Raw genomic sequence first — 194,273 nt, 5'->3', positions numbered from 1 at the left:
GTTTTGCTGACGGGATCAATGTCCCACGAGCGCTTCGTTCTACTCCGACTACCGCTATAATAAAACTAAATAAAAAAAGTTCAACCAGTAAAACCTGGTTAAACTTATATTACGATCGAGCGCGATTGTTCAACAGAGGCAGTCCCTATTGTGCTAACGTAAGCGAGTAATGAAATAAAAAGAGATAAAGAGATAAAAAATTATCAAATGACAAATGTATAAAAATAAAGACCTCCGATATAGAGGTCTTTCCAAAAGGCATTTTGGCTTATATTGAATAGTTCATCCAACTTCCAAGAGAACCACCCATCTTTTCATAAAATCTTTGGGCACGGTAATTATCAGTTGCAGTTACCCACCCCATATGTGCATACTCATTTTCTTTTGTATATTTTTCGCATTATTTAAACAGTTCTTGGGCTACCCCTGTCCCTCTTGCGATCTCAACTACAAATAGATCATTCATTACAGTTATTTTATCAGCTTTCGTTGTACTAAAACTAAAATATAATGTTGCAAAGCCGAGAAGTTTACCATCTAGTTCAGCTACGAATTGAATTCCTCTATTCTCTTCAAGTAACGTGTCAATTAAATTATGTATGTTTTTAATAGGTGGTTTAGGTCTTTTATAAAAATCAACGATATACTGATACATTAAATCGGTCAATTGGTTCATGTCATCTTCTTCTACACATCTGATTATTAAGGACATTATTAATTTCCTCTCCCTTTATTATTCAATAATACGATTAGTTTTAATTTTTAGTTACCGAACTAACAGGTGCGATGTTGCGGAAAGGCATCGGAGTATCCGTTTTAATTAAGGGGTGATAGATATGAATTTAGTCATATTGGAAACTTTATTCTCTGTTGTGAAATTACCATCAACAGAAGAGATACCATCTTGGGCAGGCAAAGGCGAATTCTTTTCAATTACACGTACAAACGAAGAACTCTCTATTGTATGTCCTACCTCTAATGTTCCTGGTAGTAATCTAAAGGACGTGGAACATGATTGGAAATGTATCAAAGTAGAGGGTGTATTAGATTTTAGTTTAACAGGAATATTATCTTCATTAGCTAATCCATTGGCGAAAAACAATATAAGCATTTTTGCTATTTCTACTTTTAATACAGATTACTTGTTGATTAAAGTGCATTCCGTAGAAAAAGCAAAACAGTATTAGAGAATGCTGGTCATACATTTATCTAGTATTAAAAAGATACTATACTCAACTAACGATGGCTCTAGTTCAATAATGATCTTCCGCAATAGAAGCGCCCTTCTTGAATAGGATGTGCGCCTATTTCTATTTTAACTGTTTAATAACTATATTGGAGGAACAATGATTGACTCATACTGGTATAAAAATTTTAGATTTTGATGAGCAATGGATAAAGGAGTTTAAATCCATAAAACAGGTAATTAGTAAGTCATTAGGCAATTTAATTATTGATATTGAACATGTTGGAAGTACTTCGATCAAAGGGTTAGGGGCAAAGCCAATCCTAGATATAGATATTGTGATTGAAATTTATGATGTCTTCACAAATGTAATTCGTGCACTTGAAAAGCTAGGGTATTTTCACCAAGAAGAATGGAGTTTTGAAGGCAGAGAAGCATTTGGTAGAAAAGATATATATTCTCCTTGGGATGAATACGGTACAAGATGGATGGAGCATCATCTTTATGTTTGTAACAAAGATAGTAAAGAACTTAAAAAGCATATAGCATTTAGAGATTACCTTCGTAATAACCACGAAGCAGTTACTGAGTATGAAAAGATTAAAAGGAATTTAGCAGAGACTGTGCAAGACCGAACTTCCTATACTTTAGGTAAGTCAGAATTTATAAATAACATATTAGATAAAGCTATGAATTAACAATCAAATATACGTTATTCAACAATCGAGCGCCATTCTTGAATAAGGATGCCGCTCTTTTTCATATAAGGGCCAGGTAGATTGATGAAGATCAATTAGAATGTAATTGAGATTGTGAAGAGTTACACTTAAACAAACGGAGCAGAAAAGTTAAATAAGGCGAACATTAAAACAGTTGCTCCTGATTTTAATAGTGGATTAGTAAAAAAATAAATATTTTAATTATCGTCTTGATACATAGTTAAAATTTCTTCCGCCTGTTTACGTATTCCAACGATTAATTCCTTTGGTTCCAAAATTCGTGCGTGACTTCCAAGTCTTAAAAATAGTGATGTTATAAAATTAAGTTCACCTCTATCTATGGTTGTATCTATATATCCAGTTCCATCTTCTTGCGTGACTACAAAACCCTCAAAATAAGGAACACTTTTACATTGACGAATACCTTCCATAGTTAAATGCACATGCAGTCGAATTGGGTTTTTTACTTCAATAAAGTTGAACCATTCTTTAAAATTCATGAATTCATCTTCGTTTTCTTCAGTTGATAGAATGGAAAGAATACGATCTACACGATACAGTAATATTTTTTTCTTATGATAATCGTAAGCAGGCAAATACCATAATCCATCATGGGCATATACACCGATAGGACGGATGTGTTTTTTCCTTATACCTGATTTAGATTCATATTGAATGTGTAAATTTCTATTCTCAATAGAATACTTTAAAACATCGTTTAAAAGGGGGGTATCAATCGTTCTTTTGGGGTTCCAAAAAGCAATATAAGACCGAATTTTATCTATTTTTATTTTAGCTTCACTCTGGAGTGAACTATATAATTTATGGTCGACCGAGGAGATTTCAGTATCAAATGGCAAGTTGCGATAGTAATTTAGAGATTGAAAAGCATAGAAAATAGAAACAGCTTCTTCTTCTGTAAATAAAATTGGAGGAAGAAATCTACTCGTTAATACTGTATATCCACCATTACGTCCTTGTTCTGAGTAAATTGGCAATCCCATATCAGATAAATCTAATATGTATCTGTGTACAGTACGAATGGATATATGAAATTCATCAGCTATTTCTTGTGCAGTAAACTTTTTCTTAGTCGTAACAAACATAAGAATATCTAACAGACACTTGGCTTTTGACATTTTTTTCACCTTTTTCATTTAATCATGTCATTACTTGTCATGTTTTTCGTATAGTATAGTTTATACCTTATGATTTTAGCAATTAGGGAAATTCTATAAGATAAAAGGAGATAAAAATATGATCATTAACGAGAGAGCAAGAAGAGTGATTTTAGATTTAGCAGTTACTTTAGATGGATTTATTGAAGGGCCGAATGGAGAAGTTGACTGGTGCATTATGGACCCTGATATGGATTTCAATAAATTTTTGAATCAAATTGATACTATACTATATGGTAGAAAAAGCTACGATATATGGGGGCAATATATTCCAAAAAATGAAGACTCGGATACCGATAAAGAAATGTGGAGATTGGTTCATAGCAAAGAGAAGTATGTGTTTTCCAGAACACAAAAGGAAACTGATAATCGAGCGATATTAATAAATGATAACATTGTTGAAGAAGTTAATAAATTAAAGAAAAAGCCCGGTAGGGACATCTGGCTATATGGTGGATCAAGCCTTATTACAACTTTTATCAATTTGGGACTTGTTGATGAATTTAGATTATCTGTTCATCCAATTATTTTGGGAGAAGGAAAACCTTTATTTATAGATATAAACAAGAGATTAAATCTACAAATAGTTGAAACCAAAAAGTTTTCTTCTGGCGTTGTTCAATTAATTTATAGATTGAATTAAACAAAGGGTACATTTCAATGAGTTTATTGTCACTTTGTTCTACTAAAGGGTTCTTTAGCACAATAATCAAAAGTCAATTTTGAAGTTCTTTTAAAGTTTTCAATCTTCAACAATCTAAGCGCTATTCTTGAACAAGGATAGTGCTTTTATCATTTAAAGGCAATATTCTAGAGAAAAAAAGGAATTTAGATAATTCATCTTGAATTTGTAAATTACGCAACTTAAAGGGTAGTTTAATGTCGTAAGAAGTGAAGGAAGAGAGACGATTTGGAGATAATATTTATTAGACACGGGGAAGGCGAACACACCTTAGATTTACCAGCAAGTGGAATGTCAACAGTAAATCGGACAAATATTTAAAAGTCTGTTAACTTGTATTCAGACGGTGTTAAATAACCTAATGATCCATGAATTCGAATGTTATTGTACCAATGTACGTAGTCAAAAAGTTCAAGGTCAAGTTCGTGTTGGCTAGAGAAAACCTTCCCATGAACGAATTCTGTTTTGATAGTCTTGAATGTCGCTTCAGCTACGGCATTGTCATAAGGTGTTCCTTTTTCACTCAATGATCGTTCAATATCAAAGGCTCCTAATGCTTGATCATTCAACTGATTCTTAAATTCACTACCTCTATCTGTGTGGAATAGTTCGAGTCTATTAAGATTGTATTTCACTGATGCAAAGGCACGCTGAACTAACTCAGCACTTTTATGAGGACCAGCGCTGTAGCCGATAATTTCACGATTATATAAATCTACTAAAACACAAATATAATGCCATTTCTGTTGAACTCGAACGTATGTTAAATCACTCACAATCACTTTGAGTTCCTGGTCTTGATCGAATTCTCGATTCAATGTATTCCCTACTTCCGATTCATTACAAGTCGTTTTAGAAGGCTTGAATTGAGCTACGGTGTATTTGGAAACTAGTCCTTGTTCTTTCATTATTCGTCCAATACGACGGCGTGAGACCCTCCAGCCTTTCTTTTTTAGTTCTATCTTTATTTTTCTTTGGCCATAGTTATCCCGGCTTTTCTTAAAAATATCAATGATCAGTTCGGTTAATTCTTCATCTTGGTTATCTCGAATTTTGGCTTCATAATAGTATGTGCTTCGGGAGATTTGTAGGACGTCGCACATTGCTGATACCGAGTATTTGTGACTGTTCTGACGGATCACATCTACTTTCGTCCCATATGATCAGCGCGGCTTGCTTTAAAGTATCATTCTCCATTGCCAGTCGTTGATTCTCTTTTCGTAAACGAATTAGCTCTTCTTGTTCTGGTGTACGGTTATCTTTCTCTTCAAAAGACCCACTATTCTGGTGCTGCCGAACCCACTTATCAAAGGCAGATGCAGTCAAGTCGTATTCTTTGATAATTTCAGCCCTAGCTTTCCCAGAGGCATGTAATTGAACAATTTGTTCCTTGAATTCTTTTGTGTAACTTCTTCTTTCTCTTTTGGCCATTTCTGATTTTCCTCAGTCTTTATTTGAACCAAGTGTATATGACCTTAACGAATCTGTCCAACTAAGTGTAACCTATGCAAAAGGGATGGCAGGAAGCGAAGTATGTTGCTCTCTATACAAAAAATGGTGTGACTTCTCAAAATGGAATCAGACTTGTTGGTAAAATCAAAGAAGTTACAGTAGATAGGGAAAATTCAAGTGATGAGGAACACATTCGCTTTGAAATTGAAGTCTGGGAATCACTTAAGCATATAGTAAAACCAGTTGGTTACGGGATTTCAGTATATACAATTACTACTTTAAATACCTTAAAGCAAGCAAAAGAACTGCCAGAAATATTTATGAAATCTAAAGAAGAAGTTACATTATGGAGAATGCTTAGACGTATTTCTGACAGGGCCAAATTTGAGCTAGATGAGAGGGAACTTGATAAAGCAACTAGAATTCAAAACTATCGAATCAAGGATCTATCTTTAGAGATGGATCCATTACAGAATACACTTTTGATTAACAATGGTTTAGAATCGAAAAGAATTGATTTAAGGAGCTTATTAAAAAAACCTTCATATGTTTTTAAGGAGATCATAAATCACTTTTAATCAAATACTTAACAATGTAGCTCAAGAGACGATAAAACTCTTGAGCTATTTATTTTTATTACAAAGTAAATAGATTAGTTTTTAGGTCGAGGAGATAATTATGAAACTTTTATCAAGCTTATTTAAAAAGAAGGAACAAGTAAAAGAACATAAATCACAAATAATGCCTATAGCTTTAAAGGAAAAACACAATGAAAAGGTTGCAACCAGGAAAGGAGAAATTGGAGAATACAAAATTGATCTCCAATTAGCTCAACTCCCTAAAGAGTATACCCACTTATCTGATATCATGCTTAAAAATGATAAAGCTAAATCAGGCTATTCACAAATTGACCATATTGTCATTACATCATATGGAATCTTTGTAATCGAAACAAAAAATTATCAAGGGACTATTTATGGTGGGAAAGATAGAAAAACATGGTCAGTAAATGGAAAGTTTAAGATGATGAATCCTTTTCTTCAAAATTATGGACATATTCATGCGATAAAAAATCATATTGAAGAGAAGTATCATCACTCATTTATTTCAATGGTGTCATTCACTAAACGATGCACATTTAAAATTGACGAGTTAGATTTTAGAAAAATGAGTTCTGATGAGTTGATTGTATATGATGTTGAATTGTCGGAGTATATACATAGGAAAGTATCAGTTAATAAGATACATAATAAAGAGCCAATTTTAAAAGAAGATGAGATAAAAAGAATCTATTCAATATTAGTTGAAGCTAACATAAAAGATCATTCTATTCGAGAGCAGCATGTTCAATCCCTAAAGATAGAGGGGGAGGTAAATAGCCAAAATCAACAAGCAAAGTGCTTTCTATGTAATAAGACTGTTTCAAAAAAGGTCAAGTCATTTTGTTTGTCCAGTAAGAAGTTTAAAGGGAAGATATATTGTTTTGAACATCAAAAGAGTTTAGAATAGTAGGTTACTTTTAGGTAATTAAAATCCTTTTTTGATAACCCCATCTAATGAAAATAGAAGGGGTTATCTTTTTTGCACTTAACAAAATAATTGTTTTTAGCATTTCGATGTTGATTTTTACCTATTTAATAGTAAAATGAACCTATAACTTATAGACTATTAGAAAACGGCAAACCTATCGAAAGGTAGGGACGCAAAACTACGGACCTAAAGCAAATGCTATGGTGGCCGAGTCGCCTAAAAGATGGACGTCAATACATAATGTTGATCCACCTATTTAGGTGGGTCTTTTTTTGTTAGTGAATATATAAAGAGGAGGAATAAATATGGGGTTTTTAAGAGATTTAGGGAAATTTGCTGGAAAAGCAACAGGAACAGTTATTGGTGGTGCGGTTAATGTTGTTGGAGATGTAACAGGCAGCAAATTTATTAAGGAAGTTGGAGATGGGGTTAAAAAGGCATCTGAATTTGCTGGGGATACAGTTGGTCAAATCGCAGATGGAGCTTGGAATACTGCATCAGGTATGATCCAGGACGATAAATCTAAAATTGATCAAGGATTAAATGATATGGGTGATTCAGTAGGTAGAACGGCAAAGGGTGTATATCATACTGCCAAAAATACTTATCATAGTGGTAAATCTACATATGAGGGATTTAGAGATGGTGATGATACAAAAATTAAACAAGGTTTACGAGATATTGGCAGAACAGTAGCAATAGGTACACTTGCTGTTGGAGTTATTGATTTAGTTGATGGAGTTGACGGTGGTGACCCAGTTACAAATAATCAGAATATGGCTGAAGGCGGAACAGAGGGAACATCCAATGTACATCAGGTTCAACCACATGTGGCAACTTCTGTTGATACGACAGAACAACCAGGAACACATCATGTAAAACCTCACTGGGTTGAAGGCCATTGGCGTGATGGTGTATGGATTGACGGCTATTGGAGAGATGGAGATGGAAATACTGCGGTCAACTTAACTGAAGCAGATGGTGGAGGTTATTTACGTTCTGATGCTGATGGAAATCCTAATAATAATTTAAAATCATAGTTTAATTGCGAGGCTAAATGTTAGTCTCGTATTTTTTTGTCTTATGTAGAGGTAAAGACTAATAAAATATGATGTTAAACATAGTACTATACTCTCTATATTTTCAAGTTTCGACCATGAAGTATTTCCTGTAGACAAAGGAGAAAGTGAGTATATAGTTTTGATTTCATTTACATTTATATGAAATGATCCACTAAAATGGATAAATATGTTATATGTAATAAGTGTGACATTTTGATCAAAGACGAATATAAAACGATACTAACTCACTAGCCATGATTATACATAAAAAACCAGGAAGTGAGGGATGATGGCGACTTGAAAGTATTAGAGACAAAGACATTAATAGAAACAATGGAAGACAGGGCGAAAGTGTACACTGATTTTCGCGATAAAATTGACACATTAAAAAAGGAATTTACAGATATCACTCAGTTAGATGACGCCTTGCAAGGTAAAGGGGCGGACGCCATAAAAGGGTTTTATCAGGCGCAAATAGATGTAGCAGATGGCCTGCTTCGTCTTGTTGACATGCAAATTGCTTTTCTAAATGGTGTGTCAGGAGCTATAGCGGATATTGATTTATCAGGTGACACAGTGGTAGACGTCAACTTTCTAGAAACTGATCTATCTATCCATGCTTCGAACCATATCGCAATGGTCGAGAGCCAACGGGAAGATCTACAGAAAATTATTGATGGTATTGACGATATTGTTAATCTCGAAGCATTTTCAGCTGATGATTTCAATACCGCAATGGATGATGCAAAGAAAAAGAGAGAAAACACCATCAAGGACGTTGATGCATTGGATCAGCAATTACTAGAGGAATATAAGGTATCAGAAAGTGCAGAATTCCATGTAGGTGCTCTTTTTCAACAACTGTTAGAAGCAACAGCACAAGGCAACACCATTTCTCCTATAAACTTTGATGCTCAAGCTTACAAAGCGAGTGAAGCCTATCAACTTTCAGATGAGGTTCAGCAATACGCAGACGACTACCTTTCATTTAAAGAAGATCAGGAAAAAATTAGAGAAGAGTTAAAAAAAGCCGAAGAACTAGAAAACCGTCCGATTTACGAAAAAGCATGGGATACTGTCAAAACGTTCACGGGAGAAGCAACAGGATATTATGATTTTCTCCGTGCAAAAGATGGTGTTGACCCCGTTACCGGAGAAGAACTAACAGATGGTCAACGAGTAGCCGCTGGTGCCATGGCCACCGCAGGATTCATCCCGGTTGTAGGCTGGGGAGGAAGACTCTTCAAAGGCGGAAGTGCAATCTACAAAACCGCCAAAGGAATGAACACCGCCGAACAAGCACTAACTGTTTACAAAACAACCAGTACGTTCTCAAATCTCCAAAAAGCAGAACTAGGAATCTACGGACTCGCTTCCGCAAATGGACTTAGTGAATATATCACAGGAAAAGATATGTTTGGGAATGAGCTAACGGATGTCCAAAGACAATCGAGTTTATTTAATAGTATCTTAGGAGCCTCTTTAGTCGCTTCACCATTCGTGCCAGCACTCGTAAAAAATGGTAAACTAGTAAAAGAGGAAACACTTAACAAGATGCATAGGCTAGCGACAAATACGAAAGCTAGTGCGCGGTATGTCTATGATGAAGTAAGAGGTGGCATGCAGGTTCTTTTTGGAAATCAGAATATGAATTTTGCATACGCGGGGGCAGATGGAGTAAAACCACTACTGTCCAATGTGATGAATTCAAAGGAAATTAAAAAGAGGATTGAAGAGGTTGCTTCGAGGTTTTCTTTTGGGAAAAATTTTGGTGGTAGTAAGGGTTCTGAAGGGGTTGTAACTAAAGTTACTGGTAATGTTAATTTAAAAAACATTGAAGAGTTCATTGATGGTACTAAATCTTTTGATGATGTTGTTGATGATTTTGCAAGACTATACAGTGAAAAAATTCAAACAAACAAAACTTGGTCATGGAATAAGTCATTTCATGGTGGAGAGTATTTAACTGCTCGCCAAAGAAAGTTAATAAAGGAAAAAGCAATTGAAGATGGTCTAATTCCTAAAGTTAATGTTAATAAAGCTGATGGAATGAGGTATGGTTTTGCTGATTTCAAGAGCGCTGGACTTGTGGTAGAAACTAAAGATTTACCAGAAAGACTCTGGTTGAAATCCGACGAGGAACAATTTGAATGGTTAGATGATGTAATTGGTGGAAGACCAGAAGGTATGACATGGCATCATACAGAAGTTCCAGGTAAAATGGAGTTAGTTCCTTTTGGAATACACAATATAACTATTCATAATGGTGGTAGATCTACTGGAATGTGGGCAGATGCTCCGAGATAGCTTATTGTATAGAAAGGGGAAGAACTATGAAAATTAAACATGAAACTATAGTAAAACCATTGCCTACGGAGGAATTAATAAAAAAACATGAAAAGTACTGGAGACTTACATTACCAGAGTCCTTTTTAAAATTTATAAAAGAAAATAATGGAGTAGAAGTTGAGGAAGCAACATTTGAGTATAACGACCGTGGATATGCCATAGAAAGATTTTTATGTATATTAGATGATATTGAGAATAACCCAAAGGGAATTTATGACATAGATGTTGTTTTTTCACAAATAGGGGAAAGGTTAACTGATAACGAAGACTTACTTGGAGCAGAGCTATTGCCAATAGCTAGTGTATTTGCAGGTGACTTTGTATGCTTAGATTTTAGGACAGATAAAAATAATCCTTCTGTTTGTATATGGTCTCATGAGGAATCCGGTGAATTTGACCCTATTACATATAATGTGGCAGATAATTTTAATGAATTTTTAAAGATACTTGAATAGAAACAAAGAAAGTACAGTTGAAAATATATGAAATTAAATTTGATATTAGTATTCAATACACTATAAAGCAAAGAAGAAAGCACCTGATTGCCTTTTAAGCAACAGGTGTTTTTATTAAGTTTGAATAATTATCAGCGAGATCAATTTGTTATTTTACTAAGGTACTAACTTCATAAGAATATAATGAAGCATTAATGAAGATTGATTTTGGTAAGTATCTTAGAAAATTAATTGGTGATCCACCTGCAGGAATGATCAACCCACATGCACATCATATTCTATTTAAAAAAGGTCTTGGTTAAGCCCAACAACAACTTGTCCAAGAGGGTCAAGAATTATTAAGAAGGTATGGTATAGACCAAATAATTGGTAAGGAAAAACTAGTTTGGGCACCAAATGCTGTAATAGGGCAACATAGTTTGGATACTTTGGAGAATGTGGTGAATCATTTAAAGACTGTTGAAGCTGGGGGTGGTGACTTTAAGAGATTGTTGAAGCCTTGGAAGAATTAGGTGTATTAGCTAGTAGAAGATAATAAAATTGTGGAGGGACTGTTTGGATAAAAAAAGTTTAAACAAAGCAATAAGGAATGCTATTAAATTGGGGGATATTAGAGAAGTCCAGCAATTAATAGGAAATGATAAAGAAATATTAAATACAATGACTGCATTCGGTACTTGGTTACACGTAGCTGCAAAGCAAGGACACGTTGAAATAGTTGAATTTCTAATCGATAAAGGTATAGATATTGATGCCAAAGGTGGTACTTTTGATGCTTCGGCATTAAATTTGGCAGCAGAAGCAGGACGATTAGAAATAGTAAAATATCTAATAGAGTCTGGCGCAGAATTAGATGAGAGTTTAGCTAAAAGAAATCCATTGTTTGGAGCAATTTATGGTGGGCATAAAGAAGTAGTTGAGTTATTAGTTGATTCTGGAATAGATATTTCAGTACGATATACTGGAGAAAGTATGAAGGATATGGATGCTTATGAATATGCTAGAGAATTTGGTCAAACTGAAATTGCTGAATATTTGAAGCAAAAGTTAGATGAGAGAAAATAAGAAATAGAACGACAACTAAACACTTATTATCTAGTAAAACAATTTTTAAAGTTCTCAGTAAAACACTTGATTGTCCGAAAAGACAACAAGTGCTTTTTGTATTAAATTTTATGCTTTAAACCAAAGGATTTTATCAAGCCCAAATTGATGTAGCTGAAGCCTTGCTACGATTAATTGACATGCAAATTGCTTTTCTAAATGGTGTGTCAGGAGCTATAGCGGATATTGATTTATCAGGTGACACAGTGGTAGACGTCAACTTTCTAGAAACTGATCTATCTATCCATGCTTCGAACCATATCGCAATGGTCGAGAGCCAACGGGAAGATCTACAGAAAATTATTGATGGTATTGACGATATTGTTAATCTCGAAGCATTTTCAGCTGATGATTTCAATACCGCAATGGATGATGCAAAGAAAAAGAGAGAAAACACCATCAAGGACGTTGATGCATTGGATCAGCAATTACTAGAGGAATATAAGGTATCAGAAAGTGCAGAATTCCATGTAGGTGCTCTTTTTCAACAACTGTTAGAAGCAACAGCACAAGGCAACACCATTTCTCCTATAAACTTTGATGCTCAAGCTTACAAAGCGAGTGAAGCCTATCAACTTTCAGATGAGGTTCAGCAATACGCAGACGACTACCTTTCATTTAAAGAAGATCAGGAAAAAATTAGAGAAGAGTTAAAAAAGGCAGAAGAACTAGAAAACCGTCCGATTTACGAAAAAGCATGGGATACTGTCAAAACGTTCACAGGAGAAGCAACAGGGTATTACGATTTTCTCCGTGCAAAAGATGGTGTTGATCCCGTAACAGGAGAAGAACTAACAGACGGCCAACGAGTAGCCGCTGGCGCCATGGGGGCCGCAGGATTCATCCCGGTTGTAGGCTGGGGAGGAAGACTCTTCAAAGGTGGAAGTGCAATCTACAAAACCGCCAAAGGAATGAACAGTGCCGAACAAGCACTAAGTGTATACAAAACAACCAGCACGTTCTCTAATCTCCAAAAAGCAGAACTAGGAATCTACGGACTCGCTTCAGCAAATGGACTTAGTGAGTACATAACTGGGAAAGACATGTTTGGGAACGAGCTAACAGATGTTCAAAGACAATCTAGTTTATATAATAGTATCTTAGGAGCTTCCTTAGTTGCTTCACCATTCGTGCCATCTTTAGTGAAAAATGGTAAACTAGTAAAAGAGGAAACACTTAACCAGTTACATAAACTAGCTACAAAGACGAAATCTGGTGCGCGGTATGTCTATGATGAAGTAAGAGGTGGCATGCAGGGTCTTTTAGGGAATCAGATTATGAATTTTGCGTATGCTGGGGCAGATGGGGTAAAGCCGATTCTATCCAACGTGATGAACTCAAAGGAAGTTAGTAAGAGGATTGAAGAAGTTACTTCGAAGTTTTCTTTTGGGAAGAATATGGGTGGTAGTAAGGGGACTGCGAAGAAATCTAGTTTAGTAGGAAGAGAAGTAGAACTTGAATGGCTAGGTGACAATTATAAAGCAATAGAGATTGAAGGAACGGTCAAAGTTGGCGGGAAAGAAATGGATATCTCAAGACGTGTATATCAGAAAATTGATATCGATTTTGATTATACTCCAAAAACCAAGGGTTTGTCAAATAGAGAGCTTGTTGCAAAAGGTCGACCGCCATATGTAATTGACAAGAATGGTGAAGAAGCACAAATTGAACTTCATCACATAATTAAAAAGGAATCAGGTAATATGGTTGAGATAATTGCAACAACTCATGATGATTATAAAAAAATATTACATGGTTTAATTAAAAATGGTGATAGTTTTAGAAATGATGAGGTCTTAGATAAACAATTTAACAATTTTAGAAAGAAGTACTGGAAATGGCGTTCAAATAACCTAGAATGAGGTGAAACTAAACATGAATAAAAAACTTGAAGAGATGATTAATGAATATATAGAAAAAGGGGACTTTATTGGAGAGGTTTCTGATGATCATATAAAAAAAGCAGAAAGAACCTTAGAGGTTAGTTTTCCAACAGAATATAAAGACTTCGTTAAAAAATATGGCTCTGGAGGAATTTGTGGGGTTGACATAAATGGAGTTGAGGGAGCAGATTACGCATCTGTTGTTGAAAGTACAGAACGGTATAGAAAATTAGGTTTACCAAATAAATATATTGTTTTAGAGAGTGTCGATGAATTTGTTTATTGCTTAAATACTTTAGAGAAATATAATGTTGTTCGATGGGATGATATAAGTAAACGAGAAGTAACTAGATACACAACTTTTATTGAATATTTACAAGATAACTTTCAAGAGGCAATTGATAACTGGGATTAATGATACCCTTATTATTGAAGTGTTACTATTTGTAGTCTAATACACTAAAATATTCAAAGCATAAAGCACTAAAATGCATTTTAAGCATTAGGTGCTTTTTGTATTTTTGTATAAATTAGACAGATTATATTCGTTATAATAATATTTAATGGAGTAGGAAGTGATTTTATTGGAAACAAAATTTGAATTTTCATTTGAACCAATTTTAGATAATGATATTGAGGCTTTCGAGAATGAATATAACGTAAATCTCTCGGAAGATTATAAGAAGTTTTTGCTACACAAAAATGGTGGTAAACCTGAGAAAAGAAGATTTAAAACTGCTGATGGAACTATTACATCCTCAGTAATGTTGTTTCTACCAATTTCAGAAGAAACCGATTCAAATTTAAAGAACTTTTATGAGAAGTATACTTTAAGCAAGATAGTTCCTCCTAATTTAATTCCAATTGGTTTAGATCCTGCTGATAGCTTGATTTGTTTGATAATTGGTGAGAAGGATCAAGTGTATTTTTGTGATATGGATTACTTTGAAGAAGATAATGAGTTAAAAGATGAGTACATTAATTTAATTTCAGAAAATTTCACATCTTTTCTCAATAACTTATATGAAGCATAAGCAAAAAATACTATTGTAAGTTAATGAATTTAGAGAAGATAAGTTATCTTTGTAATTCCAAAAAGAGTAAGCACTACAATTTAAATCAATTAATATAACCAAAAAACATATCTTTATGAGACAAATACCGGAATGGGAAGAGGAAATTGGTAAAACAAGAAGTAGAGACTTTATTTCAATATTGTAAGGAGATCATGTGTTTGAATTTGTTTTCACAGAAATGTTTGGAGGTTTTTTACCCATTTTTGTGACTGTGTATTAACAAAATAAGTCGTGGACTAATTGAAAAACTCGAATCCTATTAATTCTTGTTATAAAATGTAAATTGTTGCGGTTGCCTAGGAAATATTTTATATAAAAAATTATTGATAATGATGGCTAAAATAAGTTAATATAGGAAAAATATACATCTGTTTGTTTATAGTATTTATAAGCGAAAACAAATGTTTTGTTTTTGAGGAGGAGAATAATTGAGCGGAATCAGGTGGTTATATATTTCTATGTAGCTTTTGCTACTTTGAGTTCATCTTTACCATTATTGATTTCATCATTTAACTCTAAAATATGATCATTCATTACATGTACTGCACACTGTGAAGGACCGAAAGAACCACCAATTAACAATGCAATAACTGCAACTACAATATATCTCCAATGTCATTTGCTAAAACTAATTAACTTTTTCACTTAAATCTTCCTCTCAAATTATTAATTTTATTAACACTAAATTAATATCGTTATGACTCCATATAATTTTAAAATTTATATGTAAAAAAATTTATATGTAAATTAATGGAAATAAAAAACCATGCATCGTCTTACAGTTTGTATGGGTGTACTCATACGTGCATTTGACTGACAAATATGTTCTCTAAATGATTGTAGTATGTCTCCTATTTGATATTCCTCAGGTATTCTAGATATCGTGATTTAAAATCCATCTTATGTGAAAAGTTAGAGGCATTAATGGAGGTAAATATTCAAACAAAAGGAAAGATAAATAAATTAGAGAAAATATTTGTAGGATGGGAAGTATTAAGTGTTACTCAAAAACCGTTAGAATATAAAATTATTAGAAATGAGAGGTCAGTTTTAGATGTTATAAGAGACTTTTGTAATAGGACCCTTATATGCAATTAATATTGCTATCATTAGAGGTGCTTCAAGCGGTATTTGTGAAGCTCAACGCACCGTTTAACAAATGAAGGTGCAAAAAATTGTGACGAATTATCAAAAAAGAGGAAAATAATTCTAATTGATATTATTATTTTCTTCAATTTGTTATAATGAATTGTTTTTACATTATTAAGGGGGAACATAATATTTATGTCAATTGAAGTAGGCAGCAAGGTACAAGGTAAAGTAACAGGCATCACTAATTTTGGAGCTTTCGTAGAATTACCCGGAGGTTCAACAGGTCTTGTGCATATCAGTGAAGTAGCGGATAGCTATGTAAAAGATGTTAATGATCATCTAAAAGTAGGCGACCAAGTTGAAGTGAAAATAATTAGTGAGAAAGACGGAAAAACGGCCTTATCTATCAAAAAAGCTATTGATAAACCAGAAGGACAAACCTCTTCTTATTCCCAACGCCCACCACGTCAGGGAAGAACTGATAGCAAATCTAAAGACTTCCGTTCAAAAAGCAATTTCAAACCGAAGGAAAATTTTGAAGATAAAATGTCTCGTTTTTTAAAAAGTAGTGAAGAGAATTTATCCACTCTTAAACGTAGTACAGAATCAAAACGGGGCGGTAGAGGCGGAAGACGCGGATAACTGTTGCTCTTTTTGATACTTCATTATATAGATAAAAGAACTTTTTTTAAAAAAAATGCATGGTTAACCTTGCTTTGAACTTTATCCCGAATAATGGACACGTATAAAAAAGTCCATTATTCGGGATTTTTTTATTTTTTATCATAGAAAACTGATTATAATCAAATCAAATAGTGAAACGGGGAACTAGATATGAGTAAAGCACTGTATAAGAACCCCCTTGATAAACAGAGGGATAGTTCTCTTGTATCTAAAATGAAACATAAGAACCGTCCCTCTGTTTTTCGATTGAAGTTTCACTTTATGAGCTTTTTTGAACAAGTTTGTATAAGTGTTGATAGGATTTGGATTCTTCTAGCATACCGAGTTCACGATATACCTTTATTAACCACTTTATAGGTTTAGAGCTGGAGGGATTCATCTCGATGTCCCAGAGAAAGCATTCGACTGCTTGTGGCAGCTGGTCTAGCTGATAATATAATTGTCCCATATAGAACTGTTGGTCAGGCTCTTCTTGAATTTGATACATGATTTTAATGGTCTGAAAAGAGGCTAAAGGTAGATGGAGAAGAGGCTTTAGCCATTTATATACATAGGTAATATTATTTTTTTCAAAGAGTCTTGGAATAAGGATGAGCATCAGCTGTTCTAATTGTTCCTTGACTGCATGAACTAGATTACGTGTATTGATCAGTTCAAAAGGGATGGAATAAGATGGACCAAGATGATGGAGGGCTTTTAGGAATAAATCGATTTGAGCTTTTGATAACGGCTCTTGATGTTGTGCGAGTACTGTAAAAATTTCCTTGTACTGCTTTGATGTCCATAAGATGGAAAGGAATTGTATATGCACCATTGCTTTGTTTTCTGTTGAGGTGGTTTCCTTGTAAAGGCTCTGTAGGATCGAGAAGGATTCTTGTTCTGAATAAGTGGTAGATAATAATTCAAGAAATTCATGAAAAAGCTCACTGAAGTGGTGTGTTTCTTTCGTTAATCGATCGAAATATAAGGAGAGACATTCCTGTTCTCTTGATTCTGAACGTAATTTTTTCTGAAGTAGATGAAAGGATTGAGCACTTTCTTTGTTTGAATACAGCTGGTTTTCGGCATAAAGAGGGTCGTAGTTAAGAAGTGTTACAGGATTAGATTGATAATGGAGTGAGTATTTATGATAATCAAGATGACTAATTAAAGAGTGAGCCCATTCATTAGTAGGATATTTTTCTACTACTAGTCGGAGGATGCGATAGGCGTTAAGAAAATCTCCATCTCTACGGAATTGTAAACAAATATCCTTCACAATGGAAAGGAGTTTTTCTTTTTTTATATAGCAATCAAAAGCGGTTAAAATGTATGCTGCTTCAGCTTTAGGGTAGGTTTTATTTATTTTTTTCCAAGTTATGTTTAATGTTGGGAATTGTTGCAAGGGATGCTTGGATGTAAAGGAATCAAGCAGAGGGTGAGGAGAAGGAATGTATACACCTTGCGTTAAAATTTTAGCAAGTGTTGAGTTTCGTTTGATTTTTGTTGTCTTTTTTCCGGTAAGAAATTGATTTTTATAATAAAATGCATAATAACATTCTTCATTCTTGTAAGCCTCTATCACTTGAAATCCTTGGAAAAAGTAGAGACCATCAATGGTGAATGAGAAATTTGGGTTACTATCTTCAATAGATATAACACGTTCGTTTTTCATTTGCATCATCCCTTCACGATTCTTATTCTAATTGTACCACTAATTATATCGAATTAAAACGTAGCTTCTTCCACTGCATTATCATAAGGACATTCTTTCATACTTAAAGATCGAACGATATTAAATGTTGCTAATCTTAAACTGCTTGGTAAAAAACATTTAATTGATTCATCTACTATTACTCTTTTTTATTCAGATAGTTAGCAAAAAAATACACCTGAATAAAATTCTTAATATTGTGCAAATACTACTTAGTTTTGTGACTGTTGGTTTATTGTTTACTATTTTATACTTTAATGGAGATAAAAAGAGGAGGTAATAAGTAAAAATGGAAGCGAATACACCGTTATTATTAAATGATGAGCAAATGCGAAAGTTTATTACAGATGGTTTCTTAATTCTTACGACCGATTTTTCTGAGGACTTTCATCATACGCTAATGGAAAGCTTAAATCTTGTATATGAGGAAGAGGGAAATCCAGGTAACAATTTATTACCTCGTGTTCCAGAATTACAACGTGTATTTGAGCACCCTGTTATAACAGGTGCCTTAACAAGTGTACTTGGTCCGAATTATATGCTCCATGCCCACCGACACGGACATTTTAATGCGGTTTCAACTCCAGGCGGATGGCATAAGGACAGCTATTGGGGCTATGAAAGAATGAGGAACCATCATCCTTGGTGGGCGATGATTATGTATTTCCCTCAAGATACCCCAGTAGAATTGGGGCCGACTGGAATTATGCCCGGAACGCAAAATTATGAATCCCGCGTGTTTGATGCGGATGAAATGGAATCAGAAGCATTAGCAAGTGGAAATGCAGGAACATTTGCACTCATTCATTACGATATATGGCATCGCTCCACACCTAATTTGTTAGGACAGCCACGTTACATGCTAAAGTTTGAGTTTATGAGAACAATAGCACCTAAAGCACCGAGCTGGAATAATACTGAAGCTGCGTGGAGAAAACCACAAAAAGTGAATTCACCTTTTGCAGATCATGAAGTGATGTGGGAGGAAACTTGGAACTGGTTATCTGGAAAAACTGGCAGTATTACTGATATAAAATCAAACAACGAAGCAAGTATTAAAGAGTTAACGATGGAATTGCAGGATCACTTTGAACCAATTGCTCTGAATGCAGCGTATGAGCTAGCCAGAAGAGGGAAGCATGAGGAATTATTCGATGCCATTCAAAGTGAAGATGTGAAGGTATCTCGTCTTGCTGCATATGGCTTATCTGTTTCGAGTAAAGAAGTTATATCTAGATTAATGGAAAATTTAGAAAGCCGCCGAGTTGAGACAGTCATCCACACTATTTTTGCACTTGGAGAACAGCGCGAAAAGGCAAGGGAAGCTGTATCTGCTCTTACTAAATTGTTGAAAGATCCTTCTGAAAAGGTACGCCGTGCTGTTGTTGAAGCATTAGGGATGATTCAACAACCAACAGATGATGTAGTCGAGGGGCTTTGCCATTGCTTAAAGGATGAGGATGTCCAAGTTAGATTTATGGCAGGTCTATCCTTATCACGTCTTGGAACTTCGGCAGAAAAGGCCGTCCCTCAGCTGGAGATTGCATTGAATGATGAGAACCGTTATGTTCGTGCCCATGCAGCAGAAGCATTACGTTATATCAATACAGAACAAGCTAAAGATGTGCTAATTAAATTTTTATTTAATAGCCGTTGGTGCCCAACAACAACCAAGGTTAATACATTTTACCCTTAAGCCGAACAATGTTAGAAGACATTGGTCACCATTTCACGATAGGCAGTGGCGGTAAAACCGGTATGTTCTCGAAACAGCCTAGAAAAATAGGCAACCTCCATACCTAATGTGTCAGCAATGTTAGAAACGGTGGAATCAGTCGTTGTTAATAAATGCTTCGCCTTCTCCATTCGGCGACGATTGATATATTGGATGGGTGAATAGCTAGTAAACTCTTTAAATACTTTGATGAAATAGTTTGGGTGGAAATTTGCAATTTGAGCTAATTGTTCAATTGTGATATTTCCATCCAAATTCGTTTCAATATAATTTAGGACAATATTCATTTTTTTGAATGAAGGATTATCGTTAATTGGTAATCGATCTATTTCATAATGTTCTAGAATGTTGGCAATCAATTGTAATAGTAAAGCATGCACTCGAAATTCACTTGAAAGGGAATCCTGTCTTGAATGATAAATAAGCTGTTTAAAAATAGTTTGTAATTCTTGTTTGTTGGCAGATTTAATACATACAGGTGCCTTTAGAATATGAAATAGGTGCAAATCACCTAGCTTTGCAGTAAAGTGACACCAATATTTTAAAAAGGTGTTTTCATTTACTACACCATAGGATTGTTTCGTTTCAGCAGGCAGCAGATATAACTCTCCAGGCTGTGGAAGATACCTCTGGCCATTGATTTCTAAAAATCCCTCTCCATCCAATATAAAATAGATTTTATTAAAGTCCGGTTCGTAATTGATTTCATTCCATGTTAGAGGTACCTTTGTTTTGTCTGCAATCGATAATTCGAACTGTGCATTTGCTAAGTAATTCTTCCAAAAAGCCGTATTGTTCTGCATTATACTTCATTCCCACCCTTTCTCGTCCGCAGATGATACATTTCAAACACATGCTTTACATTTTGGACACTCAACCTGATCAACACCTTCGCTTTAATGCCTACTCCAGTTCGTTCCTGTTCTCTAGCGATTTGTACCATATCCATGTTTGTCCAATTTTGTACTCTAAAATATATTATAAATTCCCATAAAATCAAAGGGAAGACACTTAAATAAAAATAATGTTATAAAAATGATTCACTCCCTCACACCAATACGGACACAAATCCCAAACCAATTTTGTAATTGTGTATGCGTTTACACGTTGATAAGATAAGATCATAGCAAGGACGAAATGAGGTGAGAATTTCTTGAATGAACGTAAGTGGAAAATCATTGAAATTCTGAGAAAGGAGAGTCGATATGTAACAGCCTCTGAATTGGCTGCAGAGCTTTCTGTATCAGCTAAAACGATTTACCGGGATATGCAAGAGTTATTAGAATTGGCTTCTCCCCAGTATAAAATAAGAAAAAAAGAGAAGTCAGGATACTGCCTTGAAGAGGTTAAGGAAAGTAAGTGGAATGAAGAAGATCAAATTGAACATCCCGAGGAAAGACGTCTAAATTTATTACTATTTCTCCTTTCCATTACACCATGTAAAACATCCATCCAGAAAATATCAGAACGTTACTTTGTTAGTCAGAGCTCCATCATGAATGATTTTAAGCATATTGAAAACAAAATAAAGCCTTATGGTTTGCGTTTATCGAGAAAAAATGACGGAACATGTTTGAAAGGAAATCAACTTTCAACCTATCGGATTATGTCTGTTATTATAGAAAGTTATTTGAAACAATCGGGAGATCCGTTTAATCAATATGATATTCCTGATTCGATTCGAAATATAAAGGTTATAAACAAAAGCCTGAGAAAAATCAAAGAGCTTCTACACGAAATGCAATTGGATCATGACTTGGTATTAGATCAGCCATACTATTTAACTTTATTTTGTTCACTGCTTTCCATTATTGAAAAACATACGAATAATGTTCAACCTGTAATGAAAAAAGAGAAGATTTATGAAGAAATGGATCAACCATCATCTATCTATGAAATGACGATGAATTTGGTTGCAAAGCTTGAATCATCTTATTCCATTAAGTTAAGAAAATCCGAAATTTATCATCTTTACTATATTTTAAAAGCCTATAAACTTAATTCCCGTTTTTTATTAAATCATGACACTGAAAAGATCCTTAATAAAAATGTTGAGAGATTGGCACAGCAGTTAATTTTAAAAGTGAGTGAAAACAGTGGCTATCAGTTTATAGAGGATGACGATTTAATAGAGCGTTTGACCCTGCATCTTCACAGTATGGTATACCGTCTGGATCATCACATTTACATTATTAACCCAATCTTAAAGTCTATTAAAACGAATTTTTCAAATATATTCAACTTAGTCAAACACAGTACTGAAGAATTAACAAAAGATGAAATCTATGATAAAGAATTGACAGACGAAGAAATTGGCTATATCACACTTTATTTTCAAATTTCCTATGATGAACGATTTGCCAATAAGATCCCAATCCTTATAGAGTGTACAAGTGGTATTGGTACTTCACATTTGTTAAGCGGGAAAATCAAGAAAAGCTTTCCGAATATCCTTGTGAAAAAGATTATCGCTCAACAGCGGATTAAACAAAGTGATTATGACGATGTTGAACTCGTGATTTCCACAGTCAAAACTCATAGCATTATCGATAAACCAACGATTCTTGTCAGTCCTATATTAAATGATGAGGATAAGTACAAGATCGATGAATTTATAAAAAATTATTACAAGCAACAAGTGATTTTATCCCAAACCTAATCAGTAGAAAAGGAGGCTCTTAGATTGGAAATAAAGATGGAAGAATTAGATTTTAGTAGAGTTGTATCAGAAGATCTCATTCAATTAGATTTACAAGCAACATCGAAGATTGAAGTTATCGAGGAACTAACAAACCTCTTATTTGTAAACGGTTGCATTAATGATGAAGAAGGGTTTATTCAGGATGTGATGTATCGTGAAAATGAGGGAGTTACAGGTTTAGAAAAAGGAATCGCCATTCCTCATGGCAAATCAGATTATGTATTGAAGACCTCTATTGCCATTGGAAGAACAAAGGAGCCTGTGGAATGGGAGTCTATGGATGGGAATCCCATCAATATTATCATCTTATTCGCGGTGAAAAATGCTGATAAAACGACAACACATATTAAGCTGCTTCAGAAAGTGGCCGTCTTATTATCAGACGAAGAGACCATCGAACAGTTTCAAACATTAAAAACCAAAAAAGAGTTTTTACATCTATTATCTAAACATAATTAGGGGGAATTGTTATGAATATTGTTGGAATCTCTGCTTGTACATCTGGTATTGCTCATACGTATATCGCGAAAGAAAAACTAATTAAAGCAGGGCATGAATTCGGACATAAAGTTCGGATCGAAACACAGGGAACGATTGGCATCGAAGACGAGTTAACAAAAGAGGAAATTGCGGCAGCAGACTTGGTCATTATTGCTGCTGATATTAAAGTTAGCGGGAAGGAACGTTTTAAAGGAAAGAAAATTATTGAAATCTCAACAAATATTGCGATCAAGGCACCGAAGCAATTATACAAAAAGATTGAGGCTGAACTGAACACACAACAATAAGGGAGGTCTGTTATATGTTAAAAAAACTTCAAATTAAGAAGCATGCTTTAACCGCTATATCCTTTATGTTACCGCTTGTTGTTGCATCAGGACTATTAATTGCGATTGGAAATCTAACTGGTGGAACGGTTATTGAAAATTATCAGGAAGCTTATTCAATTCCATCAGCACTTGTCTCTTTAGGTGTACTTGGAATGGGACTGCTTGCTCCTGTTATTGCAGGTGCGATTGCCTACTCGATAGCTGATCGGCCGGGTATCGCTCCGGGGCTTTTAATGGGGCTTATTGCAAATGCAATTGGAGCCGGATTCTTAGGTGGTATGTTAGGTGGATTCATCGTAGGTTACTTCGTTTTATTCCTTAAGAATCATTTAAAGGTACCGAAATGGGCAGAGGGCTTAATGCCAATGATGATTATTCCGCTGATTTCCAGCGTCGTGATCGGATTACTGATGTTCTTTATCCTTGGAGTTCCAATTGTATGGGCAACAGATGGATTAACTTCTTTTTTAACAAGTATGCAAGGGTCGATGAGATTCGTTTTTGGAGCTATTTTAGGTGGAATGGCAGCATTTGATTTTGGTGGACCCGTCAATAAAGTGGCTTCATTGTTTGCAGATGGCCTTTTACTAGAGGGAATTTATGAACCTGAAGCAGTGAAAATACTGGCTTCTATGGTACCTCCGTTTGGTGTAGCAATTTCCTGGGTTTTATCAAAAGCTCTACGGAAAAAGCGTTACACCAAATCGGAAGAAGACAATATTAAAATCGCTTTTCCGATGGGAGTTTGTATGATTACAGAAGGTGTCATTCCTATTGCTGCTGTGGATATCGTAAGAGTTGTTGTTTCTTGTACTACTGGTGCTGCAATTGGTGGCGGATTCTCGATGATGTGGGGTGTGGGATCACCCGTTCCATCTGGTGGATTGTTTATTGTTCCGGCAATGACCCACCCATTCCTGTTCCTATTAGCATTACTGATTGGTTCAGTCATTACCGGTGTCATGCTGTTTCTATGGAAGAAAGAACCTGCAAATGAATTGGCTGAGGATACGACAGAGGAAGAAGAAATGGATCTTTCTGATATAAAAATAACAATTTAATAGATTGGAAGCGATATATATGTATGTATCAATGAAAGGCATGCTTGACCGTGCAAATACCGGTAAATATGCGGTTATGGCGATTAACTGTTTTAACTTAGATACGGCTAAAGCTGTGATCGATGCAGCTCAGGAATTAAGGGCACCGATTATCATTGATTTACTTCAAGATCATCTGATGGTCCACTTAGGCAGCAAACTTCTGACACAGCCAATCATTGAGATGGCAAATGCAGCAAGTGTGGAGGTAGCAATAAACTTAGATCACGGCCAGGATATTGGCTTTGTCAAAAGATGCTTAAAAGATGGATTTTCCAGTGTCATGATAGATGCTTCCAACTATCCTATTGAGAAAAACATTGACATTACCCGAAATATAGTCGAATTCGCCCAAACCTATGATGCCAGTGTAGAAGGGGAAGTAGGAAGCATTGGCTCTATATCCAGTGACCATATGACAGATGACGAGATGTATACCAATCCTGATACTGCAATTGAGTTTGCATTAAAAACTGGGGTAGATGCTTTAGCCATCTCTTTTGGCTCAAGTCATGGAAATTATCCTGACGGCTATGTACCTGAATTTCGATTTAATATTGTCGAAAAGATAAAAAAGGCAACAAATATTCCGCTCGTACTCCACGGAGGCTCAGGGTGTGGAGAAGAAAATATAAGAAAATCTATTGAGCTTGGGATCAATAAAATAAATGTTGGTTCAGACTTTATGAATGCTCAGATACAACAAATAATAAATGACTTAAGAGAGCAACCGGAACTGAGTTACTTTGATGTAATCCACCATACAGTTACTGCGGGAACAGAGTTAGTCAAATATTATATCCGATTATCCGGATCTGAAAACAAATCTATATAATAAAAGGAGAGAGAAGAAAATGTTAATAAATATGAAACAGTTACTAGAAGTGGCAAAGCAACATACATTTGCAGTAGGTGCTTTCAATGTAGCAGATAGTAATTTTCTAAGAGTTGTAGTAGAGGAGGCAGAGATAAATAATTCGCCAGCTATTATTGCTGTACATCCAACTGAATTAGAGTTTACAAAGGATGACTTCTTCAGTTATGTGTTAAACAGAATTAAAAACAGCCATGTACCATTTGTTCTTCACTTGGATCACGGAGGAAATGTAGCTGATATTATGAGGGCAATACGGGTCGGCTTCAGCTCAGTGATGATTGACGGCTCACTTTTACCATTAGAAGATAATATTAAACTAACAAAGGAAATCGTCGACATCAGCCATCCATTAGGTGTGTCAGTGGAAGGTGAGCTAGGAACAATTGGAAACACTGGAACATCAGTTGAAGGAGGCGTGTCAGAGGTTATCTACACAAGACCTGAAGATGCAAAGGAATTTGTAGAAAGCACAGGTGTCGACACATTGGCTGTTGCGATCGGCACATGTCATGGCATCTATCCAAAAGATATGGAACCAAAGCTCCGTATGGATATACTGCAGGCGATTAAACAGGAGGTAGATATTCCACTCGTCCTTCACGGAGGCTCAGCGAATCCGGATGAGGAAATTGCCGAAGCAGTCAGAATTGGAATTCAAAAGGTAAACATCTCATCAGACTATAAATACGCATTCTATAAAAAATGCCGTGAAATTTTAGCAGCAACCGAACTCTGGGATCCAAACGCGATTTATCCGGAATGTATCGATGCAGCGAAAGAAGTAGTGAAATACAAAATGAACTTGTTTAACTCTCAGGATAAAGCTGACCTATATCGTGAAGAGAAGGTTTTAGTTTGGAGGAATGAATTGTTGTAAGGGATTTAAAAATAATATTTAGTAGGAGTGCTTCTTGTGAAGGCTGTCACAAAGATTAAAAGGTATGGGGAATCTCATGCCTTTTTCATATTCATTTATATTTTTATGAAATTAGCCATGCATTGAAGTGGGTATGAGATTTCTAACGTAAATATGTAAAGGTGTTAGTATTGATTTCTTCACTTTTTGAAATATGATAAAATAAATAAAATGAATGCGTTTAGGAGATGGTTGGAATGAATTTGTACATAAATGAGTCAATGTCCATTGATGACTATTTTGAAATTCGAGAGAAGTCCGAACATCTTTTAGAGTATATTGACGGTTTCGTCTATATGTCTCCATCTCCTTCAACAAAACATCAAAGAATTTCTAGCAAACTCCATATTAAGCTTGGCAATTTTCTTGAAGGAAAGCATTGTGAAGTTTTTCATGCTCCGTTTGATATTGAATTAAAAAATGCAATCATAGAAGGAACGAAAATTGTCATACCAGATCTAAGCGTAATTTGTGAAAAAAGTGGTTTTACTGAATCACGGTATATTGGAGTTCCAAATCTTATTGTTGAAATCCTTAGCCCATCTAATCAATCGCACGATTTAATTACTAAATTAAATCTTTATATGAATTATGGCGTTAAAGAATACTGGATTGTCAATCCGATGCTACATTCAATCACTGTCTATGCTCTTAATGACGAAAGTATGTATGATCAACATGATATGAAAACAAAGAATGGGATCATTACTTCGAAGTTCCTAGTTGGATTCAAAATTGATTTAGAGGAAATATTTTAGTAGTATGGGAACGGTTTTGTTGTTCGTTTGGAGGTTAAATAAAATAAAAACATTCACTAGTGTTGTTAATCAACGTTTGTGAGTGTTTTTGTTATTATTTTACATATTTTCAATTCATGATGTTGTCTTAATTCTTCATGTTTTCTTTGGATTCCTTTTTATACCCAAATATTTCAGAAGAGAGAATCCCTATACCTTAAATACTCACACTAAAAAACTTCTTTCTTCAACCTCTTCCTAACTCAATTATATCACGTAAAAACATTCGGAAATAGACTTTTTATTCCCATCTACTACTGCTAAAATCAATTGAACATAATTCGTTAGGAGAGATGTGGAATGAGTTCTTTGGTACTCGATTTTCAAGAGGTCGAAAAATCGCAGCTTATGCTCGTAGGCGGTAAAGGGTTAAATTTAGGGGTATTATCAAAAATCCAAGGAATCCAAGTTCCCAAAGGATATTGTGTTACAACAGTAGGTTTTCAAAAAGCCATCAATGAAAACAAAAAGTACCATGCTCTATTGGATCAATTAGCAACGCTAAAAGTTGAAGATCGAGATCAAATTCGTGAAATTAGCAGTAAGATGCGACAACTCATAATGGAAGTAGAAATCCCTTCAGATGTTGTGAAAGAAGTTACTCATTATCTCTCCAAGTTCGGCGAGGAACACGCATATGCAGTGCGTTCTAGTGCGACTGCCGAAGATTTACCGCATGCCTCTTTTGCCGGCCAACAAGACACCTATTTAAATATCATTGGTAAAGACGCCATCTTGCAGCATATCAGCAAATGTTGGGCTTCCCTATTTACGGAGCGCGCGGTCATCTACCGGATGAAAAATAGATTCGACCATAGTAAAGTTTTATTATCAGTCATCATTCAAAAAATGGTCTTTCCACAGGCTTCAGGGATTTTATTTACCGCTGACCCGATTACTTCCAACCGAAAATTACTTTCTATTGATGCAAGTTTTGGATTGGGGGAAGCACTGGTCTCAGGCTTGGTATCTGCAGATTGTTATAAGGTACAGGAAGATCAAATCGTTGATAAAATGATAGCAACCAAGAAATTGGCGATGTATGGACGAAAAGAAGGCGGAACAGAGACACAACTAATCGCTCATAATCAGCAAAAAGCCCAAACACTTTCTGATCAACAAATTTTAGAACTAGCACACATCGGCAGGCAGATCGAAGCATATTTTGGTAGCCCTCAAGATATTGAATGGTGTTTGGTTGATGAAACGTTTTATATTGTCCAGAGCCGTCCGATCACAACTTTATACCCGATTCCCGAAGAGGAGACAAAAGAAAATCGCGTCTATGTATCTGTTGGTCACCAACAAATGATGACTGACCCAATGAAACCTTTAGGATTATCTTTTTACCTATTAACAACTCCTGCACCTATGCGTACAGCTGGTGGAAGGTTGTTCGTTGATGTGACAAATAATTTAGCTTCACCTGTCAGAGGAAAAATGGTGATAGAGGCTTTGGGAAAATCCGATCCTCTTATAAAAGATGCACTCATGACGGTCCTTGGGCGAGAAGATTTTATAAAAACGTCACCAGATCCAATAAATATACCAGGTCCTAGTGATACCAATAAAGCAGGTCCTCAATCACAAATCGAAAACGATCCAAAAATCGTTTCTGATTTAATAAAGAAAAATCAAACATCGATAGAAGAGTTAAAACATAACATCGAAACGAAATCAGGAACAGAATTATTTGATTTTATTTTGGAAGATATCCAGGAATTAAAGAAGATTTTATTTGATCCACAAAGCTCGGCTGTTATTATGGCTGCTATGAATGCTTCATCATGGATCAATGAAAAAATGCTGGAGTGGTTAGGTGAAAAGAATGTAGCAGATATACTTTCTCAATCTGTTCCAAATAATATTACTTCAGAAATGGGACTGGAACTATTAGACCTCGCAGATGTGATTCGTCCTTATCCAGACGTCATTGAGCATTTACAACATGTAAAAGATGATCACTTCCTGGAAAAATTAAGTGAATTAGAAGGTGGACAGGAAACCGAAGTTGCAATAAGAACGTATCTCAAGAAATACGGCATGAGGTGCGCCGGAGAAATCGATATAACGAAAACTCGTTGGATTGAAAAACCAATTACACTTGTGCCTATGATACTAAGTAATATCAAAAACTTTATTCCTCATGAAAGCAATCGGAGATTTGAGCGAGGACTGCGTGTTGCGTTGGATAAAGAAAAGGAATTAATAGATCTTTTAAAAAATTTACCGGATGGTGAACAAAAAGTCAAAGAAACAAAACAAAAGATCGACTTAATCCGTAATTTCAGCGGTTACAGAGAATACCCAAAATACGGCATGGTAAATCGCTACTTTGTATATAAGCAGGCTCTACTGAAGGAAGCAGAAAAGCTCCAACAAGAGGGAGTTTTACATGAAAAAGAAGATATCTATTATCTTACTTTTGAAGAGCTCGGCGAAGTCGTTCGCACAAAATATCTAGATTACGGAATCATCACCCAACGAAAAAGTGATTACAAGTTATATGAAAAACTAACACCTCCACGCGTTATCACGTCTGATGGTGAGATCATGACAGGTGAGTACAAACGAGAAAATATCCCAGCCGATGCGATTGTGGGTCTACCTGTTTCTTCCGGAGTTATAGAGGGACGTGCCCGTATCATCTTAACTATGGAAGATGCTTATCTAGAAGATGGAGATATCTTAGTCACAGCATTTACTGACCCAAGCTGGACACCATTGTTTGTTTCCATAAAAGCCCTTGTCACCGAAGTTGGTGGACTGATGACACATGGAGCCGTTATCGCACGTGAATATGGCTTACCGGCAGTTGTTGGAGTGGAAAACGCTACTAAGCTAATAAAAGATGGGCAACGAATTCGAGTGAATGGAACAGATGGGTATATCGAAATCGTGTAAGTGTTGAGTATCTACTTGAAAAAGGTATGAGGAATAATCTCGTACCTTTTTTGTCAAGGATTGAGCCCACGGATGTGCAATTAAAGGATAGTATACTAGGAGTTCTTTATTCTGTTCACCGTTTTTGTCAAAGAAATTATCCTCTAAGTAAATTTTGATGATGATGTCGAAGAGCCAGAAATGCATGACTAGCAATCTTGATAAACTACTTATTTATTTACTAGAGAGATCGCATGTAGGAATTGAATTATTTGGATTTAATGCTTTCTTCCACATTTATCACAACATTTCCTCGCTTATGTCCTTTCTCTACGTAACGATGAGCTTCAACGATCTCATCAAACACATAGTACCTATCGATGACCACTTTTAATTTCCCCATCTCAACAAGCTCTTTAAGGAAGTCCAGTGCTTCTGACGTTTCAGGTGCATTTCGACTAAATAAAAACTTTTTGCGGCTTTTCAATTTAGTCCAAAGCATGTTAACACTTGGCAGCGGTTCAGTGACATTAATATATATACCGTCTTTCTTTAACACCTTCATACAAGCTGAAAAAGAACTTTTGTTTACTGCTTCAAAGACCACATCATACGTCTCGTCTGACCCGGAAAATTCCTCTGCTGTATAATCAATGACCTTGTCGGCTCCTAGAGATTTTACCAATTCCAAGTTTGTCGTACTGCATACCCCTGTAACATTGGCACCGAAATACTTGGCAATCTGAACCGCATAACTTCCTACACTTCCTGACGCACCATACACTAGAACCTTTTGCCCGTTTTGAATATTGGCTTTTCTAAGAAAATACAAAGCAGTCCGTGCTCCAATTGGAATGGCAGCAGCTTCTGCATACGTTATATTGGACGGTTTTATAGACACAGGACCATCCTCCGGTAAACAAATATATTCGGCATAGGCACCAAACCCAGAGAGAGAGGCTGCAAAAACCTGGTTACCAGCCTTAAACTTTTTGACAGTTTTTCCAACAGACTCAATTTCACCAGCTAACTCCATCCCTAATATCTCTTTTTTTGGTCCTCTAAAACCAAGTGTTAATCGGGCAGGCAGCCAAAAAGCGGGTGGAACTGTAAAACTCCGTGCTCGAATATCTGCGACCGTTACAGTTGTTGCTTTCACTTTCACTAAAATTTCGTTTTCTTTAGGGATTGGTTTTTCTACGGCTGTCTGTTGAAGAACGTCAGGGGGACCGTAATTTGTATACACGATTGCTTTCATTATCCACCTCTAATCCGTATTTATTCATTACTATCATACGAATAGTACGAATAAATAGACCAAAGGTTTCGCTTTTTAATAAAAGAACGATGGGTAGTTAGATCTGTATGTACTCCCTAATAAAGTTGGGCAGTTCAGTTTCTACTAAGCGTACTCTAAATGAAAATCTTTACACATATGATATATCATGATATAACATTATGTATAGATCTATTTTTTTGAAAGTTGGTGTTTGCTTTGACAAAGCCGTTATATGAGGTTTTATATGAAAACATAAAAAAAGATATTATGTCAGGCGTGTATAAAGAGGGGGACCGCGTTCCTTCCGAAAAGGAATTGTCAGAACAATATGATGTCAGTAGAATTACAACAAAAAAAGCATTGGAAATGTTAGCTGGAGAAGGCTTGATCGTTAGGCAGCCGGGTAGAGGCTCATTTGTGAAGCAAAATTCTAACGACGAAGAGAAGGGACCTGAATTAGTCGAATCGCCTTCAAAAGAAGTAAAGCGTACACCACTAATGATTGGTCTAGTCATAACAGATTTTGATGATAGTTATGGGACAGCGCTTATTTCATCCATTGAAAAGTGTACAACCGAACATTCTTGCTTCCTCATACTGCGCCGCTCCTTTGGAATCTCGGATATTGAAGAAAAAGCGATTCGGGAATTGGTTGAGCTTGGTGTTGATGGGCTCATTGTCTTTCCTGCTCAAGCAGAATACTTTAGTGAGGAGATCTTAAAACTCGTTTTGAATAAATTTCCGTTAGTTCTCGTTGACCGACATTTAAAGGGAATTTCTACTGCATCGGTGAGCACGGATAACGTTGGCGCGGCCAGAAAAGGAACAGAATACCTGCTGGAGTTAGGTCACAGGTATATTGGCCTTCTGACGCCACCCCCGAATGATACAACTGCTTTAGAAGATCGTATTGAAGGATTTGTACAGGCTCATGCAGAACAGGGAGTCATCGTTGATCGTGATTTATGGATAAACAATATTACGTCAACACTTCCTAATTCTTTCAGACCGCCTAACATTAGACATGATATAGATAAAATAAAGAAACACCTAACAGACCACCCCACAATCACAGCTTTATTTGCAGCCGAATATTACATTGCTTTAATGGCGAATGAAGCGGTTAAAGAGCTGGGGATGCGTGTACCTGAAGATGTTTCGATCATGTGTTTTGACAGTCCGCCAACACATATAGGTGAATTTCAATTAACTTACCTGGCACAAGATCAAGAAAAAATGGGGCAAAAAGTATTTGAACTTCTTTTGAAACTACGAAATAAAGAGGATCAAGCCGTTGTACCAAAGCGGGTGTTGCTAGATGCTAATCTAGTAATTGGTAACTCGACCGCTCCAGTTACAATTAAAAAATAATAGCGGGAATGGTGTCTTCAGAAGATTGGGGGCACTTTTTTATTTGTTGAAAAACAAAGATCAATACCCAATATACCATTCGCTATTTTTTAAATAAATTTTTAAATGATATATTTAAATGTAATATTAAATTACTTATTGACATACTATTTATATAACAATTATACTAATTGTAAGCGCTTCACTAAAAGGAGGTGAAATACATAGATGGAAACAAATACATTATCTGCAACAATGATTAACATGATGGATGATATAACGTGCCGTCTGGCAGATCGTCCAAAGCTTGCGAAGATGTTTCAGAATTGCTTTAAAAATACGATTCAAACAACGGTTAAGCGCCTTGAAGATCAATCTACCTTTATTATTACAGGAGATATTCCAGCTATGTGGTTGCGAGATTCGGCTGCACAAGTAAAACCGTACCTTGCACTTGCTGACCGTGATGAAACAATCTCAACGATCATTGAAGGGGTGATAAAACGCCAAGTTGATTATGTCAATATTGATCCGTACGCAAATGCCTTCAATAAAGAGGCTAATGGTGCAGGGCATCAAAATGATCTAACTGATATGTCTGATTGGATTTGGGAAAGAAAATATGAAATTGATTCACTTTGTTATCCTATACAATTATCTTATTTATTCTGGAAGAGAACTGGAATTACTCGGCACTTTGACGCCGAATTTTTGAAGGCTGTGAAGAAGATTATTGGGGTCTGGAAAGTAGAACAGCACCATGAAGAACAATCACCATATCGATTTCAACGAAAAAATTGTCCGCCATCAGACACGCTCACTCGGGACGGTTTGGGAGAACCGGTCTGTTACACGGGTATGACGTGGTCAGGGTTTAGACCGAGTGATGATGCGTGTATGTATGGCTATTTAATTCCTTCCAACATGTTTGCAGTCGTTGTGCTAAATTACATGGAAGAAATTTTTACTAGTTTCTATAAAACTAGTGACCTTATTAGTAGTGTAACAGAGTTAAAGAATCAAATTCAATCTGGAATTAATGAATATGGCATTGTAAAGCATCCAAAGTATGGAAAAATGTATGCATACGAAACCGACGGATTTGGTCATTATAATTTAATGGATGATGCCAATGTTCCGAGTTTACTAGCTTTGCCATACCTGGGGTTTTGCAGTATTGAAGATGAAATCTATCAAAATACAAGAGCATTTATCTTAAGTGAAGATAATCCTTACTATTTTGAAGGTAAGGCGGCCAAGGGGATCGGTAGTCCACATACACCTGATCAATATGTGTGGCATATTGCACTAGCAATACAAGGACTTACGACAAATTCATCAGAAGAAATTGAGGAGTTACTAAGACTCTTTGAAACAACGGATGCTGATACTGGATATATGCACGAGGGTTTCCATGTTGACGATCCGACAAAATTCACTCGTAAATGGTTTTCATGGGCTAACGCAATGTTTTGTGAGTTTATCATGAGTGTAGTTGAAAGCGCTTCTAAAAAGTAAATAAATGATAAAGAGGTGGCTGGGATGAGAAAATTTCGATTTGGTTGGATGCTGTTGCTGGGAGTACTGCTAAGTTTGGCATTAGTAGGTTGCAGCAGTGAAGATTCTAGCAAAAGTGACAGTGGTTCAGATGAAAAAGTGAAGCTAACCTTCTGGGGTGACTGGACAGGTGATGGGGAAGATCAATTTAACCATATGGTTGAAAAGTTTAACAAATCTCAAGACCGTATTGAAGTCGAATACGTCATTCAAGAAGATTTGATAACGAAATTTATGACAGGTATTACATCTGGTCAAGTTCCTGACGTTTTGCTTTGGGATCGTTGGAGAACATCGCTTTATGCTCCAAAAGGGGTGCTGCATCCAATAAATGAATATATGGAAGCTGATGGTGTATCCGAGGGTGATTTCTACGAAGAAGCTTTAAAAGAATTAAGCTATGATGACAACTTATATGGTCTTCCGTTAACAGTCGATACACGTGCTTTATTCTATAATAAAGATCATTTTGAAGAAGCTGGCATTGAGCCTCCGACCACATGGGAAGAGCTTCGTGAAGCAGCGAAAAAGCTAACTGTTAAAAATGGAAAAGACTTTGAACGAGTTGGTTTTTCCTTAAATGATCTAGGATTATTCAATATGTGGCTTCAACAGGCTGGTGGCCAGATGTTGACAGAAGATTTAACTGCAACAGCCTACAATAGTGAAGCAGGCTTAAAAGTACTTGAATATTGGAATCAATTGCTTTTTGAAGATGAAGTGTATAAGACTGGATTTGACAAAGGACTTGAAGGTGCTCAGCATCCGTTTGTAACTGGAAAATCATCAATGCACTTTACTGGGCCATGGGATTTACGTACGTATGAACAATACAGTGATCAGTTAAATTACGGGGTTGTTCCACCTCCGGCAGGTCCAAATGGTGACAAAGGTGCGGTTATGGGTGGCTTTGGTTTAGCTGTTCCGGAAGCTTCTGAAAAGAAAGAAGCAGCATGGGAGTTCATTAAATGGTGGTTAGCAGAACCGGAAAATGCGCTTGAGTGGGGTAAAACAAGCTTGAACATTCCTGGTAACAAAGTCGCGCTTGAGGATCCGTTCTTCCAAGACGATCCATTCTGGAAGCCATTCATCGATTCATTAGAATTTGCTAAAATTCGTCCTCGTCACCCGGGTTATTCTGTTGCAGAGGTTGACGCATTAATTCCAAACCTGGAAAAATTCGTGTTGCAGGAGGAATCAGCAGAGGAGACATTAGAAAAAGCCCAAAAAGAGGGAGATAGGATGCTTAAGGAAAATGAAGCTGAATAAGATTAACAGAATTCAAGAGAGTGCACTCTCTCTTGATTCTGTTCCGAAAAAAAGTTCCTTTAACCGATATCAATCGCGGGCAGCGTATTTCTTGATTGCACCTACACTCATTCTGTTTATCATATTTATGGTGATTCCTATAGGGATGGCTATTTTCTTAAGTTTTACTAATTATGACATTATTAGCTCGATGGAATGGGTAGGCTTTGATAACTTTAAACGACTAATTGACGATGCCATTCTTTGGCAGACATTCCGAAATGTAGGAGTGTTAACACTGTTTTTTGTGCCGCTTATGATCATTATTTCATTACTTTTAGCCGTTTTGGTCACACAGCCATTTCGTGGTGTCACGTTTTTCCGACTCGCTTTTTACATGCCGACAGTTACATCTGCAGTAGCGGCATCGATCGTTTGGTTATGGATGTTGAACTCAGAATATGGATTAATCAATCAGATGCTTAGTTATGTCGGGATTGCTGGACCTGCTTGGCTATCTGAATCGGGACCGGCGATGGCTTCAGTTATTGCGGTTACGCTTTGGTTGGGAGTCGGTGGAAACATGATTATTTACATGGCCGGTATTAAAGGAATTCCGACACAGCTTTATGAAGCGGCAAAGATTGATGGTGCTTCAGCCTTTAAACAGCTCATTTATATTACATTTCCAATGCTTCGCCCAACAACATTGTTAGTAAGTACAATGACGATTATCGGTGCATTACAAATTTTTGATCAGGCGTACGTGTTAACACAAGGTGGACCTGCGAACTCAACGAAAACAATCGTATACCACATTTATACAACGGGGTTTGAACAGTTGCAAATGGGCTATGCATCAGCACAGGCGCTTGTTCTGACGATAACCATTTTAATTTTTACGGCAATTAACTTTAAGATTAATCAAAGTAAGGATCAATAGAAGGGAGGACCTGTGATGAAAAAAAGGGAAAATTTAAAAAAGCTGATCTTTTATATTGTAGGGTCGGCAATTGCTGTCATTATGGTGATGCCATTTATTTGGAGCTTATTGACATCCATAAAACCAGATACGGAGATATTTCGAATTCCTCTGCAGTGGCTTCCTTCGACGATCACCTTTGAGCAATATATCGAAGCATTTGAATCAGTACCGTTTGGACGTTACTTGTTTAACTCGCTTTATCTTGCTGTAATGGGAGTTTTTTTTAATCTTTTATTCGGTTCTATGAGTGGTTACGCCTTCGCGAAACTCAAATTTAAAGGAAGAAAAGTAATATTTGCAGTCTTATTGGCAGCGATGATGATTCCCGGTGTAGTTGTTATGATTCCACAATATATCGTCCTAAACAATATGCCTCTAATGGGTGGCAATGACATTTTAGGCCAAGGTGGGCACGGATTATTGAACAACTTTTGGGCGGTTATTCTTCCAGGTGCGGCCGGTTCGTTCGCAGTATTCTTTATGCGACAATTTTTCTTAACCTTACCGGATGAATACATGGAATCAGCTCGAATTGATGGTTGCAGTGAGTTTCGGATTTATTGGAATCTTTACTTGCCGCTTACAAAGCCGGCGTTAGCAACACTTGGAATTTTCACATTCCAAGCAGGCTGGAACAGTTTCCTATGGCCGTTAATCGTCTTAAATGACAGATCATTATACACTGTGCAAATAGGGCTTCAAGCATTTACTTTTGACAAACAAACGGCATACGGACCAATGATGGCAGCGACAATTATCATAATCTTACCGATCATTGCGATCTTCATGTACTTACAAAAATACTTTATTGACGGTGCAAACTTCTCTGGAATTAAAAGCTAATTAGGTAGAGGGTGAAAACGATGTATAAATGGATGGAATGGATCGCAAAGGCAGCTGGATTGAATTTTTTATGGATTTTGTTCACATTATGCGGATTTGGTTTCTTGGGCTTATTTCCAGCAACAGTTTCCTTGTTAATGGTGACTCGGGATGTAAAAACAGGAAATCATAAGGGAATAGGCGCTTCTTTCCTGAACTACTATGTGGAAAATTTTATCAAGGCTAATGCCTACGGCTATTTGATCATGATTGTAAATATAGCCTTGATTTCACTTGCGATCCAATCTGTACATTTCTCAGTACTACTTGCCATACCAATTTTTGTAGTGACAGTGTTGGTTTTCATGATATCCCTATATCTGCTACCTGTATTTACGTATTTTCATGCATCATTTTTGAATCATCTAAAACTATCAAGTGTCATTGCACTAGGACACCCAGTTGTATCATTTGTGTTGGTTTCTCTATTTGCACTCAATTTTGGAGTAATCTTTTATTCTCGCATTTTGATTGCATTTCCAATCTTGTTTTTGTTCTTTATGGTTAGTGTTTCTGCTTATTTTGTGATGGTCGTATTATTACCGGTGTTTAGGAAGTATGGCCGGCTTGAGTTAAAAAAAGCCGTTACTAGTAACCAGGTATCAGAAGTCTAATAGTTTCATATGCCCAACAAGTTGAAAGCGTTAATATTTTAATTATAAAAAGGAGTGACATTATGCTTACTAAATGGCGTGGAATGACCGTTTTGCCGGCAGTCCTATTGATGATTTTCTCATTACTCGTAACAACTCTTTTTAATTCAGAGCAGGTTGAAGCTGCAAGCTTATGGAGTGAGGAGTATGATGCAGCACAAGGAACGTTATATAACGTCGGAACAGAAAATTCGGAAGCAGGTTATTTCGGTGAAGGCTATGTTGCCGGCTGGAACAGAGATGGCCAAAAAGTCGATGTCGAAGTGAATGTACCTAGTGATGGCAGTTACACGCTGGTATTTAAATATGCTGGTGGTGCAGGCTCTGCTACCCGCTATCTTGAAGTAAATGGGGAAGAAATTGTTGATCAAGTACGTTTTTCTGGAACAGGAAGCTGGGGTAACTGGCAGACTGCGAATGTTAACGACATCAGCTTAACTGCTGGAAAAAATACGATAACTCTTGGCTTCGATTCTTCGAGAGGCAGTACGAACTGGCTTAACTATGACAGTCTGACTGTAAAAGAACCAAGTGAAACAGAGCTAGTGCCATGGGGATTAAAAAAAGAAGCTGAGCAGGCTCAATTATCGCTCACTGAAAACTTTTGGAACAATGATCGTAACATGTTCAATAATCAATATCCTGATAGCGAAACGAATGATCGCTTCCATTACTGGTGGCAGGCACATGGAATTGATACGCTAATTGACGGTTATGAACGATCAGGTGATAAAGCGTATCTCGACAAAGCTCAAGCTTTATATGAAGGTGTTAAAACACGAAACGGCGGTGAAATCCGTAACGATTTTTATGATGATATGTTGTGGATGGCACTTGCTCTTCAACGTTTGTACAGCTACACAGATAATCCGGAGCATGAACAAGCGGTGTTTACACTATGGGAAGACATTAAAACTGGCTGGAGTGAGGAATTTGGCGGCGGAATCGCGTGGAACAAATTCCAACTGGATTACAAAAATACACCATCAAACGCACCAGCAGTCATTCTTGCCGTACGCTTATTTGAGCAATATGGAAAAGAAGAAGATTTAGAATGGGCAAAGAAAATCTATAACTGGCACCAAAACACATTAGTGGATCCTGAAAACGGCTTAGTCTGGGATGGCATTAACCGGACAGGTGATGGAACTATCGATAAAGGCTGGGAATTCACGTATAACCAAGGTGTCTATATCGGGGCATCGGTTGAGCTTTTTAAGTTAACAGGTGAACAGCAGTACCTTGATGCTGCCGTTAAGACGGCTGAAACGACAAAAGAACGATTCTCCAATCACAACAGAATCATCTATGAAGGTGGCTCTGGTGACGGTGGATTATTTAAAGGAATTCTGGTCCGTTACGTAACAGAGCTAGTAAAAGCAGACGAATCTCAAGTCGATCTGGCTGAATGGATCATTAAAAATGCCAAAAGTGTTTGGAATCAAACAAAGGAAGAGCCGGTAATTTTGTTTGGATCATCATGGGAAGGTGCAATTAATACCCCTGTTGAGCTTAGTCAGCAATTAAGCGGCGTTATGCTGATGGAGCATGCAGCTGAACTCGAGCCAATTATGTTTGACAGTTTATGTGATGTGCTAGCAATTGAAGTTAATACTTTTGCAGCAGATGGTAAATTGGAGAAATCTGTTGTGAAAAAACTTAGCAATCGTATCAAACAAGTAGAACACCATCTAGGCAAAAGGAACTTTGAGCAGGCACTTAAACATCTTGAAGACTTTGAAAAGCATTTACAAAAAGGGCAGAAACAGGGTCATGTCAACGATGTTGCTTATGGAGAACTTCAACATCTAGTAGACAGAATATTAAAATAACAGAACGACAATTTGAAGAAATTAGTCAATTCATAAACTGGTATTGGAAATGGAGTGGGACGGTTGAAAACGATTCGAATTGGATTTATCGGGACAGGTGGCATGGCTCAAGTGCATGCAGAGCAGCTGCTGGAACTTGAAAATGTGGAAATTACAGCGATAACGGATGTGAGTCCTGACGCAAGGGCCAGATTTATTGAAAAAGCGGGAATAGAAAATGTCCAGCAATATACAGAATACCGCGACATGCTCGACCAAGCAGAATTGGATGGAGTTGTAATCTGTTCACCACATACTTTGCACTTTGAACAAGCAACAGCGGTTTTGGAGAAGGGCTTACACGTGTTGATCGAAAAACCGATGACTTGTTCATCACATGAGGCTGAGCAATTAATTGAAACGGCCAAGCGAACAGGAATGATCATGCAAGTGTCATACCAACGCCATTTTCAGCCGGAATTCATTTATATTCACGATACAATCGCTGCCGGAAAAATCGGAAAGGTTACATCTGTTACAGCCTCATTGTACCAGCAATGGTGGAACGGTTCGAACGACACGTATTCATGGCGCAAGGATCCAAAATTATCTGGAGGAGGATTTTTAATGGACTCCGGCAGCCATATAATCGATGTTTTGCTTTGGACGACAGGATTAACACCAGTTGAAGTAACGGCACAGCTTTCTAAGCAAGGGGCACCGGTAGAAATCGATACATTCACATCGATTCGATTTAAAGAAGGTGCGGTTGCCGGTTTAAACCTTGTCGGTTACTCACCGGCTTGGCATGAAACATACGTATTCTGCGGTGAAAAGGGAGCCATTTTTTATGACAACGATAAAATTACCCTTCATTTAACAGGAGAAGAACCAATCGTTCCGGAATTACCTAAGGCAACAACGAACCAAGACAAAAGCTTCATAGATGCGATCCGTGGAGATGGTGATATACAGGTGCCAGGAGAATTTGCTTTAAAGGTTGTTAAGTTTTCGGAAATGGTTTATGAATCAGTTGGCTACAAGCCTTACTAAAGGAGGAAGTTGATTACATGAATTTTAATATAGGGATGCGGATTCCACCAAAAATCGGAAGTGAAGGAATTGGAAAAGTTGCAAGCTGGGCAGCGGAAGTCGGATTGGACACACTTGATGTCTCCCGGCTTACACCGGAAGTAATAGCTGCCTGTGAGAAGGCAGGTGTTGGGATCGGAACTGTTGATGTTGCACAGGTTGGTCAGCTTTTCAGTTTAGATGAAAAGCGCCGTTCAGATGCAATTGACAGTGTGAAAAAACAGATGACAGACATCGCGGCATTAGGCGGCCGAGTACTGTTCATGTGTCTTGTTCCTGAGGATCACACACTGCCGCGAAAAGATTCTTTCGGGATTTGGAAAGAAACGTTTCCTGAAATTATTCAACATGCTGAACAAAATGGGTTATACATTGCCATTGAAGGCTGGCCAGGGCCGGCACCATATTATCCAACACTAGGCTGTACGCCGGAAACATTAAGGGCAATGTTCAATACGATCCCATCGAAGCACTTTGGAATGACGTATGATCCATCACATTTGGTCCGTTTAGGCATTGACTATATCCGCGTGTTATCTGAGTTCGGGGAACGAGTGAATCACTGCCACGGCAAGGACACTGAAATGTTAACAGATGATCTGTATGAATGTGGTGTGCTGCAGTCTACTTTCACTGAAAAATACTTATTCTCAGAAGGCTCTTGGCGATACACAATCCCAGGCCACGGGGAAGTTGACTGGGGAAAAGTTGCTATCCGTTTACAACAGTTGGGCTACAATGGATCGATCAGTATTGAATTAGAAGATCACCGCTATTGGGGTTCACTTGAAGCCGAGCAACAAGGGATCGTGAAAGCTGCGGAGCATTTGCGCAGATACGTTAAATAATAGATTCTAACTTTACAAGGGGTGAATCGATGGACGAAAAACTTCGAGTTGGCATAATCGGTTACGGATTTGCATCAAAGACGTTTCATGCACCGGTTATTACAAGCTTACCAAATTTACAATTAACAAAAATCGTTCAGCGCAGCAGCACGAGCGCAAACGAGCGTTATCCTGAGGTAGAGGTCGTCACTCATGTCGACGACCTCTATCAGGATGAAGCGATAGATTTGGTTGTCGTAGCAACGCCGAGCACTGATCATGTGAAATTTGTACGTGACGCATTGCTTGCAGGGAAACATGTTGTGGTGGAAAAACCGTTTACAACAACCTCGGCTGAAGCAGATGAGTTAACACAATTGGCAAAGAAGCAAGGAAAAGTTTTAAGCGTCTTCCACAACCGCCGTTGGGATGGAGATTTTATGACGTTGAGACGACTCTTAGATGGCGGAATGTTGGGCGATGTAAAAGAAGCCGTGTTTCGCTGGGACCGGTTTATCCCGGATGCAAATCCTAATAAATGGCGTGACAGCCATGCACTTGGCTCTGGGGTGCTCTATGATCTTGGAGTGCACTTTTTTGATCAAGTTCTCTGCCTATTTGGAAAACCGGACAAAATCCGTGCAGAAGTCCGGTCCTTGAGGGCAGATACAAAAGCAGATGATTACTTTGATGTAACACTAGGATATCGGCATGACTTGAGCGTTACCATAAAATCCACAGTTCTGGCCAGAGAGCCTAGTCCACGTTATGTCGTGCATGGCACAAAGGGTTCGTTTATGAAGTTCGGAAATGACCCCCAGGAACAAGCGTTAATAGCAGGACGCTCACCTGCTGAAAATGAGTGGGGCAAGGAATCACAAGAAATGTGGGGCACTTTGAACACAGTGATGAATAATCTTCATGTTGTAGGTACCGTTGAAACAGTTGCCGGTGCATACCAAGCGTACTATCAAAATATTTATGATACAATTACTGGCCGTGCCGAGCTGATCGTAAAACCTGAGGAGGCGAAGATGGCGATTAAGTTAATTGAACTGGCGCTTGTGAGTAGCCGTGAAGGTCGAACGGTTGATGTTGAGTAATAAATACAAACAACCCATTTCAAAAACCATAAGTTTCTACAAAAGGGTGAATTAAATGCGTGACGTTAAATTTTCTATAAATGCTTCAACTCTTTTTCCATTTGACCTAGATATAATCGACCAAATCAAGGTAGCAGCACATGCAGGATACGATGGCATTGAGTTATGGGTAAAGGATATCCAGGAGTATCTTGAGAAAGAAGGTTCAATAAAGGAGTTAATAAACTGCATTGAAGCGAGCGGCATTGAAGTGGTCAATGCGATTACTTTTTTCAAATGGTCGGATGCAGATGAAGGGACAAGACAGCAGGGACTCAAAGAAGCAGAGCGGGAAATGAAACTATTAAAAGAAATTGGATGTAAGGTTGTTGCTGCACCCCCAAGTGGAGACATGGCAGCCTTACCATTACAAAAGATCGCTCAGCATTTCAGTGAATTAACAGAGCTTGCAGACCGAATTGGAATTGACGTATACCTCGAATTCTGGGGTAAAGCTCCCAAATTAAGTACTCTAAGTGAGGCCATGTTTATCGCACTTGAAAGTGGTCTCCCGGACGTAAAGCTATTGCTCGATCCATTTCATATGTATACGGGCGGAAGCCATTTTAGTGGTCTTGCTTATCTTAAATCTGAACACATCGGAATTTTCCACGTGAACGATTATCCAGCACACCCGACGCGGAAATCAATTACCGACAAAGATCGTGTGTTCCCAGGTGATGGGATTGCACCGACTGCAGAGGTAGCGAATTACTTAGAGAAGATGAATTACAACGGTTATTTGTCATTGGAACTGTTTATCGAAAACTATCACAACCAATCTGCTTTGGAAGCCGCCCGGTATGGGTTGGAGAAAATGAAGCAGACGTACTTATGATGAATTGATGTGGTACCCGACATAAAATAGATCCTAGTAGAAGCATAGTCAAATATAGTCAAATTTGCAGGATATATAACCACCTTCTTATAGAATGGAGAGGTCACAATGAACACAGCCAATAAAACTACGAAATGGGTAACTCGAGCGCAGGAAGCGTTTAACAGCTTGCTCCAAAATTACTGGAATCATCATTTAAATATGTTTAACAATCATTTCCCTAATCCGGATAACCGATGTAATTTGACGTTTCATTATTGGTGGTATGCACATGCGATTGATAGTTTAATAGACGCATATAGTCGGACTAATGATGAGGAGCTTACAGCATATATTGAAAAAGAATATAACGGGCTTTTGTTCCGGAACGGTGGACAGCCGACAAATCTTTTATACGATGATATGGAATGGTTAGCACTTGCATTACTTCGAGCCTATCAAGTTACGAAAAACGATGCTTATATAAAAGATGTACAAATTCTATGGAATGATATTAAGACAGGCTGTAATAATCAAATGGGTGGCGGGATCGCCTGGCATAAAGAGCAGCTTGGTTATAAAAATACACCAGCCAATGGCCCTGCAATCATTTTGGCTGCTCGATTATATAAAGAGTTTGGAAATGAAGAAGATCTTGAATTCGCAAAAAAGATCTTTACTTGGCTGGATGATAATCTAATCGATAAAGAAACTGGCTTTGTCATGGACGGGATTAATCGTCTTGGTGATGGACAAATCGATACCGACTGGGAATTCACGTATTGCCAAGGAGTGTATGTAGGTGGAGCAGTTGAACTGTATCGGATTACAAATGACGACCAATACTTAGAAAAAGCGCTTAAGACAGCTCATTTTGCAATCGAAAAACTACACGACCAAACGAATAACGTGTTGAAAAGTGAAGGTAACGGTGACGGTGGATTGTTTAAAGGTATTATGGTTCGCTATTTTACTGAGTTAATGAAAGCAGCACCAGAAAAAACAGAAGCAATCCGCACTTATTTTGAGAGAAATGCGGAAACACTTTGGGAGAAAGGTACAAACTCAGATAAAACTATTTTCAATCATCTGTGGAGTGAACAGCCTGACTTAACTGAAGGCATTGATTTAAGCATCCAGTTAAGCGGTGTATTCCTATATGAATGCTTGGCAATACTTGAACGACAAGGCCTTATTAAAAGTTGAAAACAATCCAACAATTCATACACGTGCTCATTCAAGTCAGCTATTAAGAATACTGTGTAGAAAAAGGTAGTTCAGGATTTTCTTAATTAGAGAAAATTTTTGTGTACAAAAAATATAGTAACTTTATATATTCAATCCTTTACATTATGGCCTTGAAATAATAACAAGGTCATTTTTTGTTAAGGTGATAAAAAGTGTTGAATTGACTTGCTATTCCTGTCAACACATAGAAGTATGATAATGCCTTTTTTGAGAAAGTTCACAGTTTCACTATGAGCTCTTTCTCAAAAAGTGTAATTACTTTTAGAACAGGACTAATTACCCGGAATTTTTTCAACAATAACCACCGTAAATAATATTGTCAAGAATATGACTTGTTTTTACGAAAAGGACAATTTTTATTGAAATATTCCCTTTGCCTATAAATCTGAAGGACAAAAAGCACCTCTTAATTGGGATGGAAAGCGTATTTGTTACTAGTATTCAAATTTAGGAATGGGGAAAAAACATATACTTATTGTAGTTTCATTTTAATTGTGTTCGTTCTACTTTTATTGTCATAGGAATGAAACTAAAAGCGTTTATTGTAGAGAACCTTGAATGGCCAAAAACCTAGGATATTATCGTTCACTTGTTGATTCTCTTTTTTGTTGTATATTCCATATAACTATCAATCGCTTCTTTAAGTCTCCTGATGCCTTCTTCTATTTTTTCTATTGATAGACTTCCGTAACCGAGCACAATTTTATTGCTGTGAATCTTATTAACGAGTGAATATTGGTCTACAGAATATATTTTGACTCTATATTTTTGAATCCAATTCATTAATGACTGATGATAGTCGACTTGAGGTATTTCCACCACTAAATGCATTCCTGCTGCATGTCCTAAAATGACACAGTCAGGAAATTGGCTTTTTAAACTATTTACCAGGGCCTCGCGTCTTTGTTTATAAATTCGTTTCATCTTACGAATATGTCGATCAAAATGACCTTCACTCATAAATCTAGTAAGAATCAACTGCTCTAGGGAAGAGTGATGACGGTCGGTATACCATTTCATTTTTTTAAAAGGTTCAATGAGGTCTTGTGGTAAAACAACATATCCAATTCGTAAACCTGGTGAAAGTATTTTACTAAAGGTACCAACATAGATCACCTTCTCCGGATCAAGTCCCTGAACCGAATGAACAGGAGTACCTTCATAGGTAAATTCACTATCATAATCATCCTCCACAATATAGCAGTTATGCTGCCGTGCATAATGAATTAACTGAATACGTCTTTGAATGGTTAAGGTAACTCCCATTGGAAACTGGTGTGAGGGAAGGATAAAAATGAATGCCGGTGGATTTTCTTGAGATAAACCTTCTGGATTGATGCCTTTCTCATCTACAGGAATAGGGCAAAGACTGGCACCGGCGTATGAGAAAATTGTTCGCATTTCATCTGTCACGGGATCTTCCACCGCAACGAGTTTGTTATTTTGAATGAGCAGCTCAGTGAGTAAAAACAGGGCTTGCGTTGCTCCCGAGGTAATGATCACTTGATGAGGCTCACTGCGGACACCTCTCGTTCTAAAGATATAACGAGAAATCTCTTCTCGTAATGACAGTATGCCTTCAGCAGATTGATAACCGAAAATTGTTTCTGGTGAGCCTTCACATACATCCTTTGCAAGTCGTCCCCATATTTTACGAGGGAAATGATCCATCGCTGGAGTTGCTGCTTTGAAATCAATCATATCCTGTGGGGCCTCCGAAAACTGCTCCTTATTATTGATTTGTTGATTGACTTTATTTTTTTGAAAGAGTGAACCCGGAGCAACAAAGCTTCCCGATTTAGGACGTACGATTAAATAGCCTTCTGCAGCCAATTGGTCGTAAACATCTAAACAAATATTTCTGGATACTCCTAGTAAATTGGCTAGTTCTCTTGTAGATGGCAATTTCTCGTTCGTCTTTAAATCTCCATTTAAGATGTGTTGTCGCAGTTGTTCATACACCTGCTGTGTTAACGTTTTGCTAATAGTTCGATCCACTTGAAACCACATGACGATCCCTCCACTTTGTTTTCAATCTGGTACTATAAAGTTTTGTCGTTTTTGGCTCTTTTTAGTACCAGTATAACATGATAAGTTGATAGTATCTTACTAGGAGGCGAACGTTTTATGAAAACAATCGGATTAATCGGTGGCTTAAGTTGGGAGTCCACAAGTGTTTATTATGAATCTATTAATCGTTCTATTCAGCAGCAATTAGGTGGTATTCATTCAGCCAAATGCTTACTTTATTCCTTCGACTTCGAAGAAATTGCCAAACTGCAAAGAGAAGGGGAATGGGATATAGCTACGAAGAGGATGATAGAAGTAGCCAAGATTGTAGAAGATGGAGGGGCAGACCTGATTGCCATTTGTACCAATACAATGCACCTAATGGCAAACGAAGTACAGGAAGCAATCGAAGTGCCACTTATTCATATCGTTGATTGTGTGGTAGAGGAAATTAAAGCGAAAAAAATTTCAAAGGTAGGATTATTAGGGACACGGTTTACCATGGAACAATCGTTTTATAAAGAACGATTAATCACAAATGATATAGATGTCATCATTCCAGAAGAGGAGGACAGACAAACTGTTCATGATGTCATTTTTGGAGAGTTATGTAAAGGGATCATGAACGAAACTTCGAAAGAAGCTTATTTGACTATCATCAACAAACTAGTAGAATCTGGGGCAGAGGGTATCATCTTAGGATGTACGGAAATCCCTTTATTAATTCAGCAAAACGATACATGCATTCCTTTATTTGACACGACAGCCATTCACGCTAATAAAATGGTTCAAAAAGCACTAGCATAGAAACACAAGGAAATACGAGAAACACAGGGACGGTTCGATTATTGAAAATAGTTTTCAAAGGAAGCTGTAGATCCGTCCAAAAGTTTCCTCATAGAAGGACCCGCTCGTGAAAATAGATCTATCTAGCTTAATTTGAGTGAAAAGTGGTGAGAAGGATCAAGAATATTTTAGTGATATGGATTAATTTGAAGAAGATAATGAGAAAAAATGTAACCGAAAGTAACTGCTACATTTTTCAATAGTTTATGTGATTCATAGTTGTTTCATATTATGAAACAACCTCAAATTTCAAGGTGTTTCGCTTTACTATAATATATTCACCTGTTGTTTTATTCATTACTTGAGACACTTCCTTGGTATGTGTTATCTCAATCCAATCATTTTGAATATCCACCAATAATTTTATTTCTACTTCACTTTCTCCATATTTTAAACCACTATAAGATAATTTCGTCATCATCATCATTCCTATCTTAATGATTAGTTAGTGTAAAATTTTTCCGGTTTTCATTTATTTAACCTAATTTATTATACACTACTTTAGTGGAATTTATAAAAAAGCAACACAGTGAAAATATATGACTATTAAATTGGTCTAATCAAAGTTTTTTATGTAAGGTTCCTAAGGATCAAATAAACAGTCTGTAAATTATGATTTAATGATAAAAAGAAACTTTTTTGTTTTTATTTCCATAATCCTACTTATAATTCACCTGATGTAAAAGCCTATACTGATGTGGAGTTGTCCCGATCATCTTTTTAAATAACTGAATAAAGTAAGAAACACTCCCAATCCCTACGCTTTCACCAATTAACTCAACAGGTTTATTGGTCATCTGCAGTAATTGACATGCCTGCTTCATTCTCCTAATTGTAAGATATTCTGTTAAGCTGCTCCCGGTTTCACGTTTGAAAACTCTTGAGACATATGATTTTGATAAATGTAGATCATCTGATAATTGCCCCAAATCAAACGGCTCCATATAATGTTCTTCAATCCATTGCATGATTTTTTCTGAATAGTAAAGTGTACGGTAGTTACTATGTGAGGATGAATCTAGATCAATAGCGTGTATCTTTGAACGGATACATGACAGCAATTGCATGAGAAAAAGCTGACTATCTTCCTCCCAATTACTTGTTTGTAAAGATTTTTTAAATTTTTCACATGCTTCGTATATGTAATGATAGGAATCTTCCAAATCAAATGCTTGAAGTTCATTCACACCATTTTGTAGTTGGTTTAAAAGGGAATTAAGACCAGGGAATATTTGTGAAGTGTTCTTCCCGAGCGTAAGTGGATCAAAGTGTATGATACTTCGTTCATAGGGAGTTTGCGGGGAAACTTCAACAGCAAAGCGAGCTTGGTCAAGTAAAGAGTTTCCAATTGACAAATGCTTGTAAGGAACTTTAGGTTTACGATCATTTTTATACTGGAAAGGGGAAATAGAAGTGAAAACGATTAACGAAGGAATTAAACATGATAAATTTAAAGTGAAGAGTAACTTGGACAGTAACTGGCTAGATCAAGAACTTCAATTTGTATTAAAGAAAATTGATGAAAATTTAGAAACATTTAGAGAAAAAGTTCCGCCGGCTTCATCGAAAAATTTAATGTACATTCCAGAGGGAAACACAGATTGGACCGCCAGCTTTTGGATCGGAATGCTTTATCTGGCATACGAATATACAAAAGATGAAAAGTATCTTGATATCATAAACATTCAGCTTGAAAGCTTTAAACATCGATTAAAAGAGAATATAAAATTAGAAACTCATGATATTGGATTTTTATACTCGTTATCTTGTGTGGCAGGATACCAAGTATTGGGTGATGAATCAGCAAGAGAAACAGCGATTAAAGCGGCGGATAAATTAATCACTCGCTATCATGAATAAGCGAAAATTCTTCAGGCATGGGGCGATTTATCTGACCCGGAACAACGCGGAAGAATGATTATTGATTGCAATATGAATCTGCCGTTATTGTATTTTGCATCAAAAGAAACGGGAGATCCTAAGTATTATCATATTGCTATTAATCATGCCGAACAAGCGGCGAACTATATTGTCAGAGAGGATTCTTCAACATTCCATACGTTTTATATGGATACAGCAACAGGTGAGCCGTTATATGGAAAAACTGCCCAAGGCTACTCAGATCAATCATGCTGGTCTCGAGGCCAGGCATGGGGTGTATATGGTTTTGCCTTAAGCTATGTACATACCGGAGATAAGAAATTCCTTGATGTCGCTGAAAAACTAGCAAACTATTTCTTAAATCGTCTACCTGAAGATGTTATCAGTTATTGGGATTTGGATTTTACAGATGGAGATGAAGAACGCGACAGCTCAGCAGCCTCCATCATGGCTTGTGGATTACTGGAACTAAGCAAGCATCTGCCAGTTTCAAATGAATATAGAGAAATTTATGAAAATGCAGCAGTCAAAATGATTAAGTCACTCGCAGAGAACTATACAACGAAAAATGTAGATTCCAACGGTATTCTAATGCATGCTGTCTACTCGAAGCCGAGTGGTAATGGGGTAGATGAATGCTGTATCTGGGGAGATTATTATTATTTTGAAGCTTTAATTCGAACAGCAATGAGCTGGAGAATGTAATGGTAAAACAAACAGAGAATTAAAAGGGAAACGCTTTATCAACATCAGGCCTATCTATTGTAGATAGGCCTTTTAGGTTTGTCCTGCACATTGCTATAACGGATTGAAATATCTACTGACTGGTCTAAAAATGGAAATTTTAAAGTCATAACTTATTTGTAAATATATTAATCATCCAAGTTTATCACTAACTTTCTTCTTTACCGGCATCCAAATTTCACTATATACATTTTCCGATGTACCATTATACTTTGTAAATGAAATTCCAGGTAAATCAGCTACTTCATATTCTGAAGAAGGTAACCATTCAGAATAAATTTTTGCAGTCGTTTCTTGAAGTGTAGCAGGAAATGGTCCTTGATTAGGGAAGATGGCCCATAAACTTTCCTCAATAGAAATTTGTTCTAAATCATCGAATGGATTTTCTTTTGTCGTAGCTAACCCAATCATATGAGTTAATGATCCTTTTTCTTCCAAGTAACCATCGTCAAAATCATACGATACATTCAAGACTTGATGTGGATATAAGTCAGCTAATTGATGCATTTCATTTCTTTGTTGTTCGGTAATAGACTGGGCTAGTTCTATAATCGCTTGGTTCTCACCTTCGAATTGAATCGGCACTCGTTTTGAAACACCTACAATCGAAAACTTCTCTTTTTTTTCTAGTTTGAATTCCATAGATATTCCTCCTTTAATATCAATAAAAAATGTGAATTTGGGAAATGATTTTTGGATTTTGTTTTTGCTTACTTCAGAAGGTAAAAATCCACTCCACTCACGAAAGGCTCTTGAAAATCCTTCAATTGACTGATAGCCATATTTATAGGCAATATCTGTCACTTTTTCTCCATTTATTAATTCAACATTCGCAACTGATAATCTCCGGTTCTTGATATACTCATTCAGTGACATTCCGGCCATATACGAAAACATTCTTTTAAAATGATAATCAGACATCCCCACTATTTTTGAAATATCTTTTCCGGAAATTTCTTCTGTTAAATGTGATTCAATATAATCCATTAATTGATTGAATTCTTGTAACATTCATTTCCCTCCTTTACATACTCATCATATCGCAGCCATTTTTTATTCACTTGATATTTTTTGTACGGAATATATCGGAAGTTGTTTTGTTGTCACTTATTAATTATTTACAACAAGTATTTACTAGTTATAAATGAAGTTACATACCCATAATACTGTTGCAAATAATGGAGCATTTTAACTATTTTTGAATTGGATAAGAAATAAACACGTAAACAAATGTTTAAAAATATTTAACGTTGATGTTATTCTTATTTTATAAAATAAATGTGGTATTTGTAATAGTAGTGAGCTAGATTTTAATGATAGAAAAAAGAAGAACCTATACAAAAAGAATTAGGAGGGCAAAGCTTGAGCAAAACGAAAAATAAAGCAGACGCTTGGAAAGAAGCGAAAAAACGATGTCGGTTAAACGAGGCTGATATTCAAATGGCAAAGGAATTGGGAATGACACCTATGAGTCTAATTAAAAATATACCTGCCAAAGATCAGCAATGGAAAGCTCCTGTAAAAGTGTGGGTACGTGATCTATATGAAGAAAAGTTTGGAAAAGTACTAACCGAAAAGACTTCTAACAATCAGAAAAAACCTGATAAGAAGGAGATAAACTCTATAGAATGGGATGATTTACCGTTTTGATGAATGAGAATATGAATCGATTAATTGTTGAAGAAATAAAAGCAATATTAAGAGGTGCGGATCCAATTATTATGGAAGGTGGAAGAACACTTCTAGCCAAAATACTAAAAGGGTCACAAGAGAAGAAAGTATTACAATTGGAGTTGAATACGTGTCCCGTGTACGGTTATTTTAACACATACAAACTAAATGATATTTTGGAAAAAATTGATTGGATAATCGATTATGATTTCCTGGATATTCAATATAGAGGAAAGTTGCCCATGATCGAGCTATTCGAAGAACAACGAATACAGGAAAGAAATGAATCTATCAATGAGGCTTAAAGGGTTCGGCACCACAGGACCTACTTCTAAAATGTTGGGACTGTGGCAACCGATTTACGTTTACTATTAGTGAACAACAGTTCTTTAAACAAAAAGGATTTCAATTACCCAAAACGTGTAAGAAATGTAGAAACAAAAGAAGAGAATTATATTATATGTAGTATTTTTCCTTTAAAAGTTCTACTATAGGTTATATAACTAGAATGTATTTATTTACTCAATCAACAGCATACCAAAGCAAAAGTTGTACTTAGTAATTTTAAAATAAAAAAGGGGTACTCCACAATGTCCAATAGTAAATTAAATCCCAAAGTTGATGATTTTTTAAGCGAAGAAAAGAATTGGAAGGAAGAATTTGTGAAGCTTAGAGAGATCGTTCTTGGCTGTGAACTGACTGAAGACTTCAAATGGATGCATCCTTGTTATACGTTGAATGGGAAAAACATTGTTTTAATACATGGATTTAAAGATTACTGTGCACTTCTGTTCCATAAAGGTGCCTTGTTAAAGGATTCAGAAAAAATTCTCATTCAACAAACGGAAAATGTACAATCTGCCCGTCAGATTCGGTTTACAACTCTTCAAGAAATCGTTGAAATGGAGTCAACTATAAAAGCTTATATTCAGGAAGCTATTGAAGTTGAAAAAGCCGGTTTGGAAGTAAAAGTTGAAAAAAAAGAGATCATTATTCCTGAAGAACTACAAACCAAATTTGATGAACTTCCAGCCTTGAAAACAGCTTTTGAAGCATTAACACCAGGACGGCAAAGGGCATACATTCTTCATTTTACTCAACCCAAACAAGCTAAGACCCGTGAATCAAGGATTATGAAATCTATAGAGCGAATTCTTATTGGGAAGGGATTAAATGATTGCATTTGTGGGTTATCGAAAAGAATGCCAAATTGTGATGGCTCACACAAGAATATACAGTAAGTTTTATAAAGAAGAGAAAGTAGGTTTCCTGCTTTCTTTAAACACATAGTTTACATAATGTTATTATGGTTTCGTCAGCGGTATAAGATTGTGGAATTGTTCTCATGGTAAACATTTGCTATGGTATAGAAATACAGAATATAAGAAATAACATTGATAGGAGTGGCCGAATGGGCTATTATGACCTTTCTAAAGCTGAACGAGTTCAATTTTACAACACAATGGAAGAACATATCTTACTAGACATTACAGAGGAAAAGTTAGATCATATTCTTTTGTATGCAGCGGATCGTGATACTTACATTCGGAAAAATACATATCTTATATTGGGACGCTTATATGATGCCAATCCTTCTTTTCAAAGTAGAATCATTCAAACTCTTGGTCAACTACTGAAAAATGAAAATGAGAAAATTAGACAAACTATGGTGAATTGTCTTGGTGAAATTGGTAAAAAAGAGGCAGAAAAAGTGCTGAAATTGTTTGAGATAGCTTTATTTGATAAACATCATTCTGTTCGAAATGCAGTTATCGGTTCTCTGAAAAAGATGGGCGAAGTCAACCCTATACCAATTTTGAACTTTGCAAAAAAGTATCTCCATCATCCCGAAGCAGATATTCGAAGAGAAGTCATTCATGGAATCGAGTTAAGAGGGAGAACACATCCTGAGGAAGTATTACCACTATTAAAAGAAGTACAGTTTGAAAAAGTAAAACGTGTAAGAAATATGGTCATTCATGTCCTAGGTCAAATCAGTTATAAAAAGGACTGTTTAGAAAAGGTTATTCAGGCCCTTCATGAATGGGAAAACACAGAACTAGTTAAAGAGGCACTAGTGGAAATATTGGACGTACATATTCGTTATAAGGATTTTTGTGTGAAAACATATGCCGATGCAAAGGAATATATAGAAAATCAATTTAACAGATCGTAATTTATTTCAATTCAGATTACTTTGTTATTTTTCTTGTAATCGATTTGTAGTATAATAACGTTAATTTTGCAAAGAAGGGTGTAATTATAATAATGTGGAATGAATTTAAGAAATTTGCACTAAAAGGTAATGTTATTGACTTGGCTGTCGGTGTTGTTATCGGAGCAGCCTTTGGAAAAATTGTATCCTCACTTGTGGATGACATCATTATTCCGCTTGTTGGGCTTCTAATGGGTGGAATCAACTTTACAAATTTGATTGTCAAAGTAGGAGGAGCAGAAGTTAAATACGGTCTATTCATCCAAAATGTCGTTGACTTCCTGATTGTAGCTTTTTCAATCTTTATCGTTGTAAGAATGATTAATAAGTATTTCAAAAAGAAAGAAAAAGAAACACAGCCAGCACCTGTAGTGGATAAAAATGTTGAGCTGTTAACAGAGATTCGTGACTTATTAAAACATAATCAATCGTAAAAGAGACATATTAGTTGATATTATTCGGTGAAGAGTAAACTATAAGTTTCAACAATTTTTAAAGTCCTGCCTACAAAAATGGGTGGGACTTTTACAATTTCATACAATAAACTCCTAAATTCCTTTTGTACCTCCTACTATTTCTATGCCATAATTAACCAAGAACCAAGGAGTGATAAGTATGCAAAAAATAATGATCGTTGAAGATGATCCGAAAATATCAGATCATCTAAAAAAACATATTGAAAAATACGGCTATAATGTTTCTGCTGTGACTGATTTTGATCAAGTTATGGATGAATTCTATCACATTAAACCACAGCTTGTTCTTTTAGATATAAATCTTCCAAGTTTTGACGGATTTTACTGGTGCAGACAAATTCGCAAGGAATCAGTATGCCCCGTAATTTTCATTTCTGCCCGAATTGGTGAAATGGATCAGGTGATGGCGCTGGAAAATGGCGGTGATGATTATATCACAAAGCCATTTAGTGCTGAAATTGTGATGGCCAAAATTCGCAGTCAGCTTCGCCGTGCCTATGGAGAATATGCGTCAAAGGTAGAAGAGCGGGTATTGGAAAACAATGGACTAAAACTTTTTCCCGAAAGATCGGAATTAACATTTGAGACAAAAACCGTTTCCTTATCCAAAAAGGAATCAGATATTATAGAGAGCTTGATGGAGCGGTACCCACGTGTTGCAGGACGGGAAGATTTATTGGAGAAACTGTGGGATGATCAAACCTATATTGATGAAAACACACTAAACGTGAATATAACAAGAGTACGGAAAAAATTACAGGAAATTGGTCTGGAAGGTGTTGTAGAAACGGTTCGAGGTGCGGGCTATCGCTTACAGATATCGTGGAAGGAGAATGAGGAATGAGGTTATTTTATAAACAGCATTCCTTATTACTTGTCGTACAAACATTTCAATTGGCCGTCATCCTTTTGATCTTTTGGCTTGACGGGTTTCGTGATCTGAGACTGTTCTTTTATTCTGCCTTTCTCAGCTTTTTCATCCTGGCTATTTATCTGGTCTATCATTATATGAGTCACCGCAAGCTTTACGATCGACTAAAAACACCCCTTACAAGACTGGATGACACCTTTCAGTTAACAGATAGAGCACCTTTGTCTGTTGCGTTTGACAAGGTGTTACGTGAACAATATGTTCTTTATCAGAGCCAGATGGAGTTCATTGAAAAGCAGCAGGAGGAGCACCGAAAGTTTATGGATCAATGGGTTCACCAGATGAAAACACCATTATCAGTCATTGAGTTAACAGCTCAAAATTTAGATGAACCTGAATCATCAAGTATTCGGGAAGAAACAGACCGCATGAAAACAGGATTGAATACCGTTCTTTATATGGCACGTTTTAAAACAATTGAACAAGATTTTCATATTAAACATGTTGAATTATCAAAAATTGTACAAGAGGTAAACGGAGAAAATAAGCGATTTTATATTCGAAATCAAGTTTACCCAAAGCAAGTCATTGAAAGAGAAGGGATAACAGTTGAAACAGATGAAAAGTGGCTGTTTTTTATTCTTTCACAACTCTTTAATAATGCCGTTAAATATTCTGCTGGAAAAAGTAATTCAATCGTGATTTCCATTTATGAAAAAGAAAAGGAAGCTGTTCTTGAAGTGAAAGACTTTGGGATTGGGATCCCTGATACTGATAAGCGCCGAATCTATCAACCGTTTTTCACCGGAGAAAATGGTCGGAAATATCGTGAATCAACAGGAATGGGTTTATATTTAGTTAAAGAAACACTGAATCATCTTGGTCATCGATTGGAAATGGAATCAGAAGTAGGAATTGGAACAACTTTTCGAATTATCTTTTCAGAAACACAAAACCTTACAACACTGTAAGGAAAGTGAAAGAATAATCGATAGTTTAAGTAAATATGTGCGCGTTATACTAATCACAGATCAGATAACGTGAAAGGAGATCTTGTGATGCTGGAAGTTAAAAACGCAAGTAAAATTTATGAAGGAAAAATTGCCTACAAGGCATTAAGCGATATTCAATTATCGATTGGATCAGGTGAATTCGTTGGAATAATGGGTCCGTCAGGAAGTGGAAAAACAACTCTGCTAAATATGATCGCAACAATTGATGAACCAACAACAGGTGAAATATTAATAAACGGGCAAAATCCTCATCTACTGAAAAAGGAGGATCTAGCGAAATTTCGCAGACGTGAATTAGGCTTTGTCTTTCAGGATTTTAATTTACTTCATACATTAACTGTAGAAGAAAATATTGTCCTTCCATTAACCCTTGATGGCAAAAAGGTCAAAGAGATGAAAGAAAAAGCGAATGCAATCGCTGAAAAATTAGGGATATCACAAATTATGAAAAAACGTACTTATGAAATCTCAGGTGGTCAAGCGCAAAGGGCAGCTGTTGCAAGAGCAATGATTCATGTTCCGAAGTTGCTGCTTGCAGATGAACCAACAGGTAATCTGGATTCAAAATCATCTAAAGATGTTATGCAAATGTTAGAGTCCATTAACCGGACAGAGCGCACAACAATGTTACTCGTAACACATGATCCGCAAGCTGCTAGCTATTGCAACCGTGTCATTTTTATTCGTGACGGACATTTTTATTCAGAGATTCATCGTGGAAATAATCGACAAGCCTTTTTCCAAAAAATAATAGATACACTTTCGTTACTGGGAGGGGATGGAAATGACCTTTCGCAGATTCGCGTTTAATAACGTTTTCCGTAATAAACGGTTATATGCCGCCTACTTCCTAAGTAGTATGTTTACGGTAATGGTCTTTTTTACATTTGCCATTTTTGCTTTCCACCCAACGTTAAGCGGAAATGAAATGAATACGTATGTAAAAACTGGAATGTACATTGCTGCGGGGATCATCTATGTTTTTTCCTTTTTCTTTATCTTGTATTCAATGAGTTCATTTTTAAATACCCGGAAAAAAGAGTTTGGTTTATTAATGATGCAAGGTATGTCAGTAAGACAAATACGTCTTATGGTGTTCCTCGAGAACATGGTTATTGGCTTTTTTGCCACGATAAGCGGAATACTCTTTGGATTAGTTTTTGCAAAAGTAATCCTGTTAATTGCTGAAAATGTACTTGTTATTGAAGAAGGCCTTAACTTTTATTTTCCAATGATGGCCATTCTTGCAACATTTGTATCGTTTATCATCCTATTCTTCTTTATTTCTTTATTCGTCTCATATATTCTACGCAGTAGAAAATTGATTGACTTAATTAAAGGAAATAAGAAGTCAAAGGGTGAACCGAAAGCGAATATATTCCTAACAATTATTGCATGTGTTTTGATTGGAATTGGATATGTTGTTGCATTAATGGTGGAGGGAATGCAAGTAGTAGCCGCTCTGTTACCAGTTGTTATCGTGGTTATTTTAGGAACTTATTTACTATTTACCCAATTAAGTGTTTATATTATCCGTACATTTAAAAACAAAAATAATGTCTTTTGGCATAAAACGAATATGATTTTATTATCCGACCTTTCGTTTCGTATGAAAGACAATGCCAGAACCTTTTTCTTGGTCGCGATCGTTTCAACGGTTGCCTTTAGTGCGATCGGCTCACTTTATGGCTTCCAAAGCATTCTAACGTCTACGTTCAAAAATACCAATCCTACGACATTTTCGTATCGGGTAATAGAAGATAATGAAGAACGAGATGTGTCGTTGATTAACAAAACGATTAGTCAAGGAAATATGGAAGCGAATCATGAAGAAATAATGCTTCGCTATTATGAAGTAGGGGAAGATATTCATCTTATTGCAAGTGAATCTGAGTTTAATCGTTTTGCGACCTTGATCGGAGAAGAAACGATTGAGATCGAAAAAGATCAGGTGAAGGTTGTGGAATTTACAGATTCCACATACGGACAGAAAGAAGAGTTATTAAAGCAATCCATCAAACTAAAATCAGGTGAAACCTTAAAACCTAAGGAAGTGATTTATTCACGAGCACTCCCTGATACTGACTCCTACTATGTTATGGCAGATGAAAACTATGAAGAATTACAAGCTACTCTTTCTTGGGAAGAGAAGTATCATGCCTGGCAGGTAACAAAAGGTGAAGAAAACATATTAGAAGCTTCTACAACATTAGCAGAAACACTGCAACCATATGAATTCACTGCTGGCGAGTACGAAGTCTATCAAATGAATAAAGCTTTTGGACTTGTAATGTTTGTCGGACTGTTTATTGGAATTGTCTTTTTCGTCTCTGCGGGCAGCTTCCTGTATTTCCGTCTTTATGCTGACTTAGATGAAGACAAACAAAAGTTCAAAGCCATTTCAAAAATAGGCTTAACTGAAAAAGAATTAAAGAATGTGCTGACTAGGCAAACGGCGATCCTTTTCTTCGCACCAATAGTTGTCGCACTCATTCATGGAGCGGTAGCACTTACCGCATTGTCTAACATGTTTTATTTTAATCTTGTGAAACAGTCTGTAACGGTATTAGGTGTATTCTTAGCGATACAAATTGTATACTTTTTCATTGTTCGATTTTTTTATACAAAGCAGGTTAAAAGCGTGCTTTGACCATACTTTTTTGAAACTTCTCGGATTAAAGAGGAGTTTCATTTTTTATCTTCAAAATAATTTCCATTTTTTGTTGAAATGAATGAGAATTTCCATTATGATGATATTAGCTACTTTGCAATGCAAAATAGCTAAGTTTTTAGTTTGGTATCTTGTAAAACAAGATAGTGAGGTGAAGTGATGTCCATACGAAGTCAATTATTAAAAGGAGTTCTGGATGCATGTGTGATGGCTATAGTAAAAAATCAAGCTGTATATGGGTATGAGCTATCACAAAAATTACAACATGCGGGATTGCCTGATATTAGTGAAGGGACAATTTATCCGGTGTTACTTCGGCTTCAAAAAAACGGATGCATACGAAGTGAAATGAAAAAATCTCCGTCAGGGCCTAATCGGAAATATTATTTTTTAACCGAAGAAGGAGAAGAGGAATTGGAACGGATTTCAAATGAATGGTCACTTATAACCAATTCAGTTAACCATTTATTAAATAGAGGTGAAAAAGAATGAGAAGTGCAAAACAGTTAATTCATGAAAATAATGAAAAACGTGAGTTATTGACCGATGAGAATAAACAACTTTATGAAGATTTTTTGATCTATATGCGAACAGAATTACGAATAGCCGAATATGAAAGTGAGGAACTCCTAATGGATATTTTAGATCATCTATTAGAAGCTCAGGAAAATGGAAAAGATGCAACAACCTTGTTCGGCTCAAACCCAAAAGAGTATGCGGAAGAACTAATAGCTTCACTACCTGAAGAAAAGAAACGCTATGTTTTTCCTTTCGTCATCTCACAAGTTTTCAATTTGCTCGGATTATTCGGCTTCATATACGGGCTCGGACAACTAATTTTGCCCTATTTTATACAAATCCCCCAAAGTATATCGCTTGGAAATAGTGTGGGGCTTATCGTGATCATTTTGGCCATGACGTATTTTGGCATCATTGTATTTTTTAAACTAATTCGCTCAACACTTTTCACACAAAATAAAAAGCAAACCCGGCATACAATGTGGAAAGCAGGCTTATTAGGTGGTGGATCATTTGCAATCATCATGCTTTTCACCTGGATTCTTCCGGACTTTGGCCCTGAGGTTCAGGTAGAGTGGTGGGTGTATTTCATCACTGGATTCATTTTGATCGTGTTAAGTAAATTGATTGGTCGAGTGAATTCATAAACTCGTTTTGTTCATTGAAAAAAAAGTGTCTGATACCTAGTAATAAAGCATCAGACACTTTTTTTAGTCAACGTTTAACCTGACTAAACATCCAATCGATCATTTCTTTGTTGTCATAAGCAGGGACCCATGATCCATGATTATAGCCTAGTTCCGTTGGATATTCTGTGTAAATAGGATTTCCACCAGCTTCATTGATCGCTTCAATCGCATTTCTCGTGTAGGAAACTGGGATTACAGCATCATCTTCAGCATGAAACGCCCATAGTGGTTTGTCCTTTAATACATGGACTTCTTCCGGATTCCCACCACCGGCAATTGGTACCATGGCCGCGAAAAGGTCCGGATATGCTACATTTAAATTAAAAGTTCCGTAACCACCCTGTGAAAGTCCTGTAGAATACAGTCGATTAGGATCAATATTGTATTCTTGTATGACTTTTTGAAGGATGTTATAAGCTGTTCCTAAATCCTTAGAGAATTCAAATACTCTAGCTAAATCGATAACATTATCTGAATTTCGTGTGATGCCGAAGCCTCCATCATGTTGATTTCTAGCCTGAGGTGCCAGTACAAAGGCAGGATGTTTTGCTTGATTTTCTGGTGCTGCCCATATCACCGCACCATCATTTGCCAGCAATTGCTTTTCATTGTCATCACCACGTTCTCCACCTCCGTGAAGAAATAAAACGAGTGGATAAGATACATTTGGCTCATAATTTTCCGGGACATATAAACGATATGGCATGTTTTGATATTCAAGTGTCAAAAACTGATCGGCTATTTCTTGTCTATTAACAAAGTCATAAGTCAATGTTACCACCTCACTGCTAATTTTTCCGTAACTTTTGGTAAGGGCATGTTCGTTCACATTTCCGCGCACAGCAAAAGCTTTAATCGTTACATCTTCATTGACAGTAAAAGGAGCTGTATACAATTTGCTTTTTATCGTAGGTGTACTACCATCTACTGTATAGTAAATTTTAGTGCCGGGAGTGTTGCTTTTTAATGTGATCTGCTGTTCCTTGTAATACTGGCCTGGTTCATGAGATGAAGTAGGTGGTTGGACTTTTCCGTTATTGTTGCCATCACTAGCAAATGCAGGTAAGGTGAATAGAAAGATCAAAGAAAGTGTGAGAAGCAAACTACGTATGAATACCTTTACTTTGTTATTTAACACATAAATTCCCTCCAAGCTCAGTTTAATAAAACAGAAAGTGTGAAAGCAGGTCTAGAAAATTTCAGGAACAATTTTGTTAACGCTTACATAATATTACGAAAAAAATTAAGCTGTCAATATCAATCTTTTACACATTCAAATGAAAAAAGTAGATTTTTCCTGTTAAAATAAGGGTCAATTATATAAAAAAATATTTTTGTTTCTATGAAAATTTAAATTCAAGTTTAGGAGGAGGTTGGGCATTGTCTTACGAAAACTTTAAAGGGCTTTCGATAGAAGATCAATTAGAGTGGTATAAAGCTGCGATTTATTCGATTCATGATGGAGTACTTGTCATAGATTCAAAAGAAATTGTTCGATTAATTAATCCGGAATATACACGAATTACAGGAGTAAAGCCAAAAGACATCATTGGAAAACCACTTCGAGTTGTCCGCCCAAAGGCTCAACTTGCTGAAACCCTTAAAGACGGTAAAGAACGAATCGGTGTTTATCGAAAAGAGGGAAATGTAGAATATGTAGTTGATATGGCACCAATTCTATTACACGATGAAATGATTGGAGCTGTTTCGATTTGTAAAGGATTAACGGAGGTACATACACTTTCAAAGGAACTGGAGAAAAATAAGCAAAAACTATCACAATTGAAAGAGAGGATGGGGACTTTATATCAAGCGAAATACACATTTGAACAGATTATCGGTACTGATGGTGGCCTAAAAGATGCTGCTTACTTAGGAAAAAAAGCGGCGAGCTCAAACTTACCGGTTTTAATTGTTGGCGAGAGTGGAACAGGAAAAGAACTCTTTGCTCAAGCTATACATAATGCCAGTCCGCGTGCTGATCGCCCGTTTATTCCAGTGAACTGTGCCTCGATTCCTGCTTCACTAATTGAAAGTGAGTTATTTGGATATGCGGAAGGTACCTTTACAAGTGCGAAAAAAGGTGGCAAGCTGGGAATTTTTGAAATCGCTAACTCCGGAACAATCTTTTTAGATGAAATAGGAGAATTATCATACGATTTACAGGCAAAGCTTCTTCGCGTTTTACAGGAAAATACGCTTCGGCGTGTAGGGGAAGCGGGTGAAAGGCAAATTGATGTCCGCATAATTGCTGCGACCAATCGTGATCTTCACCAACTGATCGAGAAAAAACGTTTTCGTGAAGACTTGTATTATCGGCTAAATGTCTTACACCTCGAGATCCTCCCGCTTCGAAAGAGAAAACAAGATATTCCCGATATTGTGGAGTTTATTTTGAATAAACATGCCATCCATTCTGAAAAAGAACAATCTTATGAGTTACATGAGTCAACTCTTGCTATTTTTCAAGCATATGATTGGGTAGGAAACGTTCGCGAATTAAAAAATACGATTGATTTTGCTGTTTGTATGACAGATACAAACGTAATTTTACCAGAGCATTTACCAAGTAATTTCCATAGTGGTACGATATATAAATCAAATAAGGAGACAAGTTATTTGTTAAAACAGGCTGTTGAAGAGACTGAACGAAACGTAATCATAGAGGTGTTGAAAAAACATGGATCAGAACTCGACGATAAGAAAAAAGCTGCCAAAGTATTAGGAGTGTCTTTAGCTACTCTTTATAACAAAATGAAAAAATATCATATAGGTGATTTCTAAAAAATTAGAATTGTGGATACTGTATTCTAAAATTTTAGAATACAAGGAACAGTCTATGCTAAATTAACAAAAAAGAAGTTTTACATTTGTTATGATTTCTAAAAAATTAGAAATCTTTTCATAAAACGCTTACAATTAAGCGTTTTTTATTTTGGCATAAAAATTGCATTACGTATTATGAAGAAGGGAAGATTGTTCCAACATATATTAAGGAGAGTAGGAAGTGGTGCGGTAACAAATACCATTTAGTCATATGAGAGGTGAGAGATGTGTTAAAAATAGGTAGTGGAGCTGGATTTTCAGGTGACAGGCTGGAACCTGCGGTTGAACTAGCTAAAAAAGTAGACTTAGATTATTTAGTTTTAGAGTGTTTAGCAGAAAGAACGATTGCTATTGCTCAAATGGAAAAGAAAAAAGATAAAAACAAGGGGTATGATCCGCTGCTTGTTGATCGGCTACAAGCATTATTAACAGTTTTGAATGAGAAGCGGTTTCGAATTGTTACCAATATGGGCGCGGCCAACCCAATTGCAGGTGCAAAAAAAATACTTGAGATTTCAAGGGAAAAGGACATTGCCTGTAAGGTTGCTGTCGTAACAGGTGATGATGTAATCCTAGAGCTTGATAGTGAAAACGATATTCTTGAAAACAATCATAAACTAAAAGATTACAAAGTGATCTCTGCCAATGCATATCTTGGGGCAGAGGCACTTCTCCCGGCATTGAAAACAGATGCAGATATTATTATAACAGGTCGGGTGGCTGATCCATCTTTATTCCTTGCACCAATGGTTCACCACTACAACTGGTCCCTTGAGGACTATGAACGATTAGGTCAAGGGACTGTCATTGGGCATTTGCTTGAATGTGCAGGCCAAATTACAGGGGGGTATTTCGCTGATATAGGAGAAAAGGAAGTTGATGGATTAGCTGAATTGGGATTCCCTTATGCCAGCATTGATCGAGATGGCACAGGCATTATTATGAAAACCCCACATTCAGGTGGAATTGTGAATGTAAGAACAGTTAAGGAACAATTACTCTATGAGGTTCATAATCCAAGTCAATACCTGACACCTGATGTAACTGCAGACTTTTCCAATGTAACGCTAACTCAACTTGAAAAAAACAAAGTAATGGTCACAGGAGGTAGTGGGAGAAAAAAACCTGATTCTTATAAAGTTTCAATTGGTTATCATGCAGGATATATAGGAGAAGGAGAAATTTCCTATGCAGGCACGACATCTGTTGAAAGAGGTAGGATGGCTGAAGAAATTTTAAGAAAAAGACTTTCTAACTCAATTCAGGATTTAAGGGTTGACCTAATCGGACTTTCCTCTGTTCATAGAACAAATTTCGGGAATGAACATCCTTATGAAGTGAGGGTTCGAGCAATAGCACTTTGCCCCACAAGAACGGATGCCATTTCTATAGGAAATGAAGTGGAAGCACTCTATACAAACGGGCCATATGGAGGTGGAGGTGCTAGAAAAAGAGTTTCAGAGTGTGTTGGTGTCGTGTCTACCTTACTTGAAAGGGAACGAGTCGATAAAAAAGTGAAAACGGAGGTTTTACAAAATGGATGGGAAATCAATCAAACTCTATAAAGTAGCACATAGCAGAGCTGGTGATAAGGGAAATACATCCAACTTATCGTTGATTCCTTACAATGAAAGTGACTATGAATGGATCGGTCAAGAGATAACAGCAAAAAGAGTAAAAGAACATTTACAGGATATTTTCGATGGTAATGTGATCCGATATGATTTACCTTCCATTAAATCCTATAATTTTGTTTGCAAAAATAGTTTACTAGGCGGTGTCACAACGTCACTTGCATTAGATACCCATGGTAAAAGTTTAAGCAGTGCTTTATTAGAGATGGAGATTTCTCTTCCCAGTTAGGGGGGAGTCTTCAATGTGATGTAATCGCTTAAATACAGGAGGGAAAATATGGTTGCGACATTGGGTTTTTTAACAATTATGGTGTTTTTGCTTTTGATTTTAACGAAAAAGGTCTCCGTTATTGTCGCGTTAATTATTGTTCCACTAGTATTTGCTTTGATAGGAGGATTTGGTTCTGAGTTAGGGACACTTATGCTAGATGGTATTCTAAGTGTAGCTCCCACAGGAATTATGTTAGGGTTTGCCATTTTATTTTTCGGTGTTATGAACAATGCCGGGTTATTTGACCCTATCATTTCAAGAGTATTAAAAATGGTGAAGGGAGATCCTTTAAAAATTGCAGTTGGAACAGCTGTTATAGCTATGGTTACTCATCTTGATGGCTCTGGCGCCTCAACTTTTTTAATTACAATACCTGCACTTCTCCCTTTATACGATAAATTGGGAATGAGTCGGTTAGTTCTTGCCGGTGTTGTAGCTTTGGGAGCAGGGGTTATGAATATCATGCCATGGGGTGGACCGGCCGCAAGAGCTGGGAGCGCATTAGAGATCGATCCTGGAGCGATTTTCACACCTCTCATTCCAGCCATGATTGCAGGAATTATTTGGGTACTTTTTGTTTCCTATATTCTTGGGAAAAGAGAGAGAAAACGCTTAGGTATAAAGGATATGGAATATAACTTTGATCAAGAGCTCTCGGATGAAGAAAGAAGCATGAGAAGACCTAAACTATTTTGGATCAATCTCGCTATCAACGTATTAGCTATTGTTGCTCTTGTCAAAGTTTGGTTACCTCTCCCAATTGTCTTTATGGTTGCTTTTGCGATTGCCTTACTACTTAATTATCCAAAACCACTGGATCAACAAGAACAAATTAAAAGCCAGGCACTTGGCATGGTTACTGTCATTTCTATTATTTTTGCAGCAGGTATATTTACCGGAATCCTAAGCGGAACAGGGATGATTGAAGAAATGGCATTGGCAATGGTGAATATTATTCCTGAAGGTGTGGGGGGATCAATGGCCATACTAATTGCCGTCATCAGCATGCCAATTAGTCTTCTTTTCACCCCGGATGCCTATTACTTTGGAGTATTACCGGTATTAAGTCAATCCGCAGAAATGTATGGAGTCGCTCCAATTGAAATGGCTAGGGCATCGATTCTGGGTCAAATGACAACAAGATTTCCGTTAAGTCCATTAACAGCATCAACTTTCCTCCTTATTGGTTTAGCAGGAGTCGAATTAGGTGATCACCAACGCTTTATTTTCAAATGGGCATTTGGGACAACAATCGTTATGACGATCGTGGCAGTTATTATAGGTGTTATCTAACTGTCATGTACGAATAGAATGATATTTCTCATACATTATTATTAGCCAACTTATAAAGTTGGCTTTTTGTCGTAATTAGCCGGAAAGAAGAAGTAGGTTTCTGCTCTTGACTGGATTACCTAAAACGACCAATGTTATATTATATATTATAGAAGGAAAATGATTTAATTAATAAAAAACAAGAGGGATCAAATGACAAAACATATAAAAGAAACACAATCAAAGAAAATACTAACGGAAGCGAAGGGATATTTAGATGTTGGATTTACACATTCATTAAATCCATACAGTGGTTGCGGTTTTTCCTGTTTGTACTGTTATGTTCGAGAAATGCCTATTCAACGATTCAAAGACATACCCTGGGGAGAATGGGTAGATATAAAAACAAATGCAGCGGAAAATTACCGAAAAGAAATACAAAGACTCCGCAAAAAAGCAAAACCAGTGAACATTTTTATGTCTTCAGCCACAGACCCATACCAACCAATTGAACGGAAAGCAGCCATTACTCGCAGTCTTCTAGAAGAAATGATTGAGCATCCACCAGATTTTCTCCAAATTCAAACACGAAGCCCTCTCATCAAAAGGGATATTGATTTGCTCGTTATATTGAAACAGAAATGCAATGTTCTTGTATCAATGACGATTGAAACAGATCGGGAAGATATCAAAAGGTTATTTGCCCCATACGCACCCGGAATAACATTGCGGTTAAATGTTATGAAAGAACTTCGCGACGCAGGAATATCAACACAAGCATCCATTTCTCCTGTATTACCCTTTACACCTGATTTCCCAAAAGCTTTACAAGGAAAGGCGGATCATATTTGGATTGATACATTGAGTATTGGTGATGGTACAATGGGAAAACGTTCAGAGAAATTAGGTATGCTAACGTTATTTGAGGAACACGGTCTATCTAAATGGTATCGGAAAGATATTCACCTAGCCGTGGAAAAATATTTTAAAAAATACTTTCCTCGAGAAATGGTTAGGGTTTCTAAAAATGAAGCGTTTTTGAAGTAAATGCTTCTTTCTATTTTAACGTTTAATTATTCGATCGGATACTATTCATAGTTAACCAACATTATTTTTAACTCCTGTACGTAATAAAATAACCAGTAAAAGCTAATTACTAAATATTATTGCTTAAGTTTTAGCCTGTTTAGGAGGATATAATAGTGGTTAACAACAACTTAAAGAAAGCAGAAAGAGGAGTATGGATCAGCATTTTAGCTTATGTTTTCCTTTCAGCAGTAAAGTTAATTGCTGGTTTTATTGGAAACTCAGATGCATTAAGAGCTGATGGATTAAACAATTTAACAGATGTGATTGCATCAGTTACGGTTTTAATCGGGTTAAGATTTGCACAAAAGCCTGCGGATGAAAATCATAAGTACGGTCACACAAGAGCAGAGACGATCGCTTCGTTAATTGCTGCAATTATCATGTTCATTGTAGGATTACAAGTTATTGTGGATGCTTTTAAAAATTTTACTTCTCCAACGGAAAGTACACCACAACTATTTACTGCATTTGTTGCTTTATTCGGTGCCGTTTTTATGTATTTTGTTTATCGATATAACCGAAAATTATCAAAAAAACTTGAAAGTAAAGCTTTATACGCTGCTGCCCAGGATAACCGCTCAGATGCATTAGTTAGTATAGGGGCAGTTATTGGGATCGTCGGTTCATATTTAGGGTTTGCCCGTTTGGATTCTATTGTGGCTGCCATCGTCGGACTTATTATTTGTCATACTGCATGGGGGATTTTTAAGGAAGCCGTACATGATCTAACAGACGGCTTTGATGCTGAGAAATTAAAAGAAATAGAAGAAGAAATCAAAAATACACCTGGAGTCACATTCGTTAAAGACCTAAAAGCACGCGTATCCGGCAATCAAACAACTGTTGACGCAATAATATTCGTCAAATCAACCCTTACAATCATCGAAGGACACAACATCACCGACAAAATCGAACAACGACTCCGCGAAACATACAACATCGAACGCGTCCACATACACGTCGAACCAAATTAGGGACAAGGGGACAGGTGAGCTGACCCGCTTGTCTTTTTCTATGGGACAAAGGGACAGGTCAATTGTCCCATTTTTCTTCCCGGAATCCTTCTTTTACACCGTATCAATGTACTTTCATTACCTATGGGAAAACCATTGAAATTTAATGTATAACGCGCTCCCATGTTATATCAAAACCTTTTTTCCACAACATCCACAGAGTGACAATCGAAATAACCAAATATAAATAGATGCCGTAAGAAAATAATGTACTGATAAAATGTAGACCTGCAAATATCCCAGCAATTAGCATTAAACCAAATACAAGTGCCCCGTTGTTTTGATTTACTTGTTCAAGTGACTCTGAAAAGGGCAGTGATTTTTTTAGAATCATAAAACAAATGACAGCATATAGACAGGAGTTGACAAAGACGACAATTAGATCCGGCAGAACATATTCACCAAATAATGCAAGAAAAAGTACACATAGCAGCAAGTAAACAGGCAAATATAATTTGAAAATAAAAGCCTTTATTGTGCCACTGAACATCGGCTTTAACTGCACAATAGGCGCCACCCTGTATATCCATGAGCCTTTATACTTTCCTGAAAACTTCAAAAGCATCATAGTGGTCGGGATAATGATTAAACTAAAGTAAATGGATAAATATGAATTGCTGGTGGATATCTGATCAAAATCAGTATTAAAACCATTCATAATAAAAATAAACGGGATAACAACGGAAAATCCCAAAGATGGATAAACTTTCAATTTGAAATCTCGTTCATTTTTCATCATTAAACCTGCAAATCGGAAAAAGGTTCTTTCCTCATGTGTTCGACAAATGAGTTTAAGGAGCAAATGACCAAGCTTACTCCGTCTTTTATCTTTAGCTTTTTCTTGATATGTAAGCTTTTGGAGGTTTTGCTCAAAAGCGGGATTAAATTTTATATATAACCAGAGTGATAGAAGAGGGAATATGACCCCTAATGCTGAAAATAATAGATAAATCGGCTGGAAATCACCATTCATAATCATATCCATGTTTGCACCATACCACATTGGAAAAATAAATACTTGCCACCATTGCGGTTCAAATGAAATGGTAAGGTCAATAATAACAAAGGAACGAGCAAGTAATTGATACCCGATCATAATCGCAAGCGATAGGAAAATTTGGACATAATTAATGATATCTTTTAATTTTTCTCCATCGAAAATTAGTAAAATAGACAAATAGATAAGTGCTGTAAGCCCAACGACAAATATGTCTATAAGGAGAATGTTAAACACTGATACTAAGAAGAAAATCAATCCATTCTTAATAAGACCCACTAATAAAGGAATTCCTACAAGCGCAATCGTAAGGAAAAAGAGATAAATCATAACATGCACCATTTTAGCTGTGCTAATGGTTCTTCTATTTACAGGCTTTGGAAACAGAATATTTCGATCACGTATGTCGAGCAAAACAGAAGAAAAGTCTGAAATCATTGATGTCATCACAAAGAAGGTGAAAATTCCATAGAAGAGGCTCATTTGAAAAAGATAAGAATCTCCTATAAATAAAAAAGGAATCATAAACAGTCCAAATAAAACATAAATCCATAATGATTTTATATACTGATTGCTGGTTTCCTTGTCTTTCTTTGGAGCATTTTGAGAGAATATAGTTGGAATCCGCCGTCCATCCATTGTCAATTTTACTTGGAGTATTTTTCTCATACTCTTGTAGTCTATATCAAAGCTTGTGAAAACTTTCTCTAATCGATCTAATAACTTAAGTGTGCGAAAATCCTTCATTTTTACATCTCCCTTACAACAGAAACAAATCGTGAGCCAAGTTCTTTATGTTCACTAAATCCGGTCAGTTGGGTGAAAATTTGTTCAAGAGTCCCATCCTTGTTTTCTTGATTCAACTCTTCAAATGGACCATCAGCCGCTATTTTGCCTTCATGTAGAAGAATAATTCTGCTGCTTATTTTTTCAACCACATCCATAATATGTGAAGAGTAGAAAATCGTTTTTCCCTGTGCAGCAAGCTGGGTCATAATTTCTTTGAAAACCATCACACTGTTTGCATCCAGTCCATTAATTGGTTCGTCAAAAAACAAAAGTTCAGGATTATGTAGTAAGCTTGCAATAATTAAAAGCTTTTGGCGCATTCCTTTTGAATAAGACACAATGCGGGAATGATACACTTCACCGATACCAAATAGTTCCATTAGACGTTTAGCCTTATATTCAGCAAGGTTGGAATCGAGTCCATACAATTCACCAATAAATGTAAGATATTCATGACCAGTTAAATTATCATAAACCTCAGCAACTTCCGGTACATATCCGATTTTTCGTTTATACTCAATACTTCCATCAGAAATATCATGACCGAATAGTTTGACCTCACCTGAGTATTCGTTTTCAATGCCCAGCATAATTTTAACAGTTGTACTTTTTCCGGCTCCGTTTGGACCAATATACCCAATAATTTCGCCACTTTTCACTTGAAGTGATACACCATTTAATACAGTCTTTGGACCATAATTTTTTTTCAAGTCATTAATTTCTACTATTATATCTCTCATATCCTGAAACCCCCACTTTTTCCATATCATACTAAATCATACGAATGAGATATCAAAATAGTTTCACATTTTGTACATATTGAAAAAACCTTGCAAAATGCAAGGTTAAAGATTAGTTGAAAACCAAAAGCCAACTTTTAAAAGTTGGCCGTTATTTCATTCTGTATATCAAATCTTGTAATTTAACTAATATAATCGAATTTTCCAAACTCTGGATTTCATATAGACCATTACCATGTTCATGAAAAATGAAATGGATCCGACTGTTATAAATAACTTTTTGTCCAAATTTAATATATATCCATCCTTTGTTAGTTTAGAATAATTATAACATATATATGACACTCTTACGAGTTTAATAACCACAACCAACAATCATAGTGTTAGTCGCCTGATTTTAAAAACATATAGACCAGTTATTATCACTATCAAATTTCCAGCAAAATTCTCCTCGATTCGGTCACTTTTCTGATTAATCCAGGCACAATCTAAAATAATTCAAACACTTTTTAAAAATATTCAATCACTAATTCAATCTTTCCAACCAATCCTCAATTCATCTCTTCATAAAAAGTAATTCTATTATAAAAAGGATCTATCACTGTCAACTCAAAAGTATTCCATGGTGACTTCTCTATAGCAGGATTGGAAAAAGCATACTTTTTTGCTTGGAGTATGGAATGAAATTGTTTTATATTGTCTACTTTAATTCGAATTGCACTGCCTGGAGAGGAGTCACCATGATGTTCTGACAGGTGCAAAATAATATGATCTAAAGATATTTGGCAATAGATAGGCATGTTTTCTTCATATTGATGGGTCCAATCAATTTTAAAACCTAAGAAATCAACATAGAATTCCTTTGCCTTTTCCAGTTCAAACATTCTTAAAATCGGTGTAATCACGATTCTTACACATCCTTTATATATATTCATCTTTCTAGTTTACTTATAACACGACCGACGTCACATGAGTAGATCCTTTTTTAATGTATTGATTGTGGATTATATCTACGTGAAGGATATATAGAAAACTTAGAGAATAACATTATATATTATTTGAGTTTAATCATCGGTACACATTTATTTAAAATTCGTATGATTTAACTCTTTACCTGACACTATTTTTAAAATATAAACCAATCTAATGAGGTGAATGGAATGCCAAAAGTGGTTATGACTTTCCCAGAAGGAAAGCATAAAGTACTGACGATGAGCTATGATGATGGAAAAGCGGCCGATAGACGGCTAGTAGAAATTTTTAACCGATATGGAATAAAGGGGACTTTTCATCTTAATTCCGGTTTATTTGGAACAGGTGACAGAATTCCTGAAAACGAAGTGGCTGAGCTTTACAGAGGCCATGAAATCTCTGCACACACTTTGACACATCCAACTATTGCTAGGTCTCCTAAAGAACAACTTCTACATGAGATATTGGAAGACCGTAAAAATCTCGAGAGGATCGCAAACTACACAGTTAGAGGAATGTCCTATCCAAACGGTTCTTATAATTCATACATAAAAGAACTACTACCTTATTTGGGAATTGAATATTCAAGAACCGTCAATAGTACCGGTGATTTTTCCATACCTGATGATTTGTTGGAGTGGAATCCAACCTGTCATCATAATAAAGAGTTAATGCAACGAGCTGATGATTTTCTTCATCTCCATAAAAAGCAATATCTATATATGATGTATGTATGGGGTCACAGTTATGAATTTGACAACGATCAAAACTGGGATCTAATTGAAAACTTCTGTGAACATGTTGGTAACCGGGACGATATCTGGTATGCAACAAATATTGAAATCGTAGATTATTTGAAAGCATTCCAAAACCTTAAATTTTCAGCAAACAGCCAGTTTGTCTTCAATCCTTCAGCTATGTCGGTCTGGTTGAGTGTGGATGAAAAGATTTTTGAGGTAAAAGGAGGGAGTCAGCTTCTATTAACTGAAGAAGTTTTGGCAGACTAATAACAAACGTAGCTGAACAGGATAAAAATGACTATTTTTTATCCTGTTCTAGTAATTCAATAATTCTATCAAGCTTTTTTTCAATTTCATTATCTTTTTGAGACTGCGGATTCTTCGAAAGGAGAGATCGAACAAGAAAAAAAACGACAGCAAAAATTCCGAACATAAAAATAAACATTAATAGCTGAAATACAACATCACCAATATTCATATAAATACCTCTCTTAACAAGTTTTTGGAATAGTGTATCACAATTTCTCTCTAGAGAGTGAAGTATGATTCATTCTTTTATTACTAAAAACGTAACAAGTTACTTGGTGTAACTCGATTTTTTCGATTATTTATTAAAGCGATACATTCTGCCAATCGCTCAACTCCTGCTTTAATTTGGTTCTCCTCCACTTGAGAGATGCTTAATCTCAGGAAATTTTCTTTTTTGTATTCTGGCAAAAACATCCGGGTTGCATCATCAACAAACACATTTTTTTCATTCAGCATATGAACGACCTGTTTTGCTGTTATATGTTCCGGCAAAATGACGGATAGATAAAAACCGGAAGTCGGTTTTGTAAACAGGGTATGATCTGGTAACAATAATTCACACGATTCTTGAAGAATGTCCATCTTCCTTTTGTATACCTGTTTAATTTTTTTCAAATGTTTATTAAACATACCGCTTTTCATATAGACTTCCAGTGCTCCTTGAGAAAGGGCGGAACTATTAAAATCCAAACTGAATTTATATCGCATAAAATTGTTTATCAAAAACGTTGGAAGTACAACAGCAGCAACTCTTAATCCTGGAAGGAAAACTTTTGAAAAGCTTTTTATATAAATAACTCTCCCGGAAGGATCAAACGAATAGAAAGGATCCGCTTTTGTATTGAGATCAAGGTCTCCTAAAAAATCATCCTCCACAATATAAACATCGTATTTTTCCGCTAATTCAACCATTTTTTTCTTTTCTTTGTTCGTATAACTATGTCCAAGCGGATTGTGAAATCGGGGAATGATATAGAAAAATTTTATATCATTATTCCGGAATATATACTCAAGACGCTCAAGATCAACACCTTCCATCGTTAACTCATAGCTAATGCTTTTGCTGATTGTAAAGAAATTGATTCAAGGAAACCGAAATAGGTAGGCTGTTCAATGAGAATATTGTTTTTTCCATTAGGAAATGGCATAGAAATAAGTAAATGCAGAGCTTGTTGCGAACCAGAAGTGATGACAATTCTCTCAGGTTGAGTGAATACTTGGAGATTTTGCAAATATTTCACCAACTGAACTCGTAATGAGTAAAGCCCTTGTTGATCAGTATATGTAAATAACTCACCTTTATATTGTTCAATTGCTTCGTTCATACAATGTTGAAAGTCTTCATAAGGCATTACATTTTTATCTGGACCTGCAGACAAGAAGTCGATCACATCATGTTCACTTGTTTTATACTGAATTTCTTTCATGACATAAAAGCCGCTTTTAGGTATGGAGTAGATGAAATGTTCTTTTTCAAGTTCTTCGTAAGCTTTAATTACTGTATTCTTGCTGCAAGAAAAATCTTCAGATAACTGTCGGACAGAAGGGAGCTTATCACCGGCATTAAGTAAACCCTCTGCAAGTCGAATTTTTATTTCTTCCATTATCTCCGTATATTTTAAGCTCATCTGTATATCCTCCTCAATCTGTACCCGTACAGATAGGTAAAACAATTGTTTATTTCAACCTTGTGTACCTATTAATATGTTTATTATATCAAAACCGTTGCTTGAGTCATGCAGAATATATTACTAAAGAAAAAGGTAGGTAGGATAAGCATGCAGAATGAAAAAAGAGAGAAAATTGGATTTTTGTTAGGAATAATAGGTGTTATTTGCTTTAGCTTAACACTTCCGGCTACAAGAATTGCTGTAGAGTATTTTGGAACGACAGTCGTGGGCTTAGGAAGAACAGTTGTTGCGGCTATTTTAGTTGCAATCATATTCATCGTTCGAAAAGAAAAACTTCCCTCACCACGTCAATTCAAAAGCATTGGAATTGTTGCTTTTGGTGCAGTATTAGGATTTCCGCTCCTCACTTCTTGGGCAATGAAGTCCTTGCCTGTTTCTCATGGAGCAGTAGAGGTCGCTTTGTTACCATTAGCTACAGCAGGTTTTGCCATGTTGAGAGCCGGGGAAATTCCATCCATAAAATACTGGATTTCTAGTTTAATAGGGTCTTTTGCAGTTATGATATATGCTCTTCATCTTGGTTTCGGACACTTACAAATTGCTGATTTAGCCATACTGGCAGCTGTGCTAATTCTTGGCCTTAGTTACGCAGAAGGAGGGAAATTAGCGAAGGAATTAGGTAGTTGGCAAGTCATTGCGTGGGCAATTTTGATTGGTTCACCGTTTTTCATGATTCCTGTCGGGTTACATCTTACAATTGAAATGCTTCATGCTCCCATCCAAGCATGGGTCAGTTTCTTATACCTGGCTGTTATTAGTCAATTTTTAGCATATGTTGCTTGGTATAGCGGAATGGCAATGGGTGGTATAGCAAGAGTTAGTCAGATCCAATATTTACAGCCTTTTTTGATGATTCTTTTTGCAACAGTTCTTCTCGATGAATCGATCTCATTTTTCACACTACTCATAGCGGTGGTGGTTGTCCTTTCAGTTATCTTAGGTAAAAATGCTACCATTATAAAAAAAGGATCTCATCCTAATAAAACTATTTAGAAGGTACTCTTTCTCTTTAGTTCTACAGTTGACATAAAATACAGATCTTGATAATTTCAGAATAGCATATAAGGGAAGTAGCTGGGTAAAGAGAATGAAGATATATAAACTAAAGAAAAACTTTAAAGGCTTCAAAAAGGGGACACCATTCTATTTGATTGCTGAATCTGAGTTTATAGGTGTCAAAGACTTTGTATTCCGGACAGAAGATTTGGCCATTCGAATTTCTGTTAATGAAAGTGAACTGTTACAAAATTTTATATTGGTGAGAGATGGATGATTATTGGTCTTTTCATGATCAAATTTATTTATTTAACAGTTAATGATCATTATTTATTAAACCTCTATTCAAACAATATTTAAGTTCTTAACCTGAAATTGTATTGACACAATTTCATTCTGCATTATAAAGTTGAACATGTTTACAATAATGAAAAAAGAATGGAGATTAATATGAAAAAGAAAATTTACTTTAACCATGATGGCGGTGTAGATGATTTAATTTCTTTATTTTTATTATTACAAATGGATACTGTTAAACTTACAGGCGTTTCGGTCATTCCGGCAGATTGTTACTTAGAACCCGCAATGTTTGCAAGCAGGAAAATTATTGATCGTTTTGGAAAAGGTGGACTTGAGGTAGCGGAATCAACTTCGCGTGCAAAAAATCCGTTTCCAAAAGATTGGCGCATGCATGCGTTTTATGTAGATGCATTGCCAATACTTAATGAAGCAGGAAAAGTTGTCACACTTGCTGCAGACATACCTGCACATCTTCATTTAATCAAAACCCTTCAAGAAACGGATGGAAAAACAACTTTATTATTTACAGGACCGCTTACCGATCTTGCCCGTGCGTTAGATGAAACACCTGAAATAGAAGGGAAAATTGAACGTCTGGTTTGGATGGGAGGTACATTTCGCGAGGAAGGAAATGTACATGAGCCTGAACATGATGGAACAGCTGAATGGAATGTGTTTTGGGACCCTGAGGCAGCAGCCCGTGTATGGGAAACAAACATTGAAATTGATCTTGTTGCTCTTGAAAGTACTAACCAAGTACCGCTAACTTTAGATGTGCGTGAGCGTTGGGCTAGAGAACGTAAAAATCTTGGTGTGGATTTCCTTGGACAGTGTTATGCAATGGTTCCACCTCTCGTTCACTTTTCAACAAACTCTACTTATTATTTATGGGATGTGTTAACAACTGCGTTTGTTGGTAAACCTGACCTTGTGAAGGTACAAACAATTAACAGCATTGTCTTAACAGAAGGTCCAAGCCAAGGGCGTACGGTTGAAACAGCCGATGGAAGACCTGTAAATGTTGTTTATGACGTGGACCGCGACGCTTTCTTTGATTACATAACTGAACTAGCAAAGAATGTAAGTGAGGATTTATAAAATGGCAGAAAAAAAACGAGTGATTATTGATACAGATACAGCTGGCGATGATACAATTTCCATCTTAACTGCTCTTCATTATTTTCAAGTAGAAGGCATAATGGTCACCGGTGGGAATGTACAATTCGATCAACAGGTTGAAAATGCACTGTACACTGTACAAGTAGCAGGAAAGAGTGAAGAAGTTCCCGTATTTAAAGGGTATGAACGGCCCATAATGGGTCTTTGCGTAAACCAGCACCGTACTGTTGAGGATGTTCATGGTAAGGATGGAATGGGGGATTCGTTTTTCGAAAAAGCGATCCAGTCTCCTTCAGATGGACATGCAGTTGATTTTCTCATTGAAACCGTTCATAACTATCCGGGAGAAATACATATTTTAGCTATTGCTCCATTAACGAATATTGCCATGGCGATTAAAAAGGATCCGACCATCATTTCGAAAATCCCCCATTTATATATTATGGGAGGTACGAATAATGCATTAGGAAATATAACCCCAAGTGCAGAATACAATTTCTACGTTGATCCTGAGGCAGCGAAAATTGTTCTCCATTCGGGTATTCCGATGACAATGGTTGGTTGGGAAATGTGTACTCAATATTCAATAATGAATGATCAGGATCATGAGGATATTGTAGCCTTGAAAACTAAAGGTGCTCAATTTTTTAAAGATGTTAATAAAGTTGTTATGAAATTTAACAAAAGTGTACACAAACTGAATGGCACAACACATCCGGATACATTACTTGCTGCAGTTGCAGCAAACGAAAACATCATGACCAAATCGAATCTCTATCATGTAGACGTTGAAACTGTAGGAGAATTGACTAGAGGTTACAGTCTTGTCGATGTAAATAATCGATTGGAGCGCCAAAAAAATGTTCGGGTTTGTGAAGCTATTGATCGAGAAGCATTCAAAGAGATGATCTTGAAAGTGTTGGGAGCGATAACATAAATAGTTGTGAAGTGGAGAGTGAGTAGTGCGCACTCTCTTTTTTACATTTAAATAGTTTATGATATAGTTTACATATATTGACTTTATCAAGAAAGAGGTTCCTTTTTTATGAGAATACTATACATAGAAGATGAAGAAGAACTTGGTTCGTGGGTATACCAGGACCTAATAAAACGGGGGTATCAAGTAAATTGGTTAAAAAACGGAGACAAAGCCTTAGAGCTTGCTGATGCAGCAGATCTTGCCATTCTTGATGTTATGCTACCCGGTCTAGACGGTTTTTCCATTGGTAAGCGCTTGAAAAAGACTGTGCCATCATTGCCTATCATCATGTTATCAGCACGATCACAAGTAGATGATAAGCTGGAAGGTCTTGAATTTGCAGATGATTATATGACAAAGCCTTTTCACCCAGATGAGCTTGCTGCAAGAATAAGTGTGTTATTACGCCGTTTTGATCGCATAATGCCTTCAGAAATTAACGTTCAGCATTTACGCTATCTCCCAAAGCAATATCAGCTTTTTCGGGAAGAAGAAGACAAAGAAATTATTTTAACATCTAAGCAGCTCCAAATCTTCGATTATTTATTAAAGCATGCCGGGCAAATATTGACGAAAGAACAAATATACGAATCCATCTGGGAAGAAGATTATTTTGAAGGTGACAAGACATTAATGGTTCATATCCGTTATCTTCGGGAAAAAATTGAGAAAGATCCTGCCAAGCCTACCATTATCGAAACAATCCGAGGCATTGGCTATAGGTTAAAACAATGAAGCTTCGCAACACATTGCAAACAAAGTACTTAATTTTAATAGTATGTGCGATGTTAATCCTCCCAATTGCCTTTCCACTTGCATCAATGGTTGTTTATATGCCGGCTATTATTGTTCAACATAACGATATGGATGTTTATGATAGTGAAGAAGTTGAGAATAAGTGGCATGAAAAGGCAAAAGAATTAGACAGGCTTACTGAAACTGAAACGATAACGTCTTTAAAAGAAACAACAAATAAAATAAAAGAAGCCACTGTATTATGGATAGATGAAAACGGCAAAACTCGTTATATTTCCGACAATTCAGCAGATATTCCTGATTACTGGACACCAGCCTATACAGTTTCTTTTATGAAACAAAGCTATGGCGGAGATCCATTTACGGTTGTCTCGTTTATTGGAGAAGAAGAAAACAACGGCTTTATTGTTCTGCAAATTGATAGGAAGTATATGGATTATCCAATTCAACAACTTGAATATTATTTTGAAATCATATATATCGTGGTTGTTGGACTATTGTTACTTTTATTCATCGCTCTCTCTTGGCTATTTTTTCGGTCGATTCGAAAACGAATCGTACGACTTCAAGCTTCAATGGATGTAGAGGATCAACGAATTCCAGATAAGGTTATCGTTGGTGAAATCGATGAAGTAGGTGATCTGGAGGTATCATTTAATAAAATGATTGAACGGTTAGAGGCTAGTAGGTTACGGGAACAAGAAGAAGAGGAACTGCGAAAAGAGCTTATTGCCAATTTATCCCACGATCTTCGCACACCTTTAGCCACCATTAGAGCCCACGCCTATACATTAAAAAATGAAGATATTTCATCCGAGGGACAGAAATCAATTGAAATAATCGATAAAAAAATTGATCATTTGCATACGTTAATTGAAAACCTGTTATCTTACACGTTATTAACTTCAGGGAAATATACCTACAAGCAACAAAATGTTGATGTTAATCGAGTGATACGACTCTCGCTCACAGCTTGGTATCCAATTTTTGAAAAGGAACAGTTTACAGTAGACATCGATTTGTTTGAAGAAACTGTCTTTTGGAAAATGGATCCAAATTGGTTTGAGCGAATTTTAGACAATCTTTTTCAAAATGTAGTGAGACATGCCAAGTCAGGTAAGTATATCAACATCCTGTGTGAAGGGAATACGATTTATATAATGGATAAAGGGCCAGGGATGAAAAACAAGTCAGAACAAGAAGGTGTAGGGATTGGTCTTTCCATCATTGACCTGATGACAAAGGAAATGGGCATCACCTGGAGCATTGAAACCTCTGGTGGTGGAACTACAATATGCCTAACGAAACACTAAAGAGTACGATTGATCAATTCGTATTCTTTTTTTATGTTTCCATAGATTTAAACAAAATTTAAACATTACCACCACTTCGTTTTAAGATTCATTGTTTATCGTGTTAATAGAGGTGATAAAAATGAATCAATACGTTGTGGAAACCAGCAATTTAACAAAAACTTTTAATGGAAAAGCTGCGGTTAATCAAGTAAATCTATCCATTCCGAAGGGAGCTATATATGGTTTCCTTGGTCCAAACGGTGCTGGAAAAACAACAGCAATTAAGCTGCTTTTAGGATTAATGAAGGAAACATCGGGTTCGATCCAAATCTTTGGTAAAGAGTTAAAAAAAGAGAAGCAATCAATTTTACGAAACATAGGGTCTTTGGTTGAATCACCATCATATTATGGAAATTTGTCAGCAAGAGAAAACCTTGAATTACTCCAAATTATTTTACAAACGCCTAAAGAAAGAATTGACGAAGTTCTTAATATCGTGCGATTAGAAAAAGATGCCAATCGACCGGTAAAAGGGTTCTCGTTAGGGATGAAGCAACGACTCGGAATAGCTTCTGCCTTGCTCGGTAGTCCTGAACTCCTTATTCTTGACGAACCAACAAATGGATTGGATCCTTCCGGAATCATTGAAATGCGCGAATTAATTAAAAGTTTACCAGAAAAATATGGTGTGACGGTACTTGTTTCAAGCCATCTTTTAACAGAAATTGACCAAATGGCTACAGAGGTTGGGATTATATCAAAAGGATCTCTTATTTTCCAAGATTCAATTGACGTTTTACGTAAGAAATCTGTGAACAAAATACGCATCCAAACAAATAATCGTGAGGCTGCTTGGAAAGTCCTCCTTAAAGAGGGCTTAAAAGGGAATGCAGAAGGAGAGTATGTATCGTTTAATCAAAGCACAAATAAAGATGTTGCTGTGATGGTTCGTGTCCTTGTCCAAAACGGGTTGGATGTGTATCGAGTTGAGGAGGAAAAACGCTCACTTGAAAGTATTTTCCTCGAAATGACGAAGGAGGCGCAAAGCCTGTGATCCTTCGGTTATTACGAACAGACTTTAAAAAAATATCAATCGGCATGTGGATTCTTGTATTCTTAGGACCAATTGGAATATTTGCTTTAACAACCGTCAATTATTCGGTTCGCTATGACTGGCTTATCCGTCAAACGGATGATTATTGGCTACAGTTGTTGCGACAAATCAATTTATTTCTCTCACCTGCTTTGCTCTTAGGGACAACACTGCTTGCCTCTCTTTTTGCTAATATCGAACATAAGACGAATTCCTGGAAACAGTTGCTAGCACTACCTATCAGTAGAGTAAAGGTATACAGCTCCAAATTTATGACAATAAGTTATTTGTTATTTATTTCTACATTGCAGATGTTTATTGGAACGATGGTATTTGGCAGCTTTTTTGATTGGCAGCAAAGCATGCCTATTAAAGAGATCGCAATTAATAGCTTTTATCCTTTTTTTGCAGCGTTACCAATATTAGCTTTTCAGTTATGGTATTCTGTTACATCATCGAACCAAGGTACACCATTAACAATCGGAATTATTGGTTCGGTTGTATCGATGTATGCCTATGGTGGGCCGGAGTGGTTGATTTGGAAATGGCCATTGCTAGAGAATAAATGGCAAATACCAGAAATCAGTGTGTTACTAGGAATCATTGTCGGCGGGGTCATTTTTATCACTAGTCTCATCCATTTTGATCAAAAGGATGTGAAGTAATGCTAAGTAAACTTATTTATACAGAATGGTTAAAGCTTAAAAAATCAAAAGTTTTACAAATTTTGTTTATTAGTCCCATACTATCAACGATTGCTGCTTATTTTAACTTCTTTGAAAATGCAGGAAATGAGTGGATGAATTCTTTTTTATCAATGATTATGGTTCAAGCCATTCTTTTCTTGCCTTTACTTGCCGGGATCTTTGCTGCAGCTGTTTGTCGTTATGAGCATGCTGAAGGGGGATGGAAGCAACTATTGGCTTTACCAGTTAATAGGCTTCAAGTTTATAGCGCAAAGCTCATCACTGTTTGTACGTTTGTAGCATTAACACAAATTCTGATGTTAGCAGGATTAATTTTTGTAGGAATGTTACATGGATTTAATGATCCATTTCCTTGGAAGGAAGTGTTCCTTCGTTTATTTATGGGCTGGTTAGGATGTTTACCAATTATCTCTCTACAATTATGGGTATCTACCGCTTGGGCCAGTTTTGCTGCTCCTGTTGCATTAAATGTCATCTTAACTTTACCAAACATACTCATTGCAAATTCAGAAACATTCGGTCCATGGTATCCCTGGGCACAGCCGTTTTTAGGCATGGTGATGGATCAGCAGTCAGACTTTACATTTTCCATAGAGACATTGGTATTTGTTATTATTGGTGGATTTCTAGTCTTTACGATAAGTGGTCTGGTCTATTTCAAACAAAAAGCAGTTTAGTAACAGCATTTATAAAGACGATAAAGAAGTGAATACTCCGGACTTATTGGTCTTCTTATTTTTGCATTGGTTTACTCAAATACAGGAAAGAATGAATAGGGATAAATCGTGATGAAAGCATGTTTGAAATTTCGTTCATGATGACTTCATTTCATTTTAATCAAAAAAAATCTTTATTCATGTATTGACCTTGACGTTGCGTAAAGGTGTAAAGTGAAATTGTCAGGGAGGGATTAGAGATGGAATACACGATCCAAAAACTTGCGGAATTAGCGGGTGTCAGTACGAGGACTTTGCGGTATTACGATGAGCTTGGAATTCTTAAGCCGGCAAGAATCAACTCATCAGGCTACAGAATCTATGGACAATATGAAGTAAATCTCATCCAACAGATTCTCTTTTATCGTGAACTTGGTCTACAGCTAAATCAAATAAAAGATATCGTGACTGATCCTGCTTTTGACTTCGCAAAGGCATTACATGAGCATCGAGAGCGTCTCCTTGATAAACGAAACCAATTAGATCAACTAATTGCAAATGTTGAAAAAACAATTGCACATTCAGAAGGGAGAATGAAGATGAGTGATCAAGAAAAATTCGAAGGCTTTAAACAAAAAGCTCTTAAGGAAAACGAAGATAATTACGGAAGAGAAATCCGTGAAAAATACGGAGAAGAAACCGTCAAGAAATCGAATGAGAAATTCATGAATATGTCTGAAGAGGAGTACGAAAAATCTGTCAATATTGAAAAGGAGATGAGAGAACTATTACTAAATGCGATGAAAACGAGAGATCCTGCAAGTGAATTAGCACAAAGAGCTGCCCAGTTGCATAAACAATGGTTACTGTTCCACTGGCCTTCCTATAGTAAAGAGGCACACGCAGGTCTAGCTCAAATGTATGTCGATGATGAGAGATTTACAGCTTATTATGATCAGGAACAACCGGGTACAGCTGAGTTTTTGAGAGATGCTATTCAAATTTTTACTGGAGTGAAAAATCATTAAAAGTATTGTTAACGTCATTCACTTTTGCTATTATATAAGTAACTATGGATGAAATGGAGGTTTTCCTTTTGACAGCATCAATGAGATTAAGATTCCTAGACTGCAATCGTTAATTGAATACGTTTGTAAGGAGCTCTGCCTATGTTCAGAGCAACGGGATTGGTCTGTCTATTTTTAAAGGAAACCATTATTTAGCGGTTTTTTAAAAAGAGGGATTATTTTTCCCTCTTTTTTTGATGTCTTTAAAAATAAACATCAACAGAGCGGTTCAATGTAAATGGATGTGGGTGAAGTCTAGATTTTTAAAAAACTTAATAGAAATGAGTTGTTAAAAAATGAATACAGCAAATAACGATCTAAAGGAGAATTGGTTTAAGAATATTATTCTCTTCTTAAGTAGTCAGACGATATCACTGTTCGGGTCTTCTTTAGTCCAATACGCGATAATGTGGTATATTACGCTGGAGACTGAATCTGGTTTAATGATGACTTTGTATATCATTTGCGGATTTATTCCTACATTTCTTTTGTCTCCAGTTGCAGGAGTGTGGGCAGATCGGTACAATCGAAAAATGCTGATTATGGTAGCTGATGGGCTTATTGCTACAGCAACGCTTATTTTGGCCATTCTCTTTTTAATGGGCTATGATGCCACTTGGTTACTGTTTGTGATGGCAGCAGTACGTGCCTTTGGAACAGGCATTCAAACACCTGCAGTTGGTGCAATTCTACCGCAAATTGTTCCGAAGGATAAACTAACAAAAGTGAACGGAGCAAATGGAAGTATTCAAGCCATTATCATGTTTGTTTCACCAATGGTAAGTGCGGCGCTGTTAGCAACAACATCAATTGAAATCATCTTTTTCATTGATGTCATAACAGCTGTTATCGCGATTTTTACTCTCCTTGCCTTTTTAAAAATCTCTACCCATGAAAAAGCAGCTAAAAAACAAACAACAAGCTACTTTAGTGATTTTAAACAAGGCTTACAGTATATAAATAACCATGCATTTCTCAAAACGTTTTTCATATTCTTTGCTGTTTTCTTTGTGTTAATGGCACCTGCTGCATTTTTAACGCCCTTACAGGTAACACGTACGTTCGGTGATGATGTATGGAAATTAACAGCAATCGAAATCGCCTTTTCCATTGGTATGATGATTGGTGGGGGAATTATTGCTTCATGGGGAGGCTTTCCAAATAAAGTGAAAACAATGGCGTTCTCAAGTCTTATTATGGGAGTCTGTACGTTTGCACTTGGTGCCACACCAATCTTTTGGTTGTACTTGATATTTATGGCGTTATTCGGAGTGGCCATGCCGATATTCAATACACCAACAACTGTATTGTTACAGGAAAAAATTGAAGAGGAGTATTTAGGTAGAGTGTTTGGTGTAATGGGGATGATCTCAACTTCAATGATGCCTATCGGAATGCTCATCTTTGGTCCGATTGCGGATATCATTAGGATCGAATGGCTTCTGATAGGAACAGGACTGTTCATCATCATTCTAACGTTATTCATGAATCAAAATAAAGTATTAGTCGAAGCGGGTAAACCGGTTTTAAAGGAAGTTTAACATACGAAACTGAATAAATAGAACAGGCAAAAACATCTTTTAACTTTGGGACGTTTTTGCCTGTTTTTTATGAAAAATATTGAAACTTTTTCACCATTTAATCGTATGTAACGGTAGCACGTTACTTGCTAGGGGGAACATAAATGAATGACCATTTTGAACAAATAAAAGCAACTATTAAGGAACTTAGAAGTATTGATAACAAAAAAACCACTGGAAAGCTTGGTTTAAATAAATGTAAACGAGTTGCTGAAAAATTGGATTTGTTATCTGAAAATTGTCAGGAATGTGAGCAACAATTACTAGAATTAAAGAATCGCTTAATTAAATTAAAAGCGGATATAGACGGATTAGATAAAAATAATCTAAAACAACACCAACAATTTATCCAGCAAGTCTGTAACCATCTTCAGAAAACTCACAAACTATTACCAGAGGGGTATTATGTGAGTATCTATATGTCGATTGGAATGAGTTTGGGTGTTGTGTTCGGATTGACGATATTCGACAATATTGCCTTAGGAATTCCTATTGGAATGTGTTTTGGAATAGCCATAGGAGCGGGTTTGGATGCCGATGTAAAGAAAAAAGGGAAAACAATTTAGTTCTTAGAGATTCAGAGTGTGTAACATAGTATGCTAATAGAAAAGACTTTCTGCACTTTTCCGGAGGAGTTTACAGATACTAATGAAGAAGGTATATCTTATTTGGTTAGCTATTTATATCGCTGTATGGGTAGTGGCTTTTTATGAATTTCCATCAAGTGTAAACGAAAGACAGCTGGCCGCTACAAGTTTATTTTTTGTTATTTTATTTATTCTGCCTCTTTTTAAAGAAAGAACAATGGTGCAGACCCTATTATTTTGCACCCAGACCATCTTAACGATCCTCGTTTTCTATCCGGCAGACAGTTTGTTAAATCCATATCTGCTCTTCATACATTCTTTACTACTAACAGAAGCAGTTTTTTATTTACCTAGATGGAAAAGCTTAATCGTGATTTTGTTTCAGTTAGGTAGCTCGATTTGTCTCATATCAGAAGCAAGTCTTAGTACTACACAAGTAATATGGGGTAGTTTGTTTTATATGATGTTAATAAGCGCGTTATACCATTATCAAACCGTACATAAGCGAGAAAAGGAAACACAACAAAAAAATGATGCCTTACTTGATGAGTATCGAAAGATGAAAAGACAGCTTGTTACAGAAGAAGAACAGGCAAGACAGGATGAGCGAATGCTTATTGGTCATGAAATACATGATTCTGTTGGACATAAACTAACAGCACTGATCATGCAGTTTGAGGTATTTCGCCTGCATGCAGAGGATAAGGACAAAGAAAAAATAGCAGATCTTAAACAACTTGCTGAACAAAGCTTAGAGGAAACGAGACGTGCTGTAAAATCTTTTAAACAGACAGAAGTTGGTGGTTTACAAGGAGTGATCCGCTTAATCCGCAAACTGGAAATGGAAAGTTTTATGAAAATAAGTTTTTCTGTTAAACACGGGGCTTTTGCTGCACCGCTAACAGGTGAGCAGTCTTTTGCAATCTATCGGGCTGTCCAAGAAGCACTGACAAATATTATGAAACATAGTACCTCAAGAGAAGCGCATGTCATGTTTGAGTCTCCGGGTGGGAGTATTTTTAGGTTTGAAGTATTTAATATCGCTCCATCTCATCCATTTTTTAAAGAGGGATATGGATTGAAAGCCATGCGGGACCGACTAGAAAAAGTTGGAGGTTCCCTGGAAATTGATCATAATGAGCGCCATTTCGTCGTGAGAGGGAGTATACGTTTAGTTGAACGGAGAGGGTCATATGATTAAGGTGTTACTCGCGGAAGATCAAGTGATGGTACGCCAAGGCTTAAAGGCAATGATTGAAACAGATGAAGAGATAACTGTAACTGGTGAGGCTGATAATGGCAAAGAAGCGATTAACCTATGTGAGAAGCAGGGTTTTGATGTAGCCATCTTAGATATACGTATGCCAGTAATGGATGGAATTGAGGCAACAAAAATATTACGGTCGCGTTTTCCTCTAATGAAAATTCTAATGTTGACAACGTTTGATGACGAAGAATACGTGATGGAAGCCTTAAAATTAGGAGTAAGTGGATATATGCTGAAAAATGGTGATACGGAATCACTTATTCGCTCAATTAAAAGTGCATTAAGTGGCGGGCTTTCTTTGGAAGATCAGGTTGCGGCAAAAGTAATGCCAGTCTTACTTCAAAAGCAAGAGGAGAATTCGATAGATCCGAGACTAACTCCACGGGAAAGAGCCATATTAACATGTATTGGTGAAGGGTTAAATAATAAGGAAGTTGCCGAACGGCTGGGTTTGTCAGTTGGAACCGTCAAAAATCAAACAAGTATGATTTTAGATAAATTAGAATTAAGGGACCGGACACAGTTAGCTATATACGCCATTCGCAATCATCTCGTCTAAGATAAAAAAGTGACAAAAGTAATAAGTGTCATTTCATCCAGTGACCAGAGTCAGTAGTGACTTTGGTTTTTTTGTTTTAAGATGCAAATATGGTCATTATGAAAACATCAAAGGAGGTATTCTCGTGCTTGAGACAATCAATTTAAAAAAGGCATTTAAAGGGAAAGCAGCTGTACAAGAAGTGAACTTATATTTAGATCAAGGTGAATCTGTTGGCTTATTAGGTCCAAATGGAGCAGGGAAATCAACAACAATTTCCATGATATCAAGTTTGATTAAACCAACAAGCGGTGAAATAAAGCTAAATGGTGTAAACATTGTCGATAAACCTGGTGAAATAAGAAATATTTTAGGTGTCGTACCACAAGAAATTGCGCTTTATCAAGAGCTGTCTGCCTATGAAAATCTCAAATTTTTTGGATCTATATATAAAATAAAAGGAAAAGAACTCGAGAAAAGGATTCAAAATGCGTTGGATATTGTTGGATTGCAAGAACGTCAAAAAGATTTAGTAAAGACATTTTCAGGTGGTATGAAACGCAGGGTCAATATTGCTGCAGCTCTATTACATCAACCGAAAATACTCATTTTAGACGAACCAACTGTTGGAATTGATCCGCAATCACGCAATCATATTCTAGAGATGGTTCGTCAATTAAATGAAAAAGATGGTACAACGGTACTTTATACAAGTCATTATATGGAAGAAGTTGAACAACTCTGTGACAGATTATACATTATGGACCATGGTGAAATTATAGCCTCTGGGACAAAAGCTGAGCTGCTTAGCATTTTATCAACTGAAGATACGATAAAAGTGGAGTTAAGTAGAATGGATGAAGCATTTGTTGAGCATGTCAAGACCTTAGAAGGTGTTCGTAAGGTAGAGGCAACTAACCTGCAAATGAAAGTGATTGTAAAAAAGGGAAGTCAATTAATTAGTGAGCTCGTTCATTTAGCTCATCAATATCATATTCAAATTCTCAATTTTCATACTGAAACACCTAGCTTGGAGGATGTATTTCTTCATTTAACTGGCCGGACATTACGGGACTAAGGAGGTGGAATGATGTTAAGTTTTATTAAAAAGGACTTACTAATGTTTTGGCGTGACCGTAAAGAGCTCATTACCGTACTAGTCCTTCCCATTATTTTAGTCATGGTTTTAAATTTTGCTTTTGCCGGCTTGTTTGGATTTAATGAGGATGCAAAGATCGATTTACAATTGGCTTTGGTGAATCAGGATGACGACACAGAAGCAATGACTCAATTAAAGGAGCGTTTGGTCAAAGAGGCTGCGTTAGGTGAAGAGCAAACAGCGGAGATATTAAGCCAAGCAACCTTAATAAAACCTATTTCAATGTTAGAAAATTTTCTTCATAGTGATGATGTAAAGGAATGGGTAACGGTTCATGAGATGGAGGAAACTGAGGCAGTAGCTAACATGGAGGAAGGAGGATTAGATGGAATCCTAATTATTCCGGAGGGATTTACTGCCGATAGTTTGTATTCCGCGTTAATAGGAGAATCGCCAACTGTTCCACTTAAATATAAAATTGAAATGGAAACGAATGATACCAGCACATTAGCACAACTAATCCAAGGTTTTTTGGATCAAATGAATGTTCAGTTTGCTCTACAGAAAGTAGGAGGTGCTCCGCAGGAAGAAGTCTTGCCAGAGGGAGGCCTTGAGAAAGTTGGCGCTGGAGAAAGATTTACGCTTACACAGTATTTTCCTATTGCAATTGGAGCGTTGTTTTCATTATTCCTTGCAGCAACCGTAGCAACGAAAACTGGTGAAGAAATTAGACAAAAAGTATTCCATCGAATTTTATTGACAAATAGCCATCCATTCCATTTCTTAACAGGTAAAATTGTCTCAACATTTTGTTTAGCTTGGTTGCAAACGATGTTTGTATTCATTTTGTCACACTTTATACTGGATATTTTTCCTGGTCGGACAATTTCCTTCTGGCTTGGTACTATTGGGATTGTGACATTACTATCCTTAGCAATATCCGCACTATCAGCTGTTTTTACCAGCATCTCACTCAGAGTGTCTGATATCGATGCTGCGAATGGTATTTTTATGATCGTTATTATTCTATTTGGTATCATCGGTGGTAGTTTTGTACCTGTTTATATACTACCTGATTGGTTGCAAAAGATTGGTGAGTGGACACCGAACGGCCTATCTTTAGCTATCATGACTCAATGGATTCAATTTGAGGATTTTTCCTCCCTCATCAAACCAAGTTTGATCCTTGTTGTATTTTTTATTCTTTGTACAGGAATTGGTTTAGCTCTATATCCAAAAAGGGGGGAAGCGTAGTGAATTCAGTAGTTTGGGCGCAATTTACGAAGGATAAACGCAACCCTATCTTCATAATTTTATTTATTGCGGGTAGTATTCTTGCAACGTTAGTATTTGCAGGAGGTGTTTATTCACCGATAAAGGTTGCTATATTCAGTGAAGAAGAAAATGCTTCGGATATTGAGAAGAAATGGGTAAAGCTGTTAAATGTTGATGATTCCTTTCAATTTGTTGTCGTAGAACCGAATGAAGCGCGTGAGGACGTACAAGATGGTAAGCTTGATGTAGCTGTAAAGGTCATGGAGACAGATTACAGGTTGGTTGCTACAAGTGAGCTTCCAACAGTATCGTATGTTCAGCAGCATGTTGACAAGGTTTTTCAACAGGAGGCACAATTAAGTGCCATTGTTCAAACAAACGAAAACGTACGAGAAGAACTTGAAAGCTATTTGGAAGAAGCACCATTTCAAATGGAGACTCAGGGACTCGAAAGTGAGAAAGTTCCGAATTATAACATGAGTACTCAATTATTATTTGCTTTCACATTTTTAATTTCGATGTTTATTCTCGGACTAAAGGTAAACAATGTCACACATGATAAAGTCTCTGGCATTTGGAATCGGATGATTCTATCACCGATTAGTAAAACAAAGATGTACTGCGGGTATATACTCTATAGCTTTTTAATTACACTTTTCCAAGTAGTTGTTGTTCTCTTTGTGTTTAAGTACATGATGAACTATGATCTAGGAGATCAATTATGGTTAATTATCTTAATTGCTGCGTTCTTTATTTTTAGTATGATTAGTATCGCGATGTTAATTACGGGGTTTGTAAAGACTCCGGAGCAATTTTATGCGATTTACCCATCAGTTATCCCCCTTATACCGATTGTTAGTGGAGCTTATATGATGCCGGGAACGATTACGAATTCAGTTTTACTGTTCATAGCGGATCTATTTCCGATGGCACATGCAATGGATGCGATTATGGCAGTTATTTTTTATGATGCAGGTTTTCAGGATGTGATGATGCCTTTACTATTTATGCTGTTAATTGGTGTGGTGACAATGGGATTAGGTATTAATCTTATAGAGAGAAGAACCAGATAGGTTTCTAGTATAGTAACCTTGCAAAGAAGGAATTTCCGACTCACTTCTAGAAAGTAAACGTAGGTCATTTATTTTTCAGGAGGAATCGTGATGGTGATGCAAAGAGTTAGCCTGCTTACAATCGGTGCTTATCATTTACCAGATCTTCGGTCTTTTTATCAAAAACTCGGATGGGAAGAAACAGAATTTAGTTCAGATACCTATGCTGCATTTAAAACAGCAGGTGTAATTCTAACACTTTTTCCTATTAAGGAATTAGCAAAAGATGCCGGAATTGACATTTCACAAAGTAAAGAAGGGTATCGTGGTGTAACGTTTGCTATTAATCTAGATACACCGGAACAAGTAGATGCAACTATTGAAGAGGTACGCAGAATAGGTGCTAGGATCTTAAGAGAACCAAGTGACGCATTTTGGGGTGGAAGGACTGCCTATTTTGCAGATCCCGAGAATAACCTATGGGAGGTTGCTTGGAATCCATCTGCTGAGTTTGATGAAAGAGGAGCGATGATTTCGTTCTAAAATACGTATAGAGAGTCTGAGCCACAGTTTAGTATTCTAAATTGTGGCTTTTTCTTATTTTCAATTATTATTATAAAAACTTAAATTGATTGCGTCACAACAATAGTGTATGATACATAGTATAAAACAAATACTGTATGACATATAGTAATAGTAAAACAAATCGAGGTGGGTGAAATGAGTAATTTAATTCAATCATTATCAACTGAATTACGAAGAGGAACATTGACACTTGCTGTTTTAAGTCAATTACGTACCCCTCAATATGGATATTCTCTTGTTCAATTATTAGAAGGATCAGGTATTCCTATTGATCAAAGTACGTTATATCCCTTATTGCGACGATTAGAAAAACAGGAATTGGTTTCAAGCAGTTGGGATACATCTGAGAGTAGACCCCGTAAGTACTATGTTTTAAGTGAATTTGGTGTAGAGGTATTTTTGCAGTTAAAAAAAGAATGGATATCAAATTCAAAAGAGCTTTACAACCTATTGAAAGGGGAAGAAGATGATGAACTTGATTGAGATTTATATTCAGGAAGTGACACGGAGATTACCTGAAAAAAGTCGTAGTGACATTGCGCTTGAGTTACAGTCGACAATAGAGGATATGCTTCCTGATAATTATCATGAAGAAGACGTAAAAAAGGCACTCGAGAAGTTAGGGAGTCCAGTTTCATTGGCCAGCGGTTATCGCGACCAACCTATGCACCTGATTGGACCAAGATACTTTGATGTATATATGTCCTTATTAAAAATGATCTTACCGATCGCTGCCATGATTTCCTTAATTTCGATGCTGGCAGAGTATTTTATTGGGTATACGGGAAGTGAAGCGATAATTAATGTCGCTCTACAACTCATGGGTGAAGGGATTTGGAGAATCATTGAGGTGGGAATGCAAGTTTTTTTCTGGGTCACACTGACATTTGCCATTTTAGAGAGAACTGATAAGGGAAAAGAAGGAATACCATTAACAACCAGTCTGCAAAAATGGACGCCTGATGATTTAAAAAATATCACGTATGTACCAAAGAAAAAAGCCATTTCAAAGGTTGAAGTATTTGGAGGTCTAATGTGGACAGCGATCTGGGCAACACTTTATTTTTATGCCAATCATCTAGTCGGTGTATATAGAGGTGGGAGTGAAGGCCTTGAATTTAAAATACCTGCATTAAATCAAGATGTGTTGCTTCAATATTGGCCGATCGTCGTCGTCGTGATTGGACTTGAGATATTATTGTCTCTATACAAGTTAATAAAAGGTCAATGGACAAAAAGAATTGCCCTATTCAATACAGTCGTTCAACTGGTCGGAACAAGTGTATTTATTATCATTTTACTAAATCCAAACCTACTAAGCTATGAATTCACTACATTTATGGCAGACTTATTTACAATAAACCCAAATCAATTCAAATCATCACTCACCGGCGGCATCCTCTTCATCTATATCCTATCAGCCGCAATAAGTATGTATGACGGATACAAAAAGGCCAAAATTGGTACAGAGGGACAGGTACGTTGACCCATTTTTTTATAATAGATTCCTATAATGTATATAAAAAATTTACACAGGGATAGAAATGTAAAATTTCACCAATTACTTTTGAGATTGAAAAATGGGCTTCATTATAGGTGTTTTCATGAAGCATTCTTCCTACAAGACGGGCTCCAAACTTCAAGTAAACGTATATACTATATCGTCCTAGATTTTTTAAAAACGAAAGGAAGATGTTAAATGTACGGTTATGAAAACAGTCCACATATGGCAGGTGCAAATGCACCACATGTTGCTGGAGCAAATATTCCACATCAACCTGTTATGCCTAGTTATGTAGCTCCTGCTTATGGATATTGTGCTCCAAGTTATGGAAATACATTCGCGCTCATCGTTGTCCTATTCATCTTATTAATCATTATAGGTGCAACAATTTACGGTAATAAATGTTAATAATAATCGCCTGAAAAGACACTATTTATTAGTGTCTTTTTACATATTATTCGTATAAATAAAAAGATGATTGAGCGTACACATATCACATTTTTATGCATACACCAATTTATTGTAATCTCTTCGAACACATCAGATCATTTATTAAAAGAATTGACAGTGAAATTTATTTGTCTTACAATTAGACAAAAGCAATTGTTTATTAAATAACTTAAAAAGGCGTGATCGTATATGTAAACTTCAACAACTAGGGTGATGACTATATAAAAAATATGTAAGCGATGTCATTCAGATGAAGGAAGTGAAGCTATGGGCGCTCCAGAAAAAGTAATTAGTACTTCACCATTGATTCCTACACCGGAAAAAAAGACACGTACACGTTGGTTTATTGTTTTTATGCTTTTTTTAGTAACAGCTCTAAATTATGCAGATCGAGCGACATTATCGATTGCAGGATCTGATATGTCCAATCAATTAGGATTGGATTCCGTGATGATGGGGTATGTTTTTTCAGCATTTGCTTGGTCATATGTAGCAGGGCAAATTCCCGGAGGATGGCTTCTTGATCGCTTCGGTTCAAAGAAGGTTTACTTTTGGAGCATTTTACTATGGTCGATTTTTACTCTTTTACAAGGATTTATCGGTTTTTTTGGGACTGCCGGGACTGCTGTCATCGTATTATTCGGTCTACGTTTCTTAGTAGGTCTTGCAGAGGCACCTTCTTTTCCTGCGAACAGTCGCATTGTTGCTTCATGGTTTCCAAGTCATGAAAGGGGTACAGCAGCAGCAACATTTAATTCAGCACAGTATTTTGCAACCGTTCTCTTTGCACCAATAATGGGTTACATAACATATCAATTTGGTTGGGAATATGTCTTTTATTTTATGGGTGCTCTTGGTATTATTGTAGCTTTCTTATGGTTAAAAGCAATACACAATCCAAAGAATCATCCACGAATGAGTAAGCTTGAGCTTGATTATATTGAAGCAGGCGGAGCTTTAATTAATATGGATCAAAAGATAGAGAAAGAGAAGAAGGAAGAGAAAGGAGCAAACTGGAAGAATATTAAGAAACTACTTACCAATAAAATGCTACTTGGTATTTACCTTGGTCAATATTGCATAACAACCTTAACATATTTCTTTCTTACATGGTTCCCTGTCTATCTTGTTCAAGAAAGAGGCATGACCATTTTAGAAGTAGGATTAATTGCATCTTTACCGGCAATTTGTGGCTTTCTAGGCGGAATACTTGGAGGGATGTTCTCGGATTTCTTACTCCGCAAAGGGTTTTCCTTAACAATTGCCCGTAAAACACCCATTGTCATTGGAATGGTGTTATCAATGAGCTTGGTTGCCGCTAACTATGTTGAAGCACAGTGGGTTGTCATTTTTGTTATGGCATTGGCGTTTTTCGGTAAAGGGTTTGGTGCACTTGGCTGGGCCGTTGTGTCTGATACATCGCCAAAAGAAATGTCTGGTGTAAGCGGTGGTCTTTTTAACACATTTGGCAACATCGCCGGAATTACGACACCGATTATAATTGGTTATATTATTGGCACCACTGGTTCATTCAATGGAGCGCTTGTATTTGTCGGTGCTAATGCACTAATCGCCATTTTCAGCTATTTATTCCTAGTAGGAGAAATTAAACGTGTTGAATTGAAAGCTTCATAGAAAATAAGATTGATAGGGGAGAAAGCATATGGAAAATCATTTAATAAAAGACACAGTCAAAATTAGTACGCCTGTGATTAAAGAAATGAGTGTCATTCCAGTTGCAGGATATGACAGCATGCTGTTAAATTTAAGTGGTGCCCATGCTCCATATTTTACCCGTAATATTGTCATCTTAAAAGATAATAACGGGAATACAGGCGTTGGTGAAGTACCAGGCGGGGAAAAAATTCGTCAAACACTAGAAGATGCTAGACCGCTAGTGTTGGGTCAATCCATAGGAACGTATAACAATATTTTAAATAAAGTTCGCAGGCAATTTGCAGACCGGGATTCAGGTGGTCGTGGCTTTCAAACATTTGATTTACGTACTACAATTCATGCTGTAACCGCTTTAGAAACGGCACTACTTGACTTAGTTGGTCAATTTTTAGGTGTTCCCGTTGCTGCACTCCTTGGTGAAGGCCAGCAACGAAATAAGGTAGAGATGCTTGGTTACTTATTTTATATAGGTGATCGTAACAAAACAGATCTTGACTATGTAAGTGAAGGGAATGCGGGAGATGCTTGGTCCCACCTTCGTCATGAAGAAGCTTTAACACCTGAAGCAATTGTACGGTTAGCAGAAGCAGCTCATGAGCGTTATGGATTTTATGACTTTAAATTAAAGGGTGGTGTCCTCCGCGGTGAGGAAGAAATCGAAGCTGTCACAGCTTTAGCAGAACGCTTCCCGGATGCCAGAATTACTCTAGATCCAAATGGAGGCTGGCTATTAAAGGATGCTATCCGACTTTGCAGCAATCAGCACCATGTATTAGCGTATGCTGAAGATCCTTGTGGTGCAGAAAACGGCTATTCTGCTCGTGAGGTAATGGCTGAATTCAGACGTGCAACAGGTCTTCCTACTGCAACAAATATGATTGCAACGGATTGGTGCCAAATGGGACATTCCATCCAACTTCAATCAGTGGATATACCTCTTGCAGATCCACATTTCTGGACAATGCAAGGCTCTGTTCGCGTCGCACAAATGTGTCATGAATGGGGATTAACTTGGGGGTCTCACTCTAATAATCATTTTGATATTTCTCTAGCAATGTTTACTCATGTTGCCGCAGCTGCGCCCGGAAACATTACTGCAATAGATACTCATTGGATTTGGCAGGATGGGCAGCACCTGACAAAAGAACCTTTTAAAATCACAGGTGGTATGGTGGAAGTTCCGACAAAACCAGGATTAGGTGTTGAGATCGATATGAATCAAATCGAAAAAGCACACCAATTATACAAAAAAGAAGGTCTTGGAGCTCGTGATGATGCAATCGCCATGCAATACTTGATTCCCGGATGGAAATTCGATCCGAAAAAACCTTGTTTAGTCAGATAATGTTCTACCTTGACATGTGCGTTACTCGATGAGTGACGCTTTTTCACTAGATATTCTTTACTAATATAATTTAACCACGTGAATATCTTTCGAATAAGCGTATATATGCTAAATCTTGACAACTTTTCCTTATTGAATTACGATTTAGTAAAATTGTCATACAATAATATATTTAAGAAGGGAGGAGGAGCCTAAGTGGAAAATAAACATGTGGATATAAAATCCCTAAGTCGGAAAACACTGTCTAATCAGGTCATTGATGAAATTATCTCTTTACTTACGACAGGCCAACTTAAACCTGGTGACCGCATTCCTTCAGAAATAGAATTAATGGAAATCTGTAATGTAAGCAGGCCTGTCATAAGGGAAGCTATGACTTCATTAGAAGTGTTAGGAATTGTGAACCGGAAAACCAGAAATGGCACATTTTTCTCAGATAGAGTTGGAAGTAAGCCGTTTTCCATGATGTTAGCACTTTCGGCAACAGATCTATCTTCCATCATCGAAACACGGGTTGCATTAGAGCTTGGGTTAATTACTTTAGCGGCTGAAAAAATAACTGATGATGATCTAGCAAAGTTAAGGGATCTGATTGAAGAAATGAAAGGACTTCCTACAGAGGATTCGTCAGAAGTTGACAAGGAATTTCATAAGGTAATAGCACTTTCGGCAAAAATCCCTTTATTTGAAGCCATTATTGATCCGTTACAAAGCTTTCATCAAAAGGTGTTAGAACAAATTCCACTGGAAGATCGAAATCTAGAACAAACCATCCAATATCATGTTGATATATATAACGCACTTGAAAAGCGTGATCCAATTGAAGCGTACGCGAGTATGTACCGCCACCTTGATTTTGTTAGAAAAAAGGCACTAAAAAACTTAAAAAAATAGAAACTTTACCCGGATAAGAAACTATTTCTTGTTCGGGTTTTTTTTGTACGAGAGAATTTTTATCATTAGAAAAATGGTAAGATCCATAGAAAATAAACCTTAGCAAGTTTGCGTAAGAATGGATAAATAATTCACCTTTTCCATAAATGATGATTTTCCAATTTTAAGGTTGACTACACATTTTAATTGTCTTACAATTAAAATGTAATATTTATTAATTATCACAACGTTAAATGTAAGCGGATACTCAATTCTCTACAATTTAAAAATCAAGGGGGAGTCAAGGATGATGAAAGTGTCGGTGACTACGACCAAATTTGATTTAACTGAATCTGAATTACGGCAAATGTGTCAGTTAGGGGTAGATTGTATTGATTTTGGAACAGGTTCTTCGTTTCCCGGTGTAAAAGAACAAGGTTTTCCTGATTTAGATGAACTTTTAAAAATGAAACGTAAAATCAGATCGTTTGGCCTTGATATAAACCGTGTGACTTTACCAAATCTTTCGAGCAAATATATGAACACTGAAGACGGAAGTGAGAAAGAGGTAGAAAACTCGGTTAATGCTGTAAAGGTTTTTGGTGAAGCAGGGATTAAGATCGTTAGGCAGCGTTTTGCAGGCGATACTTTTAACTACATGACAAAAAGCTATCAAGCAAGGCATAGAGGAGGAGCCATTGCTCGAGGTGAGAGCTTGGGGTTTAACAAAGAACCTTATGAAACTCCTACACTAGAAGAACATGAAAAATGGTGGAGCCGTTTCAGAAATGCCTATTCAAAACTTGTTCCTGTATGTGAGGATTATGATGTGAATTTAGGGATGCATCCTTCTGATTCACCAAATCATGATACTCCATTTGGAGGACTTGGTTATCGTCGAATTATGGATGAATTTCCAAGCAAGAATGTAGGATATATTTATTGTGTTGGAACCCGGGCAGAAGAAGGCGGCAGTCCACTTGTTTTAAATGAAATCAATAATTATGGAAGAAAAAATCGCATTTTCCTCGTACATTTCCGTAATGTAAGAGGTAGTTTGCCAACAGCAGGAGCTTTTGAAGAGGCTCTATTAGATGATGGTGATATGAATATGTTTAAGATTTTACTAGAACTTCGCAAGGTTGGTTACGATGGTTGTTTAAACCCTGATCATGTACCGATGATGGAAGGAGATAACCCGGATCTTGACGGAAACTGGGCCCACTCTAACATAGGATGGAGTTATGGAAGTGTAGGATTTGCTTATTCTATTGGATATTTAAAGGCCTTACTGGCAGCATTAGTAGAATTTGAAGGAAAATGATTTGGGAGGTGAGTCGATATGGCCAGGCTTAATAAAGATATATTTGCAAGCGCTTTCTTAATTTTATTCTCAATTGTCATGTACATGGCCTCAAACAGTATTATAAAGTTAACTGTTTCTAAGGTTGGAGCCGACTTTGTACCAAAATTGGTTGCAATTGGAATGTTAATCTTAAGTGTTTTCTATTTAATTTCATCTGTTAAGCAACAGATAAAATCAAAAAGCGAAGCAGCTTCAAAAATAATTCCGAATAAAGAAAATAATACAGAAGAGAAAAAGAAAATTAGACCACTCTCTGTACTTTTAACAGTCGGATTACTAGTACTTTATATCGCTCTATTACCATATATAGGGTTTCTTATTACAACAACTGTTTATTTGTTTTTCCAAATGTATGTCCTGGCAGCTAAAACGGAAAGAAGAATCGTTTTATTTATTGGGATATCAATTGCTACTTCAATATTCATCTACTTTATATTTAAATATGTATTCTACTTAATGCTTCCAACAGGAATTTTAGGGTAAGGGGGGGACGGTATGTTTGATTTATTTATTGATGGATTTGCATCTGTTTTAACCATTTCGACAATCGCTTACATTCTTGGGGGTGTAGCTCTGGGATTAGTGTTTGGATCAATCCCTGGTTTGACTGCTACAATGGCGATTGCTATTACATTACCAATCACATTTGGGATGGACCCGATTGTTGCCATGTCCTTATTAATGGGACTTTACATAGGAGGAGTATCTGGTGGACTTATTCCTGCCATTCTATTAAATCTCCCCGGAACTCCATCATCCATTGCTACGACGTTTGACGGTTATCCAATGGCCCAAAAAGGGCAGGCCGGGCCAGCATTTGGCTATGCGATTCTATTCTCTTTCTTAGGAGGATTACTTAGTATCATTGTGCTTATGCTGCTATCTCCTCCTCTGGCAAAATTAGCACTTAAATTTGGACCTTTCGAATATTTTGCTATCACCATCTTTGCATTAACAATGATTTCCAGTTTATCAGGCAGTTCCTTAATCAAAGGGTTATTAAGCGGTTTGATGGGGATTTCATTGGCTATGGTTGGCTCTGCACCAATTGATGCTTTTCCAAGATTTACGTTCGGCTTTGAAGACCTAAATGCTGGTTTTCAGCTTTTACCGGTGCTCATAGGATTGTTTGCAGTATCGGAAATAATAAAATCAGCTGAAACAAAGCTTGGAAAGGGACAATCGGTTCAATATAAATTAAAAGGTTTTGGTTTTTCTTTCAGTGATTTTCTTAAACAAGGCTGGAATGGATTACGTTCAGCGCTAATCGGGATAGGAATAGGGATTTTACCTGGTATTGGTGGAGGAACGGCTAATATTATTGCGTATGTTGCTGCCAAAAATCAATCAAAGAAACCCGAAAAATTTGGTACAGGAATTCCGGATGGAATAGTTGCATCAGAGACATCAAACAATGCAGCAGTCGGTGGAGCACTTGTCCCCTTAATATCATTGGGAATCCCCGGTGATACGGTAACAGCCCTACTTTTAGGTGGGTTAATTCTCCACGGACTTAGTCCTGGTCCATTGCTAATCGAAAACAACGGTGATGTTGTTTATAGTATTTTTGCTGCATTAATTATCGCAAATATTTTTATGATTGCTTTACTTTTCTGGGGGATGAGGCTTTTCACGAAAGTATTAAGCATCCCGCAATATATTCTACTACCAATAATCCTTGTCCTTTGTGTGGTTGGTGCGATTGGTGTTAATAACCGTTTATTTGATGCAGGAGCTCTATTGTTTTTCGGAATTCTTGGTTATGCCATGTTGAAATTTAATTTTCCAGTTACACCTGTCATTCTTGGCTTTATTTTAGGTCCTTTGGCAGAAACCAATTTACGAAGAGGGCTGATGTATTCAAAAGGCGATTTTACACCATTTGTTACAGAGCCAATTGCAGCTGCATTCCTACTATTAGCTCTTCTATCAATTCTTTTCAAAATTAGAAGTAATTATAAGAAAAAAAGCGCGATCGATTCAAATTCGATTGGAGCATAAAGTATATCTTTATCTTTGTTTATAGGAAAATCCTATAGATATAAAAACAATGAGGAGGTTGGTTATGAAAAAATTTATCAAAGGTATTTCATTATTGGTCATGGGTATTATAGTTGCAGGTATATTTGCCGGTTGTTCTCAATCGACAAGTCAAGGAGGAGAAAGTAGTCAGGGGAGCAGTGATAAAAGTAATTATCCTACAAAACCAATTACAGTTGTCGTACCTGCAGGTGCTGGTGGTGATACCGATGCGAATGCGAGATTACTAGGCAAATATTTAGAAAAAGAATTAGGGCAACCAGTTGTAATTTCAAATGTAACCGGCGCAGGTGGGACTGTAGGGGCAAATGAAGTGTTAGATGCTGATCCAGATGGATACACTGTATTATTTTTCCATAACTCTTTATTGTTAAACAGAATCATGGGTTTAACACAGGATAGTTATGATTCTTTTAAACTTGCAGGGATTTCTCTATTAGATCAGGGGAATACGTTTATGGTAAGTGCTGATTCCAAATTCAAGGATCTTAAAGAAATGGTTGAATTCGCACGTGAGAATCCGGGAGAAGTATCGATAGCGACAGAGGTTGGCGGATTTACACATTTACAATTATTGGCCTTACAAAAAGACCAAGGCATCGAGTTAAATATTGTTGATGTAGGGGGTGCTGCCGAAAAAGTAACAGCATTATTAGGTGGACATGTGGATATCGTTCCAACATCATTAGGTCTTGTTAAGAGTTATGTTGAATCCGGAGATATGAGATCTCTTGGTATCATGGCTAGTGACCGTGTTGATCTTATGGCTGACGTACCAACATTTGTTGAGCAAGGTGTAAATAGTGAGTTCGAGAAATTCTTTTTCTTTGGATTCAATCCAGACACACCCGATGAAATTGTTGATGCTTTTTCAAAAGCAGTTGAGAATGTCGTAAACGATGAAGAATATGTGAGAGAAGCGGAAAAATTCCTTGTAACACCAACCTTTATGAATCCTGACGAAGCGTTTGATTATATGAAACAGACAGAAGAAAAATATATTGAAATCAATAAGGAGTAAAAACCTGATAAACGCTCATAACAAGAATATTGTTATGAGCATCCTTGTTCAATTAGAGAATACGTATTTTTAATCTTACAAGTTGACAATCTATTATAATTGTCTTACAATTTATTTAATTGTAAGACAATTAGACAAATAATGGTTTGGAAAGGAATGAACACATATGACGGTAAAAAGAAAATCTCCAACAGGAATTTTAGGTTTTCCAACAGCACCATTTAATGAAAAAGGAAATATTGATGAACAGGCGTTAGCAGCAAATATTACATTTTTAATGGATTCAGGGATTTCATCTATCTTTATTGCCTGTGGTTCAGGTGAATTTCATGCACTAAATAAAGCTGAATATCAGACAATGATCGAAGTTGCGGTTGCTGTAACAAATGAACAGATTCCGGTTTATGCAGGAGTTGGTGGATCGATTGCAGAAGCTGTTGAATTAGTTAGTCTTTCAGCAGATTTAGGAGTAGATGGTTATTTAATCTTGCCTCCTTACCTTATTGAAGGGGAACAAGATGGATTATATAACTATTACAAAACGATCCTTAGCAAAAGTGATTTAAATGCAATTCTTTATCAGCGAGATAATGCAGTATTACAGCCACCAGCATTAAAGCGCTTACTCGATGAATTCCCACAGATTGTTGGGGTGAAAGACGGTTATGGCAATATGGAGCTAAACATGGAGCTGACACAAACAATAGGAAACAGAGTGGAATGGTTAAACGGCATGCCTTTTGCTGAAATCACCATGCCGGCATACAAAGGAATTGGATTTAAGTCATATTCCTCAGCCATATCAAACTATCTTCCGCATATTTCAACACTATATTTCAACGCATTATTGGAAGGAAATGATCAATTAGCAAATGAAATCTACTTAGATGTACTCCTTCCGATAAATCATATTAGAAAAAAACGAAAAGGATATGCTGTTTCTTTAATTAAGGCTGGAATGAATATAATAGGCTTACCGGTGGAAAATAGCGTACGGCCACCATGTGTACCAGTTGAAAAAGAACATTTTGAGCAATTAAGAAAGATCATTGAGAAAACCTTAGAAAAATATCCCACTCAAAAAAAGGAAGTAACTAAATCATAAAATATTTTTCAAGAATACAAAGGAGGAAAAAACATGACTGTTGAAATAAAAAATAGAACATACAAAAATTTTATTAACGGAGCTTGGACAGAATCTTTAAGTGGTGAAGTACAAAAAAGTATCAATCCTGCAAACTATGATGAGATCGTCGGCTATGTACAAATATCAACAAAAGACGAAGTGGATCAAGCGGTTTCTGCTGCGAAAGTTGCACAAAAGTCGTGGAGAAAATTAGCAGGGAGTGAACGAGGAGCTTATTTATATAAAGCAGCGGATATCTTAGAAAAACGGTTAGATGAAGTAGCGGAAACAATGACACGTGAAATGGGAAAAACATTGCCTGAAGCTAAAGGCGAAACTGCTCGTGGGGTAGCGATTCTTCGTTATTATGCTGGTGAAGGGATGCGTAAAGTTGGAGATGTGATTCCTTCGACAGACAGCAGAGCATTAATGTTTACAAGCAGAGTACCTTTAGGAGTGGTCGGTGTTATTACACCCTGGAATTTTCCTGTTGCCATTCCAATTTGGAAAATGGCACCTGCTTTAATTTACGGCAATACGGTCGTTTTAAAACCTGCACAAGAAACAGCTGTAACAGCTGCAAAAGTCATAGAATGCTTTGAAGAAGCCGGATTCCCTGCAGGAGTTGTGAATTTTGTAACAGGTTCTGGATCCGTTATCGGACCATCTATCACAGAAAATCCAGATGTAAATGGAATTACATTTACAGGATCAAATGGTGTAGGTAAAGGAATTGGTCAAGCTGCTTTACATCGCGGAGCAAAATACCAACTTGAAATGGGCGGTAAAAACCCTGTGATTGTTGCAGCAGATGCTGACCTGGATCTTGCTGTTGAAGCTACAATTAGTGGCGCCTTTCGTTCAACAGGACAAAAATGTACAGCAACTAGCCGGGTAATAGTTGAAGAATCCATCTATGAAACATTTAAAGAGAAACTAGTAGAGAAAACAAAAGACATAACAGTTGGAAACGGACTACAGGATGGAATTTGGATGGGGCCATCTGCAAGTGAAGGCCAATTAAACACAGTTCTTTCTTACATCGAAAAAGGAAAACAAGAAGGAGCACGATTAGTTGTAGGTGGAAATCGTTTAACTGGCGGAGAGTTTGATAAAGGGTTTTATGTCGAGCCGACGATTTTTGATAACGTTTCTTCTGATATGACAATCGCTCAAGAGGAAATCTTCGGACCTGTTATTGCCCTTATTCAAGTCCAATCAATCGAAGATGCACTTGCTCTTGCAAACGATGTGCAATATGGATTAAGCGCCTCAATCTTTACAAGTAATATCTCTAACATGCTTTCCTTTATAGAAGATATGGAAGCAGGACTTGTACGTATTAATGCAGAGAGTGCCGGTGTTGAGCTTCAAGCACCTTTCGGAGGCATGAAACAATCTAGCTCACATTCTCGTGAGCAAGGCGAAGCTGCAAAGGAATTTTTCACATCAATTAAGACGGTATTTGTCAAGTAATCTTGATAAATCAATATCTAAATGATCAATATATTGGGTAGTGTCTGAATTGAATGTCATTGAAGAACCAGTAAAATTCGTCCAGATCCCTAACATGGTGAAAGTCTTTTAATATCTCAAACAAAAATATCATTGTGTTTTAAAAAAAATTGGTAGTTCGCTTGTTTCGTCTTACCTAAAATACTCTTATCAATATATGCAAAGGGGATGTCTTCACATGACTTTGAAAGAAACGAAGGAAATTCCTCTCTATATAAAAGTCAATCCACAAGACAATGTAGCAATTATTGTAAATGCAGGTGGTTTGCCAAAAGGGACTGTTTTTCCTTGTGGACTTACCTTAGAGGATTATGTACCACAAGGGCATAAAGTAACACTAACAGACTTATCGCTAAATCAATCTATCATCCGATATGGTGAAGTAATTGGTTACGCAAAAGAACAGATAAAAAAAGGGAGTTGGGTAAAAGAATCATTAGTCAAGCTGCCAACACCACCTGAATTAGATGAACTTCCTTTAGCTAACCATGTACCTGATCCACTTCCTCCAATAGAAGGATATACCTTTTTAGGATATCGTAATTCTAATGGAAGTGCAGGGATAAAAAATATCCTTGGAATTACAACTAGTGTTCAATGTGTGGCAGGTGTACTGGATTATGCTGTTAACCAAATAAAAAAGGAACTCCTGCCAAACTACCCAAATGTTCATGACGTCGTTGCCATCAATCATACATATGGATGTGGTGTTGCTATCAATGCTCCAGAGGCTGTCATTCCAATTCGCACGATTCAAAATATCGCGACACATCCTAATTTTGGAGGAGAAATCATGGTAGTCGGTTTAGGATGTGAAAAATTAGCCCCAGACCGTTTAGTTCCCGATGGAGATCAAGAAAAAATTGTTTCATTGCAGGATCAGCATGGATTTATCAATATGATCGGCATGATTATGAACATGGCAGAGGAACGATTAAAAACGTTAAATGAGCGGCAACGTGAGATATGTCCTGTATCTGATTTAGTGGTAGGGTTACAGTGCGGTGGCAGTGATGCATTCTCTGGAGTTACCGCGAATCCTGCTGTAGGATTTGCAGCTGATCTTTTGGTCCGGGCAGGTGCAACCGTTTTATTTTCAGAAGTTACTGAAGTAAGAGATGCCGTACATTTATTGACTCCAAGGGTTATTAATGAAGAAGTTGGTCGAGCACTTATCCATGAAATGAAATGGTATGACGATTATTTACAAAGAGGTGAGGCAGACAGGAGTGCTAACCCATCACCAGGCAACAAAAAAGGCGGGTTGTCTAATGTGGTTGAAAAATCATTAGGTTCTATTGTGAAATCCGGCTCTACCCCAATCGTCGGCGTTGTACCTCCAGGTGAAAAAGCTAAACAAAAAGGATTACTGTTTGCAGCAACTCCAGCAAGTGACTTTGTATGCGGTACTCTACAATTAGCAAGTGGAATGCATCTTCAAGTATTCACGACCGGCCGAGGGACTCCGTACGGATTGGCGATGGCGCCGGTTATTAAAGTATCAACGAGAAACGCACTAAAGGAACAATGGCAGGATTTAATTGATGTAAATGCAGGTCAAATTGCAACAGGTGATGCAACGATTGAGGATGTAGGGTGGGAGCTCTTCCATTTCATCCTGGACGTTGCAAGCGGTCATAAGCAAACATGGGCTGAGCATTGGGGATTGAAAAACGATATAGCCTTATTCAATCCTGCGCCCGTGACATAAGAAAAAAAACGACGTAAGGCTCCCATGTTTTTTACAGTCTGCCTTTCTCTTTTTATGATGTTTAATCACTAAGCAGAATTGTAGGAATATCGGGATTTGAAGCCCGAGTTCGTGCCAATGGCCACCATCTTGTTGTCATGGCAATCATCGGGATAGATCTCATTATGTTTATAAGTTTAAACTAGGAAAAAGGTCTTGTTACTAAATCAGCGTTGATCTCTTTCTGAACTAGAAACATTTTCCATGAAGAATTCATATTGAAAGTGTTGTAATGTTCATGTAATATAACTCTATTAACATATATATTCAATGATAAAGGCACACAATTCAAAAGATTAGGTCGCAAAGCTTAGGGTATTAGATACTGTACAAATGATAAAAACCAAAGCACATACAATGCTGGCATCAATTGAAAACGCATCTTCAATGGCAGAAGAGCTGCAAAAAGCGGTAAACAGTTTTAAATTTTAATCTATACACAATCCCCACCTTTTATAAAAAGGTGGGGATTTTTAAATAGACAAATAAACATACTACAAGGTTCCATGTAGTGAAAATAAGAAGGACTATAAACACGTTTGTGGAACTTATTCTTAGTACATTATTAAAATAAGCTAAAGTTTTAAAAATAATTATAGGTGTGGTATAGGAGGAAGTTTTATGAGCATACGTTTTGAAGTAGTGAGAACGGTACAGGTAACGAAGCAAAGAGCATATTTTGGTTTGTTGGATCTTGATTCTGCACGGAATTGGATGAAAGGCTTAGTCAAAATCGAGCGGATGGATGAGGGACCTCTTAAAGTAGGAAGTGAATGGAGGGAAACACGAAAAATGTTTGGAACAGAAGCTACCGAACATTTTGAAGTCGTTGAATTGAAGGAACCCCATAAAATAGTGTTGCGCTGTGATGGAACAAAAGGAACAACAGGCAAAGGTGAATTTGTGTTTACATACATTCTATCTTCAAAGAATGATTCTACAGAGATTAAATTGGACGGGGAAATAAATGGACTTACAGGACTAGCAAAATTATTCGGGAAATTGATGGCCGGTACCTTTAAGAAAGCTTGTGCGAAAGATTTGGATTCGTTAAAAAGCTACTTGGAGAAAGAGTGAACCTCAACTTTCAGTAGGCCAAATAGATCTTTTAAAGAATGATAAATCATAATTCGAAGGAAAACAGGTGAATAATTTTGAAGCATGAATGGAGAAAAAAAGAGAAAATATTATATTTGCCCAAAGAAAAACCTGAATTACTAAAGGTTCCAAGGCAAAACTTTTTAATGATAACGGGAAAAGGAAATCCAAATGAAGATGTATTCTCCCGTAAAGTCGAAGTCCTTTATTCGCTGGCATATGCTATTAAAATGATGCCAAAACAAGGATTTACTCCAGAAGGATATTATGATTATACTGTCTATCCTTTAGAAGGTATTTGGAGTTTAACTGAAAAAGGTATACAATTAGATGAGTTAAATAAGGATGAATTATTGTATACCAACATGATTAGACAACCGGATTTTGTGAATGTAGAAATAGTGGAGAAAGCATTTGAACAAGTCAGGAAAAAGAAGCCCACTCCTCTCCTTGATGAAGTAACATTTGAGTCAATGGAAGATGGTTTAACCGTACAAATGCTCCACATAGGTCCTTATGACAATGAACCTCAAACGTTTGAAAAAATAGATGAATTTTCAAATAAACATCACCTTGAAAGGATTTCATTTGATCATAGAGAAATTTATCTATCTGATGTAAGAAAAGTCAAACCAGCTAAACTAAAAACAGTTTTACGATATAAGGTTAAGTCAAAGAATTAAATTCTAGTTTAATTATGAAACGATAGGATGTTGAATAAACACATTATTATTATAAAATACAGTAGGAGTATTAGCCCTCTATGTAGAATGTTAACATTTGATGGAAAACAAATTCTGTTTGGAAAACAAGGAGGAAAATATGGGAAGAATTGTACATTTCGAAATACATGTAAGTGACATGGAGCGAGCAAAGAAGTTTTACGGTGAGGTATTTGGCTGGACGTTTGAAGATTGGAGTGAATATGCCGGAATGCCATATTTTGGAGCTGTGACCGGAGATGCAAACGAACCGGGAATCAATGGAGCTTTGATGCAACGTCATGGAGCTGCACCGGAAAATGGACAAGCATTGAATGGCTACGCATGTACAATGGGCGTGGAAGATTACGATTCTACTGAAGCTAAAATTGTAAAAAATGGTGGAAAAGTTGCTCTTCCAAAATACGCTCTTCCAGGTATGGCTTGGCAAGGTTACTATATTGACCCTGAAGGAAACACATTTGGCATTCATCAACCAGATGAAAATGCCAAATAATTGATGTAAGGTGGAAGAAACTAATGATTGATAAAATTGGTAAAATTTCTGTCTATGTTCAGGATCAAGAACAAGCAAAGGAATTTTGGTTAAATAAACTAGGATTTGTTTTAAAACTAGAACAACCTATGGGACCAAATGCAAAATGGATTGAAGTCGGACCTAGTGATAATGAATTTACAACCCTTGTGTTGTATTCCAAGGCAGCAATGGAACAACAGCAACCCTCAAAGGTAGCTCATCCTTCCATCCTCTTCAGCACTACTGATATTGAATCAGCATATGATAGTATGGTGCAAAAGGGTGTCAAAGTGGGTGAAATGTTAAGAATGCCCTTCGGGACAATGTTCACATTTTTTGACCAAGATGGGAATGAATATCTATTAAGGGAAGATAAACAAATAACTAGTTAGTGGTTCATACATATTTTTTCTACAAAAGATTATTAAGATACAACCACAACTAATATTCGACAAAATTAACCTCATTTCAATTGGTATTGAAATGGGGTTTTGTTTATAAATTTCTAAAAGGGCGATGTAACTAAATTAAAACTAAAAACACCTTCAATGAAAAAATTTAGTTTATAATAAACATAGGAATCTATACAAACAGGAGCATCTACAAATGAACAAACAAACCAGTAAGTACAGATGGATCGTTTTTGCATCCGTACTGTTCACGTATTTTCTTATCGTTAGCCAAAGAACAGCACCGGGCTTAATTACAGATCAATTGATGAATGAATTTAGTGTCACGGCTGCAACCATTGGATTTATCGCAAGCATACAATTTTTTGCCTATGCCGGTTTGCAAGTGCCGATTGGGATTTTGTCCGATCGCTTCGGTCCAAATTTATTTCTTATCATTGGGACAATTTTGACCGGAATCGGGACATTACTGTATAGTCTCGCACCGAATGAAACCTTTCTTCTTATTGCAAGATTAATTGTCGGAACCGGTGATTCTGCCATTTGGGTAAATTTAGTCTTAATTCTAAGTCAGTGGTTTAAAGGAAATGAATTTGTTAAATTACTTGGAATGGCAGGTGTGTCAGGAAGCTTAGGTTTTTTGCTGGCAACAGTGCCATTTTCGCTTTGGATCGGCTTATTAGGATGGAGAACATCCTTTTTATCTATGGGAATTCTATTATTACTATGTGGAATACTCCTCTACGTTGTACTCATTTATCAACCAAAACGAATCATTAAATCAAATAGTTTACCAGACTCTTCACTAAAAAAAATAAAAACTAAACCAGAGAAAATCTCGGTAATATTAAAGCGGATTTTTACGAACCGGCAGGCTTGGGCAGCCTTTTTCTGTCATTTTGGGGCAGTAGGGACGTATGTAGGCTTCATCGGTTCATGGGCCGTTCCTTACGGGACGTCAGTATTTGATATGTCCCTGTCAACAGCTAGTCAATTTATTATGATCGGTCTTTTTGGGGCCATCATTGGAGCACCTTTAGCAACTATGATATCAAGCCGAATAAATTCAATTAAAAAGCCGTATTTGATTTTTCATTGTATGATTTTTTTGAGTTGGACCACTTTCCTCGTTTTTAGTGGTAAACCACCACTTTTTATACTTGTTTTGCTCTTTTTCATTATCGGCTTTGGAAATGGTGCCAGTGCATTAACCTTCGCGGTTGTCCGCCAGTCATTTGAAGCAAAAGAAGTGGGAGTTGCTACGGGTTTTGCGAACATGGGAGGTTTCTTGAGTGCAGTATTATTACCAAGCATTTTCGGAACAGTTTTGGACTCATTCCAAACCGCCAATAGTCATATCGGTTATTTTTACGGATTTATGATTCCTGTGGTTTTTTCCATTTTAGGTATGTTTGGAGGATTTCTAATAAAAGAAAAACAGCAGGAAGTTGTCCAATCGGAGGAACTTAGTTATTAGATACTCGCTATGAAGCTATGATTTTTAGCTTTGACCGTTTTTTCATGCATGAAAAAAAGTACTACTTCAATACTACCTGTTTACTTAGTTCAATACTATTGAATAAAGCAAACAGGTAGACCATTGTAAGATTCATATACTTAATAAGGGTATGATAATAAAGAAACCTCACATTCCTCTTTTTATATAAATTATTATTAATCATTTTCACCCCCAATTAACTCAAGCTTTACTTATCACTTTTCTCCACGGAATTTAAGTCCTTTTAGATAATGACTACAGCCTGCAAATTGAATCATTTCTACAAATTGTGGAGATATAGACCTTCCTTTTGGCTTAATCCGCCAATAACATGACCTTAATGACCATGAATTTTCCACTGTTAAAAAGTAAGATATAAAAAAGGGTAAAATCGCTTAATAACCTTTTAAAATTTATATTAGGGGGAGTAATGTGAAGGTAATTTTTATCTCACTAGACACACTTAGGGCGAAAAATCTAGGGTGTTATGGATATAAGCATCCAACCAGCCCTTATATGGATCAAATTGCAAAAGAAGGGGTCTTATTTACACAAGCATATGCATCCGATATTCCTACCGAAGTTGCGCATACGTGTATTTTTACCGGGAAAGTAGGATTAACTACAGGAGTAGTTTCACACGGTTCTCCATCCTCATATTTACCAAAAGACCATGAGTGGCTTCCAACTATTATAAGAAAGGCAGGATTTACAACAGCGGCAGTTGATAATCTATATCACTTAAAGGAATGGTTCGCAAGAGGTTATCAGTATTATATGAATACAACTGGAAAAACAAGGTGGATAAAAGGTCATTCAATTAATAAGTTTGCTAAACCTTGGATAAATGAACATAAAGATGAAGATTTCTTTCTATTTTTGCACTACTGGGATCCGCATACACCTTATTTACCACCTAAAGAATATATCAAAGAATTTTACGATTTCGAGAAAAATCCTTATGATTTAACGAATAAAAGTATGGAGCCTGCATTTAATCATCCTGCATATCCATTTTTTAAGCGCCATCACTTTGATTTACTTGAAAATATTACTGACTCTAATTATGTAAGCGCCTTATACGATGCGGAAATTCGATATTTAGATGATATGTTAAAAGATTTAGATGAGTATTTAATAAAGCTGGGTATTAAGGATGATACTTTGCTTGTGTTATTTGGGGATCATGGGGAGAGCTTAACAGAGCATGATATATACTGGGATCATTGTGGACTCTATGAGGCAACAGTTCATGTACCAATGATTATGCGTTGGCCTGGCAAAATTCCGGAAGGTTTAAAAGTATCAAATTTAGTTCAGCATGCCGATTTAATGCCTACATTGCTCGAAGCAATAGGTCTTGAATTACCAGACAAGCTTGATGGGAAAAGTCTCTGGCCACTCATTCTAGGTAAAAAAATAAGCCATCATTCTGAAATATATTTAAGTGAATGTGCTTGGCAAGCTGCTAGAGGTATCAGGACCAACCAATATAAATACATTGAGACGTATGACTCTGGTCCTTTTTCCCGACCACCAATCGAACTCTATGACATATTAGAAGATCCAAATGAAGAAACAAATCTATCTGACAAGCTTCCTAAGCAAGTAGAAAAGTTTAAAAAACAGTTAAATGACTGGGTAGATTCAAAACTTGGATCTGAAAAGGACCCAATGAATGAAGTCTTAATAGAAGAAGGACTTCCTTTTAAACGTAGGATTGAAAAAGTTCTCTCAGAATACGGAATGACATGGGATGAATGGAAGGCTGACCCAAAACGAGAGAAAATTGATTTAGCTTTTAATAACCAATCCTAAATAAAAACAGGAGTTGATTGTATGAAAACTGTAAGAAAATTCGGTTTGATTTCGATTATTATTCTATTAGTTTCATCACTCCTTACAGGATGTATTGTTCCTAGTTCATCTCCTGATGAAACGGATCAGACAGACGGGGAAGAGTTTAGCGGAACCATTACAATGTATGCAGGAACCTATAGTCCTAACAGAGTTTTAAACGCTAATCAAAAACCAGCAACAGTTTTGAAAAAATTAGCAGAAGAGTATGAAAAAGAAACGGGGATTAAAATTGAATTTATTAAAGGATTACCTGCAGATCAAGACTATATGACATGGGTTCGAACTAAGGCATCTGGCGGTCAATTACCAGATATTATTTGGAGCCAATGGTATGACGCAAATACAGCATTAGCAAAAGGGACACTTACGGATTTATCAGAATACCTGGAACAACCAAATCCTTACGTTGAAAATAAACCTTGGAATGAATTGTTGAATAGACAAATTATTTCTGATACGAAGTCAGCAGATGGAAGTACTTATGTTATAAATGGAGACTATGTTGGAACAGCAACGTATTTTAATAAAGAAGCATTTGAAAAAGCAGGTATCAAAGAGATGCCAACAACATGGTCAGAGTTTATTGTAGCATGTCAAAAATTAAAAGATGCCGGGTATACTCCTTTTGCATGGAATCTTGCTTCAACTCCTACCGGTACAGACAGAATCACATGGTTAACTAGATTGTTTTTTACAAATTTCTTTGCAGACCAATATGATGAGCTTCGCTATACAGGGAATGAGGGAATTACTAATCAAGATCAAGTTATTGCTATTAAAAAGGGTGTATTCGGACCCGAAAATGAGAAATGGATGGCTATATGGCCTATTTTAAAAGATTTTTCACAATATTGGCAACCGGATTTTACTGGTGGTGATTCAAATGGACAAGGAACAATGCTTGCCTTTTTAACAGGAGAAGTTGGGATGTATTTCGATGGATCCTGGGCATCACAACAAATTAAATCAGCAAACCCTGATTTTGAGTGGTCATCGTTTAAAAATCCGTTTCCTGATCATGCTACTTCAGAATTCGCAACAGAATTTGATTCGTCTGCAGCAATCGGTGGACCTAGTGCATCATTTCAATATGCTGTTCCAACAAAGAAAGCGAATAATTCTCTAACTCCAGCGAAAGAAAAGGCTATAATCGATTGGTTAATGTATATTACAACTCCAGAACATAATGAAGCAATTGTTAATGAGCTAGGGGAAAATGTACCTACAGTTGCAGGAGCAAAACCGATAGAAGAATTAAGTGGTTTATCGGACCTTGCTAATCAACCATTACAAAGTGTTTTTGGTGGTATTAATCTTGAAAAGAAAGAACTGGATGCAATCTATCGTGGCTTCCAAGGATATATTCTTGGTGATACCACATTAGAAGAGTTTGCTAAGGTGGCTGATACAGAGATGGAAAAAACGGCAGATTCATTGATTCAACAAAACAACTGGGACTTATCGGAATATTTAGAAGAATAACGAATAAACGAATGCGCGGGCTAAAAAACGAAAAATGATTGTAAATAGTCCGCTTTCTTAATGAAAGGGGAGAAGCTTATGGCAGAAACAGTCCAACAATTAGAAAACAGCAGTATGAAAAAGAAAAAGGTAGGAAAATTGCGGTATAATTGGAAATCCGGTTATGGAATGCTTATTCCTTCCTTTATTCTTTTGATCACCTTTATGTATTATCCTGCCTTGATAGCAATAGGTTTTTCATTTACAAATTGGGACGGGTTCAATCAACCGCAATTTACCGGTCTTCAAAATTATATAACTTTGCTCAAAGACAAGATCTTTTTGATTTCGATGAAAAATGTTGGGTTATGGACAATCATTAAAGTAATCGTAGAACTGCTTATTCCTTTATTCGTTGCTGTTGTTATCTTTCATTTAAAAAGTAAAAGAATGCAGTATATTTACCGTGTATTATTCGTTATTCCAGTAGTTGTCCCAGGAATTGTTATGTTTATGATATGGGGATTTATCTATGATCCAAACGTAGGCGTGCTAAACACTTTATTGAAAACATTGGGACTAAATGGAATTATACAAAACTGGCTGGGTGATCCAAATATTGCTCTTTACGCATTGATGTTTGTAGGGTTTCCTTTTGTTGTACCGTTTAACCTATTAATTTTCTATGCCGGATTACAATCTATTTCAGAAAGTGTCTATGAATCTGCAAAACTGGATGGAATCACGAAAGTTAGAAGGTTTTTTCAAATAGAGATTCCCTTAGTTATGGGACAAGTGAAATTAATATTGATCTTAACAGTGATTCAATTACTACAAAACGTAACACTCCCATTAGTTATGACAAATGGAGGACCAGGTTATTCATCATATGTTCCTGGACTTTACATGTATTTCCTTGCATTCCAAAATGGAGAATTCGGACTAGGAATGGCTGTTTCTATGGTGATTTTTGTAATTGTTTTGATTTTAACTTGGATTCAGATGAAGTTTATTAATCCTAGCACAGAATATAAAGCATGATAAATGAAAGGAGAATACGATGCTTAAAATCATTAAGCAAGATTTTTGGAGCCATCTATTTCTTATCGTGTTGGCATTTATTGCCCTTTACCCGTTTTTTTATATGATTATCACCTCGTTCAAAACAAATGGCCAATTTTATAGCAATTTCTTTGGCATAACTTTTCCTTTACACTTTGAAAATTATGCCGTTGCATGGGAAGCTATTGGCGGTTATATTTTTAACTCAGTTTTTGTAGGGGTAGTAAGTGTGTTAATTATTATTACAACTTCTGCACTTGCAGGTTATTCCTTTGCACGTTTGAGATTTAAGGGCAAGAACTTTTTATATATGTCAGTGGTTGCTTTACTCATGATTCCCGGATTGCTTACGTTAATTCCTCTTTTCTTATTAGTTAAAAGTTTTGGCTTGCTAGACTCATATATGGGCTTAATCATTGCCTTTGCAGCTGGGGGTCAAGCCTTTACAATTTTTGTTTTTAGACAATCCTTCGCCTCGTTACCTGAAGAATTGTTTGAAGCAGCCCGTATTGATGGTTGTGGTGAACTTCGAGTATTTTGGCAGATTGTTCTTCCATTATCCAAGCCGATCATTGGAACAATGGCAATTTGGAACCTTCTAGCTATTTGGAATGAATATATGATGCCGTTAGTTTTATTGAGTGATCCTACTAAATTCCCAATCACTGTTGGATTAATACAGTTTGAGAGTCAATTTGTTTCACAAACATTATATGGTCCGATGTTTGCAGGCTACACGATTGCCTCGTTACCATTATTAATCTTGTTCTTATTTACAATGAGATTATTTATGAAAGGATTAACCTCTGGTGCAGTAAAAATCTAATAAGATTCATTTGGCCAAATCGACCATTAAAGTGGCAGAATGAGCAATGAAGAAAGTTCCAGGTTAAGTTAACATGAATTTATTCCAACTTAGAAATGTTTTCAGTATAAAGAGGTAAAAGCAAATATGGTAACCAGAAATGGGGATGATTAAATGACATTAAAAGTAGCGGTTGTAGGAATTGGAAACATAGGTAGTATACATGCAAAAGTATATGAAGAAAATCCATACACAGAAATTGTAGCAATTTGTGACATTGTAAAAGCAAAAGCTGATCAAGCTGCAAATAAGTTTGGTTGTAAAGCCTTTTACAGTGTAAAAGAGATGCTTAATAGTGGAATGAAACTAGATATTGTAAGCGTTTGCACAAAAGGAGAAGAGAATGGAAGTGAACACTATACACCCACTATGGAATTATTAAATGCAGGTATCCCAGTTCTTGGTGAAAAACCGATATCAAATAATATTGAAGAAGGACATAAAATGGTTGAACTTGCCAAACAAAATAAAATACCTTACGCAGTAAATCTCAATCATCGCTTTACACCTGCTGCTGAAAAGGCAAAAGAATGGGTTGAAAACGGCCGTATTGGAAAGCTTCATATGATAAATATGAGAATGTGGATTAACAATCCAGTAGAAAGCTCACCATGGTTCCATTTACGCGCATTACATCCACACTCTTTTGATGTGATTAGATATTTTTGCGGAGATGTCAAAAGGGTTGGTGCATTTATGATGAAAGGAGAAGGCAGGCAAATATGGTCCAACACTCAAATCATATTGGAATTTGAAAATGGTGCAATTGGTCATTTAGTAGGAAGCTATGATGCTGGAGCGAGCTATGGGTTAGAACTTTGTGAAGTGGTAGGCTCAAAAGGAAGATTTGTACTTGAAGATGCATGTGAGAAATTAACATATTATCCACGAACAAGTATTGAGACTGAAAGCTACAGTTATTTAGGAGGCATGAGATCTTTTCCGGAAACATTTAAATCCAGAATCGATTCCTTTGTAAATCAGTTAATTCAAGGTGTTCCATATGATCAAGTGGATGGTTCAGGTCAAGATGCTTTAAAGGCTCAGCAAATTATTGAAGCAGCCATAAAATCTTTTGAAACAGGTACAATCGTTGAGGTAAAAGATGTAGAGCTAATCTCAGGAGGGATAATATGATAAAACTTGGTGTAAATTCTGTACTATTTAAAGATTTTGATTTTGCAACGGCTGCCAGACAGATCGCTTTATGTGGATACGATGGAGTTGAAATCTCTGCAATAAAAGGGATGTGTGAACATTTAGAGTTAGATCGATGGAGGGAGCAAGCAGGAGAATTAAGGTCAATACTTAACGAAAATAACCTTGAATTTCTTTCAATGGAGGTTGCTTCACTTGATGAAGACCGGTTGGCAAAAGCCTTTGAGGCAGGAGCTGAGATGGGCATTCCTATTATTAATGTAGGACCTGGAGGGAAGTCGGGTGATGAGGGTGACCTTCAGCAATCCATTGAAACCCTTTACCGATTATCGAAAAAGGCAGAGACTTATGGAGTTACACTTTGTGTAAAAGCGCATGTGGGGAATGCCATTTATAACACGCCTACAACACTACGAGCCATGAATGAAATTTCATCTACTGCATTTGGTATTGATATGGATCCAAGTCATATCTACAGGGGAAATGAAAATCCTGAAGAAGAGCTTATCAGAGTACTAAATCGAGTGAAACATATTCATATTCGTGATTGTAAAGGGCGTTCAACGGGGCCAGGAAATATCTCGAATCAAGCATGTGGACGTGGTGATATAAATCTTTATGCATATTGTAAGGCTATGGTGGAAGGTAATTACAGTGGACCGGTTTGTTTAGAAATCATTGGAGCGAATCAGCATTCTTTGGCTGATGTGTCCATCGTGGCAGCAGAAAGTTATGGGTATCTGAATGCAACCTTAAAAGCTTTAGGAGCAAGAGAAACTAATTTTGTTCAGAAAGGATAATTTGTTATGAAAAAACAGGCAAATGTCATTCTCTTTGGGATTGATAGTCTAAGAAGAGACCGAATGAGTTCCTATGGATACAATCGATTAACAACACCGCATATTGATAAGTTAGCTGAATCAGGGGTATTATTTGAAAACCATTTTAGTCCTAGTATTCCAACCACACCAGGTTATGCTTCAATGCTTACAGGTATGGATTGTTTTGGCACAGATGTTGTAGCTCTTAGACATCATGGCCCATTGGGTGAACATGTTAAAACACTTCCAGAAGTTCTAAATGAAAATGGCTATAACACAACTTGTATCGGGTTTACAGGAAACCCTGCCTCAAGGGGTTTCCAAAAATATATTGATTATGAAGCTTGGCAGCCTGATGAAACAGGACGTTGTCCGAAAGCGCAAAACCTTAATGATGTTGCACTTCCGGAATTAAAAAGACTCGCAAATGATGAGAAACCATTTTTCTTGTTTTTAAGACATATGGATCCACATTCTCCATACTTACCTCCAAAGCCATATGAAAGAATGTTTTTTGATGGTGATGAATGTGATCCATCAAATAGTTCTTTAGCAAAAATGAAGGAATTTAAACCTTTTGCTGACTTTATAACTTCATGGATACCTAAAGACTGTACAGACTCAGAATACATTGATGCCCAGTACGATGGTGCTGTTGCCTATATGGATGCATGTATACAAAATATATTAACTTCTGTTGAAACACTGGGTTTAACTGAAGAAACACTCATCATCATCACATCAGATCACGGTGAAACATTAAATGAACATGAATGTTGGTACGATCATCATAGTCTATATGAACATAATCTTATTGTACCATTAATCCTTAAATATCCCGGATTACCCGAAGGGAAGAGAGTGAAGGATTCCTCATTAATAAAAGATATTATGCCTACAATCCTAGATGTTTTAGGTATTGATACGAATATTACATTTGACGGAAGAAATCTTATGTCCATAGTAAGAGAAGTAGGGGAAACGTTTAGTCAGGAACCGGAATTTTATCTTACAGAATGTACTTGGATGCGTAAACATGGTTGGCGCACTCCGGAATGGAAGCTGATTGTTGCTCTTGAACCGGATTTTCATTTTAAACCTGAAGTAGAGCTGTATAATCTCGTGAAAGATCCAAATGAATTACAAAATGTAGCAGATGAGGAGCCGGAAATTGTCAATTTATTAACAGGGAGGCTTAATGAATATATAAGGAAGAGAGAACAAGAAAGTGGCAGAAAGAATCCTATGTTTACAAACCTAAATTGGCATGGTTTAGACCAAGGACCTTTTAAAACTTCACAGGAAGCTTACGATTCATTATACATCGGATCCATTCATACTGCCCAAAAGTTACAAGAGAAGAAAAAAGAAGAACAGCTTTAATTCTTTTTAAAATTTCCGAAAATACTTCGAAGGATCCTTCGAAGTATTTGATCTAAGAAAGGATAGAAAATAATGATAAAAGCAGCCGTTGTCGGCGTTAACAATATAGGGAAAATACATTGTCGTTATTTTAAGGAAAATAACGACACCGACCTAATTGCTGTTTGCGATCTAAATAAAGAATTGGCGAATGCAGCAGCCAATGAATTTAACGTACTTGCCTATAAAGATTTGAAAAGTATGTTAGAAAATGAGGAGATTGATGTTATTAGTATTGCAACTGGTGGTAAAGAAAACGGTTCACATCATTTTGCACCTGCAAGAATGGCGATTGAGGCAGGAAAAGATGTGCTGGTAGAAAAACCTTTATCTAATAGCATTGAAGAAGCACGGGAATTGGTGAGTTATGCAAAAGAAAAAAACGTGCGGTTAGCATGTAATTTAAATCACCGATTTGTACCGGTTGCAGAACAGGCTAAAAAGTGGATTGATAATGGAGACCTCGGAGCATTATTATATCTTAATATGAAATTAACAATTGGTAACCCTAACGAATCTAGTCCCTGGATCCACATGAGGGCACTTCACACACATTCGATCGATGTGATTCGTTATTTTGGAGGAAATATTAAACGAGTTCAAGCATTTATGACAAAAGCACCTGGTAGAAAAGTATGGTCTACAGCATCAATCAATTTAGAATTTGAATCTGGTGCAGTTGGTCATTTAACGGGTAGTTATGATATGGATAACAACCATCCAATAGAGTCTTGTGAAGTTGCCGGGAATAAGGGTCGATTTTTTATTGATAATGTATATGAAAACTTAACGTTTTATCCGCATAAAAGTAGTGAATTAAAGGTGTTTCGCAATTCAGTTCTAACAGGAATGAATGGTTTTAATGAAACTTTTAAAAATAGAATAAATACGTTTATAAGTGAGATAAAACAATCTATTCCACCGGAAAAAATCACTGGCTCTGGTCATGAAGCGTTAGCAGCACAGGAAGTAATAGAAGCAGCTATACGCTCACAATTGGAAAATGGCGCAGTTATTGAAATTGGAAATTGAATTTGTAGTAAAAAAACACCATTTTCATTTCGGTAATTGACTATAAAAAGAGATTGATTAATACTTATTGTATGCGTTTACTAATAAGGAGGAAAATGTTTACTTACTAGGTAAACACCCAGGTTATTTTATCTAGAGGAGGCACATATATGTCAGCAACTACATATCAAAGTAGTGAATATATGAAAACAGAAGAATTTCCGTTTTGGATTCAGAGATTTCATCATGATTCTTTAAACATACCTCCTGCGCATTCACATGAGTTCATCGAACTTGTATTTGTAGTTAAAGGTAATGCAAGACATATATTTGAAGAACAATCCTACATGATAAAAACAAATGATGTTTTTATCATTAATCCTGGTGAAGTTCATACGTTCAATATTGATAAGGGAGAATCATTAGAAATTATTAATTGCTTATTTCTTCCTAATTTAATTCAAGATTCCTGGTTAAAAGAACTAGGTGTTTCTCAATCAATGGATTATTTTTATATTCATCCTTTCTTAGATAATAATGAGCGTTTTCATCATCTCTTAAATTTAGATGTCAATACGTCATCAAGATTCCTGCATCTATTAGAAGGGATGATGTTTGAATACAACAAGGAAAATTCATGCTACTCCACTTTAATACGTTTACAGCTAGTGGAATTGTTGATCATTTTGTCCCGTCAATATAATGAAAAAAAATCAAGATCTATTCAGCCTCTCTCAAAGCAAGATGATGTAAACATTTTGATTCAAAGAATATGTGGATATTTAACGAGAAACTATGATCAGAAAATCTCCATCCAGACCCTCTGTCACTTATTTAATATCAGTCCACGTCATCTAAACCGCCTATTTAAACAAGAAACAGGACAGACCATAATAGAGATGGTACACAATATTAGAATTGAAAAAGCTAAACAATATTTAATAGAAACGGATGAAAAAGTGATTAATGTTGCGATAAGAGTCGGTTATGAAGACCCTGCGTTTTTTAGCCGCTTATTTCGAAGAATAGTTGGGTGTTCTCCCGGTAAATTTAAAGCAAGTAGCTACACTACAAGTATTCATCATTAATGATATATGAAAAGAACAGATAAATTGATAGAGTAATAAATGATATGTTTCAGGAATATAATCGTTTTTCTCTTCTATTTTTAACAATGTACCTTTCAACAACAAATCCATTTTACAAACTACTAAGTCTATATTATACTCTCTAATAGAAAACAAAAAAATAAATACTGAACAAATAGGTTTCTTACCATATGTAAGACTAAGAGGGAAGTTTGGTGTAAATCCAACACGGTCCCGCCACTGTAAACGAAGAGTAAGGTTATGTAATATCCACTGTGTGTTAAGCATGGGAAGGAATAACCGACAGTCATATTCGTAAGTCAGGAGACCTGCCTATTATGTTTATTAAGCTTCCTCGAGGAAAGGAATGTTTAAAGTGCTCTTTAGTCTCTTGCTGCTTTATTGCTATTATTTTTATAGTAGATTGGAAGTATACATATCTTAACCAAGAGAAATACCATTTAGATGCCTTTATTCAACGCTTTCTATAGAGAATAGCGTTTTTTTGTGTTCAAAAAAGAAAGGGAGAATAAACAAATGAATACGTTTATGAAGAAGTGGGGTTTATTAAGTGCTGTTCTTTTGTTAAGCATGTTCATGATCGTGGGGTGCGGATCTCAAGAGAATACCACACAAGGTGAACAGAATACTAAGAATGATTCGACTCAACAAGAAGAGAAAAATACTGAGAGTACACAGGCGTTTCCAGTCACGATAACGGATGATGCAGGTAAGGAGGTAACCATTGAATCTGAGCCTGAATCAATTGTTTCTATCCAAGCTAGTAATACTGAAATTGTTTTCGCTCTTGGACTAGGCGATAAAGTGATAGGTGTTTCTGATTATGATAACTACCCTCCAGAAGCATTAGAGATTGAAAAAGTAGGTGCTCAGGATATCAATGTTGAAATGGTACTATCCCTTCAACCTGATATTGCGTTAGTAACCGATTATCATAATGAAACACACCCTGATATTTTAAAGCAATTTGAAGAAGCAGGAATTAAAGTGGTTGTTGTTGGTGATACCTCTTCATTTGATGAAGTATATAAAAATATCCAAATGATTGGACAAGCAACAGGGACTGAAGAAAAAGCTAACGAAATTGTAACAGATATGAAAGATCGTTTTGCTGCTATAAAAGAAAAAGCTGCAGCTGAAATTACAGAGAAAAAGAAAGTATGGGTAGAAGTTTCTCCATCACCGGATATCTTTACGTCAGGTAAAAATACATTTATGAATGAAATGCTGGAATCAATTCAAGCAGTTAATGCGGCAGAGGACCAAGAAGGCTGGGTGAAATTAACGGAGGAAGAAATTGTTAAATTAAACCCTGATGTGATTATTACTACGTATGGCTATTACGTTGACAATCCAAGTGAACAGGTTTTAGCACGTAAAGGTTGGACAGAAGTACCAGCAATTAAAAATAAACAGGTATTTGATGTTGATAACGATACAGTAACAAGACCTGGCCCGCGTTTAATTGAAGGAGTCGAGACACTTGCGAAGCTTATTTATCCTGAAGTGTTTGAAAAGTAAAATTACATGGCTGTATATTCTAAGCGGAGGGTTTGTACTTAGTACAGCCCTCCTTGGTTTATTTATCAGCAGTGTCCAAGTGCCAATTTCTACTATTTTGCATATTATTTCTGACCATACATTCGGTTTCGGATGGCTGGAAGGAATTCCGAAAAATGAAGAAATGATCATATGGAATATTCGTTTGCCAAGAGTACTGCTGGGATTTTGTGTTGGGGCGTCTTTATCGTTAGCCGGAGCCGCCTTTCAAGGACTTTTACGAAATCCATTGGCAGATCCTTATACAATCGGGGTATCGTCGGGAGCATCACTTGGTGCAGTGTTTGTAATCTTTTTTCAATTTTCGATTATCGGCTTAGGAAGCTTTACACTTCCTGTTGTGGCTATCTTAAGTGGCTTTCTTACTCTTTTCCTCGTTTTTGGTCTTGTTAAATTAAGCAGTCGAAACCTGGCAATTGAAACGATTATTCTGGCCGGAATTATCGTAAGTGCATTTATTGGTGCCATTGTCTCGCTAATTATCTCATTAAGTGACCGTGATTCAATGACACAAATTATTTATTGGCTTTACGGTAGTGTCGGGATGAGAAGCTGGACTCATGTTACATTAATTATTCCGTTTATGGCGGTCGGGACCTTGATTTTATTTGCAAATCATCGGGAGTTAAATGCATTGGCCCTGGGTGAAGAAGCGGCAGACCATATAGGTGTTGATGTGAGAAAAAGGAAAATCTTCATCTTAATTGGTGCTTCCTTATTAACAGGTGCAGCTGTTGCGGTATCAGGCTCGATAGGTTTTGTCGGACTTGTTATTCCACATCTTATTCGTCTACTAACTGGACCGAATCATCGCCATGTTTTACCATTATCAATGCTTGTAGGCGGGGCATTTCTCATTTTGGCAGACTTAGTATGCCGAACCATTATTGCTCCCAAGGAGATGCCGATCGGTGTGATCACAGCTTTAATTGGTGCGCCGGTTTTTGCACTTTTATTAATTAGAGAACGTATTGGGCGGAGGAGATCGTAAATGTTAAGAATTGAAAACTTAGTTGGCGGTTATTCACATCCGCCCATTATAAATGGTATTGATGCTGATATCAATAAAGGTGAGTTTTTCACCCTCCTTGGTCCAAACGGCAGTGGAAAAACAACTATTTTTAAGCTTATTACAGGACAACTACCGATTATGGGTGGAGAGGTGTATCTATCAAACCAATCGATCACAAGTCTATCTAAGCTTGATAAAGCAAAAAAAATGGCTGTACTCACCCAGGAAGCAAATGTATCATTTGATTATACGGTTGAAGAAATTATCGCACTCGGTCGATACCCCCATCAAAAGGGCTTCCTTAAACAGCTTACAAAACACGATATGGCCTTAATGGATCGTGTCATGGATATGACAAACATTACCCAATTTAAAAAAACTCCATTTCGCATGATAAGCGGTGGGGAAAAGCAAAGAGTCTTATTGGCGAAGGCTTTAGCGCAGGAACCTGAAATTTTGCTTTTAGATGAACCTACCAACCATTTAGATATTAAGCATACTTTTCAAATGCTTGATTTATTAAAAGAACAACAGCAAACAATGGGATTAACCATTTTTGCCATTTTACATGATTTAAATGTGGCATCACTTTATTCCGATCGCATCGCCCTGCTGCATCATGGGCAATTTCAAGAAGTTGGTGATGTAGAAACGTTAAGAAAAGTGAATCAGCTGAAAAAAGTGTATGAGGTGGATGTTCTTTCTCAATCACATCCATCAATTCCAAAGCCACAGCTGTTGTTGACTCCAAACCATAGTATATCTCCACAACCTTATAATTTTAAAGAATCTTATAAGATTAAACAAACGAAGCAATTCATTCATGTTCAGTTCAACCATCCATTAAAGTCAATATCCAATGGAGTAATTGGCGATGGCATTCAGTGGCTCACTCATTTTTGCAATTTTCATGTGAAGAAAAATTATCATTGTGATGACCCGCCTAAAGATGTACAGGCTTGGATGAAAAAAATCAACATCCCATATGAACAAGCACTTGGGATGATGACAGCTGTTATTTTGGAGGATGTTGTCATAATAGAAGAAGAAGTAAACGGAGTTCAGATGCTTGCTATTGTTACGGCAGGGGTTGGAAATGCAGTTGATATCACAAAGCAACCAATTACTGAACCAGTTCAAACGATTAGTACAATCAACACTATGCTCTTTATTGATGCACATTTTACAGATGGAGCACTTGTTAATGGGTTAATGTCAGCAACAGAAGCAAAAGTAAAGGCTCTAACCGATTTAAACATAAAAGATCCAATGACTAAGTCAATCGCAACAGGCACATCTACCGATGCAGTTGTTCTCGGTTTAACACAGCAGGGGGAAAAAACTCCTTATGCAGGATCAGGGACGGTCGTTGGTCGGGCAATAGGACAAATTGTTTATAAGGCAACATATGAAGCAATCAAGAAATACTTACTTCGTGTAAACAAAGATCGTTATGATAGAGAGGAGGAATCCTGATGCAGCAGAAAAGATTAGTAATTGCAGGAACCGGAAGTGGTGTTGGGAAAACAACCCTTACAATTGGGTTAATGTCTGCCTTTATAAAACGTGGACTTATTGTCCAAGGATTTAAATGTGGTCCTGATTATATTGATCCAAGTTATCATACGGCAGTTACAAAAAGAGCTTCTCGAAATTTGGATAGTTGGATGCTATCACATGATCATGTCATCGACATCTTACATCATGGCAGCATTGGAGCTGATATTTCCGTTATTGAAGGAGTAATGGGCTTTTTTGACGGAAAAAACCCAGAAACGAATGAAGGAAGTACAGCAGAAATTAGTATCATCACGAAAAGCCCAGTTCTATTAGTTATCAATTGTGAAAGCATGGCCCGCAGTGCAGCTGCTATTGTGAAAGGCTTTCAACTTCTCTCGGACGGACCGAACATCGTCGGAGTCATAGCAAATAAAGTCGGGAGTGAGGGGCATTATCAGCTTGTGAAAAAAGCAATTGAGAAGGAATGTCTTGTACCTGTTGTGGGGTACTTAAAAAGAGAACTGGATATTGAAATGCCTGAACGACATTTAGGTCTCATTCCTTCAATCGAACGAGGAGATCTTGATCATTTTTTTCATACATTAGGAGATTTAGTCAGTGAAACAATTGATATACAAAAACTAGTCGAATTAGCAGCAGCAGATCCTTTACCTTTGAATGAAGGTTCTTCCCTATTTAAAACCAAAGAAGAACCAATCATAAAAATTGCTGTAGCAAAAGATGCTGCGTTCAACTTCTATTATCCTGAGAATCTTGAAATGTTAGAATCAAAAGGAGCAGAAATTGTCTATTTTTCACCACTTGAAGATGAAGAGTTGCCTTCAGACATCGACGGGCTTTATATCGGCGGGGGCTTCCCTGAGGAATTTGCCCAACAATTAGAGGAAAATCAAAAAGCAAAGCATTCTATTAAAATGTTTATAGAACAAGGGCTACCAACACTAGCTGAATGTGGCGGGTTCATGTATTTAACAGAATCAATTAGAACAACTGAGAAGAAAACCTACCAAATGGCAGGAGTTATTCCTGGTAGGGTTCATATGCAACAAACTTTAGCTGCTTTAGGTTATAGAGAAATAAGCGGTCAACATGATAATTACCTTTTAAAAAATGTAGTCGCGAAAGGACATGAATTTCATTATTCAACCTATGAATCTACGGAAGATAACGTCCCTTACGCGTACGAAACAAAAGGACTGAGAGGAATACAAAAGGAAGGGTATTTACTTGAAAATGTAGTAGCTGGCTATACACATTTTCACTTTGGTTCAAACCCTGACATGGTTGACAATTTAATCGGTAAATGTCTTGAATACAAACAAAATCGGAGGAATCATCATTGACTAAACACCTATATACCATTCCAGAAAAATCCATAGAAATGGGAAATCAAGTCTCAAACTATATCAATTCATTAACAAAACCGCTTGGGAGTTTGGGAAGATTAGAAGAAATGGCGATTTCACTTGCTGAAATGAAAAATGAATCTTTTCCAACAGTAAGTCCTGCAGGAGTACTTGTCTTTGCTGCAGATCATGGCATAACAGATGAAGGCGTATCAGCATACCCTAAAGCCGTTACAGAACAGATGGTTCTTAATTTTTTAAATGGCGGAGCAGCTATTAATGTATTTAGTAGACAAATAGAAGCGCTTTTAAACATTATTGACATTGGGGTTGCAAACGATCTTGATCATCCAGATTTAATAAGCAAAAAAGTACGTTACGGGACGGGTAACTTTCTAAGAGAAGATGCTATGTCTCGTGAAGAAGCTGAAGAAGCTATTAACATTGGTTATGAAGAGAGCATTGAAATCATTAACAAAGGTGCACAATGCGTGATTCTTGGTGAAATGGGAATTGGAAATACAACTGCAAGCAGTGCAATTTTAGCTTTATTAAGTGGAAAAGAGGTTGAAGCTGTCGTTGGTACTGGTACTGGAATTACAGAAGAAGGCATCCAGCATAAAGTATCTGTTATTAAGCAATCTCTTCAAAACCGAAATCCTAATTCATCTGATCCAATTGATCTAATCGCGAAGGTTGGTGGACTTGAAATTGCCGGTATGACAGGTGCAATGCTTGCTGCAGCAAGCAAGCGAGTACCGATCCTTGTTGATGGGTTTATTTGTACGATTGCGGCATTACTGGCAAAGCAACTTTCACCGAATGCTTCAGATTATATGATTGTGACACATCAATCAGTTGAACCTGGTCACCAAATAGCCCTTTCCTTATTAGGAAAAAAACCGCTTTTAGATTTAGGTCTGCGGTTAGGTGAAGGAACAGGAGCAGCCGTTACTTACCCAATTATTCAATCAGCTACACTAATGCTAAAGGAGATGGCAACATTCGAATCTGCTGGAGTATCTCAAAAAAGCTAGGAGGTCATAGATGATGGAGAAAAAAGGTTTAACACTTGTATACACTGGTGATGGAAAAGGAAAAACAACGTCTGCTCTTGGATTAACATTGCGGGCGGTAGGTAGAGGGTACAAAGCAAAAATCTTTCAATTTATAAAATCTCCCCAGCGCTCATATGGAGAACAAATTGCCTTGCAAAAATTAGGTGTGGACATGGTTCAACTTGGTATTGGCTTTACATGGACGAAAACACCTGAAGAGCATCGGGAGGCATTGAGAATTGGCTGGCCGAAAGCGAAGGAAGCGGTACTAAGTGGAGAATATGATGTCGTGATTTTAGATGAGCTAAATAACGCACTTTCTATTGAGACCTTTCCAATAGAAGATGTTTTACCCTTACAAGAAGTGATTGACGTGATCAAAAATCGTCCATCACACGTCCATCTTGTTATAACGGGTAGAAATGCAAAACAAGAAATTAAGGATGTTGCCGATCTTGTTTCTGTCATTGATGTGGAAAAGCATTATTATAATGAAGGAATTCCTGCTGTGAAGGGAATTGAATTTTAACCGCGCAAAGGAGTTCATACATATGAAAAAGGCAGTACCTTTAATGATTCAAGGCACACATTCTGATGCAGGAAAAAGTGCGATTGTTACAGCACTATGCCGTATCTTTATGCAGGATGGCTATAAGACAGCTCCATTTAAGTCACAAAACATGGCACTCAATTCTTATATCACAATTGATGGAAAAGAAATTGGCCGGGCACAAGGTGTGCAAGCAGAGGCAGCTAAGATCATTGCGACAACTGATATGAATCCGATCTTGATCAAGCCGTCAGGAGCTTACCAATCTCAAATTGTCGTACATGGCAAACCATTTAGAAATATGAAAGCAGGAGAATACCGGAAAGACTTCTTTCAACAAGGGTTAACATTAATAAGTGATGCTTATGATAGATTGTCATCAAGCTATGACCGAATTGTGATTGAAGGAGCGGGAAGTCCGGCAGAAATTAATTTAAATGACCGTGAGCTTGTAAATATGCGTGTTGCCAAATTGGCTGATGCACCCGTCATTTTAGTTGGTGATATTGAAAAGGGTGGTGTATTTGCGAGCTTAGTCGGGACACTTCAGCTATTAGAGCCGGAAGATCGCGAAAGAATTATTGGTGTGATCATTAATAAATTCCGCGGGGATGTCTCTTTATTAGAACCAGGCTTAAAATGGTTCGAAGAATACACCGGTGTTCCTGTATTAGGGGTTGTTCCTTATATTGAGGATTTATTTATTGAAGCGGAAGATTCTGTTGTTTTAACAAATTATTCTTCTAGACAAAATCCTTCTAAAGATATTGATATTGCAGTCATTCGCCATCCGATGATTTCTAATTTTACTGACTTAGATCCATTTTTTGAAGAAAATGATTGTCATGTTCGTTTCGTGAAACAAGCAGATGAACTAGGTAACCCTGACTTACTCATTTTACCCGGAAGTAAAAATACGATAGAGGATATGATGTCTCTACATCAGAGTGGATTAGCCAATAAAATATTGGAGCTCACACAGAGTGACACAATAATTGTTGGCATTTGTGGTGGATATCAAATGCTCGGTAACAATATTGAGGACATACATAAAGTCGAATCAGAAATTGGAAAAACCACTGGATTAGGTTTACTTCCAATGAAAACTGTTATAACAAAAAAGAAAAAAACAGTCCAATCAGTAGGAATGGCGATGTTTGGAGAAAAGCAAATTCCTGTAAAAGGCTATGAAATTCATATGGGTGAATCGTACTTTGAGGAAACATATATACCTTTCATAAAACAAAAAAATAGTCAAGATGGAGTGATAACAGAAAACAAGCAATTGATTGGCACCTATTTTCATGGGATTTTTCATAATGATCTATTACGCGAAAACGTTCTTAATGAGATTCGAACCAAAAAAGGCTTGCAGCCAATTTATGATCGGGTATCATTTGCTAAGAAGAAAGAAGAGGGTTTTGATTTATTAGCGAATGAGGTTAGGAAGAATATCAACCTGGATGACATTTATCAATTATGTGAAGAATTTGGCTCAAACAGAACCTACAATAAGGATGTAAAGGAATAAACATGAATGTTGTTTAATGTATTTTTTTCAGAATATCTATTATTAATCATTGCAGCTGGCATTGTCCTCGATTTCATCATAGGTGATCCAAGGTGGCTTCCTCATCCTGTCGTTATGATGGGGAAGCTCATTTCATTTTTAGAGAGAAAGTGGAATCAGGGGGAACATCGTGTCCAAAAAGGACTGGCCCTTACCATATCCGTTATCGTAGTCGTTTTTCTTGTTACTTCTTCGGTTTTATTTATCGCATATAAGCTTCATCCAATCTTTGCTATTATCCTTGAAATTTATCTTATTTCAACAACTATTGCGATAAAAGGATTATCTACAGCTGCAAAAAAAGTGCTTCTTCCATTAAAAAAAGGGGATACCATAGAGGCAAGAAAACAGCTAAGTATGATTGTAGGACGTGATACGAGTACATTACCTGAAAAAGAAATTGTTAGGGGTACAGTTGAAACGGTTGCAGAAAATACCGTCGATGGAATTACAGCTCCTTTATTTTGGGCCATAATCGGTGGAGCACCTTTTGCGCTCGTTTATCGGGCAATTAATACATTAGATTCGATGGTTGGGTACAAAGATGAACGATATGGTCAATTTGGATGGGCCTCTGCAAAACTTGATGATCTTGCCAATTGGATTCCGGCTAGACTAACAGCATTTTCCATATGGATCTCAAGTCTTTTCATAAGAGGTTCAAAGGTAAAACAGGCTTGGAAAATCACCTTGAGAGATGCAAGAAAGCATCCCAGCCCTAACAGCGGGTGGTCTGAGGCAATGGTTGCCGGCTTGTTAGGAGTTCAATTAGGTGGAATTAATTATTATAAAGGAAGAAAGTCAGAAAGAGCGACAATGGGAGATCCAAAAAAAGACTTAACTCAATCTGATATTCCAAAGGCGATCCAATATATGCATGGCGGATGGATTGTTTTTTTCCTAATCCCAGGCATAATAATTTTTGTCTTTCTGTCGTAATAATGATGAGGTGAAATCATGAAGTGGCCAAACCACGGTGGACAGCCAGAAACAATTAAACAATTATTTAAAATGAATCAAAATAAACCTGTACTTGATTTTAGTGCGAATTTAAATCCATTAGGCCCTCCTAAATGGCTGAACGATGCATTGAAGGAATCCTATAATACGATTACGTCTTATCCAGATCCAACTTATTCCAATACAAATGCAGCCGTAGCCAAATATGAAGGTCTTCAACAGGAGAATGTGTTAGTCACGAACGGTGGAGCAGAAGCGATATTTTTAGTTGCGAAGTATTTTGAAAACGGAAAAGCATGTATTGTTCATCCAACTTTCTTAGAATATGAGCGTGCATGCAAACATTATCATATTAGTGTAGAAGAATTATACTATGACCAAGCAAACGGATTTTCATTGCCATGGTCACAAATAAAAGAGAAGCTTGTTGATATCGATGTTTTGTTCTTATGTCGACCAAATAATCCAACTGGAACTGTCATAGCAGAAAAAGAGATTAAACAATTACTTGAGGCTGGGAAAGAAGTGGATACATGTATTGTTATAGATGAAGCATTTGTCGATTTTCTTGTAGAAGACAATTCAAGCTTGTCAAGTTGGTTAGCTCAATATCCTAATTTAATTCTCCTTCGTTCCTTAACAAAGATGTATACAATTCCCGGTTTAAGAATCGGTTATGTAATGTCACATCAGAAGATCATATCTATTTTAAAACAAGAACAAATTCCGTGGAGCATTAATTCAATCGTTGACTTTATCGTTCCAAAGCTTTTGGCGGATACATCATATGTTGACCATACAAAAGAATGGCTCAATAAAGAATCGCAATTCATACGTAAAACATTAACTTCAATGGACTTTTATCTATCTCCATTTCAAGTGAATTTCTATCTTTTAAGAGACCTGCAAAGATCTGATGAGACAGAGAAGCTTTTTACGTTTTTACTAGAGAATGGAATTGTCACTCGCCATACCCATAATTTTAAAGGTCTTAACGGTAAATATCTTCGTCTTGCCATTCGGTCACATGAGGAAAACGTGAAGCTAGTGAAAGTTCTACAAAAATGGAGAGATGAAATGTGATTGCATTTATATGTGGTGGCGCAAGATCCGGCAAAAGTCAATTTGCAGAAAATATGGCCTTGAAGTTAACTAAACAGAAAAACGGTAACCTTTATTATCTTGCAACGGCTAGAAAAAGCGATGATGAAATGGTTGAGAGGATTTTTATCCATCAGAAGGATCGGGGAGACACTTGGAGTACATTGGAAGAACCTTATGATTTAGAAAAGGTTCTCATGAGTTGTAGTACACATGATGTGATCTTAATTGACTGTTTAACTATTTGGTTAAGCAATGTCCTGTTTGATCGTCAATATGGAATAGAAAAGTTAGAAGATGAGGTATCAAGTTGGATACACTTAGCGAAAAAAAACCAATTTTCTCTAGTAATCGTTTCAAATGAAGTAAACGAAGGAACTCCTTTTGCTGACGAATTTGTTCTCAAGTATATCTATTTCTTACAAAAACTGCATCAGTTACTTGTTACACAAGCAGATGCAGCAGTTCAGGTTCAAGCTGGTATTCCAACTTATTGGAAGGGTGAAGTGCTATGAAGTCAGTAATCTATGGGTTTTGCCTGGCGATACAGTTTTTAACAAGGATTCCGATTCCCGTGCAAAGCCCTTGGAACAGTAAGACAAGTAAATGGGCTTTACGAAGCTATCCTTTTGTTGGTTTGATAATCGGCATAATAGTGATGATCATGTCTATGGCTTTAGAGTCTCACCTCCCAGCATTTTTATTAACGTTGCTCATTATCTCTGCCTGGGTGTGGATCACAGGTGGTCTGCATTTAGATGGATGGATGGATGTAGCTGATGCTGTTGGATCCAATGCTCCGCTTGAGAAAAAATGGGTAATTATGAAGGATCCTCATATCGGAAGCTTTGGTCATATAGCACTTCTATTTTTACTAGCTTGGAAGGCAGTTTTGGTTTATGAATTGCTTCATTTTGACATGTTTATGATGGCCATTCTCTTTATTGTGACTTATTCCCGACTAGGAGTCGTCATGTTCATGATCTTTTTGCCTACAGCAAAAAATGAAGGACTTGCATGGGAATGGAAGAAAAATCTTAGTCGCAATGATTTGATTTATGCTATCATTCCAGTGGTAATTCTCAGTTTGCTGTTTCCTGCGTTTTTCTTTTATGCCCCTGCTTACATATTGTTTGTTGTTTTATATGGAAGATGGGTTATTCGAATCTTTAAAGGAACCAATGGAGATTTATTAGGAGCAGCTATTGAAGGAGGAGAATTATGGGGACTTGTCGTCACGTGGATCTACTTCTCATTCGTCATGGCATAACACAGTGGAATCAAGATAAAAGATATTTAGGTCATACCGACCAAGGATTACTACATAGTGAATTGCCCATATTGGATGGATTAAAAAGTGAATTGAAGCTAAGAAAATTTGACCACATTTTCACAAGTGATTTAAAGCGTTGTCTGGAAACTTTCCATTATTTTGACTTCCAGCAAGAGCCAATCTTAGATCATAGATTAAGAGAAATGAACTTTGGTGATTGGGAAGGAAAAACATATACCGAGTTGAAAGATATGCAAACATATCGAAACTGGTTGGATAACTGGGAATTAGCCCCTGTACCCAATGGAGAATCTGCTCCAATCTTTAAAGCTAGAATTGATTCTTTTTTTCACGAGCTTTTTCATGATATAGATACTCAAAAAGAAACTCAAAAAATACTGATTATCACTCATGGTGGTGTTATCCGTTACACTGTTTCTAAGTATGTATCATCTTCATCTTTTTGGAATGTTTCCATTACACATGGACAAGGTCTTCAAATAAGTTTTGAAAAGAAAGAGGGGGAATGGAGATGCAGCTCGTTATCGGAGGTGCTTTCGCAGGAAAAAGAAAAATAGTGAAAGATAAGCAGCAAACATTCAGCTGGGTATCTTCCTATAGCGATGGAGTTGTATGGGACTGGAAATCAGTATGGCTGATTGATACAACACTAGTGCTTGAAGGCTGGGAAAAATGGATTTTACAAGAAATCAAAAATAATGATAGCAATGACCAAATTCGTCATAAGTTTAAAGAGCTATTTCATTGTTTATTAGAAGAAGAGAATAAAAGAAACAGTGATATTGTCCTTATCATGCTGGAAATGGGGAAGGGAATAGTTCCTCTTGAAAAAGAGGAGAGAAGATTGAGAGATATTGCTGGCTGGGTTGCACAAGATGCAGCAAAACTCTCTGAACAGGTTGAATATGTATGGAATGGCTTATCAAAAAAAATAAAATAATAGATCAATGGGGGGATATTGGTGAAATTAATTTCCATTTGTCCAAGTAATACAGAGCTTGTAGGGTATTTAGGCTTAACATCTTCTTTACTAGCTGTAGATGACTATTCAGACTGGCCTGAAGAGGTTTGTCATTTGCCGAGACTTGGCTCGGATTTACATATTGATATGGACAAAGTCGAAAGGCTGGAACCTGACTTAGTGCTGGCTTCACTTTCTGTACCGGGCATGGAAAGGAATATTGAAGAATTAAAAAAGCGAAATATTCCATATGTTATTGTACCAAATCCTAAAACACTCACAGAAGTAGGTGAGAGCTTAGGTTTTGTTGGGAGTGTTACAGATACTGAAGTAAAAGCAAATGAATTGTACATGAAATATGTTCAACTGCTAGAACAGTTTCGTCTGATTTCCAGGGAAGTAGAAAAAAAGAAAACGATTTATTGGGAATGGTGGGCAAAGCCTATCTTTACACCTGGTGCTTACAATTGGTTAACTGAAATAAGTGAATTAGCCGGTGGAAGAAATGTTTTTGACGATGTCGAAAAAGCCAGTGTTCAAACAGATTGGGAAGATGTGAAAAATAGAAATCCTGATGTGATGAGTATTATATGGGTTGGGGTACAAACAGAACGAGTAAATCCAAAGGTCATCTTAAAACGTACAGATGCAGAACAAATGACAGCCGTTCAAAACGATCAGCTATACATACTGGAAGAGCCATTATTTTGCAGACCTTCACCAAGATTACTCCTCGGCTTAAGTAAAATTGCAAGTATTCTTCATCCTGATCTTTATCCGGTTTTTGTTGAAGGGGAAGATCCTTTGCTTACTAACAATTAAAATATAAAAGAGTCAGTCCACCAAAGGGTATGTAAAAGGGGACTGACTCTTTATTAAATCGTTACGGAAATTATGAAATTCTTGAACTGTGGATAAGCGCTTCGACATCCAGCTCCAGCGCCTAACCCCTCGAGGTCATAAGCTTGTCGGGGCATACCAAGGCACTTCCGCTTTTGTCTTATATTACACCTTGCTCGATCATTGCATCTGCTACTTTGACAAAACCTGCAATATTAGCACCAACAACAAAATTACCTGGAGCACCATATTCTGCAGCTGCTTGCTTGCTGTTTTGGTAAATATTTTTCATGATTTCTTGTAGTTTCGCATCAACTTCTTCAAATGTCCAAGAAAGTCTTGCACTATTTTGGGCCATTTCCAACGCTGAAACAGAAACACCTCCAGCATTAGCCGCTTTAGCAGGACCGAATAAAACATTATTTTCTAAAAATGTCTCAACAGCTTCCAAAGTAGATGGCATATTGGCACCCTCACCAATTGCTTTTACACCATTGGATACTAAAATTTGGGCAGAAGCTTGATCGATTTCATTTTGTGTCGCACATGGTAAAGCGATATCACAAGGTACTGTCCAAATTCCACTGCAATTTTCCGTGTAGATTGCTTCAGGGTGTTCTGAAGCATATTCACTGATTCGTTGTTTTTCTACTTCTTTAAGACGTTTTACTGTGTCTAAATTAATTCCATTTGGATCATAAATATAGCCATTTGAATCACTGCAAGCAACAACTTTCGCACCAAGTTGTGTCGCTTTTTCGATCGCATAAATTGAAACATTACCTGATCCTGATACTACAACTGTACTGCCTTTGAAGCTAAGACCTTGGTCTTTTAACATTTCATCAACAAAATAAACTGTCCCATAACCAGTTGCTTCTTTACGTGCCAAGCTTCCGCCATAGCCAAGGCCTTTTCCTGTTAACACACCAGCTTCATAAGCACCACGCATTTTTTTATACTGACCAAATAAATATCCGATTTCTTTGCTGCCCACACCGATATCACCTGCAGGAACATCCGTATCCGGTCCAATATATTTACTAAGCTCTGTCATAAAGCTTTGACAAAAGCGCATGATTTCTCCGTCAGATTTTCCTTTAGGATCAAAATCTGAACCACCTTTTCCACCGCCAATTGGTTGACCGGTTAAGGAATTTTTGAAGATTTGTTCAAAACCTAAGAACTTAATAATACTTGCATTTACTGATGGGTGAAATCTTAATCCGCCTTTGTATGGTCCGATCGCACTGCTGTATTGTACACGGAATCCACGGTTTACCTGTACGTTTCCTTCATCATCTACCCATGGAACACGAAACGAAATAACTCTTTCAGGTTCAACAATTCGTTCAAGAATTGCTTGCTTAATATATTCCGGCTTTTTAACAAGTACAGGAACTAAAGAATCAAATACTTCCTTTACTGCTTGGTGAAACTCAGCTTCATTAGGGTTTCTTTTTTGAACTGTTTCAAATACTTGTTGAACATATTTTTGTACACTTTCTGTATACATCTGTTGAGTGTTTTCCATTGTTTTCATATATGATATTCCCCTTTTCTACCATCTAAATCATGAAAAATAAATTTTCTAAATGTTCCAAAATAGATGAATTGTTATTATGAAATATTTTATAATTAAATAATTGATCGAATCAATATAAAGAAACGATAATATTAATGCGTTTTTCGCATTAATGCTAGGAGGATAAAAGTGGACTTCAGACAAATTCGGTATTTTATGGAGGTTGCAAATCGTGAGCATGTTACAGAAGCAGCAGATAACTTACATGTGGCACAGTCCTCTGTAAGTAGACAAATAGTCAATCTGGAAAGTGAACTGGGCGTGGATTTATTTATTCGCGAAGGTAGAAGAGTTCGCTTAACACCAATCGGCAAAATATTTTATGAACGAATGAAAAATGCAATGAATGTAATTGATGACGCAAGACGTGAAGTTGAAGAATATCTAGATCCTGAAAAAGGTACTATTCGCATCACATTTCCTATCAGCTTAGCTGCCTATACGTTACCAACTGTGATTTATGCCTTTCGATTACGCTATCCCGAAGCAAAATTCCAGCTAAAACAAGCACTTTATCGGGACCTAATAGACGGCGTGGTAAAGGGTGATTTTAATCTTGCATTAATCGGACCGTTGCCACTCGAAGAAAAGAAACTCCAACGGAAGATATTATTCACAGAAAATATTGTGGCATTATTGCCTATTCATCATCGACTAGCTAAAAAACCTACAATAAAACTTCAAGAATTAGTAGACGAACCATTCTGTCTACTACCTGAAGGCTTTGTGTTTCGTGACATTGTGATGGATGCATGCCAAAACATTGGCTTCACACCAAATGTTTCCTTTGAAGGGGATGATATTGATGCATTAAAAGGCCTTGTGTCAGCTGGTTTAGGCATTGCACTCATGCCGGAGGTAACGTTGGTTGACAGCTTGCCACGTTCAACAGTAAAAATACCATTAGTAGAACCAAGTGTAACAAGAACAGTAGGTGTCATTACTCCTAAAGACAGAGTTTTACTTCCAACAGAAAAATTATTTTATGAATTTCTTCAAGAGTTTTTTGCAAGATTGGATGAGTTTAATCAATCATTTTGAGCATAAATGAAAAATGGGATTATTTTTTTAGAATAACAATAATGTCCCACTATTCACATTGATCTATCATCATGTACAATAAATAGTAGTACAATTGTAATTTGATTAAGGAGCTTAAACATGTCAATCGTAGAAAAATTAAATTTATCAAAATATACTAATATGGCTGTTATCAACCAGCCGGAAGATTATTCAGTTTTCATAAATTATCCAGCAGAATTTTCCAAAAACCAGGATGCACTTTTTATTTTTGTCCAAACAGTTAATGAAATGATAAACCATACTCACCATATTATTGAACACAATCTGTTAGTAGAAAAAGGCTATGTGTTTTTTGCTTACCCGAAAAAAGGAAACAATCGCTATGAGACTTTCGTCCATAGAGATGAAATTTTTCCAGCAATGAAGGTTGGAGAAGATGGATATGTTGGGAATAGTGATATTAAATTTTCCCGAATGGTTAGTATGGATGAAGTGTTTACAGTAGTCGGGTTAAAGAGAGAAAAAAAGAAAGTGAAGAAAACATCAGCTGCCAGTCAATGTGTAGCTGATTATGAAAATAATGTGTCAGATGTGGAACAATTACTAACAGAGAATCCGTCCGAACTGCAATTTTTTCAACGGTTAACACCTGGGTATCAGAAAGACTGGGCACGCTATATTTTCTCCGCCAAACAGCAAAAGACACGTGAGAAGAGACAAGCTCAGATGGTTGATGTGCTTTCACAAGGCTTTAAAACGATGGATCTATTTCGTCAAAACAAGAAATAAATTGCGTAGCCAGCTTGAACATTCCCCATCAAGCTGGTTTATTTATTGGTAACCTCCTCATATTCAAACCTTCTATCATCATAAAATGAAGAAATATAAGTAAGAAATATGAGAGGATGGTATTAATGCACCGAAATTCTAATTTACAAGATGAATTATCCGAGCTTGATAAAAAACATTTTCTCCACCCGACATCTCCAATTCAACAACAACAACAGCATGGTCCTGCATTTATCTTCACAAGGGGTGACGGCATTTATCTTTACGATTTATCCGGTAAAAAGATGATTGATGGCATGTCATCTCTTTGGAATGTAAACATTGGCCATGGACGAGAAGAGCTAGGCAAAGTAGCAAAAGAACAAATGTCGACGCTTGCATTTTCTTCTAATTTTGCAACATTCAGTAATGAACCGGCTATTCGACTAGCAAAAAAACTCGCTGACATTTCACCTGGTCATTTGCAGTCAACCTTTTTCACTTCAGGTGGCTCTGAAGCCAATGATACCGCATATAAGCTAGCCCGACATTATTGGATATTAAAAGGGCAACCTAACCGAAAGAAAATAATTTCAAGAACAAAATCTTACCATGGTGTTGCGATCGGATCGACAAGTGCTACAGGATTAAAGCCCTTTAGAGATTTCACCAATTCTCTTGCACCAGATTTCCTTCATGTCGTTCATCACTCCTCAAATTCATTACGTGAACTCATTGAGAGGGAGGGTCCTGACACAATTGCTGCCTTTATCACAGAACCTGTACAAGGTGCTGGAGGAGTTCACATAGCACCTCTCAATTACTTCAAAGAAGTAAAGCAATTGTGTGAAGAGTATGACATCCTCTTTATCACAGATGAAGTGATCACAGGATTTGGCCGCACAGGAACATATTTTGGAATTGAACATGATAAAATTGTGCCTGATATGATGTGTTTTGCTAAAGGTGTGACAAGCGGTTATGCCCAATTAGGCGGGGTGATGCTATCAAAGGAAATACACAAAGTATTTTCCGATATGTCATCTGGAACATTGCTACATGGATATACCTATAGTGGACATCCGATGGCATGTGCTGTAGCTTTTAAAAATATTAGCATCATAGAGTCTGAACGATTAATAGAGAATTCCAAACGAATGGGAAAGGAACTTTTAGATGGGCTAAAAGTTGTTCAACACGTTTATCCTATTATTGGAAAAGTCAGAGGAAAGGGATTAATGGGAGCAATAGAATTTGATAATACGAACTCGGCAATACCCTTGGCTCCTCTTATTGTGACCGAAGCAGCGAAACGGGGGCTTATTTGCCGGTCAGTTGTGTTTGATGGACAGGATACAGTTGTCCTGGCTCCACCTCTTATTATATCAAAAGAAGAACTTGATCATTTGTTAAACATATTAGATGACACGTTAAAAGCTGTATTTAAACAATTACAGAATTAACTATTATTAAACATTTAGCAACATAAAAGCCCTCTCTTCAAAACTGTAGGGCTTTTTATAATAGTTGAAAATTCTCTTTATTGTATATCTTTTTACTATAACTAGATATCTATCATATACAGTTTAGGTATAACCATAATAGGATGTTAGGAATATCTTTTTTGATAAGGAGGACTACTTGTGCCCTTTCCAAGTAATTCACAATTTACACCTATTACGGTTGGGGGAACTCCTATTTTTGATTTATTGGGGGATGAAAGCCCGGTATCAACGGACATTGTTGGCAATTCATCATTTCCAGCTGCCTTTTTCGCCTACGATGGAACAAATGTTTATTTCCGGCTGAGATTAAATGGAGATCCTCGAAATGCTCAATTAACAGGCTTTAGAAATTTCGCCTGGGGTGTATTAATCAATACACAGGGTGTACCTGGAACTTACGACTGGCTTTTTAATGTTGACGGATTGAATAATCGTGTTAGTCTAATACAAAACACTGTCAAGCAGGTTAACTCATGGAATGATCCTGCAGAAGGAACAGGAGGAGGTAATCCTAACTTTTCTCAAGCGATTACTAACTTTGATTATGCGAGGGTTACTCTTGCTGATTCCAGTATAGGTGGAGATCAGGATTATTTTTTAGATTGGTTTTTGCCAGCTTCAACATTTTTTTCGTTTCTTGGGATAAATGAAACTTCATTATTACGGGCAGTTTTTTTCACTTCTGCGAACATAAATAATTACAATAAGGATTCATTGCGATCAGCTGAAGGGTTTTCATTTACCAATACCATTAGTAATCCAGTGTCACCAGATCAAGTTGATGTACGAGCAGAGCTTACAGTAAATAAGACGTTAACATCTGGTCCAAACACAGTTTTAATTGGTCAGCAAGCAACATGGACGGGGACTGTAACTGTCACAAATACAGGTAAGTCACAAGCAACCACAATCTTTTTAGATGATGTGCTAGGTCCGGATTTAATTAATTCATTTATCGTCAATACGGTGTCACAAGGATTAACTGCCTATAATAGCAGTACAAAAACGTTAACATGGAATGTTGGAAATCTGGCACCTGGTGGAACTGCAACATTAACATTTACACTAAACGGTCTCTATACAGCCAGCGGAATAAGACAGTTGAATCGTGTCATTGCTTCAGGTTTTGATAGTTTTACAGGAGGCAGAATTCAATCAAATACTTCATTAGTTACTATTACCGCACAAGCAGCTGCATCCATTAACGGAACGATCTTTGATCAAACAACTGGATTGGTCTTACCGAATGCAACAGTAAACCTATTGCAGGGAATGACAATTGTTTCCACTACATTTTCAAACAGTAATGGGATTTATACGTTTACAAATGTTTCGCCAGGAAATTATACTGTTCAAGCCTTAAGGGCAAATTATGCGACAAATTCTGTAGCAGTTATAGCATCTAGTGGAATATCGACCACCGCAAATATACCTTTGACTCCATTACCGAGTACGATATCAGGGAATGTATCAAACGGAGGACCGATTAATAGTGCAACTGTTTCATTAACAAACCAGGAAGGTATCGTCATTGCTTCTACGACAACCAATGTTGCAGGGAATTACACGTTTCCTTTTGTGTCGCCCGGACTTTATAATGTCTCCGTTTTAGCATCAGGATTTCAGTCGCAAGTTCAGTCTATAACGGTTCAACCAAATCAAAATTATACAGTCAATTTTGTACTAATCGCAAACCCTGGGGCTATCACAGGAGAAATAAGGGATGCCATAACTAATACGGTTATTCCAAATGCAGTTATTGAATTATTAACACTGGAAGGCATATTTATTAATTCAACTTCGTCAAATGGGGCAGGAGTCTATTCGTTTACCAACCTTTCACCTGGAACTTACCTAGTAAGGGCTTCAGCCACAAACTATGCTTCTTCTTTAGTATCTTCAACAGTAACTGCTGGAAATACTACGACAACAAACCTGTTTTTACAACAGGGTCCCGGGGCAATTCAGGGAACGGTTAACGACAGTGGTTCACTTGCCCTCATTCCGAATGTGAATATACAGGTTGTTAATGCTCAAAATATTGTTGTTTTAACTGCTGTTACGAACGTGAATGGACAATATACAACTGATCAATTATTACCTGGATCGTATACACTTATTTTTACAGCAGATGGATATTCAAATGAAACTTTAGGTGCGATCGTGACAGCCAATAGTACATCTATTGTAAATGCAGCTTTATCTAGGATGGCAGGAGCTTTAATGGGAAATATACAAAATCCTCAAGGGAATCCTCTTAGCGGAGCATCCGTTTCAGTATTTCAAAATAATGTCCTTATTCAAACGGCTTTAACTGATGCAAACGGAAATTATATGATCACCGGCTTGGCACCTGATACTAATTATTCTGTTGTTATTAGTACAGAAGGTTATTCTACCTTTACTGCTGCTGCAACAATTATAAATGGCCAAACAACCACTTTGGACGCAATTTTAAATGAAAATCCTGGTAATTTAACAGGGATAGTAATTGATAGTAATAATAACCCAGTGGCGGGAGCAAATATAAGTGTCCAATTAAGTACTGGATCCGGAATCATTATCGCTACAACGGTTACAGACTCAAATGGAAATTATTTTGTACAGGGGTTAGCTCCTGAAAACTATTCAGTCGTCGTCACAGCACCAAATCTTCAATCTTCAACTTTGGGAACAACCATTACCTCAAATGTTACTTCAACGCTTAATTTTACATTACTGCCAGATCCCGGCTCAATCTCTGGTCAAATTACAAACGCACAGACGGGAGTTCCCATAAATAGTGCAAATGTTCAAGTAAGAATATTAGATGGAAGTGGTGCAATTGTTGCAACAGTTTTGACCGATAGTAATGGACAATATGTTTTCAACCAATTAGCTCCGGGAATCTATACGATTGTTGTTTCTGCAGAAAACTTCCAATCAAATGCAGCAACCATTCAAGTTTTATCGAATCAAACAGCATCAGGTAATGTAGCACTGGTACCCAATCCAGGTCAAATTACCGGGTTTGTTTTTAATAGTGTTGGAGGAAGTCCAATAATTGGTGCTACTGTTAATGTAATAAACAGTGTAGGAGCTTTGGTCACAACTGTTTTAACTGATCAGGGTGGAGGCTTTACAGTAAATGGATTAGCACCAGATCAGTACACTTTAAATGTCATTGCCCAAAATTTTCAAAACGGAATTATAGGGACTTTTGTAAACTCTGGTCAAGTAACGCCTGTCGAAATTGCACTTGTTGCTAATCCGGGATCGATTACGGGGACAGTAGCACCAATCATTTCAAATACGCTTGTTCAACTGCTAGATGTTACTAATTTGCTTATTGATTCAGTTTTGGTAGGCACTGATGGAAGCTTTTCGTTTCAAAATCTTACCCCGGGCATTTATACTGTCATCGCCTCAGCACCAAACTATTCTGCAACTCCAGTAGGTGCAAGTGTTTCCGCAAATCAAACGACAAATGTTTCTATTACAATGACCCCGAATCCTGGATCTGTTTCTGGTAGTATAACAGACAATTTAGGTAACCCAATTACAAATGCAGCTGTTCAAGTTTTTGATCTTAATGGGATACTTATTGCAACTGGTTTTACGAGTTCAGAAGGGAATTATACAATTGGTAATATACCAAGCGGTTCTTTTACGATTGTTGTTACTGCACCGGGTTATGGTCAAGTAACTGTTGGAATAAACGTTAGCCCCGGTGAAGTTTTAACAGGTATTGATGCCGTATTGGTTGCAAATCCGGGTTCCATTAATGGACAAATCACAAATCAAAACACAGGAACTCGTATTGAAGGAGCAGTCGTTTCCATTTTAGATGGCTCATCACAAGTTCCTGTCTCAGTAACCACAACTTCATTTTTTGGCAATTACACTGTTTCTGATCTTGCTCCTGGAAGCTATATTGTTACTGCATCAAAACCAAACTTCGGTACAAATCAAATCGGAGCCATTGTCATAAGTGATAGGACCGTAACAGCTGATATAGGTCTTGTGCCAAATCCCGGTGTGATTAACGGAAATGTCATAGACACAAATGGAGACCCGGTTACAGGAGCAGAAATTCGAGTGTCTGTTTTAAATGAAAATCAGATTGTTGTTGTGACGTTGTTAGCAAATTCTGATGGCACGTATACTGTACCTTTCCTAACACCAGGGACGTATATTGTAACAGTTAGTGCCCCGAATTATGGTTCCTCAACCATTTCAGCAACAGTGGAATCAAATCAAAGTGTAATTGTTACAAATATATTAACTCCAAATCCGGTCACTTTATCTGTGCAAGTCATTACTACTAACACGGCAAACCCAATCGCTGGAGCTACTGTAACAGTAAGAAATTCAACAAATATCACAATCACTTCTGGAGTAACAGATCAAAATGGTACGATCACTTTTACTTCCTTACCACCAGGTGTGTTGAATATATCTGCTACTGCACTTAATTTTGGTACGGATACAATATCTGTCATAGGTAATCCCGGAGGTATACTCTTCGCTCAATTGTCACTAACCTCTGACCCTGGAAATATACAAGGATTTATTACAAATATAGCAAATGGGGACTCAATTCCGAATGCTGCCATTCAGCTTTATGACTTTACAAATGTTTTGGTTCAAACAACGGTTTCTAACCAATTTGGTGAGTATATGTTTTCCGGTATTACACCAGGTGTATATACAGTAGTTGCAAATGCACCTAATTTTGGACCGGAAACTGCGGGTGCCATTATCAATTCAAATGAAACAAATACACTTAGTTTTGCATTATTTCCTAACCCGGGAATTATCCAAGGATCTGTAAGGGATATGGTGAATAATGCTCCTATAGCTGGAGCAAGTATTATTGTCAGGGAATTTTCTGGTACTGGTCCGATCGTATTTTCAACCATTACTGATGCTAATGGCTTCTTTCAAACGACAACATTATCTCCAAAAACGTACGTATTAGTTGCCAGTGCAGAGGATTATGGTACGAATAATGTCTCTGTTAATGTCATTAGCGATAGTACCACTACAACAGAAATTTTGCTAACAAGAGACCCGGGGGCTCTTCAAGGCATCGTAAGAGATGCTGAAACATTAACCCCTTTACCAGATACCCTCGTCAGAATCATAAATGATCAAGGAATTATTGTTAGAAGTCTACAAACGGATGTAAATGGTTTTTATTTACTCACTAGCCTTCCCGAAGGAATATATACTGTCGCTGCAATTAATCCAAATTATCAGTCACAAATCAATCAAACTCCGATTATAGCAAATACAACTTCAGTATTAAATATTGCATTACAAGGAAACCCTGCCACGCTTTTCGGAACAGTTATTGATTCTGAAACTCAATCACCATTAACAGGCGTGATTATCGAAGTCCGAGTTAGCGGAACTGATATTCTCCTTAGAAGAGTTCTAACAGATCAAGATGGAAATTATCTGATTGAAGGACTTCCGCAAGGATCATTTGATGTAACGGCTCAAATGAGAGACTATGCAATCAGTAGCAGTACAATATTTCTCACACCAAACGATGCCGTATTGCTGAACTTTGCGCTCACTCCTTTCCCAGCCACCATTCAAGGTCTAGTCGTCGACTCATTATCAGGAGATCCTATAGTAGGTGCATTAGTTTCAGTTGTCGTACCAAATACAGACATTATCATTGAAAGCATTGTAACAGGTGACGACGGAACTTATTTGATAGGTAATTTACCACTGGGAACTTACAATGTTGTTTTTACAGCTCCTAATTATGGAAGTACAGTTATACCTGTAATATTAACACCAAATGAAGTAGAAACAGTTAATGCTACCTTACAGCCAAATCCGGCAACACTGGTCGGTACTGTAACTAATGTACAAACAGGAATCGGGATACCAGGAGCTCTAGTTAGAGTATTTGATCTAAATGGTACATTGATAAAAAGTTCATTAACAACTGAAGCTGGTCAATATACAATCACCGGCTTATCACCTGGAAGCTATTCCGTTATTGCAAGTGCTGAAGGGTTTGGCAATATGATAAATGTGATCACTTTGTCACAAGGAGAAGTTGAAACTCTTGACTTTGCACTTAGTCAAGAATTCGCAATTATGAGCGGAACAGTACGTGATGCTGCAAGTGGCCAAACAATTCAAGATGCCTTAGTTCAAGTTTTCCGTATTGGAACAGAAATTCCAATTGGTTCGGTCTTTACTGATGGAAATGGGGATTACTTTATTACAGGGCTGGAACCACGTGAATATCGGGTAGTCTTTACTGCTGAAAATTATTCAAGTGAGGTATTTAGAATCTTTTTAGAGCCGGGGGAAAGCAGGGTTTTAGATGTAGATCTTGAAGCTAATCCGTCAGTAATAAGAGGGCAGGTCACAGATGCAGTAACAGGATTGCCAATTGAAAGGGCAGGTATCATTACCGTTCTTAATGGCAGTGGTGTCATCATTGCATCAACAGAAACAGATCAAAACGGTATGTATATTCTACCTAGCCTCCCTCCAGGAACTTATGATGTTATTTTTTCAGCAGAAGGATATGTGACAGAAACAAGATCAATTATATTATCTCCGAATGAGATTCTTGTTTTAAACATTGCACTAGATCCTAATCCAGGTTCGATTCGTGGTTCTGTCAGAGAAGAAGGTTCATTAACGCCGATTAGCGAAGCACTTGTACAGGTGTTTTCACCGACAGGAACACTATTAGGTGTAACATTAACAGATGCAGAAGGGAATTATTTTATTACAGGACTTCCGGGAGGAGAAGCAGTCATTGTTGTTCGTGCAATTGGTTATCAGGCACAAATTCGTGACATCATTATTATAAGAGGTGAAATAGTTACAGCTACCTTCTTATTACTAGCTAATCCTGCAACAATTCGCGGCATAGTTACCGACAGATGTACAGGTGAACCATTAACTGGTGTTCTTGTTCAAATTTTTCCTGAAAACATGAGTGTTCCAATTCGTTCCACATTATCGGATGTAGATGGTTTTTATATTCTAACCGGTCTTCCTGGGGGGACTTTTACCGTTAGATTTACGATAGATGGAGAACCTGTAAGGGAAGTAACTGTTGAGCTTGAAGCAGGTGAAGAGATAACGTTAAATATTGAACTTGGAACTGTAACACTTATTTGTCCATCGAATATCGTGATATCGAATGATCCGGGTGTATCTGGTGCAATTGTGAACTTTCCAGCGTCTATAGTAAGAGAAGATTGTCCAAATGTAACAGCATCATGTACACCGGCTTCCGGCTCATTTTTCCCTATTGGTACAACAACTGTTACTTGTATAGCTGAAGATGCTGAAGGAGTGATAAGTTCATGTTCCTTTACAGTAAAGGTAGTCTTTGATCCTTGCAGATATTTAGGCTGATAGAAAGTTAGATGCTTATGTTAATGGAGCACAGTGGCAGATGCGGTGCTCCATTATTAAAAATTCATATTGTCTTATTGCCTGACTAATTTTTAGAAAAAGGAAAAGAGTTGAAAGGTTGTATAAAAATATGCCGATGATAAATCAAGAAACAATATGTATGACAACATCAAAAGTATATGATTGGATCGTTGGACAAATAGACGTACCTAGTAGAACGTATAGAGGGATAGCGGGTCTGGAAAGATTAAATTTTTCATGTGAAGAGATTAGTGAACAAACAGAAGGTGGTCCATTAGTTTCTGAATGCATACCAACGGATGCGGCAGGAAATCCAATTGACCCTCTATTACCTGGTTCAATTATATGTACAGAAATAACACAACCCGGTGGGCGGAGAAACGTTGATGTTATTCTTCCTTCAGGAGAAGCTGCCACTCTTCAAGAAGTAATGACTTTAATAAGCGGACACTATGTAATCGAAATTAGCAACGCTAGTGGTGTCACGTGTACGTCTTCTCCTCAGTCCTTTTCAGTTGTACAAAGATTCCTACTATGTGCACCTGAGGGGACTACTATAAAATGTGATATAAGTGATTTTGAATGTTTTTCTTGTAACTCCTGTAGTTTAGATGGAGAAGGAAATCAACAATTTCAACAATTGGAAGTTTCGATTAGAATTTGTCATAGTCTTCAGGTTGAAAGAAACGTTACTTTATGCATCAATGCAAATATATGTCAACCACGGTCAGCAGAATTAGAAGGTAATTGCCCGCAAATATCTATTCCTCAACAATGCACATTATAGTTTAGTGCAACCTCTATCATGTATAAATAATAAAAAGAGATGTGTCACCAGACGCATCTCTTATCAAAAGAATGAATATCATTATCTAACAGCCACAATTGATTTTCTTTTATATAAGAATGAACCCAATACAAATGTACATACACCCCACAAGACGATAATCCCAATACCCATCCATAGATTGGCAGAAAGGACGCTTGTTTCATACACCATACTTTCCCTTAAACCTTCAACAAAATAAGTAAGAGGAAGAACATTAGATATCGGTTGAATCCATTCCGGCATCGTTTCTATCGGAAAAAATACACCGCTTAGAAACATCATGAGAAAATTCAAAATATTAGCTACACCCATATACGCTTCAGTCGTTTTACTAAAAGAGGAAACAAAATATCCAATTGCTGTAAATGAAAGAGTACCTAGTATAAATACAACTATAAGACTTGGAAAATTGATAAATAAGTTGGCACCGAAGATAAACACACCAATTAAAGATAATAACACGATTTGAACAATACTAAATAGCACACGCATAATCATATCACTTAAACCAAAGTAATTCATATTTGCTGGAGTCATCCGTAGCCTTTTAATTAAGCCTTTTCGGCCCATTTCTACTAAGCCGACCATCCCAAACATCCCGCCTTGAGCAATGGAAAGTGCAATCATTCCAGTTAAGAGAAAATCGGTATATTGTAATTCCGCATTACCTGACGAGATTGATTCAATTTGTAATTCATAAGTTGGTGTTACACCTGCTGCAGTTAGATTTGCTTGTTGAACAAATTGGTTCAGCATTCCGGAGAGCGCTTGTGCTGTAACCCCTTGTTCATCTTCTTTGTTGACAACCAACTGGAGGGAAGAAGCCTCAACAGATTCTGGTAAAACGATGGCAGCATCCACTTCCTGTTCTTTGACCAATTTTTCAGCATCAACTCTTGAAATAGGTTCTTCATTCTCGAATTCAAATATAGGAATTTGTTTAATTTGCTCAAGCAACATCGTAGAAGAAGGATTCGAACTTTCATTAACGATTGCCACATTAGCAGAGAATTCATTGTCATTTCGCCCGCTAAAAATGGACATAAAAATAACCATTAAGATAATAGGAAAAAAGATACCCCAAAACCATGACTGCTTCTCACGAAATGTTAATTTGAGCTGAACCATAAACATTTGCTTAAACTGATTCAAGTTAATCCCTCCATTCCTTCCCTGTAAAGGCAATAAATACATCCTCTAAGCTCATTTCACGAATGGACACTTGTTCTACCTGGTAACTTTTTTCCTTCGTAAATCCAAATAAATCAAATAACGTATTCTCCGGAGCTTTTGTCCACAATTTTAATGATGGACCTTCACGCTCTGTTCGAGTTACAGATTGGAAAGTTTTTGCAAATGAATTAGCTGCCTCTGCCGCTTCCGGACCATCAACGAATGAAAGACGAACTTCTCTTTCTTTCGTTAATTGTTCTATTAGTGCAGAGGGGGTATCCAATGTTACAACTTTCCCTTGGTCAACGATACAAACTCTGTCACTTAGTTTTTCTGCTTCTTCCATATAATGAGTGGTTAATATCGTTGTTTTCCCTAACTCTTTGAGCTGTAAGATGATATCCCAAATGTTGCGCCTTGCCTGTGGATCTAAACCGGTTGTTGGTTCATCAAGGAAGATGATATCAGGATCACTAATCATCGCAAGACCTATTGCAAGCCGCTGCCGTTGGCCACCAGATAACTTCTTTACATAATTTTTTCTGTGGTCTGTTAGATTGATTAGTTCGAGAATTTCATCAGTAGAACGAGCTTTGTCATAAAAGCTTGCAAAAAGATTAACGTTTTCTTCAGGGGTTAATAAATCAAACATGGCACTTGATTGAGGTTGTACTCCGATTTTCTTCTTTATCTCATGACTATTCTTATTCCAAGATAAGTCACCGAAGCTTATTTCTCCAGCATCTGGAGGTACTAATCCTTCAATCATTTCCAGGGTTGTTGTCTTTCCAGCTCCATTAGGGCCAATAATGGTGAATATTTCTCCTGCTTTCACTGAAAAATTAATATCCTGTACTGCATGTATCGATCCAAAAGACTTTTTTAAATTCTTCACCTCTAATACAGTCATGATTTTTCTCCTCCTTTTCGTTAAAATGGCAACCATATAATTTTACGTAAGAAACCTGATAATAGTTTCACTATTTTTAAAATTCTAAACTTAAATTCCGCGACAAATTTATTTTTAACACAGTAGATGCAAAATGGTATATTAATAAGTAGTATACATACGGTTTGTCATTGTACTTTTTTACACGGAGGAAGTCTTATGATTAAAGTAAAAACAGTGAAAATAGATGGTGAGGAGATTCACGTATTCAATAGCGCTATCTTTATTTTTGAAGCAAGTCGTGGATTGACTTTAGAATGTAATATGATTGTGACTGAAATAGTTGTAAAAAAATATCAACGTGAAGAAAACGTCATTGTAGAAATAGAATTGGATGATGGAAGATTGATAAATTTGATTATGAAAGTGAATACAATTCAAGGAGGGCTGCCACAATTACACTTATGCTGTGACCTTGATAACATCGGAGAATATGAGGACTTTGATCGTGTAAACGAACATGATACAAGATTTCCTAATATAGAAGAGGGAATTACTTTAGAAGATATTCGTAAAGTAGAAATGCCGATTGAATCAATCTCCATAAAAGTAAAGCTGCCTATTGATCAGGTCGAATGGTTAAAAAAGCAAAAAAAGAAAGAATTAGAAAAAATGCTTACTGAGTTTATTGAGATGAAAAGGTCCGACTTGCAAGGCTGAAAAGTGTTAAAGGAGCTATTTATTTAATACTTTAAACTGGCTGTAATGTCGACTGATCCTATCGTAATGATAATTTATACATTCTTTACAGAAAAAAATGTTTTCTATTTTGGTACATTTTATGACACATTTTCTTTCCTCCAACATATATTAGCTTCTGTGAGAAATTTTATAAGAAAGGAAAAGTGAATATGAGTAACTATCAAATTAAGGTATCAACAAAGGAAGAATATAAAGGTGGAAATTTTGGATATAAGGTTATAGAAGTTAATGTATCCAATTCGACCGATAATTTATATGCTGTTGTCACTCCTGTTAAAAAAATGTAAAAACACAGAAAAACAATCTTTTATTCATATACATAGAAAGATTGTTTTTTCTTTTTATTATCACCTAAACCAAATGCATAATAGACTGTATCAAAATCCCATAAGAGGGAATATTAAAAAATAAAAAGGAAATAACCATGATTTTACTTTTTTCTTCCATTATTTTGTTTAATTTCATCGCATTTAAATTTGCAAAAAACAGGTTAACATACAATCAAATACTTCATATTTGGTGTTTCACTACTTCCTTCCAGGTGCTTTTTGATTTATTTATGGAGTATAAATATGGAGCATACTGGTATTTTGATAAAGGTGTTGATTGGTTAGGGTTATTAGCACATATATTTTTAATTCCTCCGGTAAATATGATGTTTTTAAATTGGTACCCTTCCAAATCAACTTTAATTAAGCAATTATTGTATATCATCTTTTGGACATGCTTTGTAGTTATCTATGAAATCACTGCTATCTTACCCGAACCAATTGGATTCTTTTATTTAGGCTGGTGGGAGATATGGTATGACATTTTTGTTGCACCTATTCTCTTTGTGATCTTAATAGTATATTTTAAATTAATTTTAATTTTAGAGAAAATGCTTTTAGATAGTAGAAGCACATAAAAAACGTCATTTATTGACGTTTTTTTGTTACTCAAATATCTTTCAAATCCTTTTTAAAATTAAATCCTTTTTCTTGCAACGCTGAACGAAATTTCGGTAGGGAGGAGGGGCCAATTCCGTGCAATGATAAAATTTCTTTTTCAGTATATTGAGCAAGGTCTTCTACAGTCCTAATTTCTTTACTCTCAAGCGCTCGGCGTGCTGGTGCAGAAAGAATGGATAAAAATCCGGTTTCAGGCTTACGCTCTTTTTCGCAGATTGGGCATGTTGGACAATCGCTGCTTTTCTCATATACATGTCCATTTTTACACGTTCGCTTTGTTTTTTTAGAGTTAGTCATTAGAATGGCTCCTTTGATTCAACTGTTTTTTTATTATTTTATCAGATATAACAGTCTTTTTCAGCTGTTAATCAGTATAGACAGAAGATTAACTTAATTTGTAATTTGAAAATAATAATTTAGGTGGTTAATTACCAATAAAAAAGAATTTTCTTAATATATACCAACACTCTCCCTTTTCTTAAAGATAAATTAATATAATATTATTCAAATAAGAAGAAATATATTGATTATTTAGTCAATTAGAAGTACCCTTATAATATCATTCTTGAATTATGTTTAGTGAAGGGAGTTTTGAATGATGAATTTACGTAGCAATATGATTAAAAAGGGCTTTGACCGCGCCCCACATCGCAGTTTACTTCGTGCTGCAGGGGTAAAAGAAGAGGATTTTGATAAACCGTTTATTGCGGTTTGTAATTCATATATTGATATTGTACCTGGTCATGTACATTTACAAGAGTTTGGAAAAATCGTAAAAGATGCTATTCGTGAAGCTGGCGGGGTCCCGTTCGAGTTTAATACGATCGGTGTAGATGATGGAATTGCTATGGGACATATTGGAATGCGTTATTCACTGCCAAGCCGTGAAATCATTGCTGATTCTGTAGAAACTGTTGTATCTGCCCACTGGTTTGACGGAATGGTATGTATTCCAAACTGTGATAAAATTACTCCTGGTATGATGATGGCGGCATTACGTATCAACATTCCAACATTATTTGTTAGTGGCGGTCCAATGAAAGCCGGTGTAACAAGCGATGGTAAGAAAATCTCTCTATCTTCAGTTTTTGAAGGAGTAGGTGCCTTTCAATCTGGTAAACTTGATGAAAAGGGCCTAACAGAACTAGAGCAATTCGGTTGTCCAACTTGTGGATCCTGCTCAGGAATGTTCACAGCTAACTCAATGAACTGTTTAGCGGAAGCGCTTGGACTAGCAATGCCGGGTAACGGGACGATTTTAGCTGTTGATCCAAAACGTAAAGAGTTTGTTAAAGAATCTGCTAAACAATTAATGAATTTAATTAAAGATGATATTAAACCGAGAGATATCGTGACAGAAAAAGCAATTGATAATGCATTTGCACTTGATATGGCACTGGGTGGTTCTACAAATACAGTATTACACACGTTAGCTTTAGCCCATGAGGCTGAAATTGAATATCCAATTCAACGTATTAATGAAGTAGCAGCGCGTGTTCCTCATTTATCTAAGCTTGCGCCTGCTTCTGATCATCATATTGAAGATTTACATGCTGCAGGCGGCGTATCAGCTGCCCTATATGAGCTATCGAAAAAAGAAGGAGCGCTTCATCTTGACACACTAACAGTAACCGGTAAAACATTAGGCGAAAATATTGCCGGCTGTGAGGTAAAGGATCATGAAGTCATCCGACCAATTGACAATCCTCATACAGAAAAAGGCGGACTTGCTGTATTATTCGGTAACCTTGCTCCTGATGGTGCGATCATTAAGACAGGTGGCGTACAAAACGGAATTACTAGTCATGAAGGTCCTGCGATCGTATTCGAATCACAAGAAGAAGCAATCAACGGAATTGCCAATGGAAAAGTAAAAGAAGGACATGTCGTAATTATCCGTTATGAAGGACCAAAAGGCGGTCCGGGAATGCCGGAAATGTTATCTCCAACTTCAATGATCGTAGGTATGGGATTAGGACCAAAAGTAGCACTTGTTACTGATGGCCGTTTCTCAGGTGCATCTCGTGGTCTTTCAATCGGGCATGCTTCACCTGAAGCTGCTGAAGGCGGCCCACTTGCATTCGTTGAAAATGGTGATCATATCGTAATTGACATTGAAAACCGTACAATGGATGTTCAAGTTGATGAAGAGATATGGGCAGAACGTAAAGCAAACTGGAAAGACTTTGAACCTAAAGTGAAAAAAGGGTACTTAGCCCGTTATTCTAAGTTAGTTACTTCTGCAAGTACTGGCGGAATTATGAAAATTTAAAGATAAATACAGAAAAACCATATAAACAGATTGGGGTTGGAAGCTGAAACTTCCAACCCCTTACTTTTGTATACGTTCATAAAAACCTAATGCTAATAAATTCAATATATAATTAGAAACATTTGTTAGACACGGGCAAATGAGATGCATTTTTACAGAGAGCAAATCAGTCAGACTTGCATTTTATGAAAGAACTTATTGAAGCAGGCAATGTAAAACCTGTAATTGATCGTTGCTATAAGCTCGGTGAAATAACTCAAGCATTTAACTATTTTGCTGAAGGGCATGCTCGTGGAAAGATCTTATTGACAATTAAGAAAAGGAAACACTAAAAGTGGAACCAATTTAACTTGAAATGGTTCCACTTTTTTTCGTAGAAGATAAGAACAAATTATTTTAAACAATTATGTATTTACTAAAAACTTAGAAAGAATGATACTATATGTGAACAGGATATCATATAGACCCCTGATAAATTAACCTGATTTTTTATCTTACTGAATTAATTAATTTTTAAACACATGTTGTCCAATAACTACAGCCGTTTCTCTAGAATCTAGCCAGCGATTTGTAGCAATATCAGGGTTATAAAAAAATAATGAGTCTTTAGCAATTTTCCTCATATCAGATAAAGCTGCGAAGACAGCTCTTCTAGATTCCTTGTCAGCCGGTTTGTTAATTTCACCATTTGAGACAGGTTGGAATTGCCCACTTTGATAGATAACATCTCTAATTGTATCCGGGAATTTCGGACTATCTACACGATTTAATACTACACTGGCAACTGCAACTTTACCTTCAAAAGGTTCAGATTGAGCCTCAGCTCGTACAATTCTTGCTAATAAATCTATGTCAGCTTCTGAAATATTTACTTTACTGGAGATAGTTTCCCCACGACTCGCTACAGCTGGTCGATCTTTTTTATCTTTATCTATAGAAATCTCTTGTCCCACATAAATGAGATCGAGGTTTTTCACCTGTGGATTTGCTGAAGCTAATTCGGAAAGTGACATACCATTTTCTCTTGCTATTTTTGACATTGTATCTCCTTTTTGCACAGTATAAGCGAAAATAGGTTCAGCCGATAAAAGAGTGAAAAGTAATGTTAGTAAAAAAATTAGTTTTTTCAAAATTTGTCCTCCTAGACGATTTCTTTTTTGAACTCTTGTCTCATTCCATACCTATGTGATAAAAAATCCGAATAGTGTTACAATTTGTTTACATAGACATTACAAGAAGCTCGAAATATCTTAATATAGGAAGAAATAGGAAATTTCATGTAGTCTTTTTGGATAAGACTCTCTATGAAACATATACTTTTGTAATTTCATATCTAAAAAGGGGGATGAGACAGTGGATTTAAAAAATCTGGAATTAGCTAAAAATTTACGTCATGAACTTCATCAACATCCTGAACTCTCTAATCATGAGGTATGGACAAAAAGTCATATAATCCAATTCTTAAAAACATATACTTCGCTAGAAATTGTCGACAAAGGTCAATGGTTTTATGCGGTGTATAGAGCTGGTGAAAAGAGAAGAAATATCGCATTTCGAGCAGATTTTGATGCTCTGCCGATTGATGAAACGATAGATATTGCACATGCTTCTAAATATCCCGGTATCTCACATAAATGTGGACATGATGGTCATGCTGCATGCCTAGTTGGCTTCGCTCTAGAGGTTGACCAAAAGGGAGCAGATAAAAATATCTTTTTTCTCTTTCAGCATGCAGAAGAAACTGGAGAAGGTGCAATTCAATGTGTCCCATTTTTAAAAGAGAATAACATAGAAGAAATATATGCCTTTCACAATATGAGTGGAATGACATTAAATTCGGTTTATGTAATTGACGGAACGGCACATTGCGCATCAAAGGGAATGACCATTCTCATGGAAGGCACACCTGCACATGCAAGCCAGCCTGAAGATGGAGTCAATCCTGCTTATGCTATAGCAAGAATGATTGAATCAATTCAAGATCTTACTTCCTCAAATAGGTATCAAGGAATGGTATTATGTACAGTGGTGCATGTTAATATCGGAGAAAAAGCCTTTGGTATTGCAGCAAGTAAAGGGAGCTTAATGCTTACATTACGTGCTTATTATGAAGAAGAACTTATACAACTAGAAAAAAACATTGAAAAGTTAACACTTTCTCTAGCCAAACAATTTGGACTAAAACCAAGTTTCTCATACACTGATATGTTTCCTGAAACGGTAAATCATAAAGAAAGCTCAGATAAAATCAGATCTATATGTGAAAAGAAAGAAATTCACCTCGTTGAAATGAAGGAAGGATTTCGTGCATCAGAAGATTTTGGTCATTATTTAAAGGTAACAAAAGGGGCTATTTGCTATATTGGCAATGGGGAAGACTATCCTCATATACATACTGTTCAATATGATTTTCATGATGGAATTATCGAGACAGCAGTAGAGCTATTTAAAGGTCTAGCGCAAATATAAAAACTATATATACATTCTAAAAATGATAAAAGTCTTTCCAGACTGTACCTATAAATTGTATGGGGAATTAACCAAGGCCATTATGTAACATTGCAAAATTATAACTACATAAACCACAACATTTCTTCTCATATAATATGATAAAATATCTACAACAATGTTATTAGACAAATCAAGGGGTGAGCATTTTGGCAAACATAAAATATGAAATTCAGCAAAGTTTTGGAGTCATTTCTGAAGGTGCAAAAGGTTGGAAAAAAGAATTAAATTTAATAAGTTGGAACAACAGAGACTCCAAATATGATCTAAGAGATTGGGATGAACTACATGAGAAAATGGGGAAAGGGCTAACACTGTCAAAGGATGAATTAATTAAATTGAGAGATCTACTAAATTCGATGGAATTATGAAAAGGAACCGTTCAAAAGGTTCCTTTTTTGATACAAATTTTCGTTATTAATGATTTCTGTTCTATAGACTTATGATATATACGCTGATAAAATTGATAGGTATATTTTTTCATAATAATTATTTGACGTTGGAGGCTTAAATGCAAACATGATCAAGACATTAAAAGCAAAATTATTTCTTTCTCTTCTATTAGTATCAATCGTCCCATTACTAATAGTTAGTATTGTACTTTATATAAATACAAATCAGGGATATGATACGATACTAAAAAATGAACAAGCTGATAATGTGGAATCGATTTCTAATCAACTGAACACTTCTTCAACAGAACTTCTTGAGTTAACAAAATACTATGCTAATCAGCCAGACGTAATTGAGGTTTTTAAACAAGGTGACCGAGAAAAGATGGCTGTGTTAATTAAATCTACATTTGAGCGGCTGCAACGAGAACATCAGTTAGATGTCTTCGAGGTTGGAGATGCAAATGGCTATGTGTTTTTTAGAGGTCATAACCCGGAAAAGTATGGAGATGACAAAAGTGATAAACCTGTCATACAAGCATCATTGGGAGGAAAGGAATTAGCTGGTTTTGAATTTGGAACAAGTGGTTTAGGAGTGAGAGCATTTGTTCCTATTATGGATAACAGTGAAGTAATAGGTACATTGCAAACAGGAGTAGATGAAAAAGTAATCGAAGATATCACACAATCCATGAAGGGTATTAGATTATCCATTTCAAATATTGAAGGTGAAATTTTAGTAGCATCTCATGAAAAATATGTAGGTGGGAAGATAGATAATTCATTCATCCTTAATAAAGTTTTGAATGGCGAGGAAGTTTCAAGTGAAGATAAAGAAAATTCAGAATACTATATGCCGCTTTTTGACCCTACAAAAACGGATGTTATCGGTGTTATCCAAATCGTTCAAGACATCAGTATGATCCATCAGATGAATAATCAAGCGTTATTATTCCTTGCTATTACTGCTATAACCACTCTTATTATTGTGATATTCATCGCAATGTTATTAAGTAGAAGCTTTTCAGAACCAATCAAAGATATAACGAACTTTATGGGTGAACTTGCTAAAGGTAACCTGAAAAGTACATTGAAAAATAATAAGAGAACCGATGAAATTGGACAACTGTCCCACTCAGTTGTTGTGACACAGTCTAGTATGAGGGAGATGTTACAAAAGATTTCAACCCTATCATCAACGGTTTTACAGCAATCTACTGCAATGAAAGAGGCTTGTATAGAAATAAATGAGGGTAGTGATCAAATTGCTACAACTATGCAGGAAATTGCAATGGGATCCGAAGAACAAGCAAGTAGTTCCTCAAACTTATCACAACAAATGGATATTTTTGCGGATGGTATTAAGCAAGCAAATGAAGATGGTGCCATGGTACAAACATCATCATCTGATGTCCTAAACATCACAAAACAGGGCGAGAGCCTAATGAATGAGTCTATTCAGCAAATGGACGCATTATTTCAGATTATGAACCAAGCTGTTCAAAAAGTCGATAGACTTGAACAGCAATCTATAGAAATATCGAAAATTGTCACTGTTATTCAAGCAATCTCAAATCAAACAAATCTATTAGCATTAAATGCTGCAATTGAAGCAGCAAGGGCAGGAGAAGGCGGAAGAGGGTTTGCTGTTGTTGCAAATGAAGTTCGAAAACTGGCCGAACAAGTATCAAACTCAATTTTAGATATAACGACGATCGTCTCGAATATTCAATCTGAATCCACCAGTGTGATTGAAGCACTGACCAATGGCTATAAACAAGTTGAGATTGGATCAAATCAACTACAGCAAACAGGAAAAGCTTTTTATGAAATAAATGAATCTGTGTTAAGTATGGCTAATAAAGTGAAACATATAACGACACAGCTTTCAGATATTACATATCATAGTCAACATATAAATCAATCCATTGACAATATTGCTTCGGTATCGCAAGAATCAGCTGCAAGCATTGAAGAAACTAGTGCAACTGTTCAACAAACAAACAGTTCTATAGATCTTCTCTCTAGAAATGCAAATTCTCTTGAACAGCTTTCAGAAGAATTACAAAACATGGTCAAAACCTTTCATATATGATTGGATGAAGGCACACCATTGCGGTGAGTGCCTTTTCTTATTTGAGATATCGAAAAAGTGCTTGTACTTAGGTTATGAAGTCATGTACATACTGAAAAACCCACCAAAATTTTAATAGATGGGCTATATTTAAGCGGCTAACAATCCAAGTCTTTATCAATTACTAAATTTTCCTCTCGGGTATGCTTAATGTATGCTCTTAATTTGGCTAACTAGTCTTTTAGAACACATCACATAATATGGTGAAGAGGCTTATGAATTATTTGTGGTTGTCTTCTCTCCACATGTTCCTGAAAATGGAACACACATTTCCGTATCGGGACAAAATCCAGGGTTTTCACTGCATAACGCCTGGGTAAACACAGGATTTTGTTTACTAAGGAATTTAAAATAGCAAACAATCTCATGATTTCGAACGGGTAAGCTATTCAACTGGAAAGAAAGTGGAACTTTCATTTCTACATGTCGATAGAATAATCCGTTCTTTATAAATGGTGGTGAATAGACGTTATCCGGCAAAGTAGGAATTATATCATGGATGTTAACTATACGAAAACTATTCCTTACGGTTTTGTTGAACTTGGAGGCAAAGTAAGGGTCTCCAACACGTGGACTGCCATACGTATAAACGAAGGGATGTTTAAATTGGGTGTTCACGGCAAAATCAAAAGCAGCTAAAACTGCCAAAGCTCCTCCTAAACTATGGCCAGCAATATATAGTTTTTTAGTTGAAGATAGCACGGACAACTCTCTAAATAATTGGTTCCTTGTTGATAGATAAATACATGTAAATCCGCGATGGGTTTTTCCTGCATTTTTGACATAAGGATATGGTACTTGATATAAATCTTGGTCCGATTCATTGTCTTCAAAAGTTCGTGTTCCTCTAAAAACAACTATAATTCTATCTTGTGATTCTGCAATAAAACCAAATATTTCCTCTTTCGGTTCCTCAACACCTGCTAAACCGCGAATAATATATCGAAGGTTAAATCCTTCTGGTAAGATTATCTTTTCCCCTTCAAAAAGTTCATATGACTGAGCGATCATGGCTGAAAGCAATATGGCATCATCAATGCTATATATTCTTTGTTTACTTGCGATTTTCATCTATGCAGCAACTCCTTTCTTCATATTCAATACATGAGACGCTAGCATGTTCCACGAAAAGGAACACACAGTTCTGTATCGGGACAAAATCCAGGGTTTTCGCTGCATAATGCATTGGCGAAAGCAGGATTTAGTTTTCTAAGGGCTCTAAAATAACAGGCAATCGCATCATTACGCGGTGTATTATTTAACTGAAAAGAGATTGGATACTTTGTTTTTACATGCTGATAATACAATCCTTTCTCCGTAAAAGGAGGTGGATACTTTTTTGCTGGGAAAGTTGGAAAAGAGTCATGAATATTGACAATTCGTATACTATTTTTTACTACTTGGTTGAATCGGGAAGCAAAGACACGGTCTCCGATACGTGGACTTCCATACGTATACACGAAAGGATTCTTAAACCCGGTGTTCACTGCAATATCTAGAGCAGCTAACGTTGCCAAAGCACCTCCGTAGTTGTGTCCGGTAACATACAGCTTTTTTGATGTAGAAAGTTTGTTTAATTGTCTGATAATATTGTTTCTTGTTGATTGATAAAGACATGTAAATCCACGGGAGGTTTTTCCTCCATTTATAACATAGGGATAGGGAACTTGAAATATGTCATAGGACGCTAAAAGATCCTTAGGATATGCAGCATATCCTCGAAACGCTATAATGATTTGATCTTGAGACTCAGCTATAAAACCGATTACTTCTTCCGTAGGATTCTCAACGTCAGCAAAAGCGCGAATTGTATATTGAAGTTTATAGCCTTTTGGTAAGATTAAATTTTCTTTTTCAAAAAGTTTATATGTCTGAGAGCACATTGCTGCAAGTAATATTGCAGCATTCCTTTTAAAAATATAATTTTTGTATGAAAGAACCATATATACAATCCCTTTCCTAATGTAGACAGTTATTAATTCTACGGTAACATATGTATTAATATCATGAATTGCTAATGATTTATTAGAGTGGGGATACGTAAAGAACCGGGAAAGTTACCTAATTAACCACATACTCAAAATTCTCATAGTTTGAGAAATCCGAGTTTTGTTGACACTTTAAGAAAGAAGTAAATAGGAAGTGCTTCGTATATCGTTAATTCTCGTCTATAGAACAAAAACGAACCGGTTTTCCTTTAATGAGGTAAAAATCCTGTTCGAAATTTGCTTATGGAGATTTCTGATGATAGAAGAATAAAACATTTTAAATATTCCGAAAAAATAAAATTTTATATACATCAATGCAATATTTGGAATATAATGATAGAAAAAGTTACTTGGATCATATAAGGGAGAGGAATAAATTGGGGTTTTTACATACATTATCAAAGCTGGTAATGGAAGAACGAAAGATTACTCCTCAACTAAGAGAAAAGCAGGACAAAAGAGTTGAACTAGAAAACAGTTGTATGGAGTTTGTTGATGACTTTTCAAGAAAGAAAGTCATTGAGATAGATGCTTTACATAGCAAAGGAAGCCATCTTGTTAGAAAAATGACCATTCATGTAAAACATTATAATCTTGGAAAAAGTTCAAAAAGTGAATTAAAAAAAGCTTTTATAGAAGCAGAACATTCCCTTAAGGAAAAATTACTTGGTGAGCAAGGAGCGTCTATGGTTTTAAGTTATAAAGAAAGAAAAACAATCAGCAAAATCTATCATGATAAACTGGATTTATTAAAGAAAGAAACAGGAACATTTTAAATAAACCCTATGTAGAAAAAGAATCCGTCTAAAAACAGATTCTTTTTTTTGTGCAAAACAAGATTTTATTTTCCCTATTCAAAATCATGAAACGAGGAAGTGTAAAGAGTAAGAAGAGTCTAAACTTTTCAACTTATATTTTTTCAAGGTTTTTTAGTTGATATGTTAAACTTGCTGTGGCATTGTAGGATAATCCCTCTGCTAATTAACCAAACTAATATGTGTCATACTCTTTACTCTAAAAAACCAAATACTACTGGGAGGTACATCACATGAAAAAGTTATATTTGAGTCTTTTGGCTGCAACTTTACTTTTCCTATTAGCTGCTTGTGGAGGAAATCAGGATAATGCAAACGGAAAAACAGATTCACAAGATGCCGCTGAGAAAGAAGTTCTTAAAGTTGGTACTGAAGGAACATATGCACCATTTACATTTCATAATGAAGAAGGAGAACTAACTGGATATGACGTTGAAGTAATCAAAGAAGTTGCCAAGCGCATGGGTGTTGAAGTGAAATTTATGGAGACACAATGGGATTCAATGTTTGCTGGTTTAAACTCAAACCGTTTTGATTTAATCGCGAATCAGGTGGGAATTAATGAGGAACGCTTAGCCAATTATGACTTTTCGAATCCTTATACATATTCTTCATCTGTCATTGTTACAAAAGCAGATAACAATGATATTAACACGTTTGAGGAATTAAAAGGGAAGAAATCAGCACAATCGTTAACAAGTAATTATGGTGCAATTGCTGAAGAAAATGGAGCAGAGATTGTTGGAGTAGAAGGCCTTGCACAATCAATTGAATTAATTAAACAGGGTCGTGCTGAGGTAACAGTAAATGATAAATTAGCTGTTTTAGATTACATGAAATCACAAAACGATAAAAATATAAAAATTGTAGTAGAGTCTGATGATGTATCCGAAATGGCATTCACATTTAATAAAGGAAATGAAGGGCTGATAGAAAAGGTTAATAAACAATTAGAAGCAATGAAAGAAGATGGCACATTAACAAAAATTTCCGAAGAATGGTTTGGCGAAGATGTATCTGCAAAGTAATACAATAACAGCTGATATGGGAGGTTGGGAGTTATTTTTCAACTCTCTTCTCCCTATGATTACAGGAGCCATTCAATACACGATCCCACTTACATTAATATCATTTACCGGTGGTATGATTTTAGCGCTTATTACTGCGATGATGAGGATATCAAAATCACGTATTTTACAGGTACCTGCAGCTGTGTATGTTTCTGCAATCCGTGGAACACCTTTGCTTGTGCAATTATTCATCATTTTTTACGGCTTACCTAACTTGGGCGTTAATCTTGATCCGTTTATTAGTGCCATAATAGCTTTTGTCTTAAATGTAGGTGCCTATGGATCAGAAATCTTACGGGCTTCTATTCTCTCTATTCAAAAAGGACAGTGGGAGGCTGCTTATACGATAGGAATGACGAGATGGCAGGCACTTTATCGTATCATTCTTCCGCAAGCAGCAAGAGTTTCTGTACCGCCACTATCTAATTCATTTATTAGTTTAGTAAAAGATACGTCACTTGCTTCACTTGTGTTAGTAGCTGAATTATTTCGAAAAGCACAGGAGATTGCAGCAAGGACATATGATTTTTTGCTTTTGTATGTTGAAGCAGCACTTATTTATTGGGTTATTTGCTTTCTTTTATCACTCGTTCAAATCGCAATAGAAAAACGTCTGGATCGTTATGTAGCTAAATAAGGGAGGTGTAAAGCTTGTATTTATCAATAAAAGGGTTGGCAAAATCATTTGGAGAAAATGAAGTACTAAAAGATGTGAATGTTGACATTCAAAAAGGTGAAGTATTATCGATTATCGGTCCTTCAGGATCAGGTAAAACGACCTTACTTCGTTGTTTTAATGGGCTGGAGGATCCTGATAAAGGGGTTTTTACCTTTCATGATGGGCAAACTTTAAATTTTGAAGAAAAAATTCACAAACGAGATATGGTACAATTCAGCAGAAGATCAGGGATGGTTTTTCAAGCTTATCACCTATTCCCTCATAAAACTGCATTGGAAAATGTAATGGAAGGCCCTATTATTGTTCAAAAACGAAAGAAAGCTGAAGTCAGACAGGAAGCTGAAATACTCCTTGAAAAAGTAGGGTTAAAAGATAAATTGAATTTTTATCCCCATCAGTTATCAGGTGGACAGCAGCAGAGAGTAGGTATTGCCAGGGCATTAGCATTAAAGCCGGAATTGATGTTATTTGATGAACCAACATCGGCTTTAGATCCTGAATTAATTGGAGAAGTTTTAACTGTAATGAAAGACTTAGTCAAGGAAAATTGGACAATGATTATCGTCACTCATGAAATTCAATTTGCTGGTGAAGTATCAGATAAAGTGTTATTTATGGATGGTGGATACATCATTGAACAAGGCACACCAGATGAGGTACTTAAGTCACCTAAAGAAGAGAGAACTAAAAGATTCTTACAAAGAATTTTACATCCTTCAATTGAGGTGTAGGCTGAATATTTGGATAAGGATTGCTTCCATCATCCTTATCTTCATTTCCGTGAATAATAACAGAAAGAGAATTTGACTATTAAAATACTTACTTGATAGTATTAAAAGAAAAACAATGTTTAACAAGGCCTCAGATAAGGTGGTTGCATATGAAAACAAATGAAACAAATCAATTAATCTCCGATTGGATGTCTTTAGCAAACATTCAAATTCGCGTGGAACAAGAACTAGAATCGATTCTTCAAGAAGCCCATCAATTAACATTAAAAGAATTTTATGTGCTTTTATTTCTTTCACAAGCACCTAATAAAAAATTAAAATTACAACAATTACAAAATATGGTTGGATTAAGCCAGAGTGCCATGTCACGTTTAGTCAGCAGATTTGAAGCTAAAGGCTGTGGAACATTAAGAAGACATGTTTGTGTTGAGGATCGTCGTGCAATCTTTACAGCTCTAACAGAATCTGGAGAAAAAAAACTGGAAGAAGCCATCAAAACAGTACATCAAACATTACAACATTCTTTTGCTGATAAAGAAATACAAGCTGAATTAAAAAGGCTGCTTACTCAATTTTAGAAGGAATAGATATAGCTTATTTTAGAATACAAATAAGGTAATAGGTTTTTTAAGTTAGAAATCATTTCGCTTGACGAAATATTTTCTCATGTGCTAATTTTGTATGCATGCACATACATTTTATTAGAATTTCATGAAGGAGTTTTTATGTTGAACCATTTATTCAGTCCATACGAGATAAAGGATCTCTCATTAAAAAATCGTGTAGTTATGCCACCAATGTGTCAATACTCAGTAGCAAACAAAGACGGGATCGCAACCGATTGGCATTATATGCACTATGTAAGTCGGGCGATTGGTGGAGCTGGATTTATTATTATTGAAATGACAGACGTTGAACCGGATGGCCGTATTACTGATTTTGATTTAGGATTATGGTCAGATGAACAAATCCCGGCATTAAAACGGATTGTAGATGCTTGCCACCAATATGGTGCAAAGGTTGGTATTCAAATTGCACATGCTGGCAGAAAAGCAGAAGATGCTTCTGAACCAGTAGCTCCATCTGCCATTGCGTTTGATGAAAATTCGAAAACTCCAAGAGAGCTATCAACAGATGAAGTAAAAGCCATGGTTGAAAAGTTTCGACTTGCAGTACGCCGAGCGGTTCAAGCAGGGGTTGACGTAATTGAACTTCATGGTGCACACGGATATTTAATACATCAATTTCACTCTAGGTATACAAATAAACGAACAGATGAGTATGGCCGGGATTTAACCAAGTTTGGAAGAGAGGTCATTGAAGCGGCAAAAGGGGAAATGCCAGAGGGTATGCCTCTCATCATGAGAATATCAGCAAGAGAATATGTAGATGGAGGTTATGGTTTAAACGAGAGCATTGAGTTTTCACGTGAATATCAACGCGCTGGTGTTGATATGTTCCATATCAGTGCAGGTGGAGAAGGTCCAATTGCTGCAGCAGGAAGACCCGGTACACATGTTGCATACCAAGTACCAATGGCCAGAGCGATTAAAGAGGCATTACAAGTACCAGTAATTGCTGTAGGTAGATTAGATGAACCTGCTTTAGCAAACTCAGTAATTGGGAACGAAGAAGCTGATCTTGTAGCAGTTGGGCGCGGCATGCTAAGAAATCCTTACTGGACTTTAGAAGCAGCAACTATTTTACGAAAAGAGATTGGTATACCTCAACAATATATAGCTGGCTTTCCGAGAAATTAGAAGGAAAAGTTAACCGGTTAAAGAATAGGTTAGATAGAGCAATAAAGCTGGATTTTTTTGAAATTCTAGTTTTATTGTTCAAATAAAATTTATAATTTTTCTTTAAAGAAGGGCGAGAACAATTTGAATAAATTATCCGGAACAAAACGAATACAGCTTGCTTTGCTTTTAGGATCACTTGGGCTATTAGGACCATTTACGATTGATATGTATCTGCCTTCATTTCCTACAATTGTAGAAGATTATCAAACAGAAGCATCTTTAGTACAAATTAGCTTAACAACCTGTCTATTAGGGCTTGGATTAGGTCAATTAATTATTGGTCCAATGAGTGATGTTCAAGGTCGACGTAAGCCATTACTTATTTTTTTAATTTTATATTTATTAGCATCATTAACTTGTTCGTTTGCACCAAATATTTATACCTTTATTGCATCACGTTTCGTTCAAGGCTTCGCTGCAGCAGGCGGACTTGTTATTTCCAGGGCTGTAGTTCGGGATGTATATAGTGGTAAAGAATTAACTAAGTTCTTTTCATTATTAATGTTGGTCGGGAATTTGGGTCCAATTGTAGCACCGATTGTAGGAGGCGGTGTTCTTGCTTTTACAAATTGGTCAGGGGTTTTCGTTGTTTTAGCAGCTGTTGGATTAATCTTATTTCTAATTGTTTCATTTAAAATGGAAGAAACGTTACCAAAAGGAAACCGGGTACCAAGCAATTTTAAACAAGTAGTCAGCAATTTTGGTTCGTTATTAAAGGATCGGCAATTTACAGGCTATGCTCTTACACAAGGCTTTATGATTGCCGGTATTTTTGCCTATGTATCTGGTATCCCATTCGTCTATCAAAATATCTATGGCGTATCTCCACAAGTATTTAGTTTATTATTCGGAATAAATGGAATTGCTTTAATCATTGGAACTCAATCTGTTGGTCGGTTAACAGATTATATTTCTGAGAAAACATTTTTGAAAATAGGGTTAATTCTGTCTAACACAGCTGGTGCTCTTTTACTTATTGCATTACTTTTTAAAGCGCCACTTATACTTGTCGCCATTCCAATCTTCTTTTTAGTAGCGTCGATCGGAATTATATCAACGACTTCCTTTGCTCTAGCGATTGAAACTCAAGGTCATATTGCGGGAAGTGCATCTGCATTATTAGGTTTATTGCCATTTGTTTTAGGCTCTTTAACAGCACCACTTGTAGGAATTGCAGGTGAATATAATGCGATTCCAATGGGTGTCGTGATCTTCTCAGCTAGCTTTTTAGCATTTTTATCATATTACGGCTTAGTTCGGAAATCTTCTGCAAGCATTCAAACTGCCAAATAATACGTATTCTTTTTCATTTAGATGGAATTCTAGTATAGTAATAATGAACATGGACTTTTTAATGAAGGAGAGAGTGTAAAATGAAGTTTGTTACATTAAACAATGGATTAAAAATGCCGCAGCTTGGCTTTGGAGTATGGCAAGTTGAGGATGATCAAGCAACTTCAGCTGTTACAAAAGCCATTGAGGTTGGTTACACTTCGATCGATACAGCAATGATCTATAAAAATGAAGTCGGTGTTGGAAAGGCAATTAAGGAAGCATCTGTCCCACGTGAAGAGCTATTTATTACAACAAAGGTATGGAATACTGATCAAGGATATGAAAATACAATAAAAGCATTTGAAGCAAGCTTGGAAAGATTAGATCTTGATTACGTTGATCTATACCTTATTCATTGGCCAACACCAGAGTTTGATCAATATGTTGATACATACAAAGCACTTGAAAAGCTATATAAAGATGGAAAAGTTAAAGCAATTGGTGTATGTAATTTTGAAATTGAGCATTTAGAGCGATTATTAAACGAATGTGAAGTAGTCCCGGTTCTAAACCAAGTTGAGTGTCATCCATACCTCGCACAAATTGAATTAAAAGAATTCTGTGCTAAACATAATATTTTTGTAGAAGCATGGAGCCCACTTGATCAAGGTGGAGAGGCGTTACAAGATGAAGTTATTCAAAAAATTGCAAACTCACATAACAAATCAACAGCTCAAGTCATTTTGCGCTGGCATTTACAAAACAATACAATTGTAATACCAAAATCAGTAACTCCATCTAGAATTGAAGAAAACTTCAATGTTTTCGACTTTGACCTAACGTCTGATGAAATGAATGCAATCAATGAACTTAACCGCAACCGACGTAAAGGTCCACATCCAAATGAGATGAATGTAAGATAATGAAAAACGAAAAGACTGCTTCCAATATTGGAGCAGTCTTTCTTGCATTCTTACTTTTTAGAAAGTTTCCATGCCGGGATTAGAGAATGAAAATAGAAAAAATAGCTCATAACCATATGTATCACAGTGTAAATCGCAAGTGTAGTCAGGTAGGTAAGAAACCATTGACCAACTGAATCACCTAAAAAGAAAAATAACATAATCATACCAATTGGAAAGGGAACTAAAACGATTAACCAAATTGGTGCACCAACTGCCTATGTTATAGCACCTAGTGATACCACAGAGAATCCTATTAATATTGCTTGCCAAAAGGCAATTCCATCACTTATGAGTATACTTCCTAAGTCATATGAGATGGCTGTAAGAAGAATAGCCAGCATAAAATCAACTACATATTTCATCATTTTTCAACTCCTTAGGTAGTCTCTTACTATATTACCATTATCATCCATATTTCGTAAATATTATATATTAATAGGTTTAGAACAATGAAAGAAGAGGAGGATTCGTTAACTATATTGTTTACCTATTGATCGTCGATAATATTATTATGTAAACAGGTTAAATAAAGATGATTATAACCATTCCTCTTCATGATCTTCACGTGGGTAAAATTGATAGTCGGATAATTCAATTAAATGCTGCTCGGTCAATTTTATACCCTCATTTTCAAGGAGTTGCTTTTGCAGTAGAAAGGCGGTTTCTTCTTTAAAGCCAATCTCACCTTTGGCATTCACAACCCGATGCCATGGGAGTTGGTATTTTACACTCATAGAATGAAGGATGCGCACAACTTGTCTGGCACCTCTAGGACTGCCAGCCAACCGGGCAATCTGGCCGTATGTCATAACATGACCTTCTGGAATATGCAGAATAAGATGTATAACTCTTTCTGTAAAAGGGCGAATAATAACCACCTCTTGGGTTTTAGAGTTTCGATAGGGTTAAAAAGGAATTGTATCCAATAAAAATGATTATAACTATATATGTATTATTTATATATTATAACACATAGTACCATAGTAAAATTTGAAACAGAAATGACTACTAATCATAACTAATTTTTTCATAATTCCTAATACTTTTACAAAATCTGTTGACAGTTGTAAGTCCTTGTGGCAAATTTAAAAGATATATTTACATAATTCAGGAGGAAATGATGACTATGGAAAATCGCACGAATATAATCGATTGTACCATTCGTGATGGCGGGTTAGTAAATAATTGGGATTTCAGCGTAGAATTTGTTCAAGACTTGTATCACGGCCTAAATGAGGCTGGTGTTGAGTATATGGAAATTGGCTATAAAAATTCACCAAAGCTTTTAAAGGCTAGCGAACCAAATCCATGGAGATTTCTTGATGATCAGTTTCTTAAAGAAGTGATTCCTGAGAAAAAAAACACAAAACTATCTGCTCTTGTTGATATTGGCCGTGTTGATCCAGAAGATGTTTTACCACGCGAACAGAGTGTATTAGATATGATACGAGTGGCCTGTTATATCCGTGAGGTAGACAAGGGTCTTGAGCTCGTACAAATGTTCCACGAACTTGGTTATGAAACAGCTCTTAACATCATGGCACTTTCCAGCGTTCCAGAGAACCAATTAATTGAGGCTTTTGACATGGTTAAGGAAAGCCCTGTAGATGTTGTGTATATTGTTGATTCGTTTGGAAGTTTAGATCCATCTGACATTGAACACCAAGTAAAGAAATTTAAAGGTATGCTACCTAACAAAAAATTCGGTATTCATACACACAATAATATGCAGCTCGCTTTTGCCAATACATTAACAGCTATGCGTAATGGAGTTAGTTTCCTTGATTCATCTGTATATGGAATGGGTAGAGCAGCAGGGAATTGCCATACAGAGCTTCTTGTTACACATATCCAAAAAGCAAGCTATGAGCTTAAACCAGTTCTGGATATCATTGAAAACCATATGTTGGACATGAGACAAAAGTGGGAGTGGGGGTATATCATTCCTTATATGATCTCTGGAACATTGAATGAACATCCACGTGTGGCGATGGCTTACCGTGATAGTGAGGATCGGGATAAGTTTGTTGAGTTTTATGATAAAGTCACTTCTCCTGAAGCATCAGTTGCTCCTGCGACAAAATAACTAACGTAATAAAAACTCAGCCCCAATAAGGCTGAGTTTTTTATCATTTAATCCATAATTACATCATAAGCTGGCTTGACTTGATACTCAGTATCAAATACAAATGGCGCGTCTACGCCAACACCATCATTATATTGCTCCGCACGATCGTTTAACCATGTATGGTTATCAGCAATTCCCCAGAAGGTAACATTGCTAATGTTGCTACCTAATCTTTCATATAGTTCAAATAATGCATTATAACGTACTGCCTGTCTTTCAAACTCAGATTCAGGTATGTCTTCATAAGTTGGATAAGCAGGTCTTGGCGGCCATCCATATAAACTCACATCTAACTCGGTAATTTGGTTATCTAAGCCTAAGCTTGAAAATAGACGAATGGAATCCTCAATTTCCTGAATTGAAGGCCATCCAATTTGAATATGTGCCTGATGTCCAACCCCATCAATCGGAACACCTTGTTCCAATAAATCCTTCACTAAATTGTACAAAAGATCTCTTTTGGGTTGTACTTCTGTATTATAATCATTAATGTATAATTTAGCATCTTTCCCACCGTATTTTCTAGCTGTTTCAAACGCAACTTTAATATAATCTGTCCCCGTTATTTGATACCAAGGAGATTCACGTAGGCCTTTATCATTTGATGCGTATTCATCAATTACTTCATTCACAACATCCCATGCATCGACATCGTTTTTATAACGCTTTACAATTGTCTTTACATGTTTTTCCACACGTTTAAGAAGGAGCTTTTTATTTTTCTCCCTTTGCTTTGGATCTGTTTCTTCAATCATTGAATTTCCATCTTTGTCTAAAAAGAACCATTCAGGAACTTGACTATGCCAAATTAATGTATGAAAGCGTAGGTCCATATTATTTTCTTTTGCAAATTTCACAATTTTATCAGCTTCTTTAAAATTAAATTTTCCTTCTTCAGGCTGAATATTAATTGGCTTCATTACGTTCTCTGCAACAATACTGGTATAATGACGTTTTAAAACTTCTCCATTCATTCCTTCTAGTTGATAAGGTTCAACTGCTGCTCCAATTGCAAAAGAATTTTCATATCTTTCACTAATTGAAGGGACCTCAAGAGCACTTCTTGCTTCATATGCTGACGCAGCATTTCCTCCTACTGGTAAAAGTAAAGCTAAAGCTATTCCAGAAATAAGTGGTTTTCTTAAAACTTTTAACATTGTATCGTCTCCTTTTTAAAGAACATAAAGTAAGGGCTTACAAAATAGTTTTCCAACATAACCTCCTTAATAATAGTAAAGAAGAGGAAGTAAGTAAGGGATTACAAATGCATGTTCATTTAATTCCTCTTATGCTCGAAATGATTATACCAACAAACAAATAGTTTGTATACCGAATAAACTAAGTAATTGGAGATGTGGGTAAAAATGAATCTTTATTCATAATTACCACATTAATATATGGTATAAAATGTAAAATGGTAGTTCATTCGACATCTTATCGAAAGCGAGTTTTTCTTGTACTTACACGAAAAGATGCCGAGAAATCCGTGGGAGGAAACGAAGATGACAAGTAAACAGATGTCATAAAAGAAAAAAGATGAGATGAAGCATTGCTTAATGCTCATCAATATTCATTGTCAGATACATATCTGTTGCTCCCAGGAAGTTTCTTTATCTTATTCCAGGCTTCAATTGCATCTTTTCGACTTTTCCCTTGATTCTTAGGATCAGCAAAGAAGTCTCGAGTGAATTGATTATATTCAAATTGCGGGGCAATTTTTTTCGTATAAGTTGGGGCTTTCTTTCTTTGTTCTTCCTCATACCAAGCATCAACAACATCTCGGTATGTTTTTCCAATGTTATTTTTAAAGTAGTTCTGGATATACGTAGAGAAATGAAATTTTGGGATAACTGTCTTAAAAAATGCTCTTACACTCTGACTGCAATGATGGTTTTCTGTAATAACAGTATCAAGGCTTGATTCCTCGATTAACTTAATATTTCTTTTTACATTTGGTTTTCTAATAGGAGATTTTATCTCTCCCGTTTTTAAAAATACCTCAATTCTATCTGAGATTTCCTGTTTTGAACCAGTAACGCTTATCCCGTTTTCTCTGCAAAATGTTTGTAATTCCGTTTTCAACCAATAGTAATTTTTAAAACTTTGAATGTTGGTTTGTTTCGTTAATTTAGGTCTCATCATTTATCCTCCTTTTCTCTTTATAACTCATTATAGAACAAATGTTCCTTTCGTACAAATAATAATAATAATAGGAGGTAATTTATTTTGTGAAAGGAATAATCCTCATTCTATACAGTTGTTATCACTACCAATGAAGTCATACAGCAAATGGCGATTCTCACGACGTTTTTCCACGTTGAGCATTGAATAGAGAGTTCGATAAAAATACCCTTCAAAACTTGTATGTATTTTTTTCATCCTTTTCATAAATACGGTTTGTTTAAAAGCATAAACAATAATATCCATAACATCTTCTATACACCTTTTAAAGTTGAGTTTGTTATATGCAATTAACACACGTTTCCATAGACGGTAGATATCAAAAGCATGAAAAAAAGGTTTTGCCGCATGGATAAACTTTTCATGGACTATTTCAGGTACAAAGCTTGCATCTATTTCATGAGCGTTGATCGAACTATTATCAATCAGTTGTTCAACGGGTGTTATATGATTTGTTTCTGTTACGTTAGTTCGTTTATTAGGTTTATTCTCACAGAGTGAGCTTTGCTTATTCTCTGTTTTATTAGGAGTGACATCATGGGTGACATCTTGGGGTGGCATATGATTAGTTAGTAATTCGTCAATTGATTGATAAGGCTGTATGATTAGTAAATTTACCCCTTGCTTTCCATTCATTCTGGCAGTTGGAACTTTCTTTAGAAAGCCTAGGCTTTCTAAAGTTTTAACTACTCGAATAACAGTTCTTCGGTTCAATTCTACCCCAGCTGCTATCGTATCGTATTTAGCAAATGATACACCAAATACTTTAACAGAATGTCTCCAGATAAAAGTTAATACCTTTAAGGTTCCTTCAGATAATGATGATTTGTATGTATACAAAAAGCCACGTACAGAATGATCCATTTCTTCAATTGTTGAAAAAGATTGATAAGACTTCATTGTGTCATAGTTTAGCTTTTGCATGATTAAAATTCCCCCTAGTGATAAAAGTTCGGTCACTCTTTATATAGGGAATTTTCGAGGGGGAGTAGCGTTAAAATTAAATTTTTTCATAGTAGATTATCTTTTTCCAATAATATACTAATGAGAAACACTTGCAAACCTGTTAGCCTTGTATATGACCTGTTTCGAACCAATAAATAAACAGGAGGTATACATGATGAAAAAAATTCTATGTTTATTCATAACTCTAAATATGATCTTTTTCTCTTTTACTATTTCTAAAACCAAGGCTGAAGAACATGATACGACAGAAACTGAAACTTCATTACATTTACTCTTAAATAAGCACGGAATTGAAACTGAAGAAAACAATTTGAATTCCATTGATTTACGATTTCAACAAAAAGAAGTTGCCAAGAAGGATGAGACAATTATAAAAGCTGACAACGAGGTGTCTGCTACGATTTCGAAAGATGAAAAAAAATTGCTTGCCCAACTGGTCCATGCAGAGGCGAAAGGTGAGCCTTATGTTGGTAAGGTGGCAGTTGCTGAAGTTGTACTAAATCGTGTGGATCATGATCAATTCCCGGATACTATTAAACAAGTCATTTATCAAGAAAATGCTTTTGAACCTGTCTCAAATAACTCCATTAACGAACCGGCTGATAAGGAAGCTTATAAGGCTGTTCAAGATGCATTGACAGAAAACGATGAGAATGATGAACTTCTTTATTTCTATAATCCGGACACAGCTACAAGTGATTGGATACAAACTCGTGAAGTGGTTAAAACAATCGGTAATCATGCATTTGCTATATAGAAAATTGCGTACAGTCTAATATGCTGTACGCATTATATTGTTCTTAATCTTCGAGGTCTGCACGAAGTATGTTCTGAATTCCAAGCACCATTTTTACCATTAAATACAACTTCACTACCTTCTCCATCTATGTTAAATTAGATATATACGATACGTAACACGTATTGTTTATACCATACAAATACATGTAATTTTATACATACCGTGCTAGATGGGGAGATGGCGGTGCCCTGTAACCTGCAATCCGCCTTAGCGGGGTTGAATTCCTCTTTAGCGGTATGGTTCATGTAAGGTTTGCCTTATGCAAGCGGTGATGACGATTGGGGTCCGCGCAACAGACATCTATGAAACTGGTCAGGCCTGGAAGGGAGCAGCCATAAGTAGATTCGTCTGTGTGCCGCAGGGTAGCCCTGACTGAGCTGGCTACTTAAGTAACACTTATGTGACCATATCAATAAGAGGTGCACGGTTTTACATATGAACATAGCAGATGACTCCTTTTATTCAAAAAGTAGTCATCTTTTTTTATTTATGATCATTGTCATTATTTGGTTTAAACATTTTTTTTGAAAAAGCATTTAACTTATTTAAAAACCGATTAAAGCCAAACCCTACAAAAAACGCAATACTGATTTGTGCTAAAGGAGTTTCATTGTAATCAATAAAATCAATTAAAAAGATTCCACTTTGTATCAATGTAACAGCTATAACAGCCGTACCTGTAGCAAATATCGGATAAAAGATATACATAATCCACTCTCTATAGTCTGTTAGCTCGCCCTTCATATAGTGAGAGCAAAACATGTAAAGATGGCGAAGGGATCCACCAATTGCTCCGGCAAAGAAATAATAAAGAAAAATCTCAATAGAAGAAATAAATGGAAACAGTTTTTCTAATATTCCAGTCCATAATGCTCCAACAGCTAAAAAGCTGCCAAAAAACAAAAGGGAAAGATAAAGTAAAATCACGGTTTTTAACCATCGTTTCATTCTATCACCCCTAGTTTAAGATTTGATATTATATGAAGAAGTCATCTGAAAAGTGTTTTAGTTCTTGCACCGTGCCAAATAGGCGAAAAAACAAAAGGTATTTTATAAAGTCAAAACACTTTACATAGGTTAGGGGGGTATGGTAGATTGTTTAAAAGAGGAGGTTTTGAATATGTTTGAAGAAGAAGAGGCCTTGAAAATTGAACAATGTAATATGAATCATTCTGAAAGACAAAGCCACCATTCTGATAAAGTAAAAAAATCCTTAATTAGCCGGTTAAATAGAGTTGAAGGTCAGGTTCGCGGTATTAAAGGGTTAATTGAAAAAGATACGTATTGTGATGATATCATTACCCAAATTTCCGCCGTTCAATCTGCCCTTAATAGCTTCTCAAAAGTTTTATTAGAAGCTCATTTAAAAAGCTGTGTAACAGAAAGAATACAAGATGGTGACTTAGAAGTTGTTGATGAATTGCTTGTTACCATTCAAAGATTAATGAAAAAATAAGGAGTGTTAAATAATGGAGAAAACAACGTTAACAGTTCAAGGTATGTCCTGTGGTCACTGTGTAAGTGCAATTGAAGGAAATGTAGGAAAACAAAATGGGGTAGAAAACGTGAAAGTTCATTTAACTGAAGGGAAAGTAGATATCGAATTTGATCCCGTTATTGTTTCATTAGATAAAATAAAGGAAATAATTGATGAACAAGGGTATGATGTAGTTTAACGTCCTTTCCGTAAACAAAACGTGCTTATTTTGTTAGCACGTTTTATTTTGAAAAACATTATACCACTACGGGGTATAGGGAGGCATAGAAAATGTCAGAACAAAGAAAAGAAGCAGTGTTACCTATTACTGGAATGACATGTGCTGCTTGTGCTGTTCGAATTGAAAAAGGACTGAATAAAATGGATGGGGTGGAAGAGGCAACTGTTAATTTTGCTTTAGAAAGAACATCCATTAAATATGATCCAAGTGTTACAAACATAGATAAGTTCACAAAGAAAATAAATGATTTAGGTTATGATATAGCTATGGAAAAGGTTGAACTAAATCTTAGTGGTATGACTTGTGCGGCCTGTGCAAATCGTATTGAAAAAGGTTTACACAAACTGGATGGTGTGACAAATGCATCAGTCAACTTAGCATTAGAAAGAGCAACTATTGAGTTTAATGCCTCACAAGTTACCACAACAGATTTAATTAAACAAGTAGAAAAATTAGGTTATCAAGCCAGCTTGAAAGATGAAGAGAAAAAAAATATCACCGATCAAAGAGCTAAGGAATTACAGACACAAAAAAGAAAGTTTCTTTTTTCCTTAATCTTATCCATGCCTTTACTTTGGTCAATGGTTAGCCACTTTAGTTTTACATCATTTATTTATTTGCCTGAGATGCTAATGAATCCATGGGTACAATTAGCCTTTGCTACTCCAGTACAATTTATTGTCGGGAAACAATTTTATATAGGAGCTTATAAGGCTCTCAGAAATAAAAGTGCCAATATGGATGTACTTGTTGCATTAGGAACATCTGCTGCATACTTCTACAGTTTATTTTTAACGATTGCATCAATAGGTTCTGATCACCATATGGTAGAGCTATATTATGAAACAAGTGCAGTCCTCATTACTTTAATTGTATTGGGAAAATTATTTGAAGTTCAAGCAAAAGGGCGTTCATCTGACGCAATAAAAAAACTGATGGGATTACAGGTCAAAACAGCAATTGTTATCCGTAGAGGGACGGAACAAGAAATTCCCCTTGAAGAAGTACAGGTTGGTGACATTTTAATTGTTAAACCCGGGGAAAAGATACCTGTTGATGGTGAAATTATCGAGGGTCGTTCTGCGCTTGATGAATCCATGCTTACAGGGGAAAGTGTACCAATTGATAAAATTGCAGGCGACAGTGTGATAGGAGCAACTTTAAATAAAAATGGTGTGTTAAAAATAAAAGCGACTAAAGTGGGTCGCGATACAGCTCTATCACAAATTATAAAAGTTGTAGAAGAAGCACAAGGTTCAAAATCACCCATCCAACGTATAGCTGATCAAATTTCCGGTATTTTTGTTCCAATCGTTGTTGGAATTGCCATCGTTACATTTATCATTTGGTTCGTTTGGATAACACCCGGTGATGTTGCAGAAGCACTAGAAAAGATGATTGCAATCTTAGTCATCGCCTGTCCTTGTGCATTAGGACTTGCAACACCAACTTCTATTATGGCGGGATCAGGAAGAGCTGCTGAATTTGGTATCCTCTTTAAAGGTGGAGAACATCTTGAACGAACACATCGCTTAACGACAGTTCTTTTAGATAAAACAGGAACCATTACAAATGGCACACCAATCCTAACAGATATTTTTGTAGAAGATGAGTTTAATGAAAGTGAATTCTTACAACTGGTAGGTTCATCCGAAAAGCAATCTGAACACCCTCTTGCACAGGCAATTGTTTCAGGTATTCAGAATAAAAATATTGACTTGGTTGATGTTGAGGAGTTTGAAGCAATACCGGGATATGGCATAACCGCAAAAGTGCAAGGAAAATTGATCATAGCAGGTACGAGAAAATTATTGATAAAACACAATATTTCTATATCATCGGCACTTCAAACAATGGAAACACTTGAGAGCTCAGGAAAAACTGCCATGTTAATCGCAATTGATGATCAATTTGCCGGAATGGTAGCTGTTGCAGATACGATTAAAGAAACATCGAAAGAAGCCGTCCAACGTTTAAAAAATATGGGATTAGAAGTTGTGATGATTACTGGTGACAATGAGCGAACAGCAAAAGCTATTGCCAACTCAGCAGGAATTGAACGTGTTGTATCAGAAGTTTTACCAGAAGGAAAAGCAGAAGAAGTAAAAAAACTTCAGCAGAAAGGAAAAGTTGTTGCTATGGTTGGAGATGGAATTAATGATGCACCGGCTTTAGCAATGGCTGATATTGGAATGGCAATTGGAACAGGAACAGATGTTGCCATGGAAGCTGCAGATATTACTCTTATTCGGGGAGATCTTAACAGTATTGCTGATGCAATCTCTATGAGTCAAAAAACGATTCGAAATATTAAGCAAAATCTCTTTTGGGCATTTGCTTATAATTCACTAGGAATACCAATTGCAGCAATGGGATTCTTAGCACCTTGGTTAGCAGGTGCAGCCATGGCCTTTAGTTCAGTCTCAGTTGTCTTAAACGCACTTCGATTACAAAGAGTGAAACTATAATCAAAGGACAAATAAAGGAGATTCATTCTGTTTAGCTTCTTTATTTGTCCTTATTTTTAAATATGAATTGATACCTTGGACTACAATTAATGCAATGGTAACTCCTAATAAATAGTAGCCAAACAATTTTATAAAGCTCATATTTACACTTAACAGAACCATACTGCCTTCTTTCCTGCAAGACTTCCCTCCTAAAATATGGTATACAATATTTCCCTTCACCTATTCATCTTTAAAATAAGAGAAGGTTAATCATTATTTTTCAATAATGATTAAAAATTGGAATCAAAAGCAATGGAATGGAATATAATACAGGATCTTCAAGTAGGGGTGTGAAATATGATTCATCAACAAACAATTGAGTTGATTGAGGAGCTGTTACAGTCTCGAATTAACGAAATCCTACTAAATAATGAAGCAGAATATTTTGATAAACTACCAGGTTTAGTTGAGTCATTGAAGCTTATAAAAGAACAATTTTCTAATAAAAAGTGAATGCGTTTTCTATAAAGATAGATAGTCCAAAGAATAGAATCTCTTTGGATTTTTTCTATTTTTAAAATAAGGCTAATTTCTTATTGAAAGGTTAAGACTTATGACATGTTGACGAAAAATATATACTGATTAAAAATTAATCAGTATATGACAAGCTGGAGTTTGCAACTTAGAAGGTGGGACAAGTCTTGGGAAGAATGGAAAAAAGGAAAGAAGAAAGATCTTTAAAGAAAAAGTTATTTTCAGCTAAAAAAGTGGTTGTCAAAATAATTGCAGTGATTTTGTTAACTGCAATCTGCGGCCTCTTAGTCATCAATATTCTGATTTGGACAAGTGATGTGAGCAAGTTAGAGAAACCTGCACCTCAGCCAACGATTATTTATGACCATCATGGAGAAATAGCAAGTAAGCTTTCCAATTCAAGTATTGAAGGTGTCTCATTAGACGAAATATCAGATGATATGATTCATGCTGTAATCGCTACAGAAGACCAACGTTTTTATCATCATCATGGTGTGAATTATTTCGCAATAACTAAAGCGTTTGTTACGAATTTGTTTAAAGGTGATGTCGTTGCAGGTGGAAGTACAATCACACAGCAGCTCGCAAAAAATGTATTTTTGTCACATGAGCGTACTTATACAAGAAAAATGAAGGAATTGATTCTAACCAAAAAGATTGAGCGTTCTTATACAAAAGATGAAATTTTGGAACGGTACTTAAACCAAATTTATTTTGGTGAAGGTGCATGGGGAATCCAACGTGCAGCCCAAACCTATTTCGGAAAAAAAGCCTCAGACTTAACATTGAGTGAATCTGCCATGTTAGCTGGCCTAATAAAAGCTCCTTCTTCACTATCACCTATCAAACATTTCGACCATTCTGTCAAACGAAGAAATATCGTTTTAACCTTGATGGAAAAAGAAGGGTTTATCACGGAAGAAGAATTAAAAAGTGCGAAAGCTGATCAAATTGTTTTAGATAGAAGAAAAACCGAAGATGAATATAAGGGCAATTATCCATATTATATTGATTATTTAATAGAAGAAGCAATTAAAAAATATGACCTTTCTGAAAATGAGATTCTTTCTGGTGGACTTCATATCTATACAGAATTGAATCCAGTCATTCAAACTGCCGCTGAGGAAGTATACAATTCTGATGCACTTTTTCCAGAAAGCAGTTCAGATCAACTCATTCAAAGTGGCAGTGTATTTATTCACCCTTCAACCGGTGGAATTCAGGCTTTAGTTGGAGGAAGAGGAGAGCATATATTCCGTGGATTTAACCATGCAAGCCAATTAATAAGGCAGCCTGGATCAACGATGAAACCTATAGCAGTATACACACCTGCACTGGAGGAAGGCTATGAGCCATTTGATCTTTTATCAGATCAGCCTCTAACTTTTGAGGGTGGATACCAGCCGGAAAATTCCGACCATCAATATCGAGGCCAAACGACACTATTTGATGCTGTTATTCACTCATACAATATTCCAGCTGTTTGGTTATTAGATGAAATAGGTTTAGAGAAAGGAATTCAAGCTGTTGAACGTTTTGGTATTCCATTAGTGAAAGAAGATCATAGCCTGCCACTAGCTCTTGGTGGAATGTCAAAAGGGACTTCACCGTTATTAATGGCGCAGGCATTTGCTACTTTCCCAAATGATGGTGTTATGGTTGAAGCACACTCTATTCAAAAAATTGAAGATGCAAATGGAGAAGTTATCGCCGAATGGCAGAGTAAAGCAACACGGGTAACAGAGCCCGAGGTTGCTCAGAAAATAACATATTTACTAAATGGTGTGGTGGAAAAAGGAACTGGTAAAAATGCTCAGATTTCCGGAATTGATGTGGCGGGAAAAACAGGTACTACCCAATTAGCTTTTGAAATCAACGGAGGATCAAATGATCACTGGTTTGTTGGCTATACACCGGAGTTAGTAGGTGCTGTTTGGTTAGGTTATGACAAAACAGATGAACAGCATTATTTATTATCATCTAGCAGTCAAACAGCAACAATTTTATTTAAGGAGATCATCTCCAAATCAAAATCAGAACTGACAGAAACTTCGTTTGATTTATCACTAATTGCAGGAAACATAAAAAAAGCACTTGAACTTAGAGAAGAAGAAGAGGAAAAAGCAAAAGAACAGGCTGAGAAAGCAAGAGAAAGAGAGGAAGACGAAGAGAACGAGGAAAAGGAAGAGGAACTTGAAGATGAGGAGGATGAAAAGGAAAACAAAGGAAGGGGGGAAAAGAATAAAGATAAGGAAAAAGAGAAGGGCAAGGGTAGGGAAGACAAAGGAAGAGGCCATGTTGAAAAGAAAGTAGTGGAAGAAGATGATGATTAATCTTCTGATATTTTAAAAAGACAGGAGCAAAAATAGAATGTCTAATGCGACTTGTCTGTCTTTTATTTAATGTAGGAAATATTTGGACTGCTAAATAAAGCAGTTCTTTTTTGTGAATATTTTTCGGTTTTTGACCATTTGAAAATAAATGATTTAAAGCTGTGAATATATCTAGGGAATCGTTAATAAAGTTTCAAAATCAGGAATATCTCTCCATAGTCTTTAATAATACATATGAAGTCAAAAAATCACTTTTTTAATTCCAATAACTACTTGACAATTATTCTATAAAACTTTACCATAAATCGGGATTGTTACAATTATTTCTATATCATTCATGTTTATACATCCTATCATCTTTTAAATCGTAATAGTTCTGCTTTAGAGATTATTTTGGGATAGATATTGTTGTAAAACCTACCTTAATTATGCTATTGCTTTAAGCAGGTATTAGCGAAACATTAATCCAAAGGCACCGGCACACATATACACAGAAGGAGAATGAAATGAACAGTAAAGCAACATCAGTTCAATTAGAATCAACAAAGGAAATTACTCATCGGAATTATTTACTATTGGCTATCCCTCTTATAATAGCGGGGATTTCTACCCCATTATTAGGTGCAGTCGACACAGCAGTTGTGGGGAGATTGCCTGAACCCACTGCAATCGGAGCAGTATCAGTTAGTGCAGTTATCTTTAATACAATGTACTGGCTCCTTGGATTTTTAAGAGTTGGTACAACAGGTTTAACATCACAAGCAAGTGGAGCAAATAACGAAAAGGAGATTGTATATTCCTTCATAAGACCATTATTTGTGGCAATTTTAATTGGATGTTTGTTTATTTTTCTTCAAATTCCAATTTTAAAAGGATCTCTTTATTTATTTGGAGCAAGCCAAACACTGGAAGAGCTTACATCTACCTATTTCTCTATTAGAATATGGGGAGCACCTTTTGCATTAATAAATTATGTATTAATAGGATGGCTCATGGGAATTGGGAAAGTTAGACTTTCACTTGCCACTCAAATCTCTATGAATTTAGTAAATATTGTTTTAGATCTTCTATTTGTATTAGTTTTTGGATGGGGGGTAGCCGGAGTAGCCCTGGCAACTGTAATAGCTGAAACCAGCACTGTTATAATAGGGTTATTCTTTGTTGTGAAGTCAAAACAATTATCATCCTTTTCTCTTAATTTATTCTCAATTTTACAAAAAGAACCTATAATTAGGATGCTCATTATGAATCGGGATCTTTTTTTAAGAGCCGTATGTTTGCTCTTAATGACTGGCATTTTCACTACTATTGGAGCAAGAATGGGCGAAATTGAGTTAGCTGCAAATGCAATTTTATTGCAGGTACACTATATCATGGCATATTTACTGTCCGGTTTCGCTAATGCTTCTAGTATTTTAGTCGGAAGATCAATAGGTAGCAATAATCAATCTTTATATAATAGAACCCTTACCTTATCGCTTAGATGGGGATTAAGTTCTGCCATTTGTCTATCCCTTTTAATGGTGTTATTCGGTAATGTTATCATAATGGCCTTTACTTCTATTGAAGAAGTGAAGAATCTTGCTGTAGAACTATTTATATGGATGGCCGTTTACCCAATTGTAGCTTTTTGGGGTCTTCAATTGGAAGGAGTGTTTTCCGGTGCTACAGAAGCTAAATTTATACGGAATTCAATTTTTTATGCATTAATACTGTTTATTTTCTCTATTTGGCTATTTGGCTCAACCATAACTCCCCATGAATTATGGTTTTCATTTCATTTATTTACCTTCGGCAGATCCTTGTTTTTATCTCTCTCCTTAAAAAGGTTATCAAAATTGAAATTCTCATCTTAGAACAAAGAAGCTGGTCCCATCATCTAAGGGTGTTCAGCTTCTTTTATCTGCACAAAATAGTTTGTTACCCGTTGTAAAAGCAGAAGGAGTTCACATTTTTTTGTGGAACTTAAGTAGCATACATGATTGAAACAGTCCGCTAATATAGTGAATAACATATGACAAATGAGGAGTGAGATCTTTGTACGTGCTTATTGCTGTACTTTGTTTGTTTTTTGTTATCTATTCACTTTATCGTTCACATCAAAATGCAAAATGGAAGCTTATTAATTCAAGCTTAACGAAAGATGAATTTTTCCAGGTTCTAGACATTCTATCATCAGCAAATATCCGCTATAAAGTTCAACCTCCCACTCCAAGAAAGAGTCACTATGATATTTATGTGCAAATTGATGATGAAGTACGTGCGATATATTTATTACAGACTGATACACTTACAGAGAACAGAGTCACAAAATAGAAAGAAGGACAGCAAATGAGTAACCTAGAATACAAGCAAGTTTCACGTAAAGTGTTTTTTAATAACGCAAAATATAATTATATTTTAATGCTTTTGATCGTTTTTGGAGGATTTCTTATTTTCGGATTATCTGAAAATGTTAGAGGACCTGCCATACCTGTTATTCAAAATGACTTCCAATTAACTCAGACACATCTCGGCGCATTGTTAGCTTTAAATTCTCTCGGATATTTGCTTGCATGTTCATTCACCTCCATCCTTGCGAACAAAATTGGTATTAAGTGGACAGGGATCGCTGCATTTTTATCGATGACTGCAGCTGGATTTACCATCTTTTTTTCTACAACTTTTACAACTCTTTCAGCTTCATTTTTCTTCTTATACATAGGTAATGGTATGTTGGAAATTGGGCTCGGAATAATGGCTGCCAGGATTTTCACAAAAAATACTGGAATGATGATGAATCTATCGCACTTTTTTTATGGCCTGAGCTCAACAATTGCTCCTATAATGGCTGCTTCCATTATGGGTTGGAATGGGTTTGGTGGAGAAGAATTTGGTTGGAGGGGGATGTATCTATTCATCCTTTGTTTTTCATTACTACCAATCATACCTTCATTACTAGGAAAATTTCCAAAAGAAAAGATTGAAGAAGGGACTGCTCTATCATTTAAATCTCTTTCAAGAGATCCGATTGCTTGGTTAATCGTTGCGATTTTATCATTTGGAGTCGTATCAGAGCTTGCTGTTGGTGGATGGTTAATTAATTATTTAGTAAAGGCTTATCAATGGGAAATAACAGATGCTTCACATATGTTGTCTTTATTTTTTTTATTTTTTATGCTTTCAAGATTATTGCTTGGACCTTTAACTGACAGGGTAGGTTTCACAAAATCCATTATGATATTTTCAGCTTTTTCTGGAATTTGCAACTTTGCTGCAATTATAGTAGGAGAAAAAGGAGCCATTTTATTCGCAGTCTCAGGAGCAGGGATTGCTTTAATTTATCCAACAGTTATGGCACTTCTTGCAAAAAGATATCCAAATGGTACAGGAACTGCTATTACGTTTACCGTTACATTAATGGGGATTGCAAGTGTAATTGGAAACTTTCTAATCGGATTTATTATTGATTTTGTCACAAATGTATTCAGTAACGGGGAAAATGAATTGATCGGCTTACAGGCAGGGTATGGATTTATCGCATTGCTTGCAATATTATGTTCTGGATGTTGTTATGTTCTATATCGTATTTTTCGTAACCGAAATGAATTAGTGTAAGTGACCTGCATTAAAATGTCTCCCGGCATTTTAATGCAGGCGTTTAAATAAAAAGTCAATGTAGTGTTAACGGACAAAACGACACCAAACCTGGAGGGGAAAAATGAAGAAGACAGGGACTATTATCATCTTAAATGGTACTCCAAGATCCGGAAAATCAAGTATTGCCAAATTTATTCAAGACAACTTCAAAGGTGTATGGCTGAATCTAGGTGTTGATCATTTGATGAAAATGACTCCGAATGCGTATCAACCAGGCATAGGATTGCGTCCTGGAGGTGAGAGACCTGAACTGGAACCTGTTATTGAACGTTTATATATTGCCATGTATGAATCAATTGCTTCTTTTAGTCGAGCTGGTATAAATGTAGTAGTAGATGTCGGCCACCATGACGGCTATTCGACTTCATTAGGTATTCTCAAAAAATGCGCAATGATCTTAGAAGGCTACCCAGCTTACTTAATAGGTGTTCATTGTCCCATTGAAGTAATTATGAAAAGAAGACTTACTACATGGAATATTGGTTACACACCTGATGGCAGTATTCCAAAACCGGTACAGCTGTGGCAAAAGCTTGTCCATGAGCCAGGTATATATGATTTGGAAGTAGATACATCTATTTTATCTTCAGCGGAATGCGCGAATCTCATTAGAAAAAGAATAAAACTTGGACCGATGCCTACATCTTTTGAAGACATTCGCAACTTATAATTGATGATTTTAAAATACTCGTTAATTTAAGAATTGTATTTCTGATTCCTGTACTAATAAAATTTGCTCCCCAAAAACAATTTCATAATTACCATTTCCATAATTATAGATGACTTCACACTTTATACCTTTATAAATCACTATTTGCTGACCAATTGTACTCGTTTCGTTAGACATGAAAACTCCTCCTCTATTTGAATAAAATTTATATATTTTTTAAAAATTAATCATCTTGATAAAAAAATGAAAAACCGTCAATACTTAACCATGCAAATGAAAAGCATGCTTTAAGATAAATGACGGTTAGCTTTACAAGCAGGATTCCCTATCATTAACAACCTATTATAACAACGTTTTATATCAGCTTTCCTTGCATTTCCTAGCCAACTCAACTCGACACATTTATTATTTTAACAACAAATTAACAACGTTTGCACTACTAATCATCCGACATTTTCAGTCAAACTTTTTAAAGTCCATAACATATCCTGAAAGGGTTTACAATAATAAATGACCAAAAATATCTTTAACTTTTTTGACATTTCCTTTACAATAAATTTTGCGGAAGATTATCTTACATACTTCTTGAAAAACTCACTGTAAGGGGAATGTTTTATGAATGTTGAGAAAACACTTCAAAAAAATGAGCAAAGCATGAATATATTTTTTTATTCTTACTTGATGAAAATGAGGGGTAGCAAGAGAATACAAACGAATGTAAAGCTTGGAGACTCAATTATATCTGCTAGCGGCGGATTGATTGCTATTACACTCATTAGCTTTATTGCAGTATTGTTAGGGTATCCAATGATCTTAGGCCCGATGGATGCAAGTTGTTTATTAGTATTCGCTGCTCATTCTTTGCCTTTTTCACAACCAAGGCAAATATTGGGTGGTCACCTCATTTCAACCTTTACAGCTTTATCAATTTGGAATGTATTTGGAAAGTCCCATCTATCCATTGGTCTTACACTTGCAATAGTGTTATTTCTAATGATCACACTAAAAATTATTCACCCACCTGCAGCTGCAAGCGCAATGGTAGCCATCAACACAGAAGCAGGCTGGGGGTTTCTATTATCTATCGTCTTGTCATCTGTTCTCCTTATTCTGTTTTCATTACTTTATAATAATTTATTTAAAAATAGACAATATCCGAAACAATGGGTATAGCATGTATCAAAGAGGCCGTATAATACGGTCTCTTTTATTACATATTCATAAAACTATCTGATAAAGTATCTTCAAAGGTTTTTTTGAGCACTAAAGATTGTTATGTTTTCTTTCTATTCTTTTAAATAGTTTTAAGATGCTCCAGCAAAATAATCCTATTATCCAATAAATAGGAAAGGAATATATGTTTTTCCATGTTATTTCCATGTACATATCCAACCGTTCCATTGTTGTTTCTGCTACAAATGCAATAAGTAACGCAAGTAAACCTGTCGAAAAAAAGAACTTTATAAATCTCTCTCCTGTTCTTTGGTAAATTAACATAAACGGAATGATAATAATTCCAACATCATACGGATACATTTGCGGATATAAATATGGCGTTAAACGAACAGGATATGTCCAAACCATAGCGTTGCTACCAATGGAATCTAAAAAAATTGCGATAATACCAAAAAACATTCCAAAGGCAGTTATTTCTGTAATTCTTTTTTTATCTACAAAAATAAACCATACAAATGGAGACAAAATACTTAATGTAACCAAAACCCACCATTGGATAGTTAAATAATTATGATCTTGCCAGTAAGATTGAAGTGTTTGGTAAAATAACTTTTCCTCTTTAAGAAGTTCTTCTAATGATATTGAATGTAAATATTGAAAGGGTATTAAATCTAACATCATTTCCAATCATAGCACCACATTTTTTCTTATTTATCTTTATTCTTACCAAAAAATTAAAGATTAATAAAAAGTCGGTAAAAATATAGAATAGACATGACACCAAAAGGTGTTATAATAAAATGTAACCATTTGGTTTCATTTCAATAATATTCATAGGAGTGAATTGTATGCCAGCAATACAGGACATAAAAAAATCCACTATTTTTGAAGCACCAATCAACAAAGTATGGAAGGTAGTCTCAACTTCAGAAGGAATTTCAGAATGGTTTATGCCAAATAATTTTGAAGCAAAGGTTGGACATGAATTTCATATTCAATCTCCCTTTGGTCCTTCACCTTGTAAAGTGTTAGAAATTGAAGAACCAACAAAAATTGTTTTCTCCTGGGACACTGACGGTTGGATTGTCTCTTTTCTTTTAAAAGATTTAGGGGATAAAACAGAGTTCACATTAATTCATAGTGGTTGGAAAGACGCTGATGATATTCAACAAAAAGCAAATGAAAAAGCATCTGTTGTTCGTGATAGAATGAATGGCGGTTGGGAGAATATCGTAAATGAAAAACTTCGAAAGGCTGTTGAAGAATAAGTGGCACAAGCAAAGCATGATGTGTTTCAAGCTATTGCTGACCCGACCAGAAGAGAGGTTCTTCGTTTACTAGCAAAAAAAGATTTACCTATTACAGAAATTACGGCTCATTTTCCAATAAGCCGGACAGCAATCACAAAACATCTCACTATTCTTACAGAGGCAGAATTAGTGAGTGGGAAGAAAGTTGGTAGGGAAAAAATCTATCAACTTCATCCTGAGCCACTTAGCGAATTAAAAGATTGGCTTTCATTTTACGAACAATTTTGGGATAATAAAATATCAATGCTACAACACCTTGTTGAAAATGACAAAGATGAAAATCCTAAATAAACATCTCAAGAAAACCGCACTTTTTTTGTGCGGTTTTTTGTTATTATTTATAGATATGAAGATAACTTATACAAAAGCTTTAAAAACTAAAACTCATATAATAATAAGAAAAAACCTTTAACAATTAGATCGCTTACTTGTAAACTAAAGATATAAATAAAATATATCTTTAGTTTCAAGAAAGGAGTTTTTATGGATTTTAAAGACGTTGTCAAAAACAGACGGGAAATCACAAAGTTTACCAACAAAGCCATTCCTACGGAAACAATCGAGGAAATCATCCAACAAGTTTCTCTATCTCCAACAGGAAATAATTTACCTTCCAGAGAATTTATTATCGTTAAAAATCGAAAAACTTTAGACTACTTATCTGAAACTACTCCGTATATGAAATGGTTAAAGGAAGCTCAAGGTGCCATTGTCATTACTGGATGTCCTAACATAAGTAAGTATTGGCTTCAGGATGCTTCAATCGCTAGTAGCTATATATGGTTAGCTGCAGTTAATGAAGGCTTAGGATGTGCATTCGGTGCTGTTTTTAATATCACAGATGAAGCTGAGACTTTACAAAGAGAGGATTATGTAAAAAATGCTTTATCAATTCCTAGTGATCGAAAAATCGTTGCTATTTTAGGTCTAGGTTATATAAGTGCTCAACCAGCGAAAAAGAAGGTAATTCCGATAGAAGACATCGTCCATTACGAAGTGTTTAACCAAAAATAGGGAGACCTTTCTATGGTTGAAAAAGTCGGTGAATGTTTAATATGTAAAAAAATCATCTACTGCAAAGACGGTTTTTTGAATGGTGTTGTAAAAAATTCAGAAGTTTATTGCTTTACTTGTGCAGAAAAAAGTGACCTGAACCGTGATTGTTCATCCTGTTAAAAATGTTTGATCAAAAACCAGGGTGACCTTTTAAATATGAAAGGTTCCCCTTTGTTTATAATCCTCATTTTTGTGAAAACGTAATACCCGTAAATAGAATTAAACTATATGCCCAAAATAACCAAGCAGAAAAATATGGTAGTGTGTCATTATGTAGATGTGAGAACACAAGTGCAAAAAAGATGATGCTAAATATATCTAAAAGCATTCCGGGAACAGCAATTTGGAGGGCTGCTACCTTACGATTAGAGGTTGATACTTTCATAAAATGATAATAAGGGTAGGTCGCAACAAATATTAGTGGCATCGCCATTACAAAGCCAACTAATAATAAGTAATGCCCCTGGATCAAAAAGTGATGGCCTAAAAATCAAAAAATCAACGTAGCTGCAATCCATAATAAAAACCCCCATAGAACATTTCTCACCGACACGCCTCACTGGTACTTTTTTACAAATATAACCACCTATACTTTAAGCAAGTTCTAAGGAAAATTCAATTTCTACTAGAACTATCTTCTATCAAATATTGTAAATTTAATCCATTCATATTAAAATTTAATATGATCATCATTTTATATTGTGGAAAAGGATATAGAAAAAATGTATGACTGGCTAAATACTCATATAAGTCTTGAAACACTATTGTGGTTATTCCCTATTATGTTCCTCCTACATGATTTTGAAGAAATACTTTTTGTGGAATTATGGTTTAAAAAGAACTATAGTAAAACTTCCCAAAAAGTACCGGGATTTTTCAAAAAAACCTTTCAAAATATGTCAAAAGTCACTGCAGCACAATTTACTTTACCTGTTGTATTCCAATTCTTGATCTACATTATATCTACATATTTAGCTGTAGAATATCAACTTTATAATATGTTCCTTGGTTTTAACCTTTTCTTACTTCTTCATGTATTTATGCATATTGGTCAATCATTGCTGTTAGGCGTATATACACTTGGACTCGGTACAGCTGTGACAATAACATTTCCATATTCCATTTACTTATTTTATAGGTTGTTAGATGAGGAGATAATTGAAATAACATCGATTATTGCCTCCTTTCCTTATGGTGTTATAACCATAGTGATTGTTTTGTTAGGACATAAATTGGCACACAAGCTCATTCCGTCTTAACCTTCCGATTATTTTATAATGAAAAGAGAACTATTTAATAGGTGAAAACTTAATGTTTATCTTCAAGTTATCAAAGCACACCTTTTAAAAGATTAAAAACAAACACGGTAAATAATAATGACTAAAGGAGTGATAGCATGAACTTTAAGTTGAATGAAGCGATTGATATTCTCGAGCGAACACCTACAACATTATCTGGTTTACTAAGGGGTTTACCACACGGTTGGGTTCTATGTAATGAAGGAGAAGGAACATGGAATGTAAAGGAAGTAATTGAGCACTTAATCGAAGCAGAAAAACACAATTGGATTCCACGGTTGGAATTTATTCTTCAGGAAGGTGAACATCAACCGTTCCCGGTATTTGATCGATATTCACATTTACAAAACTCAACCAAACCACAAATAGACGAACTATTAAATGAATTTAATGAGATAAGGAATAAAAACATAAATAAGTTAATGAGCTTAGTAACAACAGAGAAACAACTGGAACAAACTGGTTATCACCCTGCATTTGGAAAAGTAAAGATTAGTGAACTTATTTCAACCTGGGCTGTTCACGACCTAACCCATTTATCACAAATTGTTAGAGTAATGGCGAATAGATATAGGGAAGATGTTGGTCCATGGCAGGAATATTTAGGGATATTGAATAAGTAATGTTATATAAAAAATCATGAAAAAGGAATTTCTCTCATGATTTTCACGTGTAATCTACATATTTACTTTTCTAGCACCTAAATAACGAATTTTCCAATAGGTATTATTCATATCTGAGATTGTAACACCCGTTGACGAGCCTGCATGGATAAATTTATAATCTCCTATATAAATCCCGGCATGGCTTGGACCTTGTGATATTGTTGCAAAGAACACAAGATCACCTTTTTTAGGTGAAGTAACAGGTGTTGTTGCTTCCCAGATTGAAGCTACTGTACGAGGAATTGTAACTCCTTGTATGTTAAAGACATATTTTAAGTAACCAGAGCAATCAAAACCACTCGGAGTATTACCAGCCCATACATAGGGGACCCCAATGTATTTCTTTGCTTCAGTAATGAGTTTATCTTCATTCAAAGTAGGTTGTGAACTTTGTTTTTCCGTTAAATTGAGTACTTGTCCGACTTTAATTGTATTACTAGTTAAATTATTTAAAGCCTTTAATTGTGTGGCTGATACTCCAGTCGAAAGAGCGATCTTCCATAAAGTATCTCCTGCTCGAACTGTATAACTTTGACTTGAAGTAATCGTAGGTGTAGCTACTGAATCTATTTTAGAAGAACTTGGAATTTTTAATATTTGGCCAATATAAATAGTGTCAGAATTCAAGTGATTGATTGATTTCAGTTCTGTAACAGTTGTACTGTTGATTTTAGCAATTAATGATAATGAATCACCTGATTTTACTGTATATGAGTCTATTTGTTGTTTTCCATCGTGGGAATGAGGTTCAAGCAATGATAATTCCTGTCCTATATAAATAGATGAAGAAGTTAAATGATTATACTGTATGATTTGCTCAACCGTTATATGATGAGAAGAGGAAATTTTCCATAATGAGTCACCAGCTTGAACTTTAAAAGTTTTTTCATGTGCGGAAGCTTGGTTTGAAATGCCAACACTTAAAATGCCTATGGAGGATAACGCAATGATGAAATGCTTTTTCAATATACCACACTCCTGATCGTCTGAAGACATGTAATAAAACCTATTACATCATAACTTGAACATTTCAGAACGTATACTTCAAAAATGTTGGAGAAACAGGTGGGATTTTCCACATTTCAGCTAAAATAAAGAAATTAACTATACATTTAAGTGAATAATATATTGGTAGAAAGAGATAAGTTTGCAAAAAGGAGTTGATAGTTGATGACGAAAATAGGTTTTATACGGCATGGGAGCACACCATGGAATATAGAAGGAAAAGCACAAGGTTGGTGTGATATTCCTTTGAATAATGATGGAATTGAAGATGCAAATCGTTTGGCACAGCGCTTACTTTCAGAAGACTGGGATATCATCTATTCCAGTGATCTTCTTAGGGCACATCATACCGCAAACATTATTGCAGAAAAGATGTTGAAAACCGTTTACTTAGATTCAAGACTTCGCGAGATTGCTGGAGGACTTATTGAAGGTACTACTGAAGAGGAAAGGATCTTAAAGTGGGGAAGCGGGTGGAGAGAGTTAGATCTAAAAATTGAATCAGATGATCGCGTTCTTTCCCGTGGCATGACATTCATCAATGAAATTTGTGAAAAGCATCCAAACGAAAACGTATTAATTGTTAGTCATGGTTCTTTTTTAAAAAAGATCATTAAAAAGCTTATACCAAATGAACCATTTGAAGAGTCCTTATTAAATACTTCCATTACTTTGTTACAAAGGGACACGTTCGGTTGGAAATGTCCTTTGTTTAATTGTACCAAACATCTAGTTTTAATGAATAAAGAAGTTACATGAAAGTTGGAGAATAGATGGAAATTAGACGATTAGAAAATGACGAGCAAATACCAATAGATTTATTACTTCAAGCGGATCCATCAGAGCAATTAATTATCGAATATACCCGTAATGGTGAATGCTTTGTTGCACAAATGAAAGATCAAGTAATAGGATCCTATGTGTTATGTGAAAAGAATTTAGATACAATTGAATTAAAAAATATTGTGATAAAAGAAGAGTTTCAAGGTCAGGGCTTAGGTAAAATACTGCTTTTCCATTCAATTGAACATGCCAGAAACAAAGGATACAAGGCAATAGAAGTAGGCACAGGTAACTCCAGTCTAGGACAATTGGCCTTTTATCAGAAATGTGGTTTTCGAATGAGTGACATCGATCAGGATTTTTTCATTCGACAGTACTCTGACATCATTATCGAGAACGGTATTCAATGTAGAGATATGATCATCTTACGACTAGAGCTTAAAAAAGAAAATTAACGACAAGATTCGAAAGATGGAAAAATGATTTCCATCTTTTCAACGAGTGATTTTCATCATAAAAATATCCTTAAATAAACTGCTAAGGCATCTGATGATTGGTAATTAATTATCACTTCGAACGATTCTTTGATAAATGATCCTTGAAGTAAATACCATTAAACAATGCGAAAATACTCTCCACTTGAAATAATGTCGATTCAAAGCCATGATACCCGCTTTAATTAAAATCACATCGGTTACTTTGTAACTGAATAGATGAACAACTCGGAAAAAAATTCCCTTTTCTTTTGCAAGTGTGGTAGATATAAATGACATAAACATACAATATACCGGAGCAATCATAAAGTGTAAGCGTGT

General features: G+C 36.3%; 184 protein-coding genes, 1 other RNA gene, 6 pseudogenes and 2 riboswitches (1 of these 193 cut by a window edge). Of the genes and pseudogenes, 156 read left to right on the top strand and 35 right to left on the bottom strand.

Features of this window, described 5'->3' with window-relative positions; genetic code table 11:
- Window positions 1-268: 268 nt before the first annotated feature.
- Window positions 269-712, bottom strand: a pseudogene (locus LC095_RS05040) (N-acetyltransferase family protein).
- 124 nt (window positions 713-836) lie between these two features.
- Between LC095_RS05040 and LC095_RS05035 the strand changes: the two are divergent.
- Window positions 837-1,187 carry an ACT domain-containing protein gene (locus tag LC095_RS05035; RefSeq protein WP_226527111.1) on the top strand — a complete coding sequence of 117 codons (351 nt, stop codon included), beginning with the start codon at window positions 837-839 and terminating at the stop codon, window positions 1,185-1,187.
- 163 nt (window positions 1,188-1,350) lie between these two features.
- Window positions 1,351-1,884, top strand: a complete 534-nt coding sequence (locus LC095_RS05030; RefSeq protein ID WP_226527110.1) for a GrpB family protein — start codon at window positions 1,351-1,353, stop codon at window positions 1,882-1,884.
- A gap of 218 nt (window positions 1,885-2,102) precedes the next feature.
- On the opposite strand, the gene LC095_RS05025 is transcribed toward LC095_RS05030, so the two are convergent.
- Window positions 2,103-3,044 carry a helix-turn-helix transcriptional regulator gene (locus tag LC095_RS05025; protein WP_226527130.1) on the bottom strand — a complete coding sequence of 314 codons (942 nt, stop codon included), beginning with the start codon at window positions 3,042-3,044 and terminating at the stop codon, window positions 2,103-2,105.
- A gap of 118 nt (window positions 3,045-3,162) precedes the next feature.
- Here LC095_RS05025 and LC095_RS05020 point away from each other — a divergent pair, with 118 nt between their 5' ends.
- Entirely contained in the window at window positions 3,163-3,726 is a 564-nt protein-coding gene (locus LC095_RS05020; RefSeq protein WP_226527109.1) for a dihydrofolate reductase family protein, read from the top strand.
- 356 nt (window positions 3,727-4,082) lie between these two features.
- On the opposite strand, the gene LC095_RS05015 is transcribed toward LC095_RS05020, so the two are convergent.
- A protein-coding gene (locus tag LC095_RS05015; RefSeq protein ID WP_413467451.1) for an IS3 family transposase occupies window positions 4,083-5,196 on the bottom strand; the annotation gives its coding sequence in 2 pieces (ribosomal slippage) (window positions 4,083-4,922 and window positions 4,924-5,196; 1,113 coding nt in all).
- 74 nt (window positions 5,197-5,270) lie between these two features.
- Here LC095_RS05015 and LC095_RS05010 point away from each other — a divergent pair.
- The 11 genes and pseudogenes from LC095_RS05010 (at window position 5,271) to LC095_RS04965 (ending at window position 16,409) form a co-directional block, all read left to right on the top strand.
- On the top strand, window positions 5,271-5,795 hold the full coding sequence (locus LC095_RS05010) for a hypothetical protein (RefSeq protein WP_226527108.1): 525 nt from the start codon (window positions 5,271-5,273) through the stop codon (window positions 5,793-5,795).
- Window positions 5,796-5,895: 100 nt separating this feature from the next.
- Window positions 5,896-6,726, top strand: coding sequence for a nuclease-related domain-containing protein (locus tag LC095_RS05005; protein WP_226527107.1), 831 nt, complete (start codon window positions 5,896-5,898; stop codon window positions 6,724-6,726).
- A gap of 158 nt (window positions 6,727-6,884) precedes the next feature.
- Window positions 6,885-6,967: riboswitch (cyclic di-GMP riboswitch) on the top strand.
- Between the two features lie 85 nt (window positions 6,968-7,052).
- The gene (locus LC095_RS05000) at window positions 7,053-7,787 is read left to right on the top strand and encodes a hypothetical protein (protein WP_226527106.1); all 735 of its coding nucleotides are present in this window, start codon (window positions 7,053-7,055) and stop codon (window positions 7,785-7,787) included.
- A gap of 318 nt (window positions 7,788-8,105) precedes the next feature.
- Complete coding sequence (locus LC095_RS04995) at window positions 8,106-10,115, top strand: T7SS effector LXG polymorphic toxin (RefSeq protein ID WP_226527105.1); 2,010 nt, start codon at window positions 8,106-8,108, stop codon at window positions 10,113-10,115.
- Window positions 10,116-10,141: 26 nt separating this feature from the next.
- Window positions 10,142-10,612 carry an SMI1/KNR4 family protein gene (locus tag LC095_RS04990; protein WP_226527104.1) on the top strand — a complete coding sequence of 157 codons (471 nt, stop codon included), beginning with the start codon at window positions 10,142-10,144 and terminating at the stop codon, window positions 10,610-10,612.
- Window positions 10,613-11,167: 555 nt separating this feature from the next.
- A complete protein-coding gene (locus LC095_RS04985; protein WP_226527103.1) occupies window positions 11,168-11,677 on the top strand; it encodes an ankyrin repeat domain-containing protein in 510 nt (169 codons plus the stop codon).
- A gap of 134 nt (window positions 11,678-11,811) precedes the next feature.
- Window positions 11,812-12,588: pseudogene (locus LC095_RS26745) on the top strand (T7SS effector LXG polymorphic toxin); the annotation flags it as partial.
- A 39-nt stretch (window positions 12,589-12,627) separates the two neighbouring features.
- Window positions 12,628-13,578 (top strand): HNH/ENDO VII family nuclease, encoded by a 951-nt coding sequence (locus tag LC095_RS27035; RefSeq protein ID WP_319005762.1) that lies wholly within the window; start codon window positions 12,628-12,630, stop codon window positions 13,576-13,578.
- A 13-nt stretch (window positions 13,579-13,591) separates the two neighbouring features.
- Window positions 13,592-14,014, top strand: a complete 423-nt coding sequence (locus LC095_RS04975) for an SMI1/KNR4 family protein (protein ID WP_078433853.1) — start codon at window positions 13,592-13,594, stop codon at window positions 14,012-14,014.
- Between the two features lie 169 nt (window positions 14,015-14,183).
- Window positions 14,184-14,633 carry an SMI1/KNR4 family protein gene (locus tag LC095_RS04970; RefSeq protein ID WP_226527102.1) on the top strand — a complete coding sequence of 150 codons (450 nt, stop codon included), beginning with the start codon at window positions 14,184-14,186 and terminating at the stop codon, window positions 14,631-14,633.
- A gap of 1,326 nt (window positions 14,634-15,959) precedes the next feature.
- Window positions 15,960-16,409, top strand: a complete 450-nt coding sequence (locus LC095_RS04965) for a S1 domain-containing RNA-binding protein (protein ID WP_078433858.1) — start codon at window positions 15,960-15,962, stop codon at window positions 16,407-16,409.
- Window positions 16,410-16,710: 301 nt separating this feature from the next.
- Here LC095_RS04965 and LC095_RS04960 read toward each other — a convergent pair whose 3' ends face one another.
- Window positions 16,711-18,105, bottom strand: a complete 1,395-nt coding sequence (locus LC095_RS04960) for a hypothetical protein (protein ID WP_226527101.1) — start codon at window positions 18,103-18,105, stop codon at window positions 16,711-16,713.
- A gap of 328 nt (window positions 18,106-18,433) precedes the next feature.
- On the opposite strand from LC095_RS04960, the gene LC095_RS04955 reads away from it, so the two are divergent.
- Window positions 18,434-19,840 carry a HEAT repeat domain-containing protein gene (locus LC095_RS04955; protein ID WP_226527100.1) on the top strand — a complete coding sequence of 469 codons (1,407 nt, stop codon included), beginning with the start codon at window positions 18,434-18,436 and terminating at the stop codon, window positions 19,838-19,840.
- 11 nt (window positions 19,841-19,851) lie between these two features.
- Here LC095_RS04955 and LC095_RS04950 read toward each other — a convergent pair whose 3' ends face one another.
- Both LC095_RS04950 and LC095_RS04945 read right to left on the bottom strand, forming a co-directional pair.
- Window positions 19,852-20,682, bottom strand: a complete 831-nt coding sequence (locus LC095_RS04950; RefSeq protein ID WP_226527099.1) for an AraC family transcriptional regulator — start codon at window positions 20,680-20,682, stop codon at window positions 19,852-19,854.
- Complete coding sequence (locus LC095_RS04945) at window positions 20,682-20,828, bottom strand: hypothetical protein (protein WP_226527098.1); 147 nt, start codon at window positions 20,826-20,828, stop codon at window positions 20,682-20,684. Before LC095_RS04945 ends, LC095_RS04950 begins: the two co-directional genes overlap by 1 nt.
- A 204-nt stretch (window positions 20,829-21,032) precedes the next feature.
- Between LC095_RS04945 and LC095_RS04940 the strand changes: the two genes are divergently transcribed.
- The 8 genes from LC095_RS04940 to ppsA all read left to right on the top strand — a co-directional run bounded on the left by LC095_RS04940 (window position 21,033) and on the right by ppsA (window position 30,004).
- Complete coding sequence (locus LC095_RS04940) at window positions 21,033-22,538, top strand: BglG family transcription antiterminator (protein ID WP_226527097.1); 1,506 nt, start codon at window positions 21,033-21,035, stop codon at window positions 22,536-22,538.
- Between the two features lie 30 nt (window positions 22,539-22,568).
- Complete coding sequence (locus LC095_RS04935) at window positions 22,569-23,039, top strand: PTS sugar transporter subunit IIA (protein WP_226527128.1); 471 nt, start codon at window positions 22,569-22,571, stop codon at window positions 23,037-23,039.
- A gap of 11 nt (window positions 23,040-23,050) precedes the next feature.
- Window positions 23,051-23,368, top strand: a complete 318-nt coding sequence (locus LC095_RS04930; protein ID WP_026561901.1) for a PTS fructose transporter subunit IIB — start codon at window positions 23,051-23,053, stop codon at window positions 23,366-23,368.
- Window positions 23,369-23,382: 14 nt separating this feature from the next.
- Window positions 23,383-24,471: a PTS fructose transporter subunit IIC gene (locus tag LC095_RS04925; protein WP_226527096.1), complete on the top strand. Its 1,089-nt coding sequence runs from the start codon at window positions 23,383-23,385 to the stop codon at window positions 24,469-24,471.
- A 19-nt stretch (window positions 24,472-24,490) separates the two neighbouring features.
- Complete coding sequence (locus LC095_RS04920; protein WP_226527095.1) at window positions 24,491-25,345, top strand: class II fructose-bisphosphate aldolase; 855 nt, start codon at window positions 24,491-24,493, stop codon at window positions 25,343-25,345.
- A gap of 19 nt (window positions 25,346-25,364) precedes the next feature.
- A complete protein-coding gene (locus LC095_RS04915) occupies window positions 25,365-26,264 on the top strand; it encodes a ketose-bisphosphate aldolase (RefSeq protein ID WP_226527094.1) in 900 nt (299 codons plus the stop codon).
- 236 nt (window positions 26,265-26,500) lie between these two features.
- On the top strand, window positions 26,501-27,061 hold the full coding sequence (locus LC095_RS04910; protein WP_226527093.1) for a Uma2 family endonuclease: 561 nt from the start codon (window positions 26,501-26,503) through the stop codon (window positions 27,059-27,061).
- A 339-nt stretch (window positions 27,062-27,400) separates the two neighbouring features.
- Entirely contained in the window at window positions 27,401-30,004 is a 2,604-nt protein-coding gene (ppsA, locus tag LC095_RS04905; protein WP_226527092.1) for a phosphoenolpyruvate synthase, read from the top strand.
- 247 nt (window positions 30,005-30,251) lie between these two features.
- Here the strand turns inward: ppsA and LC095_RS04900 are convergent, their stop codons facing one another.
- Entirely contained in the window at window positions 30,252-31,241 is a 990-nt protein-coding gene (locus LC095_RS04900; protein ID WP_226527091.1) for an NAD(P)-dependent alcohol dehydrogenase, read from the bottom strand.
- Window positions 31,242-31,469: 228 nt separating this feature from the next.
- On the opposite strand from LC095_RS04900, the gene LC095_RS04895 reads away from it, so the two are divergent.
- From LC095_RS04895 to LC095_RS04840, 12 genes are all read left to right on the top strand, one after another.
- The gene (locus tag LC095_RS04895; protein ID WP_226527127.1) at window positions 31,470-32,633 is read left to right on the top strand and encodes a GntR family transcriptional regulator; all 1,164 of its coding nucleotides are present in this window, start codon (window positions 31,470-31,472) and stop codon (window positions 32,631-32,633) included.
- A 207-nt stretch (window positions 32,634-32,840) separates the two neighbouring features.
- Entirely contained in the window at window positions 32,841-34,130 is a 1,290-nt protein-coding gene (locus LC095_RS04890) for a glycoside hydrolase family 125 protein (protein WP_226527090.1), read from the top strand.
- 24 nt (window positions 34,131-34,154) lie between these two features.
- A complete protein-coding gene (locus LC095_RS04885; protein ID WP_226527089.1) occupies window positions 34,155-35,438 on the top strand; it encodes an ABC transporter substrate-binding protein in 1,284 nt (427 codons plus the stop codon).
- Complete coding sequence (locus LC095_RS04880; protein WP_226527088.1) at window positions 35,425-36,360, top strand: carbohydrate ABC transporter permease; 936 nt, start codon at window positions 35,425-35,427, stop codon at window positions 36,358-36,360. The genes LC095_RS04885 and LC095_RS04880 overlap by 14 nt, the downstream gene beginning before the upstream one ends.
- 15 nt (window positions 36,361-36,375) lie before the next feature.
- Entirely contained in the window at window positions 36,376-37,245 is an 870-nt protein-coding gene (locus tag LC095_RS04875; protein WP_226527087.1) for a carbohydrate ABC transporter permease, read from the top strand.
- 20 nt (window positions 37,246-37,265) lie between these two features.
- Window positions 37,266-37,898 (top strand): YesL family protein, encoded by a 633-nt coding sequence (locus LC095_RS04870; protein ID WP_226527086.1) that lies wholly within the window; start codon window positions 37,266-37,268, stop codon window positions 37,896-37,898.
- A 62-nt stretch (window positions 37,899-37,960) separates the two neighbouring features.
- On the top strand, window positions 37,961-39,769 hold the full coding sequence (locus LC095_RS04865) for a glycoside hydrolase family 76 protein (protein WP_226527085.1): 1,809 nt from the start codon (window positions 37,961-37,963) through the stop codon (window positions 39,767-39,769).
- A 63-nt stretch (window positions 39,770-39,832) separates the two neighbouring features.
- On the top strand, window positions 39,833-40,801 hold the full coding sequence (locus LC095_RS04860) for a Gfo/Idh/MocA family protein (RefSeq protein WP_226527084.1): 969 nt from the start codon (window positions 39,833-39,835) through the stop codon (window positions 40,799-40,801).
- Window positions 40,802-40,818: 17 nt separating this feature from the next.
- Window positions 40,819-41,688: a sugar phosphate isomerase/epimerase family protein gene (locus LC095_RS04855; protein WP_226527083.1), complete on the top strand. Its 870-nt coding sequence runs from the start codon at window positions 40,819-40,821 to the stop codon at window positions 41,686-41,688.
- 29 nt (window positions 41,689-41,717) lie between these two features.
- Window positions 41,718-42,770: an oxidoreductase gene (locus LC095_RS04850; RefSeq protein ID WP_226527082.1), complete on the top strand. Its 1,053-nt coding sequence runs from the start codon at window positions 41,718-41,720 to the stop codon at window positions 42,768-42,770.
- 55 nt (window positions 42,771-42,825) lie between these two features.
- A complete protein-coding gene (locus tag LC095_RS04845) occupies window positions 42,826-43,647 on the top strand; it encodes a sugar phosphate isomerase/epimerase family protein (RefSeq protein WP_226527081.1) in 822 nt (273 codons plus the stop codon).
- 108 nt (window positions 43,648-43,755) lie between these two features.
- Window positions 43,756-44,832 (top strand): glycoside hydrolase family 76 protein, encoded by a 1,077-nt coding sequence (locus tag LC095_RS04840; protein ID WP_226527080.1) that lies wholly within the window; start codon window positions 43,756-43,758, stop codon window positions 44,830-44,832.
- Between the two features lie 627 nt (window positions 44,833-45,459).
- On the opposite strand, the gene LC095_RS04835 is transcribed toward LC095_RS04840, so the two are convergent.
- Window positions 45,460-46,884, bottom strand: a complete 1,425-nt coding sequence (locus tag LC095_RS04835) for a PLP-dependent aminotransferase family protein (RefSeq protein ID WP_226527079.1) — start codon at window positions 46,882-46,884, stop codon at window positions 45,460-45,462.
- A 117-nt stretch (window positions 46,885-47,001) separates the two neighbouring features.
- Between LC095_RS04835 and LC095_RS04830 the strand changes: the two genes are divergently transcribed.
- Window positions 47,002-47,691 (top strand): aspartate/glutamate racemase family protein, encoded by a 690-nt coding sequence (locus LC095_RS04830; protein ID WP_226527078.1) that lies wholly within the window; start codon window positions 47,002-47,004, stop codon window positions 47,689-47,691.
- A gap of 268 nt (window positions 47,692-47,959) precedes the next feature.
- Here LC095_RS04830 and LC095_RS04825 read toward each other — a convergent pair whose 3' ends face one another.
- Together LC095_RS04825 and LC095_RS04820 are read right to left on the bottom strand one after the other, a co-directional pair.
- Window positions 47,960-48,148 (bottom strand): hypothetical protein, encoded by a 189-nt coding sequence (locus LC095_RS04825; protein WP_078433885.1) that lies wholly within the window; start codon window positions 48,146-48,148, stop codon window positions 47,960-47,962.
- A 241-nt stretch (window positions 48,149-48,389) separates the two neighbouring features.
- Window positions 48,390-49,085 (bottom strand): AraC family transcriptional regulator, encoded by a 696-nt coding sequence (locus LC095_RS04820; protein WP_226527077.1) that lies wholly within the window; start codon window positions 49,083-49,085, stop codon window positions 48,390-48,392.
- 220 nt (window positions 49,086-49,305) lie between these two features.
- On the opposite strand from LC095_RS04820, the pseudogene LC095_RS04815 reads away from it, so the two are divergent.
- Window positions 49,306-50,316, top strand: a pseudogene (locus tag LC095_RS04815) (glycoside hydrolase family 88 protein).
- A 171-nt stretch (window positions 50,317-50,487) separates the two neighbouring features.
- On the opposite strand, the gene LC095_RS04810 reads toward LC095_RS04815, so the two are convergent.
- Window positions 50,488-51,366, bottom strand: coding sequence for an AraC family transcriptional regulator (locus tag LC095_RS04810; protein ID WP_226527076.1), 879 nt, complete (start codon window positions 51,364-51,366; stop codon window positions 50,488-50,490).
- 351 nt (window positions 51,367-51,717) lie between these two features.
- On the opposite strand from LC095_RS04810, the gene LC095_RS04805 reads away from it, so the two are divergent.
- From LC095_RS04805 to LC095_RS04750, 12 genes are all read left to right on the top strand, one after another.
- Entirely contained in the window at window positions 51,718-52,005 is a 288-nt protein-coding gene (locus tag LC095_RS04805; RefSeq protein WP_226527075.1) for a hypothetical protein, read from the top strand.
- 11 nt (window positions 52,006-52,016) lie between these two features.
- Window positions 52,017-52,331 (top strand): RQC-minor-1 family DNA-binding protein, encoded by a 315-nt coding sequence (locus LC095_RS04800; RefSeq protein WP_226527074.1) that lies wholly within the window; start codon window positions 52,017-52,019, stop codon window positions 52,329-52,331.
- Window positions 52,332-52,396: 65 nt separating this feature from the next.
- Window positions 52,397-52,492 (top strand): zinc-ribbon domain containing protein, encoded by a 96-nt coding sequence (locus LC095_RS26735; protein WP_319005761.1) that lies wholly within the window; start codon window positions 52,397-52,399, stop codon window positions 52,490-52,492.
- Window positions 52,493-52,616: 124 nt separating this feature from the next.
- On the top strand, window positions 52,617-53,267 hold the full coding sequence (locus tag LC095_RS04790) for a DUF1801 domain-containing protein (RefSeq protein WP_226527073.1): 651 nt from the start codon (window positions 52,617-52,619) through the stop codon (window positions 53,265-53,267).
- A 170-nt stretch (window positions 53,268-53,437) separates the two neighbouring features.
- Window positions 53,438-54,202 (top strand): HEAT repeat domain-containing protein, encoded by a 765-nt coding sequence (locus tag LC095_RS04785; RefSeq protein WP_226527072.1) that lies wholly within the window; start codon window positions 53,438-53,440, stop codon window positions 54,200-54,202.
- Between the two features lie 92 nt (window positions 54,203-54,294).
- A complete protein-coding gene (gene mscL, locus LC095_RS04780; RefSeq protein WP_226527071.1) occupies window positions 54,295-54,675 on the top strand; it encodes a large conductance mechanosensitive channel protein MscL in 381 nt (126 codons plus the stop codon).
- Between the two features lie 181 nt (window positions 54,676-54,856).
- Window positions 54,857-55,561 (top strand): response regulator transcription factor, encoded by a 705-nt coding sequence (locus tag LC095_RS04775; RefSeq protein WP_226527070.1) that lies wholly within the window; start codon window positions 54,857-54,859, stop codon window positions 55,559-55,561.
- Entirely contained in the window at window positions 55,558-56,559 is a 1,002-nt protein-coding gene (locus LC095_RS04770; protein WP_226527069.1) for a sensor histidine kinase, read from the top strand. Before LC095_RS04775 ends, LC095_RS04770 begins: the two co-directional genes overlap by 4 nt.
- Before the next feature lie 87 nt (window positions 56,560-56,646).
- Entirely contained in the window at window positions 56,647-57,411 is a 765-nt protein-coding gene (locus LC095_RS04765) for an ABC transporter ATP-binding protein (RefSeq protein WP_226527068.1), read from the top strand.
- Window positions 57,386-59,251 carry an ABC transporter permease gene (locus tag LC095_RS04760; protein ID WP_226527067.1) on the top strand — a complete coding sequence of 622 codons (1,866 nt, stop codon included), beginning with the start codon at window positions 57,386-57,388 and terminating at the stop codon, window positions 59,249-59,251. The genes LC095_RS04765 and LC095_RS04760 overlap by 26 nt, the downstream gene beginning before the upstream one ends.
- Window positions 59,252-59,431: 180 nt before the next feature.
- A complete protein-coding gene (locus tag LC095_RS04755) occupies window positions 59,432-59,764 on the top strand; it encodes a PadR family transcriptional regulator (RefSeq protein ID WP_226527066.1) in 333 nt (110 codons plus the stop codon).
- Window positions 59,761-60,438, top strand: coding sequence for a DUF1129 family protein (locus LC095_RS04750; protein WP_226527065.1), 678 nt, complete (start codon window positions 59,761-59,763; stop codon window positions 60,436-60,438). The genes LC095_RS04755 and LC095_RS04750 overlap by 4 nt, the downstream gene beginning before the upstream one ends.
- Window positions 60,439-60,505: 67 nt before the next feature.
- Here the strand turns inward: LC095_RS04750 and LC095_RS04745 are convergent, their stop codons facing one another.
- Window positions 60,506-61,618 (bottom strand): chitobiase/beta-hexosaminidase C-terminal domain-containing protein, encoded by a 1,113-nt coding sequence (locus tag LC095_RS04745; RefSeq protein ID WP_226527064.1) that lies wholly within the window; start codon window positions 61,616-61,618, stop codon window positions 60,506-60,508.
- Window positions 61,619-61,860: 242 nt separating this feature from the next.
- Here LC095_RS04745 and LC095_RS04740 point away from each other — a divergent pair, with 242 nt between their 5' ends.
- From LC095_RS04740 to LC095_RS04715, 6 genes are all read left to right on the top strand, one after another.
- Entirely contained in the window at window positions 61,861-63,264 is a 1,404-nt protein-coding gene (locus LC095_RS04740; protein ID WP_226527063.1) for a sigma-54 interaction domain-containing protein, read from the top strand.
- 269 nt (window positions 63,265-63,533) lie between these two features.
- Entirely contained in the window at window positions 63,534-64,871 is a 1,338-nt protein-coding gene (locus LC095_RS04735) for an acyclic terpene utilization AtuA family protein (RefSeq protein WP_226527062.1), read from the top strand.
- On the top strand, window positions 64,843-65,169 hold the full coding sequence (locus LC095_RS04730; protein WP_226527061.1) for a hypothetical protein: 327 nt from the start codon (window positions 64,843-64,845) through the stop codon (window positions 65,167-65,169). Before LC095_RS04735 ends, LC095_RS04730 begins: the two co-directional genes overlap by 29 nt.
- A gap of 48 nt (window positions 65,170-65,217) precedes the next feature.
- Entirely contained in the window at window positions 65,218-66,504 is a 1,287-nt protein-coding gene (locus tag LC095_RS04725; RefSeq protein ID WP_226527060.1) for a CitMHS family transporter, read from the top strand.
- A 192-nt stretch (window positions 66,505-66,696) separates the two neighbouring features.
- Window positions 66,697-67,530: an SPL family radical SAM protein gene (locus LC095_RS04720; protein WP_226527059.1), complete on the top strand. Its 834-nt coding sequence runs from the start codon at window positions 66,697-66,699 to the stop codon at window positions 67,528-67,530.
- Between the two features lie 155 nt (window positions 67,531-67,685).
- Complete coding sequence (locus tag LC095_RS04715; protein WP_413467450.1) at window positions 67,686-68,546, top strand: cation diffusion facilitator family transporter; 861 nt, start codon at window positions 67,686-67,688, stop codon at window positions 68,544-68,546.
- Window positions 68,547-68,688: 142 nt separating this feature from the next.
- Here the strand turns inward: LC095_RS04715 and LC095_RS04710 are convergent, their stop codons facing one another.
- The 3 genes from LC095_RS04710 to LC095_RS04700 all read right to left on the bottom strand — a co-directional run bounded on the left by LC095_RS04710 (window position 68,689) and on the right by LC095_RS04700 (window position 72,016).
- On the bottom strand, window positions 68,689-70,329 hold the full coding sequence (locus LC095_RS04710) for a hypothetical protein (protein WP_226527058.1): 1,641 nt from the start codon (window positions 70,327-70,329) through the stop codon (window positions 68,689-68,691).
- A 2-nt stretch (window positions 70,330-70,331) separates the two neighbouring features.
- Window positions 70,332-71,111 carry an ABC transporter ATP-binding protein gene (locus LC095_RS04705; protein ID WP_226527057.1) on the bottom strand — a complete coding sequence of 260 codons (780 nt, stop codon included), beginning with the start codon at window positions 71,109-71,111 and terminating at the stop codon, window positions 70,332-70,334.
- A 551-nt stretch (window positions 71,112-71,662) separates the two neighbouring features.
- Window positions 71,663-72,016, bottom strand: coding sequence for a glyoxalase superfamily protein (locus LC095_RS04700; protein WP_226527056.1), 354 nt, complete (start codon window positions 72,014-72,016; stop codon window positions 71,663-71,665).
- A gap of 255 nt (window positions 72,017-72,271) precedes the next feature.
- Between LC095_RS04700 and LC095_RS04695 the strand changes: the two genes are divergently transcribed.
- Window positions 72,272-73,090 (top strand): polysaccharide deacetylase family protein, encoded by an 819-nt coding sequence (locus LC095_RS04695; protein WP_226527055.1) that lies wholly within the window; start codon window positions 72,272-72,274, stop codon window positions 73,088-73,090.
- Between the two features lie 31 nt (window positions 73,091-73,121).
- Here LC095_RS04695 and LC095_RS04690 read toward each other — a convergent pair whose 3' ends face one another.
- Together LC095_RS04690 and LC095_RS04685 are read right to left on the bottom strand one after the other, a co-directional pair.
- Entirely contained in the window at window positions 73,122-73,301 is a 180-nt protein-coding gene (locus LC095_RS04690) for a DUF4083 domain-containing protein (RefSeq protein ID WP_078433909.1), read from the bottom strand.
- 83 nt (window positions 73,302-73,384) lie between these two features.
- Window positions 73,385-74,760 (bottom strand): annotated as a pseudogene (locus tag LC095_RS04685) (PLP-dependent aminotransferase family protein).
- A 150-nt stretch (window positions 74,761-74,910) separates the two neighbouring features.
- Between LC095_RS04685 and LC095_RS04680 the strand changes: the two are divergent.
- The 59 genes from LC095_RS04680 to LC095_RS04390 all read left to right on the top strand — a co-directional run bounded on the left by LC095_RS04680 (window position 74,911) and on the right by LC095_RS04390 (window position 135,210).
- On the top strand, window positions 74,911-75,816 hold the full coding sequence (locus tag LC095_RS04680; protein WP_226527054.1) for a DMT family transporter: 906 nt from the start codon (window positions 74,911-74,913) through the stop codon (window positions 75,814-75,816).
- 94 nt (window positions 75,817-75,910) lie between these two features.
- Complete coding sequence (locus LC095_RS04675; RefSeq protein WP_226527053.1) at window positions 75,911-76,096, top strand: hypothetical protein; 186 nt, start codon at window positions 75,911-75,913, stop codon at window positions 76,094-76,096.
- A gap of 173 nt (window positions 76,097-76,269) precedes the next feature.
- The gene (locus tag LC095_RS04670) at window positions 76,270-77,217 is read left to right on the top strand and encodes a nucleoside hydrolase (RefSeq protein ID WP_226527052.1); all 948 of its coding nucleotides are present in this window, start codon (window positions 76,270-76,272) and stop codon (window positions 77,215-77,217) included.
- Window position 77,218: 1 nt separating this feature from the next.
- Window positions 77,219-78,175, top strand: coding sequence for a nucleoside hydrolase (locus LC095_RS04665; protein ID WP_226527051.1), 957 nt, complete (start codon window positions 77,219-77,221; stop codon window positions 78,173-78,175).
- Window positions 78,176-78,283: 108 nt separating this feature from the next.
- The gene (locus tag LC095_RS04660; RefSeq protein ID WP_226527050.1) at window positions 78,284-78,952 is read left to right on the top strand and encodes a response regulator transcription factor; all 669 of its coding nucleotides are present in this window, start codon (window positions 78,284-78,286) and stop codon (window positions 78,950-78,952) included.
- The gene (locus LC095_RS04655; protein WP_226527049.1) at window positions 78,949-80,286 is read left to right on the top strand and encodes a sensor histidine kinase; all 1,338 of its coding nucleotides are present in this window, start codon (window positions 78,949-78,951) and stop codon (window positions 80,284-80,286) included. Before LC095_RS04660 ends, LC095_RS04655 begins: the two co-directional genes overlap by 4 nt.
- Before the next feature lie 121 nt (window positions 80,287-80,407).
- The gene (locus tag LC095_RS04650; RefSeq protein ID WP_226527048.1) at window positions 80,408-81,322 is read left to right on the top strand and encodes an ABC transporter ATP-binding protein; all 915 of its coding nucleotides are present in this window, start codon (window positions 80,408-80,410) and stop codon (window positions 81,320-81,322) included.
- Window positions 81,319-82,026 (top strand): ABC transporter permease, encoded by a 708-nt coding sequence (locus tag LC095_RS04645; protein ID WP_226527047.1) that lies wholly within the window; start codon window positions 81,319-81,321, stop codon window positions 82,024-82,026. The genes LC095_RS04650 and LC095_RS04645 overlap by 4 nt, the downstream gene beginning before the upstream one ends.
- On the top strand, window positions 82,026-82,745 hold the full coding sequence (locus LC095_RS04640; RefSeq protein WP_226527046.1) for an ABC transporter permease: 720 nt from the start codon (window positions 82,026-82,028) through the stop codon (window positions 82,743-82,745). Before LC095_RS04645 ends, LC095_RS04640 begins: the two co-directional genes overlap by 1 nt.
- Window positions 82,746-82,984: 239 nt before the next feature.
- Window positions 82,985-83,752, top strand: coding sequence for a MerR family transcriptional regulator (locus LC095_RS04635; protein WP_226527045.1), 768 nt, complete (start codon window positions 82,985-82,987; stop codon window positions 83,750-83,752).
- A gap of 335 nt (window positions 83,753-84,087) precedes the next feature.
- Window positions 84,088-85,332, top strand: coding sequence for an MFS transporter (locus LC095_RS04630; RefSeq protein ID WP_226527044.1), 1,245 nt, complete (start codon window positions 84,088-84,090; stop codon window positions 85,330-85,332).
- A 143-nt stretch (window positions 85,333-85,475) separates the two neighbouring features.
- Window positions 85,476-85,937, top strand: a complete 462-nt coding sequence (locus tag LC095_RS04625) for a hypothetical protein (protein ID WP_226527043.1) — start codon at window positions 85,476-85,478, stop codon at window positions 85,935-85,937.
- A gap of 82 nt (window positions 85,938-86,019) precedes the next feature.
- Window positions 86,020-87,159 (top strand): sensor histidine kinase, encoded by a 1,140-nt coding sequence (locus LC095_RS04620; protein ID WP_226527042.1) that lies wholly within the window; start codon window positions 86,020-86,022, stop codon window positions 87,157-87,159.
- On the top strand, window positions 87,152-87,784 hold the full coding sequence (locus LC095_RS04615; protein WP_226527041.1) for a response regulator transcription factor: 633 nt from the start codon (window positions 87,152-87,154) through the stop codon (window positions 87,782-87,784). Before LC095_RS04620 ends, LC095_RS04615 begins: the two co-directional genes overlap by 8 nt.
- A gap of 124 nt (window positions 87,785-87,908) precedes the next feature.
- A complete protein-coding gene (locus LC095_RS04610; RefSeq protein WP_226527040.1) occupies window positions 87,909-88,841 on the top strand; it encodes an ATP-binding cassette domain-containing protein in 933 nt (310 codons plus the stop codon).
- Between the two features lie 12 nt (window positions 88,842-88,853).
- The gene (locus LC095_RS04605) at window positions 88,854-90,116 is read left to right on the top strand and encodes an ABC transporter permease (RefSeq protein WP_226527039.1); all 1,263 of its coding nucleotides are present in this window, start codon (window positions 88,854-88,856) and stop codon (window positions 90,114-90,116) included.
- The gene (locus tag LC095_RS04600) at window positions 90,116-91,210 is read left to right on the top strand and encodes an ABC transporter permease (RefSeq protein ID WP_226527038.1); all 1,095 of its coding nucleotides are present in this window, start codon (window positions 90,116-90,118) and stop codon (window positions 91,208-91,210) included. The genes LC095_RS04605 and LC095_RS04600 overlap by 1 nt, the downstream gene beginning before the upstream one ends.
- Window positions 91,211-91,300: 90 nt before the next feature.
- Complete coding sequence (locus tag LC095_RS04595) at window positions 91,301-91,732, top strand: VOC family protein (protein ID WP_226527037.1); 432 nt, start codon at window positions 91,301-91,303, stop codon at window positions 91,730-91,732.
- 177 nt (window positions 91,733-91,909) lie between these two features.
- Window positions 91,910-92,257 carry a PadR family transcriptional regulator gene (locus LC095_RS04590; protein ID WP_226527036.1) on the top strand — a complete coding sequence of 116 codons (348 nt, stop codon included), beginning with the start codon at window positions 91,910-91,912 and terminating at the stop codon, window positions 92,255-92,257.
- The gene (locus LC095_RS04585; protein WP_226527035.1) at window positions 92,244-93,260 is read left to right on the top strand and encodes an HAAS signaling domain-containing protein; all 1,017 of its coding nucleotides are present in this window, start codon (window positions 92,244-92,246) and stop codon (window positions 93,258-93,260) included. Before LC095_RS04590 ends, LC095_RS04585 begins: the two co-directional genes overlap by 14 nt.
- A 297-nt stretch (window positions 93,261-93,557) precedes the next feature.
- Window positions 93,558-93,686: a YjcZ family sporulation protein gene (locus LC095_RS27230; protein ID WP_139367431.1), complete on the top strand. Its 129-nt coding sequence runs from the start codon at window positions 93,558-93,560 to the stop codon at window positions 93,684-93,686.
- A gap of 309 nt (window positions 93,687-93,995) precedes the next feature.
- Window positions 93,996-95,363 (top strand): MFS transporter, encoded by a 1,368-nt coding sequence (locus tag LC095_RS04575; RefSeq protein ID WP_319005756.1) that lies wholly within the window; start codon window positions 93,996-93,998, stop codon window positions 95,361-95,363.
- 28 nt (window positions 95,364-95,391) lie between these two features.
- Window positions 95,392-96,750: a glucarate dehydratase gene (gene gudD, locus LC095_RS04570; RefSeq protein WP_226527034.1), complete on the top strand. Its 1,359-nt coding sequence runs from the start codon at window positions 95,392-95,394 to the stop codon at window positions 96,748-96,750.
- A 195-nt stretch (window positions 96,751-96,945) separates the two neighbouring features.
- Window positions 96,946-97,644 (top strand): FadR/GntR family transcriptional regulator, encoded by a 699-nt coding sequence (locus LC095_RS04565; RefSeq protein ID WP_226527033.1) that lies wholly within the window; start codon window positions 96,946-96,948, stop codon window positions 97,642-97,644.
- Between the two features lie 286 nt (window positions 97,645-97,930).
- Window positions 97,931-98,947, top strand: a complete 1,017-nt coding sequence (locus LC095_RS04560) for a mannonate dehydratase (RefSeq protein WP_226527032.1) — start codon at window positions 97,931-97,933, stop codon at window positions 98,945-98,947.
- 18 nt (window positions 98,948-98,965) lie between these two features.
- A complete protein-coding gene (locus tag LC095_RS04555; RefSeq protein ID WP_226527031.1) occupies window positions 98,966-99,472 on the top strand; it encodes a tripartite tricarboxylate transporter TctB family protein in 507 nt (168 codons plus the stop codon).
- Window positions 99,473-99,484: 12 nt separating this feature from the next.
- Window positions 99,485-100,990: a tripartite tricarboxylate transporter permease gene (locus LC095_RS04550; protein ID WP_226527030.1), complete on the top strand. Its 1,506-nt coding sequence runs from the start codon at window positions 99,485-99,487 to the stop codon at window positions 100,988-100,990.
- A gap of 64 nt (window positions 100,991-101,054) precedes the next feature.
- Window positions 101,055-102,050 carry a tripartite tricarboxylate transporter substrate binding protein gene (locus LC095_RS04545; protein WP_226527029.1) on the top strand — a complete coding sequence of 332 codons (996 nt, stop codon included), beginning with the start codon at window positions 101,055-101,057 and terminating at the stop codon, window positions 102,048-102,050.
- A gap of 166 nt (window positions 102,051-102,216) precedes the next feature.
- A complete protein-coding gene (gene kdgD / locus LC095_RS04540) occupies window positions 102,217-103,155 on the top strand; it encodes a 5-dehydro-4-deoxyglucarate dehydratase (protein ID WP_226527028.1) in 939 nt (312 codons plus the stop codon).
- 33 nt (window positions 103,156-103,188) lie between these two features.
- Window positions 103,189-104,652 (top strand): alpha-ketoglutaric semialdehyde dehydrogenase GucD, encoded by a 1,464-nt coding sequence (gene gucD, locus LC095_RS04535; RefSeq protein WP_226527027.1) that lies wholly within the window; start codon window positions 103,189-103,191, stop codon window positions 104,650-104,652.
- 217 nt (window positions 104,653-104,869) lie between these two features.
- Window positions 104,870-106,402 carry a galactarate dehydratase gene (gene garD, locus LC095_RS04530; protein WP_413467449.1) on the top strand — a complete coding sequence of 511 codons (1,533 nt, stop codon included), beginning with the start codon at window positions 104,870-104,872 and terminating at the stop codon, window positions 106,400-106,402.
- Window positions 106,403-107,062: 660 nt separating this feature from the next.
- Window positions 107,063-107,518, top strand: a complete 456-nt coding sequence (locus tag LC095_RS04525) for an SRPBCC family protein (RefSeq protein ID WP_226527025.1) — start codon at window positions 107,063-107,065, stop codon at window positions 107,516-107,518.
- Window positions 107,519-107,634: 116 nt separating this feature from the next.
- Entirely contained in the window at window positions 107,635-108,222 is a 588-nt protein-coding gene (locus LC095_RS04520) for a GyrI-like domain-containing protein (protein ID WP_226527024.1), read from the top strand.
- Between the two features lie 139 nt (window positions 108,223-108,361).
- Window positions 108,362-108,757, top strand: coding sequence for a VOC family protein (locus LC095_RS04515; protein WP_226527023.1), 396 nt, complete (start codon window positions 108,362-108,364; stop codon window positions 108,755-108,757).
- Between the two features lie 23 nt (window positions 108,758-108,780).
- Window positions 108,781-109,170: a VOC family protein gene (locus tag LC095_RS04510; RefSeq protein WP_226527022.1), complete on the top strand. Its 390-nt coding sequence runs from the start codon at window positions 108,781-108,783 to the stop codon at window positions 109,168-109,170.
- Between the two features lie 214 nt (window positions 109,171-109,384).
- Window positions 109,385-110,665 carry an MFS transporter gene (locus LC095_RS04505; RefSeq protein WP_226527021.1) on the top strand — a complete coding sequence of 427 codons (1,281 nt, stop codon included), beginning with the start codon at window positions 109,385-109,387 and terminating at the stop codon, window positions 110,663-110,665.
- Between the two features lie 453 nt (window positions 110,666-111,118).
- The gene (locus LC095_RS04500; protein WP_226527020.1) at window positions 111,119-112,504 is read left to right on the top strand and encodes a sulfatase; all 1,386 of its coding nucleotides are present in this window, start codon (window positions 111,119-111,121) and stop codon (window positions 112,502-112,504) included.
- Window positions 112,505-112,525: 21 nt separating this feature from the next.
- The gene (locus tag LC095_RS04495) at window positions 112,526-114,028 is read left to right on the top strand and encodes an ABC transporter substrate-binding protein (RefSeq protein WP_226527019.1); all 1,503 of its coding nucleotides are present in this window, start codon (window positions 112,526-112,528) and stop codon (window positions 114,026-114,028) included.
- A 78-nt stretch (window positions 114,029-114,106) separates the two neighbouring features.
- A complete protein-coding gene (locus LC095_RS04490; protein ID WP_226527018.1) occupies window positions 114,107-115,048 on the top strand; it encodes a carbohydrate ABC transporter permease in 942 nt (313 codons plus the stop codon).
- Between the two features lie 19 nt (window positions 115,049-115,067).
- Window positions 115,068-115,895: a carbohydrate ABC transporter permease gene (locus LC095_RS04485; protein WP_226527017.1), complete on the top strand. Its 828-nt coding sequence runs from the start codon at window positions 115,068-115,070 to the stop codon at window positions 115,893-115,895.
- Window positions 115,896-116,048: 153 nt separating this feature from the next.
- Window positions 116,049-117,071: a Gfo/Idh/MocA family protein gene (locus LC095_RS04480; RefSeq protein WP_226527016.1), complete on the top strand. Its 1,023-nt coding sequence runs from the start codon at window positions 116,049-116,051 to the stop codon at window positions 117,069-117,071.
- Window positions 117,068-117,892, top strand: coding sequence for a sugar phosphate isomerase/epimerase family protein (locus tag LC095_RS04475; protein ID WP_226527015.1), 825 nt, complete (start codon window positions 117,068-117,070; stop codon window positions 117,890-117,892). The genes LC095_RS04480 and LC095_RS04475 overlap by 4 nt, the downstream gene beginning before the upstream one ends.
- A 6-nt stretch (window positions 117,893-117,898) precedes the next feature.
- Window positions 117,899-119,296 (top strand): sulfatase, encoded by a 1,398-nt coding sequence (locus tag LC095_RS04470; RefSeq protein WP_226527014.1) that lies wholly within the window; start codon window positions 117,899-117,901, stop codon window positions 119,294-119,296.
- A 72-nt stretch (window positions 119,297-119,368) separates the two neighbouring features.
- A complete protein-coding gene (locus tag LC095_RS04465) occupies window positions 119,369-120,367 on the top strand; it encodes a Gfo/Idh/MocA family protein (protein WP_226527013.1) in 999 nt (332 codons plus the stop codon).
- Between the two features lie 149 nt (window positions 120,368-120,516).
- Window positions 120,517-121,434 carry an AraC family transcriptional regulator gene (locus tag LC095_RS04460; protein ID WP_226527012.1) on the top strand — a complete coding sequence of 306 codons (918 nt, stop codon included), beginning with the start codon at window positions 120,517-120,519 and terminating at the stop codon, window positions 121,432-121,434.
- Window positions 121,435-121,594: 160 nt separating this feature from the next.
- A riboswitch (cobalamin riboswitch) is annotated at window positions 121,595-121,786 on the top strand.
- Between the two features lie 185 nt (window positions 121,787-121,971).
- Window positions 121,972-122,976 (top strand): ABC transporter substrate-binding protein, encoded by a 1,005-nt coding sequence (locus LC095_RS04455; RefSeq protein WP_226527011.1) that lies wholly within the window; start codon window positions 121,972-121,974, stop codon window positions 122,974-122,976.
- Entirely contained in the window at window positions 122,966-124,006 is a 1,041-nt protein-coding gene (locus LC095_RS04450; RefSeq protein WP_226527010.1) for a FecCD family ABC transporter permease, read from the top strand. Before LC095_RS04455 ends, LC095_RS04450 begins: the two co-directional genes overlap by 11 nt.
- The gene (locus tag LC095_RS04445) at window positions 124,007-125,503 is read left to right on the top strand and encodes an adenosylcobinamide amidohydrolase (RefSeq protein WP_226527009.1); all 1,497 of its coding nucleotides are present in this window, start codon (window positions 124,007-124,009) and stop codon (window positions 125,501-125,503) included. It begins immediately after the preceding gene.
- On the top strand, window positions 125,503-126,891 hold the full coding sequence (locus LC095_RS04440; protein WP_226527008.1) for a cobyrinate a,c-diamide synthase: 1,389 nt from the start codon (window positions 125,503-125,505) through the stop codon (window positions 126,889-126,891). The genes LC095_RS04445 and LC095_RS04440 overlap by 1 nt, the downstream gene beginning before the upstream one ends.
- Entirely contained in the window at window positions 126,888-127,931 is a 1,044-nt protein-coding gene (gene cobT, locus LC095_RS04435; protein WP_226527007.1) for a nicotinate-nucleotide--dimethylbenzimidazole phosphoribosyltransferase, read from the top strand. Before LC095_RS04440 ends, cobT begins: the two co-directional genes overlap by 4 nt.
- A gap of 10 nt (window positions 127,932-127,941) precedes the next feature.
- Window positions 127,942-128,481 (top strand): cob(I)yrinic acid a,c-diamide adenosyltransferase, encoded by a 540-nt coding sequence (locus LC095_RS04430; RefSeq protein WP_413467448.1) that lies wholly within the window; start codon window positions 127,942-127,944, stop codon window positions 128,479-128,481.
- A 22-nt stretch (window positions 128,482-128,503) separates the two neighbouring features.
- Entirely contained in the window at window positions 128,504-130,033 is a 1,530-nt protein-coding gene (locus LC095_RS04425; RefSeq protein ID WP_226527005.1) for a cobyric acid synthase, read from the top strand.
- 6 nt (window positions 130,034-130,039) lie between these two features.
- Window positions 130,040-131,011, top strand: coding sequence for an adenosylcobinamide-phosphate synthase CbiB (gene cbiB, locus LC095_RS04420; protein WP_226527004.1), 972 nt, complete (start codon window positions 130,040-130,042; stop codon window positions 131,009-131,011).
- Between the two features lie 18 nt (window positions 131,012-131,029).
- Complete coding sequence (cobD, locus tag LC095_RS04415) at window positions 131,030-132,115, top strand: threonine-phosphate decarboxylase CobD (RefSeq protein ID WP_226527003.1); 1,086 nt, start codon at window positions 131,030-131,032, stop codon at window positions 132,113-132,115.
- Complete coding sequence (locus LC095_RS04410) at window positions 132,112-132,648, top strand: bifunctional adenosylcobinamide kinase/adenosylcobinamide-phosphate guanylyltransferase (RefSeq protein ID WP_226527002.1); 537 nt, start codon at window positions 132,112-132,114, stop codon at window positions 132,646-132,648. Before cobD ends, LC095_RS04410 begins: the two co-directional genes overlap by 4 nt.
- Complete coding sequence (cobS, locus tag LC095_RS04405; RefSeq protein ID WP_226527001.1) at window positions 132,645-133,403, top strand: adenosylcobinamide-GDP ribazoletransferase; 759 nt, start codon at window positions 132,645-132,647, stop codon at window positions 133,401-133,403. The genes LC095_RS04410 and cobS overlap by 4 nt, the downstream gene beginning before the upstream one ends.
- Complete coding sequence (locus LC095_RS04400; RefSeq protein ID WP_226527000.1) at window positions 133,355-133,984, top strand: histidine phosphatase family protein; 630 nt, start codon at window positions 133,355-133,357, stop codon at window positions 133,982-133,984. The genes cobS and LC095_RS04400 overlap by 49 nt, the downstream gene beginning before the upstream one ends.
- Window positions 133,939-134,367 (top strand): bifunctional adenosylcobinamide kinase/adenosylcobinamide-phosphate guanylyltransferase, encoded by a 429-nt coding sequence (locus LC095_RS04395; RefSeq protein WP_226526999.1) that lies wholly within the window; start codon window positions 133,939-133,941, stop codon window positions 134,365-134,367. The genes LC095_RS04400 and LC095_RS04395 overlap by 46 nt, the downstream gene beginning before the upstream one ends.
- A 21-nt stretch (window positions 134,368-134,388) precedes the next feature.
- Window positions 134,389-135,210, top strand: coding sequence for a cobalamin-binding protein (locus tag LC095_RS04390; RefSeq protein ID WP_226526998.1), 822 nt, complete (start codon window positions 134,389-134,391; stop codon window positions 135,208-135,210).
- Window positions 135,211-135,388: 178 nt separating this feature from the next.
- On the opposite strand, the gene gdhA is transcribed toward LC095_RS04390, so the two are convergent.
- Window positions 135,389-136,771 (bottom strand): NADP-specific glutamate dehydrogenase, encoded by a 1,383-nt coding sequence (gdhA, locus tag LC095_RS04385; RefSeq protein WP_226526997.1) that lies wholly within the window; start codon window positions 136,769-136,771, stop codon window positions 135,389-135,391.
- A gap of 171 nt (window positions 136,772-136,942) precedes the next feature.
- On the opposite strand from gdhA, the gene LC095_RS04380 reads away from it, so the two are divergent.
- The 5 genes from LC095_RS04380 to LC095_RS04360 all read left to right on the top strand — a co-directional run bounded on the left by LC095_RS04380 (window position 136,943) and on the right by LC095_RS04360 (window position 148,300).
- On the top strand, window positions 136,943-137,854 hold the full coding sequence (locus LC095_RS04380) for a LysR family transcriptional regulator (RefSeq protein WP_226526996.1): 912 nt from the start codon (window positions 136,943-136,945) through the stop codon (window positions 137,852-137,854).
- A 120-nt stretch (window positions 137,855-137,974) separates the two neighbouring features.
- A complete protein-coding gene (locus LC095_RS04375; protein WP_226526995.1) occupies window positions 137,975-138,625 on the top strand; it encodes a YdeI/OmpD-associated family protein in 651 nt (216 codons plus the stop codon).
- 125 nt (window positions 138,626-138,750) lie between these two features.
- Window positions 138,751-140,067 (top strand): aspartate aminotransferase family protein, encoded by a 1,317-nt coding sequence (locus LC095_RS04370; protein WP_226526994.1) that lies wholly within the window; start codon window positions 138,751-138,753, stop codon window positions 140,065-140,067.
- A 180-nt stretch (window positions 140,068-140,247) separates the two neighbouring features.
- Complete coding sequence (locus LC095_RS04365) at window positions 140,248-147,492, top strand: carboxypeptidase regulatory-like domain-containing protein (protein ID WP_226526993.1); 7,245 nt, start codon at window positions 140,248-140,250, stop codon at window positions 147,490-147,492.
- Window positions 147,493-147,628: 136 nt separating this feature from the next.
- A complete protein-coding gene (locus LC095_RS04360) occupies window positions 147,629-148,300 on the top strand; it encodes a hypothetical protein (RefSeq protein ID WP_226526992.1) in 672 nt (223 codons plus the stop codon).
- Between the two features lie 81 nt (window positions 148,301-148,381).
- On the opposite strand, the gene LC095_RS04355 is transcribed toward LC095_RS04360, so the two are convergent.
- Entirely contained in the window at window positions 148,382-149,494 is a 1,113-nt protein-coding gene (locus LC095_RS04355; RefSeq protein ID WP_226526991.1) for an ABC transporter permease, read from the bottom strand.
- Window position 149,495: 1 nt separating this feature from the next.
- Complete coding sequence (locus LC095_RS04350; protein ID WP_226526990.1) at window positions 149,496-150,425, bottom strand: ABC transporter ATP-binding protein; 930 nt, start codon at window positions 150,423-150,425, stop codon at window positions 149,496-149,498.
- Window positions 150,426-150,623: 198 nt separating this feature from the next.
- Between LC095_RS04350 and LC095_RS04345 the strand changes: the two genes are divergently transcribed.
- From LC095_RS04345 to LC095_RS04335, 3 genes are all read left to right on the top strand, one after another.
- A complete protein-coding gene (locus LC095_RS04345; RefSeq protein WP_226526989.1) occupies window positions 150,624-151,124 on the top strand; it encodes a hypothetical protein in 501 nt (166 codons plus the stop codon).
- 191 nt (window positions 151,125-151,315) lie between these two features.
- Window positions 151,316-151,453, top strand: coding sequence for a hypothetical protein (locus LC095_RS04340; RefSeq protein ID WP_226526988.1), 138 nt, complete (start codon window positions 151,316-151,318; stop codon window positions 151,451-151,453).
- Between the two features lie 272 nt (window positions 151,454-151,725).
- Window positions 151,726-152,073, top strand: coding sequence for a hypothetical protein (locus LC095_RS04335; RefSeq protein ID WP_319005755.1), 348 nt, complete (start codon window positions 151,726-151,728; stop codon window positions 152,071-152,073).
- A gap of 31 nt (window positions 152,074-152,104) precedes the next feature.
- On the opposite strand, the gene LC095_RS04330 is transcribed toward LC095_RS04335, so the two are convergent.
- Window positions 152,105-152,413 carry an RNA polymerase alpha subunit C-terminal domain-containing protein gene (locus LC095_RS04330; protein WP_226526986.1) on the bottom strand — a complete coding sequence of 103 codons (309 nt, stop codon included), beginning with the start codon at window positions 152,411-152,413 and terminating at the stop codon, window positions 152,105-152,107.
- Window positions 152,414-152,711: 298 nt separating this feature from the next.
- Between LC095_RS04330 and ilvD the strand changes: the two genes are divergently transcribed.
- Window positions 152,712-154,388, top strand: a complete 1,677-nt coding sequence (gene ilvD / locus LC095_RS04325; protein WP_226526985.1) for a dihydroxy-acid dehydratase — start codon at window positions 152,712-152,714, stop codon at window positions 154,386-154,388.
- Window positions 154,389-154,555: 167 nt separating this feature from the next.
- Window positions 154,556-154,720: pseudogene (locus LC095_RS04320) on the top strand (zinc-binding dehydrogenase); the annotation flags it as partial.
- Between the two features lie 174 nt (window positions 154,721-154,894).
- On the opposite strand, the gene LC095_RS04315 reads toward LC095_RS04320, so the two are convergent.
- Window positions 154,895-155,518, bottom strand: a complete 624-nt coding sequence (locus LC095_RS04315; protein ID WP_226526983.1) for a cell wall hydrolase — start codon at window positions 155,516-155,518, stop codon at window positions 154,895-154,897.
- A 223-nt stretch (window positions 155,519-155,741) separates the two neighbouring features.
- Between LC095_RS04315 and LC095_RS04310 the strand changes: the two genes are divergently transcribed.
- From LC095_RS04310 to LC095_RS04300, 3 genes are all read left to right on the top strand, one after another.
- The gene (locus tag LC095_RS04310) at window positions 155,742-156,857 is read left to right on the top strand and encodes an amidohydrolase (RefSeq protein ID WP_226526982.1); all 1,116 of its coding nucleotides are present in this window, start codon (window positions 155,742-155,744) and stop codon (window positions 156,855-156,857) included.
- 188 nt (window positions 156,858-157,045) lie between these two features.
- Window positions 157,046-157,267, top strand: coding sequence for a YdbC family protein (locus LC095_RS04305; RefSeq protein WP_226526981.1), 222 nt, complete (start codon window positions 157,046-157,048; stop codon window positions 157,265-157,267).
- 148 nt (window positions 157,268-157,415) lie between these two features.
- On the top strand, window positions 157,416-159,383 hold the full coding sequence (locus tag LC095_RS04300; RefSeq protein ID WP_226526980.1) for a methyl-accepting chemotaxis protein: 1,968 nt from the start codon (window positions 157,416-157,418) through the stop codon (window positions 159,381-159,383).
- A gap of 252 nt (window positions 159,384-159,635) precedes the next feature.
- On the opposite strand, the gene LC095_RS04295 is transcribed toward LC095_RS04300, so the two are convergent.
- Window positions 159,636-160,493 (bottom strand): lipase family protein, encoded by an 858-nt coding sequence (locus tag LC095_RS04295; protein WP_226526979.1) that lies wholly within the window; start codon window positions 160,491-160,493, stop codon window positions 159,636-159,638.
- Between the two features lie 41 nt (window positions 160,494-160,534).
- The gene (locus LC095_RS04290) at window positions 160,535-161,365 is read right to left on the bottom strand and encodes a lipase family protein (protein WP_226526978.1); all 831 of its coding nucleotides are present in this window, start codon (window positions 161,363-161,365) and stop codon (window positions 160,535-160,537) included.
- 422 nt (window positions 161,366-161,787) lie between these two features.
- On the opposite strand from LC095_RS04290, the gene LC095_RS04285 reads away from it, so the two are divergent.
- The 8 genes from LC095_RS04285 to LC095_RS04250 all read left to right on the top strand — a co-directional run bounded on the left by LC095_RS04285 (window position 161,788) and on the right by LC095_RS04250 (window position 168,705).
- Entirely contained in the window at window positions 161,788-162,186 is a 399-nt protein-coding gene (locus LC095_RS04285) for a hypothetical protein (RefSeq protein WP_226526977.1), read from the top strand.
- A 272-nt stretch (window positions 162,187-162,458) separates the two neighbouring features.
- A complete protein-coding gene (locus LC095_RS04280; RefSeq protein ID WP_226526976.1) occupies window positions 162,459-163,253 on the top strand; it encodes an amino acid ABC transporter substrate-binding protein in 795 nt (264 codons plus the stop codon).
- Entirely contained in the window at window positions 163,237-163,932 is a 696-nt protein-coding gene (locus LC095_RS04275; protein WP_319005760.1) for an amino acid ABC transporter permease, read from the top strand. The genes LC095_RS04280 and LC095_RS04275 overlap by 17 nt, the downstream gene beginning before the upstream one ends.
- Before the next feature lie 14 nt (window positions 163,933-163,946).
- On the top strand, window positions 163,947-164,705 hold the full coding sequence (locus LC095_RS04270; protein WP_226526975.1) for an amino acid ABC transporter ATP-binding protein: 759 nt from the start codon (window positions 163,947-163,949) through the stop codon (window positions 164,703-164,705).
- Between the two features lie 149 nt (window positions 164,706-164,854).
- Window positions 164,855-165,283, top strand: a complete 429-nt coding sequence (locus LC095_RS04265) for a MarR family winged helix-turn-helix transcriptional regulator (RefSeq protein ID WP_226526974.1) — start codon at window positions 164,855-164,857, stop codon at window positions 165,281-165,283.
- Between the two features lie 150 nt (window positions 165,284-165,433).
- A complete protein-coding gene (locus tag LC095_RS04260; protein WP_226526973.1) occupies window positions 165,434-166,465 on the top strand; it encodes an NADH:flavin oxidoreductase/NADH oxidase in 1,032 nt (343 codons plus the stop codon).
- A gap of 123 nt (window positions 166,466-166,588) precedes the next feature.
- Window positions 166,589-167,800, top strand: a complete 1,212-nt coding sequence (locus LC095_RS04255) for a multidrug effflux MFS transporter (protein WP_226526972.1) — start codon at window positions 166,589-166,591, stop codon at window positions 167,798-167,800.
- Between the two features lie 80 nt (window positions 167,801-167,880).
- On the top strand, window positions 167,881-168,705 hold the full coding sequence (locus LC095_RS04250; protein ID WP_226526971.1) for an aldo/keto reductase: 825 nt from the start codon (window positions 167,881-167,883) through the stop codon (window positions 168,703-168,705).
- 257 nt (window positions 168,706-168,962) lie between these two features.
- Here LC095_RS04250 and LC095_RS04245 read toward each other — a convergent pair whose 3' ends face one another.
- Together LC095_RS04245 and LC095_RS04240 are read right to left on the bottom strand one after the other, a co-directional pair.
- Window positions 168,963-169,109: a hypothetical protein gene (locus tag LC095_RS04245; protein ID WP_226526970.1), complete on the bottom strand. Its 147-nt coding sequence runs from the start codon at window positions 169,107-169,109 to the stop codon at window positions 168,963-168,965.
- A 174-nt stretch (window positions 169,110-169,283) separates the two neighbouring features.
- Window positions 169,284-169,616: an MGMT family protein gene (locus LC095_RS04240; protein ID WP_226527123.1), complete on the bottom strand. Its 333-nt coding sequence runs from the start codon at window positions 169,614-169,616 to the stop codon at window positions 169,284-169,286.
- Window positions 169,617-169,873: 257 nt separating this feature from the next.
- Here LC095_RS04240 and LC095_RS04235 point away from each other — a divergent pair, with 257 nt between their 5' ends.
- A complete protein-coding gene (locus LC095_RS04235) occupies window positions 169,874-170,833 on the top strand; it encodes an aldolase catalytic domain-containing protein (protein ID WP_226527122.1) in 960 nt (319 codons plus the stop codon).
- Between the two features lie 47 nt (window positions 170,834-170,880).
- Here the strand turns inward: LC095_RS04235 and LC095_RS04230 are convergent, their stop codons facing one another.
- From LC095_RS04230 to LC095_RS04220, 3 genes are all read right to left on the bottom strand, one after another.
- Window positions 170,881-172,032 (bottom strand): endo-1,4-beta-xylanase, encoded by a 1,152-nt coding sequence (locus tag LC095_RS04230; protein WP_226526969.1) that lies wholly within the window; start codon window positions 172,030-172,032, stop codon window positions 170,881-170,883.
- A gap of 406 nt (window positions 172,033-172,438) precedes the next feature.
- Window positions 172,439-173,014, bottom strand: coding sequence for a DUF6434 domain-containing protein (locus tag LC095_RS04225; protein ID WP_226526968.1), 576 nt, complete (start codon window positions 173,012-173,014; stop codon window positions 172,439-172,441).
- Window positions 173,015-173,119: 105 nt separating this feature from the next.
- A complete protein-coding gene (locus LC095_RS04220; protein ID WP_226526967.1) occupies window positions 173,120-173,980 on the bottom strand; it encodes a helix-turn-helix domain-containing protein in 861 nt (286 codons plus the stop codon).
- Window positions 173,981-174,176: 196 nt separating this feature from the next.
- Between LC095_RS04220 and LC095_RS04215 the strand changes: the two genes are divergently transcribed.
- On the top strand, window positions 174,177-174,779 hold the full coding sequence (locus LC095_RS04215) for a cell wall hydrolase (protein WP_226526966.1): 603 nt from the start codon (window positions 174,177-174,179) through the stop codon (window positions 174,777-174,779).
- Window positions 174,780-174,981: 202 nt separating this feature from the next.
- An RNA gene (gene ffs / locus LC095_RS04210) (signal recognition particle sRNA large type) lies at window positions 174,982-175,248 on the top strand.
- 56 nt (window positions 175,249-175,304) lie between these two features.
- Here ffs and LC095_RS04205 read toward each other — a convergent pair.
- The gene (locus LC095_RS04205; RefSeq protein ID WP_226526965.1) at window positions 175,305-175,769 is read right to left on the bottom strand and encodes a hypothetical protein; all 465 of its coding nucleotides are present in this window, start codon (window positions 175,767-175,769) and stop codon (window positions 175,305-175,307) included.
- A 172-nt stretch (window positions 175,770-175,941) separates the two neighbouring features.
- Here LC095_RS04205 and LC095_RS04200 point away from each other — a divergent pair, with 172 nt between their 5' ends.
- The 9 genes and pseudogenes from LC095_RS04200 to LC095_RS04160 all read left to right on the top strand — a co-directional run bounded on the left by LC095_RS04200 (window position 175,942) and on the right by LC095_RS04160 (window position 186,165).
- Complete coding sequence (locus LC095_RS04200; RefSeq protein WP_319005754.1) at window positions 175,942-176,277, top strand: metal-sensitive transcriptional regulator; 336 nt, start codon at window positions 175,942-175,944, stop codon at window positions 176,275-176,277.
- A gap of 13 nt (window positions 176,278-176,290) precedes the next feature.
- Complete coding sequence (gene copZ / locus LC095_RS04195) at window positions 176,291-176,497, top strand: copper chaperone CopZ (RefSeq protein ID WP_226526964.1); 207 nt, start codon at window positions 176,291-176,293, stop codon at window positions 176,495-176,497.
- 92 nt (window positions 176,498-176,589) lie between these two features.
- A complete protein-coding gene (locus tag LC095_RS04190; RefSeq protein WP_226526963.1) occupies window positions 176,590-179,007 on the top strand; it encodes a heavy metal translocating P-type ATPase in 2,418 nt (805 codons plus the stop codon).
- 339 nt (window positions 179,008-179,346) lie between these two features.
- Complete coding sequence (locus LC095_RS04185; RefSeq protein WP_226526962.1) at window positions 179,347-179,502, top strand: hypothetical protein; 156 nt, start codon at window positions 179,347-179,349, stop codon at window positions 179,500-179,502.
- A gap of 197 nt (window positions 179,503-179,699) precedes the next feature.
- Window positions 179,700-181,538: pseudogene (locus LC095_RS04180) on the top strand (transglycosylase domain-containing protein); the annotation flags it as partial.
- A gap of 824 nt (window positions 181,539-182,362) precedes the next feature.
- A complete protein-coding gene (locus LC095_RS04175) occupies window positions 182,363-183,712 on the top strand; it encodes an MATE family efflux transporter (RefSeq protein WP_226526961.1) in 1,350 nt (449 codons plus the stop codon).
- 181 nt (window positions 183,713-183,893) lie between these two features.
- A complete protein-coding gene (locus LC095_RS04170) occupies window positions 183,894-184,172 on the top strand; it encodes a hypothetical protein (protein ID WP_226526960.1) in 279 nt (92 codons plus the stop codon).
- A gap of 15 nt (window positions 184,173-184,187) precedes the next feature.
- A complete protein-coding gene (locus LC095_RS04165; protein WP_226526959.1) occupies window positions 184,188-185,453 on the top strand; it encodes an MFS transporter in 1,266 nt (421 codons plus the stop codon).
- A 103-nt stretch (window positions 185,454-185,556) separates the two neighbouring features.
- Complete coding sequence (locus tag LC095_RS04160) at window positions 185,557-186,165, top strand: chloramphenicol phosphotransferase CPT family protein (RefSeq protein ID WP_226526958.1); 609 nt, start codon at window positions 185,557-185,559, stop codon at window positions 186,163-186,165.
- Window positions 186,166-186,186: 21 nt separating this feature from the next.
- On the opposite strand, the gene LC095_RS04155 is transcribed toward LC095_RS04160, so the two are convergent.
- Window positions 186,187-186,342 (bottom strand): hypothetical protein, encoded by a 156-nt coding sequence (locus LC095_RS04155; RefSeq protein WP_226526957.1) that lies wholly within the window; start codon window positions 186,340-186,342, stop codon window positions 186,187-186,189.
- 438 nt (window positions 186,343-186,780) lie between these two features.
- Between LC095_RS04155 and LC095_RS04150 the strand changes: the two genes are divergently transcribed.
- Window positions 186,781-187,338 carry an HPP family protein gene (locus LC095_RS04150; RefSeq protein WP_226526956.1) on the top strand — a complete coding sequence of 186 codons (558 nt, stop codon included), beginning with the start codon at window positions 186,781-186,783 and terminating at the stop codon, window positions 187,336-187,338.
- A 90-nt stretch (window positions 187,339-187,428) separates the two neighbouring features.
- On the opposite strand, the gene LC095_RS04145 is transcribed toward LC095_RS04150, so the two are convergent.
- A complete protein-coding gene (locus LC095_RS04145; RefSeq protein ID WP_226526955.1) occupies window positions 187,429-188,019 on the bottom strand; it encodes a CBO0543 family protein in 591 nt (196 codons plus the stop codon).
- Between the two features lie 170 nt (window positions 188,020-188,189).
- Here LC095_RS04145 and LC095_RS04140 point away from each other — a divergent pair, with 170 nt between their 5' ends.
- The 3 genes from LC095_RS04140 (at window position 188,190) to LC095_RS04130 (ending at window position 189,665) form a co-directional block, all read left to right on the top strand.
- Window positions 188,190-188,609: an SRPBCC family protein gene (locus LC095_RS04140; protein ID WP_226526954.1), complete on the top strand. Its 420-nt coding sequence runs from the start codon at window positions 188,190-188,192 to the stop codon at window positions 188,607-188,609.
- Window positions 188,610-188,942 carry an ArsR/SmtB family transcription factor gene (locus LC095_RS04135; RefSeq protein ID WP_226526953.1) on the top strand — a complete coding sequence of 111 codons (333 nt, stop codon included), beginning with the start codon at window positions 188,610-188,612 and terminating at the stop codon, window positions 188,940-188,942.
- 192 nt (window positions 188,943-189,134) lie between these two features.
- The gene (locus tag LC095_RS04130) at window positions 189,135-189,665 is read left to right on the top strand and encodes a nitroreductase family protein (RefSeq protein WP_226526952.1); all 531 of its coding nucleotides are present in this window, start codon (window positions 189,135-189,137) and stop codon (window positions 189,663-189,665) included.
- A 226-nt stretch (window positions 189,666-189,891) separates the two neighbouring features.
- Here the strand turns inward: LC095_RS04130 and LC095_RS04125 are convergent, their stop codons facing one another.
- On the bottom strand, window positions 189,892-190,179 hold the full coding sequence (locus tag LC095_RS04125) for a DUF5367 family protein (protein WP_226526951.1): 288 nt from the start codon (window positions 190,177-190,179) through the stop codon (window positions 189,892-189,894).
- 250 nt (window positions 190,180-190,429) lie between these two features.
- Between LC095_RS04125 and LC095_RS04120 the strand changes: the two genes are divergently transcribed.
- Both LC095_RS04120 and LC095_RS04115 read left to right on the top strand, forming a co-directional pair.
- Window positions 190,430-190,966 (top strand): HXXEE domain-containing protein, encoded by a 537-nt coding sequence (locus LC095_RS04120; protein ID WP_226526950.1) that lies wholly within the window; start codon window positions 190,430-190,432, stop codon window positions 190,964-190,966.
- Between the two features lie 137 nt (window positions 190,967-191,103).
- A complete protein-coding gene (locus LC095_RS04115) occupies window positions 191,104-191,628 on the top strand; it encodes a DinB family protein (RefSeq protein WP_226526949.1) in 525 nt (174 codons plus the stop codon).
- Window positions 191,629-191,682: 54 nt separating this feature from the next.
- Here the strand turns inward: LC095_RS04115 and LC095_RS04110 are convergent, their stop codons facing one another.
- On the bottom strand, window positions 191,683-192,636 hold the full coding sequence (locus LC095_RS04110; RefSeq protein ID WP_226526948.1) for a LysM peptidoglycan-binding domain-containing protein: 954 nt from the start codon (window positions 192,634-192,636) through the stop codon (window positions 191,683-191,685).
- A 204-nt stretch (window positions 192,637-192,840) separates the two neighbouring features.
- Here LC095_RS04110 and LC095_RS04105 point away from each other — a divergent pair, with 204 nt between their 5' ends.
- Complete coding sequence (locus LC095_RS04105) at window positions 192,841-193,434, top strand: histidine phosphatase family protein (RefSeq protein ID WP_226526947.1); 594 nt, start codon at window positions 192,841-192,843, stop codon at window positions 193,432-193,434.
- A 14-nt stretch (window positions 193,435-193,448) separates the two neighbouring features.
- Complete coding sequence (locus LC095_RS04100; protein WP_226526946.1) at window positions 193,449-193,913, top strand: GNAT family N-acetyltransferase; 465 nt, start codon at window positions 193,449-193,451, stop codon at window positions 193,911-193,913.
- Between the two features lie 105 nt (window positions 193,914-194,018).
- Here the strand turns inward: LC095_RS04100 and LC095_RS04095 are convergent, their stop codons facing one another.
- Window positions 194,019-194,273, bottom strand: partial view of a hypothetical protein gene (locus LC095_RS04095; protein WP_226526945.1) — the end only. It continues 414 nt past the right edge of the window; the window shows 255 of its 669 coding nt (coding positions 415-669); the start codon falls outside the window, past its right edge; the stop codon is at window positions 194,019-194,021.

Source organism: Metabacillus niabensis (genome assembly GCF_020524345.1).
Classification (GTDB): Bacteria; Bacillota; Bacilli; order Bacillales; family Bacillaceae; genus Metabacillus; species Metabacillus niabensis_B.
The sequence above is the reverse complement of the archived record's forward strand: the minus strand, read 5'-3'. Positions and strand labels throughout refer to the sequence as shown.

Bases quoted from the DNA above. Each gene is read 5' to 3' on its own strand.
- LC095_RS04225 (WP_226526968.1), bottom strand. From the start codon at position 173,014: ATGAGACCTAAATTAACGAAACAAACCAACATTCAAAGTTTTAAAAAT.
- LC095_RS04890 (WP_226527090.1), top strand. From the start codon at position 32,841: ATGGAAACAAATACATTATCTGCAACAATGATTAACATGATGGATGAT.
- LC095_RS04925 (WP_226527096.1), top strand. From the start codon at position 23,383: ATGTTAAAAAAACTTCAAATTAAGAAGCATGCTTTAACCGCTATATCC.
- garD (WP_413467449.1), top strand. From the start codon at position 104,870: ATGACTTTGAAAGAAACGAAGGAAATTCCTCTCTATATAAAAGTCAAT.
- LC095_RS04840 (WP_226527080.1), top strand. From the start codon at position 43,756: ATGAACACAGCCAATAAAACTACGAAATGGGTAACTCGAGCGCAGGAA.
- LC095_RS04705 (WP_226527057.1), bottom strand. From the start codon at position 71,111: ATGAGAGATATAATAGTAGAAATTAATGACTTGAAAAAAAATTATGGT.
- LC095_RS04790 (WP_226527073.1), top strand. From the start codon at position 52,617: ATGTCCAATAGTAAATTAAATCCCAAAGTTGATGATTTTTTAAGCGAA.
- ilvD (WP_226526985.1), top strand. From the start codon at position 152,712: ATGATGAATTTACGTAGCAATATGATTAAAAAGGGCTTTGACCGCGCC.
- LC095_RS04340 (WP_226526988.1), top strand. From the start codon at position 151,316: ATGAGTAACTATCAAATTAAGGTATCAACAAAGGAAGAATATAAAGGT.
- LC095_RS04785 (WP_226527072.1), top strand. From the start codon at position 53,438: ATGGGCTATTATGACCTTTCTAAAGCTGAACGAGTTCAATTTTACAAC.
- LC095_RS04775 (WP_226527070.1), top strand. From the start codon at position 54,857: ATGCAAAAAATAATGATCGTTGAAGATGATCCGAAAATATCAGATCAT.
- LC095_RS04145 (WP_226526955.1), bottom strand. From the start codon at position 188,019: ATGTTAGATTTAATACCCTTTCAATATTTACATTCAATATCATTAGAA.
- LC095_RS04690 (WP_078433909.1), bottom strand. From the start codon at position 73,301: ATGAATATTGGTGATGTTGTATTTCAGCTATTAATGTTTATTTTTATG.
- LC095_RS04335 (WP_319005755.1), top strand. From the start codon at position 151,726: ATGGAGTATAAATATGGAGCATACTGGTATTTTGATAAAGGTGTTGAT.
- LC095_RS05000 (WP_226527106.1), top strand. From the start codon at position 7,053: ATGGGGTTTTTAAGAGATTTAGGGAAATTTGCTGGAAAAGCAACAGGA.
- LC095_RS04445 (WP_226527009.1), top strand. From the start codon at position 124,007: ATGTTAAGAATTGAAAACTTAGTTGGCGGTTATTCACATCCGCCCATT.
- gdhA (WP_226526997.1), bottom strand. From the start codon at position 136,771: ATGAAAACAATGGAAAACACTCAACAGATGTATACAGAAAGTGTACAA.
- LC095_RS04460 (WP_226527012.1), top strand. From the start codon at position 120,517: ATGTCAGCAACTACATATCAAAGTAGTGAATATATGAAAACAGAAGAA.
- cobD (WP_226527003.1), top strand. From the start codon at position 131,030: ATGAAGTGGCCAAACCACGGTGGACAGCCAGAAACAATTAAACAATTA.
- LC095_RS04395 (WP_226526999.1), top strand. From the start codon at position 133,939: ATGCAGCTCGTTATCGGAGGTGCTTTCGCAGGAAAAAGAAAAATAGTG.
- LC095_RS04245 (WP_226526970.1), bottom strand. From the start codon at position 169,109: ATGAAATATGTAGTTGATTTTATGCTGGCTATTCTTCTTACAGCCATC.
- LC095_RS04810 (WP_226527076.1), bottom strand. From the start codon at position 51,366: ATGTTACAAGAATTCAATCAATTAATGGATTATATTGAATCACATTTA.
- LC095_RS04730 (WP_226527061.1), top strand. From the start codon at position 64,843: ATGGATGGGAAATCAATCAAACTCTATAAAGTAGCACATAGCAGAGCT.
- LC095_RS04100 (WP_226526946.1), top strand. From the start codon at position 193,449: ATGGAAATTAGACGATTAGAAAATGACGAGCAAATACCAATAGATTTA.
- LC095_RS04490 (WP_226527018.1), top strand. From the start codon at position 114,107: ATGGCAGAAACAGTCCAACAATTAGAAAACAGCAGTATGAAAAAGAAA.
- LC095_RS04235 (WP_226527122.1), top strand. From the start codon at position 169,874: ATGGAAAATCGCACGAATATAATCGATTGTACCATTCGTGATGGCGGG.
- LC095_RS04575 (WP_319005756.1), top strand. From the start codon at position 93,996: ATGGGCGCTCCAGAAAAAGTAATTAGTACTTCACCATTGATTCCTACA.
- LC095_RS27230 (WP_139367431.1), top strand. From the start codon at position 93,558: ATGCCTAGTTATGTAGCTCCTGCTTATGGATATTGTGCTCCAAGTTAT.
- LC095_RS04910 (WP_226527093.1), top strand. From the start codon at position 26,501: ATGAATTTGTACATAAATGAGTCAATGTCCATTGATGACTATTTTGAA.
- LC095_RS04595 (WP_226527037.1), top strand. From the start codon at position 91,301: ATGGTGATGCAAAGAGTTAGCCTGCTTACAATCGGTGCTTATCATTTA.
- LC095_RS04290 (WP_226526978.1), bottom strand. From the start codon at position 161,365: ATGGTTCTTTCATACAAAAATTATATTTTTAAAAGGAATGCTGCAATA.
- LC095_RS04960 (WP_226527101.1), bottom strand. From the start codon at position 18,105: ATGAAAAACGAACGTGTTATATCTATTGAAGATAGTAACCCAAATTTC.
- LC095_RS04185 (WP_226526962.1), top strand. From the start codon at position 179,347: ATGATTCATCAACAAACAATTGAGTTGATTGAGGAGCTGTTACAGTCT.
- LC095_RS04660 (WP_226527050.1), top strand. From the start codon at position 78,284: ATGAGAATACTATACATAGAAGATGAAGAAGAACTTGGTTCGTGGGTA.
- LC095_RS04760 (WP_226527067.1), top strand. From the start codon at position 57,386: ATGACCTTTCGCAGATTCGCGTTTAATAACGTTTTCCGTAATAAACGG.
- LC095_RS04640 (WP_226527046.1), top strand. From the start codon at position 82,026: ATGCTAAGTAAACTTATTTATACAGAATGGTTAAAGCTTAAAAAATCA.
- LC095_RS04375 (WP_226526995.1), top strand. From the start codon at position 137,975: ATGTCAATCGTAGAAAAATTAAATTTATCAAAATATACTAATATGGCT.
- LC095_RS04550 (WP_226527030.1), top strand. From the start codon at position 99,485: ATGTTTGATTTATTTATTGATGGATTTGCATCTGTTTTAACCATTTCG.
- LC095_RS04265 (WP_226526974.1), top strand. From the start codon at position 164,855: ATGAAAACAAATGAAACAAATCAATTAATCTCCGATTGGATGTCTTTA.
- LC095_RS04955 (WP_226527100.1), top strand. From the start codon at position 18,434: ATGGAAGCGAATACACCGTTATTATTAAATGATGAGCAAATGCGAAAG.
- LC095_RS04630 (WP_226527044.1), top strand. From the start codon at position 84,088: ATGAATACAGCAAATAACGATCTAAAGGAGAATTGGTTTAAGAATATT.
- LC095_RS04920 (WP_226527095.1), top strand. From the start codon at position 24,491: ATGTATGTATCAATGAAAGGCATGCTTGACCGTGCAAATACCGGTAAA.
- LC095_RS04825 (WP_078433885.1), bottom strand. From the start codon at position 48,148: ATGACGAAATTATCTTATAGTGGTTTAAAATATGGAGAAAGTGAAGTA.
- LC095_RS04505 (WP_226527021.1), top strand. From the start codon at position 109,385: ATGAACAAACAAACCAGTAAGTACAGATGGATCGTTTTTGCATCCGTA.
- LC095_RS04345 (WP_226526989.1), top strand. From the start codon at position 150,624: ATGATTAAAGTAAAAACAGTGAAAATAGATGGTGAGGAGATTCACGTA.
- LC095_RS04155 (WP_226526957.1), bottom strand. From the start codon at position 186,342: ATGTCTAACGAAACGAGTACAATTGGTCAGCAAATAGTGATTTATAAA.
- LC095_RS04400 (WP_226527000.1), top strand. From the start codon at position 133,355: ATGGGGACTTGTCGTCACGTGGATCTACTTCTCATTCGTCATGGCATA.
- LC095_RS04725 (WP_226527060.1), top strand. From the start codon at position 65,218: ATGGTTGCGACATTGGGTTTTTTAACAATTATGGTGTTTTTGCTTTTG.
- LC095_RS04470 (WP_226527014.1), top strand. From the start codon at position 117,899: ATGAAAAAACAGGCAAATGTCATTCTCTTTGGGATTGATAGTCTAAGA.
- LC095_RS04665 (WP_226527051.1), top strand. From the start codon at position 77,219: ATGGCAGAAAAAAAACGAGTGATTATTGATACAGATACAGCTGGCGAT.
- LC095_RS04635 (WP_226527045.1), top strand. From the start codon at position 82,985: ATGGAATACACGATCCAAAAACTTGCGGAATTAGCGGGTGTCAGTACG.
- LC095_RS04485 (WP_226527017.1), top strand. From the start codon at position 115,068: ATGCTTAAAATCATTAAGCAAGATTTTTGGAGCCATCTATTTCTTATC.
- copZ (WP_226526964.1), top strand. From the start codon at position 176,291: ATGGAGAAAACAACGTTAACAGTTCAAGGTATGTCCTGTGGTCACTGT.
- LC095_RS04835 (WP_226527079.1), bottom strand. From the start codon at position 46,884: ATGTGGTTTCAAGTGGATCGAACTATTAGCAAAACGTTAACACAGCAG.
- LC095_RS04465 (WP_226527013.1), top strand. From the start codon at position 119,369: ATGATAAAAGCAGCCGTTGTCGGCGTTAACAATATAGGGAAAATACAT.
- LC095_RS05020 (WP_226527109.1), top strand. From the start codon at position 3,163: ATGATCATTAACGAGAGAGCAAGAAGAGTGATTTTAGATTTAGCAGTT.
- LC095_RS04165 (WP_226526959.1), top strand. From the start codon at position 184,188: ATGAGTAACCTAGAATACAAGCAAGTTTCACGTAAAGTGTTTTTTAAT.
- LC095_RS04605 (WP_226527039.1), top strand. From the start codon at position 88,854: ATGTTAAGTTTTATTAAAAAGGACTTACTAATGTTTTGGCGTGACCGT.
- LC095_RS04560 (WP_226527032.1), top strand. From the start codon at position 97,931: ATGATGAAAGTGTCGGTGACTACGACCAAATTTGATTTAACTGAATCT.
- LC095_RS04150 (WP_226526956.1), top strand. From the start codon at position 186,781: ATGAATGTTGAGAAAACACTTCAAAAAAATGAGCAAAGCATGAATATA.
- LC095_RS04880 (WP_226527088.1), top strand. From the start codon at position 35,425: ATGAAGCTGAATAAGATTAACAGAATTCAAGAGAGTGCACTCTCTCTT.
- LC095_RS04370 (WP_226526994.1), top strand. From the start codon at position 138,751: ATGCACCGAAATTCTAATTTACAAGATGAATTATCCGAGCTTGATAAA.
- LC095_RS04965 (WP_078433858.1), top strand. From the start codon at position 15,960: ATGTCAATTGAAGTAGGCAGCAAGGTACAAGGTAAAGTAACAGGCATC.
- LC095_RS05035 (WP_226527111.1), top strand. From the start codon at position 837: ATGAATTTAGTCATATTGGAAACTTTATTCTCTGTTGTGAAATTACCA.
- LC095_RS04215 (WP_226526966.1), top strand. From the start codon at position 174,177: ATGAAAAAAATTCTATGTTTATTCATAACTCTAAATATGATCTTTTTC.
- LC095_RS04865 (WP_226527085.1), top strand. From the start codon at position 37,961: ATGCTTACTAAATGGCGTGGAATGACCGTTTTGCCGGCAGTCCTATTG.
- LC095_RS04850 (WP_226527082.1), top strand. From the start codon at position 41,718: ATGGACGAAAAACTTCGAGTTGGCATAATCGGTTACGGATTTGCATCA.
- LC095_RS04585 (WP_226527035.1), top strand. From the start codon at position 92,244: ATGAACTTGATTGAGATTTATATTCAGGAAGTGACACGGAGATTACCT.
- LC095_RS05005 (WP_226527107.1), top strand. From the start codon at position 5,896: ATGAAACTTTTATCAAGCTTATTTAAAAAGAAGGAACAAGTAAAAGAA.
- LC095_RS04200 (WP_319005754.1), top strand. From the start codon at position 175,942: ATGTTTGAAGAAGAAGAGGCCTTGAAAATTGAACAATGTAATATGAAT.
- LC095_RS04105 (WP_226526947.1), top strand. From the start codon at position 192,841: ATGACGAAAATAGGTTTTATACGGCATGGGAGCACACCATGGAATATA.
- LC095_RS04230 (WP_226526969.1), bottom strand. From the start codon at position 172,032: ATGTTAAAAGTTTTAAGAAAACCACTTATTTCTGGAATAGCTTTAGCT.
- LC095_RS04950 (WP_226527099.1), bottom strand. From the start codon at position 20,682: ATGCAGAACAATACGGCTTTTTGGAAGAATTACTTAGCAAATGCACAG.
- LC095_RS04525 (WP_226527025.1), top strand. From the start codon at position 107,063: ATGAGCATACGTTTTGAAGTAGTGAGAACGGTACAGGTAACGAAGCAA.
- LC095_RS04205 (WP_226526965.1), bottom strand. From the start codon at position 175,769: ATGAAACGATGGTTAAAAACCGTGATTTTACTTTATCTTTCCCTTTTG.
- LC095_RS04480 (WP_226527016.1), top strand. From the start codon at position 116,049: ATGACATTAAAAGTAGCGGTTGTAGGAATTGGAAACATAGGTAGTATA.
- ppsA (WP_226527092.1), top strand. From the start codon at position 27,401: ATGAGTTCTTTGGTACTCGATTTTCAAGAGGTCGAAAAATCGCAGCTT.
- LC095_RS04650 (WP_226527048.1), top strand. From the start codon at position 80,408: ATGAATCAATACGTTGTGGAAACCAGCAATTTAACAAAAACTTTTAAT.
- LC095_RS04455 (WP_226527011.1), top strand. From the start codon at position 121,972: ATGAATACGTTTATGAAGAAGTGGGGTTTATTAAGTGCTGTTCTTTTG.
- LC095_RS04990 (WP_226527104.1), top strand. From the start codon at position 10,142: ATGAAAATTAAACATGAAACTATAGTAAAACCATTGCCTACGGAGGAA.
- LC095_RS04430 (WP_413467448.1), top strand. From the start codon at position 127,942: ATGATGGAGAAAAAAGGTTTAACACTTGTATACACTGGTGATGGAAAA.
- LC095_RS04280 (WP_226526976.1), top strand. From the start codon at position 162,459: ATGAAAAAGTTATATTTGAGTCTTTTGGCTGCAACTTTACTTTTCCTA.
- LC095_RS04695 (WP_226527055.1), top strand. From the start codon at position 72,272: ATGCCAAAAGTGGTTATGACTTTCCCAGAAGGAAAGCATAAAGTACTG.
- LC095_RS04680 (WP_226527054.1), top strand. From the start codon at position 74,911: ATGCAGAATGAAAAAAGAGAGAAAATTGGATTTTTGTTAGGAATAATA.
- LC095_RS04800 (WP_226527074.1), top strand. From the start codon at position 52,017: ATGAATCGATTAATTGTTGAAGAAATAAAAGCAATATTAAGAGGTGCG.
- LC095_RS04590 (WP_226527036.1), top strand. From the start codon at position 91,910: ATGAGTAATTTAATTCAATCATTATCAACTGAATTACGAAGAGGAACA.
- LC095_RS04330 (WP_226526986.1), bottom strand. From the start codon at position 152,413: ATGACTAACTCTAAAAAAACAAAGCGAACGTGTAAAAATGGACATGTA.
- LC095_RS04545 (WP_226527029.1), top strand. From the start codon at position 101,055: ATGAAAAAATTTATCAAAGGTATTTCATTATTGGTCATGGGTATTATA.
- LC095_RS04720 (WP_226527059.1), top strand. From the start codon at position 66,697: ATGACAAAACATATAAAAGAAACACAATCAAAGAAAATACTAACGGAA.
- LC095_RS04440 (WP_226527008.1), top strand. From the start codon at position 125,503: ATGCAGCAGAAAAGATTAGTAATTGCAGGAACCGGAAGTGGTGTTGGG.
- LC095_RS05010 (WP_226527108.1), top strand. From the start codon at position 5,271: ATGCAAAAGGGATGGCAGGAAGCGAAGTATGTTGCTCTCTATACAAAA.
- LC095_RS04190 (WP_226526963.1), top strand. From the start codon at position 176,590: ATGTCAGAACAAAGAAAAGAAGCAGTGTTACCTATTACTGGAATGACA.
- LC095_RS04160 (WP_226526958.1), top strand. From the start codon at position 185,557: ATGAAGAAGACAGGGACTATTATCATCTTAAATGGTACTCCAAGATCC.
- LC095_RS04495 (WP_226527019.1), top strand. From the start codon at position 112,526: ATGAAAACTGTAAGAAAATTCGGTTTGATTTCGATTATTATTCTATTA.
- kdgD (WP_226527028.1), top strand. From the start codon at position 102,217: ATGACGGTAAAAAGAAAATCTCCAACAGGAATTTTAGGTTTTCCAACA.
- LC095_RS27035 (WP_319005762.1), top strand. From the start codon at position 12,628: ATGAACAGTGCCGAACAAGCACTAAGTGTATACAAAACAACCAGCACG.
- LC095_RS04275 (WP_319005760.1), top strand. From the start codon at position 163,237: ATGTATCTGCAAAGTAATACAATAACAGCTGATATGGGAGGTTGGGAG.
- LC095_RS04120 (WP_226526950.1), top strand. From the start codon at position 190,430: ATGTATGACTGGCTAAATACTCATATAAGTCTTGAAACACTATTGTGG.
- LC095_RS04915 (WP_226527094.1), top strand. From the start codon at position 25,365: ATGTTAATAAATATGAAACAGTTACTAGAAGTGGCAAAGCAACATACA.
- LC095_RS04830 (WP_226527078.1), top strand. From the start codon at position 47,002: ATGAAAACAATCGGATTAATCGGTGGCTTAAGTTGGGAGTCCACAAGT.
- LC095_RS04130 (WP_226526952.1), top strand. From the start codon at position 189,135: ATGGATTTTAAAGACGTTGTCAAAAACAGACGGGAAATCACAAAGTTT.
- LC095_RS04350 (WP_226526990.1), bottom strand. From the start codon at position 150,425: ATGACTGTATTAGAGGTGAAGAATTTAAAAAAGTCTTTTGGATCGATA.
- cbiB (WP_226527004.1), top strand. From the start codon at position 130,040: ATGTTGTTTAATGTATTTTTTTCAGAATATCTATTATTAATCATTGCA.
- LC095_RS04710 (WP_226527058.1), bottom strand. From the start codon at position 70,329: ATGAAGGATTTTCGCACACTTAAGTTATTAGATCGATTAGAGAAAGTT.
- LC095_RS04670 (WP_226527052.1), top strand. From the start codon at position 76,270: ATGAAAAAGAAAATTTACTTTAACCATGATGGCGGTGTAGATGATTTA.
- LC095_RS04855 (WP_226527083.1), top strand. From the start codon at position 40,819: ATGAATTTTAATATAGGGATGCGGATTCCACCAAAAATCGGAAGTGAA.
- LC095_RS04295 (WP_226526979.1), bottom strand. From the start codon at position 160,493: ATGAAAATCGCAAGTAAACAAAGAATATATAGCATTGATGATGCCATA.
- LC095_RS04755 (WP_226527066.1), top strand. From the start codon at position 59,432: ATGTCCATACGAAGTCAATTATTAAAAGGAGTTCTGGATGCATGTGTG.
- LC095_RS04975 (WP_078433853.1), top strand. From the start codon at position 13,592: ATGAATAAAAAACTTGAAGAGATGATTAATGAATATATAGAAAAAGGG.
- gucD (WP_226527027.1), top strand. From the start codon at position 103,189: ATGACTGTTGAAATAAAAAATAGAACATACAAAAATTTTATTAACGGA.
- LC095_RS04655 (WP_226527049.1), top strand. From the start codon at position 78,949: ATGAAGCTTCGCAACACATTGCAAACAAAGTACTTAATTTTAATAGTA.
- LC095_RS04175 (WP_226526961.1), top strand. From the start codon at position 182,363: ATGAACAGTAAAGCAACATCAGTTCAATTAGAATCAACAAAGGAAATT.
- LC095_RS04615 (WP_226527041.1), top strand. From the start codon at position 87,152: ATGATTAAGGTGTTACTCGCGGAAGATCAAGTGATGGTACGCCAAGGC.
- LC095_RS05025 (WP_226527130.1), bottom strand. From the start codon at position 3,044: ATGTCAAAAGCCAAGTGTCTGTTAGATATTCTTATGTTTGTTACGACT.
- gudD (WP_226527034.1), top strand. From the start codon at position 95,392: ATGGAAAATCATTTAATAAAAGACACAGTCAAAATTAGTACGCCTGTG.
- LC095_RS04885 (WP_226527089.1), top strand. From the start codon at position 34,155: ATGAGAAAATTTCGATTTGGTTGGATGCTGTTGCTGGGAGTACTGCTA.
- LC095_RS04675 (WP_226527053.1), top strand. From the start codon at position 75,911: ATGAAGATATATAAACTAAAGAAAAACTTTAAAGGCTTCAAAAAGGGG.
- LC095_RS04625 (WP_226527043.1), top strand. From the start codon at position 85,476: ATGAATGACCATTTTGAACAAATAAAAGCAACTATTAAGGAACTTAGA.
- LC095_RS04750 (WP_226527065.1), top strand. From the start codon at position 59,761: ATGAGAAGTGCAAAACAGTTAATTCATGAAAATAATGAAAAACGTGAG.
- LC095_RS04510 (WP_226527022.1), top strand. From the start codon at position 108,781: ATGATTGATAAAATTGGTAAAATTTCTGTCTATGTTCAGGATCAAGAA.
- LC095_RS04945 (WP_226527098.1), bottom strand. From the start codon at position 20,828: ATGGATATGGTACAAATCGCTAGAGAACAGGAACGAACTGGAGTAGGC.
- LC095_RS04220 (WP_226526967.1), bottom strand. From the start codon at position 173,980: ATGCAAAAGCTAAACTATGACACAATGAAGTCTTATCAATCTTTTTCA.
- LC095_RS04875 (WP_226527087.1), top strand. From the start codon at position 36,376: ATGAAAAAAAGGGAAAATTTAAAAAAGCTGATCTTTTATATTGTAGGG.
- LC095_RS04845 (WP_226527081.1), top strand. From the start codon at position 42,826: ATGCGTGACGTTAAATTTTCTATAAATGCTTCAACTCTTTTTCCATTT.
- LC095_RS04475 (WP_226527015.1), top strand. From the start codon at position 117,068: ATGATAAAACTTGGTGTAAATTCTGTACTATTTAAAGATTTTGATTTT.
- LC095_RS04360 (WP_226526992.1), top strand. From the start codon at position 147,629: ATGATAAATCAAGAAACAATATGTATGACAACATCAAAAGTATATGAT.
- LC095_RS04770 (WP_226527069.1), top strand. From the start codon at position 55,558: ATGAGGTTATTTTATAAACAGCATTCCTTATTACTTGTCGTACAAACA.
- LC095_RS04425 (WP_226527005.1), top strand. From the start codon at position 128,504: ATGAAAAAGGCAGTACCTTTAATGATTCAAGGCACACATTCTGATGCA.
- LC095_RS04555 (WP_226527031.1), top strand. From the start codon at position 98,966: ATGGCCAGGCTTAATAAAGATATATTTGCAAGCGCTTTCTTAATTTTA.
- LC095_RS04900 (WP_226527091.1), bottom strand. From the start codon at position 31,241: ATGAAAGCAATCGTGTATACAAATTACGGTCCCCCTGACGTTCTTCAA.
- LC095_RS04765 (WP_226527068.1), top strand. From the start codon at position 56,647: ATGCTGGAAGTTAAAAACGCAAGTAAAATTTATGAAGGAAAAATTGCC.
- mscL (WP_226527071.1), top strand. From the start codon at position 54,295: ATGTGGAATGAATTTAAGAAATTTGCACTAAAAGGTAATGTTATTGAC.
- LC095_RS04515 (WP_226527023.1), top strand. From the start codon at position 108,362: ATGGGAAGAATTGTACATTTCGAAATACATGTAAGTGACATGGAGCGA.
- LC095_RS04300 (WP_226526980.1), top strand. From the start codon at position 157,416: ATGATCAAGACATTAAAAGCAAAATTATTTCTTTCTCTTCTATTAGTA.
- LC095_RS04250 (WP_226526971.1), top strand. From the start codon at position 167,881: ATGAAGTTTGTTACATTAAACAATGGATTAAAAATGCCGCAGCTTGGC.
- LC095_RS04115 (WP_226526949.1), top strand. From the start codon at position 191,104: ATGAACTTTAAGTTGAATGAAGCGATTGATATTCTCGAGCGAACACCT.
- LC095_RS04620 (WP_226527042.1), top strand. From the start codon at position 86,020: ATGAAGAAGGTATATCTTATTTGGTTAGCTATTTATATCGCTGTATGG.
- LC095_RS04930 (WP_026561901.1), top strand. From the start codon at position 23,051: ATGAATATTGTTGGAATCTCTGCTTGTACATCTGGTATTGCTCATACG.
- LC095_RS04140 (WP_226526954.1), top strand. From the start codon at position 188,190: ATGCCAGCAATACAGGACATAAAAAAATCCACTATTTTTGAAGCACCA.
- LC095_RS04870 (WP_226527086.1), top strand. From the start codon at position 37,266: ATGTATAAATGGATGGAATGGATCGCAAAGGCAGCTGGATTGAATTTT.
- cobS (WP_226527001.1), top strand. From the start codon at position 132,645: ATGAAGTCAGTAATCTATGGGTTTTGCCTGGCGATACAGTTTTTAACA.